The 167,988-nt window shown below is 43.3% G+C and carries 134 protein-coding genes; 24 read left to right on the top strand and 110 right to left on the bottom strand.

The features are described 5' to 3' along the window. The 19 genes from D2V05_RS13090 to D2V05_RS13180 form a co-directional block, all read right to left on the bottom strand. The coding region (locus D2V05_RS13090) for a bifunctional 4-hydroxy-2-oxoglutarate aldolase/2-dehydro-3-deoxy-phosphogluconate aldolase (protein ID WP_119648204.1) at positions 1-506 on the bottom strand (506 nt) is incomplete at its 3' end. Between the two features lie 49 nt (positions 507-555). Beyond that, positions 556-1,605, bottom strand: coding sequence for a sugar kinase (locus tag D2V05_RS13095; RefSeq protein ID WP_119646817.1), 1,050 nt, complete (start codon positions 1,603-1,605; stop codon positions 556-558). 129 nt (positions 1,606-1,734) lie between these two features. Then, the gene (locus tag D2V05_RS13100; RefSeq protein WP_119648088.1) at positions 1,735-2,838 is read right to left on the bottom strand and encodes a bile acid:sodium symporter family protein; all 1,104 of its coding nucleotides are present in this window, start codon (positions 2,836-2,838) and stop codon (positions 1,735-1,737) included. A gap of 30 nt (positions 2,839-2,868) precedes the next feature. Beyond that, positions 2,869-5,055, bottom strand: coding sequence for an outer membrane protein assembly factor BamB family protein (locus D2V05_RS13105; RefSeq protein ID WP_220473554.1), 2,187 nt, complete (start codon positions 5,053-5,055; stop codon positions 2,869-2,871). Between the two features lie 64 nt (positions 5,056-5,119). Next, positions 5,120-5,581, bottom strand: a complete 462-nt coding sequence (locus D2V05_RS13110) for a nuclear transport factor 2 family protein (protein ID WP_119648090.1) — start codon at positions 5,579-5,581, stop codon at positions 5,120-5,122. 7 nt (positions 5,582-5,588) lie between these two features. Continuing rightward, the gene (locus tag D2V05_RS13115) at positions 5,589-6,533 is read right to left on the bottom strand and encodes an RraA family protein (RefSeq protein ID WP_183114836.1); all 945 of its coding nucleotides are present in this window, start codon (positions 6,531-6,533) and stop codon (positions 5,589-5,591) included. Between the two features lie 116 nt (positions 6,534-6,649). Further along, a complete protein-coding gene (locus tag D2V05_RS13120) occupies positions 6,650-8,149 on the bottom strand; it encodes a mandelate racemase/muconate lactonizing enzyme family protein (RefSeq protein WP_119648091.1) in 1,500 nt (499 codons plus the stop codon). Between the two features lie 24 nt (positions 8,150-8,173). Further along, on the bottom strand, positions 8,174-9,706 hold the full coding sequence (locus D2V05_RS13125) for a SusD/RagB family nutrient-binding outer membrane lipoprotein (protein ID WP_119648092.1): 1,533 nt from the start codon (positions 9,704-9,706) through the stop codon (positions 8,174-8,176). Positions 9,707-9,716: 10 nt separating this feature from the next. Continuing rightward, positions 9,717-13,217 (bottom strand): SusC/RagA family TonB-linked outer membrane protein, encoded by a 3,501-nt coding sequence (locus D2V05_RS13130; RefSeq protein WP_119648093.1) that lies wholly within the window; start codon positions 13,215-13,217, stop codon positions 9,717-9,719. A 93-nt stretch (positions 13,218-13,310) separates the two neighbouring features. Continuing rightward, positions 13,311-14,504: a FecR family protein gene (locus D2V05_RS13135; RefSeq protein ID WP_119648094.1), complete on the bottom strand. Its 1,194-nt coding sequence runs from the start codon at positions 14,502-14,504 to the stop codon at positions 13,311-13,313. A gap of 84 nt (positions 14,505-14,588) precedes the next feature. Further along, complete coding sequence (locus tag D2V05_RS13140; RefSeq protein ID WP_119648095.1) at positions 14,589-15,131, bottom strand: sigma-70 family RNA polymerase sigma factor; 543 nt, start codon at positions 15,129-15,131, stop codon at positions 14,589-14,591. A 254-nt stretch (positions 15,132-15,385) separates the two neighbouring features. Continuing rightward, positions 15,386-16,960, bottom strand: coding sequence for a hypothetical protein (locus D2V05_RS13145; RefSeq protein ID WP_220473555.1), 1,575 nt, complete (start codon positions 16,958-16,960; stop codon positions 15,386-15,388). Between the two features lie 166 nt (positions 16,961-17,126). Beyond that, positions 17,127-19,352 (bottom strand): tryptophan-rich sensory protein, encoded by a 2,226-nt coding sequence (locus tag D2V05_RS13150; RefSeq protein WP_119648097.1) that lies wholly within the window; start codon positions 19,350-19,352, stop codon positions 17,127-17,129. Further along, positions 19,349-20,629, bottom strand: a complete 1,281-nt coding sequence (locus D2V05_RS13155; RefSeq protein WP_119648098.1) for a BatA domain-containing protein — start codon at positions 20,627-20,629, stop codon at positions 19,349-19,351. The genes D2V05_RS13150 and D2V05_RS13155 overlap by 4 nt, the downstream gene beginning before the upstream one ends. Then, positions 20,629-21,528 carry a DUF58 domain-containing protein gene (locus tag D2V05_RS13160; protein WP_119648099.1) on the bottom strand — a complete coding sequence of 300 codons (900 nt, stop codon included), beginning with the start codon at positions 21,526-21,528 and terminating at the stop codon, positions 20,629-20,631. Before D2V05_RS13160 ends, D2V05_RS13155 begins: the two co-directional genes overlap by 1 nt. A 214-nt stretch (positions 21,529-21,742) precedes the next feature. Beyond that, positions 21,743-22,750, bottom strand: coding sequence for an AAA family ATPase (locus D2V05_RS13165; protein WP_119648100.1), 1,008 nt, complete (start codon positions 22,748-22,750; stop codon positions 21,743-21,745). Positions 22,751-22,760: 10 nt separating this feature from the next. Further along, positions 22,761-23,381 (bottom strand): DUF4159 domain-containing protein, encoded by a 621-nt coding sequence (locus tag D2V05_RS13170; protein WP_119639902.1) that lies wholly within the window; start codon positions 23,379-23,381, stop codon positions 22,761-22,763. A gap of 90 nt (positions 23,382-23,471) precedes the next feature. Beyond that, complete coding sequence (locus D2V05_RS13175) at positions 23,472-24,788, bottom strand: TldD/PmbA family protein (RefSeq protein ID WP_119648101.1); 1,317 nt, start codon at positions 24,786-24,788, stop codon at positions 23,472-23,474. Positions 24,789-24,813: 25 nt separating this feature from the next. Beyond that, the gene (locus tag D2V05_RS13180; RefSeq protein ID WP_119648102.1) at positions 24,814-26,454 is read right to left on the bottom strand and encodes a TldD/PmbA family protein; all 1,641 of its coding nucleotides are present in this window, start codon (positions 26,452-26,454) and stop codon (positions 24,814-24,816) included. 337 nt (positions 26,455-26,791) lie between these two features. Here D2V05_RS13180 and D2V05_RS13185 point away from each other — a divergent pair, with 337 nt between their 5' ends. The 3 genes from D2V05_RS13185 to D2V05_RS13195 all read left to right on the top strand — a co-directional run bounded on the left by D2V05_RS13185 (position 26,792) and on the right by D2V05_RS13195 (position 29,649). Then, positions 26,792-27,475 (top strand): aspartate/glutamate racemase family protein, encoded by a 684-nt coding sequence (locus D2V05_RS13185; protein WP_119648103.1) that lies wholly within the window; start codon positions 26,792-26,794, stop codon positions 27,473-27,475. Positions 27,476-27,599: 124 nt separating this feature from the next. Next, on the top strand, positions 27,600-28,265 hold the full coding sequence (locus D2V05_RS13190) for a peroxiredoxin (RefSeq protein ID WP_119648104.1): 666 nt from the start codon (positions 27,600-27,602) through the stop codon (positions 28,263-28,265). A 55-nt stretch (positions 28,266-28,320) separates the two neighbouring features. Continuing rightward, on the top strand, positions 28,321-29,649 hold the full coding sequence (locus tag D2V05_RS13195) for an MBL fold metallo-hydrolase (protein ID WP_119648105.1): 1,329 nt from the start codon (positions 28,321-28,323) through the stop codon (positions 29,647-29,649). Positions 29,650-29,703: 54 nt separating this feature from the next. On the opposite strand, the gene D2V05_RS13200 is transcribed toward D2V05_RS13195, so the two are convergent. The 8 genes from D2V05_RS13200 to D2V05_RS13235 form a co-directional block, all read right to left on the bottom strand. Further along, entirely contained in the window at positions 29,704-30,744 is a 1,041-nt protein-coding gene (locus tag D2V05_RS13200; protein WP_119648106.1) for a zinc-dependent alcohol dehydrogenase family protein, read from the bottom strand. Positions 30,745-30,820: 76 nt separating this feature from the next. Continuing rightward, entirely contained in the window at positions 30,821-31,939 is a 1,119-nt protein-coding gene (locus tag D2V05_RS13205; RefSeq protein WP_119648107.1) for an ABC transporter permease, read from the bottom strand. Next, positions 31,936-33,036: an ABC transporter permease gene (locus tag D2V05_RS13210; protein ID WP_119648108.1), complete on the bottom strand. Its 1,101-nt coding sequence runs from the start codon at positions 33,034-33,036 to the stop codon at positions 31,936-31,938. Before D2V05_RS13210 ends, D2V05_RS13205 begins: the two co-directional genes overlap by 4 nt. Before the next feature lie 6 nt (positions 33,037-33,042). Further along, positions 33,043-33,783, bottom strand: a complete 741-nt coding sequence (locus D2V05_RS13215) for an ABC transporter ATP-binding protein (RefSeq protein ID WP_119648109.1) — start codon at positions 33,781-33,783, stop codon at positions 33,043-33,045. 7 nt (positions 33,784-33,790) lie between these two features. After that, entirely contained in the window at positions 33,791-34,696 is a 906-nt protein-coding gene (locus D2V05_RS13220) for an ABC transporter ATP-binding protein (protein WP_119648110.1), read from the bottom strand. 1 nt (position 34,697) lies between these two features. Then, the gene (locus D2V05_RS13225) at positions 34,698-35,594 is read right to left on the bottom strand and encodes an HlyD family secretion protein (RefSeq protein WP_220473556.1); all 897 of its coding nucleotides are present in this window, start codon (positions 35,592-35,594) and stop codon (positions 34,698-34,700) included. Positions 35,595-35,605: 11 nt separating this feature from the next. Then, positions 35,606-36,871 (bottom strand): TolC family protein, encoded by a 1,266-nt coding sequence (locus D2V05_RS13230; protein ID WP_119648112.1) that lies wholly within the window; start codon positions 36,869-36,871, stop codon positions 35,606-35,608. Positions 36,872-36,919: 48 nt separating this feature from the next. Next, a complete protein-coding gene (locus tag D2V05_RS13235; protein ID WP_119648113.1) occupies positions 36,920-37,519 on the bottom strand; it encodes a TetR/AcrR family transcriptional regulator in 600 nt (199 codons plus the stop codon). Positions 37,520-37,673: 154 nt separating this feature from the next. On the opposite strand from D2V05_RS13235, the gene cls reads away from it, so the two are divergent. Further along, positions 37,674-39,080, top strand: a complete 1,407-nt coding sequence (cls, locus tag D2V05_RS13240; protein WP_119648114.1) for a cardiolipin synthase — start codon at positions 37,674-37,676, stop codon at positions 39,078-39,080. Here the strand turns inward: cls and D2V05_RS13245 are convergent. The 11 genes from D2V05_RS13245 to D2V05_RS13295 all read right to left on the bottom strand — a co-directional run bounded on the left by D2V05_RS13245 (position 39,075) and on the right by D2V05_RS13295 (position 48,239). After that, complete coding sequence (locus D2V05_RS13245; protein ID WP_119648115.1) at positions 39,075-40,082, bottom strand: 2-hydroxyacid dehydrogenase; 1,008 nt, start codon at positions 40,080-40,082, stop codon at positions 39,075-39,077. The genes cls and D2V05_RS13245 overlap by 6 nt on opposite strands. Before the next feature lie 22 nt (positions 40,083-40,104). Then, positions 40,105-40,548 (bottom strand): hypothetical protein, encoded by a 444-nt coding sequence (locus tag D2V05_RS13250; protein WP_119648116.1) that lies wholly within the window; start codon positions 40,546-40,548, stop codon positions 40,105-40,107. 50 nt (positions 40,549-40,598) lie between these two features. Next, positions 40,599-41,039 (bottom strand): Hsp20/alpha crystallin family protein, encoded by a 441-nt coding sequence (locus D2V05_RS13255; protein WP_119639867.1) that lies wholly within the window; start codon positions 41,037-41,039, stop codon positions 40,599-40,601. Positions 41,040-41,110: 71 nt separating this feature from the next. Next, positions 41,111-41,515, bottom strand: a complete 405-nt coding sequence (locus D2V05_RS13260) for a hypothetical protein (protein ID WP_147378280.1) — start codon at positions 41,513-41,515, stop codon at positions 41,111-41,113. Positions 41,516-41,600: 85 nt separating this feature from the next. Then, complete coding sequence (locus D2V05_RS13265) at positions 41,601-42,032, bottom strand: hypothetical protein (RefSeq protein WP_119648118.1); 432 nt, start codon at positions 42,030-42,032, stop codon at positions 41,601-41,603. An 11-nt stretch (positions 42,033-42,043) separates the two neighbouring features. Beyond that, a complete protein-coding gene (locus tag D2V05_RS13270; protein WP_119648119.1) occupies positions 42,044-42,895 on the bottom strand; it encodes a universal stress protein in 852 nt (283 codons plus the stop codon). 58 nt (positions 42,896-42,953) lie between these two features. Then, positions 42,954-43,769: a universal stress protein gene (locus D2V05_RS13275; RefSeq protein ID WP_119648120.1), complete on the bottom strand. Its 816-nt coding sequence runs from the start codon at positions 43,767-43,769 to the stop codon at positions 42,954-42,956. A 3-nt stretch (positions 43,770-43,772) separates the two neighbouring features. Continuing rightward, positions 43,773-44,621 (bottom strand): universal stress protein, encoded by an 849-nt coding sequence (locus tag D2V05_RS13280; protein WP_119648121.1) that lies wholly within the window; start codon positions 44,619-44,621, stop codon positions 43,773-43,775. Between the two features lie 106 nt (positions 44,622-44,727). After that, positions 44,728-45,564, bottom strand: coding sequence for a universal stress protein (locus D2V05_RS13285; RefSeq protein WP_183114839.1), 837 nt, complete (start codon positions 45,562-45,564; stop codon positions 44,728-44,730). A gap of 88 nt (positions 45,565-45,652) precedes the next feature. Further along, positions 45,653-46,702: a response regulator gene (locus D2V05_RS13290; RefSeq protein WP_119648123.1), complete on the bottom strand. Its 1,050-nt coding sequence runs from the start codon at positions 46,700-46,702 to the stop codon at positions 45,653-45,655. Then, a complete protein-coding gene (locus tag D2V05_RS13295; RefSeq protein WP_119648124.1) occupies positions 46,680-48,239 on the bottom strand; it encodes a sensor histidine kinase in 1,560 nt (519 codons plus the stop codon). Before D2V05_RS13295 ends, D2V05_RS13290 begins: the two co-directional genes overlap by 23 nt. A gap of 57 nt (positions 48,240-48,296) precedes the next feature. On the opposite strand from D2V05_RS13295, the gene D2V05_RS13300 reads away from it, so the two are divergent. After that, entirely contained in the window at positions 48,297-48,704 is a 408-nt protein-coding gene (locus D2V05_RS13300; protein WP_119648125.1) for a hypothetical protein, read from the top strand. On the opposite strand, the gene D2V05_RS13305 is transcribed toward D2V05_RS13300, so the two are convergent. The 3 genes from D2V05_RS13305 to D2V05_RS13315 form a co-directional block, all read right to left on the bottom strand. After that, positions 48,705-49,610: a universal stress protein gene (locus tag D2V05_RS13305; protein ID WP_235855461.1), complete on the bottom strand. Its 906-nt coding sequence runs from the start codon at positions 49,608-49,610 to the stop codon at positions 48,705-48,707. Between the two features lie 85 nt (positions 49,611-49,695). Further along, the gene (locus D2V05_RS13310) at positions 49,696-49,986 is read right to left on the bottom strand and encodes a chaperone modulator CbpM (RefSeq protein WP_119648126.1); all 291 of its coding nucleotides are present in this window, start codon (positions 49,984-49,986) and stop codon (positions 49,696-49,698) included. Positions 49,987-49,990: 4 nt separating this feature from the next. Continuing rightward, positions 49,991-50,899 (bottom strand): DnaJ C-terminal domain-containing protein, encoded by a 909-nt coding sequence (locus D2V05_RS13315; RefSeq protein WP_119648127.1) that lies wholly within the window; start codon positions 50,897-50,899, stop codon positions 49,991-49,993. A 196-nt stretch (positions 50,900-51,095) separates the two neighbouring features. Here D2V05_RS13315 and upp point away from each other — a divergent pair, with 196 nt between their 5' ends. Then, positions 51,096-51,749, top strand: coding sequence for a uracil phosphoribosyltransferase (gene upp, locus D2V05_RS13320; RefSeq protein ID WP_119648128.1), 654 nt, complete (start codon positions 51,096-51,098; stop codon positions 51,747-51,749). Position 51,750: 1 nt separating this feature from the next. On the opposite strand, the gene D2V05_RS13325 is transcribed toward upp, so the two are convergent. From D2V05_RS13325 to D2V05_RS13360, 8 genes are all read right to left on the bottom strand, one after another. Continuing rightward, positions 51,751-53,121 (bottom strand): MBL fold metallo-hydrolase RNA specificity domain-containing protein, encoded by a 1,371-nt coding sequence (locus tag D2V05_RS13325; protein ID WP_119648129.1) that lies wholly within the window; start codon positions 53,119-53,121, stop codon positions 51,751-51,753. Positions 53,122-53,131: 10 nt separating this feature from the next. Next, positions 53,132-53,974 (bottom strand): ATP cone domain-containing protein, encoded by an 843-nt coding sequence (locus D2V05_RS13330; RefSeq protein WP_119648130.1) that lies wholly within the window; start codon positions 53,972-53,974, stop codon positions 53,132-53,134. A gap of 209 nt (positions 53,975-54,183) precedes the next feature. Beyond that, the gene (locus tag D2V05_RS13335) at positions 54,184-54,711 is read right to left on the bottom strand and encodes a hypothetical protein (protein ID WP_147378281.1); all 528 of its coding nucleotides are present in this window, start codon (positions 54,709-54,711) and stop codon (positions 54,184-54,186) included. 28 nt (positions 54,712-54,739) lie between these two features. Beyond that, positions 54,740-55,261: a general stress protein gene (locus D2V05_RS13340; RefSeq protein ID WP_119639852.1), complete on the bottom strand. Its 522-nt coding sequence runs from the start codon at positions 55,259-55,261 to the stop codon at positions 54,740-54,742. A 26-nt stretch (positions 55,262-55,287) separates the two neighbouring features. Then, positions 55,288-55,548 (bottom strand): heavy-metal-associated domain-containing protein, encoded by a 261-nt coding sequence (locus tag D2V05_RS13345; protein ID WP_119648132.1) that lies wholly within the window; start codon positions 55,546-55,548, stop codon positions 55,288-55,290. A gap of 17 nt (positions 55,549-55,565) precedes the next feature. Then, positions 55,566-56,057 carry a hypothetical protein gene (locus D2V05_RS13350; RefSeq protein WP_147378282.1) on the bottom strand — a complete coding sequence of 164 codons (492 nt, stop codon included), beginning with the start codon at positions 56,055-56,057 and terminating at the stop codon, positions 55,566-55,568. 25 nt (positions 56,058-56,082) lie between these two features. Further along, the gene (locus D2V05_RS13355) at positions 56,083-56,748 is read right to left on the bottom strand and encodes a hypothetical protein (protein ID WP_147378283.1); all 666 of its coding nucleotides are present in this window, start codon (positions 56,746-56,748) and stop codon (positions 56,083-56,085) included. 186 nt (positions 56,749-56,934) lie between these two features. Next, the gene (locus tag D2V05_RS13360; protein ID WP_119648135.1) at positions 56,935-58,137 is read right to left on the bottom strand and encodes a helix-turn-helix domain-containing protein; all 1,203 of its coding nucleotides are present in this window, start codon (positions 58,135-58,137) and stop codon (positions 56,935-56,937) included. 166 nt (positions 58,138-58,303) lie between these two features. Here D2V05_RS13360 and D2V05_RS13365 point away from each other — a divergent pair, with 166 nt between their 5' ends. Continuing rightward, positions 58,304-58,879 carry a DJ-1/PfpI family protein gene (locus D2V05_RS13365; RefSeq protein ID WP_119639847.1) on the top strand — a complete coding sequence of 192 codons (576 nt, stop codon included), beginning with the start codon at positions 58,304-58,306 and terminating at the stop codon, positions 58,877-58,879. A gap of 186 nt (positions 58,880-59,065) precedes the next feature. Beyond that, complete coding sequence (locus D2V05_RS13370; RefSeq protein ID WP_119648136.1) at positions 59,066-59,413, top strand: winged helix-turn-helix domain-containing protein; 348 nt, start codon at positions 59,066-59,068, stop codon at positions 59,411-59,413. An 18-nt stretch (positions 59,414-59,431) separates the two neighbouring features. On the opposite strand, the gene D2V05_RS13375 is transcribed toward D2V05_RS13370, so the two are convergent. Genes D2V05_RS13375 through D2V05_RS13420 form a run of 10 tightly spaced genes read right to left on the bottom strand, consistent with a single transcriptional unit; the run spans position 59,432 to position 67,847 of the window. Further along, the gene (locus D2V05_RS13375) at positions 59,432-60,187 is read right to left on the bottom strand and encodes a sulfite exporter TauE/SafE family protein (RefSeq protein ID WP_119648137.1); all 756 of its coding nucleotides are present in this window, start codon (positions 60,185-60,187) and stop codon (positions 59,432-59,434) included. A gap of 1 nt (position 60,188) precedes the next feature. Next, positions 60,189-61,355, bottom strand: coding sequence for a molybdopterin molybdotransferase MoeA (locus D2V05_RS13380; protein WP_119648138.1), 1,167 nt, complete (start codon positions 61,353-61,355; stop codon positions 60,189-60,191). Then, positions 61,355-62,347: a GTP 3',8-cyclase MoaA gene (gene moaA / locus D2V05_RS13385; RefSeq protein ID WP_119648139.1), complete on the bottom strand. Its 993-nt coding sequence runs from the start codon at positions 62,345-62,347 to the stop codon at positions 61,355-61,357. The genes D2V05_RS13380 and moaA overlap by 1 nt, the downstream gene beginning before the upstream one ends. Further along, the gene (gene moaCB, locus D2V05_RS13390) at positions 62,340-63,236 is read right to left on the bottom strand and encodes a bifunctional molybdenum cofactor biosynthesis protein MoaC/MoaB (RefSeq protein WP_119648140.1); all 897 of its coding nucleotides are present in this window, start codon (positions 63,234-63,236) and stop codon (positions 62,340-62,342) included. The genes moaA and moaCB overlap by 8 nt, the downstream gene beginning before the upstream one ends. Further along, complete coding sequence (locus tag D2V05_RS13395) at positions 63,237-63,680, bottom strand: molybdenum cofactor biosynthesis protein MoaE (protein ID WP_119648141.1); 444 nt, start codon at positions 63,678-63,680, stop codon at positions 63,237-63,239. After that, positions 63,670-64,686: a HesA/MoeB/ThiF family protein gene (locus tag D2V05_RS13400; protein ID WP_119648142.1), complete on the bottom strand. Its 1,017-nt coding sequence runs from the start codon at positions 64,684-64,686 to the stop codon at positions 63,670-63,672. Before D2V05_RS13400 ends, D2V05_RS13395 begins: the two co-directional genes overlap by 11 nt. Next, positions 64,683-64,919 carry a MoaD/ThiS family protein gene (locus D2V05_RS13405; protein ID WP_119648143.1) on the bottom strand — a complete coding sequence of 79 codons (237 nt, stop codon included), beginning with the start codon at positions 64,917-64,919 and terminating at the stop codon, positions 64,683-64,685. Before D2V05_RS13405 ends, D2V05_RS13400 begins: the two co-directional genes overlap by 4 nt. Beyond that, complete coding sequence (locus D2V05_RS13410; protein ID WP_119648144.1) at positions 64,919-65,518, bottom strand: nucleotidyltransferase family protein; 600 nt, start codon at positions 65,516-65,518, stop codon at positions 64,919-64,921. The genes D2V05_RS13405 and D2V05_RS13410 overlap by 1 nt, the downstream gene beginning before the upstream one ends. After that, positions 65,515-66,669, bottom strand: coding sequence for an XdhC family protein (locus D2V05_RS13415; protein ID WP_119648145.1), 1,155 nt, complete (start codon positions 66,667-66,669; stop codon positions 65,515-65,517). Before D2V05_RS13415 ends, D2V05_RS13410 begins: the two co-directional genes overlap by 4 nt. Then, on the bottom strand, positions 66,666-67,847 hold the full coding sequence (locus D2V05_RS13420) for a cysteine desulfurase family protein (RefSeq protein ID WP_235855462.1): 1,182 nt from the start codon (positions 67,845-67,847) through the stop codon (positions 66,666-66,668). Before D2V05_RS13420 ends, D2V05_RS13415 begins: the two co-directional genes overlap by 4 nt. Positions 67,848-68,002: 155 nt before the next feature. Between D2V05_RS13420 and D2V05_RS13425 the strand changes: the two genes are divergently transcribed. Further along, complete coding sequence (locus D2V05_RS13425) at positions 68,003-68,413, top strand: DUF3052 family protein (protein ID WP_119648147.1); 411 nt, start codon at positions 68,003-68,005, stop codon at positions 68,411-68,413. 29 nt (positions 68,414-68,442) lie between these two features. Further along, positions 68,443-69,495: a glycoside hydrolase family 43 protein gene (locus tag D2V05_RS13430; RefSeq protein ID WP_119648148.1), complete on the top strand. Its 1,053-nt coding sequence runs from the start codon at positions 68,443-68,445 to the stop codon at positions 69,493-69,495. Positions 69,496-69,521: 26 nt separating this feature from the next. Here D2V05_RS13430 and D2V05_RS13435 read toward each other — a convergent pair whose 3' ends face one another. From D2V05_RS13435 to D2V05_RS13580, 30 genes are all read right to left on the bottom strand, one after another. Then, a complete protein-coding gene (locus D2V05_RS13435; protein ID WP_119639833.1) occupies positions 69,522-70,205 on the bottom strand; it encodes a potassium channel family protein in 684 nt (227 codons plus the stop codon). 13 nt (positions 70,206-70,218) lie between these two features. Beyond that, on the bottom strand, positions 70,219-72,006 hold the full coding sequence (locus D2V05_RS13440; RefSeq protein WP_119648149.1) for a TrkH family potassium uptake protein: 1,788 nt from the start codon (positions 72,004-72,006) through the stop codon (positions 70,219-70,221). Between the two features lie 174 nt (positions 72,007-72,180). Beyond that, positions 72,181-73,092, bottom strand: a complete 912-nt coding sequence (locus tag D2V05_RS13445) for an alpha/beta hydrolase (protein WP_119648207.1) — start codon at positions 73,090-73,092, stop codon at positions 72,181-72,183. A 68-nt stretch (positions 73,093-73,160) separates the two neighbouring features. Further along, positions 73,161-74,204, bottom strand: a complete 1,044-nt coding sequence (locus D2V05_RS13450) for a UDP-glucose--hexose-1-phosphate uridylyltransferase (RefSeq protein ID WP_119648150.1) — start codon at positions 74,202-74,204, stop codon at positions 73,161-73,163. Next, positions 74,197-75,327, bottom strand: a complete 1,131-nt coding sequence (gene galK, locus D2V05_RS13455) for a galactokinase (protein ID WP_119648151.1) — start codon at positions 75,325-75,327, stop codon at positions 74,197-74,199. The genes D2V05_RS13450 and galK overlap by 8 nt, the downstream gene beginning before the upstream one ends. A gap of 39 nt (positions 75,328-75,366) precedes the next feature. Further along, the gene (locus tag D2V05_RS13460) at positions 75,367-77,811 is read right to left on the bottom strand and encodes a glutaminase family protein (RefSeq protein WP_119648152.1); all 2,445 of its coding nucleotides are present in this window, start codon (positions 77,809-77,811) and stop codon (positions 75,367-75,369) included. 18 nt (positions 77,812-77,829) lie between these two features. Continuing rightward, a complete protein-coding gene (locus tag D2V05_RS13465) occupies positions 77,830-79,017 on the bottom strand; it encodes an aldose epimerase family protein (RefSeq protein WP_119648208.1) in 1,188 nt (395 codons plus the stop codon). A 44-nt stretch (positions 79,018-79,061) separates the two neighbouring features. Next, positions 79,062-80,123: a cellulase family glycosylhydrolase gene (locus tag D2V05_RS13470; RefSeq protein ID WP_119648209.1), complete on the bottom strand. Its 1,062-nt coding sequence runs from the start codon at positions 80,121-80,123 to the stop codon at positions 79,062-79,064. 237 nt (positions 80,124-80,360) lie between these two features. Continuing rightward, a complete protein-coding gene (locus D2V05_RS13475; protein ID WP_119648153.1) occupies positions 80,361-82,001 on the bottom strand; it encodes a DUF2961 domain-containing protein in 1,641 nt (546 codons plus the stop codon). A gap of 12 nt (positions 82,002-82,013) precedes the next feature. Next, positions 82,014-83,756 (bottom strand): RagB/SusD family nutrient uptake outer membrane protein, encoded by a 1,743-nt coding sequence (locus tag D2V05_RS13480; protein WP_119648154.1) that lies wholly within the window; start codon positions 83,754-83,756, stop codon positions 82,014-82,016. Between the two features lie 9 nt (positions 83,757-83,765). After that, entirely contained in the window at positions 83,766-86,909 is a 3,144-nt protein-coding gene (locus D2V05_RS13485; protein ID WP_119648155.1) for a SusC/RagA family TonB-linked outer membrane protein, read from the bottom strand. An 11-nt stretch (positions 86,910-86,920) separates the two neighbouring features. Beyond that, positions 86,921-88,534 (bottom strand): glycoside hydrolase family 32 protein, encoded by a 1,614-nt coding sequence (locus tag D2V05_RS13490; protein ID WP_119648156.1) that lies wholly within the window; start codon positions 88,532-88,534, stop codon positions 86,921-86,923. A 5-nt stretch (positions 88,535-88,539) separates the two neighbouring features. Further along, positions 88,540-89,889: a sugar porter family MFS transporter gene (locus tag D2V05_RS13495; protein ID WP_119648157.1), complete on the bottom strand. Its 1,350-nt coding sequence runs from the start codon at positions 89,887-89,889 to the stop codon at positions 88,540-88,542. 303 nt (positions 89,890-90,192) lie between these two features. Continuing rightward, entirely contained in the window at positions 90,193-92,961 is a 2,769-nt protein-coding gene (locus tag D2V05_RS13500) for a substrate-binding domain-containing protein (RefSeq protein ID WP_235855463.1), read from the bottom strand. A gap of 352 nt (positions 92,962-93,313) precedes the next feature. Next, positions 93,314-95,029: a helix-turn-helix domain-containing protein gene (locus D2V05_RS13505; RefSeq protein WP_183114840.1), complete on the bottom strand. Its 1,716-nt coding sequence runs from the start codon at positions 95,027-95,029 to the stop codon at positions 93,314-93,316. Between the two features lie 681 nt (positions 95,030-95,710). After that, positions 95,711-99,067, bottom strand: coding sequence for a VCBS repeat-containing protein (locus tag D2V05_RS13510; protein WP_119648160.1), 3,357 nt, complete (start codon positions 99,065-99,067; stop codon positions 95,711-95,713). A gap of 133 nt (positions 99,068-99,200) precedes the next feature. Further along, entirely contained in the window at positions 99,201-100,955 is a 1,755-nt protein-coding gene (locus D2V05_RS13515; RefSeq protein ID WP_119648210.1) for a RagB/SusD family nutrient uptake outer membrane protein, read from the bottom strand. Between the two features lie 22 nt (positions 100,956-100,977). Then, the gene (locus D2V05_RS13520; protein ID WP_119648161.1) at positions 100,978-104,184 is read right to left on the bottom strand and encodes a SusC/RagA family TonB-linked outer membrane protein; all 3,207 of its coding nucleotides are present in this window, start codon (positions 104,182-104,184) and stop codon (positions 100,978-100,980) included. A gap of 248 nt (positions 104,185-104,432) precedes the next feature. After that, positions 104,433-105,143, bottom strand: coding sequence for a gluconate 2-dehydrogenase subunit 3 family protein (locus D2V05_RS13525; RefSeq protein WP_119648162.1), 711 nt, complete (start codon positions 105,141-105,143; stop codon positions 104,433-104,435). A 3-nt stretch (positions 105,144-105,146) separates the two neighbouring features. Then, positions 105,147-106,868: a GMC family oxidoreductase gene (locus D2V05_RS13530; protein WP_119639821.1), complete on the bottom strand. Its 1,722-nt coding sequence runs from the start codon at positions 106,866-106,868 to the stop codon at positions 105,147-105,149. Between the two features lie 163 nt (positions 106,869-107,031). Continuing rightward, positions 107,032-108,264 carry a multiheme c-type cytochrome gene (locus tag D2V05_RS13535; RefSeq protein WP_119648163.1) on the bottom strand — a complete coding sequence of 411 codons (1,233 nt, stop codon included), beginning with the start codon at positions 108,262-108,264 and terminating at the stop codon, positions 107,032-107,034. Positions 108,265-108,290: 26 nt separating this feature from the next. Beyond that, positions 108,291-109,703 carry a glucuronate isomerase gene (gene uxaC / locus D2V05_RS13540; RefSeq protein WP_119648164.1) on the bottom strand — a complete coding sequence of 471 codons (1,413 nt, stop codon included), beginning with the start codon at positions 109,701-109,703 and terminating at the stop codon, positions 108,291-108,293. A gap of 46 nt (positions 109,704-109,749) precedes the next feature. Continuing rightward, a complete protein-coding gene (locus D2V05_RS13545) occupies positions 109,750-110,946 on the bottom strand; it encodes a Gfo/Idh/MocA family protein (RefSeq protein ID WP_119648165.1) in 1,197 nt (398 codons plus the stop codon). A 6-nt stretch (positions 110,947-110,952) separates the two neighbouring features. Continuing rightward, complete coding sequence (locus D2V05_RS13550; protein WP_119648166.1) at positions 110,953-112,281, bottom strand: Gfo/Idh/MocA family oxidoreductase; 1,329 nt, start codon at positions 112,279-112,281, stop codon at positions 110,953-110,955. Positions 112,282-112,285: 4 nt separating this feature from the next. Beyond that, a complete protein-coding gene (locus D2V05_RS13555; protein ID WP_119648167.1) occupies positions 112,286-113,650 on the bottom strand; it encodes a 3-keto-disaccharide hydrolase in 1,365 nt (454 codons plus the stop codon). Positions 113,651-113,688: 38 nt separating this feature from the next. After that, a complete protein-coding gene (locus D2V05_RS13560) occupies positions 113,689-114,984 on the bottom strand; it encodes a TRAP transporter large permease (RefSeq protein WP_119648168.1) in 1,296 nt (431 codons plus the stop codon). Positions 114,985-114,989: 5 nt separating this feature from the next. Beyond that, a complete protein-coding gene (locus tag D2V05_RS13565; protein ID WP_119648211.1) occupies positions 114,990-115,448 on the bottom strand; it encodes a TRAP transporter small permease in 459 nt (152 codons plus the stop codon). Continuing rightward, positions 115,448-116,413: a TRAP transporter substrate-binding protein gene (locus D2V05_RS13570; protein ID WP_119648169.1), complete on the bottom strand. Its 966-nt coding sequence runs from the start codon at positions 116,411-116,413 to the stop codon at positions 115,448-115,450. Before D2V05_RS13570 ends, D2V05_RS13565 begins: the two co-directional genes overlap by 1 nt. Before the next feature lie 50 nt (positions 116,414-116,463). Beyond that, positions 116,464-117,714 carry a mannonate dehydratase gene (uxuA, locus tag D2V05_RS13575; protein ID WP_119648170.1) on the bottom strand — a complete coding sequence of 417 codons (1,251 nt, stop codon included), beginning with the start codon at positions 117,712-117,714 and terminating at the stop codon, positions 116,464-116,466. Then, positions 117,683-118,501 (bottom strand): SDR family oxidoreductase, encoded by an 819-nt coding sequence (locus tag D2V05_RS13580; RefSeq protein ID WP_119648171.1) that lies wholly within the window; start codon positions 118,499-118,501, stop codon positions 117,683-117,685. The genes uxuA and D2V05_RS13580 overlap by 32 nt, the downstream gene beginning before the upstream one ends. Positions 118,502-118,612: 111 nt before the next feature. Here D2V05_RS13580 and D2V05_RS13585 point away from each other — a divergent pair, with 111 nt between their 5' ends. Then, entirely contained in the window at positions 118,613-119,311 is a 699-nt protein-coding gene (locus D2V05_RS13585) for an NUDIX hydrolase (protein ID WP_119648172.1), read from the top strand. 85 nt (positions 119,312-119,396) lie between these two features. Further along, a complete protein-coding gene (locus tag D2V05_RS13590) occupies positions 119,397-120,734 on the top strand; it encodes an alpha-L-fucosidase (protein WP_119648173.1) in 1,338 nt (445 codons plus the stop codon). Positions 120,735-120,950: 216 nt separating this feature from the next. Here the strand turns inward: D2V05_RS13590 and D2V05_RS13595 are convergent, their stop codons facing one another. From D2V05_RS13595 to D2V05_RS13645, 11 genes are all read right to left on the bottom strand, one after another. After that, a complete protein-coding gene (locus D2V05_RS13595) occupies positions 120,951-122,198 on the bottom strand; it encodes a YdcF family protein (RefSeq protein ID WP_119648174.1) in 1,248 nt (415 codons plus the stop codon). A gap of 60 nt (positions 122,199-122,258) precedes the next feature. Beyond that, positions 122,259-123,935 (bottom strand): RagB/SusD family nutrient uptake outer membrane protein, encoded by a 1,677-nt coding sequence (locus tag D2V05_RS13600; RefSeq protein ID WP_119648175.1) that lies wholly within the window; start codon positions 123,933-123,935, stop codon positions 122,259-122,261. 8 nt (positions 123,936-123,943) lie between these two features. Next, complete coding sequence (locus tag D2V05_RS13605; RefSeq protein ID WP_119648176.1) at positions 123,944-127,312, bottom strand: SusC/RagA family TonB-linked outer membrane protein; 3,369 nt, start codon at positions 127,310-127,312, stop codon at positions 123,944-123,946. A 92-nt stretch (positions 127,313-127,404) separates the two neighbouring features. Further along, complete coding sequence (locus tag D2V05_RS13610) at positions 127,405-127,998, bottom strand: RNA polymerase sigma factor (RefSeq protein ID WP_119648177.1); 594 nt, start codon at positions 127,996-127,998, stop codon at positions 127,405-127,407. Further along, on the bottom strand, positions 127,988-128,974 hold the full coding sequence (locus D2V05_RS13615; RefSeq protein WP_183114841.1) for a FecR family protein: 987 nt from the start codon (positions 128,972-128,974) through the stop codon (positions 127,988-127,990). Before D2V05_RS13615 ends, D2V05_RS13610 begins: the two co-directional genes overlap by 11 nt. Positions 128,975-129,258: 284 nt before the next feature. Further along, positions 129,259-130,647: a hypothetical protein gene (locus D2V05_RS13620; protein WP_119648179.1), complete on the bottom strand. Its 1,389-nt coding sequence runs from the start codon at positions 130,645-130,647 to the stop codon at positions 129,259-129,261. A 28-nt stretch (positions 130,648-130,675) separates the two neighbouring features. Next, complete coding sequence (locus tag D2V05_RS13625; protein ID WP_119648180.1) at positions 130,676-132,442, bottom strand: Ig-like domain-containing protein; 1,767 nt, start codon at positions 132,440-132,442, stop codon at positions 130,676-130,678. A gap of 20 nt (positions 132,443-132,462) precedes the next feature. Continuing rightward, a complete protein-coding gene (locus D2V05_RS13630) occupies positions 132,463-133,947 on the bottom strand; it encodes an SLC13 family permease (protein WP_119648181.1) in 1,485 nt (494 codons plus the stop codon). Then, a complete protein-coding gene (locus tag D2V05_RS13635; protein WP_119648182.1) occupies positions 133,944-134,723 on the bottom strand; it encodes an SGNH/GDSL hydrolase family protein in 780 nt (259 codons plus the stop codon). Before D2V05_RS13635 ends, D2V05_RS13630 begins: the two co-directional genes overlap by 4 nt. 14 nt (positions 134,724-134,737) lie before the next feature. After that, the gene (locus D2V05_RS13640) at positions 134,738-136,156 is read right to left on the bottom strand and encodes a SusD/RagB family nutrient-binding outer membrane lipoprotein (RefSeq protein ID WP_119648183.1); all 1,419 of its coding nucleotides are present in this window, start codon (positions 136,154-136,156) and stop codon (positions 134,738-134,740) included. A 19-nt stretch (positions 136,157-136,175) separates the two neighbouring features. Beyond that, entirely contained in the window at positions 136,176-139,427 is a 3,252-nt protein-coding gene (locus D2V05_RS13645) for a SusC/RagA family TonB-linked outer membrane protein (RefSeq protein WP_119648184.1), read from the bottom strand. Positions 139,428-139,594: 167 nt separating this feature from the next. Between D2V05_RS13645 and D2V05_RS13650 the strand changes: the two genes are divergently transcribed. Then, positions 139,595-140,752, top strand: a complete 1,158-nt coding sequence (locus D2V05_RS13650) for a hypothetical protein (protein ID WP_183114842.1) — start codon at positions 139,595-139,597, stop codon at positions 140,750-140,752. A gap of 102 nt (positions 140,753-140,854) precedes the next feature. Here the strand turns inward: D2V05_RS13650 and D2V05_RS13655 are convergent, their stop codons facing one another. The 6 genes from D2V05_RS13655 to D2V05_RS13680 form a co-directional block, all read right to left on the bottom strand. Next, positions 140,855-141,565, bottom strand: a complete 711-nt coding sequence (locus D2V05_RS13655; protein ID WP_119648185.1) for a galactosamine-6-phosphate isomerase — start codon at positions 141,563-141,565, stop codon at positions 140,855-140,857. Next, positions 141,565-142,116 carry a gluconate 2-dehydrogenase subunit 3 family protein gene (locus tag D2V05_RS13660; RefSeq protein WP_119648186.1) on the bottom strand — a complete coding sequence of 184 codons (552 nt, stop codon included), beginning with the start codon at positions 142,114-142,116 and terminating at the stop codon, positions 141,565-141,567. Before D2V05_RS13660 ends, D2V05_RS13655 begins: the two co-directional genes overlap by 1 nt. Before the next feature lie 31 nt (positions 142,117-142,147). Then, positions 142,148-143,227, bottom strand: a complete 1,080-nt coding sequence (locus tag D2V05_RS13665) for a Gfo/Idh/MocA family protein (RefSeq protein WP_119648187.1) — start codon at positions 143,225-143,227, stop codon at positions 142,148-142,150. Between the two features lie 18 nt (positions 143,228-143,245). Next, complete coding sequence (locus D2V05_RS13670; RefSeq protein ID WP_119648213.1) at positions 143,246-144,937, bottom strand: GMC oxidoreductase; 1,692 nt, start codon at positions 144,935-144,937, stop codon at positions 143,246-143,248. A gap of 241 nt (positions 144,938-145,178) precedes the next feature. Next, complete coding sequence (locus tag D2V05_RS13675; RefSeq protein ID WP_119648188.1) at positions 145,179-146,714, bottom strand: glycoside hydrolase family 43 protein; 1,536 nt, start codon at positions 146,712-146,714, stop codon at positions 145,179-145,181. A gap of 84 nt (positions 146,715-146,798) precedes the next feature. Further along, positions 146,799-147,722, bottom strand: a complete 924-nt coding sequence (locus D2V05_RS13680) for a hydroxypyruvate isomerase family protein (protein WP_119648189.1) — start codon at positions 147,720-147,722, stop codon at positions 146,799-146,801. Between the two features lie 310 nt (positions 147,723-148,032). Here D2V05_RS13680 and D2V05_RS13685 point away from each other — a divergent pair, with 310 nt between their 5' ends. After that, a complete protein-coding gene (locus D2V05_RS13685) occupies positions 148,033-148,797 on the top strand; it encodes a PIG-L deacetylase family protein (RefSeq protein WP_183114843.1) in 765 nt (254 codons plus the stop codon). Between the two features lie 97 nt (positions 148,798-148,894). Beyond that, positions 148,895-149,557, top strand: coding sequence for a sugar-binding protein (locus tag D2V05_RS13690; RefSeq protein WP_119648191.1), 663 nt, complete (start codon positions 148,895-148,897; stop codon positions 149,555-149,557). Here D2V05_RS13690 and D2V05_RS13695 read toward each other — a convergent pair. After that, on the bottom strand, positions 149,538-150,581 hold the full coding sequence (locus D2V05_RS13695; RefSeq protein WP_119648192.1) for a LacI family DNA-binding transcriptional regulator: 1,044 nt from the start codon (positions 150,579-150,581) through the stop codon (positions 149,538-149,540). The two genes, D2V05_RS13690 and D2V05_RS13695, sit on opposite strands and share 20 nt — an antisense overlap. Positions 150,582-150,815: 234 nt before the next feature. Here D2V05_RS13695 and D2V05_RS13700 point away from each other — a divergent pair, with 234 nt between their 5' ends. The 8 genes from D2V05_RS13700 (at position 150,816) to D2V05_RS13735 (ending at position 163,157) form a co-directional block, all read left to right on the top strand. Further along, positions 150,816-151,910, top strand: a complete 1,095-nt coding sequence (locus tag D2V05_RS13700; RefSeq protein WP_119648193.1) for a mevalonate kinase family protein — start codon at positions 150,816-150,818, stop codon at positions 151,908-151,910. Positions 151,911-152,140: 230 nt separating this feature from the next. Further along, positions 152,141-155,434 carry a SusC/RagA family TonB-linked outer membrane protein gene (locus tag D2V05_RS13705; RefSeq protein WP_183114844.1) on the top strand — a complete coding sequence of 1,098 codons (3,294 nt, stop codon included), beginning with the start codon at positions 152,141-152,143 and terminating at the stop codon, positions 155,432-155,434. Between the two features lie 12 nt (positions 155,435-155,446). Beyond that, positions 155,447-156,919 (top strand): RagB/SusD family nutrient uptake outer membrane protein, encoded by a 1,473-nt coding sequence (locus D2V05_RS13710; protein WP_119648195.1) that lies wholly within the window; start codon positions 155,447-155,449, stop codon positions 156,917-156,919. 59 nt (positions 156,920-156,978) lie between these two features. After that, a complete protein-coding gene (locus D2V05_RS13715) occupies positions 156,979-158,331 on the top strand; it encodes a Gfo/Idh/MocA family protein (protein WP_119648196.1) in 1,353 nt (450 codons plus the stop codon). A gap of 24 nt (positions 158,332-158,355) precedes the next feature. Then, positions 158,356-159,732: a DUF4832 domain-containing protein gene (locus D2V05_RS13720; protein ID WP_119648197.1), complete on the top strand. Its 1,377-nt coding sequence runs from the start codon at positions 158,356-158,358 to the stop codon at positions 159,730-159,732. Between the two features lie 26 nt (positions 159,733-159,758). After that, positions 159,759-160,604, top strand: coding sequence for a PKD domain-containing protein (locus tag D2V05_RS13725; RefSeq protein WP_119648198.1), 846 nt, complete (start codon positions 159,759-159,761; stop codon positions 160,602-160,604). A 158-nt stretch (positions 160,605-160,762) separates the two neighbouring features. Then, positions 160,763-161,854 carry an acyltransferase family protein gene (locus tag D2V05_RS13730; RefSeq protein WP_119648199.1) on the top strand — a complete coding sequence of 364 codons (1,092 nt, stop codon included), beginning with the start codon at positions 160,763-160,765 and terminating at the stop codon, positions 161,852-161,854. Positions 161,855-161,879: 25 nt separating this feature from the next. Continuing rightward, positions 161,880-163,157 carry a DUF4832 domain-containing protein gene (locus tag D2V05_RS13735; protein ID WP_119648200.1) on the top strand — a complete coding sequence of 426 codons (1,278 nt, stop codon included), beginning with the start codon at positions 161,880-161,882 and terminating at the stop codon, positions 163,155-163,157. A gap of 275 nt (positions 163,158-163,432) precedes the next feature. Here D2V05_RS13735 and D2V05_RS13740 read toward each other — a convergent pair whose 3' ends face one another. From D2V05_RS13740 to D2V05_RS13750, 3 genes are all read right to left on the bottom strand, one after another. Then, positions 163,433-165,061: a glycoside hydrolase family 31 protein gene (locus tag D2V05_RS13740; protein WP_119648201.1), complete on the bottom strand. Its 1,629-nt coding sequence runs from the start codon at positions 165,059-165,061 to the stop codon at positions 163,433-163,435. 8 nt (positions 165,062-165,069) lie between these two features. Then, positions 165,070-165,999 carry a sugar phosphate nucleotidyltransferase gene (locus tag D2V05_RS13745; protein WP_119648202.1) on the bottom strand — a complete coding sequence of 310 codons (930 nt, stop codon included), beginning with the start codon at positions 165,997-165,999 and terminating at the stop codon, positions 165,070-165,072. A gap of 347 nt (positions 166,000-166,346) precedes the next feature. After that, positions 166,347-167,054 carry an alpha-L-rhamnosidase-related protein gene (locus D2V05_RS13750; RefSeq protein WP_313786753.1) on the bottom strand — a complete coding sequence of 236 codons (708 nt, stop codon included), beginning with the start codon at positions 167,052-167,054 and terminating at the stop codon, positions 166,347-166,349. Between D2V05_RS13750 and D2V05_RS13755 the strand changes: the two genes are divergently transcribed. Continuing rightward, positions 167,042-167,956 (top strand): IS481 family transposase, encoded by a 915-nt coding sequence (locus D2V05_RS13755; protein ID WP_119646114.1) that lies wholly within the window; start codon positions 167,042-167,044, stop codon positions 167,954-167,956. The genes D2V05_RS13750 and D2V05_RS13755 overlap by 13 nt on opposite strands. The last annotated feature ends 32 nt before the right edge of the window (positions 167,957-167,988 follow it).

The raw sequence follows: 167,988 nt of genomic DNA on the forward strand, positions 1-167,988 counted from the left end.
TCCACCCCGCCCGTGGGCATGATGCTCGTCCATGGCTGTGGCCCTTTTATGGCCTTTACGAACCCGGGGCCGTACGTGGAACCAGGGAACAGTTTGATCACCTCCACCCCCAGTTCCTCGGCTCGGTCGATCTCCGTAAGACTGCCACATCCCGGGCTGTACATGACCTTTCTCCGGTTGCAGGCCACGGCAATGTCTTCCCGCAAGGAAGGCGTCACGATAAAGTTGGCCCCTAATTGCATGTAGAACGAAGCGGCCGCGGCATCGGTGATGCTCCCCACCCCCATGATCATGCCCGGTAGTTCTTGGAGCGCATATTTGTTCAGTTCGGTGAACACCTCATGGGCAAAATCCCCTCTCGCCGTGAATTCCATCAACCTTGCCCCACCATCGTAACAGGCCTTCAACACCTGCTTTCCCAATTCCACATCCGGATGGTAGAACAGGGGCACCATGCCCGTTTCCTCCATTTTCCGTGCCACCTCGATCCGTGAATATCTTGCCATATCGTTCTTTTACCCTTGTCCTTTTACTTTTACCTTTTTTACTTTTGTCCTATCTGGCCACCCTTCCGGAAGCATCGCCTCCCATCAGCTTTTCGACCTCATCCACGGTCACCAGATTGGCGTCGCCCACGATCGTATGCTTCAAGCACGAAGCTGCCACCGCAAAGTTAAGCGCTTTCTGGTCATTGTTGGGCCATGTGAGCAATCCGTAGATCAATCCGCCCATGAACGAATCCCCTCCCCCTACGCGGTCCACGATATGCGTGATCTGGTATTCCGGGGAAGTGAACATGTTTTTTCCGTCATACAATACCCCGGCCCAGGTGTTGTGCGAGGCCGATAGGGAACCCCTCAAGGTAGTGATCACCTTTTTGGCGTTGGGGAACTTTTTCATCATCTGCTGGCACACGGACAAAAAGGCCTCGGCCTTTACGTGCTCTCCCTGTGTGGTGATGTCCAGTCCCTCGGGCTTTATCCCGAAATGTTTCTCCGCATCTTCCTCGTTCCCCAGAATAATGTCACAGTATGAGGTCAGTTCCGTCATGATGGCCTCCCGGTCCCCTCCGTATTTCCAGAGCTTGGCCCTGTAGTTCAGATCGGTGGAAACGGTAAGTCCGTGCTTTTTCGCCGCCTTTACCGCCTCGATGCAGGCATCGGCCGCTCCCTGGGAAATGGCCGGGGTGATCCCCGTCCAGTGGAACCATCCCGCCCCTTCAAAAACGCTGTCCCAGTCCACCATGCCCTTCTGGATCTCCGCCATGGCCGAATGGGCCCGGTCGTACACCACCTTGCTCCCCCTGGAAACGGCTCCCGTTTCCAAAAAGTAGATGCCCAATCGGTCCCCACCGAAGATGATCCTGTCCGTGCCTACCCCGCGCTTGCGCATCTCCATCAGGGCACATTCGCCCAGGTCGTTCTTGGGCAACCGGGTGACAAAGTCCACGGGAATGCCATAATTGGCCAGGGATACCGCCACATTGGACTCCCCCCCGCCGTAGACCACATCGAAACGGTTCGCCTGCGAAAACCTTAAAAACCCCGGAGGGGCCAATCGTAACATGATCTCCCCGAACGTGATCACTTTTTTTGTCCCTTTCATATGCTGTTATGTTAGTTGGTTCTTAAAATATCATTTTGTTTGAGAAAAAGAAGAACGTACTTGGGAAAGCGGTACGCTCTTCTTGAAAAACTAAACTAACTCAAACAATCAATTCTTCTATTCTTTTGATTAACTTTTTATTTCGGACACTACTTTTTCTGGGGCGCTTTTGTGCCAATAGGATGCCAGTATGGACCCGGTAATGTTCATCAGCGGACCGAAAACGGCAGGCGCAAGCCCCATGGTGGCGATCTTGCCCAACGTATTGGCGATCCCCGAGGCCAATCCCCCGTTCTGCATGCCCACTTCTATGGATATGGTACGGGCATCCCGCTCGTCCATCCCCACCACCCGTGCGAACCAATACCCCAAGAAATAGCCGAAAAGGTTGTGTGCGAGTACCAAGAGGAGCAACATGCCCCCGATATCCAGCAGACTGTCCCTGCCCGCTGCGGTGATCACGATGATGATCAGGCCTATGGCCAACATGGAAAGCATCGGCATGATGTCATCCAACCATTTGGTCTTGCCGTGCAACAAATAGTTGAACAGCAACCCGGCACCGATGGGCAGGATGATCATCTTGGTGATGCTCCACATCATGGTCAGCACATCGATCTCCACGAACTGTCCGGCCAACAGTTTCATCAACAAGGGGGTGACAAAGGGCGCCAACAAAGTGGCTATGGAGGTGATGGTAATGGACAGTGCCAGGTTGGCCTTGGCCAGGTAGGCCATCACGTTGGAGGCCACCCCGCTCGGGGAGCAACCGATCAGAACGATTCCCGCCGCTATCTCAGGAGAAAAACCGCTGATGTTGGCCAGTACGTAACCGATGATCGGCATGATGGCCAACTGTGCGGTCACGCCCACCAATACCCCTTTTGGGGACTTGATGATCCCCGCAAAATCCTTGATGCTCATCGATGTTCCCATCCCGAACATAATGATCTGGATCAACGGGATGATCAAACCAGTAAGCTTAAAGTCCCCTATCCGTACAAAATATTGGGGCCAGTACAGGGAAAGGGCCACCCCTGCGAAAATGAGCACGGCAAAAACAAAACCCTTCAACATCTTATAACCATTGAAACCAATGGCCAAAAGCACAAAAAATGCAATGATAAACGGGCCAGCCCCTGAAATGTTTCCTTGAAAAGCCTGATAAACAAAAATCAACAAGGCCACTGCTGCCAGACCCAAGGATATGTTATGTAGAGTATTCTTTTTCAAAATCAAAAGTTTTAAATGTTAGTTTCGTTATTATTCCTTTAGGGCGAAGGCGATATAATCCCCACCTGGTTTTTGTCCCCGGCCTCCACCGGCGGCAATCACCACATATTGTTTTCCATCCACTTCGTAGGTAATGGGTGTTGCAAATCCCCCTGCGGGAAGTTGATGTTCCCAAACCACTGCTCCGGTCTTTTTGTCAAAGGCCCTTATTTTTTCATCTTTTGTCCCTGCGATGAACACCAATCCACCTGACGTCACTATAGGACCGCCATAACTTTCCGTACCTGTTATGGGTACTCCCTTTTCTGTGAGTTCCGGATATTCACCGAGAGGAACCCTCCATAAATATTCCCCAGTGCTCAAATCAATCGCATTAAGGGTTCCCCAAGGTGGTTTTATGGCTGGGTACCCATTCTGATCCGTTAACTTTTTCCATGTCTTGATGACATATTTGGCTTCATACCCAAATTTCTTTCCTTCTTCTGCATCTTCTTCGCTTGCCGTTTTTTCAGGATTGGCCGTTTGGTGCATACCTGTGGGCAAATCCAAAATATAGGCAGCAATAGCCCTTCTTCCTTCTTCGGGAATATGTTGAAATGAAGGCATCCTCCCTGTTCCCGATTCAAGCAACTCCAAAATCTGTGCTTCCGTGGACCGTTCCCCAATACCCATAAGGCTCGGAAACTCAGTGGTGCCCGTTCTATCCACACCATGACACATGGCGCAGTTCCTTTGGTAACGCTCTTCTCCCGTCAAAACCTTTTCACGCTCCTTGCTTCTGGTTTTGGCATCTTCCATCACCAAAAGCCAAGGGTCATCATTGGAGTTTTGGTAGAGAACACCGTCCAAATCGGTGGCATTACCTCCCCACTCGGCCCCACCGCTGTACCCGAACATGATGGTTCCCTTTTCATTGGGTAAGGCAAACTTTTCATCTGTCCGATATTGGTCGAAGAACTCCTTGACATAGGCATACGATTCTGGAGACAAATCTGTGATGATATCCTCCGTAAAAACTTGATGCGACAACGGTTTGGGTTTCAAAGGAAACTTCTGTACCGGATAGGGGTGTTCGCCTGGCAGTCCTCCTTCTGTAGGAACCGAACGTTCCTCCATCGGAAAAATTGAAACCCCGGAATCCCTTTCCAGAACATATACAAGTCCATCCTTACTTACTTGTACCACCACATCCAACTTTTTACCATTGTGGGTTATGGTCGCTAAATTGGGTGGACAAGGCAAATCCCTGTCCCAAAGGTCATGTTGTACCGTTTGAAAATACCATTTTAGTTTTCCCGTGGCTGCATCCAAAGCTACCACACAGTTCCCAAAAAGATTCTTTCCTTCCCTATTGCCCCCATAAAAATCCGAGGATGCGGAACCTGTTCCGAAGTAGACCACTCCGCGATCCACATCCAAGGACATACCTCCCCAGCTATTGGCTCCTCCCTGTTCTTTGTAAGCCTCTTTTGGCCAAGTATCATACCCTTCTTCCCCTGGTCGGGGTATGGTATGGAATGTCCACTCTAATGCTCCTGTGATGATGTTGAAGGCACGAACGTCACCGGGAGCGGCGTTGCCTCCTTCGGAGACACTGGAGCCCGTGATGTACAAATCCTTGTAAACAATTCCCGGACTGGTGGCATTAACGGCCGAAGCACTGATATCCACATCCAAGCCTTCTGCCAAGCCTGTATGAAGATCTACCCTTCCTTGGGTTCCAAATGTTTCAATTGCTTTGCCCGTTCTAACGTTTACGGCATGGAGGAATGAACCCGAAGTATAAAGAATCCTTTTATCTTCTCCTTTTTCCCAATAGGTGATTCCCCTACTGGCACTGATGTTGTACCTTCGACCATCCGACATAGGTTCAAACTTCCAAAGTTCTTCCCCTGTGGCCGCGTTCAAAGCAAAAAGGTTAAGTTCTGGCGTTGTGCCATATAGTATACCTTCCTTTACAATGGGTTGGCATTGGATGGCCTTTTGCCTTTTAGGTATTGCTCCATCTACATAGTCACGGGCATCATAAACCCATGCCACTTCCAAATTCCGGACATTTTCTTTATTGATTTGATCTAAAGGGGAATATCTTTTGTTATTTCGATTGCCTCCATACACAGGCCAATCCTTTCCTGTTTCTAAATCGATGTATTCATCCTTTTCCGTTTCCACGGCACATCCGAATACCATAAAGCCGACCAAAACCGACAACATCATTCTTTGCATTTTAATTCATCCAGTATTTGAAATTCAAACTATACATTCCAAAACTTTCAAATTATCAGCTGGGTAGCCTATAGGCCTGACGTGCCAGAAGCACCATCTTATCATTTTCATCCAACTGGAACACCATGATGATTCCGATATGCACCTTGGCCGGTTGGCCTGCATTTGTGGCATCGGCAGAAAGTATGTGCCTAACGATGGCGACATTTTCCGATATGTTCACACTTTGATTGTCATTAGTAATGGACACAAACTGGAAGGATCCATTGACCACGTCATCAACAAATTCTGCCTTTTCCTGTATTTTTCCACTGGAGTGGCCATAGCTCAGGTTGGTAGCCGTTAAGGCATTGAGTGTGGCTTCGTCCCGTTCGATTACGGCATCATCAAACTTTTTAAGGGTCTGCAGTACCATTTCCTTATCCAATTGTTTCTGGTCCGTGGAAGAAGCACACGATGTGATGGCTATCACACCAATGAATAATATGATCTGTTTACTTATTCTTATCTTTCCCATAATCAGATCAATAATTGTTCTTTTTAAGATGGTCGTTCAATTCGGCACGGGTCATGGGTAATTTGGCATCGGGATATTTCTTGAGCCAATCCGTAAAATCGGCTTTGATCTCTGGTGTCCATCTCGTGTCGATTTGACCTGCAGTATAGGTCTTCTCACGCAATCTTTGGAAACCAAATTCATCCCGAAGTGCCACCACTTCCGAAGAAATCACCAATTCTGCCACCAAGTGTGATGGTATAAAAATAGTTCCGTGTCTGTTCGCCAAGACCACATCGCCGGGCAACACAGTGGCTCTTCCAATGCGTATCGGAGCATTGATCGTGGTAAGCATTTGCTCTTGAAGGTAGGATGGATCTTCATCACGGTACCAGCCATTGAACCCTTCAATTTCTAGGAGTCCGCCCAGATCGCGAACACCACCATCGAACACCACCCCGTTCTTGGAATTGGCATAGATGGCATTCCCCAAGTTGGAACCAATAAGGGTTCCGTCAATAATTCTTCCGTAGCCATCGGCCACATATACATCTCCGTTGACCAAAATTTCTATGGGCCAAGAATTGCTACCTCCAATGGTGTCCCTTTTTTCCTTGGCTCCCTGTAGTTTTACATATTCCTTTAGATCTGGGCGCAGGGGCACATATTGTGCGGTCACCACACGTCCGGTCATGACCCCTTCCGGATGGATGATTTTCCAGCCCCCTTCGTATTGGTTGTTGAATCCTTTTCGGCGGAGGTAGCCCCAAGCTTCCTCTATCCGTATTTTTTTCAGTCTACCCAACAGGGCATCCGATACTTTTGGCCTGCCATCGGAAAAACGCTCTCCCTTCCATTGATTGGTCAATGCTTTTATATACTCTGGGGACGAACCCACTTTTTGTGCGCTCATACCAAGTGTTACTACAAAACAGGCCAATAGCAACATGTTTTTCATTTGATTTTTTTTCATTTTAGATTTAGTTTGGTTCATCAAAAAAATTTAATCAAAGCCCATGATCTTTAAAAAATTGACCATGGGCCTATCTTTAATTAACTAAACAACTTATAAACAACTTAGCTTCACTACTAGCTATACGTTCTATCGTGTGACCTCAACTCGTCCCATTCCTTGGTTGACTTAAAGAAGCTCTTATCGGTCGGGTGCAAGTGTTCCTTGACCACGTCTTCATTCAATTCAATTCCAAGTCCAGGAGCAGTCAACGGTACCGTGGCAAATCCTTTGTCTATCATTTTGAATCCACCCACGGTTGTTACGAGGTCTTCCCACCATGGCAGATCCACTGAATGGTGTTCCAGTGCCAAGAAATTTTGGGTAGCCGCCGCACAATGTACGTTGGACATGAAAGAAACCGGGGTACCTGCTTGGTGCATGGCCATCGCAATTCCGTATTCCTCGGCATAATCGCCAATACGTTTGGTCTCCAGCAAACCACCAGATGATGCCAAATCAGGATGGATAATGTCCACCGACCTGTTCTCGATCAAAGGTTTAAAATCTTTCAACAAATAAATGTCCTCACCTGTGGTGGTAGGGGTTTCGATTGCCTCAGTGATGGTCTTCCATTGCTCGTGGTACTGCCATGGCACCATATCCTCAAACCAAGCCAATCGGTATTTATCCAATTTCTTGGCCAATCGGATTCCATTGTTCAGGTCAAAGTGGCCATAGTGATCGGTTGAAATAGGAATATCATAACCTACCATATTTCGGACATTTTCCACAATCTGGGCCAATTCATCCAACCCTTTCTCCGTAATCTGAATTTGGGTAAAAGGGTGCATGGTATTCCCATAGGACATCATGTTCCTACGATCTCCCCACTGGGCCAATACCCCTCTTTCATTTTCCCAGAACTTACTGTTTACCACGGTTCCCGGTTTTCCTCTTAGCTCACCGATGGAGACATCCATTTTTAACCAAGTATAACCTTGATCCTTGGTCCTGTACTCGATCAACTTCTTTTGTTCTTCCGGGGAACTGGCTTCTGGAGTATCGGCATACATGCGCACTTTGTCCCTGTACCTTCCGCCGAGCAATTGCCAAGCGGGAACGTTATAGGCCTTGCCACAAATATCCCAAAGGGCCATTTCCACACCACAGACACCACCTGCTTGACGTGCCGGACCTCCAAATTGCTTAATGCTCTTGAAGATTTTTTCCACGTTGCAAGGGTTCTCTCCTAAAATTCGGCTCTTCAGGAAGAGGGCATACCGTACATCGGCAGCATCCCTGACCTCACCAAGGCCATAAATGCCTTGGTTGGTCTCTATTTTGATAATGGCCGTACCTCCCATAACACTGGTCAGTGCATAGCGCATATCCGTAATCTTAAGGTCAGAGGGTGCAGACATCCTATTAACTTTAGATGTGGTCTGGGCAATCGTGTCTTCAATCCCCAAGCCCATCATGCCGGTCATGGCAATACCACCCAAAGCAGTCTTTTTCAGGAAATTACGCCTGTCATCCGTGGTCTTTGGATTGTCAATCTCAGCCTGCCTGGCCAGTTTGTAATCGTTCTCTTCTTTTTTGTTCTTTGCGATAATGTTTTTCAATACCGATTTCATACTTTTTTATATTTAGTTTGATTTTTATTCTTGGTCCCACCATACGCGGGTATCGAGGTTGTCCGGCCCCATTCGGGACACGGCCTCATTCAGATTGGCCCCATTTACCGCAATCTCTGCATTGGGGTACGTTAACCTATTGATGAAATCTCCTGTGATATCCTGACCTGGATAGGTATTCGGGGACAAATCGGGGAATCCTGATCTCCTGAAATTCGCATAAGCTTCCGGGCCATTGAGAAAGGAGGAAACCCAGTACTGCGTATTGATCAGTTCCAAATTGTTAGTCCCGTCCAAGGTATTGGCGGCCACGTAGGTATCTATATCCGCAGCATCGATGGCTGTATCGGTACCGTAAGCGGCCATTTGTTCCATGTTGGCTCGGATTCCTGCCTCAAAATAATCCTGTGGATCCCCTGTTACCCATCCCCTTTCGGCAGCCTCTGCCAACAGCAGTTGGGTCTGGGAATAGGTCAAAAGAAACTGGGGAGAACTAATGGTAACCATTCTGCTCCTGTCCACTTGGCTAAAGGCATAGAAACTTTCCAAGCCTAGGTCCGCGACCACGGGGTCAATAGACACATTATCGTACCCAACAGGCATCCCTATCTGATCTGCAGGATCCGTAGAGGCATTGTCCTCGGTCTGTTCGGCTCCAGATGCCGCTCCTACATATCGCACTGCGATAGATGCCAAGCGGGGATCCGAATTTGAGGAAAGATAATCCACAAAATACCCTGTCAAATAAAAGTTATTTGCTTCGGAACCATTAAGATAGCTCCCAATTGGGTTATTGAAATTGTTGTCATGCCTCACCACAAAATTATCGTCGTTGGATTCCAATACTCCTCCGTTGAACGCATATTGAACGGTTTCTTGGGCCAGTTGCGCGTCTACCTTCACCAATCGCATTCCTATCCTGAGTAAAAGGGAATATCCCAGTTTTCTCCATTGATCAAGATTTCCTGCATACATGACCTCACCATCTTCATCTTCGGCTGCGTCTGAAAAACCCTCCACCGCTACTTTCAATTGGGCAATCATATCGGTATAGATGAATTCCTGGGAATCGTATTTGGGCAGTACAATTTGATCGGAAAAACCTTTACCTGCTTCAGAATACGGTACATCACCATAGGTGTCGGTCAATACCATGAAGGCATAGGACTGTATAATCGTGGCCATGTGCAGAAGATTGCTCCTTTCCGGTTTATCGGCCAATTGGGCAATCAAATCACCTGTATGTTTGATCACGTTCTCATAATAATCGGTCCATTGCAATTCGGTTGCACTACGGTTATCCTGATTGTAGTTGGCCCCGGTCAAAATACCCGAGTTCGGGGTTACCATTTGTTGTACGATACCCATATCATAGATGACCTGTCCATTGGAAAAGGACAAACCTATGATGGCATTGTTCAACAAAAAAGCCGGGTCGACACTTTCACTGGTCGGATCTACTGAATTGGTGTTTATTTCATCGAAATCCTTCTCACAACCAATAAAGAGGAACACAACCATGAGCATTGTTGCTATGATCTTTTTATTGTCTTTCATAATTCTTCTCTTAAAATTTTAGATTTAGATTAAAGCCCATGCTACGTGTTGTTGGCACACCGGTAGACTCTAATCCCGATACATTGTCCGAGCTATAACTGAAAGAATCCGGATCAATATTATCCACCCATTTCTTGAGCAATAGCACGTTGTTGGCCACAAAACTCAGTGTAACCCCCCTCACGAAGGAATCCTCAGGAATAAATTTTCTGAAATCGTATCCTAGGGTCACCTGTCTCAATTTCCAATATCCACCGTTATACACAATGGGCTCTATGATCTGTGAAGACCTAACGACTTCCCAATATCTTTGGGATTCCGTGGCCACGGTATTGGTCTCTCCTGCTTGGTTTACCCCATCACCGATTACACCTGTATCCCTTCCTGGAAGGGTCATTTTGTGCAATCCATGGCGAACCGCGTTGAAGTTGGTTCCAGAAATCATTTTGTTGCCCAACTTGAAATCTATCAAGAAGGAAAAGTTGAAATCCTTGTACTTAAACGTGTTGGTGATACCTCCAACCCATTTGGGAAGGGCACTACCAAAGTATTGGATCTCGTCCGTTCTAAGGGCACGTCCATCGTCCCCAAAAATCTGTCTTCCTTGGTCATCACGCTTAAAACCAAAACCGGCCAACTGTCCGATTTCCTCACCAACCACTTGGTACAAAAATCCATTGAAAACGTGGTTACCCACTAAAATGGATTCTCCAGGAGTGTCGGTCAAAAGACTGATTACCTTGGTCTTGTTATACGAAGTGTTTACATTTACATCCCATCGGAAATCATTGGTTCTGATTGGGTTGAGGCTAAGCATGGCTTCTATACCATCACTTCTACTCTCCCCACTATTGATCAAGGTGCTCACAAATCCTGAAGTATTGGAGATTTGTGCTGGAATAATCTGATCGATCGTGGTCTTGCGATACACGGCAACATCCAATCCAACCCTATTATCGAACATTCTTAGATCGAGCCCGATTTCCGTTTCCTTGGTACGCATGGGCCTCAAATCAGGATTGGGCAACGTACTGGTATTGGCTCCTGCCACTGGTTGGGCGTCCCCATTGATATTAGGAAAAAAGTTGGAATTGATATCATAGAACAAAGCGTCTGAATATGGAGGTACATCGGTATCACTACCCACCTCAGCATACGCTACACGTAGCTTTGCAAACGTGAGCCAATCCGGTTGTTCCGCAAAGGCATTGGAAACGATGTAACTGGCAGAAACCGAAGGATACAAGATGCTCCTATTCTCTGGGGACAGAGTAGAAAACCAGTCATTCCTCAACGTGGCACTCAAGAAGTAGGTATCCTGAAAAGAAATATCAGCAGCACCATACAAAGAATTTACCGCACGCTCCGACAGACTATAGGAAGGATCTTTTACACGACCATTTTGAACGGTATACAATCCCCTAATCACAAAATCAGTAACGTCTACTCTATTTACATCAAGGGTGCGTTTCATTCTGTTACCACCCACATTTACTCCGATGGAAAGGTCCTCTGAAAGATCCTTGTTGGCCGAGATAAGGAAATCTACGTTGGTTTCCCTAAACCTTCTTGCTTCCTGGGTATAAGTACCATTAACAAACCCTTCAGGTGCCGAGGCCCTTGATGCCTGTCCTGTTGGGTATCCGTTGTAATCCTGGGCCCTTGACCAATAATCCTGTCCTCCACGAAGTTGTGCGTTCAACCAAGGAAGGATGTCGTACTTGATGGCGATGTTACCAAAAATACGGTCCCGCTTGATATTGTTGAATTGTTCTGATAGTGTAAAGTAAGGGTTTGTCCTGTTCCTGAATCGGGAATACACATACTCATTTCCGTTTTCATCAAACTTGTTCGCTTCCAACACATCCAAAGGCATGGAATTCGCCAAGTTGAACAAGGAAACCGGAATGGTATTGTCCTGTTGCCCAACGTTTGGAGGATTTGTGTTTTTCTCGTTCGAGTAATTGATATGTGCTTCAAAACTCAATTTATCGGAAAGGTCATATGTGGTTCCCAAACTGATGGTGCTCCTAGCAAATTCATTGTTCGGGGTAATGCCCTCGCTTTTCAAATTTGAAAGGGAAACATTGAACCCGCCTTTTTCATTTCCCCCGGCAAAGGAGATGGAATTGGTCACGTCCAAACCGTTCCTATAGAATTTTTTGATCCTATCGTAAACCGGCTCATAGGGAACTTCAAGCCCATTGAAAAGAATTTGGGTCATGCCCGGTTGAAAACGTTCCCCAAAGGACCATTGTCCAGAAGTAGGGTTGGCAGAAGTGGGTCTGACCCCATTTTCACCTTGTCCATACTCATATTGGTAATCTGTAAAATCCAAAGGGGTATGGTTGGTCACGTTCAAATTATAGGTGATTCCCAATCCATCGCCTGATCCACGGCTCTTAGTGGTAATCATGATGACCCCATCCTTAGCCCTAGATCCGTATAGTGCTGCTCCCGTGGCGCCTTTTAAGATAGTCATACTTTCAATATCATCGGGGTTGATACTGGAAAAACCATCACCCCCATCCGAAAATACGCCTCCACTGTTGGTTCCCACTTCGGTGCTTGTACTACCTGGACTGGTTCCAAAGGTTGTATTGTCTATAGGAACGCCGTTAACCACAATCAGAGGATTGTTGGTCCCCGAAATGGAAGACTGGCCTCGAATCCTAACTTTGGAAGATCCTCCAGGTCCTGTGCTTAAAGAAGAAACGTTGACCCCTGCTACTTTGCCCTGAAGGGTATTCATAAAGTTGGAAGACCGGTTTACGTTGACCTCATCCGCATCCACTTGGGCCACAGAATAACCCAATTTTTTGGTTTCTTGCTTGATCCCCAAAGCTGTAACCACAACTTCGTTCAGGTTTTGGGTATCCTCCTGCAGTACCACATTCAGTACAGTGGCCCCACCTACGGGAACCTCCTTTTTGGCAAATCCTATGGAACTTACCACCAAAATTGCATTGGGGTTTTGAACCGTAATCTGATAAAGGCCGTCAAAATCGGCCGCTACACCATTGGTAGTGCCTTTTTCAATCACGGAAGCTCCGGGAATAGGTGCTCCATTGGCGTCGGTTACCTTACCGGATATTGTGTTTTGAAGAGCCTTTGCATCGGAATATCCCACTTTTGTTGGGTCATCCATAAGGCTGGGCCTAAGCTTCAACACAATCTGTTGTTTGTTGAAGACATAGAGGACATTGGTGCCCTGGAATAACTGATCTAAGATTTCTGTGATCAGTTTTTGGTCTGCCGATACCGAAACCTTTCGGTGTGTATCGATTTTTTTGTTGTCGTAAAAGAACTTGAACTCTGACACAGATTCGATTTGCTCGAACACTTGCGCAATCTCCACATTATCCATGGCCAATGAAAGTCTGGTTTTCTGGGAATAGGAATTGGCATGTGTCGAGAAAAATGAAACTATAAAAAGAAAAACGGTCAGTTTCACGGTTAACGACAGGTTGTTAGTTAAACAAGGCAGAGTGCGCTTGATGTAATTTTTCATACCTTTGTAATGTTTTTAGTTAACTTATTTTTTTAAGTTGATAATCTCAATCGGGAAACATGTTGCAGCATTTCCCGATTTTTTTATGTGCATTTATTTCATAGGCAAATCAGGGTTTTGGTTATTTAATATGGTTATTTGCTTTCCATCTATTTTATAATCGAATTTGGTTTCCGATACAAAGGTGTTGAGCACCTCCTCCATAGATTCCACATCGAAAGTTGCCGTGAAGATTCGATTGTTCAATGCTTCGTTCCTGTTTTCTATGGAAACCCCATAATGTCTTTCCAGTTTTTTGATGATGTCCCTGAACTTCATTCCCCTCAATACAAGTTTACCTTGCATCCAACTGGTATACAAGTTGGTATCCACCTCTTCTGTTATAGCGGATTTGGATGTTTTGTCCCATTGGGCCATGTATCCAGGCTCAAGAATTACTGAGGAAATATCTTCACCAATATTTTCTGGAGTAGCGTTGACCCTAACCGAACCTTCCACCAATACGGTATTGATGTTTTCTTCTTCGGGATATGCCGAAACATTGAACTTTGTTCCCAATACCTGAACGTCCATGTTATCACTGGTCACCACAAAGGGATGTTCCTTGTCCTTGGTCACTTCAAAAAATGCCTCTCCTTGCAAATAGACCTGTCTCTTTTTGCCCGGTAAAAAGGTTACCGGATATCTCAAAGAGGATCCTGCATTCAAAAACACATGGGTATTATCGGAAAGAATGATGTCGAAACGCTGACCATTGGGTATGGTCAAGGTATTATAAACCAGTTCATCCATGTTTTCATTGTTTGCGTAGTTCAGTTGGTGACCGCTCCTTTGCCCAAGTTTGTTTCCTTGTTTGTCCACCAATTCTTGCTGGCCAGAGGATGAAAGCTCGATTTTTTCACCATTGTCGAAAACAATTACAATACCCTCCTGTTGCTGAACGGGAGCATCCACAGTCGTCTCATTCTTGAAGTTTTGGTTCCAATAGAAATATCCGGCAGAAAGGGCAACAACCAATATGGCCGCATACTTGTAAGTAGCCCTAAGCATTTTTCTGGTCTTGGTCCGCTTGGCTGATGAATATTGCATCATCACCTTTTTCCAAGCCTCATTAGGGTTCAATTGGGCCAATCGAGAAATATCACCTCCATTTTTATAGTAGTTTTCTATACTTTGATACAGAAATTGATTTTCATCGGAATCCGCTAACCAATTATCCAATTCGGACTTTTCCGATTCACTAAGTGTTGAAGTAAGCTTTTTGTATACCAACAAGGCAATTTCCATAGGAACTCTACTTAACGGTGATGGCACCTTTTACCTATAGAATTATCAAAACAGAAAAACGGGTAGCGGAAATTTGTTAAAAAATCAATTTTTAACACTTAAAAAAGTAACAATGGCAATAATCAAGCTAAAAAAATATGACCCACTTAGTGTGTGGCGAAGTATTTTGAAGGCCTTTTTTAAATGGTATTTTACTGTGTTCGTGGATATTCCCATGATATCTGCCGTGCTTTTGTACTGTAATCCTTCAATGATACAAAGTTCAAAAACCCGTTTGCTTTGTTCGGGTAATACGTTGAGTGCCTTTTGAACTTTTGCCCTTTCTTCCCTATCAATAAGTTCTTGTTCATAAGAGGTATAGAACAGAGAAATAGCATCGTCCAGTTTTCGAACCTTTTGTTCCGATTTTATTTTTTGCAGACTTGTATTTTTTACCGCCACTTTAACGTAGGATGCCAAATTCTCAATCTTATTTAAATCGCTACGGGTAAGCATTTTGACCATGACATCCTGTACCACATCCTCTGCTGCCTGCATGTCATGAAGAAATGCAAAGGAGAGCATACACCATTCTTGGTAGTGCTCCAAAAAAATCTTCTTAATGGTATCTTCGGTCGGTTTTTTCATTGATCAAAAAATGCACCCTTAAGATTGAGGTTATTTTCTATTGAGAAATAGATAAAATAAGCGCCAAAATTTTGAAAAATCCATCTAATATATTCAAATAATTCTGAATATGTAAAAATCGACCTAAAAAGAATTATGATAAACTTCTGATAACCTTTTATTTATTCTTTATTATATCATACCCTTGCTGAAACTTTCAGATATAGGAAACCAAGATTCCCAATGGTAAAATCTAAGTATGGTTTCAAAAACTGTCAAGCGGATAATTTGGGCTCCAACCACAACCAGCCCATGCACAATAGAAACAATACAAAAAACCAAGTCGGCGGAATAGGTTCTAGCGTTTGGGTTGAAGTTATTTTGCTTTCCTCTACGCTTTTCCCCATCCCAAATTCCCTCAAATTGGCTTCCCGTGTCTGCTTTTCCGAAACCGTTTTTCGTTGAAAATCATCATACACATAATAATGGAAATCAGCAGCGGAGTCTTTTTGGATTTGCAATTGATTCCAGCCTGGGTTCCTAGGATATGTCGTCCCTTGCCATACCGTTGAAATTTCCAGATTTTGAATAAGGGAAATTGCAGCCTCGTCGGATTTAACGTATGGTGTGGGCAGGCCCGTTCTCAACTTAAAATGAAAAGGTTTATCCGGTTTGGGGATTTCAGTAATGGACTCCCATTCGGCAGGCATTTCACTCTTACGCACGATTCCGTTCAAAATTTTGGACCACAGGAATGCATAATATTCTTGGTCCCCCTCTAAAATGAGTTGGTAGCTGTTTTTCAATACCGTTGTGGCTATCTTACCCTTTCCTTTCACCAAATAGGAAGCTATGGATACTGAATCCATCAAAATGGATTGGGCCGGAAAACTCCCTTGAAATGCATACGGGTATTTTTCCAAGGCATGGGAAGGCCCATCAAAAGAAACCTTCTCGGAATAATCCGGTACAAACTCCAAAAAAGCGTTTTTTGAACGTTTAAAAAAAGAAGCATTGGGCTGAACGAAAACCCCCAACCCATCATCCTTAATACTTTTTTCGAGAGCCGAACGTGAAGAATTATTCAAATTGTCATAGGAATCCGCATCAATGATGAGCAGGTCCAACTCTTCCAAAGCCTTTTGGGTAAACTGGTAAATAGGATTGGCTGCCCCATTAAAATACTCAAACTTATACTTGTTTTTGGTCAACTGGGAACGTACCGAAACTTGATGCCCCATTTCTGCCAAATAGTTTTTTAAGTACTTGGTCTCAAATGTGGGAAAATCGTTGACTATCAATACTTTTAAAGGTTCTCTTTCCTCAATTTCTACTGGTAAAGGTTCCACCGACACCATCGCCCCACTTGAATCTTTTTCCACTAAAGCATATTCAAATCTGCCGCCGGCCTTGGGCCGAGTGCCCAATGTTACTTCGGTGTAGGGATCATCTTCAAAAAGTACGGAATCCAAAGAATTGCCCCCATTGTCCAGCAGCACGGCCCAATGATTTTTTTTGGGTTGAACATATTTGGCCATCACCTGAAAGCCATCACCCAAATTGATGTGGCTATCATGCTGGATCTCCGACCAACCTTTTGTTTCATCCGCTCCTAAAAATGTTATGGACTCACCCTGTAATTGCCAAAAATCGAAGGGTTGCACCCCACTTCCCAAGAGGAACAGGGAATCGGCTTCGTCCGTAACCATCAACACTTTTCCTGGAATATATTGTTCTACTGGAATGCGCTTGTATTTCGATTTTAAGCTATCCAGTTGAGTTAATCGGAATCCTTCAGTCAATACAACACCCCTACCTTTGGCTTGCTCTTTTGGAAGGGCTGGTTTCAAAATAATCAAGGCCAAACAAGATAACCCGATGAAGGCCAATATGATTTTAATCCAAAATCTTCTTTCTCTTCTTTGTGACCATTCTTTCCAAATAAAAATGGTCCATAAGACAACCAAGCCCAAAACTATGGGCCACAGAAATTTTGAGTTCAATAGGGTCAGTCCATCAATCATTCTTACCCAATTCGTTTATGAATAACCTATTGATTTCATCCTCATACTGGTTTCCCTTGCCTGGGTTGTTTTCGACTTGTGGTATCACCGAAAGCAGGTTTTTCTGAACCTCACCGTATTTCTCCTTTGTTCTGTTTATGGACTTGTCCAGATCCCGAAGCCCTTGAAGCACTTTTAAATATTTCACTGGTTCTTCAACAGCATTTTTAGCCAATTCGTTACCCGCATTTTGAAAAAGTACTCGATCCATTTCCGTAAAATTGGACCCTTGGATCAGTTGTTGCAATCTTGATACTGTTTTACGGGAAGAAGCAAAGGACATCTGGTACTCAAACTCTTGTTTTTTGTCATAGTTGGAAATGGCCTCAATATCTCCCGTAAGTCTTTTTTCTTCCTTGATAGGCGGTGGGTCAAAGCCTATTCGGTGCACATAGATACGGGCACTGTTCTTGATTTCTTGAATGATCTTTAAGGCCTTGTACTGATACGGTAACGATTTCTCCGGCTGGTACAATCTGAGGTACAGTTCCGCATCCCACATAATACTCAACGCGTCCCTGAGCTTTGCTTTCAATGATTTTTCGAACAAGGTGGATTCCTCTGGGTCATCATGGTTATGGAGGTAATCGTGCAAAGGGTCTTCCTCTTCCTCTCCTCCTTCTTCACCATGCTCTTCATGTTCTTCGACCAAGTTGTGTTCGTTATCGCTATCGTGTTTATGGCTATAGGCATCCAAAAGGTCTTTTTCTTCGCCTTCCTCCCCCTCATGTTGTTCGCTTTCAACGGAACTCACTTGTCCAGGAGCAGCCTGTAATTCAGTTTCGTCGCCCATAAACTGACCGTATTTTAACCGAAGGGATTTTTGGTCAAAACCCAGTTCATTGCTCTTGAACTTAAAATCCTTTTCAGAAAGGTTGGGTTGGTCCTTAATCAATCTTTCGGTATCGATAATCAATTGTCGCTGACTCCTAAAATAATCGGGCATTTGATCCACGCCCAAGGTGCTCTCCACGGCAAAATCATCGGTAATGGTGTCGCGAATAACTGCAAAGTATGTCTCACTTCTCGAAATATTGGGAGTCGGAATTTTATTGTCCTTAGCCTCCACATAAAAGTAAAGCTCATCCCCTGGATCCATTTTCAATTTGTCCAGATCCAGTAGCTTTTTCAGTTGCAATTGTTTTTTTCCTTTGGAAAGTGTACCGTCAAAACGAATGGTCTCCTCGCGAAACTTGACCGATTCCCCGGAACCCTTGCTCACCGTTGCTACAATGTAGGCGTCGTTGATTCCAAAATCGTCCGAGACCTTGGTGTTCAGAGGCAATTGCTTCACCTCATCAAATTCAAAATAGCTGTATTGGTCCAATCCGTCAATTTCAACCAAGGGAGCTTGATCTTCAATCGCTTCCAAGGAATACAGATCGGTCACAAATTTGTTTCCGTTTGCGTCCTCAAATGAAAAACTATAAAACCCTGATGTTTCCAATGTTTGGGAAAGATTAAAACCTCCATTCTTTTGACTCAGGGTAAATATTTCTCCCATCCTGTCCATGCGAACGTTGGAAACTTCCCCGTCAAATTCCAATTGCCACGAAATCACAGCACCAGTTACGGCGCTAATATTCGGGTTCTCCGTACTTACGCTGGCAATGTCGGTATAATCAGGTTGATCGATGGTAATCTTGGTCGAGCTGAGTTTGGGGATTGCTACATTGGTTTCCACGGAATCCAAAGGAGCAAATTGTATGCTTTGAGGGGTTGAAGGTGTTTTTGGATTTTGCTGAAATTCCTTCAGCATAAATTGGGTGGCCAGTCCAATCATAATCAACCCGAACATCACCATGGCCGCCATGGGTAGCTGATGCGGAGGTTTCAATTTAGGAATGACTGCATCCAATTGAGCAGCCACACGATAGCGTTGTAACTTGGAAAGATTGGAAAGTTCGGATGGTGGCATCAGCAACAGGACACTGCTATAACCAGCTTCCGGTACATGGGCATCCACATAAGCGACCGTTTGCTCCGAAGACAATTTCCAAGGCTTGAAAAGTAATAAAGCTACCGCCATACCCACGACAAAACCTAAAATCCCAAGGTAGAAACTCTGGCTTGCCAGATAAGCAAGACCGGCAACGCCAAAAGCATACAAAATACATTCCGTGTACTGCACCAGTTGCCATCGCCTTTTAAAGTCGTTCAATCGCTCATCCCCCATCATTGTCTTTTTACATATGCGGTTACACGTTCCAAGATCATGAAAAGCACCAGTATCCAAAACACCCATTGGGATACATCCAGTAGTGTAGTCCTTTCCTTTTTCTTAGGCTCTCCAACATAGTTGGGTCTTAATTCCGACACATCCATTTGGCGCTCATCATATTGGGTTACCAATGGTGTTACGGCCGAATCCAAATCCAAAAGGCGTAGCAATTGTTCCGTAAAATGCTGTTCGGTGGTATTTTCCGTATTCAATTTTGAAGTAAGCCAATACACATTGGATTGGCCGCTTTCCTCAATCAATGAATTGGATAATGTGTTCTTCTGGAAGATCAACCATTTCCCCGGTTTGGGCTCCCAATCGTCCTTGCGAAGCCAAATATTCAAGCCGGTCTCGTCTTCATTTACAACATCAGCATCAACGCTTTGGACTTGGATTTTTCGATCCAAAAACTTCGAAAGCGCACGAAAGGAAGCTTCCAGATATTGCCGATCCGTTTCGAATTCTGTATCCGCCATGATGTTGATATGGATCGTATCCAAATCCACTAAGGGTACAGTTTGCATATTCCCATCGACCTCTAATTTCAAACTATCCTTCTGCACGCTAAATCCATCGGATAGTGTTTGCTTTTTGAAATAGGTGGTTTGTCCGTTACCTTCCAACGAAACCAATTCCAACTCTTTTTCTCTTTGATAAGCCAAGAGCGGTTTTTCAAAAAGGGTATCGGACTCCATTACTACCCAATGGATTTTTTTGTGGGTCTTGGGCCGCATGGATTTCACCCCTTCCACATATGCCCTTGTAAAAACCACGATACTGTCCGAAGCCAAAGAATCCATCCGTTGCACCAACTGCCAATATAGCGGAACCATAGGTTCCGATGGTAACTCCAAATCCTGTTTCCATTCTGGAAATCCTTGTTTTAAGAGCAATACTCGTGAGGTTTCCCCTAAACTATCCAACAATCCTATTAATGAGGAATGATGGGCCAAAGAAGGCTCCACCAAATAAGTTATCTGTTTTTTATTGGGTTGGATGCGCCATTGTGGACCGGCCATCAACATCACCACCAATGCCAAGATTAACATCCGAAGCAACAATAACAACCATTCGTTCAGTTGTATGCTGCTGGATTGTCTGGAATTGGATTCGTCCAACAATTGAACACTTCCAATTTTAATGGTCTTGGCCTCCTTTTTACTCCACAAATGAATGGCCAAGGGAACCAGAAGTCCCAGCAAAGCCCACAAGTATGTCGGATGGGTGAAAACCATTAATTGAGTCGTATACGTTCTTTTAAAAATAATTGCAGGGCATCACCCAAATGGGCATCCATGCGAAATACATAATGGCTGATGCCTTGTGAGAGCAATCTTTCCTTGGTTCGGGCAATCTTATCTTCCAATGCTTTCAAATAAGCTGCTTTGGCCTTGTTGACATCTACCTTGACCTTGGTTCCGGTTTCCAAATCCTCAAAAGTGACGGACTTTTTAAAATCAAAATCCATTTCGTTCCCCGCCATAATTTGGATGACCACCACCTCGTTGTTAGCCGTTTTCAAACTTTTGATAAAATCCGAAAGCTCTGCGGTTTCCTCGTACATATCGGTCAAAAAGAAAACCAATTCCTTGGTGCCCCTGTTGTGTATTCGTTTTGCCGCCACGGAAAGTTCTGGCCATTTTCCTTTGGAAGAAATTTGAAGGAGTTCCAACAACATCCGGTTGTAATGTTTTTGATCCGCTTTGGGATAGATGCTCACAAAGTCATCTTGGTTCAAGGCAAAAAGACCAACGGCATCTCCTTGCTTTTGGGCCAAGTGCGACAAACAGGCCACCAAAATTCTTGCAAATTCTAGCTTAGAGACCCCATTTTCGGTGTGTTCCATGGAAGCACTGGCATCCACAATGAATTTGACCACCACTTGACTTTCCACTTCGGACTGTTTGATGTAATATTTTCCCGAGCGTGCCAACATTTTCCAGTCCAGCAATCTTAAGTCATCTCCGGGTTCATAACCACGGTATTGACTAAACTCCATACCAGGACCCACACTCTTACTCCGGTGCAACCCGGACAAATAGCCTTCCACCACAATACGGGATATCAGGGAAAGTCCCGACACCGTATTGATAACTTCTGGTTTTAATAGATCGTGGTAATCCCTTGTGGCCATTGTTTATTTTGTTAGACTTTTATTGTTAGAACCATTGAGCTAGAATTATAAAAAGAATTGTCACCAATACCAGACCAACAATTACTGAGTACTGTTCATACATCATGTCAACAAACTTACCTTTGAATCCGTGCCAAACCCAAAGCACAATTCCTCCAAAAAATCTAAATATTATAGTACCACCCATCATCGTCCATTATAACTCGGGAAAACCTTACTTCCCATCTTTTAATTTGATGGCATCCAAGATGTGTTGGGTCACTGCATCCGAAGTGATACCTTCGGCCTCGGCCCTAAAATTCACCAACACTCGATGGCGCAACACAGGCAATGCCACTGTTTTAAGGTCCTCCAAAGAGACAGCCAAGCGTCCTTCCAAAAGGGCATTGGCCTTGGCCGTCAAGATCATGGCCTGCCCGGCACGGGGACCTGCTCCCCAGTCCACCCATTGTTTTACATAGTCCACAGAAGTAGTATCTGGTCTTGTGGCACGGATCACATCACTCACATATTGGATAAGTCCATCGCTAATGGAAACTTCCCGCACCAATTGCTGCAACCGCACAATATCATCACCAGTAATCACCTTGTTCAATTGGGCCTTTTTGGTTCCTGTGGTCGCCTTTAAAATGGCCGTTTCATCTTTGTCCGTTGGATAGCCAATTTTGATGTATAACAAGAAACGATCCTGTTGCGCTTCTGGCAATACAAAAGTCCCAGACTGTTCAATCGGGTTTTGGGTCGCCAAAATGAAAAAGGGTCTATCCAAAGGATAGGTCTTGTCCCCATAGGTCACTTCAAATTCTTGCATGGCTTCCAAAAGGGCCGCTTGCGTCTTAGGCGGGGTCCTATTGATCTCATCCGCCAAAATGATATTGGAAAAAATGGGACCCTTGTTGAACTTGAAGAATTTTTTACCCGTGGTATGGTCCTCTTCCAATATTTCGGTTCCTATAATATCAGAAGGCATCAGATCCGGGGTAAACTGTATCCGCTTGAATTTTAAATCGATGGCATTGGCAAGGGTTCGAATCATCAAGGTCTTGGCAAGTCCGGGTACACCTTCCAAAAGGGCATGGCCGCCGGCCAAAAAGGTAATGAGCAATTGGGACACGGTTTCTTCCTGCCCGATGATCACCTTGCCTATTTCTTTTTTGAGCGCCTTGAGCTTATCGGAGAGCCCCTCCACCTCGCTCGCAATTTGTTGTAGTTCTTTGTCCAAGTTAGTATCGTTAAGAGGTTAGGGCATAAAGGACAATATTCACCGCAAACCGGGTATTGTCAATTTTATACCATCGTTTGTTCCTAAAATCGTAATCCCATTCGCAACCATAATCCTTGTTGCTGTAGAGTACCCCAATGCGCCCATTGATGATGATGGCCTTGAGGTAATCGTGCACCAGATCATCCCCCCAACCATTCAGTTCTTGGGAAGTGGTGGGCGGACCGTCCTCAAATTCAAAAAAAATGGAATAGATCTCATGATCGTTCGGGATTTTTTGCAGCTGACCCGGTCCAAAGATCTCTTCCATCTGCCGTTCAAAGGATTTGGCAAAAAGCCCATCGATGTCGTGGTTGCAATCGTCAGCAAAAACAAATCCACCATTGCGGACGTATTTTTCAAAGTTTTCCCTTTCCTTTTTGGTGAACTGGACCAATTTATGTCCCGAGATATAGCAAAAGGGACTTTTGAAAATATCGTCGCTCGCCAAAGTGATGATCTTTTCTTGGGTGTCCACTTTCAAGGTCGTGTACTCGACCAACGAATTCAACAGATTGGAGGGCATGCGTTGATCCACGTCCCAATCGCCGGATTCGTATTGTAAACGGGTGAAAAAGAATTCGTTGTCCACTGCCATAAAGGTTGTAGGCTACACCATTATCAAAATAAAAACTGGCGGTTTCGGAGCACCTCAACCACCAGTTTGCTTTTGTTCGAATTTTTATACTGCGTCCGAGAGACTGGTGAACGTAAAGTCTCGAATCTTCATATAAGGAATCAGGTTACCGTCTACACGGACTTGTTTCCCCAATGACTCAAGGTTGTTGAGCATGATGATCGGACTTTCGTTGAACCTGAAGTTTTTGATCGGATGTTTGATCTTTCCGTTTTCAATATAAAAAGTTCCGTCACGGGTCAATCCTGTGTAGAGCAAGGTTTGGGGATCCACACTTCGGATGTACCAAAAACGGGTCACCAAGATGCCTTTTTTGGTTCCTGCAATCATATCCTCTAAACTTTCATCGCCTCCTTCCATGATTCCATTGCTGGGGAACGGAACAGGATCAACACCTTTTTGTTCCGCCCAATAGCGATCATAAGCCAGATTCTTGACCACACCATTTTCAATCCATTTGGTTTTCTTCAAGGGCATGCCCTCGCCGTTCCAAGTGGAGGTGGGCACATCAGGATGCAATGGATCGGACCAAATATTGACACGTTCATCCACAATTTTCTGGCCCAATTTGTTACCACCATCTTTGGCGGACATAAAGCTACGTCCCTCATCCGCAGAACGGGCATTGAACGAACGGAACATGTTGCCCAACAAATCGGAGGCCGCTGCGGGCTCCAAAATCACCGTATATTTTCCAGGCTCTATGGCTTTTGCCTCGCGAGACATCACAGCCTTGTCGATTGCCACTTTGGATGCTTCCGCCGCATCAAATTTGGTAATATCATTATAATCCCTGGTCACCCAACCTGAACCGGTACCATCGTTGGTACGCATGGTGACGGTAAAATCCATATTGGTGGATTTGTTATAGGCGAACAAACCGTTTGAATTGATCATGGCCGAAAAACGGGCACCATCATTCAAGAATCCAGCTGCAGTTACATCTTTGGCCGCAGCAGGAACAATGCTCTTACTGGCCACTTCTGCCCTAAATTCTGGCGTAGTGTTGGCCGTAGCCTCTACATAAGTGATGGATTCGTCATAGACTTGAGGACTCAAAGGTGGCATAAACTCAGGGTTTTCTGGTGATAGGTTAGCCAATTCCTCTGCCCTGCGGACCACTTTTTCCAAAGAGGCGTCATCAAATTCATCTATGGTAGCGGTACCTACTTTTTTACCAAAACTGGATTGTACCACCAAGCTTTGACTGGACTGGTGTCCAGCGGTAGATACCGTATTTCGGGCATATCTAATGTTTCCACTATTTGTGCCACCAAGGTTTATTTCACAGGCATCGGCCTTGGAAAAGCTCAACGCCTTTTCCAATATTTTTCTTGCTTCTTCTTCTGTATATATAGCCATTGTCTTATTATTTAAATGGAAAACCTTAAATGGTCCTACCTGTATTGATTACATTAATTCCATTGAATCTTGCCGTGGAGCTTCCATGGGAAACCGCACTGACCTGGGAAGGTTGTCCCTTACCATCAAAGAAGGAACCGAACAACCTGTAATCATCCTTATCGCAAATCTTCACACAAGAATTCCAGAACTCCTGAGTGTTGGATTGGTAGGCTACATCTTCCAACATACCCACAACCTCACCATTTTTGATTTCGTAGAACATGGTTCCACCAAATTGGAAATTATAACGTTGCTGATCGATGGAATAGGATCCCCTACCCAAAATGTAGATTCCTTTTTCCACATCCTTGATCATATCCTGTAAAGAATATTTTTCCTTACCGGGTTCCAAGGAAACATTGGGCATACGCTGGAACTGTACATCTTCCCAGCTTTGTGCATAACAGCATCCGTGCGACTCGTTTTGGCCTATCACATGAACTTGGTCCCTGATGGCTTCGTAGTTCACCAAAACACCATTGCGGATCAAATCCCATTTTTTAGTCTTCACACCCTCATCATCATACCCAACGGCACCCAAAGAACCTACCTGTGTTTTATCGGCTACGATGCTGACGGCATCACTTCCGTATTTGAAGTTTTTGGATTCCCATTTGTCCAATGTGGCAAAACTGGTTCCGGCATAGTTCGCCTCGTAACCCAAAACCCTATCCAACTCCAAGGGGTGACCTACGGATTCGTGAATGGTTAGACCTAGGTGGTTGGGTTCCAACACCAAATCATATTTACCAGCTTCCACGGACTTGGCAGTGAGTTTATCTTTAGCTTGTTTAGCGGCCATAGTGGCGTCTTCCACGATGTCGTAGCTATTGCGATACAGTTTGATGCCCATGGGTCCGTTCAATTTTTCGGACTCCAATCCATCCATATACTCATAACCCATACCCATTGGGGCGCTCATGGCCTGACGGGTCCTGAATTTCCCTGCGGCACGATCAATGGCGGTTACGTTGAACGTGGGCCAAATACGGTGTACATCTTGATCGATGTAGGAACCGTCGGTAGAGGCAAAATATTTTTGTTCGTTTACCATGAAAAGGGCAGAGTTCACAAAGTTGGCACCATTCTCAATGGCGGCCGCATTGGCACTCAACAACAGGTCTACCTTATCTGAAATAGGTACTTCCTTGAAATCTTTCCGAATAGGTGTTTTCCAAGAAACCTCTCCGTAAGCTTCAACAGGAGCCAAAACTACTGGTTCCTTCTGAATCTTGGAGTTGGCCTTGGCTATGGCCACAGCTTGTTCGGTAGCTTTTTTGATCCCATCCTCGGTAACCGCGTTGGTAGATGCAAAACCCCAAGTGCCGTTGGCAATTACGCGGATTCCTATTCCGAAGGATTCCGTGTTTACCACATTTTGGACCTTGTCCTCACGGGTGAATACGTACTGGTTCAAGTACCTTCCAATCCTTGCATCGGCATAGGTGGCGCCCAAGGATTTGGCTGTGTTCAGGGCCACATCGGCCATTTTCTTTTTGAGTACGACATCCATACCGGGTTCAAGAAGGGCCTCTGCGGGAATATTGTTCCCCAAGAGCAATGAAGGCATCATCAGTGCCCCCGTTCCCAAACCGGCATACTGTACAAAACTTCTTCTTTTCATATGTTTCGGTTATCTGATTTACTGTTTTTGATCGATGAAGTAGAAGGATTTTGGAATTCTTTCCACTCCCTTTGTTCAAGGGTTTCTAAAAATAGGGAGAGCCGCCCGTGTTTTATGTTAATTTTAACCTAAAATCCCCCAACGACAGGCTTAAAACTGCAAACGACCTCCTTGTGTAATTGACCGATGTAATTATCCTTCGCTGAAACCACCCAGTTTTAATAACACAAAGTGTAGAAAAACATTTGGCTTCACCAATGAGATGTGTCATTTTATAAGCTGGCGTTTTCCGTAACTTGAAATGTAATTATCGGCTCCTATAAATCTACAAAATCATATGAAAATCTTAGGAATGATCGGTGGTACCTCTTGGCACTCCACCATTGAATATTACAGATTGATCAATCAAATGGCGTCCAAAATTATTGGCGAACAGGCCAACCCGCCTTTGATCATCCATAGCATCAACATAGAACTAATGCGGGAACAGAACAAGGAAAAGATCAATGCAAAATATCTGGAAACCTCCTTAAAGCTACAGGAAGTAGGTACCGAAGCCATAGTCATCTGCGCCAATACGCCCCACATGGTCTATGACTTTGTTCAACCCAAAATTGAAATCCCCATTTTGCACATTGCAGATGCCACGGGAACGGAAGCACAACGGTTAGGATTGAAGAAATTAGGTTTATTGGGAAACAAACCCACCATGACCGGAGATTTCATTCCAAAAGTGCTGAAGAAAAATTATGGGATTGAAACAATCATACCGGAAGAAGGTGACATTCCCCAAGCACATCACTATGTTTCCAAAGAATTGACTCAAGGTATTTTTTCGGAAGAAGCCAAAGCTTTTTTTTTGGAGCAGATCCATGTATTACGAAAGAGAGGCGCAGATGGCATTATATTGGGGTGTACCGAACTGCCGCTATTAATAAAACCTGATGATGTTGATATGCCCACTCTCGCCACTACCGACCTTCATGCACAAATGGCGGTGGATTTCATATTCAGCGAATGAATCTCTACGTTATCCGTTAAACCCATGTTAAAAGAGAGCTGTGTAACCTTGGTTACCGGTAGGCCTATTTTTATAAGGTAATTTTATCAAGAATTAAAAAACAATAAATTTATCTTATACTATTATGGAAAACGCTTATCTAGAAACCGAAAAAGCTTATCAAATGCCACGAATCGGGGATACAGCTCCAGATTTTGAAGCAGTAACTACCAAAGGAAAAATCAAGTTCTCAGAATTTGCAAAAGATAAATGGGTTGTCATGTTCTCCCACCCTGCAGATTTCACACCCGTTTGTACTACGGAAATGAGTGGTTTTGCTCAGCGTAAAGGTGAGTTTGATGCATTGAACACCGAGCTTTTGGGTCTTAGCATTGACAGTATCCATGCTCACTTGGGATGGGTACAGAACGTAAGACAAAACACCGGGGTGTACTTTGATTTTCCCATTATTGCCGATTTGGATATGAAGGTGGCCAAGCTCTATGGAATGCTTCAGCCGAATGAAAGTATGACTGCTGCGGTAAGGGCCGTGTTCTTCATCGATCCAGCAAAAAAGGTACGCTTGGTGATGTACTATCCCTTGAACGTGGGACGTAACATGGATGAAATCTTGAGGGCTTTGGAAGCACTTCAAACCTCTGACAAATACAAAGTGGCCATGCCATTGGATTGGAAAAAAGGAGACAAGGTCATTGTAGGACCTCCAAAAACCTTGGATGAACTCAATGCACGTATTGCAGACGATTCCCTTGAAAAAGTGGATTGGTATCTTGCAAAAAAAGAACTTTAAGATTTGTTGAATAAGGGCGCCTTGCAAGAAAGGCGCCCTTCTAACCAAAAAGCTTATGGAAATAAAACAATTTGAATACAAACCACTTGCCCATTATTCCTATGCCGTTGTCAGCAACGGTGAAATGGCGGTCATTGACCCAGAAAGGAACCCAATGCAGTACTATGCTTTCGCCCAAGAACATGAGGCAAAAATTGTGGCGGTGATAGAGACACATCCCCATGCGGATTTTGTAAGTTCCCATTTGCAAATCCATCAAGAAACGGGAGCTGTTATCTATCACAGTAAAATGTTGGGTGCCGATTATGAATACCATCCTTTTGATGAAGGGGATAGTATACAGATCGGCTATATTACCATTTCTGCCCGTAACACGCCGGGGCACTCCCCTGATAGCATTACCGTGGTTGCCGAGCAAGCCGGAAAGATGGCCTTATTCACTGGTGACACTCTTTTTATTGGTGATGTGGGACGGCCTGATTTGAGGGAAAAAGCAGGGAACATGACTGCAAAGCGTCAAGAGTTGGCCGAAATGATGTACGATACCATCCAAAACAAATTCAAGGAATTTCCAGATGGTGCCTTGGTGTACCCAGCCCATGGGGCCGGTTCACTTTGTGGAAAAAATCTGAGCTCAGACAATAGCAGTACCATGGGGAATGAAAGAATGGGCAACTGGGCCTTTAAACCACAATCCAAGGAAGAATTCGTGGGAACCCTTCTGGACAGTCAACCTTTTATACCATCCTATTTTGGTTTTGATGTGGATACCAATCGCAGAGGTCCGGAAAACCTAAGGACGTCTGTTGCGAAGGTTCCCTTCAAACTTAATACCACTGCGGAAGGATTGATCATTGACGTACGTGATGAAGTAGTATTCAAAAAAGGACACTTGCCCGGAAGTATCAATGTAATGGCTGTTTCTGAAAACTCCAAGTTTGAAACATGGTTGGGAGCCATTGTGGAACCCAACGAACCCTTCAGCATTGTGATAGACAAACCCGAGGATTTGGATATGATCTTGGAACGCGTGGCCAAAATTGGATACGAAAAACAGGTGAAACTGGTTTTGACCTTGGATGAATCTAAACTTGTCCAAAGCAATAAATTGGATTTAAGCGATTTCAAGAAAAATAAAGACGGCTATACCATTGTGGATATTCGCAACCAAAGTGAGGTGGAAGAAGGGAAGTTTTTTGAACAAGCCATCAACATTCCATTGAATGATCTCCGAAAATCCGTGGATCAAATCCCTATGGACAAACCTTTGATCGTTCATTGTGCCGGTGGTTACCGAAGTACTGCAGGAAGTAGTATCTTGGAGAAATTGGTGGATAAAGTCCCCGTATATGATCTTGGTGAAAATGTCAACGATTTCAAATAATAATGAAAAGCCCTTCTAAAGAAGGGTTTTTACTTTTTAACAGATTCCTAATCTTCAAAAGGAATCCACTACCAAAACACCTTTGTTGGTAAACTTGTCCATATTGGGTAATTCCACAGTGATATTCTCCAAGGAAATGGTGCGTTCCACCAACTTTTCAGGTTGGAGCTTGCCCTCTTTAATCATTTCGAGCATGGCCGAATAACGAAAGGCCTGCATACCATGACTGCCTATAATTTCCAGTTCATTGGCCAAAACTTTGTCCATGGGTACTTTTGGGTGCTGATGGTCTCCCGTCATCAAACCTACCTGAATATGTTTTCCCCTTTTTCTCAAGTTGGCAACGGAATTGAAACAGGTTGCTTGACTTCCCAAAGCATCCAAGGACACATGTGCGCCTCCATGGGTCAATGCTTTCACTTCCTCTACCACATTGCTTGATTTGGATGCATTCACCGTTTTGGTCGCTCCCAATGCGGTAGCCAACTTCAAGGTTTCATCATTGATGTCGATGGCGATGACCTGTGCTTCCAAGGCATTGGCAATCATAATAGCGGAAAGACCTACACCCCCACAACCATGAATGGCCACAAACTGCCCTCCTTGCACTTTCCCTTGATCTACCACAGCCCTGAAAGAAGTGACAAACCTACAACCCAAAATGGCAGCTGTAATATCAGCGATCTCCTCTGGAAGTTTCACCAAATTGATGTCTGCATGATCCAAGGTTACGTATTCAGCAAAGGAGCCCCAATGAGTAAACCCTGGTTGGGTTTGGTTATCACATACCTGATGGTTCCCTGAATGGCATTCGGGGCAGGTACCACATCCACAGACAAAGGGAACGGTCACCCTATCCCCCACTTTGAAGTTTTTGACATCTTTTCCGACCTCGGCAACAATGCCTACCAATTCATGCCCCGGCACATGGGGCAATTCAATATCGGCGTCATGCCCCATCCAACCATGCCAGTCACTTCGGCATAACCCTGTAGCGGTTACTTTTACCACCACTCCATGATTTTTTGGAGTGGGATCAACCACATTTTGTAAGGTAATAGGACCTTGGAACTTTTCATAAACAATGGCTCTCATCTGCTTTCAATTGGTATGGCAAACAAATGTAAAATGAAAACCTGGGGTTTGGGCAAATCTCCCTGCTATAAAATAATCAGTTGGTCTTTTTGTAATTCAACATGGCCCAACCATTGAGTCCAATGGCAAAAAGGGCAATGGTCAGCAAATGGGGAACGATGTCGGAAAAAGTACTCCCCTTTAGAACAATCATCCGCAACACCCTGATCAAATAGCTCAATGGGTTTATCTTGATGGTTTCCTGGGCCCATTCGGGCATACTTTCAATGGGAGTGAAAAGGCCACCCATCAAAATAAACACCATCATAAAAAAGTACATGACAAACATGGCCTGTTGCTGCGTTTCGCTATAGGTGGAAACCAACAATCCGAAGCCCAAAACGGCCAACAAATACACCGCGATGAAGCCATACAGCAACAACAAACTTCCCACGGGAACAATACCATAAATGACCCAAGAGACAATCAACCCTAAAGTAAAGACTACATTCCCCAAAACCCAAAAGGGTATCATTTTTCCCAGAATAAAATGATGCTTTTTGATTGGGGTCACGTTCACTTGTTCAATGGTACCCACTTCCTTTTCCTTCACAATGTTCAATGCGGACAGAAAGCCACCCACCATGGTCACCAAAATTGCCAAGATTCCAGGAACCATGAATACCTTATAACTCAAATGGGGATTGTACCAGTTGGAAAAAGTCACCTCTGCCCTATGGGGTGTAGAGTTCCTTCCAACGGAATGAATTTCCGTTTGCAACTTTCCATTGTATTCTTTGATGACCTCTTGCATATAGGCCGCTCCCAAATTGGCCTTGGTTCCATTGATGGCATTCACGGCCAAAAACAGTTTCTGTGTTTTGTTCTTCACCAAATCCCTTTTAAAATTGGGCGGAATCAGAAGGACCAAATCCGCGGCATCGGATTCAATGGAACGATAAGCCTTATCGTACGACGCGTCGGTGGATACAATATTGAAATAATTGGAGCCGGATATTTTGGAAATCAATTCTTGGGTATAGGTAGAGTGGTCTTGGTCCACCAAAGCCACATTGATGTTCTTCACCGCATAATCCGCGGCCCAGGGCAAAATGAGTAATTGCATAACGGGCATGAACAGGATCAAGGCAACGATCGATCGGTTCCTGAAAATCTGTTTGAATTCTTTGTAGAGCAAAAACTTGATGGTTCTCATGCCAGCCTAATTTTAAAGTTCTTGATACTGATTCCGAGGAAAAACACCGTGATACCCATCAAAATCAAACTCTCTTTCCATACCGCGGCAAAGCCCAGACCCTTGATCATGATATCCTTCACAATGATGTAAAACCATTTGGCAGGAACAATGTTCGAGATCATACGAAGCGGAAAAGGCATATTTTCAATAGGGAACATGAACCCACTGAAGAGAACAGTAGGCAATAGCATACCCATCAACGAAATCAACATGGCCACCTGTTGGGTCTGCGTTTTTATGGAAATAAAAATTCCCAAAGAAAGACAGGTCGATATAAACAGGGCACTCTCACCAAACAGCAACAATACATTTCCCTTGATGGGCACTCCCAGCACATAAACACTCAACAATAAAATGGAGACGATGTTCAGCATGGAAAGGATAAAATAAGGCACTACTTTGGAAACAATCACCATGATAGGTTTGAAGGGTGATACCAACAACACTTCCATGGTGCCCATCTCCTTTTCACGAACGATGGAAATGGCCGTCATCATCACACAGACCAGCATCAAGATCAGGGCCATGACCCCGGGCACAAAATTGGGGGCTCCTTTGAGTTGCGGGTTGTACAACATGCGAACCTCCGGAATAATGGTATAGGGCATGGAGGCATTCAGGGAATTGGTATAATCTCGAATGATGGCCGTAAGGTAATTTTCGATGGTGGTGGCGTGGTTGGGATCGGAGGCATCGGCCAAAATCTGTACTTGGGCCACATGTTTGGTCATCAGGTTTTTCTCAAAATCCTTGGGTAGGATCAAAGCGGCCTTGCTCTTTCCCTTTTTAAAGGAAGCTTCCACATCCTGCACATCAAAAGTGACCGATGCAATATCGAAATACTCACTCGCCTGTACCTTGGAGATGATTTCTTTGGATGCACGGTCCTGCGCCTGATCGATTACCAAAAGATCCGTGTTCTTCACCTCATTGGAAAGTACAAACCCAAAAATGAGCACTTGTACAATGGGCATACCGAACAATATCAGGAGTGTCTTTTTATCCCTGAGCACGTGGGTGAATTCCTTTTTTATGAAAACCAACAGTCTTTTCATCTTGTTCTATTCTGCTCTAGTGGCCTGCCGGGCCAATTTGTAAAACACTTCGTCCATGGATTCCGCTTCAAACTGCATCTTTAGATTTTTTGGTGTGTCCAAGGCCTTGATCTTTCCATCCACCATGATGGACAATCGATCGCAATACTCGGCTTCATCCATATAGTGTGTGGTCACAAAAACGGTGATGCCATTGTGGGCCGCCTCATAGATCAATTCCCAAAATTGGCGACGGGTCAAGGGATCCACACCCCCGGTAGGTTCATCCAAAAAAACGATTTTGGGCTGATGGATGATCGCAATGGAAAATGAAAGCTTTTGTTTCCATCCCAAGGGAAGGTCCACTACCAATTCTTTTCGGACGGAAGTAAGCCCCAATCGCTCGATCAGTTCTTCCGTTTTGTTTTTGATCTGCTCATTGTTCAACCCGTAAATGCCGCCAAAAAACCGAATGTTTTCCACCACGGTCAAATCCTCGTATAGGGAAAACTTCTGGCTCATATAGCCAATATTTTTCTTGATGGATTCCGTCTCTTTGTAAATATCAAAACCAGCTACTTTTGCCTCTCCGGATGTTGGAACCGACAATCCGCACAACATTCTCATGGCCGTGGTCTTTCCTGCTCCATTGGCACCCAAGAAACCAAAGATCTCCCCTTTCCTCACCTGAAAGGTAATAGCATCCGTGGCAGTGAAATCACCAAACTTTTTGGTGAGCTTATCGGCCTGTATCACTACTTCTTCCATCCTAAAATCAATGTAACAGGTTAATAAAACAATCCTCAATGGTCACCTCGGCCTCTCCCACCTCTACTTCGGTCAAACCATTTTGCTGTAGATGTTGGGCAATTTCCGAAGCATCCATTTGATGGTCTTTCTCGACAGAAACATGGGCATACTCCCCAAAGGCATAGCTTTTGGTAGAGGGTACAGATTTTAATACCTCCAAAAGCCTGTAACGGTCATTGGCCTTCACCCTAAAAAGTTGATTTCCATAATTTTTCACCAAATCTTGTGGTGTATCGATGGACAAAATACTTCCTGATTGAATCAAAGCGATGCGATCACACATCGATGCCTCGTCCATATAAGGTGTAGAGACCACAATGCTGATATTCTGTTGCTTCAGTTTTTTGAGCATTTCCCAAAATTCCCTTCGGGAAACAGGGTCGACACCCGTGGTAGGTTCATCCAGGAACAACACTTTCGGCTTGTGGATCAAGGCACAACATAGCGCCAATTTCTGCTTCATCCCGCCTGAAAGCTTCCCTGCCCTTCGGTTCTTGAAGGGTTCCAATTGCACATAAATGTCCTCTATTAAATGGTAATTTTCCTGAATGGTGGTGTTGAATACCGTAGCAAAAAAGTGTAGGTTTTCCTCCACGGTAAGATCTTGGTACAGGCTAAACTTTCCGGGCATGTAACCCACGGCGTTCCGAATGGCCCTCCAATCCTTGACTACATCCCAATGATGCACTTGGGCCGAGCCACCATCAGGCAACAATAAGGTGGTCAATATTCGAAAAATGCTGGTTTTTCCGGCCCCATCAGGACCGATGAGACCAAAAATCTCTCCTTCGTTGACCTCAAAAGAGACTTTTTCCACGGCGGGTTTACCGTCATATTGTTTGCTGATATTTTCGGCGATTACAGCTTTCATTTCAGAATTTCACTTCTCCGTACATACCAATTTTCAAGTAACCATCATTGGGCACCTTAATTTTTACCGCATAAACCAAATTGGCTCGCTCCTCCTTGGTTTGGATGGTCTTGGGCGTAAACTCTGCCTTGTCACTTACCCATTCTACAGTACCTTCATAGGTTTTATAATCTTCCGAAGCGCTATCGATCAAAACCTTTACCTGCTGACCAATCTTTACTTCCGGAAGCAATTCTCCCGTAATGTAGGCCCGTAGGGTCAGGGTTTCCAAATTGGCAATACTGTACAAGGGAGCTCCTTGAACGGTGGTTTCGTTTTCCTCGGCAAACTTGGTCAAAACGGTACCCTTGACCTTATTGATGATCTTGCATTTTTCCAGCTTGTCGTTCAACTGGCGTATCTGTGCCTGTAAGGGTTCGGTTTCGTTCACCAGACTCGAAGTACTGATGGAAAGCGTTGATTTTTGGGCCTTTATTTGGTTTTCAATGATCTCCACTTGCGAATTGGCATCGTCGAGGGCCTTTTGCGGAGCCGCTTTTCCGTTGACCAGATTCTGGACACGCTGTTGCTCCCGTTTGGCCTGTCTTAATTGCTCTTCCAAGGAAGAGAGTTGTACCGCAATGTCCGGTCTCCTGTTCAACAATACCTTGATCTGGGCCTCCAATTGTTGTTTTTGTAGATACACTTGGGTACTATCCACATAACCTAAATACTCCCCAATTTCCAAGGTTTGGCCTTCTTCAAGATTTAGTTGTTTGATCACACCGTTGGCTTCGGAAGCAATGTTTACCTCAGTGGCCTCAAAAGTGCCCGAAGCATCATACAATCCATTCGTATCGGAACAGGAAATGGCCAACAACAGTAGCGCGGCAGTTGATATTTGAATTCGTCTCATCATGGTATCGGTAATTAAATTCCTTGGGTTATTTTTAATTCTTCGAGTTTCATCAGCAACTGAATCTCGTGCAACAGTTTGTTCTGTATGGCCCGGCTTTCTTGGTTTACATCTCGGATATAATCGTTCACATCGATGGTGCCATTGTCCAATTTGAACAGGGAAGCATCCTTCACCTTGACATAGCTCTCAATGATGGAATCGTCCATTTCCAAAAGCTTTCGGAACTTATCTATTTCGGTATGTTGCTGGGTCAATTCCATTTTGGTGTTGAAGAGAAAGGTTTCCTTTTGGGTCTGGAGTTTTTCCTTTTCAATTTTGTTGATTTCCTTCTCCTTTTTGTTGGTATACAGATTGAACAATGGCCATTGCAAACGTGCCCCTCCCAAAAAATAGGAATCGAATTCGTTGCTGAGCATATTCAAGCCAGGTTTTCCATATCCTGCCCTACCGAAAAGGGAAAGACTTGGGGTGATTTTGGTGTTCAAAAGACTGGATTGCAAATCGAGCAAGGACATTTGTTTGTCAAAAAGGCCCACTTCCAGTCGGTTGATACCGCCTATATCCATGGTCTCTTGCGGTCTGGTCAACATAGTTTCTTCATCCACATCTTTACCTACAAAGATGGATAGCATTTGATAGTAAGCCTTTTTAAGGGAAATCAGTTCCGTTGTCCTTTGATGAATGGACAATTGACTGGCCTTTAGCGTAAAAAGATCGCTCTCAATGGCAGCTCCATTTTGGATTCGGGTCTGTACTCTATCCATGGCCAGCTGAATGTCCTTTTCTTGTAGGTCGTTTTGCAATATTTGTTCCTTGGCCAATAAAATGCCAAAATACAATTGGCTTACCCGTTTATAAATGTCATACAATTGAACTTCCAATTGCCCCTCTTCAATATCTTGTTGTGCCTCTTGAATCTTGACTTTCTTTTCGGTTTTGCCCCCATCGAACAATTTTTGATTGATCTCCGCATACACTTGGTATTGGTCCTTATCCAAAACCGGCACATCCATTCCTGGAACCTCTATGGGCAATCGGGTGACCTCGGTCTGATAACTGGCCTGGGCATTAAGGTTTACCTGCGGCAGATTTCCCTTGAGAATGTTTTCCACGTTGAAGTCGGATGCCGATTGTATCAGGCCTTGCTGCCGAATCAAGGGATAATTGGACCGCGCCATGTTGTAGCTCTCTCTCAAGGTGAGGCTTCCCAGGGATTGCGCTTGCACCGCAATACCGAACAAGAGCAATAAAAAGGTTAATGTGCTTGTACGTTTCATGATTGATATTTTGATTTAATCATTTGACCAATTTTTAGGCAAAAAAATTTATTTACTTTCCACTATAGCCTTCATCCAAATGGGTATCAACTTCCTGCGCTCTTCCATAAGTGCCCTGAAGCTGTTTTCATCAACAACTTGTGAAGCCATAAAAACAGGTTTGGACAAAAAGGGAAATACCGACATTCCCATAAGGTTCATAATGAAATGTACTGGGTTGACTTCTGGATTCTTTGCCCTGATCTGGTTCATCAATGATGAGCTCATCAAAATCTTATTTGCCCCAATTTCTTCCACAAAATGCTTGGGATCATTACGAATCTCGTTCAGCACAAAAATGGGCAGGTCGGGGTTTTGGGTCAGTGTTTCAATGTATTTCTCCACAAAAAGCTCAATTTTCAGTTCAAGGTCTAGACTGGCATCGGTGATAACCGGAACCACGATTCCAAAAAACTGACGGATCTTTTCGCCCATGATCAGGTTGAACAGTTTTTCCTTGCTTCGGAAGTAATAGTTCAATAAAGAAAGATTGATGCCCGCCTCCTCGGCAATATCCCTCGTTTTGGTCGCGGCATACCCTCTCTGGGTAAACAACTTTGCGGCAGCCGCCTTGATTTTTTCCTCCGTATCCAGTTTGTTTTCCGTCATAATTCCTGTATTCCATCACAAAAGTACAAAACAAAATCAAACATTGAACAAATGATTAAAACAATTGTTCAAATATTTTAAGTATCTGATTTCCATCATGACCCAAAAATAGGAAGTAGTGTATCTTTGTTCATATATGAACCCATCAAAATAGATGCTCATACCCATTCTCATAGGAATTTACATCCTGATTGCCTTGATCATGGTGGTCAGTTTATTGTTGAATGGGGTGAGGCCCAGTAAGACACTGGCATGGCTATTGGCCATTTTTACCATTCCAGTCGGTGGTGTTCTGCTCTATCTTTTGTTCGGTAGAAACAGGAGGAAGAGCAAAATGTTTTCCTTAAAGAATACATTCAACCACAGGGACGAAATATCATACGAAGACTGCATACCCAGCATATCTTCCAACAAGAAAAAAATAACAAAGCTCATTCAAAAAACAGTCAAATGCCCGGTTACCTGCAGCAATGAACTCAGCCTGTTACAAGATGGAAAAATCACTTTCGAAAGTATTTTTGAAGCCCTGGAAGGCGCCAAGGAACACATCCATCTGCAGTATTATATTTATGAAGATGGATTGCTTGCGGAGAAGCTGCTGGATATCTTTAAAAGAAAAATCAAAGAAAATGTCACCATTCGACTTTTATATGATGGCATTGGAAGTTATTCCCTTAGCAAAAAGTACCTGAAAAAACTAAAGGAAATCGGCGTGGAAACGGCACAGTTCCTCCCCTTCCGGTTCGGACGGTTTCTCACTTCCCTCAACTACCGAAACCACCGCAAGATCATTGTGGTGGACAACAAGGTTGGGTTTACGGGGGGTATCAATATTTCAGACAAGTACCTCAAAGGCGATCCCTCTTTGGGGAAATGGCACGACACCCATTTAAAAATTGAGGGGGAAGCCGTTGATTTCCTGAACAGTATCTTCATTACCGATTGGTATTTGGCCAGTGGTGAAAAGGTGGATATATCCAGTTTTAAAGTCACAAAAGTTTCCGATTCCCAAATGCCACTACAAATTGTGCCCAGTGGTCCTGACGACGATTTTGACGTGATGGAACAGGTTTATTTTTCCATGATCAACAGTGCGGAAAAATACCTCTATATCGTAAACCCCTACATTATCCCCAACCATGCCATTTTGCAGGGTTTGATGACCGCTGCATTGAGTGGTGTTGATGTGAGGCTTTTGATGTCTTCCACAACGGATATTAAATTGGTGGACTGGTGCGTTCGTGCTTATTACGAATCTTACCTAAAAGCGGGTATAAAAGTCTACTTGCATGCGGACGGTTTTCTTCACAGCAAAGTGATGCTCTGTGATGACGAGATTGCCAGCATAGGAACTGCCAACTTGGACAACCGTAGCCTTCAACAGAATTACGAGGCACAGGCCTTTGTTTATGACGAGGACCTTTGTCAAAGGATGAAACAGAAATTTCTGGAGGACTGCGACAAATCCAAGGTACTGAACGATTACCGTAAATTCAGTCAACGGCCATGGATCAATAAATTGATCGAGGGATTTGCCAAATTGTTGAGCCCTCTTTTATGACACATAGGTTTCGTAGCCCAGTTCATTTTTGCAGCTCCTGCCCTCTTCCCAACAATCCAGATTATAAATCGTGGTATCCGCAATCCTCTCCAAGGCTTCCTTGGTGGCAAAGGCCTGGTGGGGTGTTAGCAATACATTGGGCATGGCGATGAGATCCTTTAGTTTTTGATCATCGATTCCCCTTTTGCTGTTGTCCTTAAAGAATATGCCACGTTCCCCTTCATAAACATCGGTGGCATAACCGCCAAGGATTCCCTTCTGAAGTGCCTCGATCAGATCATCGGTCTTGACAATTCCACCACGGGCCGTGTTCACCAGATAGGTTCCTTTCCTCATGGCATTGAACACTGAGGTATTGATAGCATGATGGGTCTCATAGGTGAGCGGAACATTGATGCTTACAATATCTGCCCTTCTGCACATTTCTTCCAAAGGAAGGTACTCCAGGTCATAATGGTTTTCCAAATAGAGGTTCCTTCTCAGGTCCGTGGCCAAAACCTTGCATCCGAAGGCATGGAAGACCCCTACCAATATGGAACCTATTTTTCCGGTTCCATAAATGCCCACGGTTTTCCCATTTAAATCGAACCCTACCAAATTGTCCAATGAAAAGTTATACTGGTTTACCTGCTCATGGGCCAGTACCAATTTACGGTTCAGGGCCAACAAAAGACCTACGGCATGTTCCGCAATGGCATGGGGGGAATATTCCGGGGCATAAGCTACCTTGAGCCCAATGCGCTTGGCGGATTTTACACTTACATTATTGTAACCGGTAGCCCTCAGGGTAATGTATTTGACTCCAAGTTCCTTCAAGATTTCGAGTACGACCAAAGAGGCATCATCGTTTGAAAAAATGGAGATGGCATCGTAGCCCGCAGCCATGACCGCCGTTGTGGCGTCCAAAGCCTCGGGCACGAATTTCATTTTATGCTTTTCTCCATTTGCCTTTTTGAGGTTATCCATCTCAAAATCCTTGGCACTGTAGACCAGTACTTTCATAGTTTTCTTGCTAGACAGGCTATTAATTCAATAACCTTTTTTGTTTTTTCCTTTTGATCACTTGCGATACGATATCGAATATTTTGTTCTTGGCCTCACGATATTTGATGAAATAGCGTTCCATTTCCTTTTCAAGGTCGGCATGAGTGTCCAGATAGGCATTTTCCATCCTATTCTGGTTTACATCATCTACCATGATCTGGAGTTGGTTCTCATGCAACTGTACTTTTTTGAATAGGTCGACCAACTCTTTTTCGGATTTATTCAAGGCTTCCACTACCGGTTGTACGGTATTGAACATATCCGAATCGATAATGTCCAATGTATAGTCCTTGACCATACTGTTCAGGAATTTTTGCTCGTCCTTGGCGAATTTTAATTCGGAAGACCATTTTTTGGACTCTTCGTGCAATTCTTCTGCCGTAAGCCATTCCCTAAAGGTCCCTTTTTGGATTCTTGTCTTCATAGTTCTTAATTTATGCGGCAAATGGAAATCCATTTGCCGCGTGTTCGTCTTTAGACCACTTCAATTACTTTTTTGGGTTTTTCCTTGGCTTCTTCCATTTTGAGAAGATTGAGCTTCAAGATTCCATTTTTGTACGTGGCCTTTACTTCTTTTTTTTGATCTACCGAATGGGGCAACTGCATAGTTCGTGTGAACGAATTGTAATTGAACTCCCTTCGGGTGTAGTCTTCGTCTTTTTCGGTTTCTTCTTTGCTTTTTTGTGCAGAAACTTCCAAAACGTCATCTTTCATGGTGATGTTGAAATCTTTCTTGTCAAACCCTGGGGCGGCAATCTCAATTTCAAAATCATCGTCGTGCTCCTTCACGTTCATTGATGGGAGGGATTTTTCCAGATTGAAAAAATCATCGTCAATAAAAGTGTCTCGATTAAAAAAATCGATCAAGCTCTCATTCCATGGAAATCGCTTTCCGTTTAATTTAACCAGTGACATAATTAAAATTTTAGATTAATGAATCTGTGTTATACATCATGCGCCAATGCCTTTTAACATTGCGCTGCATGTCAATCCTGTGGTTTTTTTCGCTTCAGTACCGATCCAGCATAACTGTACACCTTGTGCTTGAGTTTGAGGTAACTCTCTATATAAGCACTCATCGCGTCCTTAAATTCGAGGTGTTTCTCAAAATAATGGGAATCACAATCATCAGAGGTACATTCTACTAGGCCTCCAAGATGTTTCTCATGTTCCAGTATGGCCTTTTTCAATTGGTTCTTTTCTATCTTGGAATCATGGAATTCCTGCTTGAAATCCTCCAGCCTCTCGAAAAGATTCGGGGTTCTAGGTTCAAAAATATAGGAGTTCAACAGCCTTTGGATGAAGACCATTTCATCATCAATGAACTGCAGGTAAGATTTCCAATTTTGCAGTTCTTTGTGCAATTCCCCTATTTTACCCAACTTGACCATAACCATAGTTTTAAAAAATCTAAGGCTCCCATGAATGTATGGTTTGGTCGGTTCTTATGAAATGATTTAAATCATCTAGGTGGCTCTAAATGGATTTTTCCGGATATCGATCATCCATGCCAAAAGTTTGTTTCACCATGGCCTTGAACTGGTTCTTGGTGATGCTGTCCGATTTTTCGGAGACGGTTACCTTTTGGGCCAGTTCGGGATAGTTGTCCTCCAGTTCGGCCATGAACTTTTCCGGAGCCTCAGCAGGTCCGAAAATAGCCAATTGATCGGCATCCTGTACCGTTTCGGCAATCTTATCGAAATAATTTTTCAATTGGTGTTTTTCCCTTTCCAAGTATTTGCTGTCCTGGACCACGTCCTGGGGGCCCCACTTTGTTTTGGAGCGCGACCCTCCTTTGGGATTGAAAAAATCCAACTCGGAATCGATATTGAAAAACTTTTCCTTTCCATGTTCCAAAACCACTCCCATAGCTTCCTTCTTGTCCAGCCAAATTCCAACTTTTTTCATCTTCTTAATTTTCAATTATCATTCAATTCCAATATGGGCACCTTGGGATCATAACCTATTTCCTTGACCAACGGATTGGATAGGATGCTTCCGAAGAACAAATGTTTCCTGTTCATGAAAACAATCATATCACAGTCTTTGCTTTCCACAAATAGGTTGATGCCCTTGCTCACTTTTACCGAGGACAAAAAATGTGTTTCGTAATCGGTTCCTTCCAAAATGTCCAGCAACAGTTTTTTGTTTTCCTCTTCCTCCCTGTTCAGTTTACCGTCCTTGTCCCTATCTATATGCAACACATTGATTTTGGCACCGTGTAGTTTTGCAATTTCGATCATGTAATCGAGCTCACGTTTTTTAAAATGGGTCTTATAATCGGTCGGGAAGACCATCTCTTTCGGTGGTTCCAAGGAATAGTCCGTTGGTACGGCAATTACCGGACATTTTTTTATCCGCTCCATTACAGAGACGGCATTGGTACCAAATACCCTTGCCTTGGCATCCGTTACACCTTTGGTACCCATTACAATAATGTTGATGTCCTTTTTTTCTATCACATTGCGAATAGCCTCGGACAGACTGTTAAACGTGATAATGGTATGCAAGGTGTGCTTTTCGTTCTTAGGATGGATTTCCAGTTGTTCCATCAAATGGGCCATGCCATCCTCTGCTTCTTGTTTGGCGGCCTCATATAAAGGTTCCCCTATTTCGGGCACCCGCATGCTATCCAGGTTATACCCAGAAACATGGAATGCGTTCAATAGATAAAAATCACATTGAACGTCTTTATAAAGTTCAAAGGCATACCTGATGGCGTTCAGTGCATTTTTTGAATAATCTGTGGGCAACAACACGCGCTTGTCCATGGCTTTTAGGTTTTTGATTAAAATTACTCAGAACTCTCAAAATGCACCATGATATAGGTCACTTTGGTCTGTCAGGAAGGATCAGAAAGGGAACGGAAAGCTTGGTGTTCAAATCCTTAATGATTCCTTTTCCAATAAATTCCAAGAAAAAATGATGGGGATAATACACCATACAAAGCATATCGATATTCCACAATTCCACAAATTGCAAAATGGTCTTGACCTTGTCTTCGAACATCGGTAACACCACCTCTTTGGAAAGATTCTTGGACACCGCCTTTAAAAACTTGGCTTTGTTCTTGGCCATGGCATCGGTACCCTTACCTTCCTCAATGCTCATGGGCACCAACGAACTATCCATAAGATTGGAAAAAAACAAAAGGGCCTTCACATTTTCTTCCGCAATGGGATTGGCATAATTGGATATGAATGCCATCTTATCCACATTTTTAAAATCAATTTCCAAAGGAACAATAAGTACGGGGCATTGATTGACTTCCCGTACCAATTGCATGGCATTGTTACCGAACATGATGTTTGCTCCTTCTTCTTTGGCTTTGTTCCCAATGACCATCAAATCTATCGGATGCTCTTTGGCATAGTCAGCAACACCCTTGGTCATATTACGACACAAGGACACTTTTTCAAAATGATGCTTGGAGTTGTTCCCAACATCACGAACCAATCTATGGGTCATGGCATCCAACCCTTGGGTCGATTCCACTTGTGCCGTTTCGATGTCAACATTACCCAAAACTCCGCACACATTGATCAAATGAAAAGTGCATTCCTTGGTTTTGAACAGTTTAGCCACGTAGTATAGGGCGTTGTATGAATTGTTGGAAAAATCCGTAGGGACCAAAACTTGTAACATGGCTCAGGTTTTTAGGTTATAGGGAAGTACCAAAAAAGGAATTGTACTGTGCAGTCCGACATTTTTGATGACGGGCTCCATAAAAAGACGTTCCAAAAAGGTGTGCTTGTTCTTGACCATGACCAGGATTTCGGCAGTAATTTCTTCTTGAAAAGCGTTTATGGCCATAATCAATTCTTGATCGGGCAGATTGTGGAAAGCATGGTTGTGTTCCAACAGCAACCCTTCCAGTTTGGCCCTATTATTCTCCTGTTCTTCCGTAAGACCTTCCGGCAAGGCAATGTGCATAATATGGATTTTGGAATGCCATAGTTTGGCAAACTCCAACAGAAACGCTATATCCACCTTGTCAAAATCCACTTCCAAATCGGTAGGGAACAAAATCTCACCTGGTGCTTCAAATTCATAATCTGCGGGAATGGCAAGTACAGGAATCTGTGTTCGTTTCAGTACATGGACCGTATTGGATCCAAACAGAATTTCTGCTGCCCCGGTTGCCCCTTGGGTGCCCATGATTATCAAATCTACGTTCTCCTTCATGGAAAAAAGCCGGATTTCATCTTCCAGCGTATTGAATGCGGCATGGGTGATAAAGGTGTGTTTGGGATTGTCAAACTGTTCTTCTATCCGCTGTCTTGTTTTGTCCAACTGTACCTCGGCAGCATATCTAAAATCATCTGGAAGACCCAATTGGCCAGGACTGCCCAATGCATAATCCACCCGGTATACGGGCGGGGTATAGGTATGCATCAAATAGAACACCGTGGTGGTGTTCTCTAACAGCCTTGCAGCATAGCTGATGGCATGGAATGCATTTTCGGAAAAATCGGTAGGTAAAACTATCTTCATCATGGCTCAAATCCTTGTCAAATCTTAATATAGGATAAAGCTATGAACCCGGACTATTACATACTATGATTTCCATCACCTGTCATAAAAAGTTAGAGGCCAACCTTACTTATTGATGGATGACATAAAAGGGAACCTTGGTATGGAAACTGATCTGCTCCACAATGGAATCAAAAAGGATAAGCTGGATGAAATTCAGGTTTTTGGCCACCATGAACATCATATCGATATCGCGACTCTCCACAAAACACTGTATGGCCGACTTGACGCTCTTGTTGGTAATGGTATGGGCGCTATAACGGCCTGGAAACGATTCTTCCATAAAATCCAGGAGGTATTCCTTGTTCGTTTCTTGCTCATCGTTGAGTTTGTCCCCACCCTTTATCGCGTTCATAATCCTGAACTTTCCTTCGCCCAACTGTAACATCTCTGCCATGGAGCGTAAAATTTCATGGGAATAGAAAATATTGTAATCGGTAGGGAACGCTATTTCCATGGGCTTGGAAAACTCAACATTGTTGGGCACCACCAAGGTGTTGCATTGTACCTTGGTCACCACATCCCCGGCATTGCTGCCGACCACTTTTTCCTGAATACCTGAAACACCTTTGGTTCCCATCACAATAAGATCGATATGCTGCCCTTCAACATGTTTTCTAATGGTAGGGATAAAAAAACCGTACTCGTGGAGGGAGTAAAAGGAATGGTTGGGTCGGGTGTTGGTTTCTCTTGTCCGCTCTATCAAGTCGGTCAACTTTTGCTTGGTATTTTCAGAGGAACCGATTTCAATATTCATGGTTACTTCGTCTTCGATCTTGGTGTCCAGGAGAGAGCCTACGTATAGCAAATAAAAACTGCACTCCATGGAACCGAACAGCATCTGGGCATATTTTAGAGCGTTGGTGGAGTTTTCGGAAAAATCCGTGGGAATCAATATATTCTTCATCAGGTATCTGAATGTGGGCACAAGTTTATCATTCCAGAAAACAAATGGAATGATAAATATCATACCCTTTTACCTGATTGCACCAGATTTAGTTCACGCGCCCGAGGGCTTCCCTGTCCAAAACCACAATGTTCCTGTTTTCTATGGCGATCAAGCCTTCGTTCTTAAAATCGGACAAGGTTCTGATCAAACTCTCCGTGGCAATGCCCGCTACGCCCGCCAAATCGCTGCGTGCAATTTTAAGGGGATTGTCCTTCCCCCTGTCCATGGCCTTGGAATACATCAATAGCGTTTGTGCCGTTTTCTTGCGAACCGAACTATAGGCCATTTGCAAAAGTTGCTTTTTAATGTGCACCAAATCCTCCGCAATGACATCCATCAGTTCCAAGGAAACATTTTTATTCTCTTCCAGAATGGATTTCACCTTTTCTTTATGGATTCCAGCCAATTTCACATTTTCAATGGCTACGGCATATTCTTGGTAAGGGAGGTTCTCCGTTAGGGATGTAAACCCGAGAAAATCGTCTTCGGAATAAATAGAGGTAATAAGTTCCTTGCCTTCTTCATCCAAACCGCAACTTTTCACCACACCTTTTAAGATCAGATAAACCATATTGGAATGGTCGCCTATGGTGTAAATGCTCTCGTCCTTTCGAAAAGTGAACAATTGCCCATGGTCATCAAAAAAATTTTTCAGCTCATTGAGCGACCTGATGTCACTTCCTTCATTATGGGGTTTGGTTCGTTCCAAAAAGGTATTCTCCAACTGCTGTGCTTTTTCCAAGCGCGAATAGATGGCCCCCAAGAGTTCGCTTTCCTCAAAGGGTTTGGTCAGATAATCGTCCGCTCCAAGATCCATACCCTTTCGGACTTCGGAACGTTCGGTCTTGGCAGACACAAAAATGAAGGGAATGTGCCTGGTTTTATCGCATGAAGCCATTTGTTCCAGCACTTCATAACCATCCATTTCGGGCATCATGATATCGCAAAGCACAATATCGGGTCGTTCCTTTTTGGCCAGTTCCAATGCCATTTTACCGTTGGAAGCCGGAAAAACACGAAAGCCCGAAAGTTCTAGAAGTTCCTCTACATTCTCCCGCAAAGAGGTATCGTCCTCAACCAGTAGCACTTTTTTCATTTTCCTTGTTGTTTATGGGTATGTGCAGTGTAAATGTGGAGCCCTGGCCCAACTCACTTTTAAAGGTGATGTTAGCTCCAAGATTATGCATATGTTGTCTTACAATGTTCAGACCTATCCCGGTACCTTGGACGGTAAGGACATTACTCGCCCTAAAATACCGATCAAAGATAAAGGGTTGGTCCTCCATCGGTATTCCTAGTCCCCGATCGTTAATATTGATTTGCAGATCGTTGCCATCCTTGATTACCTGAAGTTCTATTTCGGTATCCTCTGGGCTATATTTTATGGCATTGTGTACCAGATTGGACAGTGCCAAAGCCATGATCTTTTCATCAAATTCAATGGACATACCCTCAATATTTAAGGGATACCGAATATGTTGACCTTCCTTCAAAAGTGTATTGGAATCGTAAATGACCTCGTTGACCAACTTGCTCAGTGGGAAACTTGTGATATTATAATTGACCTTCCCGGAATCCAACCGCTCGATGGAAAGAAAATCCGTTAGGATATTGTCCAAATGCCTCACCTTGTATTTAATGGTATTGATATGTTTGTCCCTCTTATCCTGTTGCTCGGATTCAGTATACTTGGACAAAAGGGAGGTTGAGGTCAAAATACTGGTCAACGGGGTCTTGAACTCATGCGACACCAGGGATAGAAATTTTGTTTTGAGTTCATTGAGCTTTTTCTCCGCCATTAAAGCCTCCCTCAGTTGTTGGGTACGTTCTTGTACTGTATACTCCAATTGCTGAGTATAATATTTTCTTTCGGTAATATCCAATACAATAGCCACACAAACTTTTTTATTACCGATATGGGACAACTGCAGATGTACCTCAACCGGGTAAAGAGATCCGTCTTTCCTTTTATGGACCGTCTCAAAATTCACTTTCTCCTTTTTACCACTGACCAATGGTGCTACAAGCCGTTTCATAACTTCTTTGGTGAGTTTGGGCTTAATATCAAAAACAGACAATCGGTTCAATTCTTCCAGATTGTATCCCGAATTGAGTTGGGCTCCTCGGTTCACATTGATAAATACAAAGGTCTCGGCATCAAAAACATATATTTCGTTCAGGGACTCATCAAAAATCTGAAACCAATAATCAATGGTCTGTTCTGCCTTTTTACGTTCGGTAATATCCACCACCAGTGCCATTACGTATTTTTTTTCTGCTATCGTAAAGGGGTTTAGGCTTATCTCCACAGGGAACCGTTGCCTGTTCTTGCGAACCCCAAAGAGTTCTAGTCCAGGGCCCATAGTTCTTGCTTCTCCCTTTTTTATAAAGGCACGGGCCTCACCCCGGTGCTTTTCCCTTAGCTCGTCCAAAATCAATATTTCCAAGGGCTTGTTCAAAAGCTCCCCTTCCGGATATCCAAACATCTTATTGGCCGAGGCATTACAGGATACAATCTCTTGGCAATCATTTACAATGACCACTCCTTCGGAAATCATTTCCGAAATTACCTTTAACACATCGTTTTTTTCCAATAGTTCCACAGCTACACTAAAAGTACTGATTTTGGTCATGGGGAGGAATTTTTTCCATGCCTATATTTATTCATTGAACACTTAAAAAATACTAAAATGTTGGATTCTGGAAAAAAACTGGCAAATGAATTTTATCAAAACCTAGGGAAGCTTTTTTACGCTGTTGCCATGGCAGATCACAGCATCCATGTAAAAGAAATGGAAAAGTTGAACGAAGTGGTGCATGACCATTGGTTGGATGTAGATTCCGTTCAGGACGAGTTTGGCTCCGATGCCGCATTTCAAATTGAAACCGTATTTGATTGGCTTTTGGAATATGGGAAGGACAGCTATGAGATGTACGAAGAATTTGAACAGTTCTACACCGATAACAAAAGTCTATTTACCCCCAAGATCAAACAACTGGTCATGTCCACCGCAAGAGCCATTACCTCGTCTTTTGCCGGTAGCAACAAGGCAGAATTGATTCAATTGGGGCGATTGGAGCTGTTGTTCAGAACCTGATCAAAGCTTGATGGTCATGACCGGCATTTTGGCGTGGTTGGATACATTTTCGGCCAAACTGCCCACTACAAAATGTGCTAGTCCTTTCCTACCATGGGTTGGAATCACCAAAAGGTCGATATCGTTCCTAAAACAATAATTGAAAAGACCTCCTTCCACAGTATGGTAATTGTAAAATTTGACCTCAACAGGTTCTTCCAGTTCCTTTTTAAAGGAGTCCATCCTTTTCTTCACATCGTCAAAACCCATAAAATTGGCCCCAGCATGATTGATGTACACAATTTCTATGGAGGCAGATAGTAGTCTGGCAAATGCAGAAGCTTTCTTAAAAGCAGGAATGCTCTCTTTTTCCAAATCGGATGCAAAGACCATTGTATTGATCTTAAAATCTGGGTGGCGTTGTTTGATGACCAATACGGGCACATTGGAGGTCCGGACTACCTTTTCGGTATTGGACCCCACAAAAAGATCGGAAAGTCCACTGGTACCATGGGAGCCCATCACCACCAAATCGCAATTTTGCTCTTGTGCCACCTGGTTCACCTCCTTGAAATCCTTGTAGTTCTGGATAATGACCTCCACAGGGATTTCTTTTAAGTAATCCTTTTTAGTAAATTCTTTGAGCTTGCTCTTGGCCATTTTCAAGTAGTATTTGGCCTCTTGTTCCTCTGCAATCTCCGAGTTGTCCAAAACAGAATCGGCCACTCCGATCATGTGAAGTATCAAAATTCCCGCCTCATGTTGCTTGGCAATCTGTGCTGCCACTTCAAGGGCATATTCCGAATGCTGTGAAAAATCGATGGGCACTAGTATTTTTTTCATGATATCCGATGTTAACGCAATGGGACTTTGTTCCTGAACGAAGAATCCAAAATCCAAAACCCCTATTCCTGTGATAGTTTTCATTTGTCTGGATTTTATTTCGAATTTAAAAACAGTACATGCCGTATCCTATGACCTAGGTCATATCCCTAAATTAATGGAGCTTAGGTTATCCCAATCGGTCCAGCTTTCTTCGAAGTGCCATAACCTCCTGCTGAAGGTTTTCCACCTGTTCCAATAAATGGTATACGGCCTGGATGCCTTCCGGGTTGATATCGAGATCATGGTGCAACCGCACCATCTTTTCCAAAATAGGCAATTCCTCCATGGGGATAAAGGCCTCATCTTGGTCTTGGGCAACATGTAACAGTTCAAACTCATGCATGGAGAAAACAAAGGATTCCTGCACCCCGTGATGTTCACAAAACGTTTTGATCGATATGTAGTTTTCCTGTTTCATGTCTTTATACTAGGTTGGTTTTTTCCAAGGCTTCAAAAAGAGAACGTTGCTCCGAAGTCAGGTTTTTGGGAATCTTCACGGTATAGGTAAGGATCAAATCTCCAAATTGACCTTCTTTTTTGTATTTAGGAAACCCTTTTCCTTTGAGTTTTACCTTGGTCCCATTATCCGTGCCGGGCGCAACCTTCAACTTTACTTTTCCCGTTAGGGTATCCACCACCATTTCACCTCCCAGTACTGCTTTTACCAAGGGAATCTGTACATTTTTATATAGATCGGCACCATCTCTCTTAAAGTCCGTGTTGTTCACGATGGAAAAGGTGATATAAAGGTCGCCGGCCGGACCGCCCTCTATCCCGGGACCGCCATGTCCCTTGATTTTAATGGTCTGTCCATCCTCTATCCCTGCTGGAATGCTCAAGCGGATATTCTTGTCGTTTACGGTAAGGGTCTGCTTTTGGGTCGTGTACACATCCATAAGGGACAATTGCAGTTCTGCATGATAGTCCTGGCCACGGTAACGAACCTTTTGTCCGCGGCTTCCAAAGCCAGCGGCTCCTCCGAACATAGATTCAAAAAAATCTGAAAAATCCTGCGCGGAATCACCGGAATGTGAATAGGTATATCCCGAATAATCCCCCTGTGGTCTTTGGGTCCTGGAACGTTTTGCCTTTTCGAACTCTTCGGCATGCTGCCAATCCTTACCGTATTGATCGTACTTTTTCCGTTTATCGGAATCCGAAAGTACTTCATTGGCCTCATTGACTTTTTTAAAGTTCATTTCGGCCTCCTTGTCGTTCGGGTTCAAATCTGGGTGATATTTTCTGGCAAGCTTCCGATACGCTTTTTTAATATCCTCCGTACTTGCTTTTTTATCAACACCCAATACCTTGTAATAATCAATAAAATCCATAATTCGATATCCTAATCTCTGTTCCCAAAACACCTTGAAGTTTCTAAAATCCGTTCAAGGCAAACTTCACATCAAAATAAGAAAAAGATCGCGAAAGTTTGCAATGATCGTTATCAGGAAAAGGAATATCCACCATCCGAACTTTCTACCTATTTTTACAAAAAACCATTCTACCAGATAACAAAAGTATACTCTGATGATAATACACCAGTTCGATCAGACCAATTCTATTTTGAACACTTTTATTGCGGAGATGCGGGATGTCAACATCCAAAGAGATGCCATGCGTTTCCGAAGGAACATTGAACGCATTGGGGAGGTCCTTGCCTATGAGGTAAGCAAAACCTTGGATTATGAAGAGGCCGACATCACCACTCCCTTGGGAACCAAAAAGACCTATCTCTGCTCGGATCAACTGGTACTATGTTCCGTTTTAAGGGCCGGACTACCCCTACATCAAGGACTTTTGAGTTTTTTTGATGCAGCCGAAAACGCCTTTATTTCTGCCTATAGACACCATCCAAACGATGGTGATGATTTTGAAGTCATCGTAAAATACTTTGCAGCGCCGTCATTGGATGATAAAATTCTAATCTTGACCGATCCCATGTTGGCCACTGGAAAGACTCTGGAAAATGTGCTCAATGCTTTGAAGAAACATGGCACGCCCAAACGAATCCACATTATTTCAGTAATCGGTTCCAAAATTGGTGTGGCCAGGGTAGAGAATGTATTTCCTGAGGATACCCAACTATGGATCGCTGCTGTGGATGATGCCCTCTCCAGCAAAGGTTATATCATTCCCGGGCTAGGCGATGCGGGCGACCTGAGCTACGGGGTAAAATTGTAGGTCAGAGCCAAAGTTCCACTACTTCGTGCAGCCTTGGAATATGACAGTGCCACCCGAACCTTTCGTGAATTTTTGTTTTGTAGGTTTCCATCGCGGTATTTTCCCCGTGGATTAAAAAGACCTTTTCAGGTATATTCCGAATGGAGCCCATCCATGTCAACAGTTCTTCTTGGTCCGCATGGGCGGAAAGACTTTCCAAATGCATGATTTTGGCTTTGATATCCACATATTTGCCGAACATTTTAAGTTCCGTAGCTCCTTCCAGTAACTTTCGGCCCCTGGTCTCCTCAGCTTGATAGCCTACCAGAAGAATGGTTGTCGACTCCAAGTCTGCCAATTGTTTGATATAGGTCAACACCCTGCCCCCGGTGACCATTCCACTGCCCGCAATTACAATCTTTGGCCTTGGGTCATCTATGGTTTCCCACGTTTCGCGATAGGAACTCACCAAGTTGATATGGTTGCACATATTGTGATATTCCTCTAGGGAAAGTTTATGCCATTGTGGAAAATGTTCGAATACGCCCAACACATTGGTTCCCATGGGACTATCCACAAAAACAGGGATATTGGGAATCAGATTTTTACTATAGAGCTTCCATAATTGATACATCAGGGACTGTAAACGTTCCACCGCAAAGGAAGGGATGATCAACGTACCCCGTTCTTGAAGGGTCCTATCAATCAAATCCTGCAGAATTCCCGCTACATCTTCCTTGGGATGCAATCGATCCCCATAGGTACTTTCCACAAAAAGATAGTCGGCCCACTTCGGCTGTTTAGGCGGATTGAGCAAATCATCGTGCATTCTTCCCACATCTCCCGAAAAAACAAAGAGCTTGCCAAAAAGGTGCAGCTCAATATAGGTGGAACCAATGATATGTCCATTGTACTTAAAACAGGCTCGGCAGTTTTCTGACAAGGTGATTTCCTCTCCTTCCTCGATGCTTTCAAAAAGCTTTAAAGCTTGGTTCACATCTTCTTCCGTATACAAAGGCAGTGCCGGATCGTGCTTGCTATACCCTTCCCTGTTCGCCCTATCCGCCTCTTCTTGATGGATCTTGGCGCTATCCTCCAAAATGATCCTCGCAATTTCCAAGCTAGGTGCCGTTCCCAAAATCTTTCCCGTAAAACCCTGTCGAGCCAGCAAGGGCAAATATCCGCAATGGTCCAAATGGCCATGGGTCAATAAGACCACATCGATATTGGATACATCAACGGGCAAGGGTTCCCAGTTTTGCTCCCGAAGTTCTTTTAGTCCCTGGAACATGCCGCAATCCACGAGAATCTTGATTTCATCTGTATCCAAATGGAATTTAGATCCCGTTACCGTTCCTGCCCCGCCCAAAAATTGAATCTTAAGTTTGTTCATCCTGTTTTCCTTACATTACACACAACGATTTCATTTCTCCCAAGATGCGTTCTTTTCTTCCGTTGGAGACCCCTAGATGGTCCAAGTAAAAACTATCTTTCAACAATTGGCGGCAAAGGACAATATCCCGTTCCAACAGAAAATCCTTTTCCCGATTGCTGAGCAAGGTGGATACGGTAATGGGGTAAAGTCCCAAGCGATCGATCCGGTCCTTTAGCCCATCACCTTCGGGATAATCCCAACTCAAAAGGTACAAACCCATACATTTTCCGTATTGGAGGGCATCTACGGTAAAACGGGTATTGGTTACTACCCATCCCAGGGTGTCCTCAAAATCCTTGTCCTTTTTGGCCTCAAGGGGAATTTTAACATCGTGATACCGAGAGTTGATATATAGAGGAACCTTTACGTTGCAATTGAGGCCATCCTCGCTATGAAATTTGCACTCGATGATATTCAGGGTACCATTTTTAATGGCCAACACATCTATTTCGTGGGAAACACAGGTTCCCTGTAACACCTCTCCCACTTTGGTGCGATAACCGGAATAGTGCAAGATTCCGCTCAAGAATCGTTCAAAAGGGAAACCGGTGGGACCAAGCTCATAGATGGCCTTTTTCAATTTATACTTGGAGGCATATACAGATTTCTTTTTTTTCAGTAAGGCAAAGGCCCGATTGTGGATTTCCCTCGTAGAAATACCCGGATATAGTTCATCCTGTACCGATTTGACAATTTCCTGCACTGTGGTTTCATTGGCTCCGCTCAACCGAAGGGATTTCTGCAACTTATCTATGGAGAACCTAACCTTCTCCCCGGAAGATTTGGTGATGTCTATCTTCTGATTTGCCATATCACTAAAATACGCATCCTAATGAGACATTCGGTCATCACCATGAACAAGTTGACCATTATCAATCCATATAGGAAAAACCTCTATATACACTGATGCAAAAGAAATGGGCAACACCTGGGTTGAAATCTCAACTTGGTATTGCCCATTCTCCATTAACAAAATGAAAGCTAGGTCTCTTTCATTCCAAAACGTCAATCAAAAAACAATCAAGATACTTTCAGGATTTTACCGTTTTCATCGGTAAATACCTTCATTTTTTTATCGTCCTTACCAAGAACCAATTTGTAGCGTTCTTTGGCTTTCTTGCCTTCGTAGTGTACCATTTTAAAGGCATCCTTTTCAATGGTCCAGCCTGGGTACATTTCAGCCACGGAGTTTCTGACCCGTGCTGGAGGTGTAACGTTTTTGAGATGCTCCACGGTACTCAACAATTCCCCATCTACCTTGTAGGTGGCATCCAAATACCTATCGTTCCCTTGGGTAAGTACAAGTTGGTAGGTATCATATTCCGATCCAGGTTTCTTTGTGGTATCGACAAAAACCTCTTCATCAACAACTTCTAAAGGAATGGCGGCATATTCGGTCACGGAAAAACCTGGAAAATCCTTTTCAACAGCTTCCACAATGGCCGCCGGCACCTCTTCTGCATCCAATTTGGCCTTAAAAAACACATCTTGGGCATACGCCTGGGCTGATGAACCTATCAATAACAGCACTATAATCAAATTTTTCATGATACTCATTTTTTGTAATTACTTCTGATTAAACCAATTCCTTTTTATCGCTATGCGCGGTAACATCTGAAACGGTTGATTCCATAATGTTTTTGGCTTTTTCGATTTCCGCTTCGGTACCGGTGGCCAATACCAGATATTTGTCCGCTTTCAGTGCAGACTCAAACTTGAGAATGGAATCTTTGGGAATTCCAATGCTGAAGAGGGCTCCACCAAGGGCGGACAATCCGCCAACCACCAATGCCCCTTCCATGGCACCGACCAACGAGGACACAATGGGACCTGCCATGACCACTGGCCCAACCCCTGGAATCAGGAACAGTCCCGCCCCAAAAATGAGTCCCCAAATACCTCCCCAAAAGGCTCCGGCCTTGCCCCAATTGGCTACCCTATCACCTGTGTTGTAGAACCCCACTACCCTGTCTTCCTCATGGTAGTCCTTACCGATAATGGAAAGCTTTTTCATGTTAAAGCCAGCTTCGTTCAAATCTTTGACCACTTTTTCGGCCTCATTGTGCGTGTTGCAAATGGCCACTGTTACGTTTTTCATGATATATTATGTTTTATGTTACTATGTTATATGGCGAAAATGCCTTTGGGAATGATGTCGAAACCCAGTTTCCCCACCTCTTTTTGAATATTTTCCACAGAGACCATTTTACTAGTCCGGACCACCAATTCCTTTGGGTACTTTTTGTGGTCGATGGAAACTTCATCAATACCCTTCATTTTCAATAATTGTCTTTTAATCTCGGCCAAATCGTCCATGGTTTCAGCATTGGTGGTAAAAATTCTACCACGCGTATCCGGCACCACATTTTTTGATAGAAAACTCATCGCTTATCGTTTTATAGTTATTTTCCCTTTTGTATGACATGGTTGAAAACTTCCTGTTTCTCCAGTCGTGTCAATCCTTGGTTAAAATCGAGCAGCCATTTCTCCAGTTTTTGGGCCATTGCCTTATCCTGCCCACGAGGGGACAAATAGGTCCCATCGTCCTTTTTAACATTAATGGAAAGATTGACGCCCGTTTCAGCAGCATTAGGGGCCATTTTCATGTTTATGGTCACCGTTTCATCATCCAAAGGAGTAAACCGGACATCTTTGGAAACCATTTGAAAATCTCCTTTTTCGTAACCCAAAATTTCAGATCTGCCGCCATGATCCAAGACATATTGCTGCCAATGATCCAGTATAAAATCCTCTCCCAAACCAATTACCTCTGTGGTAAAATAGGTTTCATTGGGATAGTAGGGCAATTTTTCCTCCATCACGGTATTGCTAGCTTGTGCATTCATTATTCCCATGAAGCCCAAGCAAATTGCATATGTAAACCACGTTTTCATGTTATCAGGATTTGATTGATACCTATTATCTCAAGGGTAGATTTCCTTCGAATATTTCACTCTCCAAAAAATCGGAAGTCTTGGCATTGTGTACTTTCACTTTCTCCAACCATTCTTTATACTCCTTACCCAGTTCCTCTCCTTCTGTATAGAGTTTTTTGGCGGTATCCTTGTTGTCTGCCTTCAAATCTTTGTTAAAGGCATCCAAGGCTTCCATGTTATTGTTGAACACATCCCTGACCTCATTTTCTTCCTTGTTCTTTGTTGAGGTGAGTACATAATAATCTTCGGTGACCAGATAGTTGTGTTTAATGACGAGTTCAGCTTCCAATATGGCCTCCCTTAGCTTGTTCATTTCCACTGTTCCCCCATTTTTAAGGGTCTCTGCCATTTGATCTAGGTTGAACACGGCAGAATCCAATTGATCCTTACCTTTTAGGGTCAATATCACACGGCCGCTTTCGTTGATCAATCCTTCTTTTCCTTTTTGGATTTCCTCAGCCGCTTTTAGGTTGTCCTTATTTTGCACTGCCTGTAGGGCCAGTTCAAAATGTGCATCGGAAATATTGGGTAATTCCACTTCGGTGGTTTCATCTGCCAAGGCAATTTCCTTGGTCTCATCGTTTTTGCATGAAACTGAAAACAGTATCAGCAAAATCAAGAGTGAACTGTTGGTGATTTTTGCTTTCATTGTAATAACTTTTAAAAATTCGTACTTCATTTTGTCGATACAAATTTCTATCAGCATATTCTCAAAGCCTAGTATTTTCAAGGGATTGGGGTTCGGAATTCAGAAATTCGAACTTTTTTGGAGAAACGCGAGGACGTAAAACTCCTTCTGAAGCCAAACATCAAATAAAACAGGTTGCTGTATGGGTTATTCTGATCTTAGCTTGGCCGGGGTAGTACCCTCAATTTTCTTGAAGGCAGCATAAAAGGTACTCTTGGAATGAAAGCCGGCCTCCATACCAATCCCTTCTATGGACAGGTTTTTGTATTGGTCACTGGAAAAAAGCTCTTTGGCGTATTCCACCCTAAAACTGTTGATGTAGTTATTAAAATTGGTCCCCAACAAACTGTTTATGGATTGTGAAATACGGCGGGGATGTTCGTGTATTGCTTCGGAAATATCTACAATGGTAAGATCCTCCTTGGTAAAACACCTGCTCTTTACCATGTGGTCCTGGATTCGGTCCAATACTTGTCTGAATATTTCCTGCTCATCAGGAGTTTTTATGACTTTCTTGTCTGCAGGGTTTTCCTTTATGATCTTATCTTCATTTTTAGCAGATTCATTTTTGGCACCCGAAGGAACATTCAAAACGGAATGATAAACCGGTGAAATATTCTGTTGGGCAAATCCTTGGTAGGAAATCCAGTAAATCAACACCACATTTACTGCCGAATAAACGATATAGACCGAACGGTCATCCGTAAGAAAAGTGAGCAGGAACAACATGCTGAATACAATACTCGCATAAATGAAATAGGTGGACCACTTTAAATTTCGGTGCAATAGGAGACTGTATTGGTTTTCCAGTTCGTTACGATGGCGTACGATCCATTTCAAAGCCAAGATCTGGATGAACAGAGAATAGCCCATCCCGAGCAAAAAATAAATCAACATGGCATTTGAATCCTTGATCCATGTTTTGATATGCAAAGGCAAAAAGAAAACCACAACCCCAACAATCAACTCCAGGAACCCTGGTACCATGGTCCAATAACTGGGCCTTTCATCTTCAAGAATTGAAATTTTTTGCAGGTAGATATAGAACAAAGGATACGCCAAAAAATGAAAACTCACCGGAAGCAAGATCAAATGGGGCCATTTTTGCAAAACACCCAATTCATGGAAAATATTCTCCAAGGGTTCCAAGGAAAATAGGATGATGAACAGACCCAAGTACAACACGGCCTTCCGTTTTCCGGAATGGATCAAGATCAACATAATCCCCAGCAGCACCCCCTGTACAAGTCCCAGAGTGTCCAAAAGTGATACTAGGTTGAATGTTTCCTTCATATGGAAAGAGTGCTGGAATAACTCCTCGAAGATATGGATTCCAATGCGTTGTGCCATAGACCGTCCCGCATCTTAATAAAACTTTATCAAAGCCAACCGCTGGTCTCGCCAACAAGCGGATTTAGCATAATCTTAGCATGACTTTCCAAGACAATCCCACGATCCATCAGTATCTTTATAGTACTACAGACACATTATTTTCAAACCCAATAAATATCAAAAAATGAAAAAAGTATTGTTCCTTACCGGAGATTTTGCTGAAGACTATGAAACTATGGTTCCTTTCCAAATGCTATTGATGGTCGGTTATGATGTCCATGCCGTCTGTCCTGATAAAAAGAAAGGTGATACCATCAAAACGGCCATCCACGATTTTGAAGGCGACCAGACCTATTCCGAAAAACCGGGTCACAATTTTGCCCTTAACTACAGTTTTGCTGATGTAAACCCTTCCGATTATGCCGGACTAGTCATTGCCGGAGGGCGTGCCCCCGAATATCTAAGATTGAATCCAAAAGTTCTGGAGATTACCAAGCATTTTTTTGATGCGGATAAACCAGTGGCCGCAGTCTGCCATGGCATACAGATCCTTACTGCAGCCGGAGTGGTAAAAGGACGGAAACTTACCGCCTACCCCGCAGTAGGCCCTGAAGTGATTGTGGCGGGTGGAGAATTTCAAAACACCCCAGTAGATGGTGCCTATGTGGATGGCAATTTGGTCACATCCCCCGCATGGCCCGCACATCCTGCGTTCATCCGTGAATTCTTGAAATTAATGGGGGCTACGATTACCATTTAATCCAAAAGAAGTAGACGACTTCCCATCGAAACTTACAAAAGGACAAAACCTTTTCATCTGATCAGGTTTTGTCCTTTTCCTTTGTCAACTAGGTGTATTGTCCCTCAAAATTTATCATTAACTTGAGAAGTAATATGTGTTGCTCCCGTCTTGCATGCACCGGAGCTTCACTATTGAAAAAAAACTATGGAATTACACAAAGAACTTCGATTGCGATGTTGGATCGATATTGACGGAGAAAGGTTCTTCGGACCGGGACGGGCCCAATTGTTGACCCATATCGACCAAGAAGGTTCCATCAGCAAAGCAGCCAAAGCCATGGGCATGTCCTATAAAAAAGCATGGTCCATGGTGGACGATATGAACCAAAAGGGGCAAAAACCCTATGTAATCCTACACAAAGGAGGAAATAAAGGAGGTGGTGCCGAATTAACGGAAGCCGGAAAGACGGTCCTCCAGACCTTTAATGAATTGATGGGGAAATTGAACGAAACCCTGCGGGACGGAGAAGAAAAATTCCTTCAATTGGTATAACCCAAATGGATCCTGTTCTTAAATTTTGATGCCGAAACCGTGCAGCAAAATCAATCGTAAGCCTACATACAACACCAAAATACTGGTAAGGACTCCCAAGAATTTCAAATTGAATTTTTTATTGGAAAGATAAGACCCGATACTGCCGCCCAACACCACGGCAACAATAAGCTGTAGCATAAGGTCTTGGTTCAACTTAAAGGTCCCGGCCACATTCAAACCGACCAACCCCGAAAGGGAATTGACTAAAATAAATACCGATGCCAAAGAGGCCACAATCCTTGGATTGGCCCATTTTAACAAATTAAGAACGGGGGAAAGGAATATGCCACCCCCTATTCCTGATATTCCGGACAAAAGTCCAATACTCCCTCCCAACAATAGTTTCTTGGAGTTGTTGAATTCCTTGGATTCCAACTTTTGCTTTACGAATCGTAACAGCATAAAAACGCCTGCCAAGATCAAGGCACTTCCCAAAATCAGGAAGAAAGTCTTTTGGGAAAGTCTTACTTGGGCACCCACATAGGCAAAGGGAATGCTTAAAACCAGAAATGGCCAGAACATCTTAAAACTGAACACCCGGTTCCTTATAAAAACAATGGTGCCAATCATGACCACACAAATATTGAGGATGAGTGCCGTGGAACGTATCTCATAAAAATCGGTCAGAAACAGGCTCAATATGGCCAAATAACTAGATCCGCCACCGAATCCAACAGAACTATAGAACAAGGCAATCAAAAAGAAAACGACGGGTAAATATTCTATGGGCATATCAGGAAATGAGTTTGCATTTGATCAGGTCTCCTTTTTTAAATTTTTGTCCCAATTCAACAAAGGCAAGGGCATTGCCCAAAGCCATAGATTGAATCATGGACGAACCTTGGCCATCCAAAATCTCAACACCGTCTGAGGCTATTCGAGCCTTTAAAAAGGAAGGGCGGTCAAAACGATTTTCATATGCATGTTGAAGAGGGAATTCATACCAAGGCAATCCCAAATCCTTATGTCCACTCCATTTTTGGAGCAAAGGCAGTACATAAATAAAAAAACAGGTCAGCGATGAAGCCGGATTCCCTGGCAAAGCAAACACAAACTGATTATCCCTTCTGCCAAAATACAGGGGTTTTCCTGGTTTTTGGAAGACTTTATAGAACAGTTCCTGAACTCCATTTTCTTCCAAAGCCTGCTTTACAAAATCATAATCACCTACCGAAATACCTCCTGAAACAATTAAGACATCACAGGTTCCCATGGATTTTTGGATGCTTTTTTTGGTCTCCTCAAAATCATCCTTCACTTGTTGCTGTTGGGCACATTGAAACCCGAACTGCTCCAACGCCCCAGCAATTGCATAGCTATTGGATTCATAAATCTGCCCTTCCTGTTTTGGTTGACCGGGTTTCACCAATTCATTTCCCGTGGTGATCATATGGATATTTGGCTTGGAAAACACCCTTACGGTTTCCAATCCTAAACTTCCGATCAGTCCCAAGGAAGAAGGGTTTAACACATGGCCTTTTTGAAGCACCAATTGTCCTTTTTGGAGTTCGGCCCCTTTCTTACGGATGCTTTGGCCAGCCTTGGGCATTTCATCCAAAAAAAGAGTATCTCCTTCTACCTTTGTTTTTTCCTGCATCATCACCGCCGAGGCACTGGAGGGAACCTTTGCTCCCGTGAAAATCCGGACGGCCTCCCCATCCTGAAGAGGTACCTCTTTTACATCTCCTGCAGCAATTTCTCCCACAATTTTATATTCCAGATGAAGTCCGCAAAGGGCATACCCATCCATCGCCGAATTGTCAAAAGCAGGCATATCAAAAGGGGCTATGATGTCTTCGGAAAGGGCAAAACCCAAAACTTCTTGAAGTGGTTTGGTTTCCACTTTAGAAATTATATCCTGACTTTCAATACTATTGAGGGCTTCTTCGATGGTTACCATTATCCTCCTATTGATATCATAGATCGGTTTTGCTCGTAGTGTTCCTCCTCCATTTTCACTTCCATGCCGTCCCGCGAATGTTTTTTGGATTTGATGGCGTTGATAATGATGTCATCCAATTTTTCACCGTTCCGTAAATGCGAGAGCAAATCGGTCTCCGAGGTAGCAAACAAACAGTTTTTCATCTTTCCATCCGCCGTAAGCCTAATCCTATTGCAATCATCACAAAAAGGATTGGTGATGGTGCTTACAATACCGAAACTGCCTTGGTGTCCCTTCACCCTAAAATTGGTGGAAGTACTGTGTTTCGGGTTTTGTAGTTCTTCAATTTCACCAAAATTGGAGCCGATGGTCTGTAAAATTTCCTCTCTTCCCACACCTTTGCTCCAATCCCATTTATTACCCTTAAAAGGCATGAACTCAATGAATTTGATCACAAGATTTTTATCCTTGGTGAGGGCTATAAAATCATTGATCTCGTTATTGTTCACTCCCTTGATGAGTACCACGTTGAGTTTAATTTCCATATCCATCTCAAGGGCACGGTTCAAATTGGCCATGATCCGTTCGTAATAGTCCCGTTTGGTGATGAACACAGACTTAGCCTTATCCAACGTATCCAAACTAAAATTGATTTTCCGGAGTCCAACCTTTTCAAAAAGGTCCAGGTATTTATCCAGAACGATGCCATTGGTCGTCAACTTGAGTGTCACACCCAATTTGGACAGTTCTTCCACCAAAAAATCAAAATTCTTCCGAACCAAAGGTTCACCCCCTGTCAACCGGATGGTATGTACTCCCAAATCCCCGAACGTACGTGCCATCTCAATGATTTCTTCCAACGTCATGATGTTGGGTTTTTCAATCAATTCGATACCTTCTTCGGGCATACAGTAAAAACAGCGTAGGTTGCACCGATCCGTCAACGAAATCCTGAGATACGTATGCGGCCTGCCGAAATTGTCAATTATTTTGGGGGTTCTTTCAATCATGTCGTTTTCCTTCTATCACCTTAAATGCATGCAACACATGTGGAAAAATGGCTTCCATGGACTCTAAAGCCCCACGGGCCGAACCTGGGAGCGCCAATATCAATTTTCCGTCTTTTATCCCCGCTATGGAACGAGAAAACATGGCATACGTCATACGGTCCTGACCATAACTTCGCATTTGTTCCTCCACTCCTTTCAACCTAATATCCAATAAAGGTTCCAAGGTTTGAGGGGTTACATCTCGGGGACCAATACCCGTTCCACCGGTGTAAATAATGAGATCCGATGAGGTGGTCTCCAAAATCTTTACAATCTCCGATGGTTCATCCGGGATAATGGTTTTAATCGTTTCCAGTCCTAATGACTGAAGCTTTTCCACAATGCCTTTGCCTGCGGTATCCTCTCCTTTGCCTTTGGAAATGGTATCCGAACAGACCACCACATGAGCTTTTAAACCTTCAGTGTTGACCTTGTAGGACGATTTTCCGCCTTTCTTGGATTTCAACCGAATGGTGCCGATTTCCACATTTTTATCGATGGGTTTCAGCATATCGTACATGGTGAGTGCCACCACGCTGGCCCCGTGCATTGCCTCTACCTCTACCCCTGTTTTATAAATCGTTTTCACCGTCATGGTAATGTAAATCTCTAGCCCTTTGATTTCGTATTCAATCCCGGTGTACTCAATCGGCAACGGATGACAATCCGGTAAAAGGTCTGGCGTTTTTTTTACCCCTAAAAGTCCAGCGGCTTTGGCCATTTCGAACACATTTCCCTTGGGAACCTGATTGTTCTTCAGGGCATTGATGGTTTCCTGACTGCTCGTTTTCACGATGGCCTCCGCGGTAGCTTCCCGCAAGGTGTTCACTTTGTGTGTTATATCGACCATTTACTTATTCACTTTCCATTGATGGGTTTCATCCTCGAAGATTTCCTTACCGAAGATGGGTACTTTCGCCTTGATTTCCTCCACAAAATAATTAGTGGCCTCAATAGCAATCTTTCTATGGGCGGATGAAGTAAAAACGAACAAACAAAGTTCCCCTGTCTTCACGGTGCCCAAACTATGGTAAATATGGGCACAGGTAATATCGAATTTGGCAAAAGCTGCTTCCCTTATTTCATGAAATACTTTTTCGGCCATTTCTTCATAGGCCGTATACTCAATTGCGGCCACTGTTTTGCCATCAATTTTATCGGCCCTTATCTGGCCCAGAAAAATGCTGTGTGCCCCAATGTTGGTCTTGCTCTGATGATTGGTCACCGATTGCGCAATTTTCTCTGGGGGTATGGCCCCTTCCACAAAAACCTTTTTTACTTTTTTAGTCTCCATTGATGATGGTTTCAATTCCTCCTTCCACATTGATTAGGTTGTTGAACCCGAATTCCCGTTCCAATATTTCTATGGCATTTTGACTCCGTTTTCCGGATTGACAAAACACCATAACCTCTTGATCTTTTGGTATTTCATGATGGCGCACCACAAGGTCTGCCATCGGAATTTTTAAAATGTTGTTTCCACTGGGTTTGGGCTGTTCAAAGGTTTCTCTGACATCCAAATACCATTGAAATTCACTTTTTAAGGTGCATTCCAATTTTACGGGTACAATGCCATTCGTTTTGATTTTTTCAATCTCTTCCGGACGCTTTTTAATATTGATAAGTTGTTCCGCTCCCGAAAAAATGTTGAAAAGCTTCAACTTGCCTGATAACACCTCTCCTTTCCCTAAAATCATTTTCAAAACCTCTGTAGCCTGCATGGTGCCCAGCATTCCTGGTAGGACTCCCAAAACCCCCGTTGCCTCACAACTGATATTTTGTCGTGTTGTTTTGGGAAAAAGACACCTATAACTTGGTCCATCTTGATAATTGAACACCGAAAGTTGTCCTTCATTTTTATAAATGGAAGCATACACCCATGGTTTTTCGGACAAGATACAAGCATCATTGATGAGGTATTTGGTTTCGAAATTGTCGGTGCCATCCAGAACAATATCATATCTGTCAATTATGCTTTGCGCATTTTCTTGCGTCAAGGATTCCTGAATGATTTCAAAAACCACCTCACTACTTCTTTTGGACAACTGTTCTGCAGCGGCAACAGCTTTCGATTTACCCAAATCCGATTCTTGGAACAACACTTGACGGTGAAGATTGGTTACATCGACCTTATCATGATCCATAAGGCCAATGGTTCCTACCCCTGCAGCCGACAAATACAAGGCAGCAGGACAACCCAAACCACCCACACCAACAATCAATACTTTGGCATGGCGTAGTCTGTCCTGACCATCAACACCAACTTCCTGTAACTTTATTTGTCTCTCGTACCTGTTCATCCGCCTGCGAAGGGTGGCAATAGGGCCACCTCATCCCCATCTTTTAATATGATATTTTCATCCAAATTTTGGTTCACGGCCACTTGAATGGATTCTTGGTCCATAATTCCAAGTGGATTTAAACACTTCAATTTTAATTCATGTGCCGTAGTGGGTGCTGTCAAATTTAAGACCTCCTCATTTGTGCCTTTTGCTTCGGCAACCAGACCAAAATATTTTACGGTGACCTTCATTATTCCAATCCTTTCAATTTTTCAATATCCGCTTCCGTATCGATATCAAAACCACCTTGTTCAAATTCTATCGTCCTATAAACGAAATCTGCATTCATGGTTAATTTTTTAGCGCCTTGGTCCCCTTTTAATTTTTCCAAAAACGGAAAAGCCGATTTGGAAAAAATAGCAGGCACACCCATTTCTGAGCCGTATTTTGAATACGTCGCCATGGGTTTTTGATATACATGCGCCATGCTCATTCTTTGTATGTACTCCGTGGTTAACAAAGGCTGATCGGAAAGCAGTAAAAGGATGTGTTCCATTTCTGTATCTCGAGTCAATTCCTGTAACCCTATTTTTATGCTACCTGCCATGCCCTTCTCCCATTCCGGGTTTTGTACCACTTCAAAATTCTTGATATCCACTTCGTATAAGATCAAATCCTCATTAGACCCTAAGACCAAAATTTTCTTTTTGAAATCCAACTTTTCAACTAAATCTAGGGTATGCTGTAAAAGTGGTTTTCCTTTGAACTTTACTAATTGTTTGGGTCTACCCAATCGGCTTGATCCACCAGCCGCCAAAATGACTACTCCTATTTTTGCTGTTTTACTCAAATATGTATTTTTTGAAATTCGGTCCCTTCCTTGTCATGGATGGGAGTCGATCTATGTTTTAAAGGGCGTGCTTGTTTTCCTTTCAAAACGCTTTGAATTTCTGCCAAAATGGAAAGTCCGATCTCTGCGGGAGTTTCCGCTCCAATCTCCAATCCCACAGGGGCATGTATCTTGGCCAAATCCTGTTGCGAAATCTGTAGTCCTTTTTGTTCCAGATCATCCAACATGCGGTTGTATTTTTTCAATGGTCCCAATATACCAATGTAAAAAAGTTGTGGCTGGTCCAATAAAAGTTCCAATACCGCTAGATCATAATTGTAGTTATGGCTCATCAGCACAAAACAGGTGCGCGTATCGATGTTAATATTTTTGAGCGTCTCTTCCGGTTTGGATACCAGCACCTGACAGGACCCTGCAAAACGTTCCTTGTTGGCATGTGTTGGGCGTCCATCGGTAACGAAAACCTTCCATCCCAAAAGTTCGGCCTGTTGGGCCAAGAGCTGCGCATCGTTACCAGCACCAACCAAAATCAGTTTAACAGGTGGTTGCAGCACCTGTACAAAAGCTTGTAACTGGCTTCCGTTCAATTCCAAAGCCACAAAACTCGACTCATTTTCCTCCAAGACCCTTTTACTTTCCTTCAACAGAACCTCCAAAATTCTTTCATTCAAACTTTTGGAAGCCATCACTTCGAATGAAGCGACCATCATTTTGGTACCAGGTTGATTATTTCGGTCGTCCAGATTGAAACCAATGGAGAGCGCCACCGGTTCTTCCATTTTGGAAGCTTTGCTTAAAATTTCACAAGCATTTTCATTTGATGCAAAATCCAAGGGCTCGAATAATACCTGAATGATTCCGTTGCATCCCAACTGCGCGCCTACCACTGCATCATCTTCGTCACTGGTATCGTAAGTAACCAATCTATTTTCCTGAATTTCCAAAGCATACAGGGCCTTTCGTAACGCATCTCCTTCTAAACAACCACCGCTGATGGCACCGGTTATATTTCCGAATTCATCCACCAACATTCGGGCTCCTGCCCTTCGGTACGATGATCCTTCCACATGTACCACAGTAGCCAAAACACAACCGATGTTTTGGGCTTTTAACTCTTCATATTTTGTTATGATAGCATCCAACTCTCTCATACAGAAACGGTTTTAAGTTGGTTGACCACCTTTTCTATTGCTTCAAAAGCCAAAGCCATATCCGCTACCGTGGTATGTTTTCCCGTGCTGATTCGTAGACTGGCCAAAGCAGTTTCTTCATCATGCCCCATCGCCATCAACACATGGGACGGACTGATCAGGTTGGCATTGCAAGCAGAACCTCTGGAGACAGCCAACTTTTTCAAGTGCAATAGCAATTTGGAACCCTCTATGCCCGAAAACGAAACATTGGTAGTGTTGCACAATCGTGGTACGTCAGAACCATTGATTTTGGCTCCTTCCACCTGAAGAAGTCTTTGTTCCAAATGATTTCTCAACTGCAACAACCGGTTGCTTTCTTCCTCCATTTTGAAGGTGATAATCTCACAGGCTTCCCCAAACCCCACAATGGCAGGAACATTAAGCGTACCAGGGCGAAACCCTTGTTCTTGGTTGCCTCCAAAAAAATACTTTTCCAATTTCACCTGATTCTTTTTGTTCAGGTACAAGGCACCAATTCCCTTCGGGCCATACATTTTATGTGCGGAGAAAATGGCCAAATCAATATTCAGATCTTTCAGGTCGACCGGTATTTTTCCAACGGCCTGGGTAATGTCAGACATCACCGCAACATCATGTTCTTGGGCAATTTCAGCAATTGATTTAATGGGATGGATGACACCTGTTTCATTGTTTGCCAACATGAGACACACCAAAATAGTCGTAGGCAACAAAGCTGCTTGAAACTGTTCCAAGTCAATGCTTCCTTGAGCGTCCACATCCAGATAGGTCACTTGAAAACCTTGGTTTTCCAAGGCCTTCATGGTTTCCAAAACAGCCTTATGTTCCGTTTTGCAGGTAACAATATGATTTCCCTTATGCTGATTTGCCTTACAGAATCCCATCAAGCCCAAATTGGCAGCTTCCGTGGCGCCCGAAGTGAACAAGATTTCATTAGGTCTACAACCCAAAACACTTGAAATTTGCTTACGGGCCTTTTCCACAGCATCATCCGCATACCATCCATAGGAATGGTCGCTTGTGGCATTTCCAAAGTGTTCTGAAAAATAGGGCAACATGGCCTCCAACACTTTCGGGTCTACCGGTGTGGTTGCATTGAAATCCAAATATATTCTATTGTTTGCCACCATTGCTTCTCGATATGTACACCTGTACATATTGCAATTTACTAAGATTTCAGGACCTTTTCATACATTTTTCAAACCATTTTTGATGAAATCCAAACAAAAAAAGCCACTTTTTCCATGACGATTAACTTTGTAACTTCCAATCACAAACCACTGTCAATCAAAATTCTAAAATCAAAAGAAAAATGACCGCAGGCTATTCAGGCACTCCATTGGCAAAAAAGCTAGGCATTAAACCTAGCTACAAAATTTCTGTGATCCACGCACCGAACGGATATTTTGAATTATTTTCGGACCTGCCGGATGACTTGGAATGGATTGACTATCCTAACATAAAAAAGGACCTTATCCATTACTTTTCGGACAGTAAGAGTCAACTTGAAAAAGATATTGAAAAACTGCGGGATGAAATTGAGCAACAGGGATCCATATGGGTCTCGTGGCCAAAAAAATCATCCAAAGTAGAAACCGATCTGGATGGTAATGTGGTCCGTGAAATAGGGTTGAACCATGGACTGGTCGATATCAAAGTCTGTGCGGTGAGCGAGATTTGGTCAGGGCTCAAGTTCGTTATCCCGGTCAAAGACAGAAAATGAATTTTTAAATTGTCAGCTAAACCTTCAAAATGAATTCAAACCTAAAAGTTCGTCCAATAGCTTTTATCCTATCTATCTCATTGATGTTAACGATAGGCTGTAAATCCATCCAGAACTCCGCAATGGCACAAACTTCCGGAAACCCCGTTTTTGAAGGTTGGTATGCCGATCCTGAGGGCGTTGTTTTTGGGAAAGAATATTGGATCTATCCCACCTTTTCGGCTAAGTATACGGACCAAGTATTTTTGGATGCGTTTTCTTCCAAAGATCTGGTCAATTGGGAAAAACATTCCCGCGTTTTGGATACGAGCATTGTTAAATGGGCAAAGCAGGCCATCTGGGCCCCTGCTGCCATAGAAAAAGATGGAAAGTATTATCTTTTCTTCTCTGCCAATGATGTGCAACGGCCTGGTGGACCCATGTGGGATACCGAAAACGACATCAACCATTATGGGGGTATTGGGATAGCGGTTGCAGAATCACCTAGTGGCCCATTCAGGGATTATTTGGAAAAACCTCTAGTCTCCGATTTTTATAATGATGCCCAACCCATTGACCAGTTTGTTTTTAAGGATGTTGACGGCACCCATTACTTCTTTTACGGAGGATGGGGCCATTGCAATATGGGTATTTTAAATGATGATTTTACAGGGTTTATCCCTTTTGAAGATGGCGAAATTTTCAAAGAAATCACCCCCGAAGGATATGTGGAAGGTCCTTTGATGTTTTTAAGGAACAATACCTATTATTTGATGTGGTCCGAAGGAGGTTGGACCAACGATACCTACAAAGTAGCATATGCCATGGGAAATAGTCCGAGGGGGCCATTCAAACGGATTGGCACCATTTTGGAGGCTGATCGTTCCATTGCCACCGGAGCCGGGCACAATTCCGTTATCCAAGTTCCGGGGACGGATGATTGGTATATGATCTATCACCGAAGACCTATCCCTAATTTGGATAGGGACCATCGGGTGGTCTGTATCGACAAAATGGAATTCAATGCGGATGGTACCATCAAAAACATCATCATGACTTTTGATGGGGTACAACCGCAACCCATTTTGAATCCAAAAAAATAAAAGAGGATTTTGCTAAATCTTAATGTTTAGTCCTTTAGGAATTTTTTGATGTCTTTATTGGCGCCATAAACAACGATAAGATCGTCTTTATTGAGTACACTGTTGGGATTGGCCACACCTTTGACCTCGGTAACAAATTTCACCTTGCCCACTATGGTCCTTTCCTGCGTGTTGGCAATGGTCGTCAACACCAAAAGATTGTACTGCTCGCGAATATTACTGTCCTTGATGGTCTTCCCGTGAAGTTTTACGGGAACACTTACTTCAACGATACTGAAATCATCATTCAACTCAAAAGAGTCGACCACGCCTTTTAAACACAGTTTCTTTGCCCAACGTTCGGCGGATTCTTCCTCTGGATGTACTATTTCGTCCACGCCAATGGCATGGAGCACTTTTTCATGAAGTTGGTCAATAGATCTACTGATCAATCGTTTTACCTGAAGGTTTTTGAACAAAGCCGTGGCCATGACACTGGCACCTTTGTCCTCCCCAATGGCCACCACCACCATGTCCGTGTCCTTCAAAGGCAATCCTGCAACGGTAAATTCGTCCGTGGCATCCATGCAAATGGTATGGGATATATGCTCCTTGTAGTGATCTACCCGATCCATATTGGTGTCTATACCTATCACCTCATTTCCCGCCTCGGTCAATTTAGCCGCCAATGAGGCCCCAAAACTTCCCAATCCCACAACGATATACTTCATAAGACTTCAATTTTTAATTTATGGTGAGTTCTTCCACCGGATACTTATAATTCTTCTCTTTTACTTTTTTGAATACGGCTATCAATAAGGTCAGCATACTCACCCTGCCCAAAAACATGACCACAATGATCACAAATTTGCTGGCTGCGCTGAGATCCGCCGTGATACCCAAACTCAACCCTACGGTACTATAGGCAGAAAAGCACTCAAATGCAATGTCCAACAGTTTTTTATCCCCGTCAAAAACAGAGATCAAAATAATGCCCAGCCCAATGACCAAAAGGGATAGGGATATCACCGCAAAAGCACGTCGAACCGATATTTCGGATATTTCCCTTCTAAAGATCTCGATCTTGGCCTTGCCTTTGGCAAGACTAAGAAAATTGAGCGTAGCAATGGCAAAGGTATTGGTTTTGATACCACCTCCTGTGGATGCAGGAGAAGCACCGATCCACATCAAAAGGAATATCATCATGACCGTGGAAAAATCAAGTGCACCCATATCCACCGAATTGAAACCTGCCGTTCTGGGCGTAGCCGCTCCGAATAGGGCGGTCACCCATTTTCCGAATCCATTGTGCTCAGCCAACGTGTTGTCATATTCATTAAAATAAAAGAACACGGTGCCCACAATGGTCAAAGTCGTTGTGGTCAATAAGGTAATACGGCTGTTGAGCGTCAATACCCATGGCTTATGGGTCTGTTGTTTCCCGCGGATATAGAACAGCTTCCTCAAGAAAAAATATTTTAGGTATTTGATGATGTTGACTACAATGGGGAAACCAAGCCCTCCCAAGACAAAAGCAGCTATGATGATGCATTGGAAAGGATAGTTGTACCGGATACCCGATTCGAACAAACTGTTGGGCAATGTGGAAAAGCCCGCGTTACAAAATGCGGATACGGCATGAAAAACGGAAAAGAAGGAACGTTCAAAAAACGTACTGAAAAACTCTTTGTCCAAGCTTATGTAAATCAACATAGCAGCCACCAATTCTATGGAAAAGGTGATGACCAAAATCCGTTTCAATGTTGAAAACACCTCCCCTAACTTACTGGAACCCGTCATATCACTAAGCGTCAACTGGTTCTCATAGGATGCCCCTCCCTTAAAAAAATAGCTGAAAAAACTGGCCACGGTAAGAATCCCTATCCCCCCGGCCTGAATAAGAAAGAGAATGATCGACTGGCCAAAGGTGGTAAAATAGGTGCCTGTATCCACCACAATGAGGCCTGTAACACATACCGCGCTGGTGGAAGTAAACAGGGCATCCAGAAAAGTAAGCCCGTTATACGTAGCGTTGGGAAGCATCAAAAGGACCGCGCCCAACAATATGATGGCAAAGAAACTGGCTATGAACAATTGTGCCGGATTGAGCAATGTTCTTTTGTAGCTGATGTTCTGTTCCGAAAATTCCCTAATAAAGGTTAGAATAATGGCAAACTTTACCCAATTGTCGTTATACAGAAAAGAAATATGTCTGTGGGCCTCCTCTCCCAAAAAATGGGCATAAAGGATAACCAAGGTCACGAATATACTGGCCACATCAAAAATGAGGACGGAGCGTTTCATTTCTTTGTCATGCTCCAAATAGCGCAATCCCGTCACCAAAATACCCAGACCAATGACCACAAAATAATAGGTGTTGTACCAAAGTTGGATTTCTTGGGACTTATCAAAGCCGAAGTCAACTATGAACAAAAGCAGTCCAAGGATACTGGCATAGAATGCAATCTGAAAAAGATGTTTGGAATACTTCAGATAATCGGGATGGTCCTTTCCCCAATTGATAAGAGCCATAGAATACTAGGATACGTTTAGCAGTGGCAAAGTTAGGTATTGTGTGTTAAAGATTTAGGAGAAAGCACCAAATTGTTATTACATCAACCTAGAAGGAAAAGGCATTCATACAGACCCTTTGCTTAAAGTATGAAGGATTACGACGTTGATAAACCTCATACTGCTATCCTATAATCAAAAATAATCGTTAAGCCATCTTAGGAAACCATCAAGCCACCATTTTAAATGTTCGTCCTTTCTGCCAATGGCATAGCCATGCCCCCCATATGGGTAAATATGCATTTCTACAGGTACACCATTGTTTTTTAGGGCATTAAAAAACAATAAGGTATTTTCCACCGGCACAATATCATCGTCGACCGAATGGATTAAAAAAACGGGTGGGGTATCCTTGGTCACATTCAATTCATTGGAAAACCTGCGAATGAGATCTTCATCATTGCTATCTCCCAATAATGCCGTTCGCGAACCTAGGTGCGTTAATGGCTTCGTCATTGTGATCACGGGATAAATCAAGGCCATAAAAGCAGGTCTTGCACTAATGGTATCCAATTCATCCATAGGTTCATATACCTGTTCTGAAAAGTGCGTTCCCAACGTGGAAGCAGCGTGCCCTCCCGCGGAGAAACCCATAATGCCAATTTTGTTGGGGTCGATTCCTAATTCATTGGCTTTTTCCTTGACAATCCTTATGGCCCTTTGTGCATCCTGTAACGGCACATCTTGCTGGTCTACCAAAGATTTTGAAACAGGCAATCTATACTTGACCACGAATGCAGCTATCCCTTTTGCACTCAATGCCTTGGCCACATCGAGTCCTTCCCAACCAAATACCAATTCGTTATAGCTCCCTCCTGGAAAAATCAAAACAGCTTGTCCTGTGGCACTTCGCTTACTAGGCAAATATCCCTCAATGGTCGGGGTTTGCACATTAAAAATGGCTGAATAGTCCGTGTTTACCCTTCTTTCCTTTTCAGCTGATTTCAATTGGTTTGGGATGACATCGCTCCAAAGTGGGATAATGGTATCTTGGGCATGCATACCCGTGGAGAGCACAAGAACAAAGCTTAGTATGGTCCATCTCATGGCTATTGTTTTAGGTTGAACTTCTTTTTCACTGATTCTTGATGCTGGCAATGCAATCCAACCAAGTATCAATTTATGCTGTAATGTCGGTCAGGCAGGTTTCTCAAAATATCCGCGGCATATTCCGCCGTAATATCCCGTTGCGGATTTGCAAACATTTCATACCCAACCATAAATTTCTTTACGGTCGCGGAACGTAACAATGGTGGGTAGAACGACATATGAAAGTGCCATTCGGGGTGTTCCCTGCCATCCGTGGGTCGTTGGTGTATCCCGGATGAATATGGAAAAGTTGTCTCGAACAGGTTATCGTACCGAACCGTCACTTTTTTTATCATCTCGGCGAACCCTTTTTTTTCTGGATTATCCATTTCCAAGATATCCCTCCGGTGTTTTTTGGGAATGATCATTACCTCATAGGGCCATACGGCCCAATACGGCACCAAAGCTACAAAATGTTCATTTTCCAAAATGATACGCTCACCAGATTCCAATTCCTGTTCCAAATAGTCCGCCAAAAGACTATTCTGGTTTTGTTCCCAATACATCTGTTGGTGTCTTGTCTTTTTCTCCACTTCCTGTGGAATGGAACTTTGGGCCCAAATCTGTCCATGTGGATGTGGATTGCTGCACCCCATAATGTCCCCTTTATTTTCAAAGATTTGGACATGGCTGATGTTTTCCTCTTTGCCAAGTGTACCGTACTCTTGCTGCCAGACCTCTATTATCTTTTCAATATCCTGCACTCCCATTAAAGGAAGGGTCAGTGAATGATCGGGCGAAAAGCACACCACCTTGCAAATTCCCTTTTCACCTTGCGCCTTTAAAAGTCCGTTTTGATAAGTGGAAATAGGAGTGTCTTGGAGCAGTGCAGAATAATCGTTTACAAAACTGAAAACCTGTTCGTATTTTGGGTTAGACTCCCCGCTCGCCCTTTGATTCCCTGGACATAGGTAGCAATTTGCAATATAAGAAGGCCTGTCCAAGACAGGATGTCCTTCCTGTTTGCCCTGCCATGGTCTTTTGGTCCGGTGTGGGGAAACCAAAACCCATTCCCCGGTCAGGATGTTGTACCTGCGATGTGGATTGTTATAGAATTCCCTTTTATCCATTCTTTTCCATGATTGAGGTTCCCTTGCTGGGAACGGTCTGAAACGCTGAAAGTTCCAATGAAAATTTCTTTTTGTAGACCTTGCTGGATTCTTCGATGAAGTCTTCAACCACATCTTTGTGGACAATGTTCAATGTACATCCTCCAAAGCCACCACCCATCATACGGGCTCCCAAGACCTCTTTCCATTCTTTGGAAAAATCGACCAAAAAATCGAGTTCGGGACAACTGACTTCAAACTGTTCGCTGAGTCCCTTGTGGGTCTGGTAAAGCAATTCACCGAACCTGTCCATCTTTCGGTCACGGAGAGCTTGGACTGCTTCCAGCACCCTTTCGTTCTCTTGGATCACATAGGAGCATCTATTGTATACCACATCTCCCATTTCACTTCTACATGCGTTCAGCATGTCCATCGTTACATTTCTGAACGTACCCCCAATTTGGAATTGTTTCCCAACAATGGTCAATCCATTATGGCATTGTTCCCTACGAACATTGTATTCGCCAAAAGCCAGATTATGTTTTACGTTGGTGTTCAACAATAAAATCCGATAAGGTTCTATATTGATCGGGATGTACTCAAAATCCAAGGTCTTGCAGTCCAATAACATCACATGTTGGTCCTTGCCCATCACCGATGCAAATTGATCCATGATACCGCACTTAGTGCCCACATAATTATGCTCTGCCCGTTGCGACAATTGAATGATATCCCATTTGTGCAATCCAAGATCAAAGAGCTCATTCAACCCGAAAGCGAGCCCGCACTCCAGTGCTGCCGACGAACTTACTCCCGATCCAATAGGAAGATGGCTCTCAATGGTACAATCAAAACCCTTTAGTTTATCTGTCAACAACATGAGTTCATACAACACCCCAAGGATGTAATTTTCCCAATCGTTGTTACTTTTGGTGATGTTGCCCAAATCAATATGCACAACCTTCCCGAAACCTTGACTGTGAATCCTACAATCGCTCTTGGTTCCGTTTTTTCCCAATTTCAGGATGATGGCCTTGTCAATTGCTGCGGGAAGCACAAAGCCGTCATTATAGTCCGTATGTTCTCCAATGAGGTTGATCCTTCCGGGGGAAGTGATCGCCAAATCAGTCTTCAATCGATGCATTGTATTTTCCTTTACCACGTATTCATGATGATTACTCGCCTACTTTTTCCATTCATCTTCCAACAATTTGATAAAGTAGCCTCCCACCACACTTCTAGCCTGAAAGCCCCTTACCTCCCCACTGCTCGTAAAATGCCAGTCACTCATGGGAACACGATCTGGGGATTCCTTGGCAAATCCCATTACCGGGTCGACCAAGGCCTTGAAATCGTTTACATCATCGGTTAAAGTGGCCGTCCACAATATCCAATCTGATTTTGTATAATCCGACCTGTTGTCCAAGGGAAGACCATATTTGTTTTGATGTTTCAGGTAATAGGAGATTTCGGTATCGTACACTTTTTGTGGGAACAGGTCAAAGCCAAATATTTTGTCCCATACCAGATTATACTTTTGGCTCCACGTATTGGGGTCGTCAAAAGTAAGGGCATAGTGATCACCTCCATCGGCCAGTTGCATCCATTTTTGGGCCATGGACTTTGCCATAGTAAGATATTTTTCACCCAATGCTTCCTTACCTAATTGGTTGGCCAAATAGCCATAACTGCCTAGGGCTACGATGGCCTTTATGGAAAGGTTGGCATTACGGGCAAGGTGTCCTGCAAAGTCATCGGTGCACAGTTGGTTTCCGGGGTCAAATCCCTTGTCGGCCAAATATTCCGCCCACAGACTCAAGGTTTCCCAATGCTTTTTTGCATAATCTGCATTTCCTTCTGCCATGGCTATTGCCGCTGTCAAAATAATCATGTTTCCCGATTCTTCCACGGGCATGGGCTCCCCGTAGGTTTGTCCATTTGCCTTGGGATAGGTACCAAGATCATGTGCGGCGAAAGGTTCCTTGTGCCTTCCACTTTCCGAATAATAAAATATGCCGGTGAGCATGCCTTTCATGAGTTCCGGATTGTACATAAGGTACAGGGGGGATGAAGGATATGTAACATCTACCGTATTTATACATCCATTGCTGAAGTTTTCTTTAGAAAGGAACAGGGTTTCACCATCGGGCCCCTGTACCAGTTTATGGGCCGCAATGCTCTGTCTATATCCAATTTCGCATAATTCTGCATAGGATTGTCCACCAACGGCTGTTGCTTTCTCCCTTAATTCCTTGTCAAAAGCATCACATTTTGCCACAATAGCGCTGTATTCCGTATTAGCCTTGTCCAGCTCGGCAAGAATGGAATTGTCCCCGTTTCGGTTCCACCACGGTCTCAGGCTCTCCTCAAAGTATTGGATGCTAAGAATATCATCATAGCCCACCAAAACCTTATATTCTTTTGCTGTCGTTATTTTTTCCTTTGGAAATGTGGTTCCCAATACAAGTTCTTTACCGTTGGTTTGGAAAGGATGCAGGGTTCCTTTCTCAAAATCCGTCCGTGCCTCCCCGGTAGAAGTAACATTTAGCACTGCTTGGGCTTCATTGGGAGTTGCCACATACAGATATCCCCAATCGATCCTCAAGTTGTCCCCTTTCTTTTCCAGAATTGGTTGTGCCTGTGTACCCGCCTTCAAAAAGGATAGTTGGGATGTTGCCGATTTTTCGGCGACCACGGATTGGCTGGGGTCATTGGTGCCCAAAGCGGTAGAAGCCCCAAAAAACAATTGTACCTCATGGGACTTACCATCATTGGGGGTCGTTTTAAATGTAACGTACGATACGGGCCTTGACAATACATCCAAATCGTCCAACAACAAAGGAGAGGTGAAAGTCAGTTGAAGATCGATTCCCCCGCAGGAAAAACCATAAATGGTTTGGGTAGCCGTCATGTCCAGATGGGTCTGTTGGGCCATTTTCATCTGCGAAGTGGACTTGACCAAATCTACCAGTCCTACATCAACATACTGATCCCCGCCTGTATTCTTCACATGGACGGCCAACACATTACCCGTTTTTTTGAGCAGTTTCACAAAAGTTTCTTCCATTTCCTCATATCGATACTGACTGGCGCAACAATTTGCCGTGAAGATTTCCTGACCATTCAGATACACCTCAATATTGTCATCATAATAGAGTTTGAGGAAAAGTTTGTTGAAATTCAGTTCATCCAAGTTGAAGTTTCTTCGATACCAAATATCATCCGTGGTCCATTTGGTCTTGGCTTTGTAATCGTTGCCAAACGGGCCTGATCGTGCATCCCACTGGGCATCATCATACTCTGTTTTATACCACTCGCCCTCTGGGGGTGATGTGGTCATTTTCACGGAATACCCCGTTTCTCCACCAGTGGAAAGGACTTCCATATAATTAACAGGTTCCTTTCCCAAAAATCTATAATTGATACCGTCCACTTTTAGGAACCCGATCAAAGGTTGATCGGTTCCCGTCCAATGTTTGGTGGGCTCACCGTTCAATTCATCCGAAAAAGACCAAATGCTAAAATACGGGTCGTGTGTGATCAAGGGATAGGCAGGTGCCTTTCTGTCCTGTGGATATAGAATCCCTACCCAAAGAAAAAGGGACGCTAAAACAATATTTTTTTTCATTATGATCTTGGTTGATTTTTAGTTTTTCACACTGAATCTGTACACCGATTTGGTCGTATATTTTTCTCCAGGTTCCAAGGTGATCTGAGGAAAATTAGGATGATTGGGTGCATCTGGAAAATGCTGTGTTTCCAAGGCAAATGCGGTACGATAAGCATCCGTTGCGCCAGATTTAAACGTATTTTTTCCCAACATGAAATTCCCGCTATAAAATTGTACCCCGGGTTCTTCTGTCATGACATCCATAACTATCCCAAACCGGTCCCCAATAAGCGTTCCGACATGGTTCATTCCATCTTTTTGGGTTCCGTTCAAAACAAAATTGTGGTCATATCCGCCTCCGTTCTTCAATTGAAGGTTTTCCTCTGAAATTCGCTCCCCAATGGTATGCGGGGTAGTAAAATCAAAAGGAGTTCCCTTCACCGAGGCTAATTCCCCAGTGGGAATAAGCCCTGAATCAACCGGCGTATAAGCGTCTGCATACAGGGTCACCTCATGGTTTAAAATGGTCCCACTTCCTTCTCCGTTCAAATTAAAAAAGGCATGATTGGTTAGGTTTACCACGGTTGTTTTGTCCGTTGTGGCTTCATACTCCATTTCAATCGCCCGGTCAGCTGTAACCGAATAGGTCACCTTTACCGATAGATTCCCAGGAAAGCCCTCTTCCATATCTGGGGAGTTGTATTGAAAGACCAAGGTTTGCGCATTGGGTTGCTGCACATCCCAAACCACATCTTGAAATCCTTTTTTACCGCCATGCAGGGAGTTTTCCCCATTATTGATGGGAATGTTGTATTCCTCACCATTTAAGGAGAACTTTCCTTTGGCAATGCGGTTGCCTACCCTACCGATGGTGGCCCCAAAGTACGGCTCGGTGGAGGTTATAAAACCTTTTGCACTGTTAAAGCCTACCACCACATCAGTCATGATACCATTCTTATCTGGCACCCAAAGACCAACAATACGGCCACCGTAGTTGGTCATGGCCACTTCGATATCCTTGTTTTTTATCCAGTACAGCCCGACCTTCTTTCCGTCAACAATGGTATCAAAATCCGATGGTTTTAAAACCGATTCCAATCCCATTTCCTTGCTGTTTGCATTATCGGATTGTTGCAAAGTTTGCTTTTCCTTGTTCTTGCAAGAACCCATTTGGGTGATGAGAAGTACAGCAAGAACGATGTATAAAATGTTGTGTTTAGTCATTTTTGCAGCCATTGGTTACCCATTTAAATAGAACGGGGCAATTATTACTTTCCGTTCAATTTCTTTATCAAATCCACCTCATCCTGACGATATGGGGTTCCATCCTTTCGGAAGATATCATGAAACCATTCCACTGGCTCCTCACCACTGTCAATAGGTGTATCCCACTGGTATATGGTATTGGTCTTTCCCTTTACCAATCCCCAGTTAATGGCCCCTATGTTTTCCTCTTTCAACATCGGCATGATGTTGGAAAACCGGCTATTGCGGGTTCTGGCCATATATTCAGTGCAAATCATGGGCCTTCCATGGGTCCTCAAAAGCTCTATGATCAGTTTGTGATCTTGTGGATTTCCGTAATGATGGTAAGTAATGATATCGGAATGTAGCGCCTGAAATGCATTAAGGTCCACCAATCCCCAGGACCAGATTCCTGCAGAGATGGGCTGGGAAGGATTCACCTCCCTTGCCCATGAAAACACGGCCTCCAACAAAGGCATGGAATCGTTGATCTTACCCGAGTTTCCTGGTTCGTTGTACAAGTCCCAGAGCAAAACCCTTTTATCGTCCTTGAAGGTTGTTAGAATATCTTTTACATACGTTTCCAAAAAAGGGAAATTCGCTTTATCCTTGGAAGCCGGATCGCCAGGATCCTGCATCCAACCTGAGTTGTGTGTACCTGTTATAGGTTCCGGTTGTTTTCCGATCTTGGGCTCTTTCCCCCATACGTCATCAAAGATGACGAACATGGTCTTGATTCCCTTACTATCTGAAATATCCAAATATTGGTCCATTCTTTTCTTAAAACCCTTTGGATCTTGTTTATATGCCAAACTATGGAGATATACCCGCATCACATTCATGCCGATACCCTTGGCGTAGCCCAACTCCCGGTCTATGGTCCCTGGATCAAAAGTGTCCTCTTGCCACATCTCCAATTGGTTGATGGCCGTGCTTGGGATAAAATCAGCACCGTTGAGCCATTTGTATTGGGCATACCATTTCTCGGCCTTTTCTATGGACCATCTTTGGGATGGGCCAGATTGGGCAACAAGGAAGCCCGAAGCCATAAAAAAGGCGGTAATCAATAAGTTTTTTATTTTCATTTTGTGTTTGCTTTTAATCTTATGTGTCATTTAACTTGTGCTAAAGGTATGTAATATGTGTATTTTTACATTTAAAATTGCCAAACCTAAAAAAAGGTTTGGCAATTCTTAAAAAACTAACTCAAACTCTCCCTTTCGGGTTTAGTTTCCCGGCCAATCAGTAAAGTTGACCGGGACCTTAACTAAACTTAGCATACTAAATACCTCTAATCATAGAATGCAAGTCTCTTAAAAACTTTATTTTAAATAATAATAGGCCACTACATCATATTCACAAATGTTCTCATTGTGCTCGCCCCATGTTCTTCCTTTATATCGCTCAATGTAAGCCTCAAAAGATTCTGAGAAAGGAACATTATCAGCCATATGAAAGCGGTTCACAACGGTATGCCCTTTGCCAGTAAGTGGTGTTGCAGGTTGGGAAGCAAATGGGCTTTGAAATGTTGGGAAAGGGGGCTCGGCGGACCATGCGTAACCAATATAATCCTCGCTGCCCGTACCAAAGGTTGAGGGGAATTTTTCCCCATCCACGAAAAACTTCTCATCACCTTCACCCCACCACCAATCAATGGTTTTTTCGCCTCCAATACCGTACCACCATGAAGACGGTTTCTCTTTGGGTTCTTCCCAAAAATTGGCAATGTGCAAGGATACTCCACAGAATCTTCCCGTTCCCTTTACTGCAATCATAGGCCAATCTATTTCCCTTCCCTGATCTTGGGTCAACGAAACATCAACTGGTCTATCAACCCCGTTTGAATCATCTCCATGCCATTTGGCATTGAAATACAGAAACTCTTCCTTTTGTTGTTCCATACCATGACGGATTACTTTCAAAGTAAACTTGTAGGGTTTGTCCCCCTTGTTTTCTATGGTGAGGTTTCCTTTTTTACGGAAGGGCATATACCAATTTGAATACAGGGTATTTCCCATAGCGCCCACAGGCATTCCCCTATAATGTGCAAGGTTCTGGCCCATCCCAAAAAACATCCCAATAGGAGAATGAACAGCGGACAAGTGTTTGTCGTCCCAAGAAAAATCAAACCAAAGGTCCCCATAAATATCCGAGGATCGGTCCTTATCCTGAAATGTCAGCTCCAATCGGTTTATGGCCCAGGAACCGAGAATTTCGGTAATCTCCTTTTTATCTCCTGGGCCAATTTCAACATCAAACCGCTCTTCTTGTTCATCTGGATACATCTTACGATCGTACCCACGATTTTCAAGTAATCTGTCCGCCTTGGCCAGAGCTATTTTCCCCTCGTTGCTATAGGTCCCATCAAATGACTTCTCAAGTATGGAACCGTTGGGCAGCTTGGAATAGATGATGTGGTAATAATTACCCCAATCTCCCGTCATGGTAATTTTACAACGCTTTTGAAAGGGCATGGGAATATAAAAATTACGCCCCCTGGACAAGGTCATGACCATATTCGGAAAGTTCAAGGGTGGGTATTCATCTTCAAATTTCTCGAACAGTTCCCTAAATGGTTTGTCCACACTCGGGGTCTGCTCCCCATCCATGTAGATTTTGATGTGTCCCTCTTTAGCCAAGGCGCTCCATATTCGCCAAATGACACCAGGGCCATCCGCTTCAAAAATGACCGTTTCGTCCCCTTCCTTCCTGATGAAACCATTACCGTCAGAATTGGCATCCCATTTCAAGTAAGTATCGGTCACTGAATCGTATACGGAATTCCTATCGTAACTTGAGAAATTCATGGTCCTCTCCCCTGGTTCGGGCATTTTTGATAAAGCCTCAAAATCATATAACCTGTCCACCAAATCCGGATAGGTCAGCTTTGTCTGGCTTATCGCTTGCCCAATGGCCAAGAAAGAGAGAAACATCAATTGAAAAAAACGGTTCCGAAACATCATATATATTTAATTTTAGTAGCCCGGGTTTTGGACGTATAGTCCTCCAGTAAAATCTATTTCACGTTGGGGAATAGGATAAAATTCGTCCCTTCCTGGTGTAAACTCGGCATTTATCAAAAAGTCCCTTTTGGTCTTTTCAACACTTAGGTAATCATTCAGCACATCGGCGGCTTCTCCCCATCTTACCAAATCGAACCATCTAGGGCCTTCCATGGCAAATTCCAATCTTCTCTCAAACTTAAGTGCCTTCCATGCATATTCCTTGTTCGGAAAAGAAGGATAGGGTTGAACATTGTAAATATCAGAAGCACCTGCGGCCAAAGGTCTTTCCGTGCTCATTGCCGCCCTTTCCCTAACTTGATTGATGATAGGAAGGGCTTCATCCCAACGATCCAATTGTATAAGTGCCTCTGCTTTGAACAAGAGTACATCGGCATATCGAATAAAATCCACATTTTTGGAAGTTCCATTAAAGGGTCCTTCTTTGACATAGCAGGAACAATCTGGGCGTTGCTGTTCTTTCATATTTCCAAAATAACCATACACCCCAGGATCCCTTGCCCAACTGGAGTTGTATACAAAATCACCAGTGTTTTGAATCGTATTAGTGTACTTAAAAGGTCTCCCAGGCACCCCTATTGTATGGTCCAGTCTAGGATCAACAGTCAATGCCGCATCAGGCAATACGGTACCGTCTTCCTGTAAATTGGTAAGAATATCCTGATCATTGAACGTATCCAATAGAGGAAGACCATTGGCATCCGTGCGGAAAGCGTTCACCAAATTTTGGCTGGCCAAATGGAATCCACAACATCCATATAATGGATTGCCGTGTGGAGAGTTCAATCCTGTAACGAAACTTACCCGACCCACTACGGTTCCATCATTGATGGAGAATTGGGCCGCCCAAATGGATTCTGGTCCATTGTCGAATCCATCCAAAAAGTTATTTCCAAAATCGGGTTCCAAACTGGCCTGTACGTCATTGGCATATTGGATTGCCTCTTCCAACCTACTGCTATTAATGTTTGTTAACTGATGGTTCGCATCCTTTTCATAAGCCTGGTACAACCTCAATTTGGCTAAATATGCCGCCGCCGCGGTTCGATCAGCCCTACCCACTTCTTCCTGACTGTCCGGAAGATTGTTATAGGCAAACAGGAAATCCTCCCCAATCAGGTTCCAGAGCTCCTCATCCGACATATCATTGGAGATTTGCGAGATTTCTTCCTGTGACAAACCCTCTTTTACGTAAGGAATCTTGTTGAACAACAGTTTAAGCACAAAGTGGGAATGACCACGCAAGAAACGCAACTCCGCCTGTCTTTTGGTCTTGTTCGGGTAATCAGCATCTGGAATATCATTGATTACGGATAGGGCAAAATTCGCCCTGGATATGGCCTTGTAAAAATCAGTCCATGTACGTGGTGTAAAAAAGTCACCCATATCAGGTATGGTTAGATTGTACTGTTCGTATTTATCCACCCAATCCAAATCCCCGCGTCCCCCTCCACCTTTGTAGGCGTCATCGGAACGTACACTTCCATATACCCACATATGGGTAAGCGGCCCGATCATCTCATCATTGGCTATTCCGGCATAAGCCGCAATAACCAAGGCTTCGGCATTTTCGGCCGTGGCCACATTATCATTGGAAAGTAGTCCTTGTGGTTCGTATTCCAAAAAGTCACTTGAGCAATTGATGAAGCACATCAATGCGGTTCCACATAAAATGAAATATTTAAGTTTTTTCATGGCAATTGATTAAAAGTTAATATTTAGGCCCAATGAAAGAATCGTTGGTACAGGAATCCTAGTGGCATCAGTCCTCTCCGGGTCTTCTCCTATATACTCGCTTGAGGTAAGCCAAAACAAGTTTTCACCCTGTAGATAGATACGAAGGTTACTCATACCCCCAATAGGATTGATAAGCTCCTGTGGAAAGCTATATCCCAATTGCAAACTCCTAAGCTTGAAATAGGAATTGTTCCTGAAGAGGTAATCCGAGGTACGCGTTTCGTTAAACGCCAAAGAAAGGGAAGGCACTTCAGTATTCGTATTTTCGGGAGTCCATGCATTGAGCAGCCCAGGAGACCCATTGGCACCACCACTCGCAAAAAAGTTTCTGAACAGGGCTTCGTCAGCACCGATCCTTCCCATAACACCCGAACCAAAAATGGAAAGGTCGAAATTTTTCCACCCCAAATCTACACGGATACCGTATTCCAAATCAGGTAAGGTAACCCCTATAAAATCCCGATCACCATCATCTATCACCCCATTGTTGTTCAAATCCTTGAATTTGATGCTACCTGGTCTGGCCCCAACTTGGTCTGGACTGGAATCTACGTCGGCCTGGCTTTGAAACAGGCCATCAGACCTGTAACCAAAGATCGAGAATTGGGAATGTCCCAATATGGAATTATCCGCCGTGCCGGGAAATGCTGCCCTTACTTCTTCGGGCAAATAAGTGATCTCATCCTTGAAAGACGCAAAATTTGTGGACACGGTCAGTGATAGCCCATTGTCCCAAGTATTGCTGTATCCTATTGCAAATTCCCATCCTTTGGCTTCTGTGGTCGCACCGTTCAATACACGCTGTTGCCCCTCGCCAATAACGGAAGCGATAGGAGGGGTGGTCAAAATATCCTTGGTTTCCCTGGTATAGTAATCAAAAGAACCAACTATTTTGTTCCCCAAGAATCCAAAATCCACTCCATAGTTCCATTCTGTTGTGGTCTCCCATTTCAAATCTGGGTTAGGTGCCTGAATGGATACAAAACCCGAAGGTAAGTTCCCAGAATTGTTGCCATTAATGTCATAAGCCGTACCAATATTGTAATAGGTCTCCCAGAAACCTGGTTGGAACACGTTCAAGTTGGGGCCATATCTTGATTCGTACAGACCAAATCGGGCAAGATCTCCGATTTCTTGGTTACCTACTTCGCCGTATCCGGCACGTAGTTTCAAGTTGGTGATGAAATCTACATCCTTCAGGAATTGCTCATTATTGATACGCCATCCAACAGTTGCAGCTGGAAAAATACCGTATCTATTGTTCTCCCCAAATCTGGAAGAACCATCACGACGCAAGGTGAAAGAAGCCAAATAGCGGTCCGAGAAGGCATAATTGACCTTCCCAAACTGGGACAACAAACGACTTCCCGTTGTGGTCCCCGATGCGGTCCGTGCCCCAGATGCCGCATTGAGCACAAAATAAGACTCCTGTTCCACCGCAAAATCATCGGCCTGTGCATTCAACGTGCTCAAATCGTTTTGAATGGATTCTACACCCAATAGCACATTGAAACGATGATCACCGAGTGCCAAATCGTAATTCAGTGTATTCGAAAACACCAAACTGGTGAATTTGTTGGTATTGTAAATGAGTCGGTTGTTGGTCCTATTCACAAAACCATTGGAAACCTTTGGTTCGATATTTTTTTGTTTATAATCGCTAAAATCAAGGCCAAGGCTTGTCCTAAAATTCAAATTATCAAGAATCTTCAACTCTGCGAACACATTACCGAACAGTACATTCTTTTCTGTATTGTCCCAACGGTTAAGATATTGCATCAGTACAGGATTGTTTCGGTCATTGTAACCAGAACCTAGTGGCCCTGCATAATTACCATTGGAATCGAACACAGGAATCGTGGGGGCCATGATAATGGCAAGGATAGGGGTACTGGCCAGTCCCACATCCCTTGATGCCAATGTTTCATCTGAGGTTGAAAATTGGGTGTTGACACCAATCTTCAGCTTATTGTTGAACAGGTTAGTGGAACCATTGATCTTGGCCGTGTACCTGTCATAGTTGGTGTATTTTAGGATTCCTGTGTTCTTCAAGTACCCAAAATTCATAAGAAGGGAAGATTTTTCAGATCCAGCGGTTATCGTCACTTCATTGTTATAGGCATAACCCGTTTCGTACGTCTCGTCCTGCCAATCGGTATCTCCCACAGGCACGCTAGGATCCCCTCCAACAAAGGGTTGGGGAGTTACGCTGTTCAGCACAGGGTTATTAAAATCTCCGTTCCAATCAAAGTTGTAGATTTCACCGTAACCGCCATTTGGATCTGCATTGTCATTAACCGAGGCCTGCCAGAGTACCCTTCCCCTTTCAACTGCGTTCAACATATCAAAGCGTTGTGGCCTTTCTGAAAGGACGGATACATTGGAATTGATGGAAATTCCAACGCGTTCCCCTTTTTGACCTCCTTTGGTGGTAACGATGATTACCCCATTTGCCGCCCTGGATCCATAAATGGAAGAGGCCGAGGCATCTTTCAAAACCTGTATGGACTCAATTGACTCTGGATTAAGGCTGGCGAAAACTTCTTGTCTCTTTGTGGGTACACCATCAATGACATAGAGTGGATCGTTATTTCCTAAAGTGGTGATTCCCCGAATCAGGATTCGGTTGTTCAGTCCCGTGGGATCACCTGACTTCTCTATAAATAACCCGGGGACCCTTCCCTGCAAGGCTTGCATAGGGTTACCAGAGCTTAAACTCTGCCCTTCTATCGGTGCGGTATCTACAACGGTCACCGCACCGGTAAGATCTACCTTACGTTCCGTGGTATATCCCGTTAAGACCACTTCATCCAATTGTTGCGTGTCGGCCTGTAAAGAAACATTAACGGTCGATTGACCATTTACCGGGACCTCGACCCTTGTAAAACCAATGTAGCTGAACAATAAAGTAGCATTTGAAGGGACGTCCTCAAGGACATAATTCCCATCAAAATCCGTAGTGGTCCCATTGGTGGTACCCACTACCACAACCGATGCTCCCGGCAAGGGCATATTGTCATCTGCCGAGGTAACGGTACCCGTAACCCTCCCTTGGGCCCAAATGGCCAAAGGAGAACACATGAGTAGAAATACTAATAGTTTGAATTTCATAATCGTTAGTTTTAGTTAAATTTTAATTGGCTTATTTCTAAATGATCCAAAACCAAATCTCCGTTTTCGGACACTACGGATAGTTTTGAATAAGGTGCTGAGGGGAAAAAAATCTCTGTCATTGACGTTTCCCCATTGTCAAAAAATATTTCAATGGATGTTTTGTCCAAAAGAATATCAGCATCGTGTAAATCCTTGTCAGACAATCTTGGACCAATCGATACTTTATCCGCAAATTCCTTATGGAAATCAACTTTTCCAGACTTTCTTCGGTCAACAAAGAATTGGTTTTTGGTTCCATCATAACCAAAAAGCAACTCCTCTCCCTTATTGTTGGAGAGCTTGAACGTATATCCCTTGTCTTTCAAGGAAGCGATACTGTACTGGATCTGGGCCTTGGAAAAATCAAAATCGCCATCGCTCAAAACCGTTTCTTGATCCACCCCGATTGACACGTGGTCCTTTTTTGATTTCTTACCGATGTAATTTGTGATTTCCTTTACCGGTTGAAAGGTTATCCTTGGAATACCGTTGTCCGAAATCAATTTGACGGTCCTTGGCAAACTTTGGGTACTTCTCCAGGTAGTAGTGGGAACCTTATTGGCGTAATGCCCGTCAACGATCCAACCAATAAAAATTTTACGGCCGTCCTGGGGCGGAATATTGGACCAAGTGACCCCTGCATAATTGTCCTTACCAAAGTCGACCCAAAAATCATGCTTCTTGGCAAGGGCCTCCTCAAAATTCTTGTCCATGGTGAATTTTTGTCCATCAAAATCCCCGATGAAATATTGCGTGCCATTACCGCCGTTGGGGGCTCCCCCACTAATACTTCCCAACATCACCCATTTAACATCATCCGAACCCTCTACCTGCATGGGGAAAAAATCCGGGCATTCCCAAACACCTTCATGACTTCCCACATCCTTGCCAAACCTATCGGCCAAGGTCCAATCCTTTAAATTTTTAGAGGTATAGATCATCATTTCAAAATCCGCGGCCAGTATCATGACCCATTGTCCCCTTTCCTGGTCCCAAATGACCTTTGGGTCCCTAAAATCCCTGATTCCAGGATTGTCTATGACCGGGTTTCCTTCATATTTTGTCCATGAGTTTCCTTCGTCCAGTGAATAGGCAATAGCCTGGGTCTGGGCATCCAACTGGCCGGCATCCCCCTTTTTGGGATCGTGGTAGGTGTACATGGCCACAATGGGAATCTTTCCATCCTTACCAAAGCCCGAAGTGTTGTCATAATCCACCACGGCACTACCTGAAAATATATATCCCAAGTCGTCTGGATACATTGCAATGGGCAAATGCTTCCACTGGACCAAATCAGTACTTATGGCATGGCCCCAGTGCATGGGGCCCCAGATATTGTCTTTTGGATAGTGTTGGTAAAACAGATGGTAATACCCATTGTAATAAAACATCCCATTGGGATCGTTCATCCATCCGACTTTAGGGGTAAAATGGTAGTACGGTCGGTATAGCTGCTCCTCCAAAGAGGGGGATTCCACACCTTCTTCTTTGGCCAAATCCGTGTCCGATTTTCCATTCTTGCATGAAAAAGTCTGTATTGCAACTGCCATGGCCACTACCAAAAGGGTCAATTTGTTTTTCATATGATTTACTTTATTGCTGGTTTAGAAATTTTATCCGTTATTATTTTTGAATTGAATGATGCAGTAATGGTCTCCAAGGATTTTCCTTTGGTTTCGGGCATCAACAGGATCACAAAAAGTAACTGCAACAACATCATGGCATCAAAGAACAAAAACACTGTTCCTGGTCCTATCGATGAAAAAAGACTGGGTATGAGGGAGGGAATCACTGCGGCCAACACCCAATGGACGGAGCTTCCGAAAGATTGCCCCGAAGCCCTGACCTGAGTGGGAAATATCTCTGATATGAACACCCAGATTACGGTTCCCTGGCCAATGGCATGCGATGCAATAAAAAGAAAAAGAAATGGGGGGACCACCGTACCGTCCCATTTGAACAAAAATGCACAAGCCGCAAGTGACAAGGAAACAAGGTAACCGACCGAACCTATCAGCATGAGGCGTTTTCTTCCCAAACGATCGATCAAAAACATCCCCAATAATGTGAATACCATGTTCACCACTCCAATCCCAATGCTGCTCAAAAGTGCTGTGTTGTTCTCCAGGCCCGCTTCTTCAAAAAGCCTTGGGGCGTAGTAGAGAAACGCATTGATTCCCGAGAACTGGTTAAAGAAGGCAATCAGGAAGGCCAAAATCAAGGGAAACCTAAATTGCCTTTGATAAATACTCACGGATCTGGAAGTCCTTTCACTTTCTTCAAGGGCCTGGATCTGTTCCGAAACATTTGACTTGGCATCTATCATTTTCAGAACGGCCTCCGCTTGCCCTAACCGATTTTTGGACAATAGCCATCGTGGACTCTCTGGAATGACCAGCGTCAAAAACGTGTAGATGACTGCGGGCAGGGCCTCAACGCCCAACATCCAACGCCATGCATTTAGTCCGATACCGCTTAAAAGATAATTGGATAGAAAGGCCACCAGAATACCCAATACGATATTAAATTGGTACATGGCCACAAGCTTGCCCCTGTTCTCCTTTGGTGATATCTCGGTAATGTAAGCAGGTGCCGCTATAGTGGAGGCACCTACTCCAAGACCACCCAAAAATCTAAATACCGAAAATGTAATAGGGTCATTGGCAAGTGCTGAGCCTACTGCTGAAATGGTATATAGTATACCTATGACCAGCAACGTCTTTTTTCTCCCCCACCTATGAGTGGGTATTCCCCCAAATATGGCTCCAAGAACGGTTCCCCATAAGGCCATGGACATGACGACCACACCATGCACCAAATCTGACGAATTCCATAAATCCTGTAACGTTCTATCGGCACCAGAGATAACAACCGTATCAAAACCAAAAAGAAAACCTGCAAGGGCGGCCACTATGGACCATAACCATATTTTTTTCAAAAGCTCAATAATTTTATAGAAATACTAAAGTATTCTTAAATAAAGCTTCTGAATTTCACTGATGTTGCAATATGTTACAGTTTTAGGCCATGTAACCAACATCAATTCAAGATATTAACAATCAAATGGTTACACTATATTTTTCAAATAATCAAAAACAGTGTACCTATAATTTTGTAGCATACATCTTCAAAATTGATGTGCAAAAAACTGCTTAAAGGACTCCAATAGGTGCAGTTTATGAGGGATTCATAAAATCTCTGCATCAAAATCCTCAAAAATCAAATAGAAACGGTTCCAAAATCACTTTTTCCCAAATGTCTTTCGATAAGAATCCGGAGAATCCCCATACTTTTGTTTGAATGCGGTGGAGAAATAATTGGGTGAAGAGAAGCCATTGGAATAGGCAATCTCCGATACGGAAAGCGAAGTGGTCTCCAGCATGGATTTTGCTCTTTGGAGTTTAAAGTTGTTGATGTAGTCACTGATACTGATGCCAAGAATGGCCTTTACCTTTCTATATAACTGGGAACGTGAAATATTCAGATTATCCGCTAATTGTTCCACTGAAAAATTAGGATTGTCCAGATTGTCCTTTATGTCGCCGTTCATTGCTTTTACAAAATCCTGTTCTGTATTGCCAAAAGAAGCAGTCTGCTCTATTTTATATATGTTGTTGGTATAATAGATCCTTAGTTTTTCTCGGTTGTACAAAAGCGATTTTATGGATTGCATCAATATGGAATAACTGAAAGGCTTGGTCAAATAAAGATCGGCACCGGAGGTAAGGCCCATTAAGTAGGAATCTTTGTCCGACAAAGCAGTAAGCATTATAATGGGGACATGTGACGTCCTCAGATCCTTTTTGAGAATGTCACAAATCTCAAACCCATTTTGGTTGGGGAGGTTAACATCGCAGATAATGATATCGGGGATAATTTCAAAAGCCCTTTCAATCGCATCGGTACCATCAGAGACATGGATGTTATAATCCAAGCGTAGCTTTTTCTCTAAAAAAGATGAGAGCTCTTTATTATCCTCCACAATAAGTATGGTATGCATATCGGCTTCCGATCTAGGTTCCTCCCTAAGATAGGATTCATCATCAATAAGGTCCTCCGTGGCATCAATAGCAGTGGTTTCTACCACATCGGGTTCAATGATGACCTGGTCCTCATTAAAATGTGTCTTCCCCTTAAAGAGTTCAATCCGAAATTCCGTTCCGTGTACGGATCGGACTTCGATCTTTCCCATGTGAAGTTCCACAAACAGTTTACTGAGATGCAGGCCAATACCTGAACTGTTCTTTCTGTTGTTGGATCCTTTGAAGAAGGGTTTGAATACCTGGTCCAGCTCATTTTTGGGAATTCCGATGCCATTGTCCCTAAATATGATCACCACCTTGTTGGCCCCTTTCTGGTCCTCGATAACAAGATCGATCTTGCCATTGTCCGGAGTAAACTTAAAAGCATTGGACAATAGATTAAAGTATACCTTGTCCATAAGGTTACGATCCAAATACACTTCCAAATTTTCATTATTGCAGACCATTTTAAAATCAATGCTCCTTCGGCTCGCTTCTTTTTTAAAATCGCTGAAAATCTTCTTGGAGAACAGGCACAAATTAGTGTTGGATGCCCGTATGTTAAAACGCTGGTCTTCAACTTTTCTAAAATCCAACAGGTTGTTCACCAAACGTAGCAGTCTATTGGAATTGTTTTGGATCAGCTCAAATTCATATGCTTTTTTGAGACCCTTACTTTTAAAGGTTTCCTTTAATGATTCTATAGAACTCAATATCAATGTAATAGGCGTTTTGAACTCGTGTGAAAGTCCAGTAAAAAAATTCAACTTGGCCTCATTGCTTTCTTTTACCTCATTGGCTATTTTTTCAATTTGGTTCCTTTGAACAATAACTTTCTCATTGGTGAGTTGTAGCTGTCTATTCTTTTTTCTTATGGCTACCACCGAATATATGCTGTACAACGCCAACCCCAATATCACTGCCAAGGATATAATGGTAATCTTAAGAAGGCTGTTCTGAAAATAATATTGGTCTTTCTGTCTTTCAATAACCTCGAACTGGTTTTCAATATCAGTATGCTGCTCATCAATGATATCAAATTGGTCTTTCATTATATCCGCATTGAACCTATCGATCACTATAGTGTTCAGGATATTGTTTTTGGGCACATCCTCTCCATTTAGAATCCTGAGCGCTAATTTTACCGCCTCAGATCCTCCTGTAGGGTATAGTATTGTGGCATATAAAATTCCGTTCCTGACCAGCTCTATCCCCCCATCAGAACCATTCAACCCATCTGTACCTATAAACTTGATCTGATCTTGTAGTCCCTTTCTTTTGGCTATTTGCCTTAACAAGTGGGCCGTATCATCATTAAATGCGTATACGTAATCAATAGTTGTTTTTGCCGTGTCCAAAATATGAGAAAAAGAATCCACCATTTGGTCACCGGCCAAATCTATGGTCTCAATTTCTTTTACATTCGGGGCCCTATCGATGACTTGATGAAGACCTTGACTCCGTTCAATACCGGGTGAGGATTGATCCGTGGCCCTTACCTCCACAACATTTATGGACCTTTTCCCAGATGACAATATGATATTACCCGCGTTCTTACCAACTTCAAAATTGTCCGCGCCAATATATGCGGTATACTTTTGGGAATTGATTTTACGGTCTATCAGTATAATGGGAATACCCTTGTCGTAGGCTTTTTCTATCACAGGCACTATTCGTTCCGGCTCCAAGGGCGAAACGATTATGGCATCCATGTTCTCTTGTATCATCTGTTCAATATCCCTTATCTGCCTTTCCACGCTCTCTTGTGCCTCATAGATACTGAGACTTACCGAAGGGTTCAATAAAGCTTCCAGCTTCATGTTCTCGTTCATCGCCTTGCGCCAAACGTGGTTACTGATACACTGTGAAAAGCCTATGTTGACCCGAGGCGTTGGTTTCTCCCTGCAAGCAGAAAAAAAAATTAGACTAAAGCCACAAATCACAATAAAACTATATACCTGATAAGGTAAATGTATCTTCTTGTCCAAAATTTAATTTTTGAAAATTTCACTAACAAACCTAATCTAAACAGTAGTCATGGTCATCTCCTGAGTCGTAATCTATCCGGATGACTCGCACTGAGTTAAATCGACCTCTATTTCTTTAAGTTCAAAAAACTACCTAAATATATTACCAAAAAGATTCTATTCCCAAGTAGTATATTAATCCAATGGATTGCTAGAACCTTATAATCGTATTTTTCGACATAAATTCGGGAAAATCATTTTAGCAAAGTAGTAAATTATAAAGATTTTTGAGTGCCTATCAAATCCTGAACCATATCATCCCCAGAAAAGTATTTTGTCCAAATGGGTATGGAAAATTGGTGAATAGTCTTAATTATGGGTTGCTTTTTGGCCTCCAAATGAAGGACTCATCTTCTTCATTCAATTTTTCAATAAAATATGAAGGTAGGATTCCTAAGCGTTTTTTAAAAGCGGAATAAAAGGTATTAAGGTTGTTGAACCCGCTTGTGGTCGCTATATAGGAGAGCTTACTGTTTCGGTATTCTTTATCCTCCAACAATCTATTTAACAGATAATTTATCCTAAGTTCATTGATATAGTTGTTAAAATTGGATTTTTTTTCATGGTTGATTACCTGTGATAGGTATTTCTGATTGGTTTGAAGTATCTCGGATAAACTGCGAAGACTACATTTGGAATTAAGAAAAAAGGCTTCCTCTTCCAAGCGATTGAGCTTGGTCAAAATTATTTCCTTTATATCCTCATCCATATAACCTCCGCCCGAACTAGCCTTTACAATCTGTCCACTTGGATTTTTTACCTTTTCCATAGCGACCATTTTCTTTTGATTAAGTTTTTCCACAGCCAGTTCCTTGGTTCTGGAATACAATAGCTTGTTCTTCTTAATTACCCTAAAGTATGAGTAGGTGGCAATACTCCCCAAAGCCAACGTGAGAATGAATATTATGGTCATGAAACGATAGCGTTCCTCTTGTGATTCCGACTTAAGCTCCAATATTTCCTTTTGCTTTGAAATTTCCGAGATTCTCCTCCTCGCCTCCAGTATTTTTAATCGCTGCTCGGATTCAGTCGAGAAAAGGGAATCGCTTACGGATATGTATAAATTGGAAAAGAATGCCGCCTCTTTTGTATTGCCCATTGCCCCGTTTAATGCAGACAACGACCTGCTTACCTCTTTGATCACATCAAAAGCCTTGATTGACTTTGCAGCGTTATAGGCTTCATAATAATCTTTTTCAGCACTCAGGCTATCCCCCTGTTTTAAATGCAGGTTGGCAATAAGAAGGTGAACCCGGGGTTTTCTAAACCTATAGTTGTTGGAATCAATTAAATCAAGTGCCTTATGAAGAAAATCCTCCGCCTTTTCAAATTCGTATTCTTCGATGTATATACTGGCTATATTCATATATACCACACTTTGAATATAACTACCAGGACTCTCAACCGATTTTTCCAGTTCGAGATAGAAATCATAGATTTCAAGGGCTTTTTTGCCCCCCTCCAGCTTATGGGTCATTCTGGCTATTTCATCTATCTTCGCGAAAATGAACCTAACCTCCTTCAACTCCAGTATATAATCCAGTCCTTTCAGGCAGTTCTCAAGGGCTTTGTCATACTCGCCCAATCTAAGATAGAAATGGGAAATTGCCGAATAAGCCCGCATCAAACAATAATGATTTTTTAAGCTCTCTCCCTTCTCCAGTAAGTTTAGAGCAGTCTCATATGCCAAATCATATTCGCCCCTTTCTGTAAAAATGTATGATTTAAGTGTTTCACTATCCGCTTCTATATTGCTAAAAAACTCACATTTATCATTCGTTTCCACATTATCGATAATGTCCATTGCACGTTCAAACTCACCTTGTACAAAAAATATGAACGCCTGGTTCAATGAGCTTCGCAAATACCCTTTGTCATAACCAATAGTGGTAGCAAGCTCAGATGCCTCATCATTGTACTTTTTGGCAGTTTCGGTCGATTTAAAAATATAATGGGTGTAGAGTTCCAAACATGCATCGACCCTTTCTTCTCCGCTCGAACGTTTTCTTTTCTCAAGAAGACTTTCCAAGCTAGGAAAACTTTGATCATCAACGAGCTTTTTTATTTCCTTAAAATAGGATTCAAGCTCAATTGGGGGAGTTGGTGGTCTTTTTTGACAATATACTGGCGCAATAAATAGGAACAGCAATATTATCAACCTACGGTTTAATGACATTGTAAGAGTTTGTTAGTTATATTGTACTGTAAGCAATTGCCCATAAAAGCACTTTGCTATATCCTTCTTGATGAACATCATCCTGATTCCATGATGTGCCTTTTAATTTTTGTTTCCGTAATTATCATATAAAACATTTATAAAAGTTATTACAATCATTCCATTCAAATATCATGAAACAGAATTGAATGGAATACTAAAACAGGTCTATTAAGCTGGGATATCCATACTGATTAAACCACTTATTGACAACCCTTCTCTATGTTCCAAAAAAAAAGCAATGCTGAATAATACAACATTGCTTTTGAACTAAACTTGAATTAAACCTCAACTAACTCAAAATTTTCTGGAATTTAATCCAATCACAAATTTTAGAGACCAGTTAATACAGTATAATAAACTAACTCCAATAAATTTAACTTATCCAAAGCGTTCAAAAACAATTAATTGAAGCAAAACAGCTTCAAATTCATGAATTTTCGCCCCTGTTATTTTGAGGCGTAAAAATGTTCTTTTTTGAATAGTCCAAAGGGTTTAAAATGAGCTGTTTTCATCTTTCATTGGTGTTGCTCCGTGCTTGAACACCAGTAACCTACCCTTGTTCTGTGTCACAAAAAACACACTGCCACCGGATGCGCTCCTTACCTGAACGATGGACTTGGCATCCCCTGGAACCAGAAATCCGCTCTTTGATGTTTTTTCCGTTATAAAATTGCCATGGCCATCCCCTTTTAAAAGTATTCCATTAAAGGCATCATACCTTCCAATAAAGGTTTCATTTCCAAAATCATTGCCTATCCCAAGAATGTCGTCATTGCCATCTCCATCTACATCGGCAAGTAACATATCGTTCAATGGTGCCAACTGGGCCTCAATGGGCAATGGATGAAGGCTAAACTTACCATTACCTAGGTTTTCAACATACACACTTTTATCAAAATTACCCTTCAACATCAAGGCATTTTTAATTTCATCTTCACTGAACAATGTGTTCAAGGAAGCTTCCGCATAATCCCTGAAATAATCAAATTTCTTTCTAAATAAGGGGCTTTGCAAGTTTAAATCACCCCAAAAATTGACAGGATATGGTTTAAACTCCCCTGTTTTGTCCTTAAAATACGCAAAAAATATAGGATCTGGGGTGCCATTTGCGTCAAAATCTTTTGTCACCAGATATACAGGCCTTTCCGAGGATGGTTGAAAGAAGTTGTTCCTTCCCAAGTTTCCGGCAACAAAATCAATATCTCCATCACCATCCATATCCTTGGCCTTTATGGATTCCCACCAGCCGATTTTGTCATCAACCCCGGTTCCTTCAATTTTACTGAAAGCTGTTGTTTCATTTTTGAAAAAGGTAATAGGCATAAATTCGCCCAATACAATTAGGTCGGGTCTGTCATCCCCATCATAGTCGGCCCATATGGCATCGGTGACCATTCCGACGTTTCTCAGTTCAGGCGCATACTCTTGGGTCACATCTTTTAGGGTTCCCTTGTCGTTCTTCAGCAAAAAGCTTCTTTCTGCCATGGGATATTCCCCCACAGGTGTTCGACCTCCAACAAACAGATCCATATAACCGTCTCCATCAAAATCCATGGCTCTCACCACTGATCCACTGGCACTGATCTCAGGCATCCTGTCCTTATCAACCAAAAAATTTCCGTAGCCATCATTGATCAAGATCCGATCTTTATAGAATTCACTTCCCGCCTCAAACTCATTGCTCCCGGAAACCATATAAAGGTCCAGATCTCCATCATTATCAATATCGAACAATTCCAGACCTACTTCTTCATAGCCTTTATCAGGTTTGTCCGTGAACATGTCATGTTCTTCAAAATTTCCATTGGCATCTTGAAGCAAGATCACGGGGGAATAACCAGCGGAGCTTCCCACTACAACGTCATCATAGGAGTCGCCATTAATGTCGCCCACTGCAAGACAAGGACCATTTTGTGTTAATTTATGTGGAAGGGTACGCTGTTGGGAGTTGAAATCCACAAAATCATGCTCGGCATGTTTATAATGGATTCCCAACTGGCCCGAAACTTCGGATATCAAGGATTTCCCCAATTGATCCGATTTTATTTTGAGTTGGTTTGAATCATCTTGTTTTTTGCTGGTTTTATGGTCGATAACAATCACTTGGTTGGACTTGACATTGCTCAACTTATTAAAATTCCCACCAGGCCATTGTACTTCAACTTCTGAAATCATTTCGTTCGGGCCAATCCCAAAATGAACGATCGGTTCCATGGAGGACATATAGCCCCTACTGAGGTAATGCTGATAATATTGCATTTGCCCGTCTGCATAACGGATTGAAATCTTTGTTCCTATGGCCAAAGGGTTTTTATCATCTCCTTTAAGGTTGATCCTTAGAAAATTGTTCTTGCCAAAAGCCTCCAATTCCGATTGGTTCTCAAATACAAAAGCTTCTTCATTGATATTGTTGACCACATAGTCCAGGTCTCCATCTTGGTCCAAATCGGCATAAGCGGCACCATTGGAAAAGGAAGGGATATTCAATCCCCACGTATTGCCTACTTCCTCAAAGGTCCAATCCCCTTTATTCCGGTAAGCATAATTTGGAATTTTGACCACGGGAATAGAGTCCAATATTTGGGCGGGGGTCAAAAAAGATGCGGCACCCAACCTGAAATCCCCAAAATCCCTATCCGTGACATCCCTTGGAAAACCATTTGTGATCAATAGATCACGGAATCCGTCATTATCCACATCCATAAAAAGGGGTGCCCAACTCCAATCTGTCTTTGAAATTCCGGCCATAAGGCCTATCTCACTAAAATTACCTCCTGAACTGGAGCCTTTATGCAACATGTTACGCATGTATTGGTATTGATAATCGTATCGCTCGTTCAAGATATACTCCAAATAATTGGTGGTGCCAATCGTTGTTTTCATCCTTTGGTTTGTCTCTCCCAACATATCCAAGGTGATAATATCAAGCAAACCGTCATTATCATAATCTGCAATGTCGGATCCCATTGAAAACTTGCTCTGGTGCTTTATAAAATCTTCTATTTGGTTGGTGAACGTTCCGTCTCCATTGTTGATGTACAAAAGATCGTTGGTCAGATAATCATTGCTGACATGGATATCCGGCCAACCATCATAGTTTAAGTCCGAAATTGCCAGTCCCAATCCAAAGCCTTCATAGACAATCCCAGCTTCCATGGTCACATCACTAAAGGTTCCATCACCGTTATTGTGATACAACCTATCATTACTTACTGCTGAACCATCATTAATTTTTGGACGATAGTTTGTTGGCAACGTATGGGTCTGTTGGTTGTTGAGCACATATAGGTCCAAAAGGCCATCCTTGTCATAGTCAAAAAAAGTGGCGTTCATGCTATTTCTGGAATCATCAATGCCGTACTCAGCGGCCATTTCACGGAACTGGGGCACTCCGTTTTTGTCAAGCCCTTGGTTAACGAAAAGTAGATTTTTCCTTTTTTCGCTTTCATTGTTCATGGCGGTACAGATGTATGCATCCAACCAGCCGTCCAAATTAATGTCCACAACAGCTACTCCGGTACACCATCTATCCTCTGCTCCAATGCCGGACTCCTTGCCAACTTCCTTGAAGTTAAAATTGCCTTCGTTCAAATAAAGTTTGTTCGGTACCTGATTCCCGGTGAACAGTATATCGCTTTTGCCATCGTTGTTGAAATCACCTATGGCAACACCTCCCCCGTTAAAAATATATTCACTTGTTAGGATATTGAAACTATCCGTTTCCACAATTTTATTACTGAAATCGATTCCCGTCTTATCGGCTTTCAATTGCTTGAACAAGACCTGAGGGGATTTCTGGCAGGAACCCAATAAGACACAAATAATAAAAAGGGGGATTAATTTTTTCATTTTCAACTATTTATCCATTTAAACTGAACTGGATTTTTTTGGAAACTATCCTAGCTCCCATAATTCCAAAAGGCCATGATAAAACTATCAAGGCCTTTTGGTTTTAGGCATTTAAAAATAATTATTTCAATTTCTAGTATGCAGGATCTTGGGTCAAAGTAGGTGCACCGTCTTTTACGGACCTATCGATGGCCTCGATCGGGATTGGGAAAAATTCATTTTTACCCTGTTGAAAGGATCTACCCTGCAAATAGGTTCTATGTTGGGACTCACTTTGTAAATACTGGTTCAACACATCGGAAGCAATACCCCAACGTTGAAGATCGAAAAAGCGGTGTCCTTCCATGGAAAACTCCAATCTGGTTTCAAAGCGTACAGCTTCTCTGGCCATATCCTTATCCGTCCATGGAGTGGTATATTCAGCAATGTCATAATTGGCAGCAGGTGTGCCTTCAACTATGGTAAAGTCATTTCGTTCCTCTCCTTGAGTGGCCATAGGGACGAAACCGTCCGGATTTGCCGCCCTGGCCCTAATCTGATTTACCAAGCCTCTAGCCACTTCCAAATCACCAACTTCCACTTCAACCTCAGCAAGCCAAAGGATGATCATGTCCAAACGCATGAGCCTGTAGTTATTGGCAGAAAGGTTACCCCAACCTCCTTGTCCGAAGGCTTCTGGTTCCGCTACATGTTTCATACTGAAAAAAGGCCCCGCATAGGTAAGATCACGAACAAAATCTGTTTGATAAATTTTGAATCCTTTGTACAGAATACCTGGTCTACCCACGGAATGGTCGATACGTGGATCTAGAGGTCCATCATAAGTGGACAATGTGGTAACTGGATCAACGGAGGAAGGTACATCCTCATCGTCAAAAGTGTCCAACATAGGAAGTCCACCTTCGGTCTTAAAGGCATTCACCAAGTTTTGAGAAACTTGGTAAAATCCGCAACAACCCCATGGATCAATGTAAGGGTGCGCAAGTCCGATCCCAACGTTAGAGGCATCGCCGGTAGCACTGCTGATGGCATATTGCACCTCAAAAATGGATTCCGAATTGTTTCGGGTAGCTACCAAAAAGTTGTCCTCAAACTTGTCCATCAATGTGAAGGGGCCGTTGTTCAAGATATCCTCCAGAATAGGTTTGGCCTCTTGCAACTTGGCTGTATTGGCAGAACCATCCGAGTTCCATCCCTGGTACATTTTGGCCTTGGCCAAAAATGCTTTGGCTGCCCAACTGGTCGGTCTTCCCACTTCACTTTGTGTTTCTGGCAAAACGGCTGCCGCTGCGGCAAAATCAGCTTCAATGAACGGCCAGATCTCGCGATCGTTGGGAACTTTGGTACTTTCAAGGTCGTTGAGATCAAAATTCTCCTCACTGATATAGGTAGGCATTCTCCACATTTTTCTAGCTTCAAAATGGAACAATCCCCTTAAGAATCGAGCCTCTGCAATAATTTGCTGTCTTTGCTCATCGGAAGCATCCTCCACTTTTTCCAAAGTTTTGATGACATTGTTTGCGGCGGCAACCCCTTTATAAAGTCCTCTCCATTTGTCCCTAATGTGAACATTGAACGATTGGAAGTCATATGCCTCAATGAAGGATTGCTCTGGCTGATCACCAGCATCCGTTCCTTTCAAAGCATCGTCAGAGGCCAAATTAAACACCCAGTTTTGCATGTCGTTATGCCAAGTTTGACCTTCCAAACCATTACCGTTCACCATTTTATAGGCACCGAGCAGAAGACCATTGACACCATCCAATGTAGCAACATCCGCTTCACTGAACTGGCCTTGTGGTTGTCTGTCCAAAAAATCGTTATTACAACTCAGTACCAAAGCAAGCAAGCCAAGTGTTCCAAGTAAAGTCGATATTATCTTTTTCATTTCTATAAACATTTAGTTTTCGTTATTTAAGTGTAACATTCAACCCCAAACTTATGGTTTTGGCCACTGGCTGGGAACCTCCATCGTAACCTAGGGTAAGGTTCCTTCTTGAATCGTCCGCGTTGCTCAATTGAACTTCGGGGTTAAGACCTGTGTATTTGGTAAAAGTGGCTATGTTCTGTGCCTGTACATATACTTGGGCCCTGTCCAAACCAATGGTGGATATAATTTTATCAGGAAAATTATAGGTCAACTGAATGTTCTTCAACCTGAAGAAACTTCCATCCTCAATCAAATAGGAAGAAGGCCTACTACTAATTTGGTCGTTGGCATCCATAATGGGTGATGTGGCACCAGGATTGGCGGCTACCCAAGTACTTGGATCGGCCGTTGGATTGGTCGGTTGCCATGCATCGTACAATGCCCTTTTGCTCCTGTTACCCTGGAAGGTATTGAAGTCTGCAAAATACCTTACGTAGTTGAACACATCGTTACCTTGCGATCCGTTACCAAAGATGTTCAAATCCAAATTTTTATAGCTCAAATTGATGTTGATACCATAAGTGAAATCAGGGTGTGGGCTACCGATAATAGTACGGTCATCATCGTTGATTTCCCCGTCGTTGTTGATATCGGCAATCCTGAACTTACCTGGCGCATTGTAATCGCCATAAGGAGCCCATGCATCTGCCTCAGCCTGTGATTGAAAAATTCCCAAGGTCTTGAAGCCGTAGAAAGAAGACAATGGCGAACCTGCTTCTGTTATAGATAGAGCGGGAATCCTTCTACTTTGGCCAAAAATCCTGGTACTTTCACCTTCAAGGGCATCCACATTGTTCTTATAAGTAGAAATGTTGGCACTTACCTCATAGGAGAAATCTCCTTTTTTATCACCATAGCTGATTCCTAAATCAATACCCTTATTGGTCATTTGTCCAACGTTGAACGCAGGTTCATCTGCTTGTCCTGCCGTATAGGTAACCGGAACGTTGATCAGCATATCCGTAGTGACCCTTTTCCAAAGATCCAAGTTAACGGACAACTTATTGTTCAACATCACCAAGTCCATACCGATGTTGTTGGAGGTAGTTGCCTCCCATTTGGCATTTGGGTTTCCGAATGCCCTAGGAGCAAATCCAATCTGTGGGGAACCGGTGGAACCATCAATGGGATAACCTCCCGTTAGGATATCTGAACGATAAGTGGTATAGGCATTATAGTCACCAATTTGCTGGTTACCTGTTTTACCCCAACCATAGCGAAGTTTCAAGTTATCGATCCAAGTAACGCTATCCATGAACTTTTCATCCGACATCCTCCAACCCAAACTAAAGGCGGGGAAGAATGCACTTCTGGATGCTTGTTGGAATCTGGACGAGGAATCGTTCCTCAGAATAACCTGGGCCAAATATTTTCCGTCATAGTCATAGTTCAACTGACCGAATTGTGACCATAAGGTATAATCCTGAAATACATATCCTCTGTTGGTTGCCGTTGTGGCATCACCCAAATCCAGATAGCTCAAAATATTGGTTGTTCCGAAAGCATATCGTTCACGACGGGCCTCAAAACGTTCTTCAAATTGTTGAATGGATTCCACACCCACATACGCCTTGAAATTATGGACCTCGTTAAAGGTTTTGGCATAGGTCAATGTATTGGTCCATGTCCACTGATATTCATATTGCTCCCTGGCTTCCGAGCTTCGGATAAAGTTACCCTCCACATATTCAGGCTGTGGACGGTCCAAATTCCTTACTCTTTGCACCCTTGCATCCACACCAAAGCTGGTACGCAAATCAAGTCCTGGGATCAACTCATAGTTCGCATAAGCATTCCCCAATAGTCGTAGACCGTATCTTCTATCATCTTGATCTCTATATAGTCGTGCATATGGGTTAAAGTTGTTCCCTAGGTTGGCTCCCCTACTACCGGCAAAATTACCAGCAATGTCATAAATAGGGAGTAAGGGATGGTGCTTGTAAGCGCCGGAAACCGGGCTTTGCTCATCATCATTGGAAACGTTTCCTTTTAGGTTATCAAATGAAGTCGTGAAATTTTCCCCTATGGTCAATTTCTTGTTCAATGTCCTAAACTCGGTATTGGCCCTCAAGGACACCCTGTCATAACTAGCAAACTTTATTATACTCTCTTGAGAGAAATAACCAAGACTAAAGGCATAACGTGCAGATTCTGTTGCTCCTGAAGCCGAAATGTTATGGCTTTGAATGGGCGCCGATCTTGTTACTGCATCCCACCAATTGGTATCGGCAGAACGGGTAATGGCATAAATATTACCTGGTTCCAAGGCATAAAGACTTGGGTCTGTACCAGGATCTCCCTCATTGGCACCACTAGGGAAAACATAGTCAGGTATGGTCACCTCACCATTAGGCCCAAATGTGTACTGTCCATGACTGGGGGTCTTACCTGCATATAAATCGGCCAAATACAAGTATCTTCCGAGTTCTTCAGCGTTCAATGACTCTGCATCTTTAGCAGGGGACTGAATACCATAGTACGTATTATAGGTAATAGTGGGTTTCCCCATTTTTCCCTTTTTGGTGGTAATGATGATAACCCCGTTTGCTGCCCTAGAACCATAAATAGAAGCAGAGGAGGCATCTTTCAATACCTGCAGTGATTCTATATCATTTGGGTTCAGGTTAGATTGGCGTTGGGATGGCACTCCATCTATAATGTAGAGAGGGTCGTTGTTCCCCAGTGTTCCGAAACCACGGATACGCACCGTTGCCTCTCCACCTGGTCGGGCATCGTTAACAATCGTAACCCCTGCTGCCCTACCTTGCAACTGTTGGGAAAAAGTGGTCGCGGGCACTGATTTAAGTTCATCAGTGTTTACCACGGTGACCGCACCGGTCAGGTCCTTTTTGGCCTGCGATCCATAACCTGTTACTACAATCTCATCCAACCGGTTGGCATCCTCCTCTAGGATTACATTGATCGTGCTTTGGTTATTGATTGGGACTTCTACCGTCCTGTATCCAATATAGCTGATGACCAAAGTTGCATCACCAGGTGCATTGATACTGTAGTTTCCATCAAAGTCTGTCTGGGTTCCATTGGTGGTTCCCTTGACCAGAACGTTGGCGCCCGGCAAGGGTCCCGTTTCATCGGATACCGTACCCGTTACGGTCTGGGCCTGTGCAAAACCCATGCAAAGTACAGCAGCCAAAAAAATAATTCTCTTGAAAAAAGGTTTTTTCATAAGTTCAATTTTAGGTTTGTGTTAGTTAATCAATATAGATTCCATCTACTCTGGCAGATGGAACAAAACATAGTTGTGTATGGTAAACTTATATTTTAAAGCTCACACTTAATGATAGATGCGCTATTTTAAACCTTCAAATTCATGAATTTTATAATAAATCACACCTGTTTTTATGCATTTGAAAATAAAATTCTTAAAATCATACCTTTGGAGTGTTTTAAGCAATTCCATGTAAAGTAAAAATCTTAGGTCAACAGGTTACCATTTTCATCCCATTCCGCTATTTCATTCCGCTTACTCTGGTCCACACATTTGGCAATCCATTCAGGATCATAGGCTACCCCATGTTGATCGAGTACATCTTGTGGCACACCGTCCCATATGTTCGGTTGATTGCCCTTATACCCTAAATCGGCTATGCCGACTTTGGAGGTATAGTATCCGGTAACGGTCAGATTCCGCATGAGTGCGAAAAATTGTATCTCCAATGGTTGTTCATCCAAGGGAATTTCCACATCCTGGAAAGCAATGGTATCCAAAATTTGTTTTTGCTGATCCACGGATGCGGTTTTAAACTCCTGATCAAAGAGGACATTACATTGGTGATCCAACCACATGAGCCCCCCCTTTAAAGTGAGTTCCAATTCTGGAATGTCCTTGGCAATGAATTCGATGAATTCAGGCACCTCTGCCTCAATCGGTCCACCATGGGGTTCCTTTGGAGGTAAGATGATGGTGCTTAATAGTGTGATGGTCTCCATTTCATGTTCGTTGAACAACTGAATGGCCTTCAATTTTTCAATACGCTCCAATTCTTCCGGGGTTCTTCCGAAATAGGCATTATTATCCGATGCAACTGGAACATCCATATCCGTATCGGTCTTGCAACCGTGGAACATCAGGGCAGAAGCACCAGCCCCCATGATGATGGTTTGTATACTTTTTCTTCTGTCCATGTGCTAAAGATTTTGTTGTTTCAATTGTTCTATGATGTAATCCGACGCGCGCCATGATAGGGCCAAGATGGTCCAGGTACAATTTTTGTCCGCTTGGGACGTAAAAGGACCTGCGTCCACAATGAACACGTTGTCAACATCATGCAATTGATTGAATTTATTGGTCACCGAAGTCTTTGGGTCATCTCCCATTCTCGTGGTTCCTACTTCATGGATAATCCGTCCAGGAGCGAGTAGTCCATAGTCAATATCCGCTGAAGGCTTGTCCCCCAGAGGTTCGCCACCCATGTTGTGGATAATTTCCTCAAAAGTGTCCTGCATGTGCTTGGCCTGCTTTACTTCCAAATCGGACCAGCGATAATTGAACTTTAGAACAGGAATCCCAAATTTGTCTACTGTAGTGGGGTCTATCTCACAATAGTTTTCCTTTCTGGCGATGCTTTCCCCACGACCCGCCATATGCACCACGGAGCCGTAATATTTCTTTACATCGTCCCGAAGAACATCGCCATAACCCCCAACATTGAGGCCAAAAAACTTGTTGAATTCGTTCGCATTAAAACCGAAGCCGTAGTTGGGTTGACGCATGCCTCCCCCCACTTCGATGTGATAACCTCGGGGAAAATCCAATTTGCTGTTATCTCCCCACCAAGGGGAATATACATGCATACCTCCAGTACCATCCTCATTGTACGAAACCTTACGATTCATGAGAGCTGGAACAAATGCGGCGCGACTAGCACCAGTGGAATCATGCAAATATCTGCCTACATGGTCGCTACTGTTTCCCAACCCATTTGGGTGTTGTTTACTCTTCGAATTCAATAGAATTCTGGCAGAACTACAGGCGGAAGCCGCAAGTATCACTACCCTGCCCTTCAATTTGTACTCTTTTAGGTCATCTTTGCTGACATAGGACACCCCGGTGGCCTTTCCTTCGGCATTGGTAGTTACCTCGCGAACTACCGAATTGACATATATTTTGACTTTACCTCCGCTTTTCTGTGCTGGGAATATCAAACAACTACCTGAAGAGAAATCAGCATAAACCGAACAAGACCTTGAGCATTGTCCGCAGTAAAAACAGACCCCTCTGTCCTTATTGATCCGCTTGGTCAACATGGAAAGACGACCCGGGATAACGGGTACTCCCGATTTTTGGGCCCCGTTTATATAGAACAGTTCGTGCAGTCTTGGTTTTGGCGGGGGGAGAAAAAATCCATCAGGATCGTTTTCCAGTCCCTCATTGGTACCATAGACCCCGATAAGTTTATCTACCTTATCGTAATAGGGCTTTACATCTTCATACCCTATGGGCCAATCATCCCCGTGTCCATCGCGGGTTTTTCCCTTAAAATCCTTTGGGCCAAAACGAAGCGAGATCCTTCCCCAGTGATTGGTCCTACCTCCCAACATATGCGAACGAAACCAGTCAAACTTTGTCCCAGGTTCATGGGTATACGGTTCCCCTTCAATTTCCCAACCGCCATAGGCCATATCCCAACCTCCGAAGGCCCTTGTGGTACCTGCACCTCTGTTTGGGGACTCGTAGGGCCATTTTAATTGGGTCATGGTTTTAGGGTCGGCTGGGTCAAAAAATGGGCCCGCCTCCACCACCGCAACATTCAATCCAGCATCGGCCAGTTGTTTGGTTGCCATACCGCCACCCGCTCCAGAACCTACAATGATCACATCATATAATTCTGGTGCTTCTTTTATTTGCATAATACATTTTCTTTGAATTAATCGTTAGGGAAAATACTATTATGGCCTATTGAATTTAGAGAGTTGGGAACAAAATGAGCCCAAATTCAAGAATTTTATAAAATACAGGGTTTTACTTGAAGACAATCCAAGATTTTTATCTCATGCCTGGACTCTTAAGCAATCAGTTTTTCTGGTTTTGCAGTATTCCGTCTATATAAACCCCTATAAGATGTGTACGGATATTCACCGATGTTTCTTGAGTGTCGTTTCCGAGTTGCACTTTCATGGTTTGGGAAGGAAAGAGCGGCATATGACAACTGATGCAATTGTTAAGGTCAGATAAATTCAAATTTGATTTTTCATGTAGTTCTTTAGGGGATACATGGCATTCAATACATTTTGAATTAAAATGCTTAGTTTCCCCGCGCTGATTCTGATGTGGATCATGACATGTGGTGCAAGTCATAGTGCTTGAGTTTTTGTAGCACTCGCTACTTTTGAGAAGACCATATTGGTTGCCATGCACATCAAGTTGTGCCTCGGGTCGCCCAAAGTTGTAGTTTTTGGCATACTTATCCAGTCTCTCCCCTATTACGAATGAAAAAGGATTGCCTTTTATTTGAATGGCGCGCAACCCTGAATGACATTGTACACAAATGTCCGTTTTTAATTGCCTCGCCAATGTGTCTATCTTGATCACCACGTCTTCACCCATTTGCTTAAGGTTCCCGGTTCTATAGTCAACATGTTTCTGGAGTGGGCCATGGCATCGCTCACAATCCACTCCGTAAATAAAGGACTCTCTTTCGTAAATATTGGTATTTCCTTTAAAATCCCCATTCTTGGCAAACGTGACATGACATTTGATGCAATTATCCGTGACCGACCTGGTAAACCTATAGTTCGGATAACCTGGACTATTGATAAAATCATCGGTGAGTGTAAAATAGGAAGCCTGTAATTGTATAAGAAAATCATCTTTGAAGGCCAAATAAGATTGACCTTTTACCCCAGAACCGAAAACAATGTCCAAACGGGACTTATCCAACAATTCTCCTGAAGTTTTGGAAGATATGGTTTGATAATATGCATCGCCCTCATGTACCATTTGCACCACGCCATCAATGAGTTCCACTTTATGTGACGGATTATTAAAAGGTCCTTTCAAAGTCTCCTCGCCTGCAATTGCCGAGGTATTGAAATGGGGGGTATTGATGTGGGTTTTATAAATGTTTTGATGACAGGGGATACAGGATTGCGACCCGGCAAATTGTTCTCCGTTGTAGTGAGTAGGCATTGTTTTTGCTACCGCTTGATAGACTTCTTCCTCCTTTGTATCCACAAGGAAAAACAAAAAAACCATCACTATTATGAGACCTATTAATGCACTTCCTATTTTATATTTAAATTTCATTGGACAGTTTTCATTAGCTTATTTAATTACGAATCATGTTGAAAATTAAAATACTCTTTGGCATTTCCATAGCAAATGTTCTTCACTAGATTGCCAATCAACTCCATGTCATCGGGTAATTCACCCTTCTCCATCTCTTCCCCCAGTAGATTGCATAGTATCCGCCTGAAGTATTCATGACGTGGGTAGGAAAGAAAGCTTCTGGAATCTGTAAGCATTCCAATAAAGCAGCTCAACAGTCCCATGTTGGACAGCGCATTCAACTGTTTTGTGATACCATCTTTTTGATCCAAAAACCACCAGCCTGATCCAAACTGCATCTTTCCCTTTACACTGCCATCATTGAAATTGCCGATCATCGCAGCCAAAACTTCATTGTCAGATGGGTTCAAATTATACAAAATAGTCTTGGTCAGTTTGTCCTTGGTATCCAAAGCATCCAAAAATCGGGATAAGGTATAGGCCTGTGGATAGTCCCCAATGGAATCCCAACCTGTATCTGGTCCCAATTTATTGAGCATTCGGGAATTAGTATTTCGAAGTGCTCCCAAATGAAATTGTTGTACCCAACCCTTGGCATGGTACTGTTCTCCCAAAAACAATAAGAGTGCCGTCTGATATTTCTCAGTATCCAAAGGAGTTAGGCTTTCTCCCTTTCTTTTCTTGGCAAAGATGGATTTTATTTCAGAGGAGGAAGCTTCCACAAAGGGAACATAGCTCAACCCATGATCGGAGAGCCTGCAACCATTTTCATGAAAAAAATCGATTCGCTTGGACAAGGCATCACATAACGTTTTAAAAGAGGTGATTTCTATATCACTCGCCTTTTCCAATTCCTGCAGATACCTTTGGTATCCTTCATGGGAAATGAGCAATGCTTTGTCCGGTCTGAACGAAGTACTGACGTGGACCCCATATCTGCTCTTGGCCATTTTTCGGTGATGCTCCAAAGTGTCCGTAGGATCCTCCGTGGTACAGACCACCTCAACATTCAGTCTCTGGATCAGGTTTTGGCAACTATAGGCACTGCTACCCAGTTTTGTTGAGGCATCCTGATATATTTCTTGGGCGCTTTCTTTGTTCAAAAGCAAATCAATGTCAAAATAGCGCTTCAATTCCAAGTGCGTCCAATGGTATAATGGATTTCTAAGGGTCTGTGGAAGAGTTTCTGCCCATGCCCTAAATTTTTCAAAATCACTTGTGTCTCCCGTAATATATTTTTCATTCATCCCTGCGGTCCGCATGGCCCGCCATTTATAGTGGTCGCCATTGATCCAAGCTTGGGTAATATTTTCAAAAATATGATTCCTCGCAATCTGTTCCGGAGGTAAGTGACAGTGATAGTCTATAATGGGCTGCATTGCCGCATAGGTATGATAAAGTTCCTCGGCAAATTCGTTATACAGTAAAAAATTATCCGTGATAAAATGGTTCCTCATCTTAGTTTCATTGCTCCATTATTCTTGCTACTGATACCAATTCAGGCTATCCTACTATCTCCTTTACCATTTTTGTATCTGTCTCCACAATAGTGTTCCCGTACATGGCGTCCAATCCCATCTGTACGCATAGTGCGGCCATGGCCCCTGTTTTTGCATTGGATATGGGCAAGGTGTTGTTCAAAATATTGTCCTTAAAATCTATCAAGGCTTGTTTGCTAGGGTCCTCATGATCAAAATTTACGGGGATACCCCTTCCCTGGTCCCAGTTTAAGGTGGCCCCGGAAACTCCGTCTACCTCCCCAACTTCTTTCTCAAAACTACCTTCGGGATAATACCAAGCTTTCACATAATCCAAAATATAAGCGCCCTTATCACCCATTACCTTCACCTTGTAATCGCCCATGGCATTACTGGTCAAACAAGTGAAGGAAGCCCTCACGCCCTTTGGATAGCTATAAATAAGATGGATATTGTCAAAGGTTTCCCTGCCATCCTTCCAATAATCGATTCCTCCCACGCCCATGACTTTTTCTGGCATGGCACCCAGCACCCAATTGGCAAAATCCAATTGGTGGGAACAAAGTTCGGCCAAAAGTCCTCCTGAAAATTCACGGTACATCCTCCAATTGATCATGCGTTCCCATTTGGGATCGGGAACGGGCCGTCGCCAATTGTTGTTGCGGTTCCACTGGCATTCAAAAGCCGTGATCTTGCCAATCTTCCCTTTTTTGATTTCATCCACAATGTGGGTGTATAATCGAGAACTATGGTATTGATGGCCCGCCTGAAAAATGGTACTTGAGTTTTCCGCAGCATCTACCAACAATTTTATGCCATCATATCCCTTTGCCATGGTTTTTTCGCCATACACATGCTTTCCCGCTTTTAAGGCATCGGTAACAATTTGGGAGTGCGTACTGAACGGAGTTGATACCAGAACGGCATCCACATTTTTGTCTTCCAAAAGTTTTTGGTAATCCTCATAGCCTTTGGCCTTGCCCTCCACTTTGGAAAGGCCGGAGCTGAGCCGGAAAGGAATGATATCACTACAGGCCACTACCCTCATATTCGGGATTTGGTTGATAAAGGGAATGAGGCCACCACCACGGTCCCCGGTCCCGATGACCCCAACATTGATGGTTTCATTGGCACTTGGGGTTCCATAGCCCAAAACAGTCGGGGCGTAAAAGGCTGCAGAACTGGCCAAACTTCCCTTTACTATAAAATCTCGTCGTTTCATTTTTGCTTAAAGTTTAGGTTCCCATCCATTTTCATACTCCCGCTTCCACCCTTGCATGGCCTTTTCACTATTCAATATCTTACCTGTCTGAGTATCAATCTCGATAGTATGCCCGGCATCATAGGCCAAATTTCCTAGATGGCAGAGCATGGTAGAAACACTTGCATCCCTGATATCGGAATTCAGAGAGGTATCCTTTCTGATGGCATTGAAGAAGTTGCCCACATGGTCCACGTCCAATCCGCCAATCCCTTGGGTATTCAGGGTGGCACTGATGTTTGCCTCGTCTTCCTGTTTGAGCAGGTTTCCACCCAAATCATATAATTTATAAAAGTTCCTGCTTAATTCCATCACACCTTTACTGCCATAAATGGTAATACCGCGGCCAGGTCGTTCCGGTTTCATGATACCACGGCTATGGGAAGTCCAGGTGATGAATTTATCCCCTGGGAAGGTATAGGTTACCTGTTGATTGTCGGGAAACTCCCAGTCATCATCAAAAGTGTACTTTCCGCCAAATGCTGTCACCGTTTCGGGAAGGTCCACACCCAAGGCCCAACGGCAGATATCAATCTCATGGGTACCGTTGTTGTGGATCTCTCCCGTACCCCAATTTCGGAACCAATGCCAATTATAGGGATGGACATTGTCTCGATAACTTTCTCTTGGAGCCGGACCTTGCCATAGGTCCCAATTCAAGGTCTGGGGTACATCGATTAGCTTACCGTGTCCAATGGACTCCCGGTTATTGGAATAATAAGCCTCGCCTTTGAATACATTTCCAATCACTCCTTTTTTGATGTCCTCCACAGCCATCATGGACGTTTTGGCCGATCGCTGCTGATTTCCCATCTGTACTTTTTTTCCATACTTATTCCGGGCCGCCACCAACAAGTCATTTTCATGGGGATCGTGGCTACAGGGTTTCTCCACATACACATGTTTCCCCGCCTGTAAGCCCATAATGGCCATTGGAGCGTGCCAGTGATCGGGTGTGGCAATAAAGATGGCATCCACATCCTTATCTTCCAAAACCTTGCGGAAGTCCTTTTCCACCTTCGGAACATACCCGATATGTTCTTGACACCAGGCATTGTGTTCTTCCAAAATAGTATCGTCCACATCGCAGCTGTACAAAATCTTTGCATTTGTGTCTTGATGGATGGCCAATACATGGGCCTTGGCACGGCTCCTGACACCGATTACCGCACAATTGATTCGATCGTTGGCTCCCAAAATTCGGGCATTGGCCCAAGATGGAAGTACCATGCTTCCCAAGGTAACGGCAGCAGTTCCAGTAGTTGTTTTTTTTATGAAATCGCGTCTTGTGGTCATGGTGTTACTCTTTTTCGGTGGTTTTTATCTTGATGTTCTTAAAACTTACCTTATCCCCATGGTCTTGTAACAAAATGGGACCTGTAGGTGCTTCTCCAAAATTGGGCCATACCACATATTTGCTTTCAGAAACGAGCTTTTTGAATTCATCACTTCCCCGTTCGTACTCCAGAACTTTCATCCCGTTGAGCCAATGCTCTACATGACTTCCTTTGGATATGATATGTGCCGTATTCCACTCCCCGATCGGGTTGGCAGGTTTATTGGGGTCTGCTTTGATAAGATCGTAAAGAGATGCTAAGGTCCTGCTCCCTTCATGGTTGCCTAATTTGGCATCGGGATGCACGGCATCATCCAACAGTTGGTATTCCAATCCAATGGATGATCCTGGGCCTTTGTTCAAATCCGTGTTCACATAATATTTGATGCCGCTATTGGCGCCTTCGGTCAGCTTAAAATCGACCATCAGTTCAAAATCCCCGTACACATCAGTGGTCACAATGTCACCACCGGCAGCCGATTCCTCTCCTCCTGATGATAAAACAGTCAAAACCCCATCTTTTATCTCCCAACCTTTGCCTGGAAAACTATCCAATCGGGCTCCTCTCCAACCGTTCGTGGTCTTGCCGTCCCACAACAATTCCCAACCATTTTTGGCCTCATCCACATTGATATGGTTTTTGGTCACCACAGGTTGCAAGGTCATGGATTTGGTATATTTTGACAAGCTATCCGTCAAAATTTTGATATTTCGCCAAGCAATCTCCGTTCCTGCTTTTTGATCTTCTCCAATGCTGTGTACCTGTAGTGCAATAAACCCACTAGGTGTTTTATCGTCAACCAAATGGGCCGCGGGAACACCATTGATCCATGTTTTGATGGTATCGCCGATCGCTTCGATGCGATAATGGTTCCAATCGTTTTGTTTGAAGGCTTTTTGGGCCTCTGGATTGTCGTCCAAGGTCACGAGCCAACCTCTTCGTCCTTCATCATAAATGCCCGCACTCCATGCCCTATCCGAAGGATCAATTTCAATCTGGTACCCATGCACCCTTCCATTTTGATAGTAAGGGAAACTATTGCTCCGAATCTGGATGCCGGAATTCATGGTAGAATCCACTTTATAATCCAACTCCATAATAAAGTCATCATACATCTTATCGGTTGTCAAAAACGAATTGGGGGTATCATGGACCGTGGAGCCTACAATGGCATCATCCTTAATCGCATAATGGGCTTCACCACCCTTTTGGTTCCAACCGTTGAGGGTTCCATCGAATAAATCCACCCATGGGGTGTCATCCTTGGGAGCCTCGGCACACGCCCAACATAGTAGAAGTGCCAGCGCCCCGTATTTTAGTTTGTTCATTTTATGTGTCATATTTAACAGTTTATTTTACAATTCGATTATAGTCCAAACAAGCCAGGTAACCAAAGGGCCAATTCGGGTATGTAGGTGATAAGGAACAAGGCCAAGATCATCGCCGCAAAAAGGGGCAACAAGGGTTTTATCACTTTTTCTATGGATGTCTTTGCGATGCCCACCCCCACAAAAAGTACCGAACCGACCGGTGGCGTACACAAGCCGATGCATAGGTTCAAAATCATAATGATGCCAAAATGGACCGGATCTATTCCCAATTTGGTCACAATAGGCAAAAATATCGGGGTGAAAATGAGCACCGCCGGAGTGATATCCATAAAAATGCCCACAAACAATAATATCAGGTTAATGATGAGCAATAGGGCAATCTTGTTATCGGTAATGGACAAAAGTCCAGAACTGATATCCTGCGGGATATGTTCAAAGGAAAGGGCCCAAGACATGCCCATGGAAGCTGCGATCAACAACATCACCACTGCGGTAGTGGATGAGGCATTCAAAAAGATCTGTGGTAATTTTTTAAAGGTAATCTGCTTATAAGCAAAACCCAGTAAAAGACTATAAAGCACGGCTATGGCAGATGCTTCGGTAGCCGTAAAGATCCCCGCTACGATACCTCCGATGACCAAAACCAATAAAAATAGGCTCGGTACGGCATCAACAAAGGTTTTAAAAACCTGTTTCATTGAGCTTCTTTCCCCAGTGCCATATCCTTTTTTCTTGGCCCAAAAAACCGTGACCACCATCAACAACAAACCCGTGAGTAGACCTGGAATGTACCCTGCCAAAAAAAGTGCCGCTATGGATGCACCACCACTGGCCAATGAATACACAATCAAAATATTGCTGGGAGGAATGACCAATCCCGTGGTGGCAGAAGTGATGTTCACCGCGGCCGCGAATTCCCGGTCATACCCTTCCTTTTCCATCTCTGGCCCAAGAATACTCCCCATAGCTGATGCCGAGGCCATGGCCGACCCTGCAATGGCCCCCATAAACATGGCCGAAATGATATTGATCAAGGCCAGTCCTCCAGGCAAAGCCCCTACCAAAGATTTGGCAAAAGCGATGAGTCGATGGGCAATGCCCCCTTGGTTCATCAATTCTCCCGATAATATAAAAAATGGAATGGCCAATAAGGCGAAACTATCCAGCCCCGTGGCCATACGTTGGGAAATCGTTGCCAATGCAGGCAATGAAGGAACACTCACCAATAAGGTCAACATAGAGGATATAGCAATGCTCCACGCCACGGGGGTACCGATTGCCAAGAGGCCCACAAAACTGATGATCAATACAAGTAAGGGGATGTATTCCATAGAGCTCAATCCGATAGTATGTCAAAAAATTTATAATAAACCACGATCAACCCGCTTAACGGGATTACGATATACACATATGCCAAAGGCATCCCCAATGCAGGGGAAAGTTGTTTCAGTTCATAAGTGGTAAAGACCAGCCATCCACCACCTGTCACCATTGCGGCCAAGCAAAAAAGTATAATAAAACTGGACACGCCTCTTTTTAACCTTTTTTGATTTTTTACACTGGCGCGTTTGGCCAAAACATCTATGGCCACATGCCCTTTTTTGCCCGACACATAGGCAGCTCCCAACAAACCCAACCAAATCATCAAGAAACGGGCAAGTTCATCTGTGAAAGCACTTGGTTTCCCCAAAACATATCTGCTGAACACCTGCCAAAGCACGTTCAGCACCATTAGGCCCATCAGCAACACCAGAAGATGCGCCAAAATACTGTCCAATGTTTTTTTAAAGCCCATCAATTTGCCATGGATTTGATCTGTTGTATCATGTTGTTCAATTCTTCATCCGATTCATATACTTTGTACATTTCTTTTGTCAGCTGGATGAAGGGCTCCTTATTTGGATGTGAAATCTTCACCCCAGCCTTTTGCACTTCTTCCAATGCCTCTGCTTCTGAATCCGCCCACAATTTTCGCTGATGCTCCAAGGACCTTTTTACCGCTTCATTTACCCAATCCTGTTCCTGTTTCGAAAGTTTGTTCCAAAATTGGGTTCCTACAATCAAGACATCTGGGGAAAAAGTGTGTTCATCCAATGCGTAGTAGGGACAAACTTCATAGTGTTTGGAAAGGTAAAAACTGGGCGGATTGTTCTCTGCCCCATCCACCACACCTTGTTGCAAAGACGTATACAGCTCTCCCCAAGAAATAGGCGTAGGCGAACCTCCAAGGCTTTTAACCATATCCATGGCCGTGACACTTTCCATGACCCTAATCTTGAGTCCCTTTAAGTCATCCGGGGAGTTTACAGGCTCGTGTTCGGTATAAAAACTTCGGAAACCGGCATCGTAATAGCCCAGTCCTTTCAATCGAAATTGTTGTGCGTTGTCCAGCAACGCTTGTCCAATGGGTCCATCCAAAACCTCAAAAGCATGCTTTCTAGTTTCAAAAAGATAGGGAAGTCCCAAAATTCGAGTCTTTGGGGCAAAATTTTCCAAAGTGGCGACCGATACTTTCGTCATATCGAGACTACCCAATTGAATCAATTCCAAAATCTCCCGTTCGGTTCCCAGTTGTTGGTTTGGATAAATTTCTATGCGAAGTTTTCCTCCTGAAATATTTTCCAGATCTTCCCCCATTTTCACCATGGCCCGATGCACTGAATGGTTTACATCCAATCCATGGGCCAACCGGATAGTCTTCACCCCATCATCTTGCATACAGCCCATGAACTGTGCAACCAAGACAAGTGTTAAGACCATCCTTATTGTTTTCACTCTACTATTTTTTGATAACTGTTTATTTCAATTTTTCATGACCACGACCTTTCAATCCCCAACATCAAACCCCTTAGTTCTGCCAATCCCCTGAGTCTACCGATGGCAGAATACCCAGGATTGGTATGCTTTCTCAAATCGTCCAGCATTTGATGGCCGTGATCAGGTCTCATCGGAATTTGCCAGTCCGTTCTTCCTTCCTGTTTACGACGCTGTTGTTCCTTAAGCGCTTTCTCCATAATATCGAACATATCCACATCCCCTTCCAGATGGTTGGCTTCATAAAAGTTTCCTTTATCGTCCCTTTTTGTACTTCGCAAATGCATAAAATGAACCCTATCGGCAAACCGTTGGAACATGGCTCCCAAATCGTTATCAGCCCTTACACCCAAAGATCCCGTACAAAACGTAATACCGTTATTGATGGATGGTACTTCCTTAAAAATATGGGCATAATCTGCTTCCGTACTCATGATTCGGGGCAAACCTAATATCGAAAAAGGTGGATCATCGGGATGGATGCACATCAGAATACCGTTTTCTTCTGCCACTGGAATAATTTCCTTGAGAAATTCAACCAAGTTGCTACGCATTTGTTCCGCATCAATACCCTTATAAGTATCCAAAATGGATTGAAACTTTTGCAGGTTGAACCCTTTTTCTGCATCCAAATACCCCTCAGAAGAACCAGGAAGTCCAGCAATGATGTTCTTGACCAACATCTGAATCTCATCCTTGGACATCCCATCAAAATAGGCCTTTGCACCAGCAAGCTGTTCCTTGGTATAATCCTCTTCTGCTCCAGGTCTCTTTAAAATATGCACATCAAAAGCAGCTAAAGCATTGTATTCAAAGAAGAGTGCTTTGGAACCATCTTCCACAGTATAAGCAAGATTGGTACGCGTCCAGTCCAAAACGGGCATAAAATTGTAACATACAACTTTGACACCGCATTTGGCCAAATAGATCAAGCTTTGCTTGTAGTTTGCAATATGTTCTTTATAATTTCCAGAACGGGTCTTGATGTTTTCATGGGTGGGGAGAGATTCCACCACAGACCATCTTAACCCAGCATTTTCAAGCATGGTTTTACGTTCCAAAATACTTTCCATGGGCCAAACTTCACCGTTGGGAATATGATGTAATGCCGTGACAATACCTATGGCTCCGGCCATTTTGATATCTTCCAACGAAACGGGGTCATCTGGTCCGTACCAGCGCCAAGTTTGTTCCAATCCTATTTGTAGTCCTTGTTTATACACCACTAAATGCACTAAATCCCCCATCGATGGGAATGATGGCACCGGTCACAAAACTGGCAGCATCGCTGATGAGCCAATGCACTGCACCATGCAATTCATCGGCATTCCCAAAACGCTTCATAGGGGTGTTATCGATTATTTTTTTACCACGGTCGGTATAGCTACCATCTTCATTTAAGAGGAGTTTTTGGTTTTGATTGCTGATGAAAAAACCAGGGGCAATGGCGTTTACCCGAAGGCCTTCCCCAAACTTCAGGGCCAGTTCTGTAGCCATCCATTTGGTGAAATTATCGATGGCCGCTTTGGATGCCGAGTAACCCACCACACGGGTAAGAGCCCTTGTAGCTGCCATGGAAGATATATTGAGAATACATCCATGGCCTTGGTCCGTCATCTGTTTCCCAAAAACCAAGGAAGGGATTACGGAGCCGTCCAGGTTCAATTCGGAAACCTTCCTAAAATCTTCCATTTGAAGGTCAAAAATGGTCTGTCCTTCCCCGATGACCGCACCTGGCATATTTCCTCCCGCAGCATTGATGAGTACATCTATTCTTCCCCATTCCTGCACCACTTTGCGTTTTACGTCTTCCAAAAAATGTTTATCCAATACACTTCCTGAAAATCCAAGCACATCCGAATAGGATTCTTTAAGCCCCATGACTTTATTTTTCACCTTGTTCTCGGTCTGTCCCAATAAAACAATCTTTGCACCTTCCGATAATAGATACTCCGCCATGCTCCCGCCGAGCACGCCTGTTCCTCCTGTAATCAGGATTACCTTATTGGAAATATCGAATAATGTATTGCTCATCCCAACCTTTAATATCCTATTATTTGATGGATTCCTTTTAAAAAATTGTTATTTCTGTGTACATTTGACACGGATGCTAATTTATAAGTTTTAAAGCAATAAAAAAATCAAATGAGCAATAAAAAGGTGTTCGAACAATCGAATCTTCAAAATTTAACAGTAAACACTGATTCTTTCGAGTGTTCCATCACTACGGATATTGCCGTTTTCGGATATGTGGACCATCGGTTAAAGATATTGCTCACTAAACGATCCGTTGGGGAGTTCACCGACCATTGGATGTTACCTGGCGGGGTTATGGAAGGCAATGAAACCCTAAAAGATTGTGCAAGCAAAGTATTGGTTGCTCTTACCGGGGTCGAGAACATCCATTTTGAACAGGTGAAAGTGTATTCCGCCATTGACAGACACCCCATCAAACGCGTCATCACCGTTTCCTTCTATGCCATGATAAGACCGGAAAACCATCCTCTTTTTCTTAAAGGAAATGTGGAACAGATTGCTTGGTTCGATATGGATGAGATTCCCAAAAACCTGGGGTTTGACCATTCCCAGATCATACACGATGCCTATATGTTCCTCAAAAACAACCTGAAAGACCGATTGGTCATGGGCGAATTGCTTCCCAAAAAATTCACGTTAACCGAACTGCAAGGTCTTTATGAAGACATTTTGGGACTTCAGTTGGATAAACGCAACTTCAGAAAACGAATTTTTCAAATGGATATTCTTAAAAATACAGGCGAAGTCAAAGCCGGTATCAAGGGAGGACCCATACTCTATGAGTATCGTGTGGACAAAAAAGCATGATTCCTCTTTTTCCAAAAACTGATCGAAAATATGATACACGTCGATGTAATACAAAAAGTCATATCTTAATACAAATAACCATGCCATGAAAACCAACCGAACACTTCTCCTTTGTCTACTCCTATTCACCTCGCTATCATTTGGTCAAGGTCAAAAAGATTATAAACCCACCGAAGAAAATCTTGATGCTCGAAAGTGGTTCCAAGAGGCCAAGTTCGGGATGTTCATCCACTGGGGTGTCTACAGTATTTTGGGAGATGGTGAGTGGGTAATGAACAACCAAAATATTCCGATACAGGCCTATGAAAAATTACCCACTTTTTTTAATCCGACCGGTTATGATGCCGAGGCATGGGTGAAAATGGCCAAGGATGCCGGCATGAAATATATCACCATCACCAGCAGGCACCATGATGGTTTTTCTATGTTCGACACGAAGGCCAATAATTATGATATTGTCGACAGTACTCCCTACGGAAAGGATGTCTTGAAACAATTGGCAGATGCCTGCCATAAAGAAGGTATCAAGCTCTTTTTTTATTATTCTTTGTTGGATTGGCACAATGATGATTACTATCCGCGTGGGAGAACCGGCAACGACATTGCAGGTCGTGGTGCCGGGGAATGGGACAAGTACATCGCCTTTATGAAGGCCCAGTTGACCGAACTCTTGACCAATTATGGTGAAATTGCAGGTATTTGGTTTGATGGCCATTGGGATCAAAAACTCTGGGATGGTAAACGGTTTGGGGCACTACAGGTAGACTGGCATTATGACGAGATCTATACCTTGATCCATGAGCTTCAACCCCAATGCCTGATCGGGAACAACCATCACTTGGCGCCCATTGAAGGCGAAGATTTCCAGATGTTCGAAAAAGATCTTCCCGGAAAGAATACCACGGGATTTGGTACCTCGGCATCGGATGTTGGCCAACTGCCCATGGAAGTGTGCGAGACCATCAATGGATCGTGGGGGTTCAACCTTCAGGACAGACAGCATAAATCCAAGGAAGAACTCATCCACTATATTGTAAAAGCTGCTGGTTATGGAAGTAACCTACTGCTCAACGTAGGGCCCATGCCCAACGGAAAAATCCAGGAAGAACACCAGCAATCCCTAAAAGAAATGGGGTTATGGATGCGAAAAAATGGTTCCACTATCTATGGCACCATGGCCGGGCCTTTCCTTCCCAACGACAAATTTGCCACGACCAGAAAAGGCAATACCATTTTTCTACATATTTTGGATGGAAGCCAGAAGGTTTTCTTAGAAGATTTTGGCAAAAAAATCAAAGATGTGAAACTGTTCCCCGACCAATCCAAGTTGACTTTTCAACAAAACAAGTTTGGCTTGTTCATAGAAGTACCTAAGGACAAAATCGATAGTGTGGATACCATTGTAGAAATTACCCTAAAGTAACTTTTACACTATTTGATTTCCGCTTCAATGTGATCCCATCAAAGAAATGAATAGCAATATTTGTAACTAGAATATAAAGATGGTATTACATGACTTTGGAAGCCCAAATAATTAAAAGGCGCAGTATCAAAAGATTACTGCGCCCTTCCCAATTAAACAAACAAACTCACTCAACTTTGATTCATTTCCACGAAAACGCTTTATTTCCTAATCCCATCAAGGGTCTAAAGGTTGATAGGGATTTTGATGTGTGGAAACTTTGTTTCCCGTGAACTCCAAAGTGGATGGGGACAATCTAGAGTGTAGCTCCACAGGTTGGTATCCCAGTTCTTTTTCGCATCGTTCCTTGAAATAATCTCCTTCAACATAGGCACTATGTGCGGGATTGGTCACTACCAGACTCTTTTTATCTAAGGGTATACTGTATTCGATCATCAACCGTGTGGCATTCCGCATATTGGTGGTGGTATGCCTGGCATAGGGTTCTATTATGATGTGCTCTTCCGGCACGCTATATTCTTCCATCAATTCCCTCTTCATTTCCACCGCTTCACAATAAGGGGTCATATAGGGATGTACGTGTCCACCAGATACCATAATGAGTGGGGCCTTGTTTTCTCTGTATTCCTTTATGGCCAATTGAAGGTTGATTTTCCCTGCAATGGAAAGTTTATCCCTGTAGTTTTCCGGACCACCGCCTAAAACAACAATGGAAGCATAGTCATAAGCTCCAAAGTCGATTGTTTTGATAGCTTGTATGGCCTTGGCATTTTCTTTTTTATCCAAGGGGTCATAGCGTACGGCTTCGTCCTTGTGGTTGGCATACAATAACGAGAGGGAAAGATTTAAGCTAGGTTGGAAAAACAAGTTTGTTTCTCTTGCATCTTGCTCTGCCTGTTGTCCCAAAATGGCAACTGCATATGCATATTGTTTGGAGTTTACATCAAAGGAAATGGAATCAATATTCTTGTAAAAAGGCTTTTTACCGGTTCCATAAACTTCTAGAACCGTATCCAGTCCTTTGGCGCACAACTCCCACGCTTTGTAAAGTAATTCATCATCGGGATAATCTTCAAAATGGGCATAGCTATGGGACTTTCTTAGCTTCTGAATCAAATTTGAAAATGTCCCATTGTCCTTGGACATTTCCACCAGTCGTTTCCCAACGGTTTGGATTTTTTGTTCGCTCCATAAAAAAGGTGCAACAACCTCGGCAACACTTTTTGGAGGTACATCCTGTACAGTGGTTTGTCTTCCAAGGGCAAAATCTTTTAAAATTTTATCTTCCCGTAAAAGCTGACTGACTTTTTGGTCATCCATGATAGCGGAAAACAAATAGAAGTTCTTATCCTGCAATCCTTTCAAGGTCTTGTTCGGATATTTTTGGTCTTGCTGCTTGGTCTGGGCCGTTGAAATTATGGAAAGGCCAAAAACCAATGAAAAGAGGAGAAGTTTTTTCATCATCTTGAATAAAAAAGGGCAACTCCGGTATGTGTTGGAGTTGCCCTGTATTTAATTTCCTGATCAATAACCGTTGTTCTGGGTCACCAAACCATCATCCACACTGTCAATATATTCCTGTGGAATGGGCCAGTACTCATTTTTGCCAGCGGTGAAAGCGGCATTGGTCAAATGACTCCTCCTTGTTTTTTCAACCGAGAGGTAATCATCAATCACATCCTTGGCAATCCCCCAACGCACCAAATTGAAGAAGCGGTGTCCTTCCATGGCCAGTTCCAGACGAGTTTCCATACGTACTTTGTTCCTGGCATCGGCAGGATCGGTCCAAGTAGTATCATAGGTGGCAATATTGTAATTGGCCGCATCTGTGGCACCATCCAAAGTTTGAACGTATTGGGAATTGGCGGCACGTTCACGAATTTGGTTCACCAAGCCGCGTGCTCCTTCTAGATTCCCTAATTCCACAGCTGCCTCGGCCCTCCATAACAACACTTCGGCATAGCGGATGATATAGTAGTTCAAAGCATCCACATAAGGCCAAACCATTACATGGTAAGGGGAATTTGCAGACAGAATCCGTTTTTTGGGACCAAATGGTCCGTAAGTGGCCAAATCACGGGCCCAGGTATCCTCGTAAAGAACATCCAAATCCTTATAGGGAATGCCTGGTCGGCCCACAGTGATATCCAATCTTGGATCTACAAAATCGGTGTCGGTAACGTCAACATTATCCTCTACTGGCAATCCACCGGCATCGGTCTTGAAGGCATTCACCAAATTCTGGGAGGGACGATGAAAACCATATTGGGAGTAATACGGTCCCCCGGGGGCCGTCAAACGGTCACCTATACTTCCATTGTAATTACTGGATTGTCCATCGTTTACCGAGTACTGTACCGCAAAGATCACTTCTTGTCCGTTATCATTTTCAGGCAAAAACACCGATTGGAAATCATCCATAAGTCCATAACTTCCTCCCATTACCAAGGTGGTGGCATCATAGGCCTGTTGCCATTTATCCTGGAACAAATACGTCTTTGCCAAATAGGCCATGGCAGCCAACTTGGTAGGCCTTCCCACTTCTTCTTGGGTGTCGGGCAACACGTCGTAGGCAGCTTGGAAATCATCCTCTATCTTGCCCCATAGTTGTTCCGAAGTGAACTCGGTGTTGGAACGGGCATAATCGGAAACCGTTTCAGCCGTCTCATCGATGTACGGAATCTGGTTGTAGATCTTCTTGAGTTCAAAGTAATAATGACCTCGTAAAAATCTAAGTTCCGCAGTTCTTTGGGTCTTTAGGGATGCATCAAAGTCCTCGGAGGCATTCAAAAGCTTCATGGCCTCATTGGTCCTTTTTACCCCTTCGTACAAGGCCATCCACTTTCGTTGCACATCATAGGTGGTAGGGGAAGTGTTGAAAAGTTCCATTTGATGGATCTGGTTTTGGTCCCCGGTTCCTCCACCGCCTTTGTAGCAATCATCCGAAACCACATCGCCGAAGCTCCAGTTGGAAGCTGGGGAATTGTAGGCATTGCTGGCCCCGTCAATTTGCCCATTAAGTACGCTGTAGGCCGAAATAATGGCTTTTTCAACGTTTTCGGCTTTGGTCATTTCAGAAGGGGAAACTTCACCAAAGGTGACTTCTTCCAAATAATCCTTGGAACAAGATCCCAAGAGCGTAAGTGCCACGGTAGCACCTACCATCATATATTTTGATTTTACTTTCAATATGTTTTTCATGGCTTTTTTTAGAGTTTAAGGTTACATCCGATCACAAAAGTTCTGCTCGGAGGATACAATCCACGATCGATTCCAATGTCGAGGTTCCTATTGCTACCCGAGTAGTTTTGAAGGCCCACTTGGGGGTTCATCCCACTATAATCGGTTATGGTAAACAAATTGCTTGCTTGGGCATATATTCTCAACTTGAGGCCTCCAAGCAATTCTGGGCTAACGTTGTATCCCACTTGCGCATTGGTCAACCGAACATATGATCCATTCTCCACATAATAACTAGAAGGTCGAATGTTGTTGTTGGGATCATCAAGGGATAAGCGTGGGATGCTGGAATCGGTGTTGTTTTCGGACCAAGCATCCAATAAAACATTCTCCTTGTTGTAAGCTGCTTGGTTGAAGAAATGGTTCTTGTACTTGGTAAAATTATAGGTGTCATTGCCAAAGCTTCCATTAAAGAAAAGGCCTAAATCAAAATTCTTATAGTTGAACTGTAGGTTAAGGCCCAACATGACATCGGGGTGCGGGGAACCAATAAACGTCCTGTCGTCGGCATCCACATCACCATCGCCATCCACATCCTTGAACTTGATATCACCGGGTTGGGCATTGGGCTGCAGTCCATAACTATCCACCTCAGCCTGACTTTGGAACAATCCTTCGGCCACATAGCCATAGAACGAGGCAATAGGCTGGCCTACCGCACTCCTTGATATTTCCTGGTCAAAGTTTACACTGTGTAAGGATGAACTTGGAATGCCCAAATAATCGGACGTATTCAACTCTGTCAACTCGTTTTTAGATCCAGTAAGGTTAAGACCGATCTGATAGCCCAAATCACCCACTTTGTCATTATAGTTGACGTTCAATTCAAATCCGTTGTTCTTCATTTTTCCATCGTTCACCCACTGCCCATCATTAGTACCCCCATAGGTCAATGGAACAGTGTTGTACACCAAGATGTCATCAGTTTTCTTGATATAGTAGTCAGCAGTAATGTTCAGATGGTCTTTTAAAAGTCCCATATCCACACCAATGGAGGTCTGGGTCGTGGTCTCCCATTTCAAATCGGGATTCGGAATCCTAGATTGGGTAAGTCCAATATACACCGACTCTTGGGCACCATCAATGGCATAGTTGGAGTTCGCATTATTGTTACGATAGCTATCCACAGTAGCATAATTGGAAATATCCTGGTTACCCGTTTGCCCCCAGCTTCCTCTCAAAAGCAGGGAAGAGACAATTCCATCTGGATTAAAAAAGTCCTCGCGGTCCAACCTCCATCCCAAAGAGAATGCAGGGAATGTTCCCCAACGGTTGTCCTCATTGAACCTGGAGCTACCATCACGTCTAACGGTTGCCGTAAAAAGATACTTTTCATCATAGTTGTAGTTCAACCTTCCGAAGTAAGAGTTGAGCGACCATCCGGATGCGTTACCGGAATTGAGCATGTTCTCGGTTCCAAAGCTCAAATACCTAAAGTTTTCATCCTCGTACAGGAATTCACTTACCGAAGCACCAAAACCTTCATAATTGTATTCGATGGCCTCTTGCCCAACCAATACATCCACATTGTGGGCTCCAAACTGTTTTTTATAGTTTAGTGTATTGGTAAAGGAGAATTGGTAATTGAAGCTATTGGAAGTGGATAACGAGTTGGTATTGTTGGTGGAAAGAATTTCATTAAACGTAGGTGAAAAACTCCTGATGTTATAATTCTGGTAATCCAATCCAAAAGAGGTCTTAAACGTAAAATCCTTGATGTATAGATTGGCATACACATTTCCCAAGGCCTGAACCCGTTTCTGCTTGTTGTCCTTATTTCGATACAACTGGCCCATGGGGTTTTGGGTATCGTTGAGCGGGTTACCTGCATATTCCCCATTGATGTCCTTCACTGGGACAATGGATGGAAACTGCATGGCACTCAAGACAATACTCCCCAAAGCACTATTGGTACCTATGGAAACCTGCTCCTTGTAATTGGCCGTAAAGTTTTCACCAATGGTCAAGAAGTCACCAATGTTATAGGATGAATTGAACCTAGCCGAATACCTTTCAAAGCCTGTGTATTTTATCAAACCTTCCTGGTTGTAATATCCCAGAGAAAACATGTGCTGACCTTTGGAGTCTCCTTTGGCCAATGATACGTTATAAGATTGAACGGTGGCGGTTTGCAAAATCTGTTTTACCCAATCTACATCAGCGCTAGGGATGGTCTGTTCGTCATTGAGCCATTGTGGAATTACGGCCTGCGCGGGATTGTCTCCATAAATATCGTGGGAAGGAGTTCCCCCATCATTGATGGTAGCTTGCCATAAAAGATCCCCATATTGCTGGGCATTGAGCATTCTTGGAAGGTTGTAGGAGGATTGAAGACCTGCATAACTGTCAAAGGATACCACATATTCCCCGCCAGTGTCCGATCCCTTTTTGGTGGTAATGATCACAACACCATTGGCAGCACGGGATCCATAGATAGAAGCTGATGCAGCATCCTTCAAGACCTGTATGGTTTCAATATCCGAAGGATTGATTCCATTAAGGCCATTGGAAGCAGGGATCCCATCCACAATTACCAACGGATCATTACTGTTAATGGTACTAAAGCCCCTAACGCGAATGGAGGTCCCACCACCAGGAGAATTGTCGCTCATGATCTGGACACCGGGCAAACGGCCATCCAACATTTCCACCACATTGGCCTTGGGCTGGGTATTGATTTCCTCAGGGGAAACCGAAGCAATGGCACCTGTAATGTTCCTTCTGGCTTCTGTGCCATATCCTACCACCACAATTTCATCCAGTTGGGACGCACTTTCAATGAGGGTGACCGTTACATTGTCCATATTTTCAATGTTCACGTCCTGTCTTCTGTATCCGATATAGGTTATGGAAAGTACCTTGAAATTGGAAGGGATTTCCATCGTGAACTTTCCATCAAAATCGGACACTGTACCGTAATCGGTTCCTTCAACAAATACGTTGGCCCCTGGAATGGGACTGCCCGCTTCATCGATTACAGATCCTGAAATTTTTCGCTTTTCTTGGATGAATTTCACCAAAACACCTTGTTCCGTAACCCGGAAATCTACATTGGCCTTGTTCTTAAGAACTTCAAGGACAGTTTCCAGGTTCCCTTTGTTCACGTCTATACTGATGCGTTGATCCAAGGATTGGGCATCCGCAGCGTAGATGAATCTTTGGCCGGTTTGCTTCTCTATAAGGTCGAACACCTTTTCCAGAGCAACACTTTTAAGGTTAAGATTGATCATGTCAAAGTTTTGTGTATTCACCACATTGGATACGGATATGGGGACATTACTTCCCCTACCCAACAATGGAAGACACAGTAGCAATGCTAACAAGTTTAATTTTTTCATTTCTTAAAGAGTAGTTTAATTATTGGTTCTCGATATTTTTTAAGGTTCTACTAAGTTTAGGTGTTCAGTTTTTCATAGATTTTGTTGTGAGGTTAATATTGTTTGTTCTTGATTACCATCTTTCTAATGGTCTTGAGGGCTATGGCCATGTGGTTTTCCACTGTCTTGATGGAAACTCCCAAGATCTCTGAGATTTCCTTGTACTTGAGCTCGTCCAATCGACTCATTTCAAAGATTTGCCGGGATTTTTTGGGTATTTGGTCCAGCACATCCTTGATTCGTTTTATATAGAATTCCCTTTGCTCCTGATCGATGATTTCTTGTTCTATACTCGGACTTGAAGCTTGTTGGTTTTCCTGGCCGAACTCCAAGGGTTGTTTTAGATGGGAGTATGCCACGGGCTCCAACAACTTGTTCTTTACCACCACATAGAGATATGGCTTGGGGTTTCTGATTTCATGGATGCGCTCATAACCATTCCACAATTGAATGAAAACATCGGCCACCTTTTCCTCAACAATGTCCAGTTTTGGCTCGTAGGTAAGCCCGAACCGACAAAGGCTCTCATAGTATCTGTTGAAAACTGTCTCCAAAGCCTCCTTGTTCCTTTGGTGTATCAAACGGAATAGCTCTACATCTGTCATGCTGTTAAAATCCATCAACTCTAGGGAATGTTTAGTTCTCATCGCGGGGGGCTATTGAAAATTTTTTTGGGGATACCGGGGTAATCTTCACATCGGCAATGAATTCCAATGTTTGTATAAATTGGTCAAGGTCTTGGTCTTCGAACGCGGCACTGATTTTTTTGCTGGCGACCAAATCATCCGAGATGGTAAACTCTACTCCATAAAATTGATTGATGGGAATCAAAGCATCGCCCAAAGGCATATCATCCAATAGAAGGATATTGTCTTTCCAGGCCGTGATCTTGGATACATCAAAATTGCGTTTTACCACTTCACCTGTTTCCGTATTCAGCTGCAGTTCCTCATTGGGGCTCAACCGTATTTCATCGCCGGAATCCTTCAAAGTGACCTGTACCTTGCCGCTTTCCAAGGACACGGTCTTTGTCTTCCCTTTGGTATTGACATTGAACTTTGTTCCCAAAACTTGGACCGTCAATCCATCGGTGTTTACATGAAAGGGCCTCTCAACATCCTTGGAGATGTCAAAATACGCTTCCCCTTCTAACCAAACTTCCCTGCTGTTCTTGGAAAAGACTTCAGGAAATTTTAATTCAGACCCGGAATTGATCGTTATCGATGATCCATCAGGCAGGGTAATTTGTTTCCGTTCCCCTTGTTGGGCTATGATATGATTGGTGTACCGGGAAGCATCACCCATTGAGAACAGGTACAAGGAAAAACCAATCAGAACTACCGCTGCAGCTGCCAAGATTACCTTCATCTTGGTTTGGAGAAAAATTCTTTTTCCCGATGCTTTTGGGGAAATAGCCTCTCTTATCCGATTTCCGGATTGTTTTTTTTTCAGTGGTAGATCCGGTTTGGGATAGCACTCCCACAACAGTTTATAATCTTGAAAACGGTCCCGTAAACCATCATCCAACAGTAGGTTTACCTCGAACATTGACCTCTCCTGGTCCGTGTTCATCTCTCCGGAAAGCTTTCGAGCACATTTGATATCCTCCTTGGATACATCCATAGTATGTCTTTTATACATAGGAGGGTGAAAAGGTAGAATTACCCCTAGATCACAATGTCATCAAAATGCAAAAAGAGAATTAACTTAAGGTTAACCGTTACGTTTTGCCGCGGTTGTTGACCTCTGGTGGCAAAATAATCTTTGGTTTGTCTTAATGTACATATGGAAGCCTTATCCGAAACCCATTATGGTGAAATGTAAAAAGGCGCAACTGGGTAATGTTGCGCCTTTTTTGAATTAAACTAACTCAAACCAATGAATTGCTTTATGAAAGCTTGTTATGCCTAATCAAATTCCAAGATGAATTGTTTAAACTCTTGTGAATTGAAAATGCCATTGGCATCATGTGCCACATTAGGTACGATAATTTTCCTATGGTTATGGCTTCCGGAATAAAAGGTTTCCATATAATGGAACATGTTCTCTCCCCTATTGAATCGATTGGACCCCAACAAGGTTGCCTGACAATCCGTGGTGTTCAATGTTCCTGTGGTGGAGGTATCATCACTCCCCAAAAAATAAATAGTATTTCTGGAAACCTGTTGCTCTGTCAAAGTAGTTGCACTCACCCCATCGAGATAGGAAACCGCAAATTCACTCCCGTAGGGCCAATAGGTATATCCTACACAATCCGTTGGTTCGTAAAAAGTTCCCGTACCCTCATCATACCGTTGGCCATCCGGATAGTAGAAATATTGGTTATTGGCCACTACATATTGAAAATCAATGGTTGGATGCGAACCTTCAACTTTGTTCGCCACGGCATAATGTTGAGACAAGGCTGCCCCAGAGGAATGACCCGCGATAAGAACGGTCTTAAGGTTTGGAAACTTGTCCAGATTGGAAAAACGGTTCACCAAGGTATCCAAAACAGTAAACGAACTGATGGATGAATTGGTGTTGCTAGCATCCGCTCCTTCTCTCCATCCAGAGTCGTTCCAGACCAAACCATCGGCAGGAGCGGTCAGATCATCCTGAAAATGGGGTGCGATGACCAATGTGGTCTTTTCCTTGTCCATACTTTTCAAGGAATTGAGCATATAACCATAGTACTCATCGGCATTGCGCTCTGCACCATGGACCACTACCACCACTTTATCAATGAAGTCATACACAAATTCAGGGTCGTCCACAAAATCATAATTGGCATATACTTCAAAGGATAATGGTTCGCTGGCGTTGTCCAAAAAGCTTAGCTGCTGAATGCAATCTTCGGATGCACTCAAACACGGGGTTTTGGAACTGGCATTCCCATCCTCAGTAGTAAAAGAATAGGTGACACTGTTTACCAATGCCTTCCCATCCATGCCAATGCTTCCAGAGTCCACACCGATCATATGTTCTGTAGCGGAAGCCATATCATTAAGATGAATCAAAACCTTGGTGGATTGATTCAGATACTCCAATGTATAGGGTACATTCTCCAAGCCTTCTGTTATGAAAAATGCATTTTCAAATTTGTCCGGGTCCAAAATAGCGGAAAAAACCATCTCAAAAGTGCTGTTCACGGGAACATCCTGCATACCATCCACAAAAGGGGCATCGTTCAGTTTTACGGAAATCACACTTAAGTTCCCAGAGGCATCATCATCATTGGTGCATGCGGTAAACCATAGGACGATACTGCTTAAAAGCAACAGTTGAATGCTTTTTATAAAATTCTTTTTGTTCATCTTTTAGAGAATAATCTATTAAACATCATTAATTACAGGCCGGATACACGCAGGCTGATCCTTGTGTGGTGGTTGAGCCGGCAGCGCAATCCAATCCACCCACGACCCAAGTTCCACCTAGTTTATAGGCCCAACTGCCCGTGTATTCCCAGCTTACTCCTGTTCCATCCACATTGGCATCTCCATAGGTCTCCACCACGGTATCGCCATTGAACAGTTCAATGGCATCATCCCCATTTTGGTTCATGGATTCGGTTTCTATGATGTGTTCGAAAGAATCCATACAGCCTCCAAAATAAGCCGCAATGGTAGCTTGTTCCCTGGCAAGTAGGATATCGTCCCCTTCCTCAACAGCAACGGCCGGAAAAGTAAACTCAATGCCATCGGTACCTCCGCCATTATTGGCCACCCCAATACCATAAATGCTCAAATCGGGGATATTCTTGTTCGCTTTCAAGTGAAGGGCCTTTCCCCCGTTGGTTCCACTGCCGTCCCAAGACAATGCCAACACCCCTTGCAAGGTGAGTGCCTCGGAACAAATGGGGTATGGACAACCAGAAGTGTCCAATGTGCTAGAGCCTATGGAACAATCAAGTCCTCCCGTGGTCCAGACCCCATCTATCTTATAGGCCCATGAACCTGTATATTCCCAGGACTGTCCGGTGCCATCCACATCAATATCCCCATAGGTTTCTATCACAACATCTCCTTGGAAAAGCTCAATGGCATCGTCCCCGTTCTGGTTGATGGCCGATTCGGCCTGAAGTATGTGTTCGAACTCACCGATGCATCCACCAAAATATGTGGAAATCAATTCTATTTCCCTAGCTACAAGGATGTCGTCCCCGGCAGAGACGGAAATGGCGGGCAATACAAACTCGTTACCATCGGTTCCTCCACCATTATTGGCAGTTCCCAGACCATACAAGCTCAAATCCGCAATATCTTGATTGGCCACTAGGTGGATGGCCTTACCATCATTGGTTCCGGAACCATCCCAGGTAAGGGCGAGAATCCCTTTTAAGGAAAGGGCAGGTAATTGTTCTATGATGGCTATGGATATGCCTTCGGAATCGGCATCAGCATTGGTTACATTATCCAAGGAAACATCTATGGATTCATTGCCCTCATTTTCCCCATCCAAAATGGTGGTGACGGAAATGGAAGCCGATAGACTACCTTGAGGGATGGTGATGCTTTCTTCGCCCGAAACAGTATAGTCATCATCTTTGGTGGCTGTTCCATCAAAAACAAAGGTGGCGGTCACATCGCTATTGGCCACTTTGTTCAAGGTTGCCGTTATGGTCGCTGTTTGGCCATCTTCTTCCAATTCAGAAACGTCACTGGACAATGTCAAAGTAGGTGGTACAAATGCTGCCGTGGCAAAACTTATGGAAAAAGGACTTTCCAATGTCTCTCCATTGGCCCCATATGTGCCTTCGGGCAATGACAAGGTGTAGCTGGTTTCATAATCCAACGTGCTTGGCACCAAGGTAACGGTTGAATTGGTATTGGAAAACCCTATCTCATAATCAACAGTTGTGGAACCCGATGCAAAATCCAAAGCTGAAGTGATGGCATCCGTATCCAGACTGTGTGAAAAGATAATCTCAATGGAGGTGTCCACTGGAACATCTTCCACAATTGTTTCAAAATTTGTTTCGGTGATATTGGTCGTAAGGATTACCAAGGTACCATCATCCAGTACGTTACCTTCGTCATCGTCATTACATCCAATAAATAGGACCAACAGTAAAACGGCTATGTTCCATATTGGGTTCTTACGATTTTTCATGTTCGTTAATTTTTAGTTTGTCATTTGGTAATTTTATTCACGATAAAAGCGCTGAACTCCCTTGGGTGAAAATCCCAGATAAGGGGCAGCATATAGTACACCATGAGGGTGAGGAACACTATGGAAAAAATGTTCATCCAAATACCGCTCTTGGCCATATCAGATATTTTTAGGTACCCCGACCCGAATACCACTGCATTGGGCGGAGTTGCCACTGGTAGCATAAAGGCACAGGATGCCGCAACCGTAGTGGCTACCATAAGTATATAAGGGTTGATGTTCAAACCTACTGCAATAGGTGCCAAAATGGGGAGCAACATTGCTGTGGTTGCTAAATTCGAAGTCACTTCGGTTATAAAATTTACCGAGGTAATGATGACCACAACCAGCACAATAAGTGCCAGTCCCTGTAGAAGATTCATTTGACTTCCCAGCCAAGCTGCCAAGCCCGTGGTTTCAAAACCTGAGGCCAGGGCCATACCACCACCAAACAACAGGATGATACCCCATGGTAATTTCACTGCATCATCCCATGTAATCAAGGGTTCTTCTTTATCACTTCCCTGAATGGTGAACAGCAAAATACCCGCACACATGGCTATTATGGTATCATCTATGGCAGGCAACAATGGTTGTAGGATGAACGAGCGGCCGATCCATGCAAAAGCAGTAAGGATGAAGATGCCCAAAACTATTTTTTCCTCTTTCTTCATAGGTCCCAATTGTCTCACCAATTGATTGATTTCCTCCCTTCCCCCAGGAAATTCTTTCTGCTTGAATTTAAAAGCGAAGCGGGTAAGGTAGATCCAAGCCATCAACAAAAGTGGAATGGCGATGGGAAGCCCCCATTTGGCCCATTGCCAAAACGTGATCTCTATACCATAAACCTCTTCCACATAACCTGCAAAAACCAGATTTGGTGGGGTTCCTATCAAGGTGGCAATCCCTCCGATGGAGGCGCTATAGGCGATACCGAGCATCAATGCCTTTCCAAAAATGAGGTTCTCGTCCTCTATGGTAGCAGGGTTATCCTTTAACTGTGCCACAATGGACATTCCTATGGGTAGCATCATTACCGAGGTAGCCGTATTGGATATCCACATAGACAGAAAAGCAGTGGCCACCATAAAGCCCAAAATGATCTTTGATACGTTGGTTCCTATAAGCCGGATCACATGTAGGGCAATCCGCTTGTGTAGGTTCCATTTCTCGATGGCAATAGCCAATAGAAATCCTCCCATGTATAGAAAAATATACTTATGCCCGTAGGAGGCAGTGGTTTCCGAAAGTTCGACGGCCCCGGTCAGCGGAAACAATATAATCGGCAACAGGGCCGTAACCCCAATTGGAATGGCCTCGGTAACCCACCAAATGGCCATCCATAGGGTAATGCCCAACATACTGAAAGCACTGTCGGACATCCCGGTCGGGGGATTAAAGCCTTGCAGGACCAGAAAAGCCAAGGGTCCTGCCACTAAAAAGATATGCTTTTTCAAAAAGTTCATTTTTGGGTTTTAAAGGATTCAAAATTCATTTCCTCTACCAACTGTCTCAAAAAATCCCCCGTGGGTGGCAATACAAAGCACAGGTACAGATTTTCACCGTTCCCGTCCACTGTGGTCAATCGATCTGGGATAGCACTTACAGATTTGCCGGTAAGCAATTTTGTTATGGTAAGGGCGATTAAATAGGAACCGTCCGGCGATGGGTGTTTGTCATCAAAATAGAACTCTAAATCGGGCCTTAAAGTTCTTGCTTTCATGTATACAGGGCCGACCGGAAGTACTTTGGCATTAAGCTCTGTGGCAAGTTCCATATAGCCTTTGGTTATGGTTTCCTGCATCAAAGGATTGGATTTATAGGCCCATGTCATATAAAAGATGGGCTCTGCTCCTTGGGAACGGACCAATTCCGCAAACTTGGTCCCATACTCCTTAAAACGTTCCGGGGCTTCAATGGTACTCAAACTATGGTCTCCAAACACTACATAGTCCCACTTTTTATCCTCAAGCAATTCACGGGTCTTTGTTCCCTTCTCCCCTTTCCAATGTTGTTCCAGATTGCTCCCCCCAACAGTTGATTGGTATGTTTGGATAGAAACTCCTTGCGTTTCCGCCATGGCACTTACCAACTGGGGCATGTTCCAAAAATAGGTGAAGCTGTTCCCCACAAACAATATTTTAACGGGGGCTTTTTCTTCTTGCGCATTGAGGTTGGTCGGCACCAATACAGTCAATGCCAGTAACCAAAAACAGATGCTTTTAATGTGTTTTATTTTCATGTTCTAAGTAGTAACTATTGGTTAACAGGGGTTTTATCAAAAAAGTTGGGAATGGGATCGGGAACATTGGTGTTCCTATCTATTTCGGACTGGGGATACAGAAATCGCTGTGGCAACTGGCTACCCGTATTTGGGGTTATCGGAACCCTTACCACTGTTTCCCCCAATGTTCTACGTGTGTCGTTGAAAGGTTCAATCAGTCCAAAAAGGGTCACATAGCGCTCTTCCAAAATTTCGCGTAATAAGGCATTGTTCTGACTGATATTATCCGGATTTTCCATTCCACCGGTTTCAAAATCCGCGGAAACATAAGACTCATATAGCACTTGTGCCGGATCAACATTTCTAAGATATCCGCCCGTGTTCATGAATGCCCTAAAATCATTTAGGGAGGAAAGACCAGCATCAAACCCATTGACCCTGAATCCTGCCTCGGCCAATATGAGCAGGTTCTCTTCATAGGTCACCAGAGGTGCAGGCGCGTCCTGTGCCGCAAAGCCATTGGAGATATTAGGCTGAATGCCCGTATTGTTCGTAGTGAACAAAAAGTTATATCGGCCAGTTTCATCCGTTTTTGCATTTCCCCTGTAATTGGATGGAATCGGATTCCCCACATTCGGGTCTACCAGACTGGCCATGAAATCTGAAACCACAACATCTGCCTGACGTACTTCGATAGCAAAAAACTGATAGTTTAAATTGGAGTTTTCAGCAGCAGTCCCATGAGGACCATACAAACTGTTGTCCATAGAACTGATGCCATTGGAGGCCGCGGCAAGTGCACCTTGATAGTTTTTGGTGTGCAGATAAAAACGTGCCTTCAAGGTATAGGCCACCTCGATCCACGCATTGGCATCGCCATCCAAATAAATATCTGAACCAGCACTTGGTTTTCCGGTACCCTCCGCCAATAATGTTATAGCAGTATCCAACGTGTTTTGGATTTTTCCGTAGACTGTTTTCTGTCCTTCAAAAATAGGATCGGTTATGGCCACATTCCCTGCTTCGTCAAAGGGCATATCCCCATAAAGCGAAGCAATCGTCCCAGCTATCTGTGCCTGGAGCACTAAGGATATCCCCTGTGCTACAGGGCCAATGTCATCGTTCAATGCCGTTTCTTCGGCGATTAGTGCATTTCTAAAGGCATTTACGTAGGCATCGTTCCAAAGGGCATCAAAATCACTGGTGGTCACTGAGTATTGGGAGAACCCGAGGTGTTGTCTATCGATTCCGGTATACTGACCAGCAAAAATGGACGCCCTTCGGGCCGTTTCGCCGGTTTGCAATAGGATGTTGCCCACTTCCGTTCCCGTTAAAACCGTTCCATAGGAACTTTCTGTGAGATTGTTCGGATCATTATTAAGGTCATCGACCAATTTGCTACAAGACGCCAATAAGGCAACAAGTATAAAAATGGAGATATAGCTTTTCATTGTCATGATTTTTTTTTGATTAGAAGTTTAGGGTTAGACTAAACAAATAGGATTTGGTACTGGGGTTGTTGAAATAATCAATCCCCCTGGCAGCACTGATCCCCGAAAGATTGGTATCGGGATCATTGCCCTCAAACTTTGTCCAAAGAAAAAGGTTACGCCCTGTAAGCGTGAACTCTGCCGATTGAAGCCCAATGGAATTCTTCAACCAGGGATTGTCCAAAAGATACGAGAGGCTAAGCTCCCTCAAACGGGTCCAAGAACCATCCTCGATGTACAATTCGTCATTTCCATTACTGAAAAATCCTCCATCCCCATTATACCAAGCTTCCGTAAGGGCCACGGGACCAGCCCCAAAATCGGCCACATTTCCACGGAACGTATCGCCAATGTTGATGATGTTCCCATCCCAAGTAAAATAATTTCGGGTCGCCGTTATCTCGTTCGCCGTGTCTGACCATGTCCCCAAATCACGCATTACCGATTTTGTTCCAGCGTAGATATCGGCCCCTTGATAGGTTTCGAACAATACGGACAAGCGTAGTTTTTTATATGAAAAAGTGGATGAAATGGAACCCTGCCAATCTGGGTTGGGATCGCCGATCACACCTTCTAGCTGGTCCTGCTCCGGAAAGCCATATTCATCATACACAATGGACCCGTCTTCGTTTCGGAGTGTTCTCGATCCCCAAAGAACACCCAAAGGTTGCCCTTCCACCGCTCTTGAACTTACAGCCGATAATCCTCCCAGATTCAAGGATTCTATCCCTGCCAAATCGGTTACCTTATTCCTGACCTGGGTAAAGTTGGCATCCAAAGACCATGTAAAATCCTTGGTTTGGATGATGCGGTATCCCAAATCCAATTCATACCCCTTATTCTCAATTTCGGCCCCATTGGTATACACGGAAGTATATCCAGTGGAATTGGCTTGTGGAAATTCCAACAACACATCTTCTGTAACATTGGAAAAGTAGGTACCGCTCAAGGACAATCTATCCCTGAAAAAACGGAGGTCCGCACCCAACTCGATTTCCTTTTTTCGTTCTGGTTTTAAATTGGTATTCCCTCGACTGGAACTTGGCACAAAGGCCCCATTTCCAAACAATCCAAGATTGAGTCCACCTCCGTAGGCATCCCCAAAGGTGGGGGAAACATATACATTGGACGTGTTATATCTCGCGGGCTGTACTCCTACTTCTCCATAGGAAACCCTTAGTTTTCCAAAGGAAAAGGTATTATTGTCCTTAAACGGTTCCAATTGGGAGAACTGCCAAGCTATGGAGGTTGATGGAAAAATAAAGGCTTTATTGTTCTCATCCCCAAAAGTGGAGGCTGTTTCCGCCCTAACCGTAGCGTTCAAGAAGAGCATATCGTACAGAGAAAGGGATGCGGAGGAATAAACCCCTACTGTCCTCTCATGCCCTTGGGTACTGGTGGTCACGATATTTTCGGGCAAAATGTTGTCCACATCACGAATACCACTGTCCACATCCAAAAACTGGATAAAGTTAGTTCCTGTGTAACCGTTTACGGCCCTAGACTTATCATTAAAATTGAAACCTAGCAAAAAGTCCGCCCCTATATCATCGGAAAAGTTGAAAGCTGTCTTGGCAATATAATCCATATTGAAGATGGAATTGGTGGCCAATTCTTGACTGATGTATCCGGTACTGAACGTTCCCGAAGCAGAACCAGGGGTAAAAAATTCATTTCTCTTCTCGCTATAGTGATCCAATCCCACCCTGGCAATCAAGGTCAGCCAAGAGCTAGGGGTCGCCGTCAATTCCACATTGGTGATAAAACGATCCACTTTGGCCAAGTTCTCCTGCTCATTGATGGTCCAAAGTGGATTGTTATAGGTAGGGGTACCATCAGCACCCAAAGGTTCTCGATATGATCGATGCCTATTGGAAACGGGAGTGGCATCATTGTTGGCAAAATAATCCCCTCGGTATCCTGTGATATCAAAATCGACTGGGTTCCTCAACAAGCCTAAGTAAAGTCCCGAACTATTGGCCCCTTTTTCAATTCTATTGGATTTGGTCCGGGAGTAGGAAGAGCTGATCTTCAAACTTATGGCATCGGTAAAATTTTGTCTTGCATTGAACCGTACCGTGGTCCTTCTGTAATCGGAATTGTTTCTAATGATCCCCTGTTGGTTCAAATCCCCCAAACTAAAGAACATGGAACTTTTTTGGTTCCCTCCACTCAAACTAAGGTTGTTTTCAAAAAAGTGTCCGTTGCTGAATATTTTATCAAAATTGGAATCATGGAATGTCTCCCTGGAATTTTTGGTCAGAATCGGATAGTACACATTGCCGGCCTGATCGATATAAAACTCTCCGGAAGTATCCAATTCATCCAATCCTCCTGATCTGTCAGCTAGTTTATCGCCCCAGGAATCCCGGGCCCTTTGGTTGTATACCCCGTTGTCTCCTTGCCCAAATTCATCTTGCAACGGGTATTTTCTATTTATTTCATCATAGGAATATGTACTTTTTAAACTTACGGAGAGTTTACTGTTGAACTTGCCGCTTTTGGTGGTAATGTTGATTACCCCTCCCAAGGCCTGTGTACCCCACAAAGCTGCGGCCGAAGCACCTTTAAGAATGGTGATCGATTCAATGTCATTGGGGTTGATGTCGTTAAGCCTTGATTCTTGGTTCACACCGCCACTATCGCTGTTTCCTCGTACATCATTACTAATGGGAACACCGTCCACAATGATAAGGGGCTGGCTGTTCCTTGTTATGGAAGACAATCCCCTAATTTGAATATAGGAACCCGCACCAGGATCACTTGAATTTCTGCTGATGCGTACTCCTGAGGATTTTCCAGAAAGACTGTTCAGGACATTGGTCTCCCCGGCCTCACTAATCTTGTTTCCCCCAACGGTGGAACTGGCATACCCAAGGTCATCCTTACGCTCCTTAAAGCCCAGGGAAGTAATGATCACCTCATCCAACGCCTCTGCGCTCTCTACCATCGTAATGTCCAACGTACTTGCCATCCCCACCAGCTTGGTCACTGGAGTAAAACCAATATAACTGAACATAAGTTCAGAAGACCCATCTTTAACGGTAATGGAATACTTGCCATCAAAATCCGTAGAAACTCCATTGGTCGTTTCTTTCTCAATAATGGAAACCCCCACCAATGGCATACCATTTTCGTCGGTCACGGTTCCTGATACTGTTTTCTGAGAAATTGCAAACTGAATGGAAAGGACTGCAAGTAGCAAAAATGCATGCTTAAGTCTAATTTTCATTTTAAATGTTTTAAGTTTGATTAGTTAGAGTAAAAACTACCAAAAAAACAAGGATTGTTGTTTTGATATTATTATGCTTGCTTGATTAACAATTATATAAATAATCAATCATATTATTGATATTTCAATAATTTTTATCGATTTTTACCAATTTTCAACCGACTTGAATGAGTAAAGAAGAGGAGATAAATAAAATTCATGCAGAATTTATCTCAAAACTTGAACATCATTATGGGCGCTACAATGCCGAGAACAATAGTTTTGAATCCACGAGCAATTCCAAAATTGCACGGGATTTATTCTATAGCGATTCTCAATTTTCCAGATTGATCAACAATACGGCATCTGAAGGTGAACTGACCCGGGCTTTGCGAAATGTGCAAAGGCTTTTGGATGTTCATGAACTTCGTCGCAAAGTATCGAAGCAAGCAAGCGGTACAGGTAATTCCATTTTTGACAAGCGAGTGTTCATGTGGATATCCGGGGTTTTATTGGTCAGTCTGGCCATAACCCTGTATCTATTTACAAGACAAACCGATGAGGTTGAAACAGATGATGGTCTGTCAGAGCAAACACGCTATGAAATGCTACGCTGGGGTTTTGAGAACAATTACATAAAACCCTATGTAAAGCTCAAGGAACTACCCGAAGACTGCTACTACCCCTGTTACAAATACCAAGGCAAGTGGATTTTGAAAGATGAGTACAAAATACCTTTTTTTAGGGAACGGAATGGCTTTCACTATGTTGCAAAAGAAGTGGTCATGTATGCCCGTTGCATGGACGAACGCGATGATCGTGGCGAATCGTTCGAGGGGTACGAATACCAGAAGCACGAAATCTGGTATGACAAGCGTGAAGTCCCCATTGATTCGTTTTTGACCAAAGGTGCCGAGCCAAAATTAAGTGCCTCTTATATGGAGTCCAATTTTGAAGATGATCCGAACTTTGTGAAAATTGCCTACGTGCATACCTTTTTTAAAACGGAGTTCAATATAGAGGATGGATTGATCTATCGTTCCGGAAAAGCCATTGGCCGCGATATTGAATTTGTTTCCAGGGAGATTCTTGAAAAGCAATCCATATCATCGGATTTTTTGAACGAACTGAAAAGCGAGACCAATACCATTGCCAAAAACCTCCTGGAAGATTTTTCGAAACCCATTACCTGTAACCCTACCGAGACACCAAATTTGGATTTTAACCAGATCAAGGAAGGTGATGTGCTCAGTTTTGATTGCCAGTTCAAGACAGGAAGGTTTCTCGTGGATTACAATAAGTCCTATATTTTCACAGACCAGTATATCAGCACCTATTGCAGATAATTGGCACTTCCCTATTTAAAATTTATTGACTCAAATCCGTCGAAGTAGTTCAAAAGTTCCATTGACAAGCAGCCCCATTACGATCAGTGAATGATCAATAATTCAACGGACATTCTCCACCAATAAACAATCAACATGGGGATGAAGCCATAGAAAAGTAACAGGGAATCGGGGGGTAATCATTTTTTTCTTCAGCATAGCAATGGCATCATCTTTTCCGACTCCGTAAACCAATAAAATAATCCGTTTGGCAGAAAGGATGTTTTGCATCCCCAGGGTCATCCCATACTTCGGTTTTTGGTCCATATTTTCCACCATACCATGCCCTTTGGATTCTTCGGAAAGTTGAGCGACATGGCAAAAGGGTTGAAGCATGTCGGCAGGTTCATTAAAACCAATATGTCCATTTTTACCCAAACCTAAAATACATAGGTCGATGGGTTCACCATTTTCCATGATATGCTGAATTCTTTCACATTCATTTTCGGGATTTTTGGGATTGGGCGTGAATCCGGTATATCTCCCATTCGGGATTTTAAGTGGTTCAAGAAGATGTTGACGCAGATAGTGCTCACAAGAACCGGGATGATCCGCTGAAAGTCCGCCCCATTCATCCAGTTTTAGAATGTGTAGACCATTGAAAATTTCAGGTCGGTCTTTGTAGGCTTGAGCCAATAGTCCATACATTCCTGTAGGTGAATTACCAGTGGCAGCACAGATTTTAAGGGTTCTCTTCCTTTCCAGTTCCCCAAGAACAATATCGGCCGCAAAGGCACTCATTTGTTCATAATCCCCAAAGACCTGTATATTCATTATGCCCAAGCTTTTTCACCGTTATAGGGAATGCAGCCCTCATATCGGCCAGGAACGGGATTATACCGAAGGGCCTGGGTGGCTCCCGGTTTAGAAGTAAAATAGCCCCAAATGGTCAGCTCTTTCATCATCCCGAAGAAATGCGGTTTTTCCAATAGTTTATGTTGTCGTGCTTCTTGATCAAACTTGGTCAAAAGTTCCAGTCTTTGTTCCTTTGAAAGGTCAACAAACCCATGACCGTATGCTTCGATGGACTGCTCTTCTATGGTTTCCAATCCATTAATAAAGAGAGCAGCCTCTTCTTGGTCATAACAGTCATTGACCATGGTTTGTATGAAATTTCCAATATGGGCGGCCTTTGCCCCGGGCGATATATCGGTATCGGGTAGAATGGTCTCACCAATTTCATCAAGTAAGGGCACATCGGTGTCAACGATCAATTCCGACCTTTTCTTGGGCGGGGCAGCACAGCTGGATAAAAATAATTGGGATCCTATGATACTGCCTCCCAAAACTGTTGCGGTTAGTTTTAACGCTTCTCTTCTTTCCATTTTTTGATTCGTTTAACTTATGATGCCTTTTTTACTTCTTCCACAATTTATAAGGTTTATCCACATTGGGTCTGAATGGCAGCATCACCTTTCTTCCAGTACCTGCCGATTCATAGGCTGCATAGATCACCTCCAGAACTGCCTTTCCGTCCTCGCCCGTCACCAAAGGTTGCTTGTCATTTTTGACACAATCCACAAAATGTTCAAACTCTTGGGGAAAACCATAATTCCAGCTTTCTTCATACATGGTATAGCTCCACCCGATAGTATTCCCGGCTTTCTCTACGGCATATCCAATGCCCTTTGTGCTATAGGTTTGTATGGAATTGCCTTGTAATAGATCGGCATAGGCCACGCCTTCCGTTCCATGAATTTCGGCCTTGTCGTCCATACCTCCTAGCTTGGTCCAACTTTCTTCCATCATTCCCACAACACCGTCATCAAATTCCATGATGACAATGGAATTGTCCTCTCCTTTGGTTTTATCAGTATGTACACTGGTCATCATTTGTGCATATACCGATTTGATGGCCCTTCCCGGATGCAACCATCTAAAAAATTGAATGGCGTGGCAACCCATATCCATAGTCACTCCACCGCCTGATCGTTCAACATCCCAAAAGTGATCGGCATGGGGACCATCGTGTTTTTCCGATTGTTTGAAGAGCGTTGGTTTTCCCAAAGCCCCCTCATCTAGCAGGGCCTTCATGCGAACATATTTTGGAGCGAAGCACAACTCCTCGGCATACATGAGCTTTACGTTGGCCTGTTTGCAGGCTTCAATCATTAAATCCGCCTCTTCCAAATTCATGCACAACGGTTTTTCTACGACCACATGTTTACCTGCCTTGGCTATCTTCAGTGTTATTTCGCAATGAAGGTAATTAGGAGCGCCGATCACGACCATATCAATACCGGGCATGGCGAGCATATCATCCAGATCCGTAAAATGATTGGGGATATGGAACCTTTCCGCAAAACTTTTGGCATGCCCTTTTGTAGGCGACATCACTGCTATGATTTCCGCATCGGCCACCCTACTCAATGCATCGGCATGTATACTAGAAATAAATTGTGAACCGATTAATCCAACGCCCACTTTCTTGTCCATATTCAGATGTTTTCTTTATTACAATACGTTATTTTTAAATTGTTCCGCGGCATAGTTGGCCGCACGTGCCGTGAGTGCCATGTACAGAATGGAAGGGCTTTGATTGCCTGTACTGGTCATGCAGGCTCCATCGGTTACAAACACATTCTTGCACTGGTGCATTTGGTTGAACTCGTTCAACAATGAAGTTTTGGGGTCTTTGCCCATTCGTACACCGCCCATTTCGTGGATGTCCAGACCAGGTGCCTGTTTGCTGTCATAGGAATACAGGTCGGTGCAACCCATTTGTTCAAGCATTTTCTGGCTTTCCTCCAGAAAATCGGCGACCATTTTTTCATCATTCTCATCGTACCCCACATCGGTCACCAACAAAGGAATGCCCCAATCATCGGTCTTGTCCCCACTTAGATATACCCTATTCGAAGGTTTCGGAATGGTTTCTCCTTGCATATACATATAGATTCGCCAATCACCTGGCTTGCTGAGCCTATGCTTAAAGTCCGCCCCAAGTTGTGGAACATCTTCAGGCACTTCCTCAGCTCTGTTTCGATAGGCTCCTGTAAAAATGGTATACCCTCCCACAAAATCGGTGTCCCGTTCTTTCAAATTACGATAGTTGGCTATGATACATTCCGAAGGTCGTGAACCATAATAATAGTGGTCCTCAAAGCCTTTGATCGCTCCACCGGACCCTGCCCTATAGTTATGAAAACTGACATACCTTCCCAATAGATCATGGTCATTGCCCAAACCATTTGGAAAGCGTTCCGATTTTGAATTGAGCAGAATCAGGTTGGAGTTTAGTGCCGATGCATTGACGAATATAATCCGCGCATTGTAGACCATCTCCTCCTTCGTATTCGTATCAATTACCTTTACCCCTGATGCTTTCCCTGACGCTTCATCATACAAGATGGAATGAACCACTGAAAATGGCCTTATGGTGAGGTTTCCTGTTTTTTCTGCCCAAGGCAATGTGGATGAATTGGAACTAAAATATCCACCAAACGGGCAACCACGCATGCACAAGTTCCTACATTGACACTTTCCCCTGCCCTGATCTAAATGGACTTGTTCAGGTTCACTTAAGTGGGCCCATCTCCCTTGTACCAAATGTCTCCCTGGAAAATGCTCTTTGAGTGTGGACTGCATATGTTCCTCCACGCAATTCATTTCGAATGGAGGTAAAAATTCACCATCTGGCATAGCTTCAATGCCATCCTCATTGCCACAGACGCCGATGAATTTTTCTACATGGGAATACCAAGGGGCAACGTCATTATAACCAATGGGCCATTCTATGCCATAACCATATTTTTTGGGTGCTTTGAACTCGTAGTCGCTCCAACGTTGACAGGCCCGGCCCCAAATCAAGGACTTTCCTCCCACTTGATAACCCCGAATCCAATCGAACGGTTTTTCCTGTACATAGGGATGATCGGCATCCTTTATAAAAAAATGGGCAGTGTCCTCTCCATAACCAGCGGCTTTTGTAATCAAGGGGTTTTCTTGGTAAAACGCTTTGGTCATCCTTCCCCTGTGTTCAAAATCCCAAGGGTTCATGGTCATGGTCGGATAATCTTTTATGTGCCTGACATCCCTTCCCCTTTCCAACACCAAGGTTTTCAACCCTTGTTCGCAAAGCTCTTTGGCTGCCCAACCTCCCGATATACCCGATCCAATTACAATGGCATCAAATTGGTTTTCCATCTTCATCACTATTTTCTATTCTTTAAATGTAAAGAAACCTTTATCGAATTTCCATTTATCGGTTGGTCAATTTTCTTTTTCTGCAATTTTTTCGTAGGATAAATATGGAATAACAAATTGGTTGTATTGTAAACGCTTTTTGAGGCAGATTAGCAGAAGTGCTCAGGAGATTAGCCTATTCCGAGTCAATAGAAATCCAAAGACAAAGTCATCCACGTTTAGGTGAGGGCGTTTGTCTTTTCTAATATTTTATACTGAAATCATCGAACTTGCCTTCGGTATCCCCAGAAATGTCGTCTTTCTTGATCTGTATTCCCACTTTCATACCGGAAGACCACCATACGAGGTTATCCCCTTCCAATGCATTCAATGATTTCCAGTTTTCATTGGCAATTTGATAACTGAAATCAATTTTTTTGGAATTGGTCACTTTGGCCTTAAGCCAAACATCTCCTGCGTTTTTCAATGCTACACTGGCCATTTCCTCATAGGTACCATCAGCTATCTTCCACAATAGTAGCTTTTCTCCCTTTATACCCAGTCCAAGGCTTTTATCCTTTGTAGTATAGAACACAAGGCCCTTGAGCGCTTGGTTCGTATTTTTAACTTTTATGGAAAACTCAAAATCGGAATCATCGGGAATCACACATAAAACGGCTCCCGTTTTGTTATTGGGATCCGGATGTGTCTCGGTCAATTTTAACTCGCCATTGGTAAGTTCAATATCAAAATCAGTGGCCAGTAAATTTTTACGCCAAAATTTGTTCAATGGGGCATGATCAAAATTATCGGTAAGATTTTTTACTAGCCTATCTTTATCAGAGGTTTTCTCTTCCACTTTAAAATAGGGCCAGCCAATACTTTCATCCCAATACATTTCACTAAATACAGCGGCCCTACCTAGTGTGGGAAAACCTTTGGTATTATAGGCATGATAAAGGTAGTACCATTTGTCTTTTGTGTGGATAACCGTACCATGTCCAGGACATTTCCACGAACTATTCCCTATTATCAGGGGATTATTGGGAGTTTTTTCCCAAGGGCCTTCCATACTTTTAGCCCGTGCAACTCCAACTTGATAGTTGCATTGCGGACCACAACATCCGTTACCCGAGTATATCATATATAGATAGCCATTCCTTTTTACAATACACTGCCCTTCAATCATATTCTCTTCAAATGCGGTATCATCTGCAGTGATGGTGACAAATTCCTCACCCACGAGGGATAAACCGTCGTCAGACAATTTTGAGCCCAACAGGGTAACAGGTTTACTAGGCTCCAAGCCATACGCTTTCCATGTAATATAAGGTGTGCCCCTATCTTCATAAACAAAAGCATCAATGGCCTCATTACCCCATTCTATTATGACCCCTTTATCCTCAAACCCTTTTGAAATATCCTTGGTTGTGGCGACACCTATTTTTGAAATACCATCCTTTGCCCTTGCCGTATAATAACAATAGAAAGTACCATCCTTATAATAAAGTTCCGGGGCCCAAAAACTGGACATGGTCCATTCCGGGGCCTCTTGAAACACATGGCCCAAAAGCTCCCAATTTTTTAAATCGATGGATGTATAGATGGGATAAATAGGTGCCCAATCCCCAGAAGTCCCTGATGCATAATAAGTACCATCAACTTCTATGATCGAAGGATCTGGCAGCTCCCCCGGGATAACCTGGGTTTGCTCCACAAGGCTTTGGGCATTCAAGTTGTGGTTAGCTAATACAGTATAAGCTAAAAAGAGAAGAATAGGTTGAATTTTATAATGCATTGGTTTGTTATTTTAAGAAAAAGATGTCCCATTCAATCCATGAACAACGTAGTTGAGACAGACCAATTTTTGTTCACTTCATAATCAAAATGAATCGGTAATCCTATAGGCTTCTATTACGGCCAGTTCACCTTTCTTGCCTTCCATGGAATTACCATGCTCCATACCCACAATACCTGTAAATCCCTTGGAATGGATGTGTTTGAAAACATTTTTAAAGTTTATTTCGCCGGTAGTAGGTTCATTTCTACCTGGGTTGTCACCAACCTGAAAATAACCGATCTCGTCCCAACATGCATCTATGTTTGGAATAAGGTTACCTTCTTGGATCTGTTGGTGATAGATATCGAAAAGTATCTTGCAGGAAGGGCTATCCACGGACTTGCATATTTCAAAGGCTTGTGGGCTATCCGTTAAAAATAGGCCAGGATGGTTGTGAAAGTTCAAGGGCTCCAAAACCATCGTCAACCCATGGGGCTCCAAAAGCGAGCAAGCTCGTTTCAACGATTCTATGACATTGGCAGTCTGATATCCTTTTCGCAATCTAAGGTCCACATGGCCCGGTACCACGGTCATCCATTTGGCGTTGACCCTTTTGGCAACTTCGATGGACTCCTTTATTTCCTTCAAGAACTTTTCACGCAATGATGCATCCCCACTAGCGAGGTTGGGTTTGTCCCAGTAAATTTCATGGGCCACAAAAACTCCCATTGAAATACCTCTTTCCATCATGGCTTTGGCCATTTTCTCCTGAAGGCTTTGATCTCTGCCTTTCATCTCATTGTCCTCAAAAGCGGTAAAGCCCATATCCGCCATAAAATTCAACTGGTCAATGGGGTCATTACCTGCAGATTCCTTGAACATTCCCAAATGGGGAGCGTAATTAAGGTTGAATGGCTTTTGTTCCTTTTTGGGATTCCATTCGGCTGCAGACAATACCCCTGCTCCGCCAAAACCTAAAGCAGCGGATACAACCATCTTTTTTTTCACAAAGTCCCTTCGGTTCATACAGTATTTACTTTTAACAAATTCATATGGTCAAGTGCTTACATCTTCAAAACCATGTTTTAAATATAACCAGAAATGTATGGAATACACCGTAAATTCTTCAATTCCATGAGAGTTGTAGGAAACTGCTTTGATTTGTAGGTAATAAGAAGTGTTTCGTACATACTTACAATAGAACCATTATCTTTAATAGCTTAACCAATTCAAATTGCCTGTGTAAAGTACACCTATGTAGTAAATTGAAACACTTTCATTTATGAAAAAACCAAATTTCCATTTTTTATTTAGTTCGGCCTTAACCCTTGTTCTGATGCTATCCGTTCAGCATGAACTTCATGGTCAAAAACCTCTTGAAGGCAAGGTATTGATGGCTATTTTTGCACACCCCGATGATGAGGGAACCGTTGCCCCCATACTCGCCAAATATTCCAGGGAAGGTGCCCAAATACATCTGGTCACGGTAACTGACGGCAGGTACGGTTCCAACGAATTCAACAACCATATGGAAGGTGATACATTGGTTGCTATCCGGAGAGAGGAATTAAAATGTTCCGCTGCAATTTTAGGGGCCAAACTTCGCCATCTGGATTACCATGATCAATTAAGGGCTGCGGAAGGCTATGATGGCCATATACCCCAAGCACGAGGGATCATAAAGGACTTGAATGCCATTATTGAAGAAGTAAAACCCGATGTTTTGATTACTTGGGGGCCTGATGGTTGGTCCAACCATATGGACCACCGTCTTGTTGGCGCCTCGGTTACACAGGTATATCTGTCCAAAAACTGGGAAAAACCTATGTCGCTCTATTTTTGTGGTGTTCCTTCCGATTTGATAGAAAACCCAGAAGAAAGGATGTTACATGGATTGGAAAGAAAATATTTGACCACCAAAGTGGCGTTCACTGATGAAGATCTGGACAAGGCTTACCTTTCTCATAAATGCCATAAGAGTCAAATCAACCCAAAAACCACCAAGGAAGACCTAAAAAAGAATTGGTATAAAAATTCAATGTTCATTTATCTTCGAAAATTTGAAGGTCCCAAGGAGACATCAGACACGGTTTTTGATTAAACTGCTGCATGGAACATTCATGGAATAAAAACAATAACCCAAACCCAATGGTTTTAAAATTATTCTGAAATTCATGATAAGAAACATTGATGGATAAATGAAAGAATATGTAGTCAATGCTATCCCCAACAATCAACTGAGTATAAACGGAAAGGCGGATGATGGGTTATGGGAAATGGCCGATATTTTAACTGATTTTGGTTCGCCTTGGCGTGACTTACCTGTCACAACAACAGAATTCAGGGCCTTATGGGATGATGAAAATCTATATTTCATGTTCCGGGTTTTGGACACCAGCATCCATATAGATAAAAAGGGTATTGGTAATGAGAGCATAAATGTTTCCGACAGGGTTGAGCTGTTTTTTAGACAAGACGATTCCCTTACCCCCTATTATTGTTTGGAGATTGACCCGACTCCTAGAATTATGGATTTCAAGGCACTTCCTAACAGGGTCTTTGATTTTAATTGGAATTGGCCCGAAAAGAATTTGATCGTAAAATCCCATTCCGATGCAAATGGATTCATTGTTGAAGGTAGCATCAGTAGGGCATCTTTAGAAAAACTGAACTTGATCCAAAATAGTAAAATTGAAACGGGAATCTTTAGGGCTAAATATGAGAAAATGGACGCTTCCGTGTATGAACCCATTTGGATTTCTTGGGTGGATCCCAAAACAGAAACCCCCAATTTTCATATTGCCTCATCATTTGGCACACTGATACTTGGGGAAGGGAATCCTAACTTTCCAGATAAGTAATCAGATTTTCAGAATTCACTATACCGATCGGCAACAGCTTTTTATTGGGTATTTCCTTGTTGAACAAAAAATGTTCTATCAAATAGGTCAACCCAATATAGGTCTGAGTCTTTGGGCTCTGATGTATCAAAAATGAAATCTTGTTCTTTTTCAAAAGGTCGTTGTTCTTATCCAAAAGATCATAACCGATGACTTTGATATCCTTGTGGCTTTGGTCCTGAAGCATCTCCACCAAATTGTATGACTTGGAAGTGGTCACAAAAAAACCCAAGGCTTTATTGTTCGATTTCAAAAAATTGACCAAAGATTGGTCAGGGTCCGCTTGATCTACACTTAAGGTCAATATCTTATGGTCGGCTCCTTTCAATCCATTGAAATAGTCCCTAAAACCCTTTTCCTTTTGCTGCATGTGTATGGCATTGCTCAGGGATTCACTGAAATGGCAGATTACGATATCATGGTCATCCGGAACAATCGTATGCATCAGCTTAGCGGCCACCCTTCCGCTTTGATACAAATCCTGTCCCACAAAACTGACGGCTTGCTCCAGATCTATTTGGCTATTGAACGTGCTTACGACAATACCGGCAGATCTGAAACTTTTTATGGCATTTATACTCTCTTTTTGAAATAGTGGCGAAAGCAGCACAGCATCGGGTGTCAGTTTCAATATCTGTTCATTGACTTCCTTGAAGGATTGGGTACTACTGGGACCATAAAAGAACAATTTGATGTCCACCAAAAAGGATCTAAATTCTTCTATGGCCTGATTTACACCATCAACGCAAGGAATCCAAAAGTTGTCCTCATTGGGGTCCGGCAAAACAACACAAATTAGGTAAACCTTATTGTTTTTTAAGCTCTGTGCTATTGGATTGGGCTTGTAGTCTATCTCCTCAAGTATTTTGGTGACCTTTTCCAAGGCCTTCTGGGAAACCTTGCCCCTTTTATGGATCACCCTATCCACAGTGCCTTTTGATACTCCTGCCTGTTCAGCAATATCCTTGATCGTGTATTTCTTCATATTTAGGCAAATATATAACAATGTTCGTTGACAAAAAATAATGTGTTCGAAAACACAATTTTGGTGTGCTCGAAAACATTTTTTTGTGTGTTCGAACACATTTTTTGTCCATTTTCTTTTTTTATTTAAAAAAAACAGATACATTCGTTAGCAACGCGAGTCTAAATTTGATGATTTTTTAACAAAAAATTAATAACGAAAAGACTCTTAACCAACACATTTTCAAATATTTAAATGAAAAAAATAATATCACTTGCCCCTGGAAGAACATGTCTGTTCGGAGATCATCAGGATTACCTGGGTCTGCCTGTCATTGCATGTGCCATTAGCAGGAGAATAAAATTAACGGCTGTTGAGAATGGACTACAGGTTTTTAATATCAACAAACCGGATATCAACCAAAAAAGGATCATCCCTATAAATGGAAACCTTGAGAACATAGAAAAGGGAGATCATCTATTGCATGCCCTAAAAGTTCTTAGGCGTTACAATTGTGTACCCGATAAAGGTTATGATATAGAGATAAAGGGAAATTTACCAATCAATGCAGGCACATCAAGCTCTTCCGCTGTTGTCGTGTCCTGGGTCAACTTTTTGATCGAAGCCTTTGGGATCGATGCAGAGGTGACACCGGAACTGATCTCCCAGTTATCCTATGAGTCGGAAGTATTGGAACAAAAGGCCCCGGGAGGCAAAATGGACCAGTACAGCATTGGGTTGGGCAACATCGTATTCATTGAAACGGGGGATGACTTTTCATTTGAAGTGATCAATCAACCCTTACAGGGCATTATTATCGGGGAATCAGGTATTCCCAAGAAAACACTGGGGCTCTTGGGCGAATTAAGGACTAAGGCGAAGTTGTCCATTCAAGCCGTAGAAAGTAAAATCAAGGATTTTGACATCAAAACCGCCAAAAAGGAGGACCTGGAAAAATACTTGGTCCATGTTCCCGATGATCTGAAAAGCTATTTATACGCGGCCATAACCAATCACGATATAACCCAAAAGGCACTAACTGAATTCAGAAAACCCCAACCAGATTTTCAAAGGATCGGTGCGCTGATGAACGAACACCATGATATCCTCAAAAACATTTTGAAAATCACAGTGCCCAGAATTGACAAAATGATTGAAGGAGCCTTAAATGCGGGCGCCTATGGGGCCAAGATAGTGGGCTCGGGCGGAGGTGGCAGTATTGTGGTACTGGCTCCGGAAGAAAGGAAAGAACAGGTAATTGAAGGTATTCTAAATGCAGGGGGAATAGCGGCCTATGAAGTCAGTGTGGACTCCGGGGCAAGAATACTTGAATCCGTAGCGACCGATTAATTTAATAATGATGATCCATTGCCTATTGGAAAACAATCAATTCCAAAAAGGGAGGTGCACTTAAAACCAGAAACAATCAAATAACAAACTAAAATGAAACATGAAAAAAACCAACGACTCTGAACCGATTTTAGAAGCCGGAAAATATTGCGGCATTTTCCGGCTATAAAACGTGACTTAAAAATCTCCTAATAACTAATAAATCACCAACGTAAAATATGAAAAAAAATATGAAACTACTCAGAGGAAAGGGTGTTGGGTTCTATTTTGATTTGAAAATAAAGCTGACCGTTTTAGCGATGTTGGTTTTCTTTTTCAATGTAAAGGCAGAAACCTATTCACCAAATGAGAACTCCGTAATTGAGACTGCTCAGCCTCAAGACAGAGTGATTACGGGTACTGTTACAGATGAAATGGGGGTTCCGCTTCCCGGGGCAACTGTTTTTGTGAAAGGAACCACCACAGGTACCTCAACAGATTTTGATGGAAATTACAGCTTGACCATCAAGGGCGGTGCAACCACTATTGTGTTCTCCTATATAGGTTATCTCCCCCAAGAGAAATCGATAGGCAATGACTCGGTCATCAATGCCTCCATGGTACCTGACAATACCTTGTTGGACGAAGTTGTAGTGGTCGGCTATGGCACACAAAGAAGAAAAGATATCGCAGGGGCCATTTCAACAGTAGAGACCAAGGAGTTGGTACTATCATCATCGCCTTCCATTGGGGATGTACTTAGGGGTAAAGTCTCAGGCTTGCAAATTACCCAGAACAGTGCTCAACCCGGAGGTGGGTTGAATTTTCAGATCAGGGGTGCGGGGTCGATCAATGCCAGCAACCAACCGCTGATAGTTGTTGACGGGTTTCCAATAACCGATTTCCAACAACCAGGGACCGGTAATAGGTATAGTGGGGGAACACAAAGTATCTTGAACTCTTTCAACCCCAATGACATTGAATCGATATCCGTTCTAAAAGATGCCAGTGCCACCTCAATTTATGGGGCCAGAGCTGCAAACGGGGTTATTTTGATCACTACCAAAAAAGGGGTTTCTGGAAAAGTGGAGGTAAGTTACTCATCCTCTCTTTCGTTGCAGGCCTATAACGACAATTTTGACGTGTTGAGCCTACAGGAATGGATGAAACTACGAAATGATGCCGCCTATGAAAATTGGCTTTTCCAAAACAGGGTTGAACCTTATAGTAGTGGCAATACCAGCAGCAGAACTTTGGAAGAGGCCATTGCCAATCCGGTTAATGGAGTAGCATTCACAAGATTTTATTCAGACGACCAAATAAATAATGCCGGGCAAAGTACCAATTGGCTGGGCTTGGTAACCAGGGACGGTAGTACGCAACAGCATAACCTTTCCTTAAGGGGAGGTACCGAAACCACCAGATACTTCCTATCAGGTAACTTGTTCGATCAAAAAGGGGTATTGAAGAACTCCGCTTTTGAACGAGCTTCCCTAAGATTCAACCTGGATCAAAAACTATATGATTTCCTTTCCGTTGGGATGAACCTCACCATGAGTAGGATCAATAACGACAATAGCCAATTGGGAGGAGATCGCTATGAAAATTCGGGACTTCTGAGATCTGCATTGCAATATGGGCCCCATATACAGGCCATTGATGAAAATGGAAATTATCCCATAAATCCTGACAATTCCCAAGAACCAAACCCATATTCCCTACTTACGATTACAGATAAAGGTGTAATCGACAGGACCCTCACAAACTTTTTTATGGAAGTAAAACCCATAGAAGGTTTGGTGGCAAGGTTCCAAGCGGGTATGGACCAAGGTTATACCAGTAGAAACACCTATTTGCCCAGAACAACGCTGTACGGTGCTTTGGAAAACGGTAAAGCCACAATAGCAAACGAAAAAAAGAACGATGCCCTTTTTGATTTTACCCTGAACTATACCACAACTATCAATGATGACCACCATTTCAATTTCTTGGTAGGTTATTCCAGGCAAAAATACAGATCAGAGAGTGCTTCTTCCGGAAACAGTGATTTTATTACCGATGCCTTTCTTTGGAACAACATCAATGCCGGGGCAGGTACCAAGGTATTGGCCTCAGCCAAGTACGAAAACAACCTTGTATCCTATTTTGGTAGACTGAACTATACCTACAAGGACAGGTATATTTTGTCCTCAACCGTCAGAAGGGATGGTTCCAGTGTGTTTTCCAGAAACAATAGGTTTGCGGTATTTCCTTCCATCGCCTTGGGTTGGGACATTGCGGGAGAACCCTTTATGAAAGGGCTTAGTGACAAAATATCCCAATTGAAACTGAGAGTGGGATATGGAGAAACAGGAAATGCCGACATTGGTTCCAACGCCTTCGCTGCGTACTATGCGCAACCTGCTTATCTAAACCCTGATGAGTCCATCTTAATCGGAGTGTTTCCATCGCGGTTGGAAAATCCTGACCTGAAATGGGAGACCACAAAAGAAATCAATATGGGTCTGGACTTTGAAATTTTGAAAGGTAGGTTGTCCGGGTCTTTCGAAGTCTACAACAAAGAGATTTCGGATTTGTTGCAGATAAAACCCATCAACTCCTATAATGAGATCAATGAGGTATGGGCAAACGTAGGTTCCACCCAAAGTAAGGGTATGGAATTGACGTTGAATACTACAAATGTCGACACCAAAGATTTTAAATGGAGAAGTACAATTGTTTTCTCCAAATTCCGGGATAGATGGAAGGAAAGAGCCCCGGATTGGAAACCTAGCATCTACCAAAAAGAGGATGACCCCATCCGTGCTAGGTACTCCTACCTGTCTGACGGTGTGATGCAAATCGGTGAAACCGTTCCTGCCCAACCCGATCTTTTCCCCGGACAAATAAAGATCAAGGACATCAATGGGTTTTCCAGGGATAATGAAGGAAACCCGATTGTTGATGAAAATGGAAGATTTGTTGCAACAGGGGAACCAGATGGCATTATTGATGAGGCAGATATCGTTTTAATGGGATCGACCGACCCTGATTTCATAGCTGGTTTCAGTAACAGTTTCCAATATAAAAACTTTCAACTGAACTTCCATTTCAACGGTATGTTCGGAAGAGAGATTGTTGATGCCACCGATCTTGCTTTAGGGGTTTCTGCGGATGGTGTATGGCAAAATGGACGTAATGCCCTTCGAAACATTTATGATAGATGGACACCGGACAATCCAACAAACACAAGACCAGCTTCGCATTATGGCTATACTCCATATAGTGCAGGAGACTTCTTCTTGCAAGATGCATGGTTCATAAGATTACAAAACCTATCCCTATCCTATACTTTACCTTCCAAATTGACCGGAAAGCTGTTGCACAGTGCGGCCATCAGGTTTGATGCCCAAAACTTGTTCGTGATCACACCGTTCAAAGGGGTAGATCCTGAAACCAATGGATATGACCCTAGATTACAAGGTACCGACCAAGACCCCACAAACTTGGTGGCTGCGTATCCTAATGTAAAGACCTACACACTCGGGATAGATTTAAAATTTTAAAAAATAATGATTATGAAAAATGTAAAACTAATACTGCTAGGGTTACTGATAAGCACAATGTTTGGGTGTGACCCAGAATTGGAATCTATAAATTATGATGAAATCAACCCAGCTATTTTTCCGGCTTCCGAGGCAGATGTGGAAGCTCTTGTGGTAGCGGCCTACTATCCATTAAGGGGCTCCTGGTGGAATGGAATCCACACCACATCGGAACGCGGGATCATGTTTGTCAATGATGCTACCACGGAAATTCTTCAGGGAAACTTTGGGGTGCAACAACTGGCAACATTAAGCAGCTATATCCCTACCAGTGAGGGAGTTACCAGATTTTATGACGATTTCTATAACAGGATCAGTTCCAACACCTTGAGCATCGATCGATTGGAAAATTCCACCGTCAATGAAAACATCAAAAAAAGAGGGATTGCCGAACTCAAATGTGCGAGGGCCTTTTTAAGCTATGAACTCTTCGACATGTTTGGACCCATCGTGGTGGCACCACTGGAAGTTTTGCAGAACCCATTGATCGAAACACCTTTGGCAAGGCTAAGCCATGATGAAATGGTAAGTTTTATTGAGAAGGACCTGTTGGATGCAGCTGCGGATCTACCTTCTCCCTCAGAGGCAGCTTATGGAAGGTTCAGCCAAGGCTTCGCAAGAATGCTCTTGATCAGGTTATACCTACATGAAAAAAGGTGGGCAGATGTAGAAGCACAGGCCAACGCCATCATGGCAATGAACTATTATGAGTTGACCGACGATTATGTGGATATGTTCAGTACAGAATCACAGGCCGACAATAAAGAGGTGATGTTCGCAGTTCCGGCAGATTACGCGGGTACCAGTGAGAACCAATGGCAAATGATGGTGTTGCCCTCCAATTATCCTGTTAGAGGCGGATGGGCCACCATACAAAGTTCATGGATGTTCTATGATTCATTCGAGCCCAATGATGTTAGAAAAACAAATCTAATAGCTGAATATACAGGAACCGATGGGGTTACCTACAACCGAAGTAATCCTGGAAATGTGATGCAGATGGGTCCCTTACCTTTAAAAATAGCAGAAGATGCAGATAGGAACACTGCCCTTACCACCGTGGATATCATTTTATACCGATATGCAGATGTGATTCTATCCAAGGCTGAAGCCATTGCCAACAAGAATAATGCTCCCAATCAGGAGGCCATAGACCTTGTAAATGTGATTAGGGAACGTGCGAGCCTAGATCCCATTCTATTGGCGGATTTTGCCACTATAGATGCATTCAATGAAATGATCCTTGTGGAAAGATCCCATGAATACTGGTGTGAGAACGGGCAATATAGATCAGACCTCATCAGGCACGGAAAGTTTGTGGAACATTCCATAGAGCTGAACGGCGCGGCAAGTCAAGCGGCCCCATACAAAGAGCTATACCCCTTTTCGCTCCAAAGAATTAGTGAGGGCAAGGGAGCTTTCTTGCAAAACCCCGGTTACAACTAATATAATTTGGTTCAGGCATAAAACCATAATTGACAATAAATACAAAGCAACTATAGTACATGGATTCTAGAAGAGATTTTATAAAAAAAACCGCAGTATTGGGAGCAGGAGTATCGGTAGTTCCAAGTTTTGTTTTTGGGGCTTCCCCGAACATGGCCAAACTGAACATTGGCATGATCGGTGTGGGCCTTAGGGGAACCAATCATTTGGAAAACCTTTTGTTAAGGGATGATGTGAATATAGTTGCCGTTTGCGACATAGATCCGAGCAGAACAAAACTTGCGATTGAAAAAGTAACGGAAAAGGGTGGTCGAAAACCTTTGGTTTTCGGCAAGGATGAGCTTGACTACAAAAATCTTCTAGCCTTGGACAATGTAGAGGCTGTAATAATTGCCACTCCTTGGTTATGGCACACCCGTATGGCCAAGGATGCAATGCGGGCAGGGAAATACACAGGTTTGGAAGTATCTGCCGCCAATACCCTTGAAGAATGCTGGGATCTCGTGAATACGCACGAAGAAACCGGAGCTCAATTAATGATCTTGGAAAATGTAAACTACCGAAGGGACATATTGGCCGTATTGAACATGGTGAAACAGAACGTGTTTGGGGAATTGGTCCATTTCAGATGTGGGTACCAACATGATCTACGCGAGGTCAAGTTCAATGATGGGAAACAGCCCTATGGCGGTGGTGTGGAATTTGGTGAAAAGGCAATTTCAGAGGCAAGATGGAGAACACAACATTCCGTAACCCGAAATGCCGATCTATACCCTACACATGGTGTGGGTCCTATTGCCGCTATGTGTGATATCAACAGGGGAAATCGATTTTTGTCCTTAACGTCCCATGCCACAAAAAGTGTAGGTCTGCACAATTATATTGTCAAGAACGGAGGAGAAAACCACCCCAATGCCAGCGTAAAGTTCAAGCTGGGAGATATTGTGACCACCACAATAGAAACGGCAAACGGAGAAACCATCATCGTTACCCACGACACCAATTTGCCAAGACCGTATTCCCTAGGTTTCAGGGTACAGGGGGCAAATGGTCTCTGGGAAGTTGATGGGAACAGGATCCATATTGCCGGGGTCACGGAGGCACACCATTGGGACAGTGCCGACAAATGGCTGGAAAAATATGACCACCCCCTATGGAAAAAATATGGGGAGCTGGCCACTGGCGCCGGACATGGAGGTATGGATTTCTTTGTGATCAACGCTTTTGTGGAATCAGCCAAATTAGGGGTAGCACCACCAATGGATGCCTATGATGCAGCCGCTTGGAGTTCAATTACACCATTGTCCGAGGTTTCCATTGAAAATAATGGGGAACCACAGGACTTCCCTGATTTCACTAGGGGTAACTGGATCAAAAGAAAGCCTTATGATTGGATCAAAGACACTTATTAATCCACTATTAACCAAGTATACTCTATGAAACATAAATTGATATATCTACTGATTTTGTGCACAATTGGTTGTGGCGGTGAAAGCAACGGTGAAGTTCCCGTTGATCCGGAGCCAGAACCCGTGGATAACAGTATAAGCAATATAACCTATACTGCTTCCTATGAGGTCATATCGAATCCGGAAAGGGGATTTATGCACCATTGGGCAGTTGAATCCGAAGGAATGCCGGTCAGTATGGCCATGCTCAACAGTTTGAAAAACGAAAAGGTCACCATCATCAATCGGATATATTATTTGGACGCATTTAAGGATGCTGACCTGAGTCAAGCCGAGTTGGATTTAATAACCACCGATTTTGAACGAATGAGAACCGCTGGTATTAAATGTATCCTGCGCTTTGCCTACAACAGTGATCAAAATGAAACGGATGCGCCATTGTCCAGGGTCATTTCGCATTTGGACCAATTGAAACCCATTTTGACCGACAATTATGATGTGATTGCTTTTGTTCAAGCAGGTTTTATAGGATCTTGGGGAGAATGGTACTACACGACCAACAATTTGACCACGCTTGAAAATAAGACAGCTGTACTCAACAAACTATTGGAAGTATTGCCAAAAGAAATCAAGGTACAGGTCAGGACCCCATTGTACAAACAGGAGATCTTTAATTATTCCACCGCTATGAATGCAACTGTGGGGTATGGAGACAGCTATATTGCCCGTGTTGGGTTCCACAACGATTGTTTTTTGGCCAGTCCTGATGACTATGGGACCTATCAGAACATCACCATAGAAAAAGACTACATAAGCAAAGAGGCCCTTTTTGTCCCCACTGGTGGAGAAACCTGTCCCCCATCCGGGGTGCCAACCGCCAGTTGCACTACTGCCGATACGGAAATGGCATTGTTGAAATGGACCTATTTGAACCTTGATTATTATGGTCCCGTACTGCAGGAATGGAGAAACAATGATTGCTTCGAGGATTTTCAAAGAGAGTTGGGGTATCGCCTTTTGTTGAAGACCGCCAGTCTAAAAAAGGAGGTTAAAGCCAATGGCAATTTTGATTTGGACCTGGTCATGGACAACGCGGGTTTTGCACCTGTGTACAATAAAAAGAATGCCTCTTTGATATTGAAATCCACAAATGACGGGACCATCCATAGCAAATCGTTGGACTTTGATGTCAGAAAGGTAGTGCCTGGCGCAGAATACGATTTAACGGAAACCGTGAACCTATCCGGTATACCCGCCGGGAGCTATACATTGTATTTAAAGATCGAAGACGCTTCCCCATCCTTGAAGGATAGACCCGAATATTCCATTCAATTGGCAAATTCAGGCACTTGGGAGGCCAGTACCGGCATGAACGAATTATTGCACACACTAATAATCAACTAAAACCATAATTTCTAAACACATAAGTCATGAAAAAATTCAAGCTTTTATATTGTCTTTTGGTCGTTTCACTACTTGCAGGTTGTGACTCGGACGATTCCACAAGTTCAGAAAGCAGCATTGTGGCCGACTTCTCATTTACAAGCGATGGAAGTACATTTACCTTTACCAACCTATCCCAGGGGGCAACCACGTACCGATGGGATTTTGGCGACCTTTATTTTTATTCCTACGAAGAAAATCCCACCTACACCTATTCCATTGTTGGTGGCGAGCTAACCGTCACGTTAACGGCAATGAATGAATCCGGTGAGGAGGCCCACGTATCAAAAATGATCAGCGCCCCAGTAATCATCAATGCCAATATCGATATTGATGGGGATTTTGAGGATTGGGAAGAGGTACCTGTTTATTATGAATTTACAGGTTCCGTCAAAAAAATGAAGTATTATACCAAAGGACCCAACATAGACATCTACTTTGAAGGCGGATCGGATATGACTTTGGAGATTACGGACATGCTTTTCAATGTGGATGAAGACAACGGAACAGGATATAATGAAACATGGAATATTGGTGCGGAATACCTATTTGAAGGACCACCGGTTTTAGGTTCATGGGGAAGTTTTTACAGTTACCCAGGTGGCAGCGGCGGCTGGGCATGGGACTGGATAGGACTTGATGGCCACGGTTTTGAATCCTCTGGGGTAATTGCCGTTGATGGCAGCACCAATGCCATAGAAATGAGGTTCCCAAAGAGCTTTTTCGGGACTGTAGGGGACAGCATTGATTTTGGAATGTGGTTGAATTGGGGTGTTGAGTACTATCCTTCTGATACCGCTGGTCCTGCCCTCAATATAGAAATCCAAAAATAGGTCCAGAAACGCAATCAGAACAACTGCATTTCTTGGTTAACAGGAGTGCTATTGATCGGTATCGATTCTGTACATAAATTTTATCAAACACATTAGTAACAATAAAACCCTAATAGATCGCTTGAACATTTATTAGGGTTTTTACTTAAAAAGTAGATATGGAACACAACAATAACCGATTACTGTCCTTGGATTTTTATAGAGGTCTGACCATGTTTTTGCTTATTGCAGAATTTTCAAGTCTATTTGAATTCCTAGTGTCCCCGGAACTTCAGGGTACCCTTATACATACCATTGGAGAACAGTTTCATCATGTGGAATGGGAAGGGTTGCATTTTTGGGATTTGATTCAACCATTTTTTATGTTCATTGTGGGTGTTTCCATGCCCCTCTCCTTTTCAAAAAGAATGGCAAAGGGCGATACATACAAAGAATTGCAGAAACATGCTTTTAAAAGAGCTTTTTTAATGCTGGTTTTAGGATGGGCCTTATATTGTATCGACCCCGGAAAAATTGTTTTCAGGTTCCAAAATGTGTTGGCGCAACTCTCTGTCACCTACCTCCTTGCCTTTTTGGTCATCCGTAAAAAACCTATCGTCCAAATCGGGTTTTCCATCATCCTTATTTTAATCAGTGAGGCCATTTATAGATTTTTCTCCGTTGAGGGTTTTAACCATGCCTTTGTGCCCGGGGAAAATTTTGGTGCATGGTTCAATATTTTGATTTCAGGTGAAGAGGACAGTGGCCATTGGGCTATGTTCAATGCCATTCCCACCGCGGCGCATACCATTTGGGGCGTACTGGCAGGCCAATTGTTAATCAGCAAGAGGACAACCAAGGAAAAGATCCAGCTTTTGGTCATTGGGGGTGTCACGGCCTTGATCATAGGATATGGCTTCAGTTATGTAACGCCCATCATAAAACGTATTTCCACAAGTACATTTGTTCTTGTAGGTGGCGGGTGGTCACTATTGGCCCTTGCATTGTGCTATTGGGTGATAGACGTCAAAAAATATCAGAAGGGAGTATTGTTCTTTGCCGTTGTAGGCATGAACCCATTGTTTATCTATTTGTTCGCGCATGTTGGTGGGGCCGAACTGATCAGAAAAATATTCTTACCATTTTCAAACGCCCTCTTCGGATGGACGGGAGCACTGAGCGCCCAGATACTATTGAGTATTGTAGTGCTCTTCTTCCTATGGTTCATTTGCTATTGGATGTATAAAAAGAAACTATTTATCAGAATTTAATCATTGGCTAAAAGAAGCTTGGATCATGATGAAAAATCTTTTGTTCTTTCTTGGTTTAAACTGTTTTCTCATTGCTTGTGGTGGTGGAAACAATAGCAATCCCGATGAAAACCTGGAAGGTCAGGAGCAGGTATTAAATGGTGGCGGTGTGAGCAGTTTTACCAAAGTACAACCTATGACCGGAATTGTAGTTTGGGATGGAAATCCGAATGCCAGCTCAGGAGCACACACCCTGGAATATTCCTATATGCTTTTTGAAGATGTGGTTTCCGAAAAAGGAGTCTATGACTGGACGGTTGTTGAAGATAAATTGAACGATATCGCCTCACGGAACCATCAAGGCATCCTTCGTTTCAGATATACCTATGTGGGACAAAAAACATCGGTGCCGAAATACATTAAAGATTTACCGGATTATCATGAAACACAAGGGATCAGTGAAGGCAGGGAAACATGGTTTCCGGATTGGTCGCATCAAGAATTACAGGACTTCACCTTGGAATTCTATGAAAAATTTGCCGAACGATATGATCATGATAACCGATTGGCCTTCTTGCAGGTAGGTTTTGGATTGTGGGGAGAATACCATATTTATGATGGTCCATTTGTCTTGGGAAAGACGTTCCCTTCAAAAGAGTACCAAACCCTATTCTTGAATAGAATGAACACTTTGTTCACGAATCTTCATTGGTCTATTTCCATTGATGTTGAAGATGGCAATGTTACTCCATTTCGTGATAATCCCTCGTTATTGAATTTATCATTTGGTTTGTTCGATGATTCTTTCATGTCCGAGGAACATGCAACGGTCAACGAACAGCGTTTTAAATTTCTGGAACTGGAAACCCGCTATGTCAACAACCCGGTTGGGGGTGAATTCAACTATTATACGGATTATGATCAGCAAAATGTCCTATCACCCAATGGTCCACATGGAGAGTCCTATGAATCGTTCATAAAACGATTCCATACCACCTACATGATCGGAAATGACCAATACAAGTATCAGTCGTTGGATAGGATAAAGGAAGCCAGCATCCACACCGGTTATAAGTTTGAAGTCACCAAATTTGTAAAATCCGATAACAAATCTTTGCTAACCGTACGAAATGTTGGAACAGCCCCCATTTATTACGATGCCTATCTTTCCATTAACGGTAATAAATCCACCGCTTCCCTTAGGACTGTGCTGCCCAATGAAGAAAAGGAATTCACTATCAATTATGATGGGAATGAAGATTTGGTGATTTCCTGTGACCGATTATTGAAGGGACAAACTATAGATTTCAAGAGGTCATTTTAACATTCGAGCGACTGTCAATAGGGTGTTGCACATCAATTAAACTTAGATTAAAGGGCTATCACGATGAAATAATACCACCCCAATAGCCCTTGCTAAAACTAACTAACAACTCAAACAATCTGTACTTTCAAGGTTCCCGTTCCTAAATTCTATAAAACGGTAACAGAATAACAAGTATTGGACCATAGGACTACCTATAAATTCAGCACTGTGGTTATCCGATACTTTTTCATGTGAACCTTATCAATATTTTGCTTCGATACTCTGTATTAATCCTAATTTCTTGTGCCAACCTTGGTAAAAAAAGGAAGTCTACTTAATGGCACCTCAATTTCTATGGTCTTGTTCCCTTTATAAATTTTACCCCTATCGTCTTGCCATTTTCCTTTAGGAAGAACCACTTTTCGCCTTAAATCACCTTTTGTTACTACTGGAGCTACGATTATGTTATCTCCCAATACGAATTGATCCTTAATGGTTTCATAACCATCGTTAGGAAAGGCCAAAGCCATGGGTTTTACAATTGGCTCCCCTGTTTTTGAGGCCCGATCTGCCTGTTGAAGAATATAGGGACCCATCTTTTCATGGAGTTTTGCCGCTTCCAAACAATACCTTGCATTTTCTTTGGACAACACTCGCCAAGGTGCCACCGAAAATTGCATCATGGGCATTAAGGCATGGACCTGGGCAGACCGTACGACCAATTCCTCATCTATGGAGGCAAGGTCTATGAACGAACCATATTCCCCTCCCCCTATCATATCCGGGCATGTGTACGCATACCCCATCAAACTTTGGGACATCTGGTCAGGGATCAATTTTTGCAGATCTTCCCAATTATGTCCTTTATCCCGTAATCGTTGTGCCAAAGGCAAACCTGCCATTTTCCATGACGCCCGATATTCATTCAGGGGATAGTCCAATCCAAATTTGGCATATAGGGCCGTATGGTCGTTGGGCAAAACGTTTTCAAAAGAAACGATGCCATTTTCATAAAACTGGGCATCACCCGCATCGAATTTAAATCCATCCACTCCGTATTCGTCCACCAAGTGGTCCAACTGCTCCTTGAACCATGTATTGGTTTTAGGGTTAGTCAAGTCCAAACAAGCACTGGCGCCGTTCCACCAGCGTATAATAGCGGCTGTATCCTGGGTGTTTTTCCATTGTACCTCCTGATTTCCCTGTGGAACCTGCAAAAGCATGCCCTCTTTTGCCAGATAACGGAAAACCTCAGAATCGGGACTAACGAAGGGGCATACCCATAGCATGACCAGAAACCCCATATCATGGAGTTTCTCGATCATTGCTTTAGGATCTTTGAATCGTCGAGGTGAAAAATTCCAAGTCCCATAGTCTTCCTGCCAGTTATCATCGATCATCAATACCCCTGGAGGGTACCCATTATCCAAAATGCCTTGGGCATATTTCAGGATATCTTCTTCATTTTGATCATAGATCAGCTCTATCCATGTATTGTATTGGGGATGTGTAAACAACTTTTCTTCCGGAATCTTACCATTGGGAGCGAAGAAATTTTTCGCCACATATTGGTATGCATCGCGTAAATTCTTGCCTGCACTCCCGTATTGAATCTCCCCAACCTTGGTCGTTATCTGTATGTGACCTTTGTAAAAGGTATATGTAATCGGGGTATCAGACCAAACATACCTGCCCTTACTGGAAAGCAGCATGGGTTGGGCCTGATTGCCCTCATCATTGGCCCATTGGTCATGACTTACCTCAGAATTGATATCATATGGTGTATTGTGTCCTTCAGTGCTTAGGCCACCCCACCAATATTCACCTTTCATAATGTCCAGATCAAGCTTATCCCCATTTTGAGAGTACGTGTTGAACATGGTCAGGGCCAGTACTGCAAAAGTTGCTATGGTCAATTTCATTCCTTTGTCTATCTTGTTTCGGACATTTTCCAAAGCTCCGTTGGGTAAATATGTTCTCTTTTTAATTCATAGATCGATCTTTGAACGATTTCCTTGTCTTCTTTGTACGTGACACCGAACCACTTGGCATTCGATTTTAAAACCTTTACGGTAACCAAGTCCAATTGCAACATTTCATTCACGATGTATGGAATATAAAATTCCGCCTTTAGACTTTCCTGGTTTTCTTCCAAGAATTTCAAGAATAGGTTTTCCGCAAACGCAAAACATTTAGGGGTAAACCCGAAAAAATTCATGGATACCACAGTATTTTCATCAATGGGAACGAAGTGTTCATTTTCATCCTTTCGCATTAACCGCCCATCAATTTTTTCAATGTGGGTCCTTTCTTTTATATCGGTGAGGTACCCATCTCCATCCACTTGGCATTCTCCCCTGGAGACGAATCCGTAATCTGATATGGTGTTTTTCAACAGGTAGGACATGGTAAAAAAGTTGTACGATTCCTTGTCCGTTGTACCCAAAGCCTGAGCCATGGCCATGAAGGCTTCCCTTCCGTAAAAGTCATCCGCATTGATGATGGCAAAATTTTCGTCCACCACATCTTTGACCATTAAAAGGGCATGACCTGTGCCCCATGGCTTTACCCTATCTGGGTTGATATACTTTTTTGGAACATTTTCCAGTTCTTGGTATACATAGACCACCTCAGCCTTCCCTTGTAATTTTGGGTTGAAGATTTCCTTGAACTCGCGCTCAAAACTCTTTCTGATGATGAACACGAACTTTCCAAATCCGGCCTGTAGTGCATCATAAATTGAAAAATCGATTATGGTGTCCCCTTGAGGGGTAAATGAGTCTATTTGTTTAAGACCTCCATAACGACTTCCCATGCCTGCGGCCAAGACCACCAATGTAGGTTTTGTTTTTTTCTGCATTTGATTTCTATACTATTGATATTCTGATTCTTACAAATCCATTTATTGAAACATCAAATTGAATTTGAATCGAACTTACGTATTTTTTACCCAAGAAAAAAACAAAACGAATAAAAATGTGCTCGAACACACTAAAAAAGTGTTTTCGAGCACATTTAATATCATCCAACAATTCCAACGGCCTTAGACGTACTCAAAAATTGGAGGAACTCACGGGTTATGTAGTATAGCCCATCCTTGAGGATAAGTTGGTGGAGATTCTTACCTATTGTTTTAATCGGAGTTGGTAATCATTCTTTAACAAAACCTTTCATAACATCGATCTATTAAGCATCGGAAAGAGTATATTATTCTTCAATCAAAAAGGTATATGAACCAGCAGTAAGGTCTATCCCTTGGTTTTGGACTTCTTCTGTGGTAAATTCCTTGTCTCCTAGCTTTATTTTCACACCTTTCAAATAAAGTACGGCTTTACTGTTCGGGGGAACTTGACAAGAGTATTCAACGTGGTTCCCACGTCTTTTCCATTTTGATATGATCAGACCGTATCTACTTTCGAATTCAGCTTCAAAGTGGTTCAGCCCATTCACAAAGTTTGGCCTCAAAATGAAGCTTTTGAACCCTGGGGATTGTTCATTTGGCAAAATACCTCCAAGGCTTTTATAGAACCATGCGCTAATGGCCCCAAACATGATATGGTTCCGCGACAAATCCGAAGAGGCATCAATGTCCCAATTCTCATAAAGTGTTGTAGCTCCATTCTTGATCCACCAACCCCATGAAGGATAAGTTTCTTGAGAAGCAACGGTAAACGCCAAATCTGCATAGCCGTTTTGGCTCAAAGCTCCCAAAAGAGTCTTGGTACCAAGAAGGCCCACATCTATATGGTTTGTTTTTTTGACTTCCAAAGCTAGGTTATCGGCCACCTTTTGCTTAAGCGAATCGGGCACCAGTCCCCAATATAGGGGTGCACTCAATTCGGTTGTGACTACGTCAACTAAAAGTGTACTATTTTGATAATAAATCAAGAGACACTTTTGACATGGAAAAGACAAGAGAAATTGAGCAATACTTAAGATGGAAGTTCAAACTAAGAGTACTTGAATTTGCAAAAGATTATGGAAAGGTCAAGGAGACCTGTGAAATGTTCAATGTTAGCAGGAGCAGCTATTTTAATTGGAAAAGAAAGTTTGACAAACATGGAGCAAAGGGTCTTTTAAGGAAAAAGAGGGAAGCTGATACCTACCCCAATAGAATCAATCAGAAAACGGTTGATCTGATATTGGACCTTAGAAAGGAATACAAACTTGGCACATGGCGCATCAAATGGTATTTGGAAAGATATCACAGTATCAATGTCTCTGAATCAAGTGTCTACAGAACCCTGAAAAGGAATGGTATCAAGCCGCTCGAACGAGCCGTTACCAGAAAAGCGATGGGACCTAAACGCTATGCCAAGAAAACCCCGGGCCACCATGTTCAAGTAGACGTCAAGTTCTTGGTTTTCCACACCAAAGAAGGAAAAAAGATAAAAAGGTATCAGTACACGGCGATTGATGATTGCACACGTATCAGAGCGTTGAAAGTATATGAAAGGCACAACCAATCAAGTTCCATTGACTTTATGGATTATGTGGTCGGTATGTTCCCGTTCCGAATCCATACCGTCCAAACCGACAATGGGCATGAATTCCAATCCAAGTTCAATTGGCATGTGAAGGACCTTGGCATGGAGCACCGTTATATAAAGCCCGGAAGACCCCAGCTCAATGGAAAGGTGGAACGGTCGCACCTCACGGACAAAAAGGAGTTCTATCAACTATTGGACTACTCCGACGACGTGGATTTGAACAAAAAAATAAAGCAATGGGAAGACTTTTATAACTTTGATAGACCACATGGTGCATTTAAGGGAAAGACACCCTATGAAATTTTAATGTATCACTTGAAAAAATAAGAATTCAGTGCCATTTTAGCTGAAGTAGCACA

This window comes from Flagellimonas pelagia, from assembly GCF_003584135.1.
GTDB lineage: Bacteria > Bacteroidota > Bacteroidia > Flavobacteriales > Flavobacteriaceae > Flagellimonas > Flagellimonas pelagia.

Excerpts from the sequence above, each read along its gene's own strand:
- D2V05_RS13095 (WP_119646817.1), bottom strand. The coding sequence starts at position 1,605 with ATGAAAGGGACAAAAAAAGTGATCACGTTCGGGGAGATCATGTTACGA.
- D2V05_RS13105 (WP_220473554.1), bottom strand. The coding sequence starts at position 5,055 with ATGATGTTGTCGGTTTTGGTCGGCTTTATGGTATTCGGATGTGCCGTG.
- D2V05_RS13110 (WP_119648090.1), bottom strand. The coding sequence starts at position 5,581 with ATGGGAAAGATAAGAATAAGTAAACAGATCATATTATTCATTGGTGTG.
- D2V05_RS13115 (WP_183114836.1), bottom strand. The coding sequence starts at position 6,533 with ATGAAAAAAAATCAAATGAAAAACATGTTGCTATTGGCCTGTTTTGTA.
- D2V05_RS13120 (WP_119648091.1), bottom strand. The coding sequence starts at position 8,149 with ATGAAATCGGTATTGAAAAACATTATCGCAAAGAACAAAAAAGAAGAG.
- D2V05_RS13125 (WP_119648092.1), bottom strand. The coding sequence starts at position 9,706 with ATGAAAGACAATAAAAAGATCATAGCAACAATGCTCATGGTTGTGTTC.
- D2V05_RS13130 (WP_119648093.1), bottom strand. The coding sequence starts at position 13,217 with ATGAAAAATTACATCAAGCGCACTCTGCCTTGTTTAACTAACAACCTG.
- D2V05_RS13135 (WP_119648094.1), bottom strand. The coding sequence starts at position 14,504 with ATGGAAATTGCCTTGTTGGTATACAAAAAGCTTACTTCAACACTTAGT.
- D2V05_RS13140 (WP_119648095.1), bottom strand. The coding sequence starts at position 15,131 with ATGAAAAAACCGACCGAAGATACCATTAAGAAGATTTTTTTGGAGCAC.
- D2V05_RS13150 (WP_119648097.1), bottom strand. The coding sequence starts at position 19,352 with ATGATGGGGGATGAGCGATTGAACGACTTTAAAAGGCGATGGCAACTG.
- D2V05_RS13155 (WP_119648098.1), bottom strand. The coding sequence starts at position 20,629 with ATGGTTTTCACCCATCCGACATACTTGTGGGCTTTGCTGGGACTTCTG.
- D2V05_RS13160 (WP_119648099.1), bottom strand. The coding sequence starts at position 21,528 with ATGGCCACAAGGGATTACCACGATCTATTAAAACCAGAAGTTATCAAT.
- D2V05_RS13175 (WP_119648101.1), bottom strand. The coding sequence starts at position 24,788 with ATGGCTATATATACAGAAGAAGAAGCAAGAAAAATATTGGAAAAGGCG.
- D2V05_RS13180 (WP_119648102.1), bottom strand. The coding sequence starts at position 26,454 with ATGAAAAGAAGAAGTTTTGTACAGTATGCCGGTTTGGGAACGGGGGCA.
- D2V05_RS13185 (WP_119648103.1), top strand. The coding sequence starts at position 26,792 with ATGAAAATCTTAGGAATGATCGGTGGTACCTCTTGGCACTCCACCATT.
- D2V05_RS13190 (WP_119648104.1), top strand. The coding sequence starts at position 27,600 with ATGGAAAACGCTTATCTAGAAACCGAAAAAGCTTATCAAATGCCACGA.
- D2V05_RS13195 (WP_119648105.1), top strand. The coding sequence starts at position 28,321 with ATGGAAATAAAACAATTTGAATACAAACCACTTGCCCATTATTCCTAT.
- D2V05_RS13200 (WP_119648106.1), bottom strand. The coding sequence starts at position 30,744 with ATGAGAGCCATTGTTTATGAAAAGTTCCAAGGTCCTATTACCTTACAA.
- D2V05_RS13205 (WP_119648107.1), bottom strand. The coding sequence starts at position 31,939 with ATGAGAACCATCAAGTTTTTGCTCTACAAAGAATTCAAACAGATTTTC.
- D2V05_RS13210 (WP_119648108.1), bottom strand. The coding sequence starts at position 33,036 with ATGAAAAGACTGTTGGTTTTCATAAAAAAGGAATTCACCCACGTGCTC.
- D2V05_RS13215 (WP_119648109.1), bottom strand. The coding sequence starts at position 33,783 with ATGGAAGAAGTAGTGATACAGGCCGATAAGCTCACCAAAAAGTTTGGT.
- D2V05_RS13220 (WP_119648110.1), bottom strand. The coding sequence starts at position 34,696 with ATGAAAGCTGTAATCGCCGAAAATATCAGCAAACAATATGACGGTAAA.
- D2V05_RS13225 (WP_220473556.1), bottom strand. The coding sequence starts at position 35,594 with ATGATGAGACGAATTCAAATATCAACTGCCGCGCTACTGTTGTTGGCC.
- D2V05_RS13230 (WP_119648112.1), bottom strand. The coding sequence starts at position 36,871 with ATGAAACGTACAAGCACATTAACCTTTTTATTGCTCTTGTTCGGTATT.
- D2V05_RS13235 (WP_119648113.1), bottom strand. The coding sequence starts at position 37,519 with ATGACGGAAAACAAACTGGATACGGAGGAAAAAATCAAGGCGGCTGCC.
- cls (WP_119648114.1), top strand. The coding sequence starts at position 37,674 with ATGCTCATACCCATTCTCATAGGAATTTACATCCTGATTGCCTTGATC.
- D2V05_RS13245 (WP_119648115.1), bottom strand. The coding sequence starts at position 40,082 with ATGAAAGTACTGGTCTACAGTGCCAAGGATTTTGAGATGGATAACCTC.
- D2V05_RS13250 (WP_119648116.1), bottom strand. The coding sequence starts at position 40,548 with ATGAAGACAAGAATCCAAAAAGGGACCTTTAGGGAATGGCTTACGGCA.
- D2V05_RS13255 (WP_119639867.1), bottom strand. The coding sequence starts at position 41,039 with ATGTCACTGGTTAAATTAAACGGAAAGCGATTTCCATGGAATGAGAGC.
- D2V05_RS13260 (WP_147378280.1), bottom strand. The coding sequence starts at position 41,515 with ATGGTCAAGTTGGGTAAAATAGGGGAATTGCACAAAGAACTGCAAAAT.
- D2V05_RS13265 (WP_119648118.1), bottom strand. The coding sequence starts at position 42,032 with ATGAAAAAAGTTGGAATTTGGCTGGACAAGAAGGAAGCTATGGGAGTG.
- D2V05_RS13270 (WP_119648119.1), bottom strand. The coding sequence starts at position 42,895 with ATGGACAAGCGCGTGTTGTTGCCCACAGATTATTCAAAAAATGCACTG.
- D2V05_RS13275 (WP_119648120.1), bottom strand. The coding sequence starts at position 43,769 with ATGTTACAAGTTTTGGTCCCTACGGATTTTTCCAACAATTCATACAAC.
- D2V05_RS13280 (WP_119648121.1), bottom strand. The coding sequence starts at position 44,621 with ATGATGAAGATAGTTTTACCTACCGATTTTTCCGAAAATGCATTCCAT.
- D2V05_RS13285 (WP_183114839.1), bottom strand. The coding sequence starts at position 45,564 with ATGAAGAATATATTGATTCCCACGGATTTTTCCGAAAACTCCACCAAC.
- D2V05_RS13290 (WP_119648123.1), bottom strand. The coding sequence starts at position 46,702 with ATGAAAAAAGTGCTACTGGTTGAGGACGATACCTCTTTGCGGGAGAAT.
- D2V05_RS13295 (WP_119648124.1), bottom strand. The coding sequence starts at position 48,239 with ATGACCAAAATCAGTACTTTTAGTGTAGCTGTGGAACTATTGGAAAAA.
- D2V05_RS13300 (WP_119648125.1), top strand. The coding sequence starts at position 48,297 with ATGTTGGATTCTGGAAAAAAACTGGCAAATGAATTTTATCAAAACCTA.
- D2V05_RS13305 (WP_235855461.1), bottom strand. The coding sequence starts at position 49,610 with ATGAAAACTATCACAGGAATAGGGGTTTTGGATTTTGGATTCTTCGTT.
- D2V05_RS13310 (WP_119648126.1), bottom strand. The coding sequence starts at position 49,986 with ATGAAACAGGAAAACTACATATCGATCAAAACGTTTTGTGAACATCAC.
- D2V05_RS13315 (WP_119648127.1), bottom strand. The coding sequence starts at position 50,899 with ATGGATTTTATTGATTATTACAAGGTATTGGGTGTTGATAAAAAAGCA.
- upp (WP_119648128.1), top strand. The coding sequence starts at position 51,096 with ATGATAATACACCAGTTCGATCAGACCAATTCTATTTTGAACACTTTT.
- D2V05_RS13325 (WP_119648129.1), bottom strand. The coding sequence starts at position 53,121 with ATGAACAAACTTAAGATTCAATTTTTGGGCGGGGCAGGAACGGTAACG.
- D2V05_RS13330 (WP_119648130.1), bottom strand. The coding sequence starts at position 53,974 with ATGGCAAATCAGAAGATAGACATCACCAAATCTTCCGGGGAGAAGGTT.
- D2V05_RS13335 (WP_147378281.1), bottom strand. The coding sequence starts at position 54,711 with ATGAAAAATTTGATTATAGTGCTGTTATTGATAGGTTCATCAGCCCAG.
- D2V05_RS13340 (WP_119639852.1), bottom strand. The coding sequence starts at position 55,261 with ATGAAAAACGTAACAGTGGCCATTTGCAACACGCACAATGAGGCCGAA.
- D2V05_RS13345 (WP_119648132.1), bottom strand. The coding sequence starts at position 55,548 with ATGAGTTTTCTATCAAAAAATGTGGTGCCGGATACGCGTGGTAGAATT.
- D2V05_RS13350 (WP_147378282.1), bottom strand. The coding sequence starts at position 56,057 with ATGAAAACGTGGTTTACATATGCAATTTGCTTGGGCTTCATGGGAATA.
- D2V05_RS13355 (WP_147378283.1), bottom strand. The coding sequence starts at position 56,748 with ATGAAAGCAAAAATCACCAACAGTTCACTCTTGATTTTGCTGATACTG.
- D2V05_RS13360 (WP_119648135.1), bottom strand. The coding sequence starts at position 58,137 with ATGGCACAACGCATTGGAATCCATATCTTCGAGGAGTTATTCCAGCAC.
- D2V05_RS13365 (WP_119639847.1), top strand. The coding sequence starts at position 58,304 with ATGAAAAAAGTATTGTTCCTTACCGGAGATTTTGCTGAAGACTATGAA.
- D2V05_RS13370 (WP_119648136.1), top strand. The coding sequence starts at position 59,066 with ATGGAATTACACAAAGAACTTCGATTGCGATGTTGGATCGATATTGAC.
- D2V05_RS13375 (WP_119648137.1), bottom strand. The coding sequence starts at position 60,187 with ATGCCCATAGAATATTTACCCGTCGTTTTCTTTTTGATTGCCTTGTTC.
- D2V05_RS13380 (WP_119648138.1), bottom strand. The coding sequence starts at position 61,355 with ATGGTAACCATCGAAGAAGCCCTCAATAGTATTGAAAGTCAGGATATA.
- moaA (WP_119648139.1), bottom strand. The coding sequence starts at position 62,347 with ATGATTGAAAGAACCCCCAAAATAATTGACAATTTCGGCAGGCCGCAT.
- moaCB (WP_119648140.1), bottom strand. The coding sequence starts at position 63,236 with ATGGTCGATATAACACACAAAGTGAACACCTTGCGGGAAGCTACCGCG.
- D2V05_RS13395 (WP_119648141.1), bottom strand. The coding sequence starts at position 63,680 with ATGGAGACTAAAAAAGTAAAAAAGGTTTTTGTGGAAGGGGCCATACCC.
- D2V05_RS13400 (WP_119648142.1), bottom strand. The coding sequence starts at position 64,686 with ATGAACAGGTACGAGAGACAAATAAAGTTACAGGAAGTTGGTGTTGAT.
- D2V05_RS13405 (WP_119648143.1), bottom strand. The coding sequence starts at position 64,919 with ATGAAGGTCACCGTAAAATATTTTGGTCTGGTTGCCGAAGCAAAAGGC.
- D2V05_RS13415 (WP_119648145.1), bottom strand. The coding sequence starts at position 66,669 with ATGAGAGAGTTGGATGCTATCATAACAAAATATGAAGAGTTAAAAGCC.
- D2V05_RS13420 (WP_235855462.1), bottom strand. The coding sequence starts at position 67,847 with ATGTACAGGTGTACATATCGAGAAGCAATGGTGGCAAACAATAGAATA.
- D2V05_RS13425 (WP_119648147.1), top strand. The coding sequence starts at position 68,003 with ATGACCGCAGGCTATTCAGGCACTCCATTGGCAAAAAAGCTAGGCATT.
- D2V05_RS13430 (WP_119648148.1), top strand. The coding sequence starts at position 68,443 with ATGAATTCAAACCTAAAAGTTCGTCCAATAGCTTTTATCCTATCTATC.
- D2V05_RS13435 (WP_119639833.1), bottom strand. The coding sequence starts at position 70,205 with ATGAAGTATATCGTTGTGGGATTGGGAAGTTTTGGGGCCTCATTGGCG.
- D2V05_RS13440 (WP_119648149.1), bottom strand. The coding sequence starts at position 72,006 with ATGGCTCTTATCAATTGGGGAAAGGACCATCCCGATTATCTGAAGTAT.
- D2V05_RS13445 (WP_119648207.1), bottom strand. The coding sequence starts at position 73,092 with ATGAGATGGACCATACTAAGCTTTGTTCTTGTGCTCTCCACGGGTATG.
- D2V05_RS13450 (WP_119648150.1), bottom strand. The coding sequence starts at position 74,204 with ATGGATAAAAGGGAATTCTATAACAATCCACATCGCAGGTACAACATC.
- galK (WP_119648151.1), bottom strand. The coding sequence starts at position 75,327 with ATGCATCGATTGAAGACTGATTTGGCGATCACTTCCCCCGGAAGGATC.
- D2V05_RS13460 (WP_119648152.1), bottom strand. The coding sequence starts at position 77,811 with ATGAAAAAAAATATTGTTTTAGCGTCCCTTTTTCTTTGGGTAGGGATT.
- D2V05_RS13465 (WP_119648208.1), bottom strand. The coding sequence starts at position 79,017 with ATGACTAAACACAACATTTTATACATCGTTCTTGCTGTACTTCTCATC.
- D2V05_RS13470 (WP_119648209.1), bottom strand. The coding sequence starts at position 80,123 with ATGAAAATAAAAAACTTATTGATTACCGCCTTTTTTATGGCTTCGGGC.
- D2V05_RS13475 (WP_119648153.1), bottom strand. The coding sequence starts at position 82,001 with ATGATGTTTCGGAACCGTTTTTTTCAATTGATGTTTCTCTCTTTCTTG.
- D2V05_RS13480 (WP_119648154.1), bottom strand. The coding sequence starts at position 83,756 with ATGAAAAAACTTAAATATTTCATTTTATGTGGAACCGCATTGATGTGC.
- D2V05_RS13485 (WP_119648155.1), bottom strand. The coding sequence starts at position 86,909 with ATGAAATTCAAACTATTAGTATTTCTACTCATGTGTTCTCCTTTGGCC.
- D2V05_RS13490 (WP_119648156.1), bottom strand. The coding sequence starts at position 88,534 with ATGAAAAACAAATTGACCCTTTTGGTAGTGGCCATGGCAGTTGCAATA.
- D2V05_RS13510 (WP_119648160.1), bottom strand. The coding sequence starts at position 99,067 with ATGAAAAAATTAATCCCCCTTTTTATTATTTGTGTCTTATTGGGTTCC.
- D2V05_RS13515 (WP_119648210.1), bottom strand. The coding sequence starts at position 100,955 with ATGAAAAAGATAATATCGACTTTACTTGGAACACTTGGCTTGCTTGCT.
- D2V05_RS13520 (WP_119648161.1), bottom strand. The coding sequence starts at position 104,184 with ATGAAAAAACCTTTTTTCAAGAGAATTATTTTTTTGGCTGCTGTACTT.
- D2V05_RS13525 (WP_119648162.1), bottom strand. The coding sequence starts at position 105,143 with ATGGACAGAAGAAAAAGTATACAAACCATCATCATGGGGGCTGGTGCT.
- D2V05_RS13530 (WP_119639821.1), bottom strand. The coding sequence starts at position 106,868 with ATGCAAATAAAAGAAGCACCAGAATTATATGATGTGATCATTGTAGGT.
- D2V05_RS13535 (WP_119648163.1), bottom strand. The coding sequence starts at position 108,264 with ATGAAATTTAAATATAAAATAGGAAGTGCATTAATAGGTCTCATAATA.
- uxaC (WP_119648164.1), bottom strand. The coding sequence starts at position 109,703 with ATGAGGAACCATTTTATCACGGATAATTTTTTACTGTATAACGAATTT.
- D2V05_RS13545 (WP_119648165.1), bottom strand. The coding sequence starts at position 110,946 with ATGAAACGACGAGATTTTATAGTAAAGGGAAGTTTGGCCAGTTCTGCA.
- D2V05_RS13550 (WP_119648166.1), bottom strand. The coding sequence starts at position 112,281 with ATGACCACAAGACGCGATTTCATAAAAAAAACAACTACTGGAACTGCT.
- D2V05_RS13555 (WP_119648167.1), bottom strand. The coding sequence starts at position 113,650 with ATGAACAAACTAAAATACGGGGCGCTGGCACTTCTACTATGTTGGGCG.
- D2V05_RS13560 (WP_119648168.1), bottom strand. The coding sequence starts at position 114,984 with ATGGAATACATCCCCTTACTTGTATTGATCATCAGTTTTGTGGGCCTC.
- D2V05_RS13565 (WP_119648211.1), bottom strand. The coding sequence starts at position 115,448 with ATGGGCTTTAAAAAAACATTGGACAGTATTTTGGCGCATCTTCTGGTG.
- D2V05_RS13570 (WP_119648169.1), bottom strand. The coding sequence starts at position 116,413 with ATGGTCTTAACACTTGTCTTGGTTGCACAGTTCATGGGCTGTATGCAA.
- uxuA (WP_119648170.1), bottom strand. The coding sequence starts at position 117,714 with ATGGGGGATTTAGTGCATTTAGTGGTGTATAAACAAGGACTACAAATA.
- D2V05_RS13580 (WP_119648171.1), bottom strand. The coding sequence starts at position 118,501 with ATGAGCAATACATTATTCGATATTTCCAATAAGGTAATCCTGATTACA.
- D2V05_RS13585 (WP_119648172.1), top strand. The coding sequence starts at position 118,613 with ATGAGCAATAAAAAGGTGTTCGAACAATCGAATCTTCAAAATTTAACA.
- D2V05_RS13590 (WP_119648173.1), top strand. The coding sequence starts at position 119,397 with ATGAAAACCAACCGAACACTTCTCCTTTGTCTACTCCTATTCACCTCG.
- D2V05_RS13595 (WP_119648174.1), bottom strand. The coding sequence starts at position 122,198 with ATGATGAAAAAACTTCTCCTCTTTTCATTGGTTTTTGGCCTTTCCATA.
- D2V05_RS13600 (WP_119648175.1), bottom strand. The coding sequence starts at position 123,935 with ATGAAAAACATATTGAAAGTAAAATCAAAATATATGATGGTAGGTGCT.
- D2V05_RS13605 (WP_119648176.1), bottom strand. The coding sequence starts at position 127,312 with ATGAAAAAATTAAACTTGTTAGCATTGCTACTGTGTCTTCCATTGTTG.
- D2V05_RS13610 (WP_119648177.1), bottom strand. The coding sequence starts at position 127,998 with ATGAGAACTAAACATTCCCTAGAGTTGATGGATTTTAACAGCATGACA.
- D2V05_RS13615 (WP_183114841.1), bottom strand. The coding sequence starts at position 128,974 with ATGGATGTATCCAAGGAGGATATCAAATGTGCTCGAAAGCTTTCCGGA.
- D2V05_RS13620 (WP_119648179.1), bottom strand. The coding sequence starts at position 130,647 with ATGAACAAAAAGAATTTTATAAAAAGCATTCAACTGTTGCTTTTAAGC.
- D2V05_RS13625 (WP_119648180.1), bottom strand. The coding sequence starts at position 132,442 with ATGAAAAATCGTAAGAACCCAATATGGAACATAGCCGTTTTACTGTTG.
- D2V05_RS13630 (WP_119648181.1), bottom strand. The coding sequence starts at position 133,947 with ATGAACTTTTTGAAAAAGCATATCTTTTTAGTGGCAGGACCCTTGGCT.
- D2V05_RS13635 (WP_119648182.1), bottom strand. The coding sequence starts at position 134,723 with ATGAAAATAAAACACATTAAAAGCATCTGTTTTTGGTTACTGGCATTG.
- D2V05_RS13640 (WP_119648183.1), bottom strand. The coding sequence starts at position 136,156 with ATGAAAAGCTATATCTCCATTTTTATACTTGTTGCCTTATTGGCGTCT.
- D2V05_RS13645 (WP_119648184.1), bottom strand. The coding sequence starts at position 139,427 with ATGAAAATTAGACTTAAGCATGCATTTTTGCTACTTGCAGTCCTTTCC.
- D2V05_RS13650 (WP_183114842.1), top strand. The coding sequence starts at position 139,595 with ATGAGTAAAGAAGAGGAGATAAATAAAATTCATGCAGAATTTATCTCA.
- D2V05_RS13655 (WP_119648185.1), bottom strand. The coding sequence starts at position 141,565 with ATGAATATACAGGTCTTTGGGGATTATGAACAAATGAGTGCCTTTGCG.
- D2V05_RS13660 (WP_119648186.1), bottom strand. The coding sequence starts at position 142,116 with ATGGAAAGAAGAGAAGCGTTAAAACTAACCGCAACAGTTTTGGGAGGC.
- D2V05_RS13665 (WP_119648187.1), bottom strand. The coding sequence starts at position 143,227 with ATGGACAAGAAAGTGGGCGTTGGATTAATCGGTTCACAATTTATTTCT.
- D2V05_RS13670 (WP_119648213.1), bottom strand. The coding sequence starts at position 144,937 with ATGGAAAACCAATTTGATGCCATTGTAATTGGATCGGGTATATCGGGA.
- D2V05_RS13675 (WP_119648188.1), bottom strand. The coding sequence starts at position 146,714 with ATGCATTATAAAATTCAACCTATTCTTCTCTTTTTAGCTTATACTGTA.
- D2V05_RS13680 (WP_119648189.1), bottom strand. The coding sequence starts at position 147,722 with ATGAACCGAAGGGACTTTGTGAAAAAAAAGATGGTTGTATCCGCTGCT.
- D2V05_RS13685 (WP_183114843.1), top strand. The coding sequence starts at position 148,033 with ATGCTATCCGTTCAGCATGAACTTCATGGTCAAAAACCTCTTGAAGGC.
- D2V05_RS13690 (WP_119648191.1), top strand. The coding sequence starts at position 148,895 with ATGAAAGAATATGTAGTCAATGCTATCCCCAACAATCAACTGAGTATA.
- D2V05_RS13695 (WP_119648192.1), bottom strand. The coding sequence starts at position 150,581 with ATGAAGAAATACACGATCAAGGATATTGCTGAACAGGCAGGAGTATCA.
- D2V05_RS13700 (WP_119648193.1), top strand. The coding sequence starts at position 150,816 with ATGAAAAAAATAATATCACTTGCCCCTGGAAGAACATGTCTGTTCGGA.
- D2V05_RS13705 (WP_183114844.1), top strand. The coding sequence starts at position 152,141 with ATGAAACTACTCAGAGGAAAGGGTGTTGGGTTCTATTTTGATTTGAAA.
- D2V05_RS13710 (WP_119648195.1), top strand. The coding sequence starts at position 155,447 with ATGAAAAATGTAAAACTAATACTGCTAGGGTTACTGATAAGCACAATG.
- D2V05_RS13715 (WP_119648196.1), top strand. The coding sequence starts at position 156,979 with ATGGATTCTAGAAGAGATTTTATAAAAAAAACCGCAGTATTGGGAGCA.
- D2V05_RS13720 (WP_119648197.1), top strand. The coding sequence starts at position 158,356 with ATGAAACATAAATTGATATATCTACTGATTTTGTGCACAATTGGTTGT.
- D2V05_RS13725 (WP_119648198.1), top strand. The coding sequence starts at position 159,759 with ATGAAAAAATTCAAGCTTTTATATTGTCTTTTGGTCGTTTCACTACTT.
- D2V05_RS13730 (WP_119648199.1), top strand. The coding sequence starts at position 160,763 with ATGGAACACAACAATAACCGATTACTGTCCTTGGATTTTTATAGAGGT.
- D2V05_RS13735 (WP_119648200.1), top strand. The coding sequence starts at position 161,880 with ATGATGAAAAATCTTTTGTTCTTTCTTGGTTTAAACTGTTTTCTCATT.
- D2V05_RS13740 (WP_119648201.1), bottom strand. The coding sequence starts at position 165,061 with ATGAAATTGACCATAGCAACTTTTGCAGTACTGGCCCTGACCATGTTC.
- D2V05_RS13745 (WP_119648202.1), bottom strand. The coding sequence starts at position 165,999 with ATGCAGAAAAAAACAAAACCTACATTGGTGGTCTTGGCCGCAGGCATG.
- D2V05_RS13755 (WP_119646114.1), top strand. The coding sequence starts at position 167,042 with ATGGAAAAGACAAGAGAAATTGAGCAATACTTAAGATGGAAGTTCAAA.